We start from the raw sequence: 230,686 nt of genomic DNA, 5'->3' as shown, positions 1-230,686 counted from the left end.
GGCTCGTGGCCTCACCCCGAGCCTGTTGGAGCTTCTCGACCAGACCCATTTGCGGGCGATCGAGGCGTACCAGCCGATGGGGTTGCGCACCGACGCGCAGGCGCTGCTGCTGGCCGCGGCGGACACCGGCCCCCGGGCCGCCGACGACCTGGCCGGCCTGGCCGCTGTCTGTGAGGCGGCCGGCGCCGACGAGGTCTACGCGGCGACCGACGCGGTGGAGGCGGCGGCGCTCCTACAGGCTCGCCGGCTGGCGCACCCGGCGATGGAGAAGTTCGCCGCCGACGCGTACCCGGGCGGTAACGGCGGTCTGGTGATCGACGACGTGGCGGTGCCGCGTGGCTCGCTCGCGGCGCTGCTGGACGGGGTGGCCCGGATCGCGGCGGAGTGCGAGGTGCCGATCGGCGTGGTGGGGCATGCCGGGGACGGCAACATGCACCCGAACATCGTGGTCGACCGGGCCGACCCGGCGAGCGTGGAGCGGGGCCGGCGGGCGTTCGACGAGATCATGCGGCTCGGCCTCGACCTGGGCGGCACGTGCACCGGCGAGCACGGGGTGGGGCTGCTCAAGCGGGACTGGCTGGCCCGGGAGATCGGGCCGGTCGGCGTCCGGGTGCACCAGGCGATCAAGTCGGCGCTGGACCCGGCCGGGCTGCTCAACCCGGGCAAGGTGCTCTGACCGGCCGGGGTCAGCCCCTGAAAGCGGCTGGGGTCAGCCCTTGACCTCGGCCGGCTGGGGTCAGCCCTTGACCTCGGCCGGGGTCGCCTGGGTGAGCAGCAGCAGGATCTCGCCGGCGACAGGAGTGCGCTCCTCCCCCGGGCAGTCCTGCGAGGTGATCAGCCCGGACGAGGTGATGAGGCTGGACGTCAACGCGTCGATGCAGGTGGTCCGGTAGCGCCGGGCCTGGTCGGTCTCGTCGGCGAGTGCCGGGTTGGCGAGCAGCACCTGGAGCCGTTCGGTCAGCTCCGGGGCGAGGGTGCCCCGGGAGGTCACCCCGTCGCCGGCGCAGTCGAGGCACTGCCACGCGCCGTTGCGCTCGACGCTCAGGGTGCGCAGTGGGCCGTCCTCGCCGAGCCGTTGGATCAGGCTGACCTGACCTGCGGCGACGGTGGTGGGTATCTCCAGTTGCGACCCACCTCCCGCCACGGCTGCGCTCGGTTGCGCGACGTTTTTACCCGGCTCGTCGCCGTCGAACAGCGAGCACCCGGTCAGGGCACCGGCGAGCGCGACGGCGAGGAGGGGTGAGAGCAGACGGGGGTGCGCGCGGGGTAGCACGCGCGGAAACCTACCCCACCGTAGGTAGCGTTCGAAACCACCATCCGGGTCGGTATCGATGGTTACCCATTGGTAACGTCGCAATTCGTCATCGAGCGGACGATCGCAGCTCCGCCTGGTCGTCGCCACCCCGGTCTGCCGCGTAACCCCGAACGTCCGGAGCACCGAGCCGGGCCGCGTCCGCCGCCGCGTCGTCCGGCATCAACTGGGACTGCCGCTCCGCCTCCACCCGGGCGCGGTAGTGCTCCACCTCGCGGGCCCGGGTCGCCGCGTCCCACCCGAGCACCGCGCCCATCAACTCGGCGGCGTGCTCCGCCGACTCCAACCCCCGATGACTGGTCTCGAACGAGATCCGCGTCCGTCGGGTCAGCACGTCCTCCAGGTGCAGCGCGCCCTCGGCCCGCGCCGCGTACGCGACCTCCGCCGCCAGGTACTCCGGAGCACCCGCCAGCGGAGACGCGAGCAGCGGATCGGCGTCGACAAGCGCCAGCAGATCCAGGGTGAGGCTGCCGTACCGCTCCAGCAGGTGCTCCACCACACCCACCGGCACGCCGTGCCGGCGAGCCAGGTCGGCCCGGTCCCGCCACATCGCCGGGTACCCGTCGGCGCCCAGCAGCGGCAGATCGGCGGTACGCGACGGGCGGGTCCCACCGAGCCTGCGGGCCGCACGGTCGACCACGTCGGAGGCCATCACCCGGTACGTCGTGTACTTGCCACCGGCGACCAGCAGCAATCCGAGCATCGGCTCGAAGACCGCGTGTTCGCGGGAGAGCTTCGAGGTCGAGTCGGCCTCCCCGGCCAGCAGCGGTCGCAGCCCCGCGTAGACGCCCTCGATGTCGGCGGTGGTCAACGGACGGTCCAACACCGTGTTGACCTGGTCGAGGAGGTAGTCGATGTCGCTCGCGGAGGCCGCCGGGTGGGACCGGTCCAGCCGCCAGTCGGTATCCGTGGTGCCGATGATCCAGTGCCCGCCCCACGGGATGACGAAGAGCACCGACTTCGCCGTACGCAGGATGAGCCCCGTCTCGCCGGTGATCGCCGACCGGGGCACCACCAGGTGCACCCCCTTGGACGCGCGCACCCGGATGCCGGGCCGCAGGCCCACGTCGTTGAGCATCCGGGACATGTCGTCGCTCCACACGCCGGTGGCGGCGATGACCGTGCGGGCGTGCACCTCGAACTCCGCGTCCGGTGAGCCGGCCGGCGCCTCCAGGTCGCGTACGCGCACACCTGTCACCTCACGCGCCTGCCGGATCAGCCCGACGGCACGGGCGCTGCTCACCACTGTCGCGCCGAGACTGGCCGCGGTGCGGGCCAGGGTGACCACCAGGCGGGCGTCGTCGACCTGCCCGTCGTAGTAGCGGATCGCCCCGGCCAGCGCGTCGGCCCGCAGACTCGGGAAGATCCGGCGGGCGCCCTCCCGGGTCAGGTGCCGGTGCAGCGGCATCCCCCGGCCACCGCCGAAGAGCCCGGCGAAGGCGTCGTAGGTGGCCACGCCCGCGCCGTAGTACGAGCGGCGGAAGATCCGGGCCGGCAGGTCGCGCAGGCCCCGCCCGGCCGGCAGCGGCACCAGGAACGGCACCGGACGCACCAGGTGCGGCGCGAGCCGGGTGGCGAGCAGGCCGCGCTCGGTGAGCGCCTCGTGCACCAGGTGGAACTCCAACTGCTCCAGGTAGCGCAGGCCGCCGTGGATGAGTTTGCTGGACCGGCTGGAGGTGCCGGCGGCGAGGTCGCGGGCCTCGACGAGGGCCACCTTGAGGCCCCGGGACGCCGCGTCCAGGGCCGCGCCGGCACCTGTCACCCCGCCCCCGATGACCAGCACGTCGAAGCGCTCGGCGCGCAGTCGACGCAGGTCGGACGCACGGCGGACCGGCGACAACTGGCCGGCGACGGATCGGGAGACATTCGGATCACGCACCCGTCCACGGTAACCCCGTGCCAGCCTGTCGACATTCGTCGCCCGACCCGCCGCGCGCACCAGCCGCCACGACACGTCCGGCCGCCCCGCCCCGCCCCGCCCCGAGCCCGCCCGGCTGCCGGAAACTGTCCAAGATCTGCACGGCTCTGATACCCCGCGACCCGACGGTCGGGTCGAAACCCTTCGTCGTGGTCGTAAGGTTCTCGGATGCACGGTCAGCCTTCGTACCCCGGACTCAACCACCGCAGCTCCCCCTGGCCCGCGGTGGCGGCCGTGTTCGTCGGCTGTTGGACCGTCGCCGTCACAGTGGCCGTCCAGTCCGGCGGCTGGGTCACCGACCAGGTGATGCTCGGCTTCGGACGGGATCGGGTCGGCTGGCTCTGGCCGGTGCTCGGCCTGGCCGCTGTCGTGCTGGTGGGCACGCCCGCCCTGCTGCTGGCCGTCGTGCCCCGGTCGACAACGGTCCGGGCCATCGGACGGGTCTGGTTCGTCGGGGCCGTCGCACTGGGGGTGCTCACCGCGCTGCGGGTCGTGCCGCCGGTGCACCACGAGGCGTACCTCGCCGCGCTGGCCGCCATCGCCACGCTCACCGCGCTCGTCGTCCGCCGGTCGACCCGCCGGCAGGCGTACCCCGGAGCAGCCGCAGCGGTCAGCGGCACGGCACCCACCGACAACAGCGAGGCCGCACGGACCGGGGCCGACGACACCGCGCGGAACGAAGCCCACGACACCGCGCGGACCGAGCCCGACGACACCGCGCGGACCCAAGCCCACGACACCGCGCGGACCGAGGCCGAGGTCGGGGCAGAGCGGGCCGGGCGTGCCCGCCGACCCGGGTCGGTGCCGCTGCTCGCGGTCGCGGCCGGGTTGGCGACGCTGCTGCCGTGGGCCTGGCTGGGTGCGCTCGGCGGGCTCCTGGAGACGTTGCTCGCGCTGCTGGCGTCCGCCGCGCTCGGAGTGTTGGCCGCGACCCTGCTGGACGCCACGTTCTGGTCCCGGTTCGCGGTCGGCCGGCCACCCCGGCCGGGCCGGTTGGTGCTGGTCGGAGGCCTGGTTGCCGGGGTGACGCTGCTTCTGCTCGCGGCCGGCACCGGTCAGGCCGGCGCGCAGTTGCCCGCGCTGTGGACCCTGCCACCGGTGGCCTTCGCACTGGCCGCTCTGTGGGCTGCGGCCTGGCGGCCCACCGTCGACCCGGCCGACGCCGCACGCGCCGGTCGGACGGCGACCGGTTGGCTCGTGGGCCTGACCGCGCTCGGCCCGCTCGCCTTCACCGACCCGGAAGAGATCAGCCTGCTGCTGGTCGGCACCCGGGACGTTCCGTTCTGGGTGGCGGCCGCCGTCGGCGCCGGGCTCGCCGTCGCCGTCCTGGTCGCCATCGGGTACGCGGTGCTGCTCGCCCGGCCGTCGGCGCGTACCCCGAACCGTCGGGTCGCCGCGGTGGCCGCCGTTGTCATGGTGGTGGCGTTCGGCGTGGTCGACCTCGGCCCCGGCCAGCCCGGCCTCTACGGCGAGCGGCTGCTGGTGGTGCTGCGCGCGCAGGCGGACCTGACCGGTCTGCCGACCGGCGCGGCGGGTCGGGCCGGGCGGGACGCCCGCGCGACGGAGGTCTACCGGCGGCTGGTGGCGACCGCCGAGCAGAGCCAGGCCGACCTGGTCCGGGAGCTGAACCGACTCCGACTCGACCCGGTGTCGTACTACCTCGTGAACGCCGTCGAGGTGGACGGCGGCCCGGCGGTGCGCGCGTGGCTCGCCCGCCGGCCGGAGGTGGCCCGGGTGCTGATCAGCCAACGCCTCCGCCCACTACCGGCCCCGGCCGGGCAGAGCCGGGGCACGGCACCCAAGCCCACCGGTCCGGAATGGAACATCAGCCAGATCGGTGCCGACAAGGTCTGGTCCCAGCTCGGGATAACCGGATCGGGCATCGTTGTCGGCAGCTCGGACTCGGGGGTGGACGGCAGCCATCCGGCGCTGCGAGAGCAGTTCCGCGGTGGCGACGACTCCTGGTACGACCCGTGGGACGGCACCCGCAGCCCCATCGACCAGGGCGGGCACGGCACCCACACGGTCGGCAGCGCGGTCGGGCGGGACGGCATCGGGGTGGCCCCGGACGCGCAGTGGGTGGGCTGCGTCAACCTGGACCGCAACCTCGGCAGCCCCGGGCACTACCTGGACTGCCTCCAGTTCATGCTGGCGCCCTTCCCGACCGGTGGTGACCCGTTCACTGACGGCCGCCCGGAGCGCGCGCCGCAGGTCCTGACCAACTCGTGGGGCTGCCCACCCATCGAGGGGTGTGACCGGCGTGTGCTGCGGCCGGCCACCGCTGCACTGGACGCCGCCGGGATCTTCGTGGTGGCCGCGGCCGGCAACACCGGCCCGTGGTGCGCGTCGATCGACGACCCGCCGGCCCCGTTCCCCGACGTGCTGACCGTGGGCGCTGTGGACTCGCAGGGACGGGTCGCCGAGTTCTCCTCGCGGGGGCCGGTTCCGGGCGTGGGTAAGCCGGATGTGCTGGCGCCGGGTGTGGGTGTGTTGTCGGCCATGCCGGGTGGCACGTACGCGGCGCTGGACGGCACCTCGATGGCGACCCCGCAGGTGGCAGGGGTCGTCGCGCTGATGTGGTCGGCGAACCCGGCGCTGGTCGGCGACCTGACCCGGACCCGACAGATCCTGCGGGACACCGCCACGGCGGCCACCCCGACATACCGCTCCCGCAACCCGTCCGACGACTGCGGCACTCCGTCGAACGTCACCGGTGCCGGCCAGGTCGACGCGTTCGCCGCGGTCAGCACCGCCGCGGGGGTGCGACCCGCTAACCGGTGATCTAGGGTCGGCGACCATGGACGCCGAGATCACCGTCACCGAGCTGAGCGCCGACCTGATCCCCGCCGTGGTGCGGCTCTGCGAGCAGGCCCTTGACCTGCCCGAGGACGCCGCCGAGGCGGCACCCGTCGTGGACGTGCTCTGGCCTCGGGCCGCCCGCGACCGGTGGGTGGTGGGGCTGGGCGCGTACCGGGGTGCGGACCTGGTCGGTGCGTTGATCTGCTCGGAGTCGTCGACCGAGCCGGGCATCGGGCACATCGACCTGGTCGCGGTCCTTCCGCAGCAGCGCCGCCGGGGCGTCGGCCGTTCGCTGCTGCGCCGGGCCGAGCAGGTGCTCGCCGAGCGCGGTGTGACCGAGGTGTTGCTGGCCGGGAACCCGCCGTACTACGCGTGGCCGGGCATCGACGTCCGCTACACGCCGGCGGTGTGCGCCACCCTCGCGCTGGGCTACCAGCAGGACCGGACCGCCTGGAACATGACCGCCGACCTGTCGTACGACGGGTCGCCGGCACTGCGGTCCACGGAGGCGGCGGAGCGTCGGCTGGCCGACCAGGGCGTGACGGTACGCCGGGCGGAGCCGAGGGATCTGGCGGCGCTCACCGCGTTCGCCCGGTCCACCTTCGGCGGCACGTGGGACGGTGAGTTGAGCGGTTCGGTGGGTCGTGACGGTGCCGGCTGCCACCTGGCGGAGCGGGATGGCGAGGTGCTCGGCTTCGCCGCGTACGGGTCGTCGCGGCCGAGCTGGTTCGGGCCGATGGGCACCGCACCGGCGGCCGAGGGCTCGGGCATCGGTGGGGTGCTGCTGCGGCGCTGCCTCCGGGATCAGCAGGCGGCCGGGCTGGATCGGGCGCAGATCGGCTGGGTGGGCCCGGTGCCGTTCTACTCGGGCAGCGCGGGCGCCTGGATCGAGCGGGTCTTCTTCCTGTACCGACGGACGTTGACGGAATAAAAACGTCAAACGGGACATGGATCCATTCGCCCGCATCGGGCCATCGACGCCCCCTACCGTTTCGGTAGAGGAGGCAGCCATGACCACGGATGACGACCAGACCGAGGACGGCCCGCCGATCACCTGGAAACCGGTCGGCGAGCTCCCCGGCCAACTGCCGTTCGACCGGCTCGACTACGGCGATGCCGAGCAACTTGCCGAGATGACCACCGACGGGGAGCCGCCGGTGGTCGAGGAGCCGCGCGAGATGGTGGACGCCCCGATCCAGCTGCTTCCGCCGTACGACCGGACGCGGAAACGGCGCAACCAGCGCCCCCTACCGACCTGACGACGAACGGGGCGGACCGCGTCAGCGGCCCGCCCCGTTCGGTGTGTCGGAACTGGACTCAGAAGTCCATGTCCCCGCCACCCGGGCCAGCCGGGGCAGCCGGGGTCTTCTCCGGCTTGTCCGCGACAACGGCCTCGGTGGTGAGGAACAGCGCCGCGATGGAAGCGGCGTTCTGCAGCGCGGAGCGCGTCACCTTGGCCGGGTCGATGATGCCCGCGGCCAGCAGGTCGACGTACTCGCCGTTGGCGGCGTTGAGGCCGTGACCCGACTCGAGGTTACGGACCTTCTCCACCACGACGCCGCCCTCGAGGCCGGCGTTGACGGCGATCTGCCGCAGCGGGGCGTCCAGCGCGACCTTGACGATGTTCGCACCGGTCGCCTCGTCGCCGACCAGGTCGAGCTTGTCGAAGGCAGTCTTGCCGGCCTGGACCAGCGCGACGCCACCACCCGGGACGATGCCCTCCTCGACGGCGGCCTTCGCGTTGCGAACGGCGTCCTCGATGCGGTGCTTGCGCTCCTTGAGCTCGACCTCGGTGGCCGCGCCGACCTTGATGACCGCAACGCCGCCGGCCAGCTTGGCCAGCCGCTCCTGCAGCTTCTCCCGGTCGTAGTCGGAGTCGCTCTTGTCGATCTCGGCCCGGATCTGGTTGACCCGGCCCTGGATCTGCTCGGCGTCACCGGCACCGTCGACGATGGTGGTCTCGTCCTTGGTCACCACGACCTTGCGGGCGCGGCCCAGCATGTCGAGGCTGGCGGCGTCGAGCTTGAGGCCGACCTCCTCGCTGATGACCTGGCCACCGGCGAGGATGGCGATGTCGGTCAGCATGGCCTTGCGGCGGTCACCGAAGCCCGGCGCCTTGACGGCGACCGACTTGAAGGTGCCACGGACCTTGTTGACCACCAGGGTGGCGAGAGCCTCGCCCTCCAGGTCCTCGGCGATGATCAGCAGCGGCTTGCCCGACTGCATGACCTTCTCCAGGATCGGGAGCAGGTCCTTCACCGACGAGATCTTGCTGTTGGCGATCAGGATGTACGGGTCGTCGAAGACGGCCTCCATACGCTCCGGGTCGGTCATGAAGTAGGCCGAGATGTAGCCCTTGTCGAAGCGCATACCCTCGGTGAGCTCCAGCTCCAGCCCGAAGGTGTTGCTCTCCTCGACGGTGATGACGCCTTCCTTGCCGACCTTGTCCATCGCCTCGGCGATGATCTCGCCGACGGTGCTGTCACCAGCGGAGATGGAGGCGGTGGAGGCGATCTGCTCCTTGGTCTCGACGTCCTTGGCGAGCTTGGACAGCTCCTCCGAGACGCTCGCGACCGCGGCCTCGATGCCCCGCTTCAGGGCCATCGGGTTGGCGCCGGCGGCCACGTTGCGCAGGCCCTCGCGAACCAGGGCCTGGGCCAGGACGGTCGCCGTCGTCGTGCCGTCACCGGCAACGTCGTCGGTCTTCTTGGCGACCTCCTTGACCAGCTCAGCGCCGATCTTCTCGTACGGGTCCTCGAGCTCGATCTCCTTGGCGATGCTCACACCATCGTTGGTGATGGTGGGGGCACCCCACTTCTTCTCGAGCACGACGTTGCGGCCCTTGGGGCCGAGGGTCACCTTTACGGCGTCGGCGAGCTGGTTCATGCCCCGCTCGAGGCCGCGGCGCGCCTCTTCGTCGAACGCGATCATCTTGGCCATACGGCGTTGTCCTCCTGGACACTCACGGGCCACCCGAGATGTGTGCCTCGGATGGGCCGCCTGGTGTACGCACCTTGGGACGTCGCCACCTGGCGACGACGACGTCCTTCGGCCGGGCCGGATAGCCCGCGACGACCGGCCATGTGCCGCCCCGGCGTCTCCACGCCGGTGCAACCTGGCCCCACCGTCCCGACCATTGGCACTCACGGTATGCGAGTGCCAATGACTTGTTTAGCACTCTCCCCTGCCGAGTGCAAGCACGATGAGGCCGCTCAGCCGAGTTCCGCGGCCAGTCCGGCAGCGTTCACCGGCGCCTCATGGGCGCGCTGCTCGGTGTACGTGAGCAGCAGACCGATCAACTGGGCGAGGTGGGCCGGCAGGGCCAGCACGGCGGTGACTCCGATCACCACCACCGCGCCGACCGCGGTGCCCGCCGAGGCGAAGGGGTCCGTACCGAACGCGGCGGTGCCGAACCCTTCGATGGTGCTGGCGACGAAACTGACGACGATCACCGCGAGGGCCACCAGCGCCACCCGACCGAGCAGCAGGCCGAGCCGGTCGTGGAACATCCGGAAGGATCGGCCGATCGGGTTGTGGCGCTCGAAGAGGTAGACCGGGCCGGCCATGCTCAGCGCGAACGCCAGGTAGATGCCCGGTAGGACGCAGAAGCAGACTCCGATGCCGATGAGCAGACTGACCAGCAGGGTCCAGCCCCACAGCCCGAGCGCCCGACGAAGGCCGTACCGCAGCGCGGAGTCGAGGCCGGCCGGCTGACCGACGGCCTGCCGGGTGATCACCCAGCTGCCGGCGGCCCACCCGACGGCCTGCACCAGGCCGATCACCAAACTTCCGCCGACCAGCACGGCCAGGAGACCCGCCAGCTCCGCGACGAAGTTGTCCGGCAGCGCCGCTGTCGAACTCGTCTCGACCTCGGCCGCCCAGGTGGCCGACGGGTCCAACCCGAGAGAGATCACCGACAGCACCGCCGCCGGCAACACCTGGGTGAGCAGCATGATGGGCACCAACTGCCGCCAGCCCCGGCGCAGCACCTCTCCGCACCTGCTGAACCAGCCGCCGATGCCGGCACCGGGCGGCGTGACCAGGGGATCGTTCGGGTCGAAGCCGTAACCGGGCGGGTACCACCCGACCGGCGGCCCAGGCTGCCACTGCTGCCCGCCGTAGGGACCGGCACCGGGCGGGTAGCCCCCGGTGGGCGGAAACACCCAACCCTGCGGCGGCGGACCCCAGGTGCCCTGCGCCGGATCCGCACCCGGCAGCGGACCGCCCGCACCCCAGGTGCCCTGCGCGTGGTCCCACCCCGGCGGAGGGCCGGCCGGCGGCACGCCTGGCTCCCCACCCGGCGGCGGACCGGCAGGGCCGGGTTGGCTCTGGGTCGGGTCGGACGGGCCCGGCTCACCCGACCCGGAGGGTGGGGTGGACGAGGGTGGCTGGTCGGTCATGAACGCTCCTCAGCATCGGCTGGAACGGTTCACGATCTTCCCGGTTGCGCGCCCGTGCCGCTGCCCCGACGCGCGGGGCTGCGGGTGCGCGACATTCAGCCGATGACGCGTACGTGTTCCGCCTGCGGACCCTTCTGGCCCTGCGCGATCTCGAACTCCACCCGCTGGCCGTCCTCCAACGCCTTGTAGCCGTCCATCTCGATAGCGGAGAAGTGGACGAACACGTCCTGACCGCCGTCGACGGCGATGAAGCCGTAACCCTTTTCGGCGTTGAACCACTTCACGGAACCCTGTGCCACGGTGCCACTTCCCTCACTCTGTGCGGCGTTGCCTGCCCGGCGCACCGGCACAGCCGGACGCCATCGGACCACCGCCTCAGCAATCGATGACGGCCATTGAAAGCGGTGACCGAAATCGCACGCTACACGAGGAGTGACAGCCGTGCACGACCGCAAATCGGGCATATTTCAGGGCGGCTGGATCATGTCGGCGGACCCGTTTTCCGATCCACGGCATCCAGGGTGGTGGATGGCAGTGACGGCCTATGGGCTACCGGCGGCTGAGAGGCGCGGCCGGACACCGGATCCGCCTGTGGTAGGCATGCGGACATGACCATCGACACCGGTTCGCCCGGCCTGCGGCAGGCGGAGATCCGCCGGGTTCGGCCGATGGATGCCGCCCGGATGCGGGCGCTACGCCTGGAGATGCTCGCCGACGCGCCGCTGGCCTTCCTGGAGACGATCGCGGACGCGGCGGCCCGGTCCCACGCCGAGTACGCCGCGCGGGTCGCGTACACCTCCGCCGGCCCGAACAACGCGCAGTTCGTCGCGGACCCGGGCCGTGGACGGCTGGTCGGGCACGCCGGCGGCACCATCGCCCCGGCCGAGGCGGGGCTGACCGTGATCTACGCCGTGTACGTCACGCCGACCTGGCGGGGCAGTGGCCTGCTCGGCGAGCTGATCGACGGTGTGGCCGCCTGGTCGCGGTCCTGCGGCCGACCGGAGTTGCTGCTGGAGGTCGTGGTGGGCAACGACCGCGCCTACCGCGCCTACCAACGGCTCGGTTTCGAGGACACCGGCGTACGAGTCCCCCACCCCAACATCCCCGCGATGACAGAGCTCCAAATGCGCCGCCCAGCCTGACCCCCACCCTCCCCCGGCCCCCCACCAGCGACCGGCGATCAAGAGGTTTGCGTCAGGAATCGCCCTCGCGCTGACGCAAACCTCTTGATCACTTCGGCCGTTGAGCGTCAGGCCGGGCGTCGGGACTGGACGATCCGGAAACGGTTCGCCACGTACGCGCCATCGGTCAGGGCCGCGTTGGCCGCCGCGTTGGCACCACTGCCGTGGAAGTCGGAGAACGCCGCCGACTGGTTCACGAAGACACCGCCGGTGAGGTTGCAGGACAGGTGCACCCCCACCTCGACCGCGACCGCCTCGGTGGCGTCCAGCACCGACTCGTCGGTGGAGTAGACCCCGGCGGTGAGCGCGCCCTTCTCGCCGACCGTGCGACGCAGCAGCTCCAGGCTGTGCGCCGTCGAGTCGGTCGCGATGGTGAACGAGATGGGCCCGAACCACTCCCGGCCGTACGTCTCCGTGTCGTCCGCGGCCAGCTTCACGATCGTCGGGGTACGCACCACCGCGTCGGCGTACGCCGGGTGGTCCACGGCCCGCGACTCCAACACCGGCTCGCCGACCTTGGTGACCTCGGCCAGCCGCTCCAACACCCCGTCGTTGACGATGGCGCCGGTCAGCTCCACACCCCGGGCCGGGTCGGCGGTGAGCTTGCCGACCGCGGCGGCGATACCGCCGGCCACCTCGTCGAAGCTCTTGTGCCCCTGGTCGGTCTCGATGCCGCCGGCCGGGATGAGGATGTTCTGCGAGGTGGTGCACATCTGACCGCTGTAGAGGGTCAGCGTGAAACCGAGGTTGCGGCACATGCCGGCGAAGTCGTCGGTGGAGTCGATGACGACGGTGTTCAGACCGGCCTTCTCGGTGTAGACCGACGCCTGCCGGGCGTGCGTCTCCAGCCAGTCGCCGTACTCGGTGGAACCGGTGAAGTCGACGATCTTGACGGCCTGGTGCAGGGCCAGGTCACTGGCGAGCTTCTCACCGGGGGCCTCGGCCGCCAGCATGACCAGGTTCGGGTCGAAGCCGGCCTCGGCGAGCACCTCCCGGGCGTACTTCACAGTGATGGCCAGGGGCAGCACCGCGCGCGGGTGCGGCTTGACGATCACCGGGTTGCCGGTGACCAGCGAGGCGAACAGCCCGGGGTACGAGTTCCAGGTCGGGAAGGTGTTGCAGCCGATCACCAGCGCCACCCCACGCGGCACCACGTGGAACGTCTTGGTCATCCGCAGCGGGTCGCCCTTGCCTGCGGACTTCTCCCAACCGGCGGTGCCCGGGTGCCGGGTCATCTCGGCGTACGCGTACGCCAGCGCCTCCAGGGCACGATCCAGCGCGTGCGCGCCGCCGGCCTGGAAGGCCATCACGAACGCCTGCCCGCTGGTGAACTGCACCGCGTTGGCCAGCTCGAAGATGTGCTTGTGCAGCCGGTCGAGGATCTCCAGGCAGACACCCACCCGGGCCTGCGGGCCGGCGTCGCGCCACGCGGGCAGCGCGGCGGAGGCGGCGCTCACCAGCTCGCCGGGACCGGCATGCGGGTACCGCACCGCCAACTCCACCCCGAACGGGCTCGTCTCGGTGGCGACCCGCCCGCCGGCGCCCGGCTGGTCGAGCGGAAAATCACCACCGAGGTACGCCTCGAAGGCGGCCTTGCCGTCGGCGGCGGCGGTCTCGCCGTACACCCGGGGGCTGGGAGATTCGGGATAGGCGGACCAGTAGCCCCGCTCCGTGATCGCGGTCAGCGCACGGTTGAGGGTGTCGGCGTGCCTCTCGTACAGGGGATGCGGGGTCTCCGTCATGTCCGCCATCATGCATGACACAGGTCCGCGAGCAGTAGCGCCGATACCCGTCAGAGGGTGAGCTGCCAGTCGGTCCAGGCGTCCACCGGGCGGAAGCCGAGCTGCTCGTTGATCGCCACCATGTAGCTGTTGCTCGCCGCGTTCCAGGTGTCGATCACGCGGACCGCCGGTTCGTGGGTGAGCAGGTGGTGCAGGTTCTCGGCCTTGGCGATCAGGCCGAGCCGGTGCCCACGGTGGGCCGGGTCGACGATGGTGATCTGCTGGAACGCGTGCCAGTCGGCGGACGCGCCCATGTCCAGCAGGGTCCAGGCGACCAGCCGGCCGGACGCCTCGTGTCGCATCCCGAGGTGGTAGCGCCGCCGCCCCCTGGCGTCCAGGGCTCGCTCGTTGCCACGGATGCGGTCGGCGTCGACCTGCTCCGGCTCCCACTGCACGTCGCCCATGGGAGCGTCCATGAGCAGCCGGCCGTCCAGATAGGCGACGTCCGCTACGTACTCCTCCGGGGTGGCTCCCTGCCAGCAGACCGAGTGGTAGCCCTCGGCTCGGGGTCGGGCCTCGGCCAGCGCCGCACGCAACGCGACCCGGTCGATCCCGCCGACGTCGAGCCGGCGACGCACCTCCGCCAACGCGGACTTCGCGCCGGTGGCGGCGGCGAAGGCGTCACCAGCCGCCGACCGCGCCGGCCCGCCGGGAAGCGCGGAGACGGCCATCGCGACGACCCTCTTGCGCCCGTGCTCGCGGAGCAGACGCACCGCGTACTCGTGCAGCGCCCGGCCGACGCCCCGCCGCCGCAGGTCGGGGCGCACCACCAGCTCGACGGTGGCGTTGTCGGTGTTGTCCAACTGGGGCAGGTCGAGCTGGAGATATCCGGCTGACACACCATCGAGTCGGGCCAGCGCCCAGAGCGACCGGGTGCCGGGCATCGGCGTGTGGACCAGCGCGTCGAAGCGCCGCCGGCAGAAGGGCGGGAAGTCCGGCAGGTCGACGTCGTTGGCCGCCGCCCCGATCCGGTACGCCTCGTCGACCGCACCCGGGTCGGCACCGTCGAACGACGTGATGGTGATGCTCATGCCGCTGAGCGTGCACCCGGGAAAAGCGATCGGGCCAGCAAATTACTCGCTGGCCCGATCGAACGTGGTCGGGAGGGACACTCGCACAACGCCTCCGGCGTTGGGTCGTAAGAACTTCAAAAGTCTTCGGCGAAATGCCCTCCCGCACGGAGCATCTTGCGCCGTCCGGTTCCTGCCGTCAAGTCCGTAGCGGCGGGTTTTCCACACTCACAGCGAAAACCCAGTTACCCGGCGGATCGCCCTGCCTCCGTCTGGACGATGCGGGATCAGCCGAGGAGACCGGCGTCGCGGGCCGCCCGCAGCGAGGGCTTGATGTGGTGGGTCGGCCCGACCTGACCGGCCACCGCGTCGATGGTCTTCAGGCCCTCGCCGGTGTTGAACACCACGGTCTCCGCGGTCGGGTCGAGCCGACCGGACTCGACCAGCTTCCGCAGCACCGCCACCGTCACACCGCCGGCGGTCTCCGCGAAGACACCCGTCGTGCGGGCCAGATCACGGATGCCCGCGCGGATCTCGTCGTCGTCGGCGTACTCCATCCAACCGCCGGTGCGGCGGACCGCCTCCAGGGCGTAGACGCCGGCGGCCGGGTCGCCGATGTTGAGCGACTTGGCGATGCCGGTGGGCTTGACCGGGGTGATCGAGTCGGCGTCGTCGTGCAGGGCGACGGCGATCGGGTTGCAACCGGCCGACTGGGCGCCGAAGACCTTCCACCCGCCGGCCGGCGCCTCGACCAGGCCGATCTCCACCAGCTCGGTGAACGCCTTGTCAATCTTGGTGAGCAGTTCGCCGCTGGCCATCGGGATGACCACCTGCGCGGGGATCCTCCAGCCGAGCTGCTCGGCAACCTCGTAGCCGAGAGTCTTGGAGCCCTCCGCGTAGTACGGCCGGACGTTGACGTTGACGAACGCGGTGTCCTCGAACTCGTCGGTCTCCACTAGTTCGCCGCAGAGCCGGTTGACGTCGTCGTACGAGCCGTCGATCGCGACCAGCCCGCCGCCGTAGACGGCGGTGGTGATGACCTTGCCCTGTTCCAGGTCGCTGGGGACGAAGACGACGGAGGGCACTCCGGCGCGGGCGCCGTGCGCGGCCACCGAGTTGGCCAGGTTGCCGGTCGACGCGCAGGCGAACCGGGTGAAGCCGAGCGCCCTCGCTGCGGTGAGAGCCACCGAGACGACCCGGTCCTTGAAGGAGTGGGTGGGGTTGGCGCTGTCGTCCTTGACCCAGAGTGGCGCGGTGATGCCCAGCTCGGCGGCGAGGTGCGGGGCCGCCACCAACGGGGTCAGCCCCGGGTCGAGGGTGACCCGGGTGCTCGGGTCCTGACCGGCGGGGAGCAGTGCGGCGTACCGCCAGATGTTCTTCGGCCCGGCCTCGATCTGCTCCCGGGTGACCGTCGCCAGGGCGGCGGTGTCGTAGTCGACCTCCAGCGGGCCGAAACACTCGTAACAGGCGTGCTGGGCCACGAGCGGGTAGCGCGCCGAACAGGCACGGCAGACCAGGGCTCGGGCCGGGCTGGCGGAGGTGTCGATGCCGGAGGCGACGAGCGTCGACGTCATGTCGAGAGTCCTCTCATCTTTCCCCGCATCGCACGGTGCGGCGGGGACGGAATTGGCACCTGCCCCGCCTGTCGCTCAGCGGTGAGCGCGCGGGGTGGTTGCCGGGGCGTCGTCGGGCCGTATCCCTCAGCCCCTCTGGATGAGGTGTGCAGTTGTGCCGTCGAGTCTAGGACAACGCTGTCGGCAGTAGCTACCGCTGATCCCAGGTAGTGGGTCAGCGGGCGCTCACCGCCTCGCGGTCGGTCACCGCGATCGGGTCCGTGACCGCGCTCGCGGCGGGCAGCGACGAGGCCCGGGTCCGGGGGCGGTTGGCCAGGTTCGCGGCGACCAGCGCGGCGATGGTGACGGCGGCACCGACCAGTTCGACCGGCTCCGGACGGTAGCCACGGGCGATCTGCACCGCGAACGTGGTCACCGGGACCAGGTTCATGAACAGCGCGGCGTTGGCGGCGCCGAGCCGCTGCACTCCGGTGTTCCAGGCCAGCACCGCGATGACAGCTCCCACGATCACGGCGTACGCCAACTGTGGGGTGACCGCCACGAGGTCGGCGGCGGCCGGCGCGTGCTGCCAGCCGACGGCGTCCGCGGCGATGCTCGCGGCCAGCATGGCGGCGGTGCCGGCGAGCGCGGTCAGCGTGGTGAAGCGCAGTGGCGACCACCCGCCGAAGCGGCTGGCGCCGTGCGTGTAGATGCCCCAGCCGAGCACCGCGCCGATCATCATCAGACCGCCGACACCGAACTGACCGAGCCCGGCCAGGCTGCCGCGGGTGATCACCAGGCCGACGCCGAGGAGCGCCACCAGGGAGAGGCCCAGCAGGAGCGGCTTCGGGCGTACGCCGTCCCGGGCCCACCGGACCAGTTGGGTGATCACCGGGGTGGTGGCCACGAAGAGCGACACCTGCTGCGGGGCGGCGTGTTCGAGCGCCAGGTTGGTGAGCACGTTGAAGCCGGCGAAGCCGACCACTCCGAGCACCACCACCTCGGCCGTCCGGGCACCCGGCCGCAGCGCGTCGGCACCCTCGCGGAGCAGCAGGATGGCGACCAGGACGAGGGCGGCGAGGAGGTAACGGGCGGTGGTCAGGTTGAGCGGGTCGACCCGGTGCAACGCGCTGGCCAGGACCGGGAACATCACCCCCCAGCCGAGTACGGCGATCAGCGGGTAAGCGGCGGCGCGGGATCGCATCGGCAGCTCCAATGTTCGAGTGTCGTCGAACTAACGACACCGACAGTAGGAGCTTGTTCGAGAATTGTCGAACAACGGTTACACTGGTCACATGGAGCCGCACGAACCCGAACTGTCCGCCGTACCGGTCACCGCCGTGCTGGCCGCACTCGCCGACGACGTGCGGCTACAGATCGTCCGGGCGCTCGCCGAGGGCGGCGAAGCCGCCTGCGGAAGCTTCGACTTCGGCATCTCCAAGGCGACCCGCAGCCACCACCTCAAGGTGCTGCGCGAGGCGGGCCTGACCCGCACCCGCGCCGCCGGCACCAGCCGCCTGGTGCGGCTCCGGCGCGACGAGGTGGACAAGCTCTACCCCGGCCTCCTGGACGCGGTCCTCACCTCCCGCCCGTCGGCCTGACCGCCCTCCCGCTCACCGGCCTCCCGCTCACCGGCCTCTCGCTCACCGGCCTCTCGCTCACCGGCCTGGCCGATTGCGCCGGCCGACCGATCTGCCGACCACCGGCCCGGCCGCGCGTTCGGCCGCGGGTCCGACCTCTCCCGCGCATCCTTTGGAGCTGAATCGTTCACGGCATCACCGGACGGCTCACTCCCCAAGACCACTCCCCCGGGGGGCGTCGCCTCCCCCGGGGCGCGTCGCCGGAACCACCTCGTCGGGGCTCCGGCGACGCGCGGAACGGGTGCGGTCAGACGGATACCGGGCTGGGTTCGGCCACCGAGGACGGCGGAGCGTCGGCGCGGCGTCGGAAGAGCAGTGAGTCGAGCGCCCACGGGCCGGCGCCGAGCGCGGCGACCAGCAGGAACGACCAGCAGAAGAGGGCCGACAGCTCGCCACCGTTGTGCAGGGGCAGCAGGTGGTCCGGCTGGTGCACGACGAAGTAGGCGTACGCCATCGAGCCGGACGCGAGGAGTGCGGCGGGTCGGGTGAACAGCCCGACCAGCACCAGGATGCCGCAGACCAGTTGGATCAGCGCGGCCCACCAGCCGGGCCAGGTGCCGACCGGTACCGCCTGGCCGGTCATGGGGTTGCCGCCGAACAACCCGAAGACCGAACTCAGACCATGCAGCGCGAACAGCAGACCGATCACGATGCGGAACAGGGACAGGGTCGGCCCGCCGAGCCGAGTGACGTTCATGGGTACCTCCATCGAAGGAAACAGATCTCTTCAATGTGAGGCATGAACGTATCGAAGCTTATAAATTCCTTGCTAGTGGGAAAGTCCCCGGTCGGAATGTACCGCCGTCGAGCGCTCCGCGTCGAGCGCTCCGTGCGGCGCGAGGAGGCTGCCAAGCCACCGACCTGCACCAATGCGCGAAACAACACCGGCGAGCACTTCGTGGGCACGCTCCCATAGTGTGGATGGCACCTGTCCAGCTGCCCCGCACCCGAGGCAGGAGGGCCGCTAGTCAAAGGTCACGCTCGATCCTGGAGGTAGTGGCTTCAAACGGACTGAACGCCACTACCTCCAGGATCCAGCACGATCTTGCTGCGGCGCGACCGAGCCGCGACGCGATGGCGCAAGCGCCGGACTGGAACGCCCGCCCGGCGCTGCGAGGGCCGGGCAGCGGTGGGACACCTCGATGGGTGAGGATCGACAGATGATCTCCAGCCATACGGCAGCACGGCGACGGGCCGGCGCAGCGGTCGCGGCGGCACTTCTGCTCACCGCCTGCACCCCCGGCTACCATCGCGGCCAGGGCGGAGACCCGACGGGTCCGCCGCCGACCGTATCGAGCCCCACCCCATCGGCCAGCATCGAGCCGCTGGCGGCGTGCCCGGCCTCCGGCGTGCGGATCCGGTCCACCGGGTCGGACGCCGCGATGGGCCTGCGCGCCCTCGGCCTTGAGCTGGTCAACTGCGGCGACCGCCCTTACCAGCTCGACGGGTACCCGATCCTGCACCTGTTCGACGAACAGCGCGAGCCGGTCATGCTGCGCGTGGTCAACGGTGCCAAGGAGATCACCTCGGGCTTCGACCAGCCGCCCCGGCCGGTCACCCTCGCCCCCGCCGAGCGGGCCACCGCCGTGGTGCTCTGGCGCAACCTCGTCACCGATTCGACAGTGGTCGCCACGAACGGGAAGTACCTGACTGTCGCACCCGCTGCCGGGCAACCGGCCGCCGACGTCGACCCGGACGGGCCGGTCGACCTCGGCAACACCGGCCGGATCGGCGTCAGCGCCTGGAAGAAGGCCGACCCGGCCACTCCGGTGCCGACGCGTCCGGCCCCGCCGCCGGCACCGAGCGCGGTGCCGTCGTCGGTGAGCCCGCCGGACGGTCGGCTGTGAGCGCAGCGGCTACGACGTGATGTCCTTGCGGGTGAAGCGCCAGAACGCCAACCCCCAGAACAGCGTCGCGTAGCTGATCGCCGAGACGCAGCCTCGTACCACGTCGTCGGTCTGCACCGGGGTCGACAGCAATCCCAGCCAGGCGGTGCTGAAGTGGGTGGGCAGGAAGTCGCGTACCGCGCCCAGTGCGGTGATCTGGTCCAGGATGCTGGACAGGATCCACAGCAACACCGCCCCACCGACCGCGCCCAACGCGGCGTCGGTGGTCACCGACAGCAGGAACGCCAGCCCGGCCACCACCAGGAGTACGACCGCCAGGTAGCCGAGCACCGCCAGCAACCGGAGCAGCCCCTCGGTGGGTTCCAGTTCGGCGGCGACGGTGCTGCGCAGCGGCGACCAGCCGTACCGCAGGGTCCCGACCAGCAGCGCGGTGCCGGCCAACAACAGCAGGGCCAGTCCCGAGTACGCGAGCGCGACCACCAGCTTCACCGTCAGCAACCGGGCCCGGGGCACCGGGACCGCCAGCAGGTAACGCAGACTCCCCCAGCTCGCCTCGCTGGCCACCGTGTCACCGCAGAACAGCGCGACGACGACCACCAGCAGGAACGACGCCGACACGAAGATCGAGAACAGGGTGAAGTTGAGGCCGCCCGAGGTGGCCAACTCGACCAGGCTGGAGAACTCGTTGCGGCCGTTGTCGTCGTCGCCCGAGTCGAACTGGAAGGCGATCAGGATGATCAGCGGCAGCAGCACCATGAAGCCGAGCGCCAACTGGGTACGCCGCCGGGACGCCTGCCGGCGGAACTCCGCCGCGAAGGGCATGGTGGCCGACGCCCGGTAACCGCGGGCCGCGCCGGCCGGGTCGGTGACGCCCAGCGGCGTCTCGACGGAAGAGCCTGCCATCACCGGTCACCGCTTCCCCGAGAGTTCTCGCCCACCAGGGCGAGGAACGCGTCCTCCAGGCGGCGCCGGGGCACCACCCGGTCCACCCCGATGCCGGCGCGTACCAGCTCGGCCACCACCTCGCTGCGGGCCGTGCCGTTGGTGTCGACCACCAACTGGCCGTCGCTCTCCGGCAGCACCCGGACGCCGTGCAGCCGGTCCAGCACCGCCCGCGCCGCCACCTGGTCGCTGACGTCGAACAACACGCTCGGTGACTCGCCCACGATCTCCTCCACCGGCCCGGACGCCACGATCCGGCCCTTGTTCACCACCACCGCGTGGGTGCAGGTCTGCTCGACCTCGGCCAACAGGTGGCTGGAGACCAGCACCGCCCGCCCGTCTGTGGCGTAGCGCTGGAGCACCCGACGCATCTCGGCGATCTGCGGCGGGTCGAGCCCGTCGGTGGGCTCGTCCAGCACCAGCAACTCGGGGAGGCCGAGCATGGCCTGGGCGATGGCCAGGCGCTGACGCATGCCGTGGCTGTAGTTCTTGATCTTCCGGTGCACCGAGTCGCCCAGGCCGGCGATCTCCAACGCCGCGTCGAACTGCGCGTCCTCCCACGGCCGCCCGGTGGCTCGCCAGTACGCCTTCAGGTTCTCCAGACCCGACAGGTGCGGCAGGAAACCGGGCCCCTCGACCAGCGCGCCGATCCTCGACAGCACCGGCGAGCCGGGCACCAGCCGGCGACCGAAGACGTAGATCTCCCCGGCGGTCGGCTGGGTCAGCCCCATCAACACCCGCAGGGTGGTCGTCTTGCCGGCACCGTTCGGCCCGAGCAGACCCACCACCTGACCCGGGTGCACCTCGAAGTCCACGTTCGACACGGCGACGAAGCCGTCCGCGTACTCCTTGCGCAGTGCGCGCACGGCCAACGGGGTGTCCGCGTACTCCGGATGCACCGAGCGGTCCTGGCGACGGTGTCGGCGGCGGACCACTGCGACGACCACGACGAGCCCGACCGCGATGGCGGCGAGCAGGCCGGCGAGCACCCAGCGCCAGAGCGTCGCGGCGGTGGGGATCGGCTCCCCGCTGACAGTGGGCACGGTGACCGCGCCGTCCGCCGCCACCGTGTAGACGGTCGGTTGCGCGGGCGTGGTGTACGCCTGATCGGAGGTGGCCACCACGAGGCGCAGCCGGTGGCCGGCCTCCACCCGCCGGACGATGGCGGGCAGCGTCACGGTGACCGGGCGGGCGTCCTGCACCTGCTGCGGCAGGCCGGTGAGCCGGATCGGAGCGACCAGCCCGTTCGGCAGGGTGGCAGCGCCGTCCGGGTCGACGTCGTAGAGCTTGACGAAGAGCACCGCCTCGCCGGTCGGCGACGCGGCTCGCACGGTGACGGTGGGCGCGCCGGCGACGTCCACCGCCTCGGTCAGCGGTGCCGACTCGAAGCGGGCGTGCTGACCGGGCACGTCGCCGGCGACGCCGTCCAGCAGTGAGGCGAGACCGCCGGCGAACGGGATCGAGGAGATGGCGGCCGGGTTGCCGTCGGGCGGGTTCGCGACCGGCTGGGCCGGACCGGCGACCGGGATCTCCCGCCGCGCGTTGCCGGTCAGGCCCGGGTAGTCGGCGCGGCGGAAGGCGGTGGCGACGAGCCCCCTGTCGAGCGCGTCGAACCCGGCGATCCGGGACCAGGTGAAGTCGTCACCGGGTGCGTCGCCCTCGCCCTTGACGTAGTGGTCGAGCCACTGGACGGTCAGGAACTTCACCCGGTCGGAGTCCGAGCGGGGTCCACTGCCACCGTCGTGCCCGCCGGTGAACCACGCGACGCGGACCGGGGTGCCGGCGGCGGCGATACCGCGCGCGTTCGCGTCGGCCTCGCCGAGGGGGAAGAGCGTGTCCGCCTCGCCCTGCACCAGCAGGGTGGGCGCCTTGATCCGGTCCAGTACGCCCGCCGGGCTGGACCGACGCAGCAGGTCCACGGCGGCCTGGTCGGCGCGACCGGTGGTGGCGATCCGCAGGTACGCGGCGCACACGTCGGCGGCGAAGCGACCACAGGACGGGTCGGCGGCACCGGTCGGGACCCCACCGGGACCGTTACCCGGGCCCGCGCCCGGCCCGGGGCTGGGCGGACCGGCCGACGCCGGTGCGCCCTGCGGCGCGGCGGCGGTCGCGCCGGAGAGCCCGGCCGGGCCGGAGCCCACGTTGCCCCCACCACCGAAGAAGAGACCGGCCCAGCCCTTCTTGAACACGCCCTCGGTCGGTGCCCCGCCGGTGCTCTCCGGTAGGAACGCCCGGGACAGGTCGTTCCACGTGATCATCGGGACGATCGCGTCGACCCGAGTGTCCTGGGCGGCCAGCAGCAGCGCCAACCCGCCGCCGTACGAGCCGCCGACCACACCCACCTGCGGGTCACCGGCGGCGTTGGTACGCACCTCCGGCCGAGCTGCCAACCAGTCCAGCAGCCGCTGGGCGTCCCGCACCTCGTAGTCGGGGTTGTCCAGGTGGATCTCGCCGCCGCTGCGGCCGAAGCCCCGCGCGGTCCAGGTCAGCACCGCGTAGCCGCGTCCGGCGAACTCCTCCGCGTCGGAGCGCACCGACTCCTTCGTGCCGCCGAACCCGTGCGCCAACAGCACCGCCGGCACCTTCCGACCCGACGACGCGTCGTCCGGCAGGTAGAAGGTCGTGTCCAGGTCCACCGGTTGGTCGCCGGCAGGTCCGGAGCGGACGGTGAGCGTCGCGCTCTCGGTGCGTACGCCCGGCCCCTGCGGCCACACGGCCCAGGTCACGGCGGCGGCCAGGAGCACGACGACCGCCGCTGCGGCGATCGCGCGACGGCGGGTGGGCAGGGCACGCCGGAACCACGCGGCCGGCGACGGCGGTGTCATGCGGCACACGGTACGGCCCACAGCCTGAGCGTTGGCTGAGATCCGCCGTACGTCCGTCCGGTTGCCCCGATCGGTGGCGGACGGGGGTGCGAGCGCGCAACGTGCGACGCGGCCCAGTGAGTTGACTTCGGATTCCGTGAATTCCGATCTTTTCCCGGATATCCATACCGATCCCTCCATGTCACACCCATCGACGCGACAGAGCGTGCCCAAGGCGCGGACAAATGGTGACATCGCTAGAAGTGACGCGAACCTGACTCGGCGACCGAGGCCTGACGAGTGGGGGGTTCGATTAGTTTTCCGGTCCGGTGCACGGGACTGTTCGGCTACCCGGGACCGCACCGATCCGCGCCCACGCCGGAGGAGACAACACATGACAGTCCCCGCGCCGCGGGCCCGCCGACGGCCGTCCACCATGGGCCGTCTGCTGCCCCTGCTGCTCATCGGGGCACTACTCGCGCCGGTGGGGTTGCTCGTCACGTTCGCCTGGCAACAGACCAGTGACGACCGGACCCTGGCCGCCCGCGAACGGCTCGGCGTGCAGTACCTCACCGCTCTGGCCGGAGTCACCGACGCCCTGGTGGAGGCCCAGTCCGCCACCGTCAGCGGCCGCCCGGTCGCCCAGGAGGCGTTGGACCGGGCGGTCGAGGAGGCCGCCGCTGTGGACGCCCGCATCGGCGTCGAACTGCTCAGCCAGGAACGCTGGGCCGGCGTACGGGCCAAGCTGGAGGCACTGCGCGGACGCAGCGCCGCCGACCCGGAGTCCGCGTACACGGCGTACGGGGAGGTCTCCGATCTCCTGCTGGCCCTGCACCGCAAGGTCCGGGAAAGCTCCGGACTGGTCCGGGACCCCGTGGCCGACTCCTTCTTCCTTCAGGACAGCGCCGGTCAGGAACTGCCCGAGGCGGTGGTCGCCGCCGGTCGGCTCGCCGATCTGAGTGTGCTGATCTCCCGTCGGCCCGCCGCCGAGCAGGCCCGGGGCCTGATGGAGCTGAGCGGCCTGCGGGTGGCCGCACTGGCACCCGCCGGCGACCTCGTCGACAACCTGCGCTCCGCCGTGGACGGCTCGGAGAGCACCGATCTCGGCGCCAACGTGCTGACCCCGCTCGACACCTACCAGCGCTCGGTGGAGGCGCTGGCCGCCTACTCGACCCCGGCGAAGGGCACGGGTCTCGTGGACCAGGCCCAGTTGGCAGCTGCCGCGCTCAACACCCACCGCTCGGCGCGTCAGCTTCAGCCGGTCATCCTCGCCGAACTCGACGCCCAGCTTGTCGAGCGCATCGACGAGCTGGACCGGGACCGCTGGTCGACCGTCGCAGCGGGGGTGGTGGCAGTGCTGTTGCTGGGCTGGCTCGCCGCGCTGCTGGTCAACGCCGCTGCCCGGGCCCGACGCCGGGCCGCCCTCGCCGCCGGCCACACCGACAGCCCGGACACTCCGGTGCGCAACGACCCGTGGCAACCGACGGTCGGCGAGCCCCGCGGGCTGCAACCCGCCGGCGTCGTCCGGGAACCGGAGACCGCACAGTGGGGGGCGTTCGATGCTGCTCGGTAGGCTCCGCATCCGCGGCAAGCTCGCCCTGCTCGTGGTGATCCCGTTGCTCAGCATGGTCGGACTCGCCGTGCCGGTCATGCTCGACCGGGTGGCCGCGGCGCAGCGGGCCGGTGACACCGCCGAGCGGGTACGACTCGCCAGCCGGGTCGGAAGCCTGGTCCAGGAGTTGCAGCAGGAACGCATCCTCTCCATCGGTTACCTGCTCGGCCGGGTGGAACGGAGCGAACTGGTCCGCAAGTCCGCCGACGTGGACGACCGGGTGGCCGACCTGAGAGCCGGTCGCAACGAAGCGTTGACCGACCGGGTGGACAGCGCCCTGGACCGGGTTTCCAGCCTCGTCGACCTGCGGGCCGCCGTGCTGGCCCGGGCCGCGAACCCCGGTCAGGTGATGGAGACGTTCCGCCCGATCAACACGGGGATCATCGAGTCCCTGCGGCTGGTGTTCGGTGTGGACACCGACACGTTGCCGGGTCGTCAGGTGCTCGCTCTCGACGGGCTGCTCCGGTCCGACGAGGGCCTGGCCTCCTGCGCCACGTTGAGTCTGCTCGTCAAGGCGGCCGGCACCCCGGACACCGTCGCCGGTTACGTGGCGTGCATCGCCGCGCTCCAGGTCGACAACGCACGCTTCCGCAGCCTGATCACGCCCGAACAACTCGCTGTGGCCCAGCTCAACGACGCGGCTGTGGCCGCTCGTACCAGCCCGGACTTCCTGGTCACCAGCGCCCGGGACCCGGCCGCCGCGGTCCGCCCCGTGCCGATGGAGGCGCTCTTCCCGGCCGTCCGCACGATGATCCGGCTCGGCCAGTTCGTCGAGAAGAAGCTGGTCGCCGACGTCCTCGCCGAGGCGACCGCCGAGCAGCGGCGGGCGCTCACCGCCGCGTACCTGGTCGGTGCCGCGGCGGCGTTGATCCTGACGCTGGTGGTGCTGCTCAGTGTGGCGGTCGCGCGGACGGTGGCGCGACCGTTGACCCGCCTCACCAGCTCGGCCGACCGGGTCGCCCGGGTCGCCGAGGCCGAGCTGGTCCGAGTCACCGACGACGAGGCGGAGAGCCCACAACCGGTCCGGTTGGAACCGGTGGACATCCGGGCCAACGACGAGATCGGCGACCTGGCGCGCGCCTTCGACCGGGTGCAGAACACCGCGGCGCGGCTGGTCGAGCGGCAGGTCGCCGGCCGGCGCAACGTGGCGCAGATGTTCGGTCACGTCGGGCGGCGCACCCAGAACCTGGTGGGCCGGCAGATCGCGCTGATTGACAGGCTGGAGCAGCAGGAGGCCGACCCGGGTCGGCTGGAGCACCTGTACCGCCTCGACCACATCTCCAGCCGGCTGCGCCGCAACGCCGGCAGCCTGGTGGTGCTCTCCGGCGCGGCCGGGGCCGACGGCCACACCGCGCCGGTGCCACTGGCCGACCTGGTCCGGTTGGCGCTGGGTGAGATCGAGGACTACACCCGGGTCGAGGTGCGGGTGCCGGCGGGCATCTCGGCCGCGCCGGCGGTGGTCGGCGACCTCATCCTCGCGTTGGCCGAGCTGATGGAGAACGCCACAGTCTTCTCGCCGCCGCACACCCGGGTGCTGGTGGCCGCCGAGGCGGCCGGCCTCGGCGCGCGGATCACAGTGGTCGACCACGGCATCGGCATGAGCGAACAACGGCTGGCCGAGGAGAACGCCCGGTTCACCCGCCGGGAACGGCTCGACCTGGCCCCCACCGAGGTGCTCGGTCTCTTCGTGGTCGGTCGGCTGGCCCGTCGGCACGGCTGGGAGGTGGGTCTGGCCGCCACCGGAGGCGGTGGGGTGACCGCACACCTGGAGATCCCGTCGACGTCACTGGTGCTGCGCCGCGCCGACCGGGCCGGAGCTGCCGTGGCCCGGGCCACAGTGCCGGAACGAGACCGGCGTACGGCGGTGCCGGAGACCGAGCAGGACGCCCACTCTCTCGCGGCGGCCGTCGCCGCGCCGGCCCGATTCGACTCGGACCTCCTCAGCCGGGCCACCCGCAGCCTGGAGGCCGGCCCGTCCTGGAACGCGTTCGGCCACAGCCAGCCCGAGCAGGCCGCGCCCCCCACGCCCTCGGCGCCGGAACCGTCGGACGCGCCGACCGGGCCGCGGATCCGGCAGCGGGTGCCCGGGGCCAGCCTGGGCGCCTCCACCGCGCCGACCCAGCCGGTGGACGCCACCGGGGCGGACCCCGCCGCGGCCCGCGCGTTGGTCGAGGCGTTCCAAGCCGGTGTACGCCGAGCCGAGGCGACCGGTGTCAGGTCGGGCGTGGCCGACCTGGGCGCGACGGTCGACCTGCCGAGCACACCGGGCGGCGCCGGCCCGGCGGTGGCCGGCAACGGTGGCCCGTCGGACGGCGCCCCGGATCGGCCCCGGCTGAGCCGACGGGTGCCGGGGGCGAACCTCACTGTCGTTCCGGCGTGCCAGCCGCCCAGCACACACCTCGGTGACCCGGCCGAGGTCCGGAACCTCATCAGCGAGTTCGAGGCGGGCGTTGCCCGCGCTCTGCGCGAAGTCAGCCCAGACCACCGGAACGAAGAAGGATCATCACGGTGACCAGCCCCTTCCTGCACGACAACGTCGAGCACCAGAGCCAGCCCGCCGCCAGTGGGGACCTCAGCCCGGAGGCCCGTACGTTCAACTGGCTGCTTGATTCCTTCACTTCCAGCACAGCCGGGGTCCTGGAGGCGATCGCGGTCTCCTCGGACGGCCTGCTGATGGCCATGTCGGCGATCAAGGACCGGTCCAACGCGGAACGGTTGGCGGCTGTCGTGTCCGGGATGACCAGCCTGGCCGGTGGGGCAGCCAGCTGGTACGCGCTCGGCGGCCTGAACCGGGTGATCGTCGACATGGCCGACGGCTACCTGTTGATCAGCGCGATCAGCAGCGGTTCCGTGCTCGGGGTGGTCGCCGACCGGTCGGCGAACCTGGGCACCGTCGCGTACGAGATGACGCTCTTCGCCGGGCGGGCCGGCGGTGCCCTGACCCCGCGTCTGATCGTCGAGTTGAAGAACGCCGTCCAGCAGTGACCCCGGAGGTCGCCGGCGAGGACGCGGACCCGGACCCGAGGGTCCGGATCCGCCCGTACCTGCGCACGCCGTCTCCTGCGGGGGAGGGCGCGGCGGCACCTGCGCTGCCCGAGCCGGAGGTGGGCGGTGGCGGGCCGGCAGGTCCGCGTCCGTTCGTGCTCACCTCCGGGCGGGTGACGGGCGCGGACCCGGCGATCGGGCTGGAGACCCAGGTGACCGTCCGGATGGACAGCGGCTGGTGGTCCGGCCCACCGGACGCGGTGATGGCACCGGAGATCCAGGCGATCATCGCGCTCTGCGCCGAGCCGATCTCGGTGGCCGAGATCTCGGCCCGGACCCGGTTGCACTTCGGTGTGACGCGGGTCCTGGTCGGTGACCTACGGGCGTCCGGGCACCTGGACGTGCACGTCTCCGACACCGACGACGCCCTCGATCCCAATCTCATCCTGCGAGTGATTGATGGACTCCGTGCGATCTCCTGAATGGCCGGTCGCCCCGCTGGGCGGGGCCTCCGCGAACAGCGCCGCCGCCCGGTACGGCATGTCACCGGGCACCGGGCCGATAGTCGGGCGTGCGGGCCCGCCTCCGACCGCGCCACCGCCGCCGTACCAGCCCACGTCGGGTGCGCTGCCGACGCCGCCGGTCGGTAAGCCGGCCGCGCCGCCGATCCCGGTCAAGATCCTGGTCGCCGGGGGCTTCGGGGTGGGCAAGACCACCACGGTCGGCGCGATCTCCGAGATCGCACCCCTCACCACCGAGGCCGAGATGACCACCGCCGGGATCGGCGTGGACGACCCGGGTGCCCGGTCGACCAAGACGACCACCACGGTGGCGATGGATTTCGGTTGTGTGACCATCGACCGCAGTCTCAAGCTCTACCTGTTCGGCACGCCGGGGCAGTCCCGGTTCGGCTTCATGTGGGACGACCTGGCGCGGGGGGCGCTGGGCGCGCTGGTGGTGGTGGACAGCTCCCGGCTGGACGACTGCTTCCCGGCGATCGACTTCTTCGAGCGGGCCGGGCTGCCGTTCGTGGTCGGGGTCAACGCCTTCGACGGGCGACTGGCCCTGGAGCTCGGCGAGATCCGTTGGGCGCTGGCCATCGGCGACCACGTGCCCCTGGTGCAGTTCGACGCCCGGGACCGGCTCTCGGTGCGGGACGCCCTGCTGGTCGTCCTGGACCGTGCGCTGGACCGGGCCACGCGGGACCGGAGGGCCTGAGCCGACCGGCTCCGGCCGTGGCGGGAAGGAGTGATGCGGTGAGGGGTGACCTCGACGAGACGCTGGCCCGACTGGCCCGGCGCGAGGAGGCGCAGCGCCGACGGGTCAACGACCAGGACGACACCACACCGCCGTCGGGTCAGCCGGTTCTCGGGCGCGGCAACGCCCGGCCGGGCCGGCACGACCCCCGCCACGCGGGAGCCGACCCCTCGGGCGACACGACCGGGTGGGGTCCGGTCGAAGAGGTGGCCGAGGCGGTACGCCAGGTCGTCGGCGCCCACCCGGGGCTGGTGGTGACAGTGCACGTGGAACACGACGGGCGGACGTACCCGTTGCGGGTGTCCTGGGACGGGTCGGACGTCACCGTCGGGCCGGTGCCCCCGGCGGCCCCGGTGGAACCTCCACCGACGTGGCCGCTGTCCGGCCGGACGGTGCCCGCCTGGGCTCCCGGACCGGTCGGCTTGACGCCGGACCCGGCGGCCCGGTTGGCCGAGCTGATCCGGCGCGACCCGTCGTTGTTGGACGAGTTGGATCCGCGGCGCTGACCGGCGGAGGTGGCTGACGACCGCTACGGTCGGGCGGTGGCGCAACCCGACCTGACCTTGACGGCGAGCCTACGGCCGGCCGCGCTGGACGCCCGACGGGGCATCGTGCGGCTGCACCCGGAGGCGATGACCGCGCTGGGCCTGCGTCCCGGTGACCCGGTCCGTCTCGCCGGCCGCCGGGAGACGGCCGGGATCGTGGCGGCGGCTGCTCCGGGTGCGAGCAGCGCCCTGCTGTACGCGGACGACCTGGTCCTGGGCAACCTGGGCCTGCGCGACGGCGGTCAGGTGCGGGTCAGCCCGGTGCCGCTGACCCCGGCGGGTCGGGTCGTCCTGTCCGGTCCGGCGGGGGTGGTGGCGGCGGTGAGCCCGGAGATGCTCCGGCTCGCCCTGCTGGGCAAGGTGCTCACCGCCGGTGACGACGTGTCGCTGTTGCCGCAGGACGTGCTGCCGGACGCGTCGGTGCGCGGCCTGGTCGAGGCGGCTCGTCGCAGCCTCGCCAACACCGTCGGTTTCGCCTGGACCAGCACCCTGCTGACAGTGGTCGCGGTCGAGCCGGCCGCCGGCGCTCTGGTCACCATGAACACGGCGGTCACCTGGGAGCACGGCGCGACCACGCACGGGCCCGGATCGGTCGAGACAGCACCGCCCGAGCCGCGCGGAACGGCCGACACGGCCCCGGCCGACGACGACGCCCCGGACGTGGACGAGCTACCCGGGCTGCGAGCCCAGGCCGAGGAGCTGACCGAACTGCTCGACCTCGGTTTCCACCACCGGGAGGTACTGGGCCGGCTGGGCACCACCATCTCCCTGGGGGTGCTGCTCGTCGGCCCGGCGGGCTCCGGGAAGTCGGCGCTGGTCCGGGCTGTCGCCGCCCGGGTCGGTGCCCGTGTCCACCCGATCTGGGCACCGGAGGTGGCCGCGCTGGCCAACCAGGCCGCCGCCGACCGACTGCGCGCCGTGGCGACAGCTGCCCGCGCCGGCGGCCCCGCGGTGCTGCTGGTCAGCGACGTCGAGGCGCTCGCACCGGCGGACGAGCCCGGCCCGGTGGCGACGGTGTTCCGGCAGGTGCTCGTGGAGAGCGTCCGGGCCGGCGTCGCGGTGGTCTGCGCCACCAGCCGACCGGAGACGGTCGACAGCGCGCTGCGCGCGCCGGACCTGCTGTCGCTGCGGATCAGCGTCCCGCTCCCCGACCAGGCGCTACGCCGGGAACAGCTCACCGTGCTGACCCGGCAGGTGCCACTGGCCGACGACGTCCGGCTGGACGAGGTGGCCGGGCGTACCCCCGGGTTCGTCGCGGCGGACCTGGCCGCGCTGGTCCGGGAGGCCGGGGTACGCGCGGCGCTGCGACAGAAGTCCGCCGAGACACCGACGGTGTCGATGGCCGACTTCGCTGCCGCCCTGGAGGTGGTCCGGCCGACCACGATGGCCGCGTCCACCCTGGACCTCGCGTCGGTGACCCTCGACGACGTGGGTGGCCTGGACGAGGTCAAGCAGACACTCACCGAGTCGGTGTTGTGGCCGTTGACCTACCCGGACACCTTCGCCCGACTCGGGGTCCAACCGCCGCGTGGCGTGCTGCTCTACGGGCCACCCGGCTGCGGCAAGACGTACCTGGTCACGGCCCTGGCCGGGTCGGGGCGGGCCAACGTGTTGTCGGTGAAGGGCGCCGAACTGCTCTCCAAGTGGGTCGGCGAGAGCGAACGCGCGGTCCGGGAGTTGTTCCGCCGGGCCCGGGAGGCGGCCCCCACCCTGATCTTCCTGGACGAGGTGGACGCGCTGGCCCCGGTACGCGGTCAGGCCACCGACGGGGGCACCACGGACCGGGTCGTCGCCGCGCTGCTCACCGAACTCGACGGGGTGGAGACGTTGCGCAACGTGGTGGTGGTCGGCGCGACGAACCGGCCGGACCTGGTCGACCCGGCGCTGCTGCGGCCGGGCCGGTTGGAGCGGCTGGTCTACGTGCCGCCGCCGGACGGGACGGCCCGCGCGGAGATCCTGCGGGCCGCGTCCCGCCAGGTGCCGCTGGCCCCGGACGTGGACCTGTCGACCCTCGGCGACGAGTTGACCGGCTTCTCCGCCGCCGACTGCGCCGCGCTGGTGCGGGAGGCGGCGCTGGCCGCCATGCGTGAGTCGCTCGCCGCCGCAACTGTCACCGCCGCGCACGTGGCGACCGCGCGGGCACGGGTACGCCCGTCGCTGGACCCGGCCCAGGTGGCCTGGCTGGCCGCGTACGCCGCTGACCGGGAGTGAGCAGACCAGCACAACCTTTCGTCGCGCCCCAGACGTCCGTAGAACGTCATGCTCCTGAGTGGAGTCGTCCACTCCGACGTCAGGCGGTGCTCCTTGCACAGACTCATCTCCTTCCTCGTCGTCCCGCTGCTGGCGGCGGCGACAGTGTCCACTGTCGGCGCTTCGGCGGCCGCCCACCCGTCGAAGCCGTTCCCGGCCCGGATCGCCCTGCCCGACGGCTTCACGCCCGAGGGGTTGACCATCGGCCACGGCACGACCGTCTACGTGGGATCCGTTCTCGACGGCGCGGTGTGGCGGGGTGACCTCCGCACCGGACGCGGCTCGGTGCTGATCCCCGGCACACCGGGCAAGCCCAAGGCGGGCCTCGAACTCGACCGGCGGGGCCGGCTCTGGACCGCAGACTTCTACACCGGCGGGGCCAGCGTGTACGACCCGCGCACCGGTGCCCGCCTGGCCCACTACCAGTTCAACGACGGGTCGAACACCCTGGTCAACGACATGGTGATCACCGAACGGGCGGTCTACATGACCGACTCCGTACGCCCGGTGCTGTACGTGGTGCCGCTGGGCCCGGGCGGTCGCCTGCCGGCTCCCACCGCGTTCCGGGTGCTGCCGCTCACCGGCCCGGGGGCGACGCCGGACGCGTTCAACAACGGGATCGTGGCGCTGCCGAACGGAGACCTGCTGGTCGCGCAGATGCTGACCGGGCAACTGGTCCGCGTCGACCCGCGTACCGGCGGCAGCGCGCTCTTCGACCTCGGCGGCTACTCGGTGGACCGGGCCGACGGGCTGGTGCTGCGGGGGCGCACCCTGCACGTGATCCGCAACCTGTCCAACGTCATCGCCGTGGTGCGGCTGAACGGCGCGTACACCTCCGGGGTGGTGCAGCGGGAGATCACCGGGCCGCAGCTGCGGTCACCGGCCACCGGCGACCTGCTCGGCTCCGCGTTGTACGTGGTGAACGGCCGCTTCGACGTGGAGTCCACGCCGAGCACCGACTACGACATCGTCCGCGTACCGGCCTGACCCCTGACGGTCGGCGGCGGCCAGCCCGGTCGCCGCCGACCGGTCGGCGTCACAGCGCGGGGGGCGTCGCGTCCAGGCAGATCTCGGCGCGCACGGTCCCGCCGTCCTCGTACAGTTTGGCCCCGCAGTTGCGCAGCACGGCCACCGCGCCAATGTTGTCCGCGGTCGTCTCCGCCACCACGATCCGCATGCCCGCTCGCGCGGCGGCGTTCAACAACTCCCGTAGGGCCGCCGCGCCGATCCCCTGTCCACGCGCCGAGCGACCAAGCCACATCCCGGTCTCGACCGTGTCGGGCTCGTCACAGCGCGTCATCCGCACCATGCCCACCACCTCGCCGCCGGCGAGGATCGCGTACATCTGCGATCCGGTCGGGCCGTCCAGCCCACCGAAGCTCGCCCGGTGGAACTCACGAAACGCCTCGCGGCGGGCGAGCGACCAACCGGCGGGGGCTTCGACCGGCGGCATGACGTCACCGGGCTCCGCCTCGGCAGCCGCTACGGAGAGCAACGGCTCCAGGTTGCCCTCGTCCACCGGCTCCAGCCGGACCGCACCCGCCACGTGCCGCAGTCTGCCGCCCCCATCGGCCGAAGTCCACCCCATTGGCGATGCACTGGCGGTCCGGCTACCGGTCCCGGCCGGTCGGGCGGCCCGGGTGTTTCTCATCACGCTCTGTCGTCACCCGTTGGTGGTCACGCGGTCGGCTCGAACTCGCAGAACACCACCGAGGCGTCGTCGGTCGCCTTGTGCCGGCGCAACCGATCACCGTGGTCGCGCTCGGCGGCCCGGACCCGGTCGATCAACCGGGCCGGCCCGTCCGCGCTCAGCAGATCCAGCAGACCAGGCCAGTCGGTCAACCCGAACTGCTCCACGGCACTGGACGCGCCGTCGCTGAGCAGAGCCGCCCGGCGCAGCGCCGTCGGACCGTGCCGGGGCAGCGTCCCGGTCACGGCGTGGAAGGCCGCGTCGGGGTCGGCCGCCGCGACCCAGTAGCCGTGGGTGCGGTTCATCCGCTCCCGCTGGACGCTCACCGCGTGCCGGAACCGGGCGACCGGGTCCGTCGCCCCTCCCGGCAGCACGGCGACCGTCTCCCGCAACTCCGCCATCGCCGCGTCCAGCCGGTCGTCGGTCACCACGCTCACCTGACCGCCGCAGTCCAGGACCAGCGGGCTGTCGCAGAGCACCAGGTAGTCGACCTGGTCACCGCAGTCACGCAGGAGACAGACCGTGCTGGACGGGGTGCCGGGATGGTCGAGGTCGCACTGCTCGCCGTGGTCGGCGCGTACCGCGAGGATGGCGGCGGCCAGGTTGCTGGTCAGACGGGCCGCCGGGCGGACCGCCTCCGCCACGGCGATCCGGGCGGCCAGGTGCCGCACGTACCACTCCGGCCCGTGTACGCAGCCGGTGTCGAAGCCCTCCGGCACTGTCGCGCCGTCGAGGACGCCGACCAGCGGGCCGGTCTGGAAGACCAGATCCTCGTTGACCGGTCGGCCCGGGGCCGGCGCGGACGCGGATCGTACCCGCATCATCGGCACACCTGCCGAGGGTTGGCACCAGCCACCGCCCGCTCCCTCCGTCGCCTCCGGTCCAGCTACCAGCGATGCCGCAGCGCTGCCCGCGTACCCAGCGGGTCGGGTGACATTCCTGGCCGGCCGACGCCGGTCAGCGGCGGCGGTTGCGGGCTCGGGACGAACGCAGCCGACGGAGTCGACCGACCAGCACCGGGTCGGCCGCGAGTGCGGCCGGATTGTCCAGCAGCCCGTTGAGCAGTTGGTAGTAGCGGGTCGAGGAAACCCCGAAGGTGTCCCGGACGGCCTGTTCCTTGGCCCCGGCGTGCCGCCACCACTGCTGCTCGAAGGCGAGGATGGCCCGCTCCCGCTCGGTCAACAGGGCCGCCGGGTCGGCAGTCTGGACGTGCGCGGGCTCGAGCGGCGACGCCGACTCGTCGGCGATCTCGGCCGGCTCGGCCGGCTGCGCCGGCTCGTCGGCGATCTCGATGGGAGGCGCCGGCCGGGGAGTCGGAACAGTCGGCCCGACGCCACCCGGACGAGCGTCGGCGGACGACTCTGGGGTGGTGGCGTCGGCGGACATTCGCTCAGCCTAGCCAGCGAGGACCCCTGTCGCAGCAGCCGGCGCGGCGGTACCCGAACGCACTGAGGCCCCCGGCGTGTGCCGGGGGCCTCAGTAGCCGATATCTCAGGAAATGTCGCGGCGACGCATCGCCCAGAGCGCAGCCCCGAGGATCACCACCAAGCCGACCGAGAACAGGACTGACGACTGCTGCCACGTGATATCCATCGTGGCGGGTTTGCACTCCCCGAAGAAGGTCGCGTTGCAGGAGTTCCAGTCCTGCAACGTCACCGTCTTCGTCATCCAGGCCAGCGCGTACGTGGGCAGCAGCCAGGCCTCGGCGAACTTCACGTTCGCCATCGACAGCAGGATGCCCAGGCCGAACTGGCCGACCACCATCACCGCCACCACGCCGCCGAGGGCCATCGCGGTGTGCCGACCCAGCGAGGCGAGGGCGAAGCCGATGGTGGTCAGCACCAGCACCAGCACCACACCGCGTACCCCGGTCAGGATGGCCGACTGCATGACGCCGGAGGTCACCTTCTCGGTGGTGCCCCGGAAGGTGGCCACGCCCCAGAAACCGGCGAACCACAGCACCGCGGCGGGCAGCGTCACCGCCAGGATGCCGGTGAGCAGCGCGGCCAGCTTGGTGAGAAGTACGGTGAGCCGCTTCGGGCGCCAGAGCAGCAGGTTCATCATGCCGCCGGTGCTCCACTCGGCGCCGACGAAGGACGCGCCGATCACGAATCCGACGAGCGCGAGGATCGCCGCGAACGGGATCAGTGTCTCGTCGAACGTCTCCCGGAAGTTGAACGTCGACGGCAGGAACCACTCCGCCCGGATCTCCTCCCGGGGCGGGGCCGTGATCACCGAACAGTCGTCCGGGTATCGGCCGTCGGTCGGCGTGCCAGCGGTCTTGGCCTGCTCGCACTCGCCGCGTGCCCGCTCGCTGTCGCGCACCTGGAACTCGTACTGCTGTTGGGCCTCGCGCTCCGCCTTGGCACGCTGACCCGCGTCGATCTTCTGGTTGGTGAAGAACACACCCACCACCACCGCGGCCAGCACCACCAGGCCGAGCAGCGTCATGTAGCGGGTGAAACGCCGCTTGGTGAGCCGGCGCAGCTCCGTACGATAGAGGCTCACGCGCCCCACCCTCCTCCTGCGGTGCCGGGCTGACCCGTCCCGCCGACCTTCATGGACTCGTCGACCTGCCGGTGCTGACCGGGCACCGGCGCGGTGGCCGTCAGTTCGAGGAAGACGCTCTCCAGGTCGACGGCGATTGGTGCCAACTCGCTGACGTAGAGGTCCTGCTCGGCGAGCAACCGCGTCACCGAGGCCGGCTTGTCGACGCCGGCCAGCATCAGGTGGTCGGGGTGCCCGGTGACCCGGATCCCGGCCTTGGTGAGCGCCTCGGTGGCCACCGGCAGGTCGCTGACCGCCTCCAACCGGATCCGGACCGCGCCTGACGAGTGCTGGGCGAGCACCTCGTCGACCGGGCCGAACGCGACCCGCCGACCCAGCGAGATGATGGTGACCGAGTCACAGATCAGCTGGATCTCGCCGAGGATGTGGCTGGACAGCAGCACCGTCATTCCCGATTCGGCGAGGTTGCGCATCAGCGTGCGCATCTCCCGGATGCCGCCCGGGTCGAGGCCGTTGGCGGGCTCGTCGAGGATGAGCAGCTTCGGGTTCTTCAGGAGGGCCGAGGCGACGGCGAGCCGCTGCTTCATGCCCAGCGAGTACGTCTTGACCCGCTCCCCCGCCCGGTCGCGCAGCCCGACGAGCTCCAACACCTCGTCGACCCGGGTGGCCGGCACCTCGCCCGCCCCGGCCAGCAGGGACAGCGTGTCCCGTGCCGTGAAGTGCGGGAAGAACTGCGGGCTCTCCACGATCGCGCCGACCTGGCCGGCGACAGTGGGCAGCGCGTCGGGGACCTCGTGACCGAGCAGCGCCATCCGGCCGCCGTCGGGTCGGATCAGGCCGAGCAGGGTACGCAGCGTGGTGGTCTTGCCGGACCCGTTAGGACCCAGGAAGCCGTGCACCTGCCCCGCGTCGACCCGCATGTCGAAGCCGTCGAGCGCGTTGCGGGTGCCGCGTCGACGACTCTTGTACGTCTTACGTAGACCTTCGATCTCCAGGACAGCTGGCAAGCTGCACCTCCCCCGATGGGTGGGCGTGACAGCCGACACCATACGCGGTATGCAGGCGCACGCAATACGCGGTATGCATCGACGCGCCGAACTGACTACTTCATCGACGGAACGTGACGACTCAGGCGCAGACGACCTGGACGCCGGCGGCGCGGAACGCCTCCACCACCTCCGGTGCGGCACCGGAGTCGGTCACCAACGTCTCCACCCGCTCGACGGGGCAGATCCGGGCGAAGGCGTGGCCCCCCAGTTTGGACGAGTCGGCGATGATCACCACTCGCTTGGCCCGGGCCACCATCAGGTTGTTCATCGCCGCCTCACCCTCGTGGTGGGCGGCGGCGCCGAGCTGTGGGTCGATCGCGTCCACACCCAGCAACGCGACGTCCAGGGTGACCTCACGCAGCAGCGCCCCGCCCAGCGGGCCGACGAGTTCGAACGACTTCGGGCGCACCACCCCACCGGCCACCACGACCTTCATCCGGGACCGCACCAGCAGCTCGTTGGCGATGTTCAGCGCGTTCGTGACCACGGTGAGCTGGGCGCCCTCGGCGCTGGTGTTCAGGTCCGGCCGGACGGCGAGGGCCCTCGCCACCTCGGTGCTGGTGGTGCCGCCGTTCAGGCCGACCACAGTGCCCGGCGTGACCAGCGCGGCGGCGGCAGCGCCGATCCGCTGCTTCTCCGCCGAGTGCTTCGCCGTCTTGTAGCGCAGCGGCAGGTCGTACGAGACGCCGTTGGCGACCGCGCCACCCCGCGTCCTCGTGATCATTTGCTGCTGGGCGAGCTGGTCGAAGTCACGCCGGATGGTGGCCTGGGAGACGTCCAGCCGCTCGGCTGCCGCCTCGACACTGACCCGGCCGTTGTCGGTCAGCATCTCGAGAAGGGCGTTCCATCTGGCGTACCGGTCCACCGCGGAGGCCCTCCCAGCAACTGCACGGACGGTGATTGATTGCGTGCACACTAGTGCGCGAAACTAGGTGGGCGCAAAAGACTGACCTGCGCGATCGGCTGGCCGGTTGCCACGACCACCCGCATTCGCGCAGAATAACGCGCGAAATGCGGGTCTAACGAGCCGTATTGCGCACCGGTCGCCCCTGCGAGGAGTTTGCCATGGCGTACGTGGACGCGGAGATCGCGAGCCAACCCGACTGTTGGCGGGAGGCGGCCGAACTGGCCGGCGTCGTCCACGGCGACCTGCCGCGCCCCGGTGAACGAGTCGCGGTGGTCGGTTGCGGCACGTCGTGGTTCATGGCGATGGCGTACGCGGCCCGCCGCGAGCAGGCCGGCCAGGGTGAGACCGACGCGTTCCAGGCGTCCGAGTTCCCCACCGGCCGTCACTACGACCGGCTGATCGCCATCAGCCGCTCCGGCTGCACCACCGAGGTGCTCGAACTGCTCGCCGCACTGCGTGGGCGGACACCCACCACTGTCATCGTCGGCGACCCGGCGTCCCCGGCGGTCGACCTCGCCACCGCCGCGGTGACCATGCCCTTCGCCGACGAGCGGGCTGTGGTGCAGACCCGCTTCGCGACCACCGCGCTGGCCCTGCTCCGCGCCCACCTCGGCGACCCGGTCACCGCGCTCGCCGCCGACGCCGAGGTGGCGGTGCGCTCCCCGCTGCCGATCGACCCGGCCACCATCGGGCAGGTCACCTTCCTCGGTCGGGGGTGGACGATCGGGTTGGCCCAGGAGGCCGCCCTGAAGTGCCGCGAAACGGCGATCTTCTGGGCCGAGGCGTACCCGGCGATGGACTACCGACACGGGCCCATCTCGGTCGCCGCACCCGGGCGCCTGGTCTGGGCGTTCGGCGACCTGCCCGACGGGCTACCCGAGGACGTGGCCGCCACCGGAGCGGCTTTCGTACACAGCCGCACCCACGGTTGGCGCACGGTGCTCGGCAGCTGGTCCGCCGGTCGCACCCCGGTCGACCCGATGGCCGACCTGATCCTGGCGCAACGCTTCGCGGTCGCGTTGGCCACCAGCCGGGGCCTCGACCCGGACGCGCCCCGGCACCTGTCCCGGGCCGTGGTGCTGGCATGAACAGCGGCGACGCCGCGCCAACCGACCCGGTGGTCGTCGCGCTGGACGTCGGTGGCACCGGCATGAAGTGCGCACTGGTCCGGCCGGACGGCGTCGCGGTACGCACCGAGCGGCACCCCACCGACGCCGCGCGCGGTCCGGCGGCAGTGGTCGCCACCATCCTGGACGTCGCCGAAGGGCTCGCCGACAAGGCCCGCGCCGACGGCCTCACACCGATCGCTGTCGGCATCGCCGTCCCCGGTGTGGTGGACGAGGCGCGCGGGGTCGCGGTCTGGTCGGCGAACGTGGGCTTCCGGGACGTACCCCTGCGGGACCTGGCGGTGCGGCGGCTCGGCCTGCCGACGGCTCTCGGCCACGACGTGCGTGTCGGTGGTCTCGCCGAGGCCCGGCTCGGAGCCGGTCGCGGCACCGGGCACGTGCTGTTCGTGGCGATCGGCACCGGCATCGCCGCGGCGCACGTCGTCGACGGCCACGCAGCAGTGGGCGCGCACGGCGCCGCCGGGGAGATCGGCCACATCCTGGTCCGGCCGGACGGCCCACGCTGCGGCTGCGGCCGCCCCGGCTGTCTGGAGGCGGTCGCCTCGGCAGCGGCGGTCGGACGCCGGTACGCCGACCTGGCCGGCGAGGCTGCCGACGCTCCGGTGTCAGCCGCCGAGGTGGCCGAACGGGCCGCGACCGGCGAACCACTCGCCAGCCAGGTCTGGCAGGAGACGGTCGAGGCGCTCGCCGACGGCCTGGCCAGCGGGCAGGCGCTGTTCGACGTGGCGACGATCGTGCTCGGCGGCGGCCTCGCCCAGGCCGGGGATCTGCTGCTGACCCCGCTGCGGGCGGCGCTGCACGAGCGGATGACCTTCCACCGGGAGCCGCAACTGGTCGCGGCAGCCCTCGGCGACGAGGCTGGTTGCCTCGGTGCCGCCCTGCTCGCATTGGACGCCGTGCGCGGCCACGACCACCAGGAGAAACGATGACGGTACGGGTGAACGGCCGCGTGGTGACCCCGACCGGTGTCATCCGACAGGGCTGCGTCGAGTGGGACGGGGATCGGATCACCGCCGTCGCCGAGTACCCGACGGTCCGTGACGGGCACTGGATCCTGCCGGGCTTCGTCGACATGCACACGCACGGCGGTGGCGGGCACACCTTCACGACCGGGGACGCCGACGAGGCCCGGGCGGCTGCCGACTTCCACCTCGCGCACGGCACGACCACTCTGCTGGCGAGCCTGGTCAGCGCGCCCTTCGAGTTGATGCGCTCGGCCACCGAGGCGTTCAGCCCGCTGGTGGAGGAGGGCGTGCTGGCGGGTGTCCACTTCGAGGGGCCCTACCTCTCCGCGACGCGTTGCGGCGCGCAGAACCCGGAGTACCTCCGCGACCCGTCGACCGACGAGCTGACCGAACTGATCAAGCTGGGCCGGGGCGCGGTCCGGATGGTCACCCTCGCCCCGGAGCGCGACGGCGCGTTGGAGGCGATCAGGCTGCTCGCCTCGCAGCGGGTGGTGGCGGCGGTCGGCCACACCGACGCCACGTACGAGCAGACCCGGGCCGCCGTCGCCGCCGGCGCCAGTGTCGGCACCCACCTGTTCAACGGCATGCGACCGGTGCACCACCGCGAGCCGGGCCCGGTGGTGGCCCTGCTCGACGCGCCCACGGTGATCTGTGAGCTGGTCGCCGACGGGGTACACCTGCACGACGGCATGCTGACCTACGTCGCCGCGACCGCCGGCCCGGAGCGGGCCGCGCTGATCACCGACGCGATGGCCGCCGCCGGGATGGCCGACGGGGAGTACGAGCTGGGCGGTCAGGCCGTCACAGTGACCGAAGGGGTGGCCCGGCTCGCCCGCGACGGCGCGATCGCCGGAAGCACCCTGACCATGGACGCCGCGCTGCGGCACGCCGTGGATGCCGGAATCCCGATCGCCGACGCGGCTCGCATGGTGGCCACCACCCCGGCCCGGGCCATCGGCCTGGGCGACCGGGTCGGTGCCCTCCAGGTCGGACTCCGCGCCGACCTGGTGGTGCTGGACGACGACCTGAACGTGGTGCGGGTGCTGCGCGGAGGCTCCTGGGTGGACTAACCGGCAGCGGCCCCCTTGAGCTGACCGTTACTGCCCCGGCTGAGAGCCAGGCCGCTACCGACCGCGCCTGGTGCGCCGCCTGTCGAGCTGCCCCAGATTCGGGGCAGACCAGGCGCGCGAGCAGCCTGACACGGGATCACCTCCACAGTGCCGGTCACGCCGCGCTGCCCCACATCCGGGGCAGCGCGACAGGGCACTCAGAGAGCCTTTGAAGCTGAATCGTCTACGACATCAGCTTCAAAGGCAGCCGCCAGATAGTCCGGTCGCCGACCAGGCTGCGTCTCAGCTGAGGCTGGGAACTTCCACGCCGAGGATGGCCTGCTCGTCGGGGCGGTGCACCAGCACGTCGGTCAGGTACGACTGGACCGCGTGGCGCATTCCGACGTCCCGGCCGGCCTGCTCGGAGAGCAGCCACTTGTGCTCGATGATCTGCGCGAACAGCTCCTGCGGCTCCAACTTGCGACGCAGGTGCGCGGGAACCGCCCGGACGACCGGCTCGAAGACCTCGGTCAGCCAACGGTGCGCGGCCTGCTGCTCGTCGATCAGGTCGCTCTCCGCCCGGTAGGCGTCCAGGTCGTTGAGCAGCTTGCGCGCCTGGTTCTCCTCGGCGTCCAGACCGGTCAGCCGCAGCAGCCGCCGGGTGTGGTAGCCGGCGTCCACCACCTTCGGCCGGACCAGGAAACGTCCGTCCTCGCCACCCGACATGGCCACCTCGGCCACGTCGAAGCCCAGTTCGTTGAGGCGGCGGATCCGGCCCTCGATGTCGCGCCGTGCCTCCCGCTCGATCGCCTGCTCGTAGGTAATCTCGTGCCACAGCCGCTCGTAGCGCTGCACGACCTCCTCGCAGACCACCTCCGGGTCGATGGACTCGTGCAGCAGGCCGGCGGCCTGCAGGTCCAACGCCTCGCCGAAGATGTTCACCCGGGCGATCTCCAGGTCCTCACCGCGCTGCCCGTTGGAGAGCGAGTTGTGCAACGCGCCGGTCTCCGCGTCCACCAGGTAGGCGGCGAACGCGCCAGCGTCCCGGCGGAACAGCGTGTTCGACAGCGAGCAGTCGCCCCAGAAGAAGCCGGTCAGGTGCATGCGCACGATCAGGGCGGCGAGCGCGTCGAGCAGCCGGCTCATCGTCTCCGGTCGCAGCGTGTGCGAGAAGAGCGCACGGTACGGCAGCGAGAACTGGAGGTGCCGGGTGATCAGCACCGATTCGAGGGGTTCGCCGTCCTCGGTCTGCCGGTCGGCCACCACCGCCACCGCCTCGACCGACGGAAAGTCGATCCGTTCCAGGGCCCGGAGCAGGTCGTACTCCCGCTCGGCGATCCTCTCGCGGGTCTCCTTGAACGCGTAGACGTAGTCACCGAGCCGGACGAACCGGACGATGTGTCGGGAGATGCCCTGCGGCAGGGCCACCAGGTGTTGGGCAGGCCACTCCTCCAGCGGAGTCGACCAGGGCAGGTCGAGCAGCGCCGGGTCCACGAGGGCAGACGTGATCCGCACGGGCACAAGCATGACTGGTCGCCCCCCGCATCCGCCTCACTTCGTGGTTGGGCCCACAGCGCCGAACACCCCGGCCTCGCACCGGGCCGGTAGCGTGGTCGCGTGCTCAAACCCACGGCGGTACGACGTGACCTGCGGCTACGGCCCGTCCGCCCGGCCGGCTGGTGGTTCGACGCGCTGCTGCTGGTCGGATTGGTCGGGTTGACGGTGGCGCTCGCCGCCAATCAACTCTTCGGGTTGGACCGGGCTGTCGCCGACTGGGCCGACGGGCATCGGCCGGCCGCCGCGTACTGGGTCGCCCGGGTGTTGAACTTCCTCGGCCAGGGCACCCCGCTGACCCTGATCGGCGTCGGGTTGGGCGTGCTGCTGGCCGTCCGGCTGCGGTCGGTGCGGCCGATCCTGCTGCCGGTGGTCGGGTTCGTGATCACCACTTTCACGATCGGCCCGCTGAAGGTCTGGACCGCGCGGGCGGCACCGAGCGCCAGCGTCAAGGAACCGTTCCTGTCGCCCGAGCAGACCCTGCCGCTGTTCCACGACGACCTGCCGGTGCGATTCGCCCAGTCCTACCCCTCGGGGCACGTCGCCAACGCCATCGTCTGGTACGGCGTCATCGCGCTGCTGCTCGCCCCGCTGGCCCGCAGCTTCGGTCGACAACTCCCGAGCCGGCTGGTCACCGTGATCCGCATCGTCCCGCCGCTGGTGGTCCTCACCACCACCACCTACCTGGGTTGGCACTGGCTGACCGACTCGGTGGCCGGGCTGCTGCTGGGCCTGCTCCTGGACCGGCTGCTGCACCGGGTGCCCTGGGACGCCCTGCCCCTTCCCGGCCGGTTACGGGAATGGGACCGGCCGTTCACGTCGTACCCCTAGGGTTTCGGTCCGTGGATCAACTGGCGCGGCGGCTCGGCGTACCCGATGCGGTTGTCATCGGGTTGGGCTCGATGCTCGGTGCGGGCGTCTTCGTAGTCTTCGGTCCGGCTGCGGCGGCGGCCGGCGGCGCCGGTCTGCTGCCCGCGCTGGTGCTCGCCGGTTTCATCGCCTTCTGCAACGCGACCAGTTCGGCGCGGCTGGCGGCCCGTTACCCGGAGTCCGGCGGCACCTACGTCTACGGGCGCGAACGTCTCGGGCCGTTCGCCGGGTTCGTGGCCGGTTGGGGGTTCGTGGTCGGCAAGACGGCGAGCTGCGCGGCGATGGCGTTGACCATTGGGGCGTACCTGTGGCCGGGGCAGGCCCGGCTGGTCGCGGTCGGCGCGGTGCTCGCGGTGACCGCCGTGAACCTGCGCGGCATCGGCAAGACGGCCACCGCCACGAAGCTGCTGGTGGCGCTCGTGCTCGCGGTGCTGACGGTGGTCGTTGTGGTCGGGGTGGTGGGCGGTCCGGTGCGCCTGGACCGGTTGGGCGAGCCGGGCGGTTCCGCCCGAGGCGTGCTCACCGCGGCAGGGCTGCTGTTCTTCGCCTTCGCCGGGTACGCCCGGATCGCCACCCTCGGCGAGGAGGTCCGCGACCCGCGCCGGACCATCCCCAGCGCGGTGCCGCTGGCCCTCGGGCTGGTGTTCGCGATCTACCTGGTGCTGGCCGTTGTCACGCTCGGCGTGCTCGGCGCCGACCGGCTGGCCGGGTCCGCCGCGCCCCTGGTCGACGTGGTGACCGCCGCCGGGCTGCCCGGCCTGGCCTGGGTGGTCCGGGCCGGGGCCACGATCGCTGTGGTCGGGGTGCTGTTGTCCCTGGTCGCCGGGGTGGGCCGGACCACCCTCGCCATGGCCCGCCGCCACGACCTGCCCGGCGCGTTGGCCGCCGTGCACCGGGTACGCCAGGTGCCCCACCGGGCCGAGGTGGCGGTGGCCGCCGTGGTGATCGTTGTGGTGCTGCTCGGCGACGTACGGCAGGCGATCGGCTTCTCCAGCTGCACGGTGCTGGTCTACTACGCGATCACCAACGCGGCGGCGCTCACGTTGGGCCGGGACCCGGACCGGCGGTTGCCGGTCCGGGTCGTCGCCGCTCTGGGGCTGGTCGGCTGTCTGCTGCTCGCGGTCAACCTGCCGCTCGGCAGCGTCCTCGCCGGGTTCGGCGTGCTCGCCGTCGGAGCCGCCTGGTACGCGCTACGCGCGGGCCACCGGCGGCCTGGTCAGCGGCTCAACAGCCGGTAGCGGCGCACCGCCAACGGGGCGAAGATCGCGATCAGGAGCACCGGCCACAGCACCGCCAACAGCATGGCGTGCTCCGCCGGCCAGGAGTCGCCACCCAGCCCCGGGTTGCCGAACAACTCACGCATCGCCGCGACGGTGGCCGACAACGGGTTCCACTCCGAGATCGTTCCGATGACCGGCGGCATCAGCTCGGGCGACACGAACACGTTGGAGATCGCGGTGAGCGGAAACGCGGCCGGGAAGACGATCACGCCGACGGTGTCCGGGTTACGGACCAGCAGCGCCAGGTAGATCCCGATCCAGGTGATCGCGACGCGGAGCAGCAGGAGCAGCCCGACGGCGAGCAGCGCCCTGCCCACACCCTGCCGCCACTGCCACCCGACGAGCAGACCACAAATCAGCAGGGTGGACATCTCCAGCAGTGCGCGGAGCAGGTCGGCCGCGCTGCGACCGGTCATCAGGGCGGACCGGGCCATCGGCATCGACCGGAACCGGTCCACCACACCTCGGCTGAGGTCCAGCGCCACGCCGGTCGCGGTGGCGCCCAGGCCGTACAGCATCGTCATCACGAAGACACCGGGCAGCAGGAACTCGCGATAGTTGCCACCGCCGGCCACCTGCATCCCGCTGCCGAACACGTACCCGAAGACGAGCACGAACATGATCGGCAGCGAGAAGTAGAGGATCAGTTCCTCCGGCGAGCGGATCACGTGGATCATGTTCCGCCTGGTCATCGTCCAACCGTCGGCCACCGCTGCCGTCATGCCAGGTCCGCCTTTCGTCCCACCCCGACGGGCTCGCGAGCCTCGTCGGGCCGGTGCCCGGTCAGGTACAGGAACGCCTCGTCCAGCGTCGCGCGCCGCAGGCCGATGTCCTCGACCGCGATTCCGGCGTCGTCCAACGCCCGCACCACGTCGACCAGCCCGGCGACCCGGTCGGCCACCGGGACGCTGAGTCGCCGGACGTCCGGGTCGACCTCTGGTTCAGCGCCGCAGGTCGACGCGACGACGCGGGAGGCCCGGGTCAGGGCGGCGGCGTCGCGTACCACCACCTCGACCCGGTCACCGCCGGTCATCGCCTTCAGCTCGTCCGGTGAGCCCTCGGCCACCACCCGCCCGGCGTCGATCACCGAGATGCGGTGGGCGAGCTGGTCGGCCTCCTCCAGGTACTGCGTGGTGAGCAGCACGGTGGTCCCGTCCGCGACAAGGTCGCGAACCAGGTTCCACACCTGGTTGCGGCTGCGCGGGTCCAGGCCGGTAGTGGGTTCGTCGAGGAAGAGCACCCGCGGGGTACGGATCAGACTGGCGGCGAGGTCCAGCCGTCGGCGCATCCCGCCCGAGTACTCCACTGCCGAGCGACTGGCCGCGTCCTCCAGTCCAAACCGTTCCAGCAGCTCGTCGGCGCGTTGGCGGGCCGCCCGGCGGCCGAGCCGGAACAGCCGGCCGAACAGCTCCAGGTTCTGCCGGCCGCTGAGGGTCTCGTCGACCGCCGCGTACTGCCCGGTCAGCCCGATCCGGGCGCGCACCTCGTCCGGCTGGCGCAGCACGTCGTACCCGGCCACGCTGGCCCGGCCCGCGTCGAACCGCAGCAGCGTGGCAAGGATCCGTACCGCCGTCGTCTTGCCCGCGCCGTTGGGGCCGAGCAGCCCGTACACCGTGCCGGTCGGGACGGCCAGGTCGAAGGTGTCCAGCGCGCGAGTCGGGCCGTACCGCTTGCCCAGGCCCTCGGCGACCACGTCGAATGTCGTCATGCCCCCACGGTGCGGTGGTCCGCTGACGGGTCACGCACCGTCCGCTGACGGCGGCGCACCGGGCCCGGCCTTCTCCGCCTCGGCGATCTGTTCGAGAACGAACATGACCTCCGTCCTCGTGGCCTCGCCGACGTACCAGCCGGTGAGGCCGCCGGTCAACGCCGCTTCGCAGAACCGCCTCGCCTCGACCAGGTCGCCGCTCAGTCGTGCCACCTGGGCGAGGCCGAGCCGGGCGGCGGAGACGAACTCCGGTGCGCCGCTGCGTTGCGCGAGGAGCAGGGCGGCGGCGAAGTCGTCGCGCGCCGCGGGGAGGTCACCGGCGCGCAGCCTGATCTCGCCCCGGGTACGCAGCATGTCGGCCTGGTCGACCACCGATTCGAGTTCTTCGGCCAGCCGCATGGCCTGGTCCATGTAGACGCCCGCCGCTTCCGGATCGTCGCGCCAGGCCGCGAGTTCGCCGAGCACACCCAGAGTGATCATGGATCCCCAGCGGTCCCCGGCCTGCCGGAAACCGTCGAGTGCCGTCTCCAGTTCCGTCCCGGCCTGGTCCCACCGACCACTCCACATCTGCGCCGAGCCGCTGCCCATCGCGCCCAACGCGTTGATCCACGTGTCCGAGCCGACCAGCCGCCGCAGCTCCCGCATCAGCTCGTTGACGTGCTCGGATCCGCCCGACGGCGGGCCGGCCGAGATTCCCGACAGATACAGCAGGAAGGGTTGCCGGGGCGGTCGGTCGAGACTGCTGATGACCGAACGCTGCGTACCCAGTGAGTCCAGCGGCCCGGACCCCCCGAGCGAGGCGTTGTAGACGCAGAGCGCGTACTCCTCGCGCAGCCCCGGAGGCGCTTCGGCGCCGAGCAGACCGAGGACGTCGGCGGCCAGCCGGGCACCCTCGCCGCGCATGCCGCGCAGCCACCAGTAGAACGACAGCGCCGCGACCATCCCGGCCGCGTCGGCCGCGTCGCCGGCTGCGGTGGCGCGGCGCAGCGCGGCGTGGAGGTTGTCCCGTTCGGCGTCGAGCCGTCGCAACCAGTGCACCTGCTCCCTTCGCCGTAGGTGGTCGCTGGCGGTCCAGGCGAACTCCAGGAAGTACGCGACGTGCGCACGACGCTGGTCGTCGGCCTCACCCGCGTCGGCGAGACGCTCGGCACAGAACGCACGGACCGTCTCCAACATCCGGTAGCGACCACCTGCCATCTCCACGAAGGACTTGTCGACCAGGCCGGTCAGTGCCTCCACGAAGTCCTCGCCGGACAGGCCGCAGACCTGCCCGGCCGCTTCCAACGTCGCGCCGCCGGCGAAGACGGTGAGGCGGCGGGCCAGTCTGCGTTCGGCCTCGTCGAGCAGGTCCCAGCTCCACTCGACCACCGCCCGGAGAGTGCGGTGTCGTGGCGACGCGGCCCGGCTGCCCATCGACAGCAGCCGCACCCGGTCGTCGAGGCGGGCGGCCACCTCGGCGACAGGCAGCGCACGCAGCCGCGCGGCGGCCAACTCGATCGCCAACGGCAGGCCGTCGAGGGTGCGGCAGATCCGCAGCACCGTGTCGACGTTGGCCGGCGTGATGGTGAAGTCGGGCGCGACGTCGGTGGCCCGCTCGGCGAAGAGTCGGACGGCCGCGAAGTCGTCGGCGTGCCGCACGGACGCGCCCGGTGGTGGCACGGTGAGCCCGGACAGCGGGCACAACGCCTCGCCGGCCAACCCGAGCGGCTCGCGGCTCGTGGCCAGGACACGCATCGCCGGGCACGCGCCCAACAGCCGGGCGGCCAGCCGGGCAGCGTCGGCGATGACGTGCTCGCAGTTGTCGAGCACCAACAGCAGCCGGCGCTCGGCGAGCGCCTCGACCAGACGGTCGGTGGGTTGCCGACCCGGCTCGGCCGGGGCGCGTAGGCCCGCGTCGCGCAGGCCGAGCGCGGTCAACACCGCCTGCGGTACGTCCGAACCGTCGGCCAACCCGGCCAACTCGACGAAGCGCACCTCCCCGTCCTGACGGCCGGCTGCCTCGATCGCCAACCGGGTCTTGCCCGCTCCCCCGGGACCGATGAGGGTGACCAGCCGCCGCTCGCCGAGCAGATCGCCGACGCGCTTGAGCTCCTCGTCCCTCCCGACGAACGTGGTGAGCTGGCTCGGCAACGCCCGTCGGGTCGACCCGCCCGCCTCACCCCGCAGCACCGCGAGGTGAATCGTGGCCAGCTCCGCCGACGGGTCGGTGCCGAGTTGCTCGGCCAACGTGCTCCGGGCGTCCTCGAACTCGGCCAGCGCCTCCGCCGGCCGACCCAGCGCGGACAGCGCACGCATGAGTTGGCCTCGTGACCGCTCCCGCAGCGGATGCGCGACGACGAACTCCCGCAGCTCCGCGACCAGTGCGGCCGACGCTCCCATCGCCAGGTCCGCCTCGACCCGGTCTTCGATCGCGGCCAGCCGTAGCTCGTCCAGCCGGGCCGCCTGCGCGGGTGCGCCCGGCACATCGGCCAGGGCGGGGCCACGCCACAGCTCCAGCGCCTCGCGCAACACGGTCGCCGCTCGGGGCCAGTCACCACCGGCGAGCGCGCGCCGCCCGGCCTCGGCACGTCGCTCGAACCGGTACGCGTCGACGTCCTCGGGATCCACGGCGAGGCGGTAGCCGGCCGGGTGGAACTCGACCGGGTTCTCCTCCGCGGGCAGCGCCTGACGCAGGCGCGACACCTGGGACTGGAGCGCGTTGGCCGCACCTCGGGGCGGGTGTTCGCCGTACAGGCCGTCGATCAGTCGGTCGGCGGAGACGACGCGTCCCGCGTCAAGCAGAAGGAGCGCCAGCAACGCGCGCAGCCGCGGGCCGCCCACGGGAATCTCGCGCCCGTCGGCAAGCAGCACCTGGGTCGGCCCCAGGATGCGGAAACGCATGCATGGATTGTCGCTCAGAGGCAGGACGATCAGCCCGACCGTGTCGCGCGGGGATCAGGTTCGTCCCGCGGACGGGCGTCGTCCGCGGACGCGCTGGTCCACAGGTCAGCGCCCGCGCCCTGGGCCGGCGGCACCACCCCGACGGTCGGCGAGCGCGACGGTGACACCGGGTGGGCCGCGCCGGGGGCGGAGGCTGCTACCTCCTGATCGCTCGGCCCGGCCGCCGAGGCGTGCTCGGCGGGGACGGGCAGCGAGCCCGCGGATCGGGCGGCACCGGGTGACGCCGGCACGGGCCGGGGCACCGATCCGACGTGGTCGGGTGGCGTCAGCGTCCTGCCCGGCACGGGTGGCGCGCACTGCCGGGTCAGCCAGTCCAACCCCCGCCGGCGGGCGACAACTGTCAACCGGTCGCCCGCGAAGATCACCTGTCGGGGGTCGAGGTCCTTCCACCAGATCGTCCTGCCCCCGCCAGCCGGAGTCCGGGCGATCAGTCGGACCTGCCCGTCCCGGTTGACCACGTCCAGCGGTCGTCCGTCCAGCTCGGATCCGGCGGCGACCGGCACCTCCGCAACCGGCAGCGCGTGCCGGTCGACCGGAATCGTGGTGATCACGGCGCGTTCGGTGAGTGCACCGATGAAGGCCGGGGCGGCCAGGTAGGAGACCGACCGGGACACCCCGAGGGCAAAGGTCTCCTCCACCCGCTCGGCGAAGTCACCGTCGAAGAACCGCAGCACCACCCGCAGGTCGTTACGCAGATCGCGGGCGGTGAGCGCCGCCTCCAGGTTGGCGACGTCGTCGGTGGACGCCACCACCAGCGCCTGGCATTCCGCCACCGACGCGGCGACGAGCGTCTCCGGTAGTGCGGCGTCGCCGACGATCAGCGGCACCTCCAGTTGACGGGCCAGGGCGGCGCCGCGCGGTTCCGGGTCCTTGTCGATCGCCACCACCTCAACGTCGTACTCGCGCAGTTGCGCCATCACCCGGGTGCCGACGTTGCCCAGGCCGATCACCACGACGTGCCCGGCCCGCGCCGGCTGCAACCGGCCGGTGTGCAGAGCCAGCCGGGCGTTGACGATGCCGTCCACCACCACCGCGGTGATCAGCGGGATGAGCGCCAGGCCGGCCAGGTTGAGCACCACCTGCATGACCTGCGCGTCCGCCGGCTTGCCAGTGTCCGGGTCGGCGCCGCTGAGGGTGGTGACGAGCGTCAGATACAACGCCTCCAACGGAGACACGTTCTCGGCGCGGGAGATCAGCGCCCCCAGCACCGCGATCAGCGCGAGCACCAGCATCACCGCGATGCCGATCTTGCGGGTGGCGAAACCACGTACGGCCCGCACCAGGACCGCGATCGGACGACGCCGTCGACGGGCCCGGACCAACCGACGGGCGGCGACCTCGGTGCCCGGAGGCTGCCCGGTCGCCTCGGCGAGCACCAGGTCGGCACCGGCCTGCTCGGCCGGCAGCAACTCCACACCCTGCGCCTCGGTGAGGTGCGCCAACGCGCAGACCACGTCCTGCGGTCGCACGTCGGCTCGCCGCGCCACCCGCAGCGTCTTGTCCCGATGTTGAAAGGAGCTGGGGTCGACCTCGTTGAGCGCGGCGGCCACGAAGGCCGGCGCGGCCATCTCGGCGTCGGAGAGCACCTCGACGGGCGCCTTCAGCAGTTTGCGCACGCCGTCGGCGAGGGTGCCGTTGAACATCCGCAGCACCTGGCGGACCCGCTGGTCGACGGCCTGCGCGCAGAGCGCGGCATGCAGGTTGCCGACGTCGTCCTGGTTGAGCAGGGCCAATCCGGCCGCCCCGGCCAGGCCGGCGGTCTCGAACGTGTCCACGTCCAGCCGATCCGAGCGGACCACCCGGACTCCTCGTAGTGCCGCCACGTCCGGACCGTTGCTGCGGTAGCGCTCCGGCACCACCACTGTCACCCGGGCCCCACCTACCGGCAGCTCGGATTCGAGCATCGCCCGGGCCACGTAGTAGGCGAGCGCGTCCTTCCCGCAGATCACGTAGTGCGGTCTCGGATCGCCGGCGGAACGCAGTCGCCAGTTCCACTCGACCGCCCGTCGCGCCCGGTCCCGCCACGGCTCTGCCATGCCCGGATCGTAATCAGCGCTGCCCTGCTGGGCGACCCTGTCCGGATCATCCCCGGTCAGGCATGCCCGGCCCGGCGACGGGTAGAGCAGCGGCATGCAGACGTTCCTCCCGTACCCGGACTTCCTGGCCAGCGCCCGCACGCTGGACCAGAAGCGGCTGGGCAAGCAGCGGGTGGAGGCCATCCAGGTGCTGCGCGGGCTGACCCGACCCGACTACGGCTGGCGCAACCACCCGGCCGTGAAGATGTGGGCCGGGTACGAGGAGGCGCTCACCCGCTACGGGCTGGACATGTGCGCGGTGTGGACCGAACCGGGGCGGGCGGACACCTGCGCCACCACGATGACCGTCGACCTCGCCGCCGCCTGCGGGGCCGCCGTCGTACGCACCCAGGCGGAGCTGGAGCAGGCCGGCGAGCTGCCCCCGTGGTTGGGCCGAGACGACCTGCACCTGAGCCACCGCTCGTCGTTGCTGCGCAAGGACCCGACGCACTACCGCCCCCTGTTCGGCGACGACGTCCCGGAGGATCTGGAGTACGTCTGGCCCGCCTCCGACCGTGAGCGCCGCTGCCTTCCGTAGGGGAGACTGGCCGACGGAGGTGTGCCATGGCGTTGTCGCAAGTGGTGGGTCGGCTCATCGGCGTACGGCAGCATGTGGTGGACCCGGGCGGCGGTGGCGCGGACCGCGTGCCGCGACCCACCACGGCGGTGGTGGTCGGTGGCGGCATCGCCGGCATGTCGGCGGCGGTGGTGCTGGCCGAGCGCGGTGTTGCGGTGACCGTGCTGGAGGCCGCGGCGACGCTCGGTGGTCGACTGGGCGCTTGGCCGGAGGCGCTCCCGGCCGGCAGCCAGCAGAACGAGCACGGTTTCCACGCGTTCTTCCGGCAGTACTACAACTGGCGCTCGGTCCTCCGCCGGGTCGACGCTGATCTGGGCTTCCTCAAGCCCATTCCGGGCTACCCGATCCTCAGTGAACAGTGGCCGACCGAGGAGTTCGGCAGGCTGCCACCGGCTCCACCGGCGAACCTGCTCGCGCTGCTGCTGCGCAGCCCCAGCCTACGCCTGGCCGACCTGCGTCTGATGGATCGGGACGCCGCGTTGCCGCTGCTCACCTACGATCCGGTACGCACCTACGCCGAGTTGGACGACGCCACCGCCGACGAATTGCTGGCCTCGCTGCGGCTGCCGGACCGGGCCCGGGCGATGCTGTTCGAGGTCTTCTCGCACTCGTTCTTCAATCACGAGGCCGAGATGTCGGCCGCGGAGATGGTCGCCCAGTTCCACTTCTACCTGCTCGGCAACCCGGAGGGGCTGGCGTTCGACTGCCCTGACGAGGACTACGCCACGGCGATCTGGGAGCCGCTGACCCGGCACGTCGAGAAGCACGGCGGGCGGGTGCTCACCAACTCCGCCGTGACCGGCGTGCACCGTGACGCTGGCGGCTGGCGGGTGACGACCACCGACGGCGGCAGCCACCCGGCCGGGCACGTGGTGCTGGCCGTCGACCCGCCGGCGCTCGCCGCGCTGGTCGCGGCGTCTCCCGATCTGGTCGAGCAGGCACCGGAGCTGGCGGCACGGATGCCCGCGTTCGGCCGGCCCGGTCCGCCGTACGCGGTGGCGCGCTACTGGTGCGACGGGGACGTGGCCGCCGAGCGGGCGGTGTTCAGCGGGGTGTCCCGGCAGCCCACTCTGGATTCGGTGACCCTCTACCACCGGTTGGAGAACGAGCCGAGGCGCTGGGCGCGACAGACCGGCGGGTCGGTCATCGAGCTACACGCGTACGCCTGCGAGCCCGGCGTTCCGGCCGACGAACTGGCCGAGCGGATGCGCCGCGAGCTGGTCGCGCTCTGGCCGGAGGCCGGCGACCTGCGGGTCCGCGAGTTGCGAGCGCGGGTCGAGGCGCAGGCGCCGGCGTTCACGCCGGGCAGCCACGCCTGGCGTCCGGGGGTACGCACCGACGCGCCCGGCGTCTACCTGGCCGGCGACGGTATCGCCACGGACTTCCCGAGCGCGTTGATGGAACGCTCCGCGGCGACCGGGATCATCGCCGCGAACCACATCCTGCGGGCAGAGGGCGCGTCGGCCGAGCCGGTGCGTTCGATCCGACCGCGAGGGCTGCTGGCCGGACGAGGCAAGCCGAATCGACAAAACCCGACATAAGCCACATAAGCTGCCGTACGCTCGAATGATCAACCGTCGATCGGCCGGGCGGGAGGGCAGCGGACGATGTCACCACTGCACCGCGCCGGCGGCGACAATCGCGACGACGAGGTCGGCCGCGACGACGCGTACCCACTGATCCGCGACGAACGCTCCTGCATCGTCACCGCGTTACGGCTGGGCTGGTGGATGGCCGACGCCTACCACCACGGTCAGCACGCGGACCTGGGAGCAGCGTCCGCCGAGGCGCGTCCGGCCGTACCGCCGGCCAAACTCTCCAACCTCACCGAGATGTCCCCGCACCGACGGATGCGGATGTACCTCGACGGAGTGGACGTCGCCCTGGCCCAGATCGCCGAACTCACCCGACACAACGGGCCGGTGCCCGACACCGCCACCGCCCGGACCCTCCTGCCCGACCTGGACCGGCCCGACACCGCCGACCCGGTGCCCCTGCTGCTCGCGCTCGACGACCTCAACGTGGACGTGCTCCGCTGGGCGATGGCCACCAACCACCGGGTCGGCCTGGCCTACCGGCTGGGCCGGTCGGTGGCCGACACCGTCCGGGCCGGCGACGCCACCCAGTTGCTGCGGCAGTTCGGCGGTCGACAGATCCAGATCAGCAGGTGGTTGGACGAGTTGGCCACAGTCCTGCCGCCGTACTCGGCAGCCGTGGTGCGTCGGTCACTGGCCGCCTGGTCGGACGCCGTCGACCGGGCGGGCCACGGCGATCCGGCCGTGCCGACGCCCGTCGAGCTGAGCCGGGCGCTACGCGGCCAGGGTGACCTCTGGCGCGACGTGCTCACCGGCGGCCTGCACCCGCGCGACCTGCTGGACGAGGAGGACTACGCGGTGATCGCCAGGAACCTGATGATCCGGGACCGGCGACTGGTGGCGCAGGCGGCACGGGGCATCTTCTGGCCGGTGCTCGTACCCGTGTTGGTGGTGCTCTTCGCGGTGGTGGGCGTGAGTGCCGCCGCGGCGGCCGGCTCACCGGCCACCCGGGCCACCGTCGCCCTGGTGGGCCTCGGTGCCGGACTGGCCGCGATCTGGCGGTCGGTGTCCGGCCCGGCGCTGGCGGTCGCGGGCGAGGTCAACCGCCCGCTGCTGGACAGCGAACTCACCGCGCGGATGGCCGTGCGGTTGAACCGACCACTGACCACCGCGCAGGCGCCGCCACGAGCGACGTCCCGCCGCCAGCGGCGTCCCGAGAACGCGGGCCGATCGAAATACGTTGCCGGTGTCTCCCCCGCCGACCTACCGTGATCGCGCAAGGTCAACCACCACCGCAGGAGCAGCTATGACGATGTCGCACGTCACCACCGTGCCGTCGTTGCTGCCCGGTGACGGTTGGCGCGCGGAACGTCCCCGGGCGGGCCGGCCCGACTGACGCGTACCCGTACGCGTCGAGCCGCCCGTCCGACAGCCGGACCGGGCGGCTCTTCGCTGTCCGGTCACCGTTGGGAAAGGAGTCCCGGTGGACGCCGTCCTCGTCGTCAACGCCGACCTCGGCCCGCTGCACCGGGTCACCGTCCAACACGCCGTCCGGATGCTCTGCCGTCGGGTGGCCGAGATCCACGAGGCCGAGCCGGACCAGGTCATCGGGGTCTTCCCGATGCCCCGGGTGGTACGGCTCGTCCGCTACGTGGTCACCAGGTGGCGCTTCAGCTCCGGACCGACCTGGTCCCGCTCCGGTGTGCTGCGCCGCGACGACAGGTGCTGCGCTTACTGCGGCGGAGCAGCCTCCACCATCGACCACATCCTGCCCCGCTCGCGCGGCGGCCGGAACACCTGGCGGAACACCACCGCCGCCTGCTACGCCTGCAACCAGCGCAAGGGCGACCGGACGCCGGCGGAGGCAGGCATGCCACTGCGCCGGGAACCGGTGAACCCGGGCTGGGGGGCGCTGGCCGGGCGGTGACGGACCGGCCGGCGGGAACGGGGGGCCGTGTCCGGGCACATCCCGGCCACGGCACCCGCCGGCCCCCGATCAGCCGGTGCGCTCCTTGACCTTCGAGTTCGGGCGACCGTTGGGGCAGTTCACCCGGATCTCACTGGTGTGCTCGGAGGAGGTCAGCTCGACCTGGATCTGCTTCGCCGGGCCCGGGTCGTACGCCTCGGCCCGGAAGCCGGGGGCGGGCGTCACCGCGAGCACCTCGACCGACTTCCCGACGCACCGGAAGGTGACAGTTCCGCCGCGCGCGTCCGCCGACGTGCCCTCACCGGGGGTGGGCGTCGGCGCGGCCGCGGTCGGGCTCACGGTCGGGCTCGGCGCTGGACTGCTGGCGGACGGGCTCGGACCGGACGGAGGGCCCGACCGGGTAGCAGGCGCGCCGCTCTGGGGCGGCGGGACGACCACCGGTCCCGTGTCGTCCACGACGAGCGGCTCCTCGCTGCTCGGCATCCCCACGGTGGTGGTGCCCGGGCCGCTACCCGTCGAGGGCCCCGTCGGCCCGTGCCGGCGGTTGTTCGAGTCGCCGAGCGACCCGGCCATCGCCACCGCGACCAGCACCGCGCCGCTGACCGCCACCATTGCCCGTCGCCGACGCCACGTGTCCCGCCGGGAAACCGGCTCGACGCTCCCCGTCGCGGTCGGATCGGCGCGCGGCGCGCGGTCCTCTCCGGTGCCGCCAGCCCTCGGCGCGGTGGCCGCCCCTGCCGCGTCAACGCCCTGCGCGGTGGCCGTGCCTTCCGTGCCAGCAGCCGACTTGGTGGCCGCCCCTTCTGTGCCAGCAGCCGGATCGACGTCCTCGGAGGCAGGGCTGGCGGGCGTCCCGCTCACCTCGGTAGCCGGGCTGGCGGCCGTCCCGCCGACCCCACCGGCCGGGCTGGCAGAGGCGGTGGCGTCGAGCAGGATGCGGGCCGCCTCGACGGCCGGCGGCCGGTCGGCGGGATCGCGGGCCAGGCACCAGCGGTAGAGACGGTGGACCTCGGACGGCACACCGTCGATCGGGGGCAGCGGGGCCGGCTCGACGTGCGTGTGGGCGCGGAGCATCCCGCTCTGCGCCTCGGCAGGCCGCGGCAGCCGACCGGTGAGCACCCGGTGCAGCAGCAGGCCCAGGGCGTACACGTCGCAGGCGGGCAGGACCTCGCCGGCCTCCAGTCGCTCGGGGGCCAGGTAGGCGGGCGTACCCAGCAACCGCCCCTCAAAGTCGATCTCCGAGTCTCCGGCCGCCGCGGCGATGCCGAAGTCGAGCACCTTCGCGCCCTTGGGCGTGAGCATCACGTTGGTGGGCTTGATGTCACGGTGCACCAACCCCCGCGCGTGCGCGTCGGCGAGCGCGGAGGCCACCTCGGCGCACACCCGCAGACCGGCGCGGGGCGGCAACGGCCCGGCCGCCAAGCGCTGTTCGAGGGTGTGACCGCCGAGCAACTCCATCACCACGAACGGGACCTGGACGCCGTCGACCGACGATTCGCCGTAGTCGTAGACGCTTGTGACGTGCGGGTGCGACAGTCGGGCCGCAGCCCTGGCCTCGCCCTGGATCCGCTGCCGCGCGCCTGCGTCCGACGCGACCAGCACCTTCACCGCGACATCCCGTTCGAGCACTTCGTCGTACGCCCGGTGCACCTCCGACATGCCACCACTGCCGAGGCGCTCCAGGAGCCGGTAGCGGCCCGCGAGCAACTGATCACGCTGCACGACCGACAGCCTGCCGTACCGACCCGACGTCGGGCCACCCGGGATCGAGGTCTCGCAATGGGTGCAGGTCAGCCCGATCGCGCACAGACCCCTGTGGTCAGTCGCCCGTCGGTGGTTGCCAGGCGAAGCGGGGCGTACGGCGCTCGGCGATCGCCGCGACACCCTCCCTGGCCTCGCCGGTGGTCACCACCTTCCGGTGCCACCAGGCCACCCGCGCCGGCCCGGCCCGATCGTCGATGATCTCCTTCGCGGCGGCGACGCTCACCGGCGACCGTTGGGCGATCGTCGCCGTCAACTCCTCCACCCTTGCGGCGAGCCGGTCAGCCGGCACCACCTCGTCGACCAGGCCGACCCGCAGGGCACGTTCGGCGTCGATCAGCTCGGCGGTGAACAGCAGGTGCTTGGCGGCGGACGGGCCGACCAGCCGAGCAAGCCGGCGCGTGGTCGGTGCCGGATAGACCAGACCGAGCCGGGCCGGCGGTACGCCGAAACGAGCGTCTTCGGCGGCGATCCGCAGGTCACAGGCGACCGCGAGCTGCGCGCCACCACCGACGCAGGCACCCCGGACGGCCGCCACTGTCGGCTTGGCGAAACGGGCCAGCCGTTCCTCGGCGTCCACGGCGATGCTGGCGTCACCGGCGTCGAGCAGCTCGGCCAGATCACCGAGGTCGGCGCCCGCGCAGAAGGCGTCGCCGGAGCCGGTGAGCACCAATGCCCGTACGTGGGGGTCGGGCTCCAGCCGGTCGAGCAGTTCGGGGAGCTGACGCCACATGGCGGCCGTCATCGCGTTACGCCGAGCCGGATTGTGGATCACCACCGTCGCGACCGGTCCGGTCACCTCGACTGTCAACTCCGCGTCCGACACGCCCACCTCCCCATTCGCGCCACAGTGCGCAACGACGCCGACCGACCCGCGACGCACCCGACCCGCGAAGCGAAGCCGACCTACCTGCGACGCACCCGACCCGCCAAGCGACGCCGACCGACCCGCGACGCCGCGCGCCGGGCCCGGCGACCATAACCGCGCCGGCTCGTGACCGATCGACCAGGCCCGCCGCAGGCGTTGTGCTCGGCAATCTTGGACAGTTTCCGTTACGCGCTAACGGAAACTGTCCAAGATTGCCACAACCGAGCTAGGCATGAGATCGACGACGCTGTCCGGGGGATGCAGTCGACCGGGGAACCGACACCGCGGGCCGCGCGTCCGACGAGGATGAGAGTCACGTCGACAACCGGCGTCACCGTTGCGCTACTGGTCGCCCTGCTGGCCGGGTGCACCAGCACCGACCGGGCCGGCACCGCCGGAAATCCTCCTCCGGAGACCCCCGCACCGACGGCCACCCTCCCGGCAACCGGCATCCCGACGCCCGGCGTCACCCCGACGGTCGCCCCGACTGTCGACGCCACCGCCGCCCAGGTGACGCTGCGGATGTCTGGCGGCTTCGCCGGGCGTGGTGACTCCATAACGGTCGAGCCGGACGGCCGGTGGACCATGGTGGACCGGGCCGGCAGTCGACGCAGCGGCACACTCACTCCTGCTGACCTGGGCAGCCTGACCAGCCTGGCCACCGACCCCCGGCTGGCTGCCGAAGCGGGGCCGCCACCCACCTCGACCAGCTGCTCGGACGTGTTCCACTACCGGCTGACCGTCGGCGGCAACGAGAGCGGGTACGCCGACTGCCCGGCCGACGCGAGCCCGCCGACGGTCACCCAGGCGGTGGTCAAGCTGCTGCTGCGGGCCACCGGCACCTACACCAGGTAGTCCGGGGGCAGCCCGGTGGCCCGCAACTCCGGCGGAAGATGGGCCACGTCGTTGACGGCGAGCAGGTTCGGCGGGCCGGAGGGGCTGTACCGGATCACTGTCAACCCCGCGTTGTGCGAGTTCAAGCCCAGCCAGCGCCGCTCCGGGGCGTCGAGGGCGTGCCGCACCAGCCAGCCGATCAGGAAGGTATGCGTCACGACCAGCTCCCGGACCGGCTCGTCACCGGCTGTCGCCTCGACGTCCGGCCCGGCGAACCGCCGCACGGCCGCCGCCGTCACCCGCGGCCCGTCGACCCGCTGGGCCGCCGTGAACTGGGCCAGAAACGTCGCGTACGCGGGCGGCAGGCCGGTCGGGTCCGTGTCGTGTGGAAGGTGGTCACCGGCGAGCTCCGTCTCGTACACCGGAACCTCGGGCAGCGACGCGGCGACCAGCCTGGCGGTCTGCGCGGCCCGGCGCAGCGGCCCGTGGTGGACGGCGGCGAAGCGTCGGCCCCGCAACCGTTCGCCGAGCAGGGTGGCCTGCTGCCGGCCCCGCTCCGACAGGCCGGAGTCGGGTTCCTCGGTCGCGGCACTGCTCAGACCGGTCAGGTCCTGTTCGGCGTGCCGGGCGAGGTACAGCAGTCGGGTGATCATGTCGAACACCCCAACACACCGGGAGGCGCGGTTGCGACCCCGCGCCCCCCGGTCCCGGGAACCCTCAGGCGCGCGGGAACATCTGGCCAATGCGGATCTTGTTACCGAACGGGTCCCGGATGCCGAAGTCGATCCCGTACGGGCGCTCGGTCGGCTCGTCGGTGATCTCGACGCCCTTCGCCACGAGATCCTCGTGCGTCTTGTGGGCGTCGTCGGTGGTCATGAAGAGGTACCCGCCCAGGGCGCCCTTCGTGAGCAACTCGCGGACCTGCTCGGCGGTGGCCGGGTCCATCGCCGGTGGGCCCGGCTTCTCCAGCAGGATCTCCCGCTCCGGGTCGCCGGGCAGGTTGACAGTCAGCCACCGCATGAAGCCGAGATCCTGATCGGTGTTGACCTCCATGCCGAGCTTGTTCACGTAGAAATCGAGCGCCTCGTCCTGGTCGAGGACGTAGATCTGGGAGCGGCTGATCGCGTTCATCGTCATGCCCATGACGCTAGAGGTCGACCGTGACCTGCTGCTTATCCAAAACTGCTGGGTCGCGTCCAGGCTTTGGTGAAGCACGACGGGACGTTGGCCGAAGCGACGCGATGACGCCGGAAGTCCGAGGGCGACTCGCCGACGATCTGCCGGAACGTGCGGCTGAACGTGCCCAGGCTGCCGAAGCCCACGGCGTAGCAGATGTCCGTGACATCCCGGTTGGACTCCACCAGCAACGTCATGGCCCGCTCCACCCTGCGACGTTGCAGGTAGCGGTGCGGGGTCTCGCCGAACGTCGCCCGGAAGGTACGGATGAAGTGCGCCTCGGAGACGTGCGCGATCCGGGCCAGGGCGGGGATGTCCAGAGGCTCGGCGTACGCCCGGTCCATCGCGTCCCGGGCGCGCAGCATCGCCCGGTTCGACTCCTCCACCGCCCGACTCATCGGCCTCCGTATCGCCCGGTCGACCGTTGCGCCCCCCGATGCGGGATCGGAGGGTATAGATGGAGCCCCCGGCCGGGATCGAACCGGCGACATCTCGCTTACAAGGCGAGTGCTCTGGCCAGCTGAGCTACAGGGGCGCGTGTGTCGAGGTCAGCATAGCGAGTGACTTCCGGATATCCCGCTCGCGAGGCCTCCCGAGCACGGGAAACGTCAACAACCCGACGCCAATACGCCTTCGCAGCGCTCGCCGGTGTGTCGATTGATGTCCGACCGTGCCGGAGTGACCGGAATGCGTACCCGGGCCACCGTCGTTCGATGCTCCCTCACCTTGGCAGCACGGTGAAACACGTTTACGGTTCATGACACGGACGACGACCCGGCGCCCTCGCGACCGAGCCGCCGTCCGTTGGCCGGCGCGGACACGCGCCGGTCGCTCCTTCACTCGGATCGTCCGGCACGTTCCTGCCGGTGAAAGGAAGCGCTTCACCATGGCTACGGTCACCTATTCCAAGGCTTCCCGGGTCTACCCGGGCCAAGAGCGTCCCGCCGTCAACGAGCTGGACCTCGAAATCGGCGACGGTGAGTTCCTCGTCCTGGTCGGCCCCTCCGGTTGCGGTAAGTCCACCAGCCTGCGGATGCTCGCCGGCCTGGAGGACGTGGACGCCGGCTCGATCTACATCGACCAGCGTGACGTCACCCACCTCCCCCCGAAGGCCCGCGACATCGCGATGGTCTTCCAGAACTACGCGCTCTACCCGCACATGACGGTGTACGAGAACATGGCGTTCGCCCTCAAGCTGCGCAAGACCTCCAAGTCGGAGATCGACCGGCGGGTCAAGGAGGCGGCCGGGCTGCTCCAGCTGGAGGAGTACCTCAGCCGTAAGCCGAAGGCGCTCTCCGGTGGTCAGCGTCAGCGTGTCGCGATGGGCCGGGCGATCGTCCGCGAGCCGCAGGTCTTCCTCATGGACGAGCCGCTGTCGAACCTCGACGCCAAGCTGCGTGTGCAGACCCGTACCCAGATCGCGTCCCTGCAGGCCAAGCTGGGCGTCACCACCGTCTACGTCACGCACGACCAGGTCGAGGCCATGACCATGGGTCACCGGGTCGCGGTGCTGCTCGACGGTGTCCTCCAGCAGGTGGACACCCCGCGGGCGCTCTACGACACCCCGGCCAACGTGTTCGTCGCCGGCTTCATGGGCTCGCCCGCCATGAACATCAAGACCGTTCCGCTGAACGAGAAGGGCGCCGAGTTCGCCGAGATGTACATCCCGCTGACCCGGGAGCAGGTCGAGGCGGCCCGCGCCGAGGGTGGCGACGGCAAGGTCACCGTGGGCTTCCGCCCGGAGGACTGCGAACTGGTCAGCCCGACCGAGGGCGGCATGCCGGTCGTGGTCGAGCTGGTCGAGGACCTCGGCTCGGACGCCAACGTCTACGGTCACGCCGCGCTCGGTGGCAACTCGGAGCGCTTCGTCGTCCGCACCGACCGGCGCAACATGCCGAACATGGGTGACACCGTGTTCGTCAAGCCGACCGCCGGCCGTAGCCACGTCTTCCACGCCTCCACCGGCAGCCGGATCTGACGTAACGCCGCACCGACAGGGGGCGGTCCGCTTCGGCGGGCCGCCCCTGTCGTCGTACCGGTGGGAGGTCGTCACCCGGTGGAGCCAGCGCGGATCTGGCTCTCCAGGGTGATCCGGCGCGGTCGGTCGCGGTCGTACCGTCACGGCAGTCCGATCCGAGGAGACGCCGTGCCCACCATCGCCACCGCTCACCCGACCACTCGTGGCCGGTCGTACCAGCTCGCCCGCCGCTCCGGTCGCAGCCTCGCCTACTGCGCCACGCTGCTCCCGGTCGCCGTGTTCACTCTGGTGACCGTCCCACTGGGCGGTGCCGGCCCCGCCGTCGCACGGTGGCGCGGCCTGCGTACCGGACTGCTCGACATGCCACCCACGGCCGTGCCCGGCCGGCGGCCCGGCCGGATCGCGGTGCTCGGCCACGCGCTGCTCAGCCTGCTCGTCGGCGCGGTGGCGGTGCTGCCGCTCGGCGTTGAGGTGTTGATGGTGCTGCGCGGCATGCTGTACGGCCTGGTGGACCCCGGCCCGTACGACAATTCCTGGGGTGGGCCGACCCGGGCCGGCGCGTGGGTGGCGCACTTCCTCGTCGGCCTGCCGCTGGCCGCCGCCGGGCTGGCCGCGCTGGTCGGCATCGCCCTCGTGCACCAGCGGCTGACCCGGAGCCTGGACGGGGAACGGAGCCCACGCTGGTTGCTACCGACCCTGCTGCTGATGGCGGCGGCCGGGACGGCGCTCTTCGTCGCCTGGACCCACCAGATCTAGACGCGCGGCCGGTTCGGCCTGCCGGTCCTACGAGCGACGAGGCCCCCTCCACGTGGGAGGGGGCCTCGTCGACGTGTGTCTACAGCTCGACGGAGCGCCGCCGGGCGACCTCGGCCAGGGCGACCGCCGCCGCCACGCTGGCGTTGAGCGACTCGACCTCGGAGATCATCGGGATGCTGACGGTCAGGTCGCAGGTCTCCCCGACCAGGCGGGACAGACCTCGGCCCTCGGACCCGACCACCACCACCAGCGGGCCGACAGCGGCCTCCAGGTCGTACAGGTCGGTGTCGCCGTCGGCGTCCAGGCCGACGACCATGAAGCCGGCGTCCCGGCACGCCTTCAACGACCGGGTCAGGTTGGTCACCTGCGCCACGGGCACCCGCGCGGCCGCGCCGGCACTGGTCCGCCAGGCGGTCGCGGTGATTCCGGCAGCACGACGCTCGGGTACGAAGACACCCTGCGCGCCGAACGCCGCAGCCGATCGGATCACCGCACCCAGGTTACGGGGATCGGTGACGCCGTCCAGCGCGACCAGCAGCGGGGCCTGCTGCTCCAGGGAAGCGGCGACCATGTCCTCGAAGGGCTGGTACGCGAACGGCGGCACCTGCAACCCGACGCCCTGATGCAGCACCCCACCGGTCATCCGGTCCAACTCGGCCCGGCTGATCTCCAGGTTGGCGATGCCCCGGTCGGCGGCGGTCCGGATGATCTCCTTGGTCCGCTCGTCCACGTCGATGCCCTGGGCCGTGTAGAGCGCCGTCGCCGGCACCTGGGCGCGCAACGCCTCCAGCACCGGGTTACGCCCGACCAACAGCTCCGGGGAGTCCTTGGAGGGGTTGGACTTGCGCCCCGGGGAGACCCGGGGACCGGACCGCGCGGTGGGCTTGCCACCCCGACCACCGGTCGCGCCCCGACCGACCGGTACGCCCCGACCGCCACCCTTGCCCCAGGTGGTGTCCTTGGTGCCCGGCTGACCGATCTTCGGGGCGCGCCCCTCCTCGGCCGCCACCCGGCGCTCCTTGTCCTGCTTCCAGGCGGTGCGCTGCGGCAGCTTCTCGGTGCCCGAGTAGCCCTTGTGCCACGGCCGCTCGTCAGCGGGCAGGGTGCGACCCCGCCCGGCCAGTGAGTCCTTGTTCTTGCCGCCGGAGCCCTTGGGGGCGCTTGCCTTCGACGTCAGTCGCCGGCCACGGCGCTGCGAGTTGCCGGCCATCAGTCCTGCTCTCCAATAGTCCAACGGGGGCCCTGGGGGGTGTCCTCGACCACCACGCCGGCCAGCTTGAGCTGGTCACGTACCGCGTCGGCGGCGGTCCAGTCCTTGCGGCCCCGGGCCTGCGCGCGCTGCTCCAGGGCCAGCGCGATCAGGGAGTCCACCACGGCACGGAGATCATCGGGTCGGCCGCCACCGGTCCAGGCCGGGTCGAGGGGGTCGATCCCGAGGATATCCAGCATTGCCCGTACCACGGCCAGGGTGGTGCGGACAGTCACATCGTCGCCGGCGCTCAGCGCGGTGTTGCCGTCCCGCAGGTGCTGTTGCAGCACGGCCAGCGCGGCGGACGTGTTGAGGTCGTCGTCCATCGCCGCCACGAACCCGGCCGGCAGGTCGCCCAACTGCCCGGCACCGACCCGCTCGGCCGCCCGCTGCACGAAACCCTCGATCCGGCGGTACGCGGTGGCCGCGTCGCGCAGCGAATCCTCCGAGTAGTCGATCACGGAGCGGTAGTGCGCGGCGGCGTAGTAGTAGCGCAGCTCCACCGGCCGGACACCGAGCGAGTCCACGTACGCCAGGCCCAACGCGTTGCCAGCGGACTTGCCCATCTTGGCCCCACCGATGCTGAGCAGCCCGTGGTGCACCCAGTAGCGGGCGAACGGCAGCCCGGCGGCCTGGGACTGGGCGATCTCGTTCTCGTGGTGCGGGAACGTCAGGTCCAGCCCACCGCCATGGATGTCGAACTCCGGGCCGAGATACCGCCAGCACATCGCCGAGCACTCGATGTGCCAGCCCGGACGGCCCAACCCCCACGGCGACGGCCAGTACGCGTCGGCCGGCTCGTCCGGTTTGGCACCCTTCCAGAGCGCGAAGTCACGTGGGTCCCGCTTGCCCCGGTCGGGCGCGTCCCCGGCCGACTGCATCGCGTCCGGCGACTGACCCGACAGCGACCCGTACGCCGGCCAGGACGCCACGTCGAAGTAGACGTCTCCGGAACCGTCGGTGGCCGGGTACGCGTGCCCGTCCGCGATCAACTTCGTGATCAGCTCGTGCATCTCCGGGATGTGCCCGGTGGCGCGCGGCTCGTAGGTGGGCGGCAACACGTTCAACGACCGGTACGACTCGGCGAGGAGCAGCTCGTTCGCGTACGCGATCGACCAGAACGGTCGCCCCTGGTCACCCGCCTTGACGAGGATCTTGTCGTCGATGTCGGTCAGGTTGCGGATGAAGGTGACCTCGTAGCCGGCGGCCAGCAGCCAGCGACGCAGCACGTCGTAGTTGACGCCGGAGCGAAGGTGACCGATGTGCGGCGGAGCCTGAAGAGTGAGACCACACAGGTAGACCCCCACCTTGCCGGCTTCCCGCGGGACGAAGTCCCGCACCGATCGGGTGGCGGTGTCATACAGGCGTAGCGTCACCGTACAAGGGTAGCTGTCCGTGCCTGTCCGGGTCCGCCGGTGCCGGGTCGTACGCTGCCAGGCGTGGATGCGACAGGACGCTCCGGTGAGACTCCGGCCGACCCCAGCGCCCCCGCCGCCGGGCTCCCGAGCCAGGCCGGCGGCGTCGCTGGGCGGGCCGACACCAGCGCGGGGCAGGCCGGCGGCGTCGCTGGGCGGGCCGGGGAGGCGTCGCAGACCCTCGACCGGGGGTTGCGGTTGCTGCACCTCGTCGCGGACGCCCCGGGCGGTCTGACCGTCACCGAGGCCGCGCACCAACTCAGCATCGGTCGCGCGGCCGTCTACCGACTGGTCAGTCCGCTGATCGGGCACGGCATGCTGCGGCGGGACAGCGACGGCCGACTGCGCCTCGGCGCCGGCCTGCTGCACCTGGCCCGACGCGCTCAGCCGCTGCTCGCCGAGGGCGCGCTGCCCGCGCTACGACGTCTCGCCGAGCTGGCCGGCGCGACCGCGCACCTGACAGTGGTCGAGGCCGGCGAGGGCGTCGCGCTGGCCGTGGTCGAGCCGAGCTGGACGTCGTTCCACGTCGCGTACCGGGCCGGGGCACGGCATCCGCTGGACCGGGGGGCGGCGGGCCGGGCCATCCTGGCCGGTCGCACCGGGCTGGCGGAGCCGGTGAGCAGCAGCGGGGAGTTGCAGGCCGGCGCGTACGGGGTAGCCGCACCGGTGCTGGGCGTGCCTGGCCTGGAGGCCAGCGTCGGGGTGGTCGCGCTCGCCCCGCTGGACGTCGACACGATCGGCCCCCAGGTGCTGGCCGCCGCGAAAGCCATCGCCAGCGCCTTGAGCTGACCCCGCTCGCCGCCCGCTCGCCTCCCGCTTGACCGCACGCCGCCCCACAAGCGCTTGATCACCTCGTGTTCACGGATGTCGGGGTATCGCACTGCTAGTGATGGCCCGACTTTCAGGAACGCGAGTGGATCACCCTCCGCGCGAATGATGACTGGCCCCTACCGGCCGCGTCATACCACGATCAGTGCGCGAAGTGCCGGTCGTCCACAGGCGCAGGCGGCCGTCCCGGGTCGGGTTGTCCACAGGGGTTTCGGCGGTCGGCCGGCGGCCGGCAGGCTGCTCCGCATGCCACCTCGTCCGCACCGCCCCGATGCTCTGACCTGGCAGGTCTTCCGTGGCTCCGACGCTGTTCGCGAGGGCCTGCTCACCGAGCACCAGCTACGCAGCGCCGCCTGGGTGCGGCTACGCCACGACATCTACGCCGACGCACGGCTCGACCGGGACCACGCCCTGTCGTGTCGCGCCGCACTCCTCCGACTTCCGCCCGGGGTGACCGTCGGAGGCCCATCGGCCGCGTACCTGCTCGGTGTCGAACACGCTGCGGCCTTCACCGACGACGTACACGTCCTCGTGCCGCAATCGCCTCGAATCGGCCCACAGCGCGGCCTCCGCGTGCACGTCAACGCCATCACCTCACTGTCCGACGGCGAGACACCAGAGCGAGTCGGGCAATCACCGGCCTCCCGCCGTCCACCCGGCCCAAGGCATTCGACGGGCCCGGGGCGTCCACCGGCCGCAGGCCGACCACCGGGCGGCATGGCGACCAGACCAGGAGACATGGCAACCTCCAGACCGGGCGCCATGACCACCAGACCAGGAGACACAACGACCAGGACCAATGCCTTGACGGTCGGACCAGAGGCCAGGACACCCGGACTGGGCGACAGTCGAGCGGCGGCCCTCATGAGCGGTCTGAGCAGTCACCCGGGTGGCCTGATCCCCCGTTCCGACCCCGAGCGGGCAGCCTGGGAGACGGCCGTCTGGCTTGACCCGCTCCGCGCTATCGCCATCATCGACTCGCTGCTCGGTCAGGGTTTGACCGATCGTGACGCGCTGGCCGGCATGGCCGACCGCAACGCCGACCGGCCGGGTGGGCGGCGGGCGCGGTGGCTCTTCGACCTGGCCGACGGCGGAGCCCAGTCTCCGCCGGAGTCGCACCTGCGCGTGCGTCTCATTCTCGGAGGGCTGCCGCGCCCGGTCGTCCAGCACCCGATACGCCTGCCCAGCGGGGTGGTCCTGCACCCCGACCTGGCGTGGCCGGAATATCGGGTGGCGGTCGAGTACGACGGGCAGTGGCACTCCGACGCGGACCAGCTGCACCGCGATCGCCGCAGACTGAACCTGCTGGTCAGTGCGGGTTGGTTGGTGTTGCACGTGACGAGTCGACGGCTGCACGGCGAGTTTCCAGCTGTGCTCCGTGAGGTACGTGCCGCGCTGACCAGCCGAGGTTGGCGACGGTGACCGCCCCACCAGCCTTGATCGACTCGCGTTCCTTGCAAGCGCGGTGTCAATCGGCCTTCGACAGCGCGGTTTCCAGGAACACGAGTGGATCAAAGCCAGGTAGGGCAGAGCGAGCCCGCAGGTCGGGCGGCGGAGGCCCGGAATGCCAGCGGGCCCGGTCGACAGTGGTCGACCGGGCCCGCTGGGGGTGCCTTACGGGCGGGCGTTCGGCTTGAGCGGGGTCTTCACCGCCGCGTAGGCGTCGACGATCCCGTAGCCGTAGAAGCCGTTGAAGTTGACCCCACCGGCGCAGTACGCGTCGTAGGTCTCGTCCCGGCCCTCGTTGCGGTACTGCTGCAACCGCGGCTCCGGGCAGGCGTGCTCGGCGGCCGTGCGGTAAAGGTGCTGCTCGACCAGGTCCGGCGACATGCCGAAGCCGGTCCGGCCCTGCGCCTTGCCGTACCGGCTGACGATCAGCGCGGCGACACCGGCGGCGTGCGGGGACGCCATCGAGGTGCCCTGGAGGTAGGTGTAGTAGCCGCACTCACCGTTGGCCTTGCACTGCTTGAAGACCGACTCCTCGAAGCCGGCGACGATGTTGCCGTCGGCGTCGACCGAGCCCTCCTCCTGAAGCACGTGCTTCGGGTACGTGGACAGGATCATGTTGGCGTCGGTACGGAACGTGTCGGTGCCGAAGCCGTCCCGGAACCAACCACCGGGGGCTGCCACCGAGATCTGCTCGGTGCCGTAGTTGGAGAAGTCCGACTTCTTGCCGGACGGGCCGACCGACGACACACCGATCACGTGCGGGCCTTCGGTGGGCAGGTCCCAGCAGCTCTCGTTGTCGATCGGCCGCGGGTACGGGTCGGCGCCGTAGTCCGGGCTGGTGGTGTCGGTGCGCGGCGCGCCCAGGTCTTCGTTGTTGTTGCCGAGCGCACCGACCAGGGTGACGCCCTTGTTGTGGGCGAAGACCAACGCCCGCTTCATCGCCTTGATGATGGCGCGCTGTTCGGCCTGGTCCTCGGGCGAGTCGGCCGGGTTGGCGGTGCAGTTGTAGAGCCACGGGTCGACGTAGAACGACATGTTGACCACGTCGATGCCGGACCGGCCGGCGTGCAGGAGGGCGTTGACCACCGGCTCGAGGAAGAAGTAGCCGGAGTCCTGGCCACCCTTGAGTTCGACGAGCGAGACGTTCGGGGCGACACCGGAGAGGCCGAAGCCGTTGGCGGCGGCACCGATGGTGCCGGCCACGTGGGTGCCGTGCCCACCGTCGTCGGTGCCCACCGGGTCGAGGCAGCTCGGCACCTCGCAGGGGCCGTCCACATCGATCAGGTCGGGTGCGAAGTTGCGCGACAGCGCCCAGTTGAAGTTGGGCGCGATGTCCGGGTTGCTGGCGTCGACGCCGGTGTCGAGCACGCCGACGGTCACCCGACGGTCACCGGGCTCGATCTTGCGGGCCTTGTCGGCCCGGAGCATCGCCAGGCCCCAGAGCTTGTCGTCGAGCGGGTCGAGCTTGGCGCCCTTCCGGGCGGCACCAGCGGCAGCAGCACGGGTGGCTGCGGTCAGGTGCTCCTGCTCGACCCGGTCCAGCTTGGGCTTGCGGCCGATGGCCTTCTGCTCGGCGGCGCCGATCAGTGTCGGAGCGGCGGTCGCCTTGGCCGCGAAGTCGGCCCGGTCGCTGGTGACCTGGTACATGCCGACCTCGTCGGACCGGGACACCACAGTGCCACCGGCGGCCCGGATCGCGGCTACCGCCGTCTCGACGGCGACGCCGTCCTCGGCGACGACGGTGAAGGTGCGGGAGGTGCTCGGCGCGGCGCTGGCCGGCACACCCAGCCCCGCAGCCGTCAGTGCCAGCACTGCCGCTGTCGCGACAGCACCGGCGGTGAAGCGCTTGCTCACCACATCGGATCCTCTCGTTGAGGGACGTGGCAGCCATCACACAACACCCGGCAGGTTTACGCCAGCTGAACGTCCGTTATGGCGGCGAATCTCTGCTTCATCTGACCGGCTCGGCTCCGGGCGCGAGCAACGCCAGCGCCGCCGACAGGTCCGCCACGGTGGACACCTCGGCATCGGGCGTGTGCCCGAGTGGGCGGGGCAGGCCAGTACGGTTCAACCACACCGAGCGGAGGCCGGCGCGCTGGGGCGCCACCACGTCGTGCTCCCACGAGTCACCGACGTACACGATCTGTTCGGCCGGCACCCCCGCCGCGCTGACGACCGCGGCGTAGAACTCCGGGGCGGGCTTCTTGGGCAGGCCGTTCTCGTGCGCGTACACCTCGAAGGCGAACTCCCCGGCGAGCCCGCACCGTTCGGCGCGGCTGTTGCCGTTGGTGGCGAAACCGAGCGTGTAGCTCCGGCGGAGCGTGGCCAGCGCCGCCGGCACGTCTGGGAACGGTCGGGTGAGGGCGAACCGGCGGGCGAAGAAGAGCGCGGTGAACTCGTCCAGGTGGTCGCCCAGCTCGGCGCGGGCCAGCGACCGGGCCAGCGCGGCGCGGCGGATCTCCATCACCGGGGCAGCCGCGAGGTCGCCGAAGACCGCACCCCAGTCCGACTCCAGCTCGTCGAGCGTCACCTCGGCCGCCGCCGGGGTGCGCCGTCGCATCTCGTCGAGAACGGCGACCAGCCCGCCGGTCACCGCCGGCCGCAGGTCGAGCAGGGTTTCGTCGGCGTCGAACACCACGGCGGTCAGCACGACGCCCACTGTTCCACCGGCAACCTGGCACCGACACCCCCGAACCGGGCGCGAGCATTCCGCACGGCTAGCGACCGTCGAGAGCGAGCGCCGGCTCGGGCGAGACCGGCGTGGGCTCCGTCGGCGACCCGCGCAGCTCGTCGAGGCGTACCAACGCGACGCCGGCGACGATCAACGCTCCGCCGAAGAGCTGCCAGCCGGTGGGCAGCTCGTTCAGGAAGAGCCAGGCGATCAGCACCGCGAACAGCACCTCGGTCAGCCCGACGAACGACGACAGCCGGGGGCCGAGGATGCGGGTGCCGGCGATCCCGGCCAGGTACGCGATGACGGCGGCCACCAGCGACAGCCCGGCGATGGGCAGCAACCAACTGGTGGTCCGTCCGGCGAAGGTGACGTCGCCGAAGGTGGCGTGCAGGGGCAGCAGACCGGTCAGCCCGACGAGGAGCAGCACGCCGGCGCCGACTGCCATCCCGCCGCTGGCCATGGCGACCGAGGGCAGCCGGGGGTCGACCCGACCGGCGAGCACGAAGTAGCCGGCCAGGCCGAATGCCGCGCCCAGCCCCCAGAGCACGCCCACCGGGTGGAAGTCGGCGGTGCCGGCGAGGTCGAGGACGAACGCCAGCCCGACCAGGGCGGCCACCGATCCGGCTACGGTGAGCCGGCGGGGTCGCTGCCCGTGTCGCAGCCACATCCAGCCCACGACGAGGATGATGCCCAGGTATTCGAGCAGCAGCGCGACACCGACGGGCAGGTAGCGCACGGCGTTGAAGAAGCAGACCTGGGCCAGGGCCACCCCGAGGAGCCCGAACATCCCGATCGACGTGGCGTTGCCGCGCAGCACCGACCACCTGCCCCGCAATGACAACAGGGCGGGGATCGCCAGCACGAGGGCGGCCACGCCGACCCGGGCGATCACCGCCGACTCGGCCGACCAGCCGGCCTCGATGAGGGATCGCGCGAAGGTGCCGGAGGTGGCGAAGGTGACTGCGGAGAGCAGCGCCAACGCGGCGCCGGCAGCAGGTCGTGAGTGCATGTCGCGCTCCTCGGAGACGGCACCGTGTCATGAGCAAACTATCCTTGTACTGATGACGCTAAGCGTCCGCCCTGACAGGAGTCAAGATGCTATTCGCTCATGACACCGAATGTTCGCTGATCGCCACCGCCGCACTGGTCAACACCGCGGGCCGCGACGGTGAGCTGTTGCCCGACGTCGCCGCGCTCGACGCGTTCTTCGTCCGCCACTCCTACAGCGGCCGGCACGAGCACACCGACGCCGAGTTGCGCGCCGTGAAGGAACTGCGACCCCAGCTCCGTCGCATCTGGCACGCCGAGCCGCCCGAGATCGTCGCGCTGGTCAACGGTCTGCTGCTGGAACACAAGGCGTTGCCCCAGCTCATCGAGCACGACGACGAGCCGTACCACCTGCACGCCGTTCCCCGCGACGCGCCGCTGGCCACCCGGATCGCGGTGGAGGCGGCGATGGCCATGGCGGATCTGGTCCGTTCCCGCGAGCTGAGCCGGCTGCGCATCTGCGAGTACCCGGACTGCGACAACGTCGTCGTCGACCTGTCCCGCAACCGGTCGCGGCGGTTCTGCGAGGCCGGCTGCGGCAACCGCGCCGCCGTTACCGCCTACCGTGCCCGCCGAGCCGCCGGCCGCTCCTGAAGCACCTCGTACTCCACCTCGCCGTGCTCCGTGCCCGGAATCGGGTCGTCCCACTGCAGGTGGAAGGTGCGCACGTGGCGCAGCCCCGCCTTCGCCATCACCCGCCGGGAGCGTTCGTTGACCGCCATCGTCTCGGCCCAGACCCGACGCACCCCGACGGTGTCGAAGGCGTACCGGACCAGCGCCCGCGACCCCTCGGTGGCCAGCCCTCGCCCCCACGCCGAGCGGCGCAGCCGGTAACCCAACTCGGCCTCGCTGCCGTCCGCCGACGGGTCGAGCGCGAACCAACCCAGGAATTCGCCCGACTCCCGATCGAGCGCCGCCCAGCGGCCCAACCCGGGATGCCGCAGGTACTGGGCCAGCAACCTCGGCAACTGCTCGTCCCGGACCGTCGCCGGTGACGTTGGCACCCCACCGCTGAGGAACCGCATCACCTCGGGGTCGCTGTCCAACTCGACCAACGCGTCCACGTCGCCCATGGTCAGCCGTCGAAACCGCAGCCGCTCGGTCTCCGCTGGGACCACCAGGTCACCGTCATCCACGACCGGATCATCCCGTCGCGCCACCCCACCGTCGAGCCGTTTATCCGCCGCGCGCCAGGCAGTCGCGTCAGCGCGGGGGCGCGACCACGAAGAGCCGCCAGGAGTACGCGTCGACTACGAGCACGGGCCCGTCCGGGTCCTTGCTGTCTCGCACCCCGACTACGCCCCCAAGGTCCGTAGCCACCTCGACGCAGTTGCCGTCCTGGTTGCTACGGCTGCTCTTGCGCCACTCAGCGTCGATCAGCTCCACGACTCGGCCACCTCGTTCAGCAACTCGATGGACGCCTGCGGGGGCAGGGCTTCGCCCAAGGTAGCCTCCCAGACCCGTTGCAACCGCAGCAGATCCCGTGGCTGGTCCAACTCCTGGCCACGAACCTGACAGTCCAGGTAGGCCAGCTCCGTGCCGTCGGGCAGGGTGGCCAGCGAGAACTGCCCACCGAGCCCCGGATACTCCTCGGCGGACCGCGGCACCACGTGCAGCCGAACCCGAGGATGCTCGGTGGCGATACCCGCCAGGTGTAGCGCCTGATCGCGCATCACCTTCCGCCCGCCCACCCGTCGGCGCAGCACCGCCTCGTCCAGCACCGCAACGATGTGCGGCGACCGTTCGCTGTAGAGCACCTGCTGGCGGCCCATCCGGTCGGTCAGTCGCCGGTCGACCTCCTCGGAGTCCAGCAGGCCACCAGCCTCGAAGACCGCCCGCGCGTAGGCCTCGGTCTGGAAGAGCCCGGGCACGTAGCGGTGCTCGTACCACCGGATTGTGCGCGACTGCTCAAGGATCGCCTGCCAGCCCCGCAGCCAGGGCTGCGCCCGATCGAGGCTGACCAACTCGGTCGACATGCGGCCGAACAAGCCGCCGGTGTCCAGAGCGCGGTCGACGAGTTCCAGGTACTTCGCGGTGGGCGGTTGTTGACCCAACTCGACGGCGCTGACCATCGACGCCGAGTAGTTGACCGCCTTCGCCAACTCGTCCTGACTCCAGCCCTGCCGGACCCGCGCCCGGCGCAGCTCAGCGATCAGGAACGCCGCCGCCGTCATCTGCCCATCGGCCATGCCAGCCGCCCTCCACCCCGCCGACGATCGATTCCAGCCGGTCGCCAACGGTGTCACCACCGAACACAAGGCAGCTGTGACGACGCGACCAAACCCTTCCGACCGTAGTCGTCCGATCACCACACTGTGAAGCGCGGCACCGCTCCCCGTCCCCCGGGTCCAGCGGCATCGCACGGGACCGCCCGCTCCCCCGTGCCGGGCGGTCCCACCCCACCAACCACGTTGCGTTCTTCGAGATCTTGGACAGTTTCCGTCAACTGCTGACGGAAACTGTCCAAGATCTCGGCAGTGTGGGCGATGGGGCGGACGGCGGGGGTGATGCCACAAACGAGTCAGCTCGAAAGGACGGCAACACCATGTCCCGGACCTCCCCGGACGATCGCCCGGGCGCGCAACGTCGACCGCACCTGCCACTGCGCCCGCTCTGGCTCTGCCGGGTCTGCGCCGCGCCGTGGCCGTGCCCGGTGGCCCGGCTCACCCTCTGCCAGGAGTACGCCCACGATCGGATCGCGTTGAGCGTCTACCTGTGCACTGTCCTCCACGACGCGGCGGCCGACCTGTACCGCCTCAACCCGCACGACGGCCCGGACCCGGCAGCGCTCTTCACCCGTTTCCTCGGTTGGGCGGCACCACGCGGTGACCGCGCCGAGCAGGTCAGGGGTGGGTCATCCGGAGCAGGTCCAGCGTCTCGTCCAACTGGGTCTCGGTGAGCTTGCCCGAGTCGACGTGCCCCCGGGAGATGACCACCTCACGGATCGAGGTCTGCTTGGCGAGCGCCTCCTTGGCGATCGACGCCGCCTCGTCGTACCCCAGGTAGCGGTTGAGCGGGGTGACGATCGACGGCGAACCCTCGGCGTACGCCAGGCAGACCTCGGCGTCCGCGACCAGGCCGACCACCAGCCGGTCGGCGAAGAGCCGGCTCACCGCGGACAGCAACCGGATCGACTCCAGCAGGTTGCGGCCCATCACGGGGAGCATCACGTTCAGCTCGAAGTCGCCCTGCGAACCGGCGAAGCTCACCGTCGCGTCGTTGCCGATCACCTGGGCGCAGACCTGCCGCATCGCCTCCGCGACGACCGGGTTGACCTTGCCGGGCATGATCGACGAACCCGGCTGGAGGTCGGGGATGCGCAGCTCACGGAGGCCGGCGCGAGGACCGGAACCCATCCACCGGATGTCGTTGGCGATCTTGTAGAGGCCGACGGCCAGGGTCCGCAGCTGCCCCGAGGTCTCCACCAGGGCGTCGCGGGCGCCCTGCGCCTCGAAGTGGTTACGCGCCTCCGACAACGGCAACCCGGTCGACTCACGCAGTTTGCCGATCACCGCGGCGGCGAAGCCCAGCGGGGTGTTGATCCCGGTGCCCACGGCGGTGCCACCCAGGGGCAGCTCGGCCAGTCGGGGAAGCGAGCCCTCCAGCCGTTCGACGCCGTAGCGGACCTGGGCGGCGTACCCCCCGAACTCCTGGCCCAGCGTGACCGGTGTGGCGTCCATCAGGTGCGTGCGACCGGCCTTGACCACCGTCTCGAACTCCGCAGCCTTGGCCTCCAGGGCGGCGGCGAGGTGGTTCAGCGACGGCAGCAGGTCCTCCACGATGAACTGCGTGGCGGCCAGGTGGATCGAGGACGGGAAGACGTCGTTGCTGGACTGGGAGGCGTTGACGTGGTCGTTCGGGTGCACCGGCGAGCCCAGTTCACGGCTGGCCAGGGTGGCGATCACCTCGTTGGTGTTCATGTTCGACGACGTCCCCGAGCCGGTCTGGAACACGTCGACCGGGAACTGGTCGTCGTAGCCACCGTCCGCGACGTGCGCGGCGGCGGCGGTGATCGCGGCGGCCACATTCGCGTCGATCACGCCGAGCTCACCGTTGACCTCGGCCGCCGCGCCCTTGATCTGCGCGAGGGCCTTGATCTGGGCCGGCTCGATGCCCCGGCCGGAGATCGGGAAGTTCTGCACCGCGCGCTGGGTCTGCGCCCGCCACAGCGCCTCGGCCGGCACCTCCACCTCGCCCATGGAGTCACGTTCGATGCGGTAACCGGTCGCCTCTGGAGTCGTCACGCGTACCATCCTGCCGCGCCCGTCGCCGAACCGCAGATGATCCGTCAGCCCAACTCGGCCAGCAGCCGTTCGGCCTCGTGCTGGTCCGGCGACTCGATCTGCCGGAACAGGGCCAGGGCCCGGACCAGGTGGTCACGCGCGCCGGCCGGATCGGTCGACGCCAGGCAGCGGGCGATGCCCTCCAACGCCCGGGCCCTCTCGTAACGCGTACTCAGCCTGGTGGTGTCGGCCAGGACGCGGCGGTAGAGGTCCAGCGCGCTGGTTGTGTCCCCCTGGTCCAGGATCGCTCGGGCCAGCAGATTGCGCGAGCCGCATTGGGCAGCGCGGTCCCCCACCTCGGTCATCGCCACGAGCGCCGCCCGGTGCAGATCGGCAGCGCGTTCCGGGCGGCCAGCCTCCCGTTCCATCATCCCGATCTCGTTTAACACCTCGCCCTCACCGAACCGGGCGCCCACCTGTCGCTTGACGCGTAGCGCCACCGTCAGCAGCCGGCTGGCCGGTTCCACGTCGCCCATCCGGTGCCGGATCATCCCGAGGTGCCCGAGCGCGTTGCCGATCCGGCGCAGGTCGCCTACCTCGCGGGCGATCCCCAGGTGTCGCCGGGCGGTGCGCAGCGCCTCGTCGGGTCGGCCCCACAGCAGCAGGGTCATCGTCAGGTTGTTGAGTTCGTTCGCCAGCGCGGACTTGTCGCGCATCCGCGTCGCCAGCGCCCGGGCGGCGTCGTAACACTCCCGGGCCTGGCGGAACTGGAAGTTGACGGCGTACGAGGTGCCCAGGTTGCCCAAGGTGTTGCGGAACTCGCGGCGCAGACCGAGCCTGCGGAAGATTTCGAGCGCCCTCTCCATCAACCCGATCGACTCCGAAAAATCCCCCAGACGGTAGTAGGCCGAGGCGAGATAGTTGAGCATCGTCGCCACGGCGCTGTCGTCACCCAGCTTCTCGGCGGCGCGCAGACCAGCGGAGTGCGTCTCGATCAACTCGTCCAGGCGACCGCCCTCGAACTGGGCGTGCCAGCACGCCCTCGCCAACTGCCAGCAGTAGCGGAGAAACCCCTCGGTCTCCGCCAGCCGGACCAGGGCGGTCCACAGGGCAAGGTTCTCCTCAAGCCAGGCGTGCCCCTGCTCGGCAACGATCGTGACCAGGTCGGGGCGGATCGGCGCCGCCGCCACGATCAGCGAATGGGCCGAGGAGGGCTCCCTCGTGCGCGCGATCGTCGCGGCCACGTGCAGGTGGTGGTTGAGCAGACGTTCGATGCCGTCCCGCCGCTCGACCGCTCGCTCCGGCTCGGCCACCAGGGTCCGCGCGTACTCCCGGACCAGGTCGTGCAGCCGGTACCGGCCCAGCTCCGCCTCCTCGACCAGGTGCGCGTCGACCAACTCGTCCAGCAGGTCCTGCGCATCGGTCAGAGGCAGCTCGGCGAGGACGGCGGCGACCGAGTTGTCGAACCGTACCCCCGGATGCAGACCCAGCAGTCGGAACGCACGCTGCGCCGCCGGCGACACCTGGGCGTACGACAGGGCGAACGCGTGCCCGACGGACCGTTCGCCCGCTTCGAACTCGGCCAACGGATCAGGTCGGGTGCTCAGCCGCTCGGCCAGGTCGGCGATGCGCCAGCGGGGTCGGTGCGCCAGCCGGGCACCCGCCAGTCGAATGGCGAGTGGTAGGTGCCCGCAGCGGCGGACGACCTCGGCGGCCGCATCCGGCTCGGCGGCCACCCGGTCCACACCGACCACGTGCCCCAGCAGCTCGACGGCCTCGTCGGTGTCGAGCACGGGCAGCGACGACGGCCGTCCCTCGTCCACACCGACCAGTCGGCGACGGCTGGTGATCAGGATCAGACACTGCGAGCCGTTGGGTAGCAGCGGGATCACCTGGTCGGCGGTCGCCGCGTTGTCCAACAACAGCAACGCACGGCGGCCCGCCAGCTCGCTGCGCCAGAGCGCCAGCCTGTCGTCCTGGGTTGTCGGCACCCTCTCGGCGGGCACACCGATCTGCCGCAACAGCGTTGCCACCGCGGCGCTCGGTGTCAATGGGGTGCGCTCGCTGTGCCCGTGCAGGTCGATGTAGAGCTGGGCGTCCGGGTAGTCGGCGGCGAGGGCCGTGGCGACGTGTACCGCGAGGGTCGTCTTGCCACTGCCGGCCATTCCGTCGATCAGCTGGATCCGCGCTCCGGCCTCCACGTCCTTGATCAGGCGAGCCAGGGTTTGTTGCCGGCCGGTGAAGTCGCCGATCGCCCTGGGCAGTGAGCGGACCGACGGGACCGACCGAGTCTCTCGACCGGTCAGTGCCAGGTCACCGGCGAGCACCCGCTGGTGCAGCTCCTGCAACTCGGCGCCCGGTTCGATGCCCAGCTCGTCGGCGTAGAACCGCCGGCCCTCCCGGTAGACGGCGAGCGCGTCGGCCTGCCGCCCGACCGACGACAGTGCCAGCATGAGCTGGCCTCGCAGGCGCTCCCGCAACGGATGCCTGTCGACGCTCTCGGTCAGCTCCTCGATCAGCTCTGCGGCCTGACCGAGGCGCAGCTCGACGTCGACGCACTCCTCCAGTGCGGTGAGGCGCTGCTCGTCCAACGCCTGTGCGCGACGGCGGACGCTGCTGCTCGGAATGCCGCCGAGAGCCGGCCCTCGCCACAGCGACAAGGCGGCGCGGAACTCCGTACGCGCCTCGACCAGGCGACCGGCCGCGACGGAGGTGCGGGCCGCCTCCACGCCCCGGGCGAAGACCTCGACGTCCAGGTCGTCCGGCGCGGTACGCACGCCGTACCCCGCCGGGTCGGTGATGATGAGGTCCGATGCCAGCCCCAGCTCGACGAACCGGCGGCGCAACCGTGAGACGCAGGTCTGCAACTGGGCCCGGGCGGTGGCCGGGGGTTTGTCCTCCCAGACCGCGTCCACCAGATCCTCGACGGGCACCAGCCGACCGGAGCGCAGCAGCAGCATGGCGAGCACGATCCGGTCGCGACCCGCGGTGACGGTGGACTCGCCACCGCCGACCCGCAGGGGCCCCAGGATCCCGAACCGCATCTGCTCCCCCGCATCACCGCCGCAACTTCCAGCAGAGTAGTCCGGCGGTCACAGATCGCCGCAGCCAGGCGATAGTGATCTGAGAGCGGATCGACAGCGGTGCCCAGAAGACTCACTCCGGGTTGTCGGTGACGACATCCGACGGGGGCGGTGCGCCCGTCCCACCCCAGCGGGGCGGGCGTACCGATGTCGGTAGTGCACGGACGACAGAGGGGCGCCGGGCGAGTTCGCCCGGCGCCCCTTCGCGTACGTGTCGGTCAGTGGCGGCCGATGGTGAGCACCGGCTTGGTGACCTCGGCGAAGAAGTCGTTGCCCTTGTCGTCGACCACGATGAAGGCCGGGAAGTCCTCCACCTCGATCTTCCAGACCGCCTCCATGCCCAGCTCCGCGTATTCGAGGACCTCGACGTGCTTGATGCAGTCCTGGGCGAGGCGGGCGGCGGGGCCACCGATCGAGCCGAGGTAGAAACCGCCGTGCTGCTGGCAGGAGCGGGTCACCTGACCGGAGCGGTTGCCCTTGGCCAGCATCACCTGGGAGCCACCGGCGGCCTGGAACTTCTCCACGTAGGCGTCCATGCGGCCGGCGGTGGTGGGGCCGAAGGAGCCGGAAGCGTACCCCTCGGGGGTCTTCGCCGGGCCGGCGTAGTAGACCGCGTGGTCGCGCAGGTACTGCGGCATCGGCTCGCCGGCGTCCAACCGCTCTGCGATCTTGGCGTGGGCGATGTCCCGGGCCACCACGAGCGGGCCGGACAGGGACAGCCGGGTCTTCACCGGGTACTTGGACAGCTCGGCGCGGATCTCGTCCATCGGCCGGTTGAGGTCGACCCGGACGACCATCTCGGCGTCCAGCGAGTCGTCGGTGACGTCCGGCAGGAAACGCGCCGGGTCGGTTTCGAGGCGCTCCAGCCACACGCCCGACGGGGTGATCTTGGCGACCGCCTGCCGGTCCGCCGAACAGGAGACGGCGATCGCCACCGGGCAGGACGCGCCGTGCCGGGGCAACCGGACCACCCGCACGTCGTGGCAGAAGTACCGGCCGCCGAACTGCGCGCCGATGCCGAAGTTGCGGGTCAGCTCCAGCACCTCCGCCTCCAACTCCAGGTCCCGGAAGCCGTGGGCGCTCATCGAGCCCTGCGTGGGCAGCGCGTCGAGGTACTTGGCGCTGGCGTACTTCGCGGTCTTCAGGGCGTACTCGGCGGAGGTGCCGCCGATGACGATGGCCAGGTGGTACGGCGGGCAGGCGGCAGTGCCGATCAGCCGCAGCTTCTCCTCCAGGAACTGCATCATCCGCGTCGGGTTGAGCAGCGCCTTGGTCTCCTGGTAGAGGTACGACTTGTTGGCCGAGCCGCCGCCCTTGGCCATGAACAGGAACTTGTACGCGTCCGGGTGCCCGTCCGGGTCCTCCGCGTACAGCTCCACCTGGGCCGGCAGGTTGCTGCCGGTGTTCCGCTCTTCCCACATGGTGAGCGGGGCGAGCTGGGAGTAGCGCAGGTTGAGCTTGGTGTACGCCTGGTAGACGCCCCGGGAGATGGCTTCGGCGTCGGCCCCGTCGGTCAGCACGTGCCGGCCACGCTTGCCCATCACGATCGCGGTGCCGGTGTCCTGGCACATCGGCAACACCCCACCGGCGGCGATGTTGGCGTTGCGGAGCAGGTCCAACGCGACGAACCGATCGTTCGGCGAGGCCGCCGGGTCGTCGATGATCGCCCGGAGCTGGGCCAGGTGCGCAGGACGCAGGAAGTGCGCGATGTCGTGCATCGCCTCGGCGGTCAGCGCGGTGAGCGCGGCCGGCTCCACGGTCAGGAACCGGCGGCCTCCCGGGCCGTGTACGACGTCCACACCCTCGTCGGTGACCAGGCGATAGTCCGTCTGGTCCGGGCCGGTCGGCAGCAGAGGGGCGTACGAGAATGCGGCGGCACTGCTCATGAGCGGCAAGCCTAGGGCAGACCGGTCGATCACTCCCACCCGCCGGGCGCGTCCTGGGACGCCGCTCTCATCCGCCGCGTGTCGGGCGCCCAGCCGTCGCGCCGAGGAGCAGGTGAATCCCCGCTCAGCCGTCCTTGCCGCCCTCCGGCTCCGGGCACAGTTCACCCTTCGGCCCACAGTCGCCGTTGTTCGACCCGCCGGGCCCGGAGCCGGGTCCGGGACCACCCGGGCGGGGATTCCCACCGTCGCCGGGCGGTCGGGCGGGCGAGCCCCCGGTCGCACCGAACCGGACGTACCCGATCTCCCGGCCCTCCCCGACGATCATGCCCTGCGAGCCGACCGCGAGGGCGTTCGCCGAGGTGCGCAGGGCCGCCAACTCCCGGCCGCTGCGCGGGTCAACGGCGACCAGCCGGGACGGCTTCTCGTCGGCGACCACCGCCGCATACGGGGTGAGCGCGGCAGCGGCCTTGCCACTGGCGGGGCGCGTCCAGAGCACCTTGTCGGTGCCCAGCTCACTGGCGATCACCGAGCGCTTGTCGGCAGCCCGGAACACCGCCACACGGTCGTCCACGGCGATCAACTTGGTGCCCGACTCACCGACCCAGAGCAGCCGTCCGTCGTACCCGTCGATGACCGCTTCGCGGCCGTCCGGGCCCACACCGATCAGCACGTTCCGCGCGCCCTGCGGGTCCTCCCGCTGGACGCAGCCGGCGGAGTCGGCGGTACGCAGGTTGACCCCGGCCCGCTGCCAGGCCTCCTGGCCGGTCGCCGGGTCCCGGGCGGAGATGGCGAAGTAGCAGGCGCCGTCCTGCGAGCGGGCCGCGATCCGCAGCATCCGGCCGCCGACCACCGACAGCCGCTCGTCGCGGGCGGGCTCGACGTTCTGCAACACCCGACCGGTGGCGGTGTCGACCACGTGCACCCGTCCGTCCACCGGGAAGCCGAGCAGCGGCGGCGCGGCCTCCGCACCGGCCACCCCGTCGTCGATCCGGGTGGAGGTGAGCCGGCGGGTGCCGCGCAGACCGGGGTTGTCGGCGAGTAGGCCGCTGTGCACCCCGGGCAGGAAGGCCGTCCAGAGTGGCGCGGTGCCGCGCGGGTCCCAGGCGCTCAGGGTGCAGTCGGTCGCGTCGGTGCAGCGGGCGTCGAGAAGCAGGTTGCGGTACGTCCACACGGCCACCGCGTCGTCGTCGCGTCGCCGGGTCGCGCCGGTGGCCGGGTCGAGCAGCTCGTACCCCTTGACCAGCAGTTTGCCCACGGCGACGACCGCGTCCCGGTCACCGCCGGCCACCGCCGACCAGTCCGCCTTACGTTCCCAGAGCTGCGTGCCGGTGGCCAGGCTGCGCGCCTCGACCCGGGTGCGCTGCTCGACCACGACGGCGTCGCCAGCGATCGTCACGCTGCGCGGAGTGCCGCCGACCCGTTGCTGCCACACCACGTCGGGCTCGGAGATGGGTTCGCTGCGGTCCACCCACTCCCACAGGCCGGGGAAGGGGTTCCACACGCCGGTCGCGGCGAGGGCGACGACCACGGCGAGGCCGAGCAGCAGCCCACCGCGCACGCTCCCCTTCGCCACCCGCACACCGTAGCCACGATCGCGGATCTTCCGTACGCCCGCGCCGCCGTGTCGCCACGCTTTCTGGGCCCGCAGGTGTTAGAGCGCCCTTCCCTCGGCCCGAACGGCGCTGCGCACCAACGGCAGCGTGCGATAGGGGATCTGCTCGGCCAGCGCGATGATCGTCGACGCGCGGGTGATGCCGGCGGACGAGACGATCTGGTCGATGACCCGTTGCAGGTCGGTGTTGGAGCGGGCCACGATCCGGCAGAGCAGGTCACTGGAGCCGGTGATGGTGTGCGCCTCCAGCACCTCGGGGATCGCGGCGAGGTGGGCGGTGACGGGGTCGTGGCCGTGCCGCTGGCTGATTTCGAGGGTGACGAAGCTGGTCACGCCGAACCCGATCGCGGCCGGTGCGATCTCGGGGCCGAACCCCTCGATGACCCGTCGCTCCACCAGTTTGTCCAGCCGGGCCTGCACGGTGCCGCGGGCCACCCCGAGCCGCCGGGAACACTCCAACACCCCGATCCGCGGCTCCTCGGCGAGCAGTTCGATCAAGCGCACGTCGAGCGCGTCTAGCTGTACATTCTGCTCACCATTCATGGGTCGAGACCATACCGAATGCACAACCTGACCAGCGCTTCCGCCGACAGTTGCCCAGCCGGTGCCGGGCCAGCGATCCTCGCCACAAGAACCGACAACGGCGGCCCACGAGGCCGGCCGGTACGCGAGGGAGCCCACCATGACCCAGGCGATCGACCGACCCCAGTCGACCGAGGACGTCGACGTCGACCGGCTCGTCGGCGCTGTCGACCACGACATCAGCCACGACCCGTTCCCGGTCCGGGGCCTCGACCACGTGCACTTCCTGGTCGGCAACGCCAAGCAGGCCGCCCACTACTACTCCACCGCGTTCGGCATGACCTGCGTGGCGTACCGCGGCCCCGAGCAGGGCTACCGCGACCACGCCCAGTACGTGCTGACCAGCGGCTCGGCCCGCTTCGTGCTGACCGGCGCGGTGCGCCCGGACGCCGACGGCACCGAGCACGTGGCGAAGCACAGCGACGGGGTCAGCGACATCGCGCTGGAGGTCCCGGACGTGGACGCCGCGTACGCGCACGCCATCGCGCAGGGCGCCGCCAGCGTCGTCGAGCCGCACGAGGTGACCGACGAGCACGGCACGGTCCGGATGGCCGCCATCGCCGCGTACGGCGACACCCGGCACACCCTGGTCGACCGGTCCCGCTACACCGGCCCGTTCCTGCCCGGCTTCGTGGCCCGTGGCCCGATCGTGGACCGGCAGCCGATGATCGACGCCGGCATCCAGCCGAAGCGCTTCTTCCAGGCCGTCGACCACGTGGTCGGCAACGTGGAGCTGGGCCGGATGGACGAGTGGGTCGAGTTCTACAAGCGGGTGATGGGCTTCTCCAACATGGCGGAGTTCGTCGGCGACGACATCGCCACCGACTACTCGGCGCTGATGAGCAAGGTCGTGGCGAACGGCACCCGCAAGGTGAAGTTCCCGCTCAACGAGCCGGCGATCGCCCGCAAGAAGTCGCAGATCGACGAGTACCTGGAGTTCTACCAGGGCCCGGGTGCGCAGCACATCGCCGTCGCCACCAACGACATCCTGGCCAGCGTCGACGCGATGCGCGCCGCCGGTGTGGAGTTCCTGGACACCCCGGACTCGTACTACGACGACCCGGAGCTGCGCGAGCGCATCGGCAAGGTCCGTGTGCCGATCGAGGAGCTGAAGGCCCGCAAGATCCTGGTCGACCGGGACGAGGACGGCTACCTGCTCCAGATCTTCACCAAGCCGGTGCAGGACCGCCCCACCGTCTTCTTCGAGCTGATCGAGCGGCACGGCTCGCTGGGCTTCGGCAAGGGCAACTTCAAGGCGCTGTTCCAGGCGATCGAGCGTGAGCAGGAAGCCCGCGGCAACCTGTAACACTTGCGAGCGTGACGCAGCCTCCGTCGTACCCGACGCCGCCGGCCGGTGGGCCTCAGCCCGCCGCCGGCGGCTTCGTGCCGCCGCCCGGTCCACACCCCCAGGGGTACGCCGCGCCGCCGCAGTACGCCCCACCCGGGTACGCCCCGCCGCAGTGGTACGCCGGGCCGACCGGCCCGCCACCGCCTGCGCTGAGCCCGAGCGGTCAGCCGCTGGCCAGCTTCGGCGACCGGTTCCTGGCCTGGCTGATCGACACGGCGTTGGCGACTGCCGTCCTGTTGGTGCTGTTCATGCCGGTCTTCATCGTCCTCTGGTGGCGGATGTTCACCGAGCTGAACCAGACCAACCCGGACGGCACCCTCAGGGAGCCCGACCCGGGCACCTTCTTCGTCGAGTTCTTCCTGCCGCTCCTGCTGCTCCAGCTCGCGCTCTTCGTGCTGATGCTCGGGCTCTACTGGCTCTACCACGTGGAGTACCTCAAGCGCGGCGGTCAGACGCTCGGCAAGAAGACCATGAAGCTGCGTGTGGTGCCGCTCGACCCGTCCCGGACGCTGGACCGGGGGATGGCCGGCCGGCGGTGGCTGGTGCAGCACCTGGGCGCTTCACTGGTCCCGGGGTTGAGCTACGCGGACGGTTTGTGGCAGCTCTGGGACAAGCCGTGGCAGCAGTGCCTCCACGACAAGTTCGCCGGAACCGTCGTCGTTAAGGTGTCCACGTGAGCGAGCGCAGCGAGCGAACCAGCAGGCTCAGTAGCGTGGCGCCTCGCGCCGTCGCGCAGCGAAGCGGAGCGACGGCGTGAGCGAGCGCAGCGAGCGAACCAGCAGGCAGCGAAGCGGAGCTACGGCGTGAGCGTGCAACCCGGCTGGTACGTCGACCCCGCCGACACCGAGACCCGACGCTACTGGGACGGCGAGGGTTGGCTCGGCGCGCCCATTCCCGTCGACGCCACCCCGCCGGACGGTCCTCCGCCGGTCGAGCCGGTGGAGCCGGTCACCCCGGCCGCCGCCCCGACCTCTGGCCCGGCCGACCCCGGCTCCGAAGCCGTCGCGCCGGGCGGACCGCACCAGGGCCCACCCTCCGGGTACGGCCCACCCCCCGGATACGGCCCACAGCCGGGGCAGGGCCCCGGATACGGTCCACCACCGGGGCAGGGCCCGGGCTGGGGACCACAGCCCGGTCCGCCTGGATGGGGTCCGCAGGGCGGCCCGGCTGGTTGGGCACCTCCGGGCGGCCAACCCGGCTGGGTGCCGCCGCCTGGTCACCCCGGCTGGCCCGGACGACCGCCCGAGCCGAGGCCGCACGGCCACCGGCTGGCCGGCTACGGTCGCCGATTCACCGCCCGGCTGATCGACTTCGGTCTCATTCTCGCACTGAACGTGCTGGTCAACGGCTGGTTCGTCTGGCGCTGGGCGCAGGAGTGGGCACCGTACTGGCAGGAGCTCTTCCGGCGCGCCGCACGCGGCGACACGTCCGCCGAGGGCCTGCCGGTGCCCGGCGAGCAGGCCGGTTCGCTTCTCGTGGTGATCCTGCTGATCGCCACCGCGCTGTGGCTGGCGTACGAGGTGCCCTCCATGGCCTCCGGTGGACAGACCTTCGGCAAGCGGGTGATGCGGATCCGGGCGGTGCCGATGGCCGCCGACCAGCCGCTGGGCTTCGGCCGGGCACTGAGCCGGTGGAGCACGCTGGGCCTGCCGACGCTGCTCTGGTACTGCGCCGGCATCGGCCTGGTGCTGCAACTGGTCGATTCCCTCTCTCCGCTCTTCGACCACCCCCTGCGTCAGGCATTGCACGACAAGCGCGCGCAGACGGTGGTCGTCGAGGTTCCTTACCGCCCCGGTCCCGCCCCCTCGGACGACCGCAACCAGCCCTCGGGAGACACCCCATGACCGACTCCGGACGTCACCAGCCGGCCCTGCGGCTGACCCGCGCCGACCTGGAAGCGTTGCCCAACTACGTGCCTGGGCGCAGCCCCGCCGACCTGGCTCGCGAGCTGGGCCTTCCGGAGGCCGTCAAGCTGGCCAGCAACGAGGTCCCGTACGGGCCGCTGCCGGGTGTGGTGGAGGCGGTCACCGAGGCGATCACGACCTCGCACCGCTACCCGGACATGGGCGTGGTCGCGCTGCGGGAGGCGCTGGCCGAGCGGTACGGCGTGGACGCCGACCGCATCGCCACCGGTTGCGGCTCGGTGGCGCTCGCCGAGCACCTGGTCCGGGCGACCTGCCTGCCCGGGGACGAGGTGCTCTACTCGTGGCGGTCCTTCGAGGCGTACCCGATCATCGCGGCGACCAGCGGCGCGACAAGCGTGCGGGTGCCCAACGACGCCGGGCACGGGCACGACCTGGCGGCGATGGCCGCGGCCGTGACCGACCGCACCCGCATGATCCTGGTCTGCAACCCGAACAACCCCACGGGCACCGCGGTACGCCGGGCGGAGCTGGACGCGTTCCTCGACGCGGTGCCGGACGACGTGCTGGTGGTGATCGACGAGGCGTACCGGGAGTTCGTCACCGACGCGGAGGTGCCGGACGGCCTCGACTACGTGGACCGGCCGAACGTGGCGGTGCTGCGCACCCTGTCGAAGGCGTGGGGGCTGGCGGGGCTGCGGATCGGCTGGCTGGTTGCCCAGCCGGTGGTGGCCGCCGCGATCCGCAAGGTGACCACCCCGTTCTCCACCAGCACGGCCGCCCAGGCCGGGGCTCTCGCCGCGTTGGCCCAGGCTGCCGAGATGGAGCGCCGGTGCGCCCTGGTCATCGCCGAGCGGGACCGGGTCACCGAGGCGCTGCGCAAGTTCCTGCCCGACGTGCCGACCAGCCAGGCCAACTTCGTGTGGCTGCCGCTGACCGATCGTTCGGTGGCGTTCGGTAAGGCGTGCGAGGCGCGCGGCGTGATCGTGCGGCCCTTCGTCGGCGACGGCGTCCGGGTCACCATCGGCACCCCGGCGGAGAACGACGCTTTCCTGGCGGCTGCGGAGGCGGCACTCGGCTGAGCGGTCGGCCCGGCCCGCCACACTGGGCGGGCCGGGCGACCTGACACGTGGACCGTCGTGCTCGCGGCGGCTCAGCTAAGCCGCGCGGCCCGCAGTGGCGTCTGCCGGCGGCGGCGCACTACGAGCAGCAGACCGGCCAGGAGCAGCAGGCCGACGGCGAGCGAACCACCGACGATCATCGACAGGTCGTCGAGTCCGAAGGTGCTGGCCGGCTCACCCGGCTCCGGGAAGGTGATCGTGGCGCTCGCGGTCTCCTTGACCAATCCACTGGTCAGGGTGAGGTCCGCACGCCACGGCCCGTTGGGCAGTTTCGGGGGTAGGGCAACGGTGACCGACCCGGACTGCGCCGGTCCCAGGGTGGTCCCGTCGACCACCTCGAACGGGCCCGCCCGAACTCCCGCCGGCCCCTCGGCCAACGAGAGCGCGCCGGTCAGGTCCAACGCCCGGCCGCCGGTGTTGCGCACGGCGACGGCCAGGGTGGCCTGCCCCTCGACGGTCCGCCCGGCGGTGAAGTCGCCGATGGCGAAGCTGGACGGTGGTTCACCGCCGGCGCCGACGTCGAGGTAGACACGGATGCCCACCCGGTGCACCTGGGTGACGTTGCCGCCGTCCTTCGGGCCGGACGTGACCGCGGCCCAGATCACCGCGTACCGTTCGCCGGCCGACGCCTTCTTCGGGACCCGGATCGTCGCCGTCAGCTCGGACTCCTCGCCGGGCCCGAGGGCGACGGTGGAGCGGTCCAGCGACGTCCAGGAGACCAGCTCGTTGGCGTTGCGGCCCTCACCGAACCGGAACTGCCCGCCGTCGACGGTCGCGGAGGCCGGGTACAGCTCCAGGCGGTACCGACTGTCGGAGCGGTTGATCACCTTGAGCTGGCGGCTGATCGTGCTGCCGGGGGCGAGGTGGTCGATGATGTAGGTGTGGGCGCGCGGGTCAGCCTGCCGGTCGATCGGCGCTTCGAGCAGCTGGATGCCGAGCCTGTCCCGCTCCGGACCGGGCGCGGCTGCCCCGGCGGGTGCCGGGGCAGCCGGGGTGGCGGCGAGCAGCGCGGCCAGCGCCGTCACCGCCAGACGAAGCCCGAACCGGTCAGGCCACCGAATGTGTCACCGTCCCGGTGTAGAGGCCGACGACGGCCGACGCGGGGATGTTGACGTTCAGCGTGGGCGACCAGGCGACGCTGTTGATGCCGGTGCCGCCGGTGTGGGTGAACGCGACGATCGGGTTGACGGTGTCCAACGGCTGGGCGTTGGCCGAGGTCAGCTGGCCGGGCGTGAAGGTGCCGTTGCCCTCCTGCTCCGCGCCCGGGCCGGACCAGTAGTCGATCTGGTTGGCCAGGATCCGCTCGCTGGGGCTGCCGCCGCCGGTCTCGAAGTGGGTCGAGGTGACAGTGGCTGTCCACGACGCGTCCGGGGCGCCGCGCTGGTCGGTCACCCGCACGGTGCCGATCGAGCCGCTGAGCACCGTGCCGGGCAGTCCACTGCCGAGGCTCGCCGTCTCGGGGGCGGTGATGTCGAGGCCGGCACCGACCACGTTGAACGTGACGACGGTGCTGTCGGTGGGCGCGGCGACCGCGGGGGTGGTCAGCGCGAGGCCCGCCCCGACGGCTACGGCGGCGCAGGCCACCACACGAAGAGAGCGCATAGACTTCCTCACTTCCAGTTGGGTAACGCCGGGTGTTGGCGGCGGCACGTCAGCCACACGCCCATTTTTATGGGCTTTTGTCCGCATTGTGCGCTTTTGCTCCTTGTGTACCTCTTACGCGACCGAGTGCACGATCGTCGCCTGGTACTCGCCGCTGACCAGGGACGGATCGAGCGTCACAGTGAGGCTCGGACTCCACATCACCTCGTTCGGGCCGGTGCCCCCGGTCCAGCGTGCGGCGACCTGCGAGGTGCCCAGAGCCGCGCCGGGCTGCGGCAGGAACGTCCCGGTGCCGATGGTCTGCATGGCCGGGCCCGAGGAGTACGTCACCGAGGCGCCTGGCACCACACCGCCGCCGCCCGTAAAACTGGTGATCGAGACCGTCGCCGTCCAACTACCGGACTGCGCGCCACGGTCGTCGGTGACCACCACCGGGCCGAGCACCCCGTTGGCGGTCGGGGCACCCACCCGTACCGTGGGCAGAACCGCGGCCTCCGGCGCGCTGATCGAGAGGCCGGAACCCGCCGCCGGACTCACCGCCACCGTGACCCGGCCCGTCGCCCGGCCGTCGCCCGGATCCCGGACCGTGTACTCGAAGCTGTCCTCACCGGCGAAGCCCGCCCCTGCGGTGTACGTGCACCTCACGGTGTCGCACACGAAGCTGCCATTGCCGGTGCCGCCGGTCGCCGGCACGACGGAGAGCGGGTCGCCGTCCACATCGGTGTCGTTGGCCAGCACCGCCACGGCCACCGGTGTCGCGCCCGCCGTGGTCGCGCGATCGGCCACCGCCACGGGCGGGTCGTTGACGGCGGCGACGGTGATGGTGCCGGCCGCCGAGGCGGACCGTCCGGACGGGTCGGAGACGGTGTAGCTGAAGCCCACCGATCCGTTGACGTTCGGTGCCGGGACATAGGTGCAGGCACCGGAGGGTGCGCAGGTCAGTGTCCCCTGCGCCGACGGCGTCGACGTGACGGTGAAGGTGACCTCGTCCCCGTCCGGCTCCACCACATAGTCGCGCAGGGTGAAGGTGAGTGCGGTGTCCTCGGCCGTGCCGAGGAGGACCGCCTGCGCCTGCGGGCTGTCGTTGATGTCGGTCCGGGTGGAATCCCCCACCCCGGCCGCCGACGGGTCGTCGGTGAGATCCGTGTAGACGGTGCTCGACGTCGGCGACCCGTAGCTGATGCTCGCCTGATTGGCCACCGTCACACCGGGTGCCGGCGAGTCCACGACCCGCGCGCGGAAGCGCACCGTGCTCACCGCCCCCGTGACCAGCGTGCCGCCGCCCACCGCCGTCGCGCCGGTGCCCAGGTTGGCCACCACCCGGTTGCTGGCCGCGACGTAGCCGGCCTGGTCGTCACCGGCGGCGTCGGTACGCGCGACACCGTTGACGCTCAACGAGCCGGGCACGTACGTGGTGGCCGCCGGGATGGCGTCGGTGAGTTGCACGGTGGTGGCGTTCTCGTTGCCGCTGGAGGTGACCGACACCGTGTACTCGAGCTGGTCGCCGGGCTCGACGCGGCTCCCGCCACCCACCCGGCCGACCGTCTTCGTGGCGATGACGTCCGGTTCCAGGATGTCGATGGCGGTGAAGAGCGCCATCGGCTCGTACGACTCGCCACCGGTGCTGAACGCCACCGTCGCGGAGGTCTGTGCGTTGCCGATCGAGCCGGCCGGCGCGGCCAGGTAGTCGATGTCGAAGCCGAGTTGGTTGACGTAGTTCGGGTTCTTCGCTGTCACCCGGGAGCCGAGCCGGGTTATCGAACTGTTGAAGAAGTTCGTCGCCGGGTTCAGCGCGTCGTTCAACGCGACCCCGTTGAACGAGATGCCGTCGCCGGTCAGCCCGGCGTCCCCCTCCGAGGCGATCGCCCCGATGCGCGCCGTCACAGCGCCCGCACTGGGGGTGCGGAAACCGGAGATGGTGGTGGTCACCCGGGAGTCGGCCGCGGCGGAGCTGATCTCGGCGTACCCGTCGAAGACCGCCAGGTTACGAAGCGGCTGGGCGGGGTCGCGGATCGCCGCGACCAGGGCCCACCCACCGCGCGCGTTCGCGCCCAACGTGGTGGTCAGGCCGCCCACCGTGTAGCTCCCGCTGCCGGTGACGAGCGCTGTCACCTCAGCGAACGCGGAGTACGCAACGCCTCCGTTGGTGGCCACCCTGCCCGTGCTGACCTGACCCTGGACGGTGGTATAGAGCTGGCCGGGAGGGGCGAGTCGGATGCTGGCGCGTCCGGCGTCACCGCTCGCGGCGCTGCCCATCCACCAGAGACCTGCCCAGAGCACGCTGGCTCCGGGCGGCACGGTCAGCGTTGCGCTGCTGGAGTTGGTCGTCGCGGCGACGCTGTCCACGTCGACGTAGCGGGCGGTGAAGTCGTTGTTGTTGGCGGTGGTGCCGGTCTGCGCTGTCGCACACGGGCCGCTCGGCGTCGAGCAGGTCACCAGGGTGTTGCCGGCGAAGATGACATCCCCGCGTTCGCTCTCCTGGAAGCGCGGGGTGAACGTGCGGACCAGCGCCGCCGAGGCCGGCTGCGCGGGCAGGACCACCAGACCAGCGAGCAGCACGAGCAGGGAGGCGACCGTGGCCACCGTTCGTCGTAGAAACCGCATTGAGGCCGAGCCCTTCAGTCTGCTGTCCGCCGCCTAGCAGTCTGAAGGAAGTAAGGTGCTTTTTGTCCGTTTTCAGTTAACCGGCCGACCGCCGCCGGCGCAGCAGGACCCCGCCGACCACGAGCGCCGCACCCACCAGGACCAGCGCGAGGAACGATGGCCCCACACCGGTGACCGGCAGTTCGCCACCGTGCTGCGGCGAGCGGGTCGGCGGCTGCGGACGAGCGGTCTCCGTCGGCTGCGCCGTCGGAGTGGGCGGCTGCGTGGGAGGGGCCGTGGTCGGCACTGGACGCACCTCGAAGGTGACTCCGGTGCCGGCGCTCGGCGCCGCCACCACCGCCCTGCTCGACGCCTGGCCGACGGCGTTCGGGGCGACCGGAGCGAGGAGCACAGCCACGAGGACGACGAACACGACCAGAGCCAGCCGGCCGGCGAACGGGATCGCGGAGAGTCGTCGGTGCAGCATTCCAGTTACCCCCGGATCACGCAGAGTGATGTTGAGGGGACCATACCGCCGAACATGAACCGGAACCGTGATTGCCGGCTCCCCGCCTCAGCTCGCCGCCAGGATCACCGGTTCGGACGACAGGAAGTACCGCTGGTCATCCGCGTCCGGGTCGACCGGCCGCCGGAGTCGCTCCATCGCCACGTACCCGGCTGTGGCCGTCACCGCCCCGGGCACCCAGCCGGTGCCGTCCGAACCCACGTTGAGGCGGAAGCGGGACAGCTGGGCACCCGTCACCGGGTCCAGCGTCACCAGGTCGTTCATCTCCGTCAGCAGGTGCACCCGGCCGGGCTGTGCGGCCAGCACCCGGGCCGCGCCCAGGTCCGCGGACCGCCACAGTTCGGCGCCCGTCCGCGCGGAGCGGCCCACCGCGACCCCGTCGAGGACGACGACGGCCTGCTCCCCCACCAGCACGGCACCGGCCGGATCCAGCGCGGGGGCGGCGACCGGCGCGCCGGCACCCAGCAGCCAACCCCGGCCGCCCGCGTCGCCCGGACCGGCGGTCCGCAGGGCCAGGCAGTCCGACTGTCCGGTACGGCAGCCGAGCGGCGTCACCACCAACTCGTCGGAGGAACCACCCGGCGGTCGCCAACGCTCGCGCACCACGCCGGTCAGCGCGTCCCGGAACTCGATCGTGGCCGGCCCGGCACACGTGTCCAGACCGATCAGCTCACCGGCGGCGGTGGTCCCGACATCGCTGCGACAGCTGCCGGGCAGGTCCACCCGCCACAGCTCCCGACCGTCGCCCAGCTCCACCCCGCGCGCCTGGGCGTCCCCGCTGACCACCACCACCGTCCGGCCGCCCGGAAGGTCGGCGAGTCGGAGCCCGCGCGGCTCCCAGACCGTGGCCGCACCGGTACGGCGTACCACAGCGGTAGTCGGGGTGGGCTTCGGACCGTCGGCTCTCCAGAGCACCCCGCCGGTCCGGGCGTCGAGCGCGACCAGTTGGCCGTCGGACCAGCGGCTGACCACAGTGCTGCCGCTGGCCACGATCCCGGTCAGTTCCGCCGGCCAGCGCCGGTACGACCAGTACGGGCTGGTCCGGTACCGCCCGTCGACCGGCCGGTCGGCATAGACCTGACGGTGCGCGGCGTACACCCGCAGCCTCTCGTCCACGATCAACGGGGCGACCGGAAGCCGGCCGATCACTCCGGCGGGCGGCCGGGCCGGGGCCGGGTAGTCACCCCTCGCCACCGTGCTCACCTCTGCCGGTGCGAGCACCCGGTGGACGACGACCGCGACGGCAGCGGTCGCGAGCAGCGCCACGACCACCATCACGAGCCGTCGCCGGCCCCTCGGGAACCCCATGCCGCACCTCCGCCCGGCACCCTACCCAGCGGAACCGGCCGCACCCCGCTCAGGTCGCGGCGACGGTGGTCACGCCCGGTGCGGCCCGAACGGCGTCAGCGGTCGGAACAGGCCTGGGTCGAGCGCCGTGCCGCGACGGCCCGGTCGGCTCTCAGGCGGCTTCGAGCGAGCCGATGACGCCGACCGCTGCCGCCAGGTCGGCGAGATCACGCCGGAGCGCCACCTCGACCGCACGCGCGGCGAGGCCACCGAGCAACAGCGCCACCACCCGGCCGTACGGGTCGATCGGCACCGCTTCCTGGGTGACGGTGATCGCCGTGCAACCCCGGCGGCGACGCCGGACCGGGCGCAGGCTCCAGGTGATCCGGTAGTCGACGCCGGCACCGGAGGAACACAGCATCAGCCGCTGCGGAGCCAGTGCCTCCACCACCAGGAATTCCTCGCTCGACGTGCCGCCGCCCGGCTGGGCGCGCTCCTCACGCCAGGCCGTGCCGGGGCCGAACGGCCCCGGGGTGAGCACCTCGATCGGGCCCGCCGCGGTCAGCCGGGCGGTACGGCCGGGCAGGTCGGTCAGCAGACGCCAGACATCGACAGCGTGTGCCTCGATGATTCTGGTAACCGCCACCGTCGACATGCCGCCCTCCCGTGTCTCCGACGGTACGCGGAGTGAGGGCCGGACGGGGCCCCCGGACGGAATTTCCACCACCCGGAGGCCACTCTGTCCGATTGGACCGTTGCTCGGCACCGGGCGTCGTCGACCGGTGCCGAGGCTTTCGGTCAGCGTTCGAAGCGACCGGCTCGAATCGCGCCGATGAAGGCTGTCCACCCCGGCGGGCTGACCGCGAGTGTGGGGCCGGCCTGGTCCTTGGAGTCACGTACCGCGACCAGACCGTGGACATCGACCAGGTTGTCCGCCACTTCCACGCAGAGCCCCTGGTCGTTGGAACGGCTACTGGTACGCCAGATCGCGCCCGCAAGATCGTGCATCGTCGTTACCTCCGTGTGCGATGGACGCCCCACCGCTGACCGCCGGGCAGCGCCCGGCCCGGATTGCGCGGCGAGGCAACGGGATCCGGACGATCAACGGATCAACCAGTGCCGGTTATCGCACGGGCTGTGCGATAACCGGTCCCGTGCACGAGACGGATGGACGGCGGCCGCTCAGACGGCCGGACGAACAGTGCCGGCGACCTCGCCGAGAGCAATGGTGGTGCCGTCCGGACCGGGCGCGGTGGCGGTGATGGTCACCGTGTCGCCGTCGGCCAGGAACGTGCGGGTCTCGTCGCCCACCTTGACCGGCTCCGCCCCGCCCCACGTCAGCTCCAGGAACGATCCGACCTGCGACCGGTCCGGGCCGGAGACGGTGCCGGAGGCGTACAGGTCGCCGGTGCGCAGTGACGCGCCGTTGACGGTGAGGTGCGCCAACTGCTGCGCCGGGGTCCAGTACATGGTGGCGAACGGCGGCTCGCTCACCTGTTCACCGTTCCACTCGACCACCAGTCGGAGGTCCAGGCCGAGGTGCGGCACGTCCCGCAGGTAGTCGACCACCGGCGGGTCCTGGTCGGGGGCGGGAACGAAGGCGTCGCCGAGCGCGTCCAGCGGCGTCACCCAGGCCGACACCGAGGTGGCGAACGACTTGCCGAGGAACGGCCCGAGCGGCTGGTACTCCCAGGCCTGGATGTCCCGGGCCGACCAGTCGTTGACCAGCACCACGCCGAACACGTGGTCGGCGAAGTCGTCGACGGCGACCCGCTGACCCATCGGGCTGGGTACGCCCACCACGAAGCCCACCTCGGCCTCGATGTCGAGGCGTACCGAGGGGCCCGTGACCGGGCCGTCGGCGGAGGGGCGCTGCCCGGTCGGTCGGACCACCGGTGTGCCGGACACCACCACAGTGCCGGCCCGCCCGTGGTAGCCGATCGGCAGGTGCTTCCAGTTCGGCAGCAGCGGCGGTTGACCGGGGCGGAAGATCTGGCCGACGTTCGAGGCGTGGTGCTCGGACGAGTAAAAGTCGACGTAGTCCGCCACCTCGATCGGGAGCAGCAGCTCCACGTCCGCCAGGGGCACCAGCAGCGGCTCCACCGCGGCCCGGTGCGCCGGGTCGGTCAGCAGCTCGGTGATCCGCTGCCGGACCGCCGTCCACTGCGGACGACCCAGCGCCATGAAGTCGTTGAGGGTGGGCCGGCACAGCGTACCGGCGGCCAGCACCAGGTCGGCGGCCTCCGCTGCGGCCAGGTCGAGCACCCACGACCCGATCCGTACGCCGATGCGTGGCTGCCCCCCGTCGGCCCGGAACACCCCGTACGGCAGGTTCGTCACCCCGTACGGCGAACCGTCGGCACCGGTCACCCACGTCATGCGTCGTAGCCCCCGTTCACCAGCCCAAGCCGGATCAGATCGGTAAGTGGTTCCAGGATGCTGCACGAGCCGAAGCCGACCCACATCGGGCGCGGCGCGTCCAGCCAGGCGCTCGCGCGCTCCAGCAGGGGCCGCGGATCGAGGACCGTCAGCAGCTCGGCGACCGTCTCCATGCGCTCGTCGTCGGCGGCGGCCAGGGCGGCGGCCAGCACGTTGGCGTAGCCGTGGTGGGTGAAGCCGGTCTCCGGGTCCAGGTGCCGGATCGCCTGGTGCAGACCGGCGGTGAGCTTGAACGGCAGGCCCCGGTCGCGGCAGGCGCAGATCACGGCGGCCAGCTCGGCCGGTGTGGGGAAGAGTTCGGCGGCCAGGCCGCCGGTGCGGAACTTGGCGGCGATCGACACCCCGTCGGCGCGGGCGGCGGCGAGCGCGTCCAGCGCGCCCATCAGCCCGAAGGTCAGCGGCAGCTCGGCGTAGACGGCCTCGACACCCGGCATCGCATCGGTGAGCCGCAGCAGTTCGGCGATGCCGGGCAGCGGGTCCTCGCCGCGCTTGGCGACCGCCACCTCGACCTGTCGGGCCGTGACGCCGTCGGGCGCCAGGAACGACAGCGCGAACGGCAGGCGGGCGATACCCGTATCACCGATCAACCCGATCACCAGACCCTCGCCCGGGTCGACGAGGCCCGTCAACTCGCCCGCGGCGACGGTCGAGGCGGGAAGGAGCAGCGGGCCGACCAGGTCCGCGTACCAGGCCGCGCGGTGTCGACGGTGAGCGGCGAGCGCGTCGGGGAGCGTGGCGCTGCCCGGCGGGAAGACGGCGGCGTCGTCCACCAGGCCGTCGAGGAGTGCGGGCACCTGCGTTGACACGGAACAAGAATGTACGGGACGCTACGAGGAACGGACAACAGTGTCCGATTATCGGACGCTGTTGATCGGTGAACGGAACAAATCGGGAGGCGAGATGCCGTACTACCGCAGCATCGGCGACGTGCCGCGCAAGCGCCACACCCAGTTCCGTCAGCCCGACGGGACGCTCTACGCCGAGGAGCTGATGGGCCAGGAGGGGTTCTCCTCCGACTCGTCGCTGCTCTACCACCGGCACGCGCCCACCGCGATCCTGGCCGCCGACGAGTTCACCCCGCCCACGTTCACCCGAGCGCCGAACCTGCCACTCAAACCCCGCCACCTGCGCACCCACAAGCTGGACACCGGCGGCTCCGACCCCGTCCTCGGCCGGCAGTACCTGCTCGCCAACGACGACGTCCGCATCGGGTACGTGCTCGCCGACCGGCCCTCACCGCTGTTCCGCGACGCCACCGGCGACCACTGCCTGTACGTCGAGTCGGGCACCCTGCGGGTCGAGTCCCCCTTCGGGGTGCTGGACGCGGTCGCCGGCGACTACGTCATCATCCCCACCTCGACCATCCACCGGCTGGTGCCCACCGGCGACCAGCCCGTGCGCCTGCTCACCGTCGAGGCGTCCGGGCACATCGGCCCGCCCAAGCGCTACCTCTCCGTACGCGGCCAGTTCCTGGAGCACTCGCCCTACTGCGAGCGCGACGTCCGCGGCCCGGACACACCTCTGCTCGTCGACGGCGAGGAGGTGGAGGTGCTGGTCCGCCACCGACGAGGTTGGACCCGCTACGTCTACGCCCAGCACCCGTTCGACGTCGTGGGCTGGGACGGCCACCTCTACCCGTGGGCGTTCTCCATCCACGACTTCGAACCGATCACCGGCCGCATCCACCAGCCCCCGCCGGTGCACCAGACCTTCCAGGGCCCCAACTTCGTCATCTGCTCGTTCGTGCCCCGCAAGGTCGACTACCACCCGGACGCGATCCCGGTTCCGTACAACCACCACAACGTCGACTCCGACGAGATGCTCTTCTACACCGGCGGCAACTACGAGGCCCGGCGCGGCTCCGGCATCGAACAGGGCTCGATCTCCCTGCACCCGTCCGGTTTCACCCACGGCCCCCAGCCGGGCGCGGCGGAGCGCTCCATCGGTGCTGACTACTTCGACGAGTTGGCCGTCATGGTCGACACGTTCCGCCCCCTGGACCTCTGCGACGCCGCCGGCGCCTGCGAGGACGAGGGGTACGCCTGGACGTGGGCGCGTTCGGTCTAGTCGCCCTGGGGGTTTCGCCGGAGCCCGCCCCGCTCTGGGCGGTCAGGCTTGATCCCGACGCGGGTCGGGCTCCGGCGAAACCCTGACCTGGTCGAGCTGGGCGACGCTTGTTGATCTTCTCGGGTTACGCCGAGCGTCGAGTTGGCGGGGCTAGCGGATTGCGGTTCTGGTGAAGACGGCGAACTCGGCCACCGCCGTGGTCGCGATGGCGAGCACCAGCGGCCATGGGGAGCCGACCACCGCGTACACCAGCAGCAGCAGCGGCGCGACGGCCACTGCGTAGACCGCCAGGGCCATCGCCCGGTCCGAGTGCAGCATGGCGGGCAGGACGGTCCGGGTCAGCCCCGGGAGCCGGGCCGCGAGCTGCCAGACGACGACCCCGCCGGCGAGCGCGGCGAGCACCGCCAGGACGCGGGAGAACCCGTCGTTCGCCGCAGCCGCGACCGCGACCACCACCGCTGCCGCCAGCGACCAACCCGCGCCGTAGAGCACCAGGCGGTGCAGGCCGTACGCGAGCGTCCGAGGCGAGTCGATCCGGCTCGGGCTGATCGTGACCGCCTCGGCCACATGTTCCAGTGCCTCCGACCAGCGACGCTGCTCCAGTCGCATGACACCGACGTCGTGCCCGGCCTCGGCGATGCGCGGATCGAGCCGCAGCGCCTCCCGGTAGGCCCGCTCGGCCAGGTCGAACAAGTCCAGCCGGGCGGCGACCAGGCTGAGCACCAGATGCGCCTGCGGCTCCTCGGGGGCCAGCTCGACCCCGCGCCAGGCCGCGTTGAGCGCCGGCTGTCCGTTGCGGGAGTCGGCCAGGATCGCTGCGGCGCTGCGCTGGGCGTACGCGTCGGCGGGGCCGAGGGCGAGAATCCGGTCGGCGGTGGCAGCAGACTCTGAGTAGCGCTCCAGGTCGGCCAACGCCATGGCCCGCACGACGAGTGGCGGCAGGGCCTCCGGTGCGGCCGCCACGGCCGTATCGGCAACGGTGAGCGCCTCGGCCGGACGGCGGGCGGCCAGGTGCACCCGGGCCAGCATGGTGAGGGCTTCCATGTCGTCCGGCTGGAGCGCCAGCCCGTAGGTCAACTCGCCGGCCGCCTCGTCGTGGCGGCCGAGTTCGGCGAGGAGCTGGGCGCGCTGGACGTAGCCGTCAGCGGCGGACCGGTCGGGGGCGGGGTCGGTGGACATCGCGGCGAGCTTAGGCGGCCGGCGCGTCGTACACCAGGGCCACCGCGATGCCGGCCAGCCCTTCCTCGCGCCCGGGGAAGCCGAGCCCGTCGGTGGTCGCGCCGGACAGCGTGACCGGGGCGCCGACAGCGGAGGAGAGCACTTGCTGCGCCTCCGCACGACGTCGGCCGATCTTGGGGCGGTTGCCGACTACCTGCACGGACACGTTGCCGATCTCCAAGCCGGCGGCCCGCACCCGGCGGGCCGTCTCGGTCAGCAGCGCCACGCCGGACGCGCCCGCCCACTCCGGCTCACCCACGCCGAAGACGGCACCGAGATCACCGAGGCCGGCGGCGGACAGCAGCGCGTTGCAGGCCGCGTGGGCGACGACGTCGGCGTCCGAGTGCCCGGCGAGGCCGTCCTGATCGGGCCAGAACAGCCCGGCCACCCAGCAAGGTCGACCGGGCTCGAACGCGTGCACGTCGGTGCCGATGGCCACCCTGGGGACGATCATGATCAGAGCGTACGCGTCAGCCGCCGGTGGCGAGCAGATGCTCCGCCAGAGCCAGGTCGAACGGTCGGGTGATTTTCAGTGCGTACTCCGAGCCCGGTACGCAGCTCACCGCGACGCCCTGCTTCTCGACCAGCCCGGCATCGTCGGTGAGGGAATCACCGGCTGCGGCGTGCGCGGCGCTGAGCACGGCACGGCGGAAGCCCTGCGGTGTCTGCACCGCGCGCAGGGCGGAACGGTCGACGGTGCCGAGCACGACCTCGCCGGCACCGACCTCCTTGATCGTGTCCACGACCGGTAGGACCGGGATCACCGCGTCCCGCCCGTCACGGACCGCCGCCGCGACCGACTCGACCAGCTCGGACGGGGTCAGCGCCCGGGCGGCGTCGTGCACCAGGATGATCGACGGGCCGGCGGGCACCGCGGCCAGCGCGGCGGCGACCGACGCCTGCCGTTCCGCTCCGCCCGGAACGACGATCACCGGCGCGACCGGGGTCAGCAGTTCACGTACGGCCGTCACCTCGGCGACCGGCGCGGCCACCACGATCGTGTGCACCGACGGTGCGGCGGCCAGCCGACGCACGGCGTGCACCAGGAGCGGCTCGCCGGCGAGCAGTCGCAGCGCCTTGGGTCGACCCGGACCCAGACGTACGCCGGCACCCGCCGCAGGCACGAGGACCGCGACGTCACCGCGCGGATTGAGCTGCGCGGTCACGTCGCGGTCCTCGGTGGTTTCTTCACTACGAAGTGGGACGACGATGCTGTGCGGACTAGGCCTCGGTGAGGACCTTGTCGAGCAGCGTCTCCGCCTCGTCCTTGGTGCTCTTCTCGGCCAGCGCGACCTCGCCGACGAGAATGTCGCGGGCCTTGGCGAGCATCCGCTTCTCGCCCGCGGACAGGCCCCGCTCCCGCTCCCGGCGCCACAGGTCACGCACGACCTCGGCGACCTTCAGCGGGTTGCCGGAGGCCAGCTTTTCCAGGTTTGCCTTGTAACGCCGCGACCAGTTGGTCGGCTCCTCGGTGTGCGGAGCTCGCAGAACGTCGAAGACCTTACCGAGGCCTTCTTCGCCGACCACCTCTCGAACGCCCACGATCTCGGCGTTCTCGGCCGGCACCCGGACCGTCAGGTCACCCTGCGCGACCCTCAGGACGAGGTATTGCTTAGGCTCGCCCTTGATGACCCGAGTCTCGATTGCCTCGATGAGTGCGGCCCCGTGGTGGGGGTAGACAACGGTCTCGCCGACACTGAAAACCATAGGTTCGAAACCCCTTTCGCTGTGTCTAGGGTAACACGGTCAGGCACCGATGTCTCACCGATGTCCTGACCGTTGGCGCAGCTCAGGGGCCCTGTGAGAGGTCTTGCTTCAGCTTGACAGGCGGTCAAACCAATGGTTCGAACACGCTCCGTAACGTGCGGATGACTGCCCGGCACGGGTGAACAGAACGTCGAGATCAAGGGCTATGCGCTCCTCCCATGGTAGCCCGGCCGGCAGGACCGCGCCCAGGTGTAGCGGGAGGAGCCCCTGGTGCGCGACCCTGGAGACCGAGCCGTACTCCGCTCTCGAGACCCTTCCAGGAGGTCCGATGGGCAAGCCGGATGCCGAGGGCCACGGGCCGGCCGACGGCCTGCCCGGCCTGCCACCCGAGTGGGGCCGGGTCGTGGTCCCCGACGACGCCTCCGCGCTCGCCGCCGAGGCCGCCCAGATCCGTCGCGAACTGCACAGGGCCACCGGCCTACCCGGCGGCCACCGGGCTCTGGGACTGCCGCTGCTGGTCCTGCTGGTCGCGGTGCTCACCACGCTCGCCGGCCTACTCGTGGTCACCTGGCCGCGAGCGGGCCGCACCGACCGTCCGACCCCGGCGCCCTACTCACCACCCGCGACCCTCGCCGGACGGGCACTGCCCGCACTCGACCTGGTCGACCCGGGCCAGGCACCCGTACCGCTGCGCGGCCTGCTGCCCGCCATGATCATCCTGCTGGACGGCTGCCCCTGCCCCGACCGCGTCAGCGACGCCCTGGCCGCCGCGCCCGCCGGAGTCTCCGTGGTGACCGTCACCGGCGGCCGGACGGTCCCCAGCCCACCGCCCGACCAGCGGCAGGTACGAGCCCTGGCCGACCCCGCCGGAGGGCTGCGCTCGTTTCTCGGTCAGCCGGCCCGCCCCGGTGTCGCGACAGCTCTGCTGGTCGACCGCACCGGCAGGGTGACCCTGGTGCTGCCCGACCTCGGTCCGGTCCACGCCTACCAGGACGACCTGAACGCCCTCGCCGCCTGAGCCGCCGACGGCCGATCAGCGGGGTAGCTCGACGAGCTGGGCCTCGACGTCGACCTCCCGGTCTCCCGTCGCCGACAGCGCCACCCGGAACGGCCGGCCGTGCGACAGCACCCGGGCGCTGGCGACGGTGCCGTCGCAGTCGATCTCCGACGGCCCGGCCAGACCGGCCCCGACGACCGTCACCGTCAGGCTGCCCGGCCTGGTGCACCGGTATTGCAACAGGAGACGGGCGCCGCCCTCAGCCGACTGCCGGACGATGCGCTCACCCGGGGCGAGCGCCGCCCGCTCCCGCCAGACCGTCTCCCGGAACGCGGGCAGGCCGTCCCGGAAGAAGATCCGGCCGGGATCTCCCTCCACGCCCGTGACCACCCCCGTCGCCGCATCGATCTCCGCCCAGAAACCACGCGGCACGCTGACGATGTCACCCGGGTCGTCCAGCCGCACCGTCAACCGCTCACCGGGCTCGATCGGGGTGAGCAGGGCGCGCTCCAACGGTGTGGGCTCACGCGGGCCGACCGTCGGCACGGCCGCCGGAGCGCCGTCCGGCTTGGCCGTCGGGGCGGGCGCGGCGGCATGCCACCAGCCGCCACCGGCTGCCAGCACGGCCACCGCCGCGCCCCCCAGCACCGCCGAGCGCAGCCGATCGTCCGTCGTCGCCCGCATTCACCGAGCCTACCGGCCATCGACGGAACGACGAGATGATCCACTCCGGTTCGGCGATATTGCGGTATCCGAGTGCCGGGGTTACCGCAATATCGGCGAAACCGAGCGGATCAACGTGGTGCGCTGCGACGAGCGGCCCGCGCGCACCGGAGACGGTCAGTCCTGTCGGTCGAGCAGGGCGGCGTACAGGGTGAGGCCGGGGCCGAACGCCAGCATGACGACACGTCGAGCGGCGGGCGTCGTACGGCTCAGTCGGTCCAGGATCAGCAGCACCGTCGGCGACGAGCAGTTGCCGTGTTCGTCCAGCGTCGCCCGGGACGCCGCCAGCCCTTCCGGAGGCAACGCCAACTCCCGCTCGACCACGTTGAGGATCCGCGGCCCTCCCGGGTGCACCGCCCAACCGTCCACCTCGGAACTGGTGACGCCGTGCCGCGCCAGCAGGTCGTCGACCAGCTTGCGGACGTGCCTCGACAACACCTGCGGCACCTTCGGCGACAAGCCCATCCGGAAACCCGCGTCGGTGACATCCCAGGTCATATGGTCGGCCGTCGAGGTGTCGGTGACGGACGTGACCTCGCGCAGCGCGTACCCCGGGCCGCCCGGCACGACCACGGCGGCGACCGCGGCGTCCGAGAAGAGCGCGTGCGAGACGATCTGCTGGGTGTCCACCCTGGCGCTGGACGGTTGGATGTGCAGGCTGGTCAACTCCGCGCAGAGCAGCAGCGCCGGCCGCCCCCGGGCGGTGACGAAGTCACTCGCCGCGCCGAGCCCCGGCAGCGCCGCGTAACAGCCCATGTGGCCCACGAACATCCGCTGGGTGTCGGCTGCCATGCCGAGGTCCCGGGCGAGCAGGATGTCCAGCCCGGGGGTGGCGTACCCCGTGCAGGAACACACGATGAACAGGCCGATGTCACCGGCGCCCAGCCCCGCCGCGGTCAACGCGCGGCCCACCGCCTCCTTGCCGAGCGGAAGGGCCTCGACCTGGTAGCGACGCATCCGGCGTTCGGTCGGCCAGTCCGAAACGTCCTCCAACAGCGGGTTGACCGCGGCCTGTCGCCGGGTCACCCCGGAGTTCGCGAAGATGCGCTGGGCCAACGACCGGGTGGTGCCGGAGAAGTGCCGGGAGAAGAAGCCCTCCCACAACTCGTCTTGGAGAGCGGACGGCGGCTGTGCAGTCCCGAGCCCCGCGATCACTGGTACGGACACGATCCCCACCTCTCGTCAGATGCTGTCCTCCCCCTGGTCGTCCCACCAGCCACCTCGACTGGCCTTTCCTCCTCCGCGCGGGTCGCACCCGGCCGGCTCACCAACGTGGTGCCGATCCGTCGCGATCCGGGTCGCCGCCCAACGCGGCGATGCCCAACCAGTCGGCGCAGACGTCCGACGTGGCCGGGTGCAGTGAGCCGCAACGTGCGTCTCGATAGAGCCGCTCCAACGGATGGCCACGGCGGGTCGCCGAGGTGCCCGCCGCCTCCAACACCGACGCCGCCACCTCGGCGGCGGTGGTGCCGGCGAGCAGCTTCGCGCGCCACACCCAGCGGTTGGTCTCCTCGTCGCCCGGCGCCTCGTCCACCCGGCGGGCCGCCTCGGCGACCACCAGCTGAGCGGCTGCCGTCGCCGCGTCCGCCCGACCCAGTCGCGCCCGCACCGCCGGCAGGCCGCCCAGGTTGCGGGCGTTGAGGTGCTCGGCCGCCGCGTCGATGGCCGCCCGGGCCACCCCCACGTAGACGGCCGCGTAACTGGCCACCAACCAGTGCGGCATCAACTGGGCGACCACCAGCGCCAGCCCCTCGACACCGCCGAGCAGCCGGTCGGTCGGCACCGTGACGTCCAGGTGCAGGTCGTGCGACGAGGTCGCGCGCATACCCAGCGAGTCCCAGGTCGGCTCCACGGTCAGCCCGTCGCCGGCCGGCACCAGGAACTGCGACACCACCGACTGGTCTGCCGCGCTGCGCGCCGCCACCAGGTAGCCGTCGGCGTGCCCGGCCCCGGAACAGAAGGTCTTGCTGCCCTTGAGGTGCCAACCGCCGTCGGTCGCCTCGTAGGCGGTGGTGAGCTGGGACAACCGGGCACCCGCGCCACGCTCGCTCATGGCCACCGCATACCAGGAACCCTCCGCCGCTGCGGTCAGCAGGCGGTCCCGGGCGGCCAACGCCTCGTCCGGCACACCGAGCGCCTCGGCCAACTCCTCGGTCACCGCGCCCAGGGCACCGGTCACCGAGGCGTGCATGTTGAACACCAACGCGGTCGCGCCGTTGCCCCGGGCAAGCTCGGTGGCCACCGACGCGTACTCGGCGAAGCTCGCCCCCAGACCGCCCAACGCCCGGGGCACCATCAACCCGAACAGCCCGGCCTCCCGCAGATCGCGGAAGTCCTCGGCGGGGAAGGAGCCGTCGCGGTCGTGCTCCGCCGCCCGCGCGGCGAACCGCGGCGCCAACCGGCGGGCTGCCTCAAGCGCCTGAACCGTCATGTCGTCTCCTCCTCGGCGTCCCATACCCCGCCACGGCCCGACTATCCTTTGCGGACCCCCCGGCCCTGGTAGAGAACGGCGGTGGACCGGGTCGGCACGATTCGCGGCGGCCGGCCGGCAGCGGCCCCACCGGTCGCGCGGGCGCGGCGCAGCAACCAGGCGAGCAGGCCCCCGACCTGCGGACGGATGCCCCGCAGCCGCAGGTCGACACCGTGCCGGGCACACTCGGCCACCAGCGCCTCAGCGTCCACGAACAACCGAGGATCGTGGATGCCGCGCGGTACCGTCGGCAGTCGCTCGGCGATCCGTACCGCGACGAGCCGGGCCAACACCGTGTCGTTCAGGGTGTCCAGCACCAGCAGACCGCCCGGACGCAGCAACCGGCACGCCTCGGCCACCGCGCGCGGCCACTCCGGCACATGCTCCAGCAACTCACCCGCGGAGACCACGTCGGCGCAACCGCTGGGCAGCGGGACAGCCGTGGCGTCGCCCTGCACCACGCGCACCCCGTGCTCGGCTGCCTGGACCAGCGCCGAACGGGTCAGGTCGACTCCGATGTGGTGGTAGCCCTTGCCGGTCAGGTGCGGCGCGAGCAGACCCGCGCCGCAGCCAAGATCCACCAGCACAGCGCCCGGACGGGTGGCCGGCGGCACCAGCGCCGCGCGGGCCTCGGCCAGCCAGTGCAGCATCGCGAACGCGCCGTCGGGCCGCCACCACTCGCCGGCCAGGTCGTCGTACTGGCGCGGATCGTTGCGCGGCAGCACCCTGGGATCGGTGGACGCCGCAGCCGCAGCCACGTCTCGCATGGAACCGAGCGTGGCACGACTGCTCGGTAACGACCAGACTTCCCTTATGTCGTCGAGGGTGTTAGGGCTGGTCAGAGCGAGCCATCCGGAACCGGCCGCAGCCGTGACCGCGGTCTCCGGTCTGCTGGCGTGGGGGGTGGGTCACCGGCCGGCCGGAATCGTCTCCGTCGTGCTCGCCGTGCTGGCCAGCCAGCTCGCTGTCGGCTGGACCAACGACGCGTTGGACGCCGAGCGGGACGCCACTGTGGGGCGTACCGACAAACCGGTCGCCGCCGGCGCGGTCGGCCGCCGCACCACGGCCTGGGCCGCCGCGGTGGCCGCGGTGGCCTGCCCGTTGCTCGCGCTGACCACGAACCCGACGGCGGCGTTCTGGCTCACCGTCGCCCTGGTCTCCGCGCTGCTCTACGACTGGCCGCTGAAGGGGACGGTGTTCTCGGTGCTGCCCTACGCCGTCTCCTTCGGCGCGCTGCCCGCCTTCGTGGTGCTGGCGCTGCCCGGTCAGCCGACCCCGCCCGCCTGGCTGGTGGTCGCGGCGGCGTGCCTGGGTGCCGGCGCGCACTTCGCCAACGTGCTCCCCGACCTGGCCGACGACGCGCGGACCGGGGTGCGCGGCCTGCCGCACCGGCTGGGCGCCGCCGGCAGCCGGGCTGCGGCGGCGGTGCTGCTCCTCGCGGCGACCGCCGCGCTGGTTTCCGGACCACCCGGGCCGCCGTCGGCGATCGGCCTGGCGGCGGTGGGCACGGCCGCGGTGGTGCCACCACTGAGCTGGTACGCCGGCCGCTCGGCGGTCCGGGCCGGCCGGCGGCCGGTGTCGGCCTTCCGAGCGATGCTGTTGGTGGCCCTGATCGACGTGGTGCTGCTGGTGGCGAGCGGTCGGGTGGTGTGAACGGCACCCGAGCAGGTGGCAATGCCGGGTCCGCGTGCGGGCCTCGATCAGCCCCAACTACCCTGGAGCGCGGTCTGCGCGGGTATGGCCACCGTGCCCGGCGTGCGGCCGGGTGGGGATTGTGACGAGGAGGACCGACGTGACGCGCTCGATCAGGGGATCCCGGCGGGCGGCCCTGTTGCTGTCCGGGATTGCGGCAGCCAGCCTGCTGGCGTCCGGATGCGGCACCGGTCAGATCGCCGAGACCGCGTTGAAGGAGCCGTCGGTCCAGGGCGTCAACCTCACCACCGCCAACGGTTCCTTCTCGGTACGCGGGCTGCTGGTGGACTACCCGGGTGCCGAGGGTTACCGGGCCGGCCAGGACGCCACGCTCGGTGCCGTGATCTACAACGACTCGAAGGAGACGGTGACTGTCACCGTCACCACCGAGAGCGCACGCGAGGTGGTGATCAGCGGCGGCTCGGCGAGCCCGTCGCCGTCGACCTCGGAATCCGCCTCGATGAGCCCCTCCCCGTCCGGTTCGGCCAGCCCGTCGACCCCGACGTCCCGCTCGGCCAGCCCGTCGGCGACGCCCTCCGAGACCGGGTCGTCCTCGGCCACCCCGTCCGCCCCGGAGTCCGCGCGGGCATCGGGTTCGGCCAGCCCGTCCGCGCCCGGTCAGCCGGCTCGGATCGAGCTGGCGCCGCTGAGCTACGTCCAGTTCAACTCGGAAGCGACCACGCAGCTCCGGCTGATCGGCCTGACCGAGGCGCTGCGCTCCGGCCAGAACGTCGTCGTGACCTTCGACTTCGGTAACGGCAACACGGTCACCGGGCAGGCACCGATCGCGGTGCCGCTCACCCCGGCCGCACCCCCCTCGCCGATCATCGAGCGCGAGGGCGGCTACGAGGGCAACGAGGGCGGCACGACCCACGAGTGACCCGACCGTCAGATCGACGAACGCCCCGGCGTGGTGACCACCACGCCGGGGTGTTTTCGTCGTACGCGAGGGCTAGCGTCCTGATGTGACCACCTCCCGATCAACCCCTCCGCGTGGCGGCGCGGCCGGTGCCGCCCGTGGCCGGTCCAGCGCCCGCGAGCCGCGCCCGGCCTACGAGTGCGACGCCTGCGGGCACCAGCCGCCCAAGTGGGTGGGGCGTTGTCCGGAGTGCGGCGAGTGGGGTTCGGTGGTCGAGAGCACGATCACCGGCCCGACCGTCTCCGGCCGGGTGGTCAGTTCGCGGATGCCGTCCGAGCCGGCCCGACCGATCGCGACCATCAGCGCCGCTCCGGCCCGCGCCCGCCCGACCGGCGTGAGCGAGCTGGACCGGGTGCTCGGCGGCGGCCTGGTTCCCGGCGCCGTGGTGCTGCTCGCCGGCGAGCCCGGCGTGGGCAAGTCGACCCTGCTGCTGGACGTGGCCCAGCAGTGGGCGGTCGGCTCGGGCAGCCCATCGCTGGTGGTCAGCGGAGAAGAGTCGGTCAGCCAGGTGCGCCTGCGCGCCGAGCGGATGGGCACGCTGCACGACCAGCTCTACCTCGCCGCCGAGAGCGACCTGGCCTCGGTGCTCGGTCACCTCGACGCGGTCAAGCCGGGCCTGCTGGTGCTCGACTCGGTGCAGACCATCTCGACCACCGGCACCGAGGGGGTGCCCGGCGGGGTGACCCAGGTCCGCGCGGTCACCGCCGCGCTGGTCTCGGTCGCCAAGGAACGGGGCATCGCGACGGTGCTGGTCGGGCACGTCACCAAGGACGGCCAGGTGGCCGGGCCCCGGGTGCTGGAGCACCTGGTCGACGTGGTGCTGCACTTCGAGGGCGACAAGCACTCCTCGCTGCGACTGGTGCGCGGCGTGAAGAACCGGTTCGGCGCGGCCGACGAGGTCGGCTGCTTCGAGATGCACGAGGGCGGCATCAGCAGCCTGGCCGACCCGTCCGGGTTGTTCCTGACCCGCTACGCGGAGCCGGTCCCGGGCACCTGCGTGACAGTGGCCATGGAGGGGCGACGAGCGCTGGTCACCGAGGTGCAGGCCCTGATCGGCGCAACGGTGGCCGGGTCACCCCGACGCACCGTCTCCGGCCTCGACTCGGCACGACTGGCGATGGTGCTCGCGGTGCTGCAACGGCGCACGGAGCGGCTGACGCTGCACGACCGGGAGGTCTTCGCCGCCACGGTGGGCGGCATCCGGGTGGTGGAGCCGGCCGCCGACCTGGCGGTCGCGTTGGCGGTCGCCTCCGGTGGCCTCAACCTGGCGATCGCTCCACACCTGGTGGCGATCGGTGAGGTGGGGTTGACCGGTGAGGTGCGCCGGGTCGGGGCGGTGCCGCGCCGGCTGGCCGAGGCAGCCCGGCTGGGGTTCAAGGTGGCCCTCGTTCCGCCCGGTTGCGGCCCAGCCAGCACCGGCGCCGGCCCCGAGCAGATGCGGGTGACCGAGGTCACGGATGTCCGTTCGGCGCTGCAACATGCGGCCCGCGCGTCCGCCGAGTGACCCACCGTGCCGACGCCGGTGGCCATACCGGACAGCACGTCGCAAGAGGGAAACCGGTTGGAAGGGCCGCATCGTGACACATCACAGTAACCACGACAGCACCCACCGCACGGCAGTCCGTAGACTGTGCCCGTGCCGATCGACCGCGATACCACCAAGCCAGCCGGTGCGCCGCCCCAGGCCCGCACCGGCGCCGTGGGCTCGCCTGCCCGCCCGATCAGCGTGAGCGTGACCGCAGGCGCCGCCGGGAGTGCTGGAGACCCGTTGCGGGCCAACCTCGCCCTGATGGCCCCGGGCACGGCGTTGCGCGACGGTTTGGAGCGCATCCTGCGGGGTCGCACCGGTGCGCTGATCGTGCTCGGCTACGACAAGGTCGTCGAGGGTCTGTGCACCGGCGGCTTCCCGCTGGACGTGGAGTTCTCCGCGACCCGGGTCCGTGAGCTGTGCAAGATGGACGGCGCCGTGGTGCTCTCCAGCGACGGCACCCGGATCGTCCGGGCAGCTGTCCACCTGATGCCCGACCCGTCCATCCCGACGGAAGAGTCCGGCACCCGGCACCGCACCGCTGAGCGAGTGGCCCGGCAGACCGGTTACCCGGTCATCTCGGTCAGCCAGTCCATGCGGATCATCAGCCTCTACGTCAGTGGCCAGCGGCACGTGCTGGACGACTCGGCGGCCATCCTCTCCCGCGCCAACCAGGCGCTCGCCACCCTGGAGCGTTACAAGCTCCGCCTGGACGAGGTCTCCGGCACGCTCTCCGCACTGGAGATCGAGGATCTGGTCACCGTCCGGGACGCGGTGGCCGTGGTGCAGCGCCTGGAGATGGTTCGCCGCATCGCCGACGAGATCGCCGGTTACGTGGTGGAGCTGGGCACCGACGGCCGTCTCCTCGCCCTTCAACTCGACGAGCTGATGGCCGGCGTGGACGCCGACCGGACGCTCGTCATCCGGGACTACCTCCCGGTCGGCCGCAAGTCGCGCACGCTGGACGAGGCACTGGTCGAGCTGGACCTGCTCGGCGCCACCGAGTTGATCGACCTGGTGTCGGTGGCGAAGGCGATCGGCTACCCGGCCGCGTCCGACGCGCTGGACGCGGCGGTCAGCCCGCGCGGCTTCCGACTGCTGGCTAAGGTGCCCCGGCTGCCGGTGGCGGTGGTCGACCGTCTGGTGGTGCACTTCGGCAGCCTCCAGCGGCTGCTGGGCGCGACGGTGGAGGACCTGCAGGCCGTCGAGGGGGTCGGCGACGCCCGGGCCCGAGGCGTGCGTGAGGGGCTGTCCCGGCTCGCCGAGGCATCCATCCTGGAACGTTACGTCTGACCCGGTAACGCCGCGTGCGGCCCGGCGACGCTACGTCTGACCCGGGCTCAGCCGGTGACGGTGAGCTTCGCGGGTGAGCTGAGCTTCGTGCCCACCCGGGCGAACACCTGGTACGACCCGGCGGGCGGGAACGGCCCGGCTGCCAACCCACTGCCGTCGCACCGGCTGGTGTCCCGGCCGTTCCAGGCCACCTGGTAGGAGCGTTCGAAGTTCGGCGTGAAGGACTGCACGTCCGCACCCTGCGCCTTGCCGCAGGTGTCTGACGACCAGATCTTCTCGGCACCGGACTTGACGAAGATCTCCTGCGCCTCGGCACCGACGTTCCGGCTGCACGTCCGGTCCGACGTGTTCTTGATCTTGAGTTGCAGGTCGACCAACGCCCCCCGCTGGACGGTGGTCGGGCTCACCACCGAGACGACGCTGATCTCGTCGTTGGTGCAGGTGCCGTCGTCCGCCGAGCCGGCTGCCGCGCCCAGCGCAGGGTCGTTGCTGGTGATCGCCGGGCTCGGGCTCGTCGGATGAGAATCGGCGGACGTGGACGGCGACGGCGCCCCGGTCTGCGGTGTCAACACCGGCCCGTTGGGATCAGACGTCGCGGACGACGACGTCGTCGACGGCGATCCTCCCGCCTTCGGATCCTGACCGCCGGAACGACCCGACTGGCTGCAGGAATAAAGCAGGACAATCAGGAAGAGAAGCCCCGCTCCGAGTACGACGACGCGACGCCGCCAGTACACGGCGGGTGGCAGGGGGCCGACCGTCAGACGCATGATGCCCCCCACCGTAGTCGCGCTCCGCCCGCCAGCACTGTACGACGCGCCGGAGCCGCCCCCGGACGCACGTACGAACCTCCACTGAGGACGGAGGGGCGGACCGTCCGACAGCCGGTCAGAGGTAGACCTTCCGCTGGTAGACGGCGTGCGCGCCCGCCACCCGATCAAGGAAGAGTAGGCCCGCACAGTGGTCGATCTCGTGCTGCAACGCCCGGGCCTCGAACCCGTCGGTCACCAACCGGACCTGCTCACCCGTGCCCGGCAGATCGCCCTCCACCACCAGCCGGCTGGCCCGCTTCACGTCCCCGGTCAGGTCCGGCACCGACATGCATCCCTCCCGGCCCGGCTTCCAACGAGTCGCCTCGACCACGCGGGCATTGCAGAGCACGAACGTGCCGTGCACCGTGACCGCCTTGGGGTGCCCCGTCACGTCGACAGCGAACACGCGAGCACCCACACCGACCTGCGGAGCGGCCAGCCCGACGCAGCCCGGCGACACCCGCATCGTCGCCACCAGGTCGGCCGCGAGCTGGACTGTCTCCTTCGCTGTCGGATCGACCTCCTCGGCGGCCCGGCTCAACACCGGGTGCGGGGCCGACACCACCGGCCGCACCTCACCCGGCACGACCAACGACTCAGGCGTCCACCCGCCCAGACCGACATCCGGCACGCCCAACGCCCCGTCCAGGTCCACCACCCGATCGGCCGGCGGCGCGTCACCGTCGGTCCCCAACGTCTCCCCGCCGGTCACAACAGATCCGGGTCCGCCGGCCGGAGCGTGACCTCCACGCCCAACTCACCAGCCGTCCGATGCAGCCGGTCCACGAGCGTGTCGGCCACCCCGGCCGGCAACTCCACCTCGGCCAACACCACGTAGAGCGAACCAGCCAACCGCGTACTCAGGTCCGTCACGTTCCCACCGGCGTCGACGAGCACCCGCGTCATCGCCGCGACGATGCCCATCCGGTCCGAACCGTGCACCGCCATCACGTACGGCTCACCCACCGGAGGCACGTCGCCGTCCGGCGTGACAGCGCGTACCGTCGCCAACAGCTGACCCTCGGCGGCCAGCGGCGCCAACGCGGCCTCGACCTCCTCCGCGCCCGGTCCGGTGCAGATGAGGGTCATCGCGAAATGCCCCCGCAGCCGCGTCATCGTGCTGTCGGTGAGGTTGGCGCCCAGTCCGGCCAGCACCTCGGCGACGTCGGCCACGATGCCCGGCCGGTCCCGACCGATGACGGTGATCGCGAGCTCGTTCATCCGCGCATTCTCTCCGATCCGACGAGCGCCGTCGTGGCACCCCGCCCGAGCCGCCCAACCACCGGGATCGCGGAGCGTGACATCATCGACGACGCCATGACTCAACCCGATTTCGCCACACTGGTCAGCCGGTGGTTTCAGCAGCACGCCCGCAAGCTGCCGTGGCGTGAACCCGACGTCACCCCGTGGGCCATCCTGGTCAGCGAGGTCATGCTCCAGCAGACGCCCGTCGTCCGAGTCGTACCGGCCTGGCAGGCGTGGCTGGCCCGCTGGCCGGACCCGGCGGCGCTGGCCGCCGACACCCAGGCCGAGGCGATCCGGATGTGGGGACGCCTCGGCTACCCCCGCCGGGCGGTTCGGCTGCGCGACTGCGCCGTCGCCATCGTGGACCGGCACGGCGGCCAGGTGCCGGACCGGTTGGAGCAACTGCTGGCACTGCCCGGCGTCGGCACCTACACGGCGCGGGCGGTGGCCGCTTTCGCGTACGGGCAGCGGCACCCGGTGGTCGACACCAACGTACGCCGTGTGGTCAGCCGAGCGGTGGCCGGCGAGCCGGACGCCGGGCCCGTCACCCGACCCGCCGACCTGGTCGCCACCGAAGAACTCCTACCGGCGGAACCGGCCGCGGCGGCACTCGCCAGCGCCGCGTTCATGGAGTTGGGCGCCGTGATCTGCACGGCCCGGTCACCGCGCTGCACAGCCTGCCCGGTCGAATCGATCTGCGCGTGGCGAGCCTCCGGTCAGGAGGCACCCGCCGGGCCGACCCGCCGACCCCAGCGGTACGCGGGCACCGACCGACAGGTCCGCGGCCTGCTGCTGGGGGTGCTGCGGGAGTCCACCGCGCCAGTCCCGCACCAACGGTTGGACCAGGTCTGGACCGACGATGTCCAGCGCGCCCGCGCCCTCGCCGGCCTGGTTCAGGACGGTCTCGTCGAAGCAGCCGGCAGCGACAGCTTCCGCCTCGTCGGCGATGGTCCGTCCCATCCCACCGCCGACCTCACCACCTGACCGACGCACCCCGACCACTGCGCCCGGCGCATGCCCTCTGCCCTGCCGCGCCCTGGGCGCGCCGACCTCGGGGTGTGCCCGGCCCGGACCGGTCAGGCCGCCCAAGATCGTGCTCGATCCAGGATGTGGTGGTCTCGCTCGCGCTGGAGGCCACTACATCCTGGATGTTGCGTGATCTCGCGACCGCGAGGGCTCCGCAAGACCCCGGAGCCCTCCACACCACACGCCACACGCGTCATTCCGGCCCGCAACATCAGCGAGGTTGCTCCCTCCGGACGCCGTGAGCCAGCACCATCCCCGACGTTGCGTAGATCTTGAGGGTGCGGCGAGGCGGCGCGGCGCTCGGGTGTGACCCGTGCGAACGGCGAAAAGGGCGGAGCCCCGGTGGCTCATGCCACCGGGGCCCCGCCCCTTGCTGCTGGTCGTGCTACTCGTCGGCGCCCGCTGCCGCGGTGCCGGCGGCGGTGCCACCGAGGTCGGCCGGAACAGCGTCCGGAACCTCGACCGGCTTCTCCGCACCCCGGAAGACGAGCTTGGACTTGTCGATGTCGTTCGGGTCGCCCTCGCAGTCCACCACGACGATCTGACCCGGGGTCAGCTCGTTGAACAGGATCCGCTCGGAGAGGTTGTCCTCGATGTCGCGCTGGATCGTGCGACGAAGCGGACGGGCACCGAGCACCGGGTCGAAGCCCTTCGCCGCCAGGTACTTCTTGGCGTTGTCGGTCAGCTCCAGACCCATGTCCTTGTTGCGCAGCTGGCCCTCGATCCGCTGGATCATGATGTCCACGATCGAGAGGATCTCCGTCTGGCGCAGCTGGTGGAAGACGATGGTGTCGTCGATCCGGTTGAGGAACTCAGGCCGGAAGTGCTGCTTGAGCTCGTCGTTGACCTTCTGCTTCATCCGGTCGTAGTTCGACTCGGAGTCCTCCGAGGCCTGGAAGCCCAGCGACACCGCCTTGGCGACGTCACGGGTGCCCAGGTTGGTGGTCAGGATGATGACCGTGTTCTTGAAGTCCACGATCCGACCCTGACCGTCGGTGAGCCGACCGTCTTCGAGGATCTGCAGGAGCGTGTTGAACACGTCCGGGTGGGCCTTCTCGATCTCGTCGAAGAGGACCACCGAGAACGGCCGACGCCGCACCTTCTCGGTCAGCTGCCCGCCCTCGTCGTAACCGACGTAGCCGGGAGGGGCACCCACGAGCCGGGAGACCGTGTAGCGGTCGTGGAACTCGGACATGTCCAGCTGGATGAGGGCATCCTCGCTGCCGAAGAGGAACTCGGCGAGCGCCTTGGACAGCTCGGTCTTACCGACACCGGACGGGCCGGCGAAGATGAACGAGCCCGACGGGCGCTTCGGGTCCTTCAGGCCGGCCCGGGTACGCCGGATCGCCTTCGAGACCGCCTTGACCGCATCCTCCTGGCCGATGACGCGCTTGTGCAGCTCGTCCTCCATGCGCAGCAGGCGCGAGGTCTCCTCCTCGGTCAGCTTGTAGACCGGGATGCCGGTCCAGTTGCCGAGCACCTCGGCGATCTGCTCGTCGTCGACCTCGCTGACGACGTCCAGGTCACCGGCCTTCCACTCCTTCTCCCGCTGAGCCTTCTGACCGAGGAGCTGCTTCTCCTTGTCACGCAGCTGGGCGGCGCGCTCGAAGTCCTGAGCGTCGATCGCGGACTCCTTGTCGCGACGCACCTGGGCGATGCGCTCGTCGAAGTCACGCAGGTCTGGCGGCGCGGTCATCCGACGGATCCGCATCCGGGCGCCGGCCTCGTCGATCAGGTCGATCGCCTTGTCCGGCAGGAAGCGGTCGGAGATGTATCGATCGGCCAGAGTCGCGGCCGCGACGAGAGCGGCGTCGGTGATGCTCACGCGGTGGTGCGCCTCGTAGCGGTCGCGCAGGCCCTTGAGGATCTCGATGGTGTGCGCCAGCGAGGGCTCACCCACCTGGATCGGCTGGAAGCGGCGCTCGAGAGCGGCGTCCTTCTCCAGGTGCTTGCGGTATTCGTCGAGGGTGGTGGCACCGATGGTCTGCAGCTCACCACGGGCCAGCATCGGCTTGAGGATGCTGGCGGCGTCGATCGCGCCCTCGGCGGCACCCGCACCCACCAGGGTGTGGATCTCGTCGATGAACAGGATGATGTCGCCGCGGGTGCGGATCTCCTTGAGCACCTTCTTGAGGCGCTCCTCGAAGTCACCGCGGTAGCGGGAGCCGGCGACCAGCGCACCCAGGTCGAGCGTGTAGAGCTGCTTGTCCTTCAGAGTCTCGGGCACCTCGCCCTTGATGATCTTCTGGGACAGCCCCTCCACCACGGCGGTCTTACCGACGCCGGGCTCACCGATCAGGACCGGGTTGTTCTTGGTACGGCGGGAGAGCACCTGCATGACCCGCTCGATTTCCTTCTCGCGCCCGATGACCGGGTCGAGCTTGCCCTCGCGGGCGGCCTGGGTCAGGTTGCGGCCGAACTGGTCCAGCACCAGGCTGGTCGACGGCGCGGCCTCACCCGGCGCGGCGCCCGCAGCGGCGGGCTCCTTGCCCTGGTAGCCGGAGAGCAGCTGGATCACCTGCTGGCGGACCCGGTTGAGGTCGGCGCCGAGCTTGACCAGCACCTGGGCGGCGACGCCCTCGCCCTCACGGATCAGCCCGAGCAGGATGTGCTCGGTGCCGATGTAGTTGTGGCCGAGCTGCAGCGCCTCGCGCAGCGACAGCTCCAGCACCTTCTTGGCCCGCGGGGTGAACGGGATGTGCCCGCTCGGCGCCTGCTGGCCCTGGCCGATGATCTCCTCGACCTGCTGGCGGACGCCCTCAAGGGAGATGCCGAGGCTCTCCAGGGCCTTTGCCGCGACGCCTTCACCTTCGTGGATCAGGCCCAGCAGGATGTGTTCCGTACCGATGTAGTTGTGGTTGAGCATCCGGGCCTCTTCTTGGGCCAGGACGACAACCCGTCGCGCTCGGTCGGTGAACCGCTCGAACATGCCCTCGTGCTCCTCACGTGCCGTGCGCCTTGATGGTCAAGATCTTGGCGGGGCCGGTGCACGAACGTCCGGGACGGGCGTCCGTGCCTCCTTACTCTATCGTCGCCGACCGACTCAGCTGAGGTCGTGTGTCTCTGCTCTGGGTCGGTTCCACGTCGTTTTGGACAACCGTCCGCGCTCAGGAGGTGTTCCGGTAGTCCTGTCGCTACGCGCAGAGCGAAATCCGACGGGCGCCACAGGTGCCCGATCCGGGCCCCGAAGGCGCTTCCGGGGGCTCGGAGAGGGCGGCCCGGGACCGCGACGAACGCCGCGTCCGGCCTCTTGGACGTTGTCCACAGGTTGTGGATAGCTTCTCCACTGGTTGTGGACAACGCCGCCGGGTGACGAAAGCTTCCCGCCCGCCCACTACCGTCCGGCGTCACTGGCCGGTGCCGGGAAGGAACGATCGGTCGTCCGTCGGATACGGCGACGCCGGCCCGGAGAGGTGCTCCGGCCCGGCGTCGGTGTCGCCTGCGGTGGCTGCTCGCCACCTGGTGCTGACTGGTCAGCGCTTGGCGTGGTACTCGTCGACGATCTCCTGCGGGATACGACCCCGGTCCGAGATGTCCTTGCCGGACTTCTTGGCCCACTCCCGGATCGCCTTGTTCTGCTCCCGGTCGGCGGTCGCGCCACCCCGACCGCGGGCGGCACGCCCACCGATCACGACGCCACCACGGCCGACCTTGGTGCCGGCACCCACGTACGAGGCAAAAGCGTCGCGCAATTTAGCGGCGTTGGCCTTCGACAGGTCGATCTCGTACTGAACGCCGTCGAGGGCGAACTTGACGGTCTCGTCAGCGTCCCCGCCGTCCAGGTCATCGACCAGCTTGTGAATGATCTGCTTGGCCACGTCCCACATTCCTTTCGAGCAGGGTGCTCCTGCTTAACGAGAGCACAATAACCCGTAAGCCGCTTCCGGCGTCAATAGGATGCCGTTACGGCTCGGCGCGAGCCAGGCGCGACTACTCGGGGCGGACCAACGGGAAGAGGATCGTTTCCCGAATTCCCAGCCCGGTCAGGGCCATCAACAGGCGGTCGATTCCCATTCCCATACCGCCGGCCGGGGGCATTCCATACTCCATCGCCCGAAGAAAGTCCTCGTCGAGACGCATCGCCTCGTCGTCGCCGCGGGCCGCCAGCTGCGCCTGGGCCACCAGCCGCTCGCGCTGCACGATCGGGTCGACCAGCTCGGAGTACCCGGTGCCCAGCTCGAAACCGAGCACGTAGAGGTCCCACTTCTCGGCCAGACCCGGCTCGCTGCGGTGGGCCCGGGTGAGCGGGCTGGTCTCCTCCGGGTAGTCCCGCACGAAGGTGGGCGCCTGGAGGCTGGGCACGACCAGTTCCTCGAACAGTTCCTCGGCCAGCTTGCCGGGCCCCCACTTCGGGTCGACGGCCAATCCCACCTTGTCCGCGTACTCCACCAGGCGGGTCCGGTCGGTGCGGACCGTGACCTCCTCGCCGAGCGCTTCGGAAAGCACACCGAACAGCGTCACGGATCGCCACTCGCCGCCCAGGTCGAACTCCCGCCCGTCGGCGTGGGTCACCACCGTCGAACCGCTCACCGCGATCGCCGCCTGTTGCACGAGATTACGGGTCAGCGCGCCGATCGTGTCGTAGTCCCCGTACGCCTGGTACGTCTCCAGCATCGCGAACTCCGGCGAGTGCGAAGAGTCGACACCCTCATTACGGAAGTTGCGGTTGATCTCGAAGACGCGGTCGACGCCACCAACGACGGCGCGCTTGAGAAACAGTTCCGGCGCGATTCGCAGATACAGATCGGTGTTCAACGCATTGCTGTGGGTCACGAACGGTCGGGCCGTCGCACCACCATGAAGCAGTTGCAACATCGGCGTTTCCACCTCGATGAAGCCCTGCCCGTGCAGTGAATCGCGCAGACTGCGTACGGTGGCCGCGCGGGTGCGCACCATCTCCCGTGCCTGCGGCCGGACGATCAGGTCGACGTAACGCTGCCGGACGCGCGCCTCCTCGGAGAGCGGCTTGTGGGCCACCGGCAGCGGGCGCAGCGCCTTGGCGGTCATCTCCCACTGCTCGGCCAGCACCGACAGCTCACCGCGGCGGCTGGTGATCACCTCACCGGTGACGCCGACGTGGTCACCGAGGTCGACCAGGCGCTTCCACGCCTCCAGCCGCTCCGGCCCCACCCGGTCCAGGGAGAGCATCGCCTGCAACTCGGTGCCGTCGCCGTCCCGGAGGGTCGCGAAGCAGAGCTTGCCGGTGTTGCGCACGAAGATCACCCGACCGGTGACGGCGACCTGGTCACCGGTCGCGGTGTCGGTCGGCAGGTCGGCGTAGCGCGCCCGGACCTGCGCCAGGGTGGTCGTACGGGAGAAACCGACCGGGTAGGGCTCGATGCCGTCGGCGAGCATCCGGTCCCGCTTCTCCCGGCGGACCTTCATCTGCTCGGGAAGGTCGTCGGCGGGGTCCACTGGCACGGCGTTCTGCTCGCTCACGGCACGCTTCCTCAACGAAGGATTGTCGGCGGGGTCAGGCCCGAGCGTACTCAAGCCCTCATCGGGTCGTTAACGGATAACCTGCGCGGCATGGCGGATCACACTCAGGCCCTCTCGTTCGGTGCGGCCGCAGCCGAGTACGACCGGTTCCGACCCCGTTACCCGGATCGGGCCGTGCGGTGGGCGTTGGACGGTTTGGGGAGTGCCGCGCGGGTCGTCGACCTGGGCGCGGGCACCGGCATCCTCACCCGCGGGGTGCTCGCCCTGGGCCACGAGGTGACCCCCGTGGAACCGGACCCCGACATGCGCGCCCAGCTGGCGACCGCGACCCCGGGGCTGACGGCGCTGGCCGGCGGCGCGGAGTCTCTGCCACTGCCCGACGCAGTCGCGGACGCCCTGGTGGTGGGTCAGGCGTACCACTGGTTCGACCGGGAGTTGGCGCACGCCGAGATAGCCCGGGTGCTGCGGCCCGGTGGGACGTTCGCCCCGATCTGGAACATCCGGGACGAACGGGTCAGCTGGGCCGCGGAGCTGGGCCGGATCGCGCACCTGGGGGACAACGCCGGCAACGTGATCGAGAAGTACCCCGACTTCGGCCCGGCGTTCGAGCCGATCGAGCTGGGCGAGTTCCCCCACCACACCACGCTCTCGCCGGACGACATCGTCGCGATGCTGCACACCCGCTCGTACTGGCTCACCGCCCCGACGGAACGGCGGGCGAGGATCGACCGGGAGCTGCGGGAGCTCCTGGCCAGCCACCCCGACCTGAGCGGCCGGGAGACCGTCGACCTGCCGTACCGCACGATCGTCCTGCGGGCCCGGCGACGCTGACCGGGCCGGGCGACCGCTGACCGGCCGAGCGACCGCTGACCGGGCCCGGCGTCGTCGACAGCCCGCGCGGCCACCGACGCCGGCCACGGCCGGGTCACCTGTTGCGCTCGTAGACCATCCGCAGGCCGATCAAGGTGATCATCGGTTCGTGGTGGGTGATGCTGCGACACTCGTTGATCACCAGGGAGGCGAGGCCGCCGGTGGCGATCACCGCCCGCACCTCGCCCAACTCCTCGGTCATCCGCTCGACGATCCGGTCCACCTGGCCGGCGAAGCCGAAGTACAGGCCGGCCTGGAGGCATTCCACGGTGTTCTTGCCGATCACCGACCGGGGCTTGGTGGCCTCGACCTTGCGCAGCTGCGCGGCCCGGGCGGCCAACGCGTCGAACGAGATCTCGATGCCCGGGGCGAACGCGCCACCGAGAAACTCGCCGCGCTCGCTGATCACGTCGAAGTTGGTGGTGGTGCCGAAGTCCACCACGATCGACGGCCCGCCGTAGAGGGTGTACGCGGCCAGGGTGTTCACCACCCGGTCGGAACCCACCTCCTTCGGGTTGTCGATCGCCAACTGCACGCCGGTGCGCACCCCGGGCTCGACGACGACGCTCGGCACCTCCGCGTAGTAGCGGCTCAGCATGGTCCGCAGCGACCGCAGCGCCGCCGGCACCGTGGAGCAGGCGGCCACCCCGGTGATCTCGACGTTGTCCCCGGCGAGCAGGCCCCGGAACATCAGGCCCAGCTCGTCCGCCGTCGAGCGGGCATCGGTCTTGATCCGCCAGGAGTGCACCAGCTTGTCGCCGTCGAAGGTCGCCAGCACGGTGTTGGTGTTTCCGATGTCGATGCAGAGCAGCACCCACGCAGCCTAGACAACTACTCGATACGCAGGTCCAGCGCGATGTCCAGGATCGGCGACGAGTGGGTCAGCGCGCCCACCGAGAGGAAGTCGACGCCGGTGGCCGCGTACCGACCCGCCACCTCCAGGGTCAGCCCGCCGGTCGCCTCCAACTCGGCCCGGTCACCCACCGCCGTGACCGTCTCGGCCAACACCTCGGGCGTCATGTTGTCGCAGAGCAAAAAGTCCGCCCCCGCCTCCACGGCCTCCACCGCCTCGTCGACAGTGGTCACCTCGACCTGCACCGGCACCTCCGGGAACGCCTCCCGGACGCGCCGGAAGGCAGCCGTGATACTCCCGGCCGCCAGCTTGTGGTTGTCCTTGATCATGGCGACGTCGTAGAGACCCATCCGCTTGTTGGTGCCCCCACCGGCCCGTACCGCGTACTTCTCCAACGCCCGCAACCCTGGCGTCGTCTTACGGGTGTCCAGCACCATCGCCTTCGTGCCGGCCAGGGCGTCCGCCCAGGCGCGGGTGTGCGTCGCCACCCCGGACATCCGGCAGAGCAGGTTGAGCGCCGTCCGCTCGGCGGTCAGCAGCAACCGGGTCGGGCCGGTCACCGTCGCCAGCACCGTGCCGCGGGCCACCCGCTCCCCGTCCCGGGCCAGCACCGACACCTCGACGGTACGACCGAAGCCCGTCACCTCGCCCACCAGCTCGAACACGGCTGCGGCCACGGCCATCCCGGCCAGCACCCCGTCCGCGCGGGCCACCAGATCGGCGGTGTCGGTCTGCTCCGCCCCGATGGTGGCCACGCTGGTGACGTCGAGGAAGTCCGGACCCAGATCCTCGACCAACGCGGTCTCGATCACCTGCCGCACCTGGGCCGGGTCCAAACCAGCCGCACGCAACGCCGCCTCCGTCGACTGCGTCAGTGCCGTCTCCGCTCGCGACTGCGGGGCTCGCAACACCGGCTCACTCCTCGCGCTCACTGTGACTTCCCCTCCCATTGCTGCGTGACCCGGCCCTGCGCCCCGACCGACCCGACCAGGTGGCCCAGCCACCGCTCGTCGGCCGTCGGGAAGTCCTCCCGCCAGTGGCAACCCCGCGTCTCACCGCGTGCGTACGCGGCAGCCACCAGCGTCGACGCCACGGTGAGCAGGTTCGTCGCCTCCCAGTCGGCGGTCCGCGGCCGGCCCCGGGCAACGCCCAGCTCGGTGAGCGTTCCCGCCGTGTCGGCCAGCGTCGTCGCGGACCGGAGCACCCCGGCACCCCGGGTCATCGACCGTTGCAGGGTCGGCGTCACCTCGGCGGGCAGCACCCAACCCGCGCCGCCGCGCCAGGCACCGGTGTCGGCCGGCTGCACCTGCTCGGGCAGGCCGGCCGCGATGTCCTCGGCGATCCGCCGGGAGAAGACCAGGCCCTCCAGCAGCGAGTTGCTGGCCAGTCGGTTAGCGCCGTGCACGCCCGTGCAGGCCACCTCGCCGCACGCGTACAGGCCGGGGATGGAGGTGCGACCCCGCAGGTCGGTGCGGACACCGCCGGAGGCGTAGTGGGCGGCGGGCGCCACCGGGATCAGGTCGGTCGCCGGGTCCACGCCGATCGCCAGGCACGACGCCACGATCGTGGGGAACCGTCCGGCCAGGAAGTCCCCGCCCAGGTGCCGTGCGTCGAGGAAGACGTGGTCCGCGCCGGACGCCAGCAGCACCCGGTGGATGCCCTTGGCCACCACGTCCCTGGGTGCCAGTTCGGCCAACTCGTGCTGGCCGACCATGAACCGCTTGCCGTCGGAGTCCACCAGGTAGGCGCCCTCGCCCCGCAGCGCCTCCGAGACCAACGGCTGCTGCGCGTGCCCGGCACCGGGGACTCCCTCGCCGGACGGGGTGATCAGGGCCGTCGGGTGGAACTGGACGAACTCCACGTCGGTCACCGCCGCGCCGGCCCGCAGCGCCAGTGCCACCCCGTCTCCGGTGGAGACCGCCGGGTTGGTGGTGGCCGAGAAGATCTGCCCCATCCCCCCGGTGGCGAGCACCACCGCCCGGGCCAGCAACGCCCCGACGCCGTCCTCGCTGCCCTCGCCGAGCACGTGCACTGTGATGCCGCAGGCCGGGCCGAGCCCGTCCGGGCCTTCCCCGGGCGCGCGCAGCAGGTCCAGCACCAGGGCGTGCTCGAACAACCGGATCCACGGGTCGCGCTGCACGGCGGCGTGCAGAGCCCGCTGCACCTCCGCGCCGGTCGCGTCCCCGCCCGCGTGCACGATCCGGTCGGCCCGGTGTCCGCCCTCACGGGTCAGCATCAGGGAGCCGTCCGGATGACGATCGAACTCGGCACCGATGCGGATCAACTCGCGCAGCCGGGTGGGGCCCTCCTCGACCAGCACCCGGACCGCCGCCGGGTCGCAGAGCCCCACCCCGGCGATCTCGGTGTCCCGGGCATGCGCCGCCGGAGTGTCCGTCGGGTCCAGCACGGCGGCGATGCCGCCCTGCGCCCACCTGGTCGAACCGTCGTCGATGTTGACCTTGGTGACCACCGTGACGTGCAGGCCCGCCTCGCGCAGGTGCAGTGCCGCTGTCAGCCCGGCGACCCCGGAACCCACCACGATCACGTCGGTGGTCTCCACCCAGCCGGGGGCGGGCGCGGCCAGCAACGTGGGCAGGGCCGGCAGGTCGACGGTCGGAACGTCCATCCTCCCAGTCAACCCGAACGATCCTCGCCCGGGGCGGCGGGGGCGGGACGAGTGTTTTCGGCTACCCCGTCCGCCGCCGTCCGCGTCGCGCCGGTCAAGCGCCCACTGTCACTTCGTCCGGACCGGAAGGCCGGCCGGGCCCGCGCCCTTCAGCGAGGCGGTCACCGTACGGTTGCTGAGCCACAGGTAGCAGCGCACGCCCCGATCACCGACCTTCCACCGCCCCGCCCCCGGTGGACGGACCACCACACCACTGCGGAAGCGCAGGTCGGCGTCGTCCGGCACGCCCGCGTACCGACTGAGGGCGCTGCGGCACCCGGTGTAGAGGGGCGCCCAGTCGGCGTCCCGGGCCGGGTACGGCATGTCCGGCGCACGCCACACCCCGACGAACTCGGCGTCGTGCTGCCGGCCGCACTCCACCGGCACCAGCGTCTGCACACCCCGGCCGGCCGCCACGCGGGTCTGCTGGCAACCGAGCCGCAGCCCGGACTGCCCCTTCAACGCGTCGCGCAGGCTGCCGGACCGGACCACCACAGTGGCCCCCGCCTCGGTGGTCGTCAACTCGGTCAGGTCGCACCGGAACCAGCGGGAACCCGCACCCCAGCCCGGGCCGGACGGCAGAGCCACGGAAAGACGCAGCCGACCCGCCCGCCAGTCGTCGCCCACGTAGCCGTTCGCCCGGGTGTCGCACTCGGCGAACGCGCCCCGCAACTCGGCCGACCCGCTTGCCGGGGCGCTCGCCCGCTCGACGGGAAACGCCCCCACGTGCACGGTCTCCAGTCGGTGCGGGCCGGCGCAGTCCACCGGCTCGTAACTGGCGAGGGTGACCACCTCGGTGAAGTCGGCGGTCTGGCACACGCCGGCGGACGGGGTGAACGCCGACGGCGGCGGCAACGCCGCCCAGTCGTCGGTCAGGTCACCGTCCAGGCCACCGGAGCCGGCGCAGCCAACCAGCAACAACGCTGCCCCGGCAGCGACGATCACTGTCGTCATGGCACGGCGCATCGCGGCCTCCCCCAGCCACCGACCGGCTTACGCCAGTACCCCAGGGTAACCGCTAATGACCTTCCGGTAACAGACCGGAATCGCCTCGCAGGGGATCAGACAGCGGACACCGCCAGTGGGCTCGGCACCGGGTCACCGACCATGCCGGGTGCCACCGCAGCCGCGTCCGCGCCCAACTCGATCACCCGGTTGGCGGCGTCCACGTGCACCACCCGCGGACGGTACGACCGGGCCTCGGCATCGTCCATCTGCCCGTACGAGATGAGGATGACCAGGTCACCGGGGTGCACGAGGTGCGCGGCGGCGCCGTTGATGCCGATCACGCCGCTGCCCCGCTCGCCCGGGATCACGTACGTCTCCAGCCGGGCGCCGTTGGTGATGTCCACGATCGCCACCTGCTCACCGGGGAGCAGGTCGGCGGCGTCGAGCAGATCCTCGTCCACCGTCACGGAACCGACGTAGTGCAGGTCCGCCTGGGTCACCGTGGCGCGGTGGATCTTCGACTTGAGCATGGTCCGCAACATCGGGGTGGCCTTTCACAAGGTTGGTGGAGGTCGGTGCGGCCGCGTCAGGGGCGCGGGGCGAGGTGGACGGCCGCGTTGTCGATCAACCGGGTGGCGCCCACCCAGGCGGCGATCACCAGCCGGGCCGGCCCGGACACCGGCCCCGGCTCCAACTCGGGGTCGGTGAGCACCAGGTAGTCGAGGCGGGCGCCGGGCGTACCGGCACCGAACGCGGCGTGCGCGGCGGTCAGCACCGCGCCCGCGTCACGGCCGTCGTCGGCGGCCCGCGCACCGGCCCGCAACGCGGCGGACAGGCTCAGCGCGGCGGCCCGCTCCGGCCCGCTCAGGTAGCGGTTACGGCTCGACAACGCCAGCCCGTCCGGCTCCCGGACGGTCGGCACGCCGACCACCTCCACCGGCACGTCCAGGTCCCGGGTCATCCGCCGGACCAGGGTCAGCTGCTGGTAGTCCTTCTCGCCGAAGAACGCCAGGTCCGGCCGGGTGAGCTGGAGCAACTTCAACACCACTGTGAGTACGCCGTGGAAGAAGCCGGGTCGGCTCGCGCCCTCCAGTTCCGCGCCGAGCGGACCCGGATCGAGGCGTACGCGGGGTTGGCCGTCCGGATACATGTCGGTCACCGACGGGGCGAAGACCAGGTCGGCCCCCGCCCGACGGCACACCCCCAGATCAGCGTCGAGGGTGCGCGGGTACCTGTCGAAGTCCTCGTTCGGCCCGAACTGCAACGGGTTCACGAAGATCGTCACCAGCACGTGGTCGGCCTGTTCCCGGGCCGCGCGCAGCAACGTCTCGTGCCCGGAGTGCAGCGCGCCCATGGTCATCACCACCCCGACCGTGCCCTTCAGGGCGGCCCGGGCCTCGGCGAGTTCGGCGCGCGTGTGCACGACCTGCGTCATAGCGACACCTCGGTTCGCCACTGCGGGGCTCGCAACACCGGCTCACTCCTCGCGCTCACAGCGACACCTCGGTTCGCGACTGCGGGGCTCGCAACACCGGCTCACTCCTCGCGCTCACAGCGACACCTCCCGGCTCCGGTCGGCCAGGACGCCGAGCAGCGACTGCGCGTCCACCGGCCGCAGCCGTCCGGCAGCGATCGCCCGGTCGGCGGTACGCCGGGCCAACGCAAGGTACGCGGGAACGGACTCCGGGGCGGTGGCGGCCAGCCGGGCCAGATGCCGCTCGACGGTGCCCGCGTCGCCCCGGGACACCGGACCGGTCAGCGCGTCGTCGCCCAGTCGCAGGGCGTTCTCCAGGGCGGCCCGCAGCAGCGGAGCGAGCACCTTCTCCGGCCGGTCCACGCCGGCGTCGCGCAGCCGGTCGGTCGCCTCGTTCACCAGGGTCACCAGGTGGTTCGCGCCGTGGGCCAGCGCGGCGTGGTACAGCGGGCGGTCCGACTCGGCCACCCACTCGGGCACGCCACCCAGGTCGGTCACCAGTCGGGCGGCCAGCGGGCGCAGCTGGGCAGGGGCGGTCACCCCGTACGAGATGCCGGCCAGCCGGGCCAGGTCGTCGGGCGTACCGGTGAAGGTCATCGCGGGGTGCAGGGCAAGCGGTTGGGCGCCCACCTCGGTGGCCGGCGCCAGCACGGCGAGGCCGTGCGCGCCGGAGGTGTGCGCGACCACCTGACCGGGACGCAACGCACCCCGATCGGCGAGGTCGGCCACCACGGCGGCCAACGCGTCGTCCGGCACCGCGATCAGCAGCAGGTCGACGGCGGCGTGCGCAACGGCGGCGACCGGACGGCGGGGCACCTCGGGCAGCAGCAGTGCCAGCCGGGCACGGCTCGCTCCGGAGCCGCCGGCGACGGCGACCACCCGGTGCCCGGCGGCGGCGAGTGCGGCACCCAGGACGGCTCCGACCCGGCCGGCTCCGATGACACCGACGGTCAGTAGGCGGGGGGCGCCGAGAACGGCGCGATCCCGCGAGACGGCAGGCCCGTGCGGGGCGGCCGGACGCGGGCGCAACGGTGCGCTCATGACAACGATCCAGTCCTCGAGAAGGGGTACCGGTCGATCGCAAGTATGCGCCCGGCCCGCCGAACCAGGACAAGCATGTGTGAAAACCTTCACCATCGAAATAAGGGTCCCCTGCACCATCGTGATCAGGTGATGAAAAATAGGGGCCGGGATCGGTCTCGACCTACTTCTCATCACCTGATCACCGCGCACCCCTTTGCCCCCCGGACTCGGAGCTGACAGATGCCGATCGCCTGGCGGGACGCGATGAGCCAGGCCCTCTACGGGCCGGACGGCTTCTTCGTCACCGGCAGCGGGCCGGCCGATCACTTCCGAACCAGCGTGCACGCCTCCCCAGCCTTCGCCAGCGCGCTGCTACGCCTGATTGTCGAGGTGGACACCGCCCTCGGACACCCCTACCGACTCGACGTGGTCGACGTGGGCGCTGGGCGTGGAGAGCTGCTGCGTGCGCTCGTCGGGCTGGCGGTGGGGGTTTCCGGGGAGCCCGCCCACTCCGGGCGGTCAGGCTTGATCCCTCCGCGGTCGGGCTCCCCGGAAACCCTGACTCCCCCGGCCGCCGCACGTCCGTCACTGGCGGAGCGGGTGAGCTTCACGGCCGTCGAGTACGCGCCCCGCCCCGACAACCTGCCGGTAGAGATCAACTGGACCGATGAGATCCCCGAGGGCATCACCGGAATGTTGATCGCCACCGAGTGGCTGGACAACGTCCCTCTCGACGTGGCCGTCCACACCGAGGACGGCTGGCGATACGTGCTGGTCGACCCGACCAGTGGCACCGAGACGACCGGTGGACTGGTCAGCCCCGCCGACAATGACTGGCTGAGCACCTGGTGGCCCCACCCCACAAGCCCACCCCGAGCGGCCCAAAGTCTGACCTCATCAGACGCGACAGGCGAGAGCGAGTCGGGTTTCGGGGCAGCCCGGCCGGCGCAGGGATCAAGCCTGACCGCCCGGAGCCGGCCGGGCTGCCCCGAAACCCCCCACCGCAACCACCGAGCAGAGATCGGCAGGCCGAGGGACGACGCCTGGGCGGATGCGATACGCAGGATCGACCGAGGGCTCGCGGTAGCTGTGGACTACGGACACCTGCGCGACGACAGGCCGGCCGACGGGACGTTGACCGGTTACCGGGGTGGGCGGCAGGTGCCTCCGGTTCCGGACGGGTCGGCCGACGTGACAGCGCACGTGGCCATGGACTCGGTCGCCTCCGCCGGTGCGGCGGTCGCCCGGTGTGCGTACTCCCTGGTCTCGCAGAGGGAGGCGCTGCGGGCGCTCGGGGCCGACGGCGGCCGACCGCCGCTCAGCCTGGCCGGTAGTGACCCGGCGGGATACGTGCGGGCGCTGGCCGCAGCGTCGGCGGTGGCCGAGCTGACCGATCCGGTCGGGCTCGGCGGGCACTGGTGGCTGCGCCAACCGGTCGGCATCCCGCTCGACCCGGCCGTGGCACGATGACGGGCATGACCACCGACGCCGGGGCCCTCCGCGAACTGACCGTCGGCACCGGGGCCGGCCTGGTCGCCGGCACCGGCGACCAGCAGCTCGGCACCGACATGGTGCTGAACATCGGCCCGCAGCACCCCTCGACGCACGGCGTGCTGCGGCTGAAGCTGGTGCTCGACGGCGAGCGGGTCGTCGCCTGCGAACCGATCGTCGGTTACATGCACCGGGGCGCGGAGAAGCTGTTCGAGGTACGCGACTACCGGCAGATCATCGTCCTGGCCAACCGGCACGACTGGCTCTCGGCGTTCTCCAACGAGCTGGGTGTGGTGCTCGCCGTGGAACGCGTGATGGGCATGGAGGTGCCGGAGCGGGCCACCTGGCTGCGGATGGCCCTCGCGGAGCTGAACCGGGTGCTCAACCACCTGATGTTCCTCGGTTCGTACCCGTTGGAGATCGGGGCGATCACGCCGATCTTCTACGCCTTCCGGGAGCGGGAGACCATCCAGGCGGTGATGGAGGAGGTCTCCGGAGGCCGGATCCACTACATGTTCAACCGGGTGGGCGGCCTCAAGGAGGAGGTGCCCTACGGCTGGACCGGTCGGGCCCGCGCGGCGATCGGTGAGGTACGACGGCGGCTGCCCGACCTGGACCACCTGATCCGCCGCAACGAGATCTTCCTGGCCCGGACCGTGGGTGTGGGCGTGCTGTCCGCCGCGGACGCCGCCGCGTTCGGGGCGTCCGGGCCGGTGGCCCGCGCCTCCGGGCTCGACCTGGACCTGCGCCGCGACGACCCCTACCTGGCGTACGACGAGCTGGACGTGCCGGTGGTCACCCGCACCGCCGGGGACTGCCACGCCCGCTTCGAGGTGCTGCTCGACCAGGTGTACGCGTCGCTTGACCTCGCCGAGCAGTGCCTCGACCGGGTGGACCAGTTGACCGGGCCGATCAACACCCGGCTGCCGAAGGTGCTCAAGGCGCCGGAGGGGCACACGTACGCCTGGACGGAGAACCCGCTCGGCATCAACGGCTACTACCTGGTGTCCCGGGGTGAGAAGACACCGTGGCGGTTGAAGCTGCGCACCGCCTCGTACGCGAACGTGCAGGCGTTGGCCACTCTGCTCCCCGGCTGCCTGGTCCCGGATCTGATCGCGATTCTCGGCTCGATGTTCTTCGTCGTCGGGGACATCGACAAGTGACAGGGACCGCCTGACGGTCAGCGCCAGCGGGCGGGCGGGGCACCGCCGGCACGCGGTGCGTCGTCCTGCGGCGGGTAGCCGTAGCGCTCGTCGACCCGGCGGCGACCGGGCCGCTCCGGGACGGGTTCCGCCTGGTGGCCGCGCTGGCGCGGTGGGCGCCACTCGTCCGGTACCGGGACGCCGCCCTCCGGCAGGGCCGGCCGGCCCGCCGGCTCACCCCGCCAGCCGCCGTCGCGATCGTGCCGGGGCGCCGGCTCGTCCCGGTGGTACGTCTCGGGCTCCCCACGACGGCGCGGTTCGTCGTAACCGCGCGGCTCGTCGTAACCACGCGGGTCCTCGTGCCGGCGCGGCTCGTCGTGCCGGCGCGGCTCGTCGTAACCACGCGGGTCCTCGTGCCGGACGGCCGCCCAGCGGTCGGCCATCCGGTATTCGGTACCGCTGGCCTCGGCGTGCACCTCGGCCCTGCGCTCGCCGACCCGCAGCTCACGGCCGTTCTCGTCGTCGCGGACGGCGGCCCACCGGTCACCGGCCCGCAACTGCGACCAGTACTCGCCGGTGTCGTCCGCCCGCAGCGGCGGCCCGGACTGCGGCGCGGCACCGCTCGCCCGGTCACGCTGCTCCGACCAACCGCGATCGTCGGGACTGTCCCAGGAGCGCGAGGCCGGCCCCTCCGGCGTGCGATGCGACCGGGCCGCAGCAGGCTCGTCGGCTTGGGCGTACGCGTCGCGCGGATCGGTCCACTCCGACTCGTCAGGACGGCCCGTCCAGCCCGACCCGTCCTCCTCGAAGTCCGGCGTGCGCCGCTCGGCGCCCCGGCTCCACTCCTGCGCCGGCGGAGTCCACTGCCCGGCGTACGCGCCGCCGCCGTAGCGCCCCGCGCGCTCCGGGTGCCCGCCGTCCACCACGGTGTGCCGGGTGGTGACGTGCACGGTCTCGGTGTGCCGGACGACACCCGCCGACCGGTGTCCGGGGTCGGGGCGGTCGTGCTCCCGGGGGCGGGCTGAACCGTACGCGGTGCCGGTCGACCGGTCCGCGCCGTACATCCCGGCGGCAGCCGGCGGTTCGGCGGCCTCCCTCGGGTACGCCGATTCGTCGGGGGCCGCCCGCTCGGGGCGAGCCCGTCGGGACGCGTCGTCCGGGGCGGAGACCCGTACGCGGCCCGCCGGCGCGTCACCCGGCGCCTGGACCCGGCTGCGGGCCACCGGCACCTCGTCCACGGGCGGCTCACCGGCCGGCACCCGCGCCCGCCCGGCACCCGCCGGATCGGCGGCGGGAACGGCACCGGCGAGGGCGGCACCGCTGGCGTCGAGCCGTCGGCGGATCGCGCCGATCCCCTCCTGAGCGCGTTGCGCCTGGTCAAGTGCCTGGTTACCGCGCTGGGCGGCGGCCACGATCTCGGCGCGCAACTCCCGGCGGAGTTCCTCGATCTCTTCCAGCAACTCGTCGGCCCGCGCCGAGGCGCCCTCCGCGTCGGGGCGCAGCGCGATGGAGAGACCGATCAGCACCACAGCGACGATGGCGAGCACCGCGGCGAAGCGCAGCGGACCGTTGCCGTCGGCGACCAGCAGGATCAGGGCCGCCACCGGCGCCAGGGCGACGCCCGCCCAGAAGAGCATGGTCAGCAGCGGTGGTTGACGCCGGGTGTCAGAGGTGGCCGGGGCTGGCATGGATGTGCAGCCTACCGAGGAGATCCGGCGGAGGGAACGGGGTCCCGGACGCGCGGATGCCCCCGCCCGGTCGGGGCGGGGGCGTCCTCAGCACCACGGAACAAGGCTCAACTGGTCGCGAACGCGCCGTCCGACGAGAAGATGAGACCCACGCTGATCGAGCCGTCGCGCAGACCGCTCTTGGTCAGCGGCCCGCCCTGGTCCAGGGAGGAGAACTTGCCCACCGACAGCCCGTACGTCTTCTCCAGGCCCGGCTTGCAGAACGGGCGCTGCTCGCACTCCGGCGGGCCACCGAGCACCGTCGCGCTGCCGGAGCACTTCGCGGCCAGTTCGGACAGGGTCCGCACGCCGTACTTGTCGGCGAAGGCCTGGGTCACCGCGAAGGCGTTCTGGTCCTGCGCGGCGGCCGGTGCACCGAAGGTGATGCCCACCTTGTCGCCCTCGGCCTTGAGCGCGGTCACCGTCGTGTTGATGTCCGGCGAGGAGACCGGCGGAGGGGTGCCGCCCTTGGCCTTCGTGTTGAGGAACTCGGCCATCGTCGCCGCGTACTCCGGGACAACCTGGATCTCGCCCTTCTCCAGCGCCGGCTCGTACAGCTCCCGGTTGCCGATCTGCTGCACCTTGACCTGGTAGCCGGCGGCGGTGAGCGCGATCCGGTACAGCTCGCCCAGGATCTGGCTCTCGGCGAAGTTGCCGGCGCCCACTGTGATGTCGCCGCCCGGGCCCTTGGCGATGCCCGCGGTGAGGTTGTTGGCCGTCGCGAACTCCTCGGCCGCCACCTTCGGGGTCTTGCGCTCGTCGTTCACGGCCTTGTTGAGCTGGATCAGCTTCGGAGTGTCCAGCGCCGCGGAGACCTTGTCCAGTGCGGCGATCAGCTGCGGGTTGGCGGCCTTGCTGTTGACCGCCGGGATGACGTTGTCGGAGTTCTGGAGCTTCTTGTCGTCCTGCAGGGCGATGAGCTGCTGGCCGGCGACCGGGGCGCAGCCGGCGCCGGAGGCGCCGGTTGCGGGTGCGTCGGTGCCGGACGAGCCGGCGTCACCGCAGCCGGTGAGGAGTGCCGCCCCGGCGACGGCGCTGACCGCGCCGATGGCCAGACGTGTGCGTGCGCGCATGTGCCCGCCTTCCGTGTCCCGGCGCGACCCGTTCCGGGCCGGCCGCGTGTCCGACGGGCGATCCTGACTGTCGGCCGCCCGCGAATATCCACCCAACATGGTCCGGAAGCGACCGACAACCTGAGGTGGACTTCGTCACCGCATCGTCACCGATCGGCCCACCACTGGCCGCCGGCTCGACGCGGGCTCACCCGGACGGGTCAGCGGGTCAGGCGCTTCCGGTGGCGTCGGCCGGGCGGGGTCGCGCCGCGCCCTGCCGCCCGCGCCGCAGTGGACGTGGGGTGACCAGCCGTTCGACGCCACCCAGGACGACCTCGGCCAGCAGCGCCAGGCCGGCCACCAGCACACCGCCGGCGACGATCTGCCCGCCGCCAGCCGCGATACCGATGCCGAAGCCGGTCCGGATGATCTGACCGAGACCACCACCGTTGACGAAGGACGCCAACGCGGCCGTCGCGATCACCTGCACCGCGGCTGTCCGGAAGCCGGCCGCCAGGTAGGGCACCGCGAGCGGCAGCTCGACGCGACGCAGCAGCTGCCCGCCGGACAGGCCCATGCCCCGGGCCGCGTCGCGGGTCTCCGGGTCGACCTGCCGCACCCCGGTGTACGCGTTGGCGAGCAGCGGCGGTACGGCGAAGACGGCCAGCGCCACCACTACCGGCGTACGCCCGAAGCCGCTGGCGAAGACCACCGGCAGGATGGTCAGCAGCGCCAGGGTGGGGATCGCCAGTGTGGCGTTCGACACCAGCACCACCAGACCGCCGCCCCGACCGACGTGCCCGAGCCAGAGGCCGAGCGGCCAGGCCACCAGGCAGCCGAGCGCCACCGCGAGGGCGGAGATGGTCAGGTGCTCGCCGAGGCGGTCCAGCATGCCCCCGGGGTTGGTCCAGTTCAGCGGGTCGTTGATCCAGACGATGGCCTGGCTGATCGGGTTCTCCGCGACGGTCACCGTGCCCTCCGGGTGGACCAGGGGGTCACCAGTCGGGCGACCAGGACGAGCAGCAGGTCGAGCACGACCGCGAGCCCCACACAGAGCAGCGCGGCGGTCATGATCTCGGCCTTGTAGAGGTTGTTCTGGAAGCCCGCGAAGATCAACTGCCCGAGACCGCCGTGCCCGACCAGCACCCCGACCGTGACCAACGCCACCGTCGAGACGGTAGCCAGCCGGACGCCGGTCACGATGCCCGGCAGGGCCAGTGGCAGGTCGATCCGGAACAGCCGGCCCCACCGGCCGTAGCCCATGCCCTCGGCGGCCTCGCCGACCTCCGGAGGCACCTGGTTGAGCCCGGCCACCATGTTGCGCACGATCAGCAGCAGCGCGTAGAGGACGAGCCCGACCAGCACCGTCGTCGTACCGGTGCCCAGGTAGGGGGCGATGAACGCGAAGAGCGCCAACGACGGGATGGTGTAGACGACCCCGCTGACCGCGAGGATCGGCCCGGCGAGCGGACGGAACCAGTACGCGAGAACGGACAGCGGCAGGGCGATCAGCACCGCGATCAACACCGCGCGCCCGGTGAGGGAGGCGTGTTCGCGCACGGCGGCGAGGATCGTGTCAGAGTTGTCCCGCACGTACTGCCAGGAGAACCAGGGGTTACCCGGGTCGGCCCGGTAGCTCAGGCGGAAGGACATACGTGGACGTTACCCCGGAGGCTGCCGACGTGGCCGAATCCCCTCGTGCGGCGTCGATCTCCCTGCAGGGCATCCAGAAGCGCTATCCGAACGGCACCGAGGCCGTCCGGGATCTCAGCCTGGACGTCCGGGCCGGTGAACTTGTGGTGCTGATCGGCCCGTCCGGCTGCGGCAAGTCGACGGTGCTGCGCATGATCAATCGCCTGATCGAACCGACCGCCGGCCGGATCATGCTCGGCGACGAGGACGTCACCGACGTCGACCCGGTGCGGCTCCGCCGCCGAATCGGGTACGTGATCCAGAACGTCGGCCTCTTTCCACACCAGACGGTCCGGGCCAACGTGGCCACCGTGCCGGGGCTGCTGCGATGGCCCAAGAGCCGGACGAAGGCGCGGGTCGACGAACTGCTCGACCTGGTCGGGCTGGACCCGACCCAGTTCGGCGGTCGCTACCCGAACGAGCTGTCCGGCGGCCAGCGGCAGCGGGTAGGGGTGGCCCGTGCGCTCGCCGCCGACCCGGTGGTGCTGCTGATGGACGAGCCGTTCTCAGCCGTCGACCCGATCGTGCGGGCCCGCCTCCAGGAGGAGTTCCTCCGCCTCCAGGCCGAGGTCCGCAAGACGATCGTGCTGGTCACCCACGACCTCGACGAGGCCGTCCGGCTCGGCGACCGGATCGCTGTGCTCTCCGGGGGCGGGCACCTGGAGCAGTACGACACGCCGGCCGCGTTGCTCGGTGCGCCCGCCACCCCGTTCGTACGCGAGTTCGTCGGCGCCGACCGGGGCATCCGCCGGCTGGCGGTCACCCCACTCGACCGGGAGTCACTGGAGCCGGTGTCCGGCGACGCCGCTGCCGACCTGCCCACCGTCGCACTGGACGGCTCCGCGTACGACGCGTTGGCGGTGCTGCTCACCTCGGGGCGGGACCAGCTCGTGGTGACCGACGCCGGGCGACCGGTGGGCACGCTCACCCGACAGCGCCTGCTCGACCTCGGCCGCACGACGAACTGACCCGACGCCGACCGGGCCTGTCCCGGGTTGCTCGGCTCGTGGGCGGCCGACGTCGGGTCCGGGCCGCGCCGGTCCGGGCCGGCTAACCCGGCCCTGGCTGGCCGGCTTCGGGTCAGGCGCGACCGCCGAGGCTGGCGGTGCCGATGATCCAGCCGGTGAGGAAGCCGTACCCGGCGCCCGTGCTGGCGTCCTGCATGGCGCCCAGCAGGGACGGGGTGGGGCCGAGCAGCGCCGCGAGCACGGCCGCGAGCCCGGCGGCCAGCACGTACGCGGCCCAGCCGGAGAAGAACTGGCTGACCGAGCCGGGCACCCGGGCCACCTGGGCGGCGGGCAGCAGGTAGAGCAGACCCACCGCGAGGACCACCACCAGCACGGCTCGCAGGTCGGCGGCGAACAACCCGCCGGCCTGCCCGTCCGCGTCGAGCCGCCACGCCGGCCACGCGAGCAGGCGTACGTAGAACGCGGCGGCGGACTGCGGGTCGGTCTGCATGGCGGCCCAGCCGGTGAAAGCCGGGCTGCCAGCGATGCCGACCAGCAGCAACACGGCGAGCGCGCCGGTGCCGGCCGCCGTGCCGTAACGACCGACCGGGCCGGAGCGGTGCAGGAGCGACGCGATACGCCCAGACCCCGAACCGGTAGCTCGGGTGGACCTGGGCTGCCCCGAGCGGCTCAGTGCTTCATCAGGTAGTCGATGAAGGCGGCCCGCAGCAGCGGCGCCGACTCCTCGTACCCGTGACCGGTCAGCTCACGCCACAGCGCGTTGGCCTCGTCGATCGTCGGGCCGATCGAGTTCGGTGCGCCGTCCAGGACCGTGGCCTCGTCCGCATTCGGCAGGTGTCGTATCACCGACCAGTAGAACCCGACGTCGCGACGCTCCCGGGCCAGGGCGAACGCCCGCTCCCGCAGCTCCTCGGTGGGCAACGCGTCAAGCTCCTCGAAGGAGGTTCCGCCGGGGGTGGCGGCAGGTGTGTCGGTCATGCCGCCGAGCCTAACTGTCGAGATCAGCCCCGGCTCGGCGGACGCGACGCGACGCCTGTCACCGCTCGTCGGTGTCCCAGCGGCGCGGGCCGTCCTCCCACCGCGGATCCCGCCACGGGTCGACCGGTTGGGGCGCGGCGGGAGTCGGCAGCGTCGGGGGCCAGTTGTCGACCGGATGGGACTGCGGCATGCTCCAACCGGCGCTGATCGTGCCGTCGTTGACCGGCTCGGGCTTGTCGACGCTGCCCGGTCGGGGTCGCCCGAACGTCTCGACCAGCCGGGTCACCAGCAGTCCGACGCCGAGCACCACCCCACCGACCGCCCAGTTGCTCAGCGTCCAACCGCGCTCCGGCGCGTACGTCTGGAAGAGGGTGACCACACCGACCGCCAGCAGCGTGCCGAACACGCCGCCCCGCCGGCCGTAGGCGCTGGTGCCCGCGAGCAGGGTCACCCCCACCGCCAGCACCGTCCAGTCGAGGCCCGAGGTGGGCGCGACGAGTTCCGGGCCGTTCGCGGCGAGCAGCACACCGGCGAGGGCCGCGAGCACACTGGACCCGACCAACGCGACAGCCGTGACCACGGCCGCCAGCGTGCCCCGCCGTCGGGCCGGGTCGGATATCGGTCGGTACCTGCCGGCCAGCCGCCGGACGGCCCGGATGGCACCGAACAAACCACCGAGGACGGCCACCGCGGCGAATCCGGCGAAGAGGTATCCGGCGCTGCGCCCCGGGTCGTAGTCGCCCTGCACCAGCACGGGCGCCGAACGCCGTTCGATGTATACCACCACGCCGGCCGCGCCGGCCAGGCTGGCAGCCCAGCCGGGCACGTGCAGCACCACCACGACCAGCGCCAGCGCGAGCCCGCCCAGCGCGGCGACCGCCACGGCCGGGCCGACCGACGCCAGCAGACCACGATCGCCCTGCTCGGCGTAGTGCAGGGCGGCGGCGACAGCGATCGGCCCCACGGCCAGGTTCGGCGCCGCCGTCCGCAGGCTCAGCCCGGCGGCCAGCGCGAGCAGCCCCAACCCGACAGCGGCCACCAGCAGCGTCCGCAGGTTGCCGCCGCGCAGAGCGGCCGGATCGTCCTGCCAGAGCAGCCAGCCCAGGGCAGCCAGCCCGGCCAACAGCAGGAGCTCCCACCCCAGATGTACGCCGATCCGGTCCCGGCCGGGTTCACCATGGGTGGGGTCGTCGAAGACGTTCTCCAGAACGGCGGCGGGCACCCCGGACGAGGGTTCCGTCGACCGTTCCCGGCCCACTTCGTCGTACCCCATGACGCCGCCCCTCCCCAGTGGCCGGCCCTCCCCGGTCCGGCGCGCGGACGAACCGTGGGTGGCCCTTGCTCCCCGATCGCAGGCACCGTACCCGCGCCCGCAGCCGGGCGTAACCCCCTGCTCAGCGCTGGCCGGGGCGGCTGTCCCGTGGGTCCTGCTCGCGGTCGTCGTCCGGACGCTCCGGCACCCGGCAGGAGCGCTCCAGCCACAACGCGGCACCGACCAGAGCCAGCGAGGCGAGCAGGCCCCCGCCCGCCGCCGGACGATCGTCCATGGCGGCGCGGGTGGTCTCCACGAAGAGCCACCCGGTGAGCCCCGCGTAGAAGCCGGCGAAGATGGCCGCGGCCAGTGCCGACGCCTTGGCCAACACCACGAAACGGGCGACCAGCAGCGGGTTGACCGGATCCCGGCCGGGCTTGCGCTCGATCCGGCCCCGGGTGTTGATCGCGGCGTACGCCTCGAGCACCGCCAGCCCGGCCAACGTCACCACCGGCAGCCAGGGCAGCCGCGGGATGCCGCTGTAGTAGAGGCTGCTGATCAGCAGCCAGGCAACCGCCGCCGAGGCCAGGGCGGCTACGACGAGAGTCGAGATTCGGGTGGGGCCCATCCGGGACCGATCCGGGCCCGACCCGCCCGGTGGTGGGGACTTCGCCTGCGTCATGCCGGCCGGCTCCGCTCGGTCATGCCGTCGACTCTAACGCCAACTCCGGTCGCGGACGCAGTTCCAGCGCCTCGTCCGCCGCTGCACCCGTGGTCAGCAGATCCGTCAGCCAGCCGTGACCGGGCAGCCGACCGTACGGCTGGATGTCGATCCACGGTCGCAGCACGAACGCGCGCAGGTGCGCTCGCGGATGCGGCAGGGTCAACTCCGGGTCGTCGCTGAGCACCGGCTCGTCGTCGTCACCCCACACGGCGATCACGTCCACGTCGAGGGTGCGCGGGCCGAACCGCCGCTGCGGGTCACGCACGCGCCCGGCCGCGCGCTCCGCGTCCCGGGCCCGCTCCAGCCAGTCGCGCGGGGTCGCGTTCCCGTCCTGCACCAGCACCACCGCGTTGAGGTACGCGGGCTGGTCGGCGTCGCCCCACGGTGGAGTCTCGTACACCCCGGAGAGCACGAGTACGGCGTCGCCGAGCGTGGCGACGGCGGTGCGCAGGTGCTCCAGACGGTCGCCCAGGTTGCTGCCCAGCGACAAGACGGCCCTGGTCATCGGGTCCGCGTCCGGGTCATGGTGACGGCCACGTCGGTGAACGTGTGCGGCACCGGCGCCTCCGGTTTGTGCACGGTGATCGTGGCGGTGCCGACCCGCTCGTCGGCGAGGCAGACGGCGAGGAGCCGGTCCGCGAGAGTCTCGATCAGGTTGACCGGCTCACCGGTCACCACGGCGACCAGGCGTTCGGCCAACTCCCCGTAGTGGACGGTGTCGATGACGTCATCGCTGGTGGCGGCCGGTGCGAGGTCCATCTCCAGGACGGCGTCGACGACGAAGTCCTGCCCCTGTGCCCGCTCGAAGTCGTACACCCCGTGCCGGCCGCGGGCCCGCAGGCCGGTCAGCTGAATCCGATCCGTGCTCATCGCCGTGCCTCCTGCTGGGTCTCCCGGGCCTGGACGACGTGTTCCCGGCCGGGCCCGGCGGTCAGCCGCGGGCTGCCGGTCGCGGCCCAGACGGCGAGCGCGTCGGTGGTGGCCCGCACGTCGTGCACACGTACGCCCCAGGCGCCGGCGGCGACCGCCAGAACGCTGGTCGCCACCGTCGCCGCCTCCCGCTGGGCGGTCGGCCGCGGCGTGCCGTCCGGGGCGGCGAGCAGTCCGCCGAGGTACGACTTGCGGCTGGCGCCGAAGAGCAGCGGGTAGCCGAGGTCCAGCAGCTCCGGCAGTCGGGCGCTGAGTTCCCAGTTGTGCGCGGCCGTCTTGGCGAAGCCGAGGCCGGGGTCGACGACGAGGCGTTCGGCGGCCACCCCGGCGGCCAGCGCCGCGTCGACGCGTTGGGTCAGCTCGGCCCGCACATCGGCCACCACGTCGGTGTAGGTGGCCAGCTCACGCATCTCACGGGAGTGGCCCCGCCAGTGCATCAGCACCCAGGGACAGTCCGCGTCGCGGACCACGCGGGCCATGTCCGGGTCGGCGAGCCCGCCGGAGACGTCGTTGACCACCACCGCGCCGGCGGCCAGGGCGGCCTCCGCCACCCGCGCCCGGCTGGTGTCGATGCTGACCACGACACCGGCGGCGGTCAGCTCGCGGATGACCGGCAACACCCGCTCGACCTCGGTGGCGGCGTCGATCCGCTCGGCACCCGGACGGGTCGACTCGCCGCCGATGTCCACCAGGTGCGCGCCGGCGTCGCGCAGACGGACGCCGTGTCCGACGGCGGCGTCGAGGTCGGCGTACCGTCTGCCGTCGGAGAAGGAGTCCGGCGTGACGTTGAGGACGCCCATCACCACCGGGCCCGGAGCCCGCACCAGATCGGTCACGACTAGACGGTACCGGTCGTGGCAGCGGTGCCCGCCGACCCGGGTCGGCCTCGCACCACCACCCCTGACGTGCCCGTTAGAACAGGTGTACGATCAGTCATTCGGGCAGCATCGGGCAGGCCCTTCGCGGCTTGTCGCAATCCGGGGCGGCCCGTACGCTTTGGAATTGGCCAGCATCGAGATGGCGAAGCTTGGAGGGAGGGCCGAAGCGGGGGAAAACCGCCCAAACCTCGCCACGCTCTGTGGTGAGTAACGAACACAGGGTCAAGAACGCTGCGCCCTGTGGAGCACTTTTCCCGCCAGGTTCGCCTATTGCACCGCAGCGGCACCGCCGGCCGCGCTATGGGGAGGTTCCAGTGATCGCCTTCGAGCTCATGGAGACGGCGTCGTCCGGCGTCGCCCACGCGCTCTCCACCCTGGCGTCGGCTCCGCTCGCCGAGCCGGCACCGAAGGGGATCGACACCAACAGTGTCGTCACCTTCTTCGCCAGCAAGATCGCGCCGATCCTGCTCGCCGTCCTCGGCGTCATCTTCATCGGCCGTGCCAGCCGGGGAGAGATCTCCAAGGTGCTGACCAGCTCCGCGATCGCCATCGTCGGCCTCGCCTTCATCGCCGGCGCGGCAACGCTCTTCTTCGTCGGCGATTACCTGATCGACCTGATCTTCGAATAGGCGCGTTCACCAGATGCGGCTGCGCACCGACGACGACATCTACCGGGCCCGCCTGGTCTACCTCGGGCCGCCCGGCTACACCCTTCCGGTCCACCTGCCCTACGCCCAGTACGGGCTCTTCATGCTGCTCGTCCCCCTCTACATGTTCATCCACTGGCTGTTCACGTTGACGGTCGAGCTCTTCCCAGCCTGGGAGATCGCGCTCGCCATCGTGACCACGTCGTTCATCTTCCGGCACGTCGACCCCGATCGGCCGGCGCGGGTGGTCATCCGCACCGCGCTGACCGACTGGCGACGCACCCGGGAGCCGGCGGTCGAGCAGCGCGATCCGCGCCTGGTCGGCAGCCGGATCAGGATCCGGGAGGAGCTGGCATGACCGGGCGCACGCCGATTGGTCCGCCGCAGCACGCGGGCAGCAGGGTGTCGACAGTCGGTAGGGCGGTCGCATGAGTCGCTCGTCCACGCCGGGTCCCCCGGCCGGCCGCCCGGCCGTGCCGGCAGGTCACCGTGCGCAGTCATTCGACTACACCAACGACGAGGACGAGGTCGCGCTCGATCCCGCGCTCGTGACGTCGCCCGGCCACGGCGCGGTCGGTGTGTTCCAGGCGCCCCGTCCGGTCCCTCGTCGGACGCCGCCGGCCGAGCCGAGTGCGGTCTCCGCCGGCGAGAACGCCGACATCGACTCGCCCTTCCTGGACCTGTTCGGTGGCTCCCGGCCCGGCCCACGAGCCGTCTCGGCCGACCCGAGCACGCGGGAGCAGGTGGCGATCCCGCAGCAGCAACCGCCTGCGGCCGGTCCGGCACCAGCTCGATCGGCCCTCGACCTGGAACCACCGTGGACCCCCGGCGACCAGCCCGGCAACGGCGGCCGGCGCGTCGAGCCTCGGCACGGCGGTTACCCGGGCAACGAGTCGCGGGTGCCGCACCAGGCCGGCGATCGACTGCCGATGCTCCGGCCGGCCGACGAACCCGACCCGTCCGCCGAGGGAGCCCCGGCGCCGAGGGCCCTCGGTCCGGCGACCCGCCCACCCGACAGCACGCCATCCTCCCGGCCGACGGCCACGTCGGGTCGACCGGCGGCACCTGTGGAGCGACCTCCGGCTCCCACCCCTCCGGCAGATCGGCCGACAGCTCCCGTCGAGCATCCGGCCAGCGCCGCCCCGAGGGACCGGCCAGCCCTGGAGCGACCCCAACGCCGCGCCAGTGGCGCGGACCGGCCCAATGGAGTGGGCAAAGAGGTCGCCTCGCCCCGGGGACGCGCCGCCGGCCGCCAGGACCGCCCGACGAAGCCGACCAGGATCCGCGCGCCGAAAATCAAGTTCGGCGACCGGGACCCCTCGGTCGAACTGGCCATCACCGAGATCGCCGGTCACCTCACCTTCACCCCCAACACGGTCACCGCCTGGTATTGGCTGCCCGAGGTCCGCTGGGCATTCCGGCCGGACGCCGAACGCGAGGCGCTCCTGTCGGCGATCTCCGAGCAGTACGCCGGCCTGGCCGGCTTCCGGCTGCACCTGCGCCGCACCACCAGGCCGTTCCCCGCCGACGAGTGGGCACGCACCATCGACGCCCACACCGCCGCGCCGCTCGCCGACGTGCCCGGCACCACCGGCTGGGCCGACCACCTGGTCGCCGCCCAACGGCACCTGATGGCGGTCAACCACGCCGAGGGCCAGACCTACCTGGGCGTCACCTTCGCCCGCCGCTCCCTCGGCGACTCCCTCACCGAACGCATGCTGCGCACCTTCGGTCGGGGCACCGCCGAGGGCGAACGCCGCAAGCTGGGCCGCACCGTCGAACAGTTCGACGAGGTGCTCGGTGCCTTCGGCATGCGGGGCCGACGGGTCACCGCACAGGAGTTGGAATGGTTGCTCTACCGCTCGGTGGCGCTGTGCATGGCACCCCCCGGCACGCTCTCGCCGGTGACCGACGGACGCTGGGAACGCGGTGACCTGCTCGCCCTGACCGAGCAGGTGGAGCGCTACCGCACCCCGTACGGCTCGACGGTCAAGCTGGTCAACCGGATGACCGGCGAGGAGCGGCACGTGGCAGTGCTCGCGGTCGGCCGGATGGAGCCGCTGGAGATCCCGGAACGACACGAGCCCTGGCTGCATTTCCACGAGCGGCTGCCCTGGCCGATGGAGATCTCCACCCGCGTCGACATCCTCGGCTCCGGCGACTCCTTCCGTAACCTCGAGCACCGGCTGCGGATGATCCGCTCGCAACAGCTCGACTACGCCGAGCACGGCATCGACGCACCCCCGGAGCTGGAGCGGCTCGCCAAGCGCGCGCTGGTGATCGGCGACGAGATGACCACCGGCCTGCCGGTCGACTCGGCCCGTGCACACGGCTGGCACCGGATCGCTGTCGGCGGCCGCACGAGGGAGGAATGCCTGGAGCGAGCCCGCCGGCTCATCCAGCTCTACTCCCGGGAACTGCGCATCTCGCTGCAACACCCGAAGAACCAGGACTGGCTGGCCCGCGAGTTCATCCCCGGCGAGCCGATCGCCAACACCGGGTACGTCCGGCGTATGCCGGTGCCGTTGCTCGCCGCCGCGCTCCCCCAGGCCGCATCGAACGTGGGCGACCGGCGCGGTGACCTGATCGGTCGGACCGCCGGCACCTGCCGCCGCCCGGTGTTCCTCGACCTGCACTTCCCCATGGAGGTCCGGGAGCGCTCCGGGCTCGCGGTCTTCGTCGCCGAACCGGGTGGTGGCAAGTCGACCCTGCTCGGCGCCCTGGGTTACCTGGCCGCCCGCAGGGGTGTCCAGGTGACCCTGCTCGACCCGTCCGGGCCGCTGGCCCGCCTCTGCTCGATGCCCGAGCTGCGGCCGTACTCCCGGGTGTTGAACCTGACCGGCTCGGAGCACGGCACCCTGGCGCCCTACTCGCTCATTCCGACGCCGCTGCGCACCGAGTTCGGCACCGGGGCCGCCGGCGACCGCGAGTTCGAGATCGCGGTCTCCAACGCGCGGGCCGAGCGGCGCATGCTGGTCCAGGACATCTGCATGATGCTCGTTCCGCCGCAGGTGGCCAGGGAGGCGTCCACCGCCACCCTGTTCCGGCACGCCGTCCGCCAGGTTCCCGCCGAGGAGACATCCACCCTCGACGACGTCGTGAGCTGCCTCGGGCGCCTCGACGACGACGCCGGCAAGGAGCTGGCCAACCTCCTGTTGGACACCGCCGAGATGCCCCTGGCCATGCTCTTCTTCGGCCGCCCCCCGGAAGGGCTGCTCGGCGCCGACGCCGCACTCACCGTGATCACCATGGCCGGGCTACGGTTGCCCGACCTCAAGATCGAACGCGAGTACTGGTCGGCCGAAGAGGCACTGGCCCTGCCGATGCTGCACACCGCGCACCGGCTCGCCGTTCGGCGTTGCTACGGCGGCTCGATGTCGTCGCGCAAGCTGGTCGGCCTGGACGAGGCGCACTTCATGGAGGGCTGGCGGTCCGGGCGTTCCTTCCTGGTCCGACTCGCCCGCGACTCCCGTAAGTGGAACCTCGCCGCGTTGGTCGCCTCGCAGAACCCCCGCGACATCCTCGGCCTCGACGTGCAGAACCTCGTCTCCACCGTCTTCGTCGGCCGCATCGCCGAGGACGCCGAGATCGCCTCCGAGGCGCTGCGGCTGCTGCGGGTGCCGGTCAACGACGGCTACGAGGCAACGCTCGCCTCGCTCTCCGCCGCCGACACCAACTCCGCCTCCCGCCTCGGCTTCCGCGAGTTCGTGATGCGCGACGTCGACGGCCGGGTGCAGAAGGTCCGCGTCGACGTCTCGTACGTCGAAGGGCTACTGGACCACCTCGACACGACGCCTGCGGCCATCGCCGCGGCGGCCGGAGTCCTGCCGAGCATCCCCCTGCCGGATCTGGAGGCGTGACATGGCTAGGGCCTGGGTCAAGGTCCTCGGTCGAGCCGAGGCGGGCCGGGCCACAGGCCCTGGGGCCCGGGCAAGGATCGCGTCGTTCCTGCTCGCCCTCGGCGTCCTGGCCGGGGCCACCCTCACCTGGCCGCTGATCGGTGCACAGGCCGCAGCCGCCGCACCACCCGTCGCCCAAGCCCGCGCCGACCTCTGCACGACCGCCGAATGGCAGGCCGACTTCCGAGCCTGCGTACAGAAGCTCCAGACAGTAAGCGAAGACGAGGTCAAGTGCCGTAACGCGCCGATCCCGGGCACGCCGGATTCCGGCCTCGCCGGCTGGTTCGCAGCAGCACCGCCGAAGGACGCAGCCAATGGAGTGGCAGGCCGTTACAGCCTTTACGGCTACGGTGGCTACAGCTACAACACCTATGACATCGAAGGTGGCTGCGCTTCCAGCGTGCTGCATCCGGACTACAAGTTCACCACCACGATCGCCAATGGTGAGTTCATGGCCGCCACGGCAATCATCGGTGCGTCCAACGCACTCCGAGAGCGCGCCTGGGACCCCGGTTCAATGTGGGGCTGGGCTGACCCCTTGGTCGAGCAGGCCACCAAGGCCGTGTACGAGAAGGTGTTCAGCGTCTTCGGCATCATCACCCTGTGCGTGGTAGGGCTCTATCTGCTCTGGCGGTCCCGTCAGTCGGACATGAGCAACGCGATGACCACCGCAGGCTGGGCGCTTCTGGTGATGGTCGCGGTCACGGCCCTCGCCGCCTGGCCGGTCAAGTCGGCCAATGTCGCCGACGGCGCACTTGTCACGAGTCTCGGAGTCGTTCACGACGCCGTCGGCCCCCAGGCGAAGGAGCCGGACCCGGGACGGTGCCTCGATCCAGACCCGAACCGCTGTAAGGACTCCCGCACCCCCGCCGTGCGAGCCAGTGACACCGCTACCGAGACCATGCTCTACCGCAACTGGTTGCGTGGAGTGCTCGGTTCCGCCGACAGCGAGACCGCTCGGAAGTATGGCCCGGCCCTGTACGACGCCAAGGCGCTCTCCTGGGAAGAGGCCGAGAAGCTGCGCGCCAACCCGGCTACCCGGGAGGCGACGATCAAGGCCAAGCAGCAGCAGTGGGCACGGGTCGCCCAGCAGATCCAGACCGAGGACCCGGAGGCGTACGAATACCTCCAGGGTGTGCGGGACATGGACCGGGTCGGCGCGGGGTTCATCGCGGTGCTGGCCGCGTTGCTCTTCGCGATGTTCGACCTGACGGCGTCGTTGCTGGTACTGCTGGGCTTCCTCATCTTCCGGTGGGCGGTGATCGCGGCACCGATCCTGGGTACGGTGGGTCTGCTCCGGCCCGCCAGCGCCGGGCTACGGCGGTTGGCGAACGCCGTGGTCGCCGCGGTGTTCAACATCGCCATCTTCGGCACCGGGGCCGCGATCTACCTGTTCGCCGTCGATCTGATCATGAGCACACCCACCCTGGCGGGTTGGCTTCAGGTGGTGCTCGTCTGGCTCTGCGGGGTGGTCGGCTGGCTGCTGCTGCGGCCGTACCGACGGATCACCCAACTCGGCGGCAAGGACAGCAGCGAGGCGGTGAGTTCGGCCGGCTCCTGGCACCGCCGGTTCTTCCGCGACATGCGGACGGCTGCACGACTGGATGTGGCAGAACCGGGCGGCACGGCCGAGCCGGTGGGCGGGCGTCGACGGTCACCCGACGCGGAGCAGACCCGACTGCGCCCGGAGGCCCGCCGGGAGGATCCGGTACCGACGCCGTCGGCTCCCAGCGAGGGCCAGCGTGACGGCGGACGTCCCGACGGCCGGGAACGTCCCGACGAGGCACCGGCGACCGAGACCGGACGCCGGGGCCGTCCCGTCGCCCCCCAGCCACGTCGCCGGCAGCCGGCCACGTGGACCGAGCCGGACGTGCCGGCCGAGAACCCGTCGTTCGTCGTCTACCGGCCGGGGTCGACGGAGCGCACGCCGGACCGTTCCGGACCTCGGGTGCGCTCAGAGGCGCGGTGACGGTGATGCGACGGGCGCTGGAGTTCCTCTTCACCCGGGCGTTGCGGTCCCGGCTGGGCGTGGCGCTGGTCATCGCGGTACTCGTCTTCGGCGTGCTCGGCGCAGCCCGGTTGATCTCCGGGCCCCTCGATCCGACCGACGGTTTGAGCAGCCGCCCGAACCAGCCGATCACCACAGTGGACCCGACAACCGGCGACGACGGGGTGCTCTCCAATGAGGCTCCGCCATCACCGGTGACGTCGCCCGGTGGGCGCACACCCGAACAGACCGCTGACCGGTTCACCAAGGCGTGGCTGGGCCGCCCCGGGATGACCACGGAGGAGTGGCAGGCCGGCCTCCGGCCGCTCTCCACGCCTGCCCTGACTGAGAAGATGGCCGGCGCCGAACCTGAGACTGTGCCCGCCGAGCAGGTCACCGGTCCGCCGACCATGCGGGAGCGCACCGAGACGTTCGTCGAGTTGCTGCTCCCGCTGGACAACGGCCGGCTGCGGCTGGAACTCGTCACGTCCGACAAGGGGTGGATCGTCGACGTGGTGGATTGGGAGCGGCCGTGAGCGCCGGCAGGGGTTCCGCCATCCGCCGGCCGGTCCGGGTCGGCGTGATCGCCACGATGCTCACCGGTGTGCTGCTTCTGCTCTGCTGCACCGGCGGGACCGCGGCGTTCTTCCTGAGTGGGCTCGGCGGCGACTCGGAAGACGGGGACAACCTGGCTGGCTGGGGTTGCGGACCGGTCCGTCCGGTGGACATCGTGGGCGAGTTGCCGCGGTTCGCCGAGTACGGCGACGCGCAGGTTCGCAATGCCGCGATCATCATCAAGGTCGGTCAGGACATGGGGGTGCCGTCGCGGGGTTGGGTGATCGCCCTGGCAACCGCGATGCAGGAGTCAGCCCTGCGCAACCTGGCGAACAGAGCCGAGCCCGAGTCCCTCAACTTGCCGAACGAGGGCGTCGGGGCCGACCACGACTCGCTGGGGCTGTTCCAGCAACGGCCCGGCTGGGGATCGGTCGCCGAGCGGTTGACTCCCTCGTACGCAGCTCGGAAGTTCTACGAGAAGCTCGTCAAGGTCCGCAGTTGGCAGCGCCGACCGCTGACTGTGGTGGCACAGCAGGTGCAGGTCAGCGCCTATCCGGACGCGTACGCCAAGCACGAGGAGTTGGCCAGCAAACTTGTGAACGCGCTGGCCGGAGGCGCGGCCCGCACCGTCGAGATCAACGGCAAGGCGGTGTGCGACGCGGCCGAGCGCGGCGAGATCGCTGCCTCCGGTTGGACCGCGCCGATCCCCGGCGACGTCGGCTCCGGCTTCCGCACCGCCAGCCGACCCAGCCACAACGGAGTGGACATCGGCGCGGGGAAGGGCACCGAGATCCGCGCTGCGGCATCCGGTCGGGTGCTGGTCGCTCAATGCGACCCAGACAACAGGAATCGGCGGGACTGTGACGTCGATGGGTACCCGGACAAGGGCGGCTGCGGTTGGTTCGTCGACCTGCTGCACGCTGGCGGTTACATCACCCGCTACTGCCACATGGTGGTCCAGCCACGCGTCAAGGTTCATCAGATAGTTTCGGCCGGCGACGTGATCGGGCAGGTCGGCAGCAGCGGCAACTCCTCCGGCCCGCACCTGCACTTCGAGGTGCACGAGCGCAACAACCGGAAGAGCTCCGGCGCCATCGATCCGGTTCCGTTCATGCGCGAGCGGGGCGCCCCGCTGCGTGCTGCCGAGTGAGGCCACCGCAAGCATGACCGGACCGTTGCCGGACCCGTTCGCCGACCAGCCAGACTGGGCGCCTCGGCCGCCCCGCCCGTTGGCTGTCGTCCCCGCCACCGACCGGGTGGAGCTACGTGGGAGACGGGTACTGGTAGGGCTGCCGGGGATGGGTTGGCGAGGAGACCTGCGCGCGGACGACCGCGTGGTGCAGAACGCCCGGACCTACGTGCCGGTCATCCCCGAGCACGAGTGGTACCGGGCCGAAGCCGACCAGGTGGAGGTGTTCGCTCCGCTGGTGCCGGTCGAACGGGTCTGGGTGGAGACGGTCGGCAGCCGCCCGGTGGCGGAGGATGAACGGGAGACCGGCATCCGGCTGGTCTCGCTGGACGGACCAGCACACCGGTCACCCACACCCGTCTTCGAGGCCGACGCGGTGACCGGTCGGCGGGTGGTGCATGTCGAGGGCGGCCTCGAACATCGGGACCTGCGGGCAGTCACCGAGACCTACTCGGGTGCCGAGGGAGACATCTGCGTCCGGATCACCCCGGAGGTGGAGTGGTACCGGTGGGCCTGGCGCGGCCAGTCACCCACCACTCTGGAGGTACCGGTCCACTTGTTGTGGATCGAGTGAGGTCATTCAACCTTGCTGCTGCTGCAGACCAGCCAGCCATCCTGCTTCTCGACGTCAAATCGCCACGTGTCGGTCAAGCTCTGCTGCACGCCATCCACCGTGGCGGTACGCCGAATAACCGTCTCGACCGAGCTGGTGCTGCCCTGTCCATTGACGTCCAGGCTGCCCCAACTGACACGGATAGTGACACCAAGCTGCTGCTCACGCTCAAGCAGGTCGCTCCGCAGGCTCCGGATAGCCTCCAACTGCGCCCCACCCTCACAGGTGTAGAGGTCCGCTCTCGCGTCGTTGCGGTCCACAAGGAATGCGCGTAGGTAGTTGTCAACAGCCACGTCGGGTGCGCTGCGGTCGGGGGCTGCCGCCCGGTTGTACAGCACGTAGCCCGTGACGGCTCCGGCCATGCAGAGCACAGCGAGGACCCCGGCGACGACGGTGAGCACGGTCCGCATTCGACGGCGCGGCGGCTGAGGCGCCGGTGGTGCCGCGGCCGGCGGTAGCTGCTCCGACGGTGCCCGTTGGGCCGGTACGCGGGAGACCTGGGAACCGGCGGGGGGCTGCACTGATTCCACCTCCTGAAGTTATCGGCTGGACGCCTCGGAGCCAATGCCTCAGATCCAGCGGATCGTGACGGACCCCTCCCCACCGGTGAGATCCACGACATCCCCGGCGCACCGCCGAGGCACCTCCCGGAGGAGCGGACCCGGCTGGGATACCGTCTCTGCTGGGGAGGGGTTGCCAACCTCGGGCAGAGGGGGTGGACGCGGTGGCCGGTCCGAAGGCTCGTACGAACCGCGCCGCAGCTCTGCATCGTCGGGCGGCGGCAGTCGCGACCGCCGCTGCCGGGATCCTGGACGAGACGCGACCGGCCCCGGCCGATCAGCGCCGCCAGTACGAGGTGGCCGACCGCCTGCGCGAGGTCGCGGCACGGCTGGCTCCGGGTTGGTCGGGTGCGGCACTGGACTCGCTGACCGCTGACACTCCGGCGGGTGATGGTCCGCCGCTGTTCGTGCGGGTCGGCACGGCGGCACCGTTGGATGACGCCCGTTTTCCCGCGCTGGTGCCGTTGGTGGGCACCGGTCATCTGAGCGTGGACGCGGACGCCCGGGAGCCGCGGGTGGCGGGGTTGCTCCGGGCCGTACTCCTGCGGTTGTTGGGTGCGACACCGGCGGGTGCGTTGTTGGTTCGTGCGGTGGATGCCACTGGTTCGGTGCTGGCGTCGTTCGGTCCGCTCGCCGATGCTGGCCTGTTGCCGCCGCCTGCGGTGGACGTGACGGGCCTGCGCGCGGTGTTGACCGAGGCGGAGCAGTGGGTCACGCCGAATGCGAGTGGGCGGCGTCGGCACGACCGGACGTTGCTGTTGGTGGTCGCGGCGTTGCCGGAGTCGACTGGCCCGAGCGACCTGGCACGGCTTGAGGCGCTGGCCGAGCAGGGCCCGGTGGCGGGGTTGCATCTGGTGGTGGCCGGTTGGCCTCCGGCCGGCCCGTACGCGGTCCGGGCGCCGCTGCCGCGTACCACTGCTGTGGCGTTGCGCAACGCGTACGCGTTGGTTGGTGATCCGCCGGGGGCGTCCTTCGCCGGGCCGGGCGCGGATCCCCCGGGTGGGTTGAACTCGCCGGTGTTCGTGGAGTCGGATCCGCCGGCCGAGTTGGTGGACGCGGTTTGTCGGCGGCTGGCCGAGCAGGTGGAGGCGGGTTCACGGTTGGCGTTGGCGGCTCTGCTGCCGCCGACGGGTGAGCGTCTGTGGGAGTCGGATTCCGTGGACGGGATGACGACCACGGTCGGCGATGCCGGGGGCCGGTCGGTGCCGCTGGGCTTCACCGAGTTGACGCCGCACTGGCTGGTGAGTGGCCGTTCCGCGGGTGGTCGTGCTGCGTTCCTGACCACGGCGTTGCTGGGCCTGGCCGCCCGGTACGGCCCGGACGAGCTGTCGCTATACCTGGCGGATCTCGGCGAGGGTGAGTCCTTCGTGGAGTTCCTGCAGACCGAGCGGGACCGGTCGTGGATTCCGCAGGTGCGGGCTGCCGCGATGGCCGCCGACCGGGAGTACGTGCGGGACCTGCTCGACGAGCTGACGGCCGAGGTGCGGAGGCGGGCGGAGGCGGCGGCGCGGGCCGGCGGGCAACGGTTCGCGGAGTTGCGTCAGCATCAGTCACTGCCTCGGATCGTGTGTGTGGTGGAGAACGTGCCGTTGCTCTTCGCCGAGCGGGACCGGCTCGCAGCCGAGGTGGCGGCCCAGTTGGACGGGTTGGCCCGGTCCGGTCGGGCGTTCGGCGTACACCTGGTGTTGGCCGGCGCGGGTGAGCTGGGGTTGAGTGCCCGCGCGGACGCCGGTCACCGGGATTCGGTGCTCGGGCAGTTTCCGGTGCGGGTGGCGTTGCCCGGCGGCAGCCCGGTGTTGGAGCCGACGAACGACTCGGCGGCCGGTCTGCCGGTGGGCAGCGCGGTGGTCAACACCGCCGGCGGGCTCGGCGGGCCCCGGGGTGCGATCCGCGGTCACGAACGCCTGATCCGCTATCCGGACCCGCAGGACCACCCGGAGGTGGTGGAGGAGCTTCGGCACGAGTTGTGGGCGGCCCGCCCGGCCGGGTCGGTGCCGCCGGTGGTCTTCGCCGGGTACGCCCGACCTCTGCTGAGCAACGATCCGCGGCATCGGGCGGCGTTGGCCGGGCAGGCGCACGGGCCGGCCGCGCTGCTGGGCCGTGCGGTGGACCTGGCCCGCTCGACGGTCGCCGTGCCGTTGGGGCCGGCGGCCGGGCGCAACCTCGCGGTGCTGGGTTCGGGTGCCGCAGCGGGCGGGCTGTTGTCGACGGCCGCCCGGAGCACCGCCGACCATCATCCGCCGGGCACCGCTCGTTTTCTGGTGGCGGCACCGGACCCGGGCTCGCGGGCGCTGGCGGAGGCGTTGACCGCCGAGCTTGCCACCCGGCATTCGGCCGAGGTGGTAGACCTGCCGACGCTGCTGGCGGATTCGGCCGACGAACTGCCGACGTACCTGGTGGTCTTCGGCCTGGACCGGCCCGGGCCCCGGGAGTTGCCGGTGGACCGGCTGCGGGCGTTGCTGCGGGACGGGCCCCCGACCGGGAGGCACCTGCTGGGCTGGTGGCGTGCGGTGCCGCCGTTCGCCGCGTTGTTCGAGCCGGCGGGCGAGGTCGACAAGCTGGCCGCCGTGGTCGTGCTGGACGTGCCGGTCCCGCAGCTCACCGCCGTCTTCGGGCGACCGGTGGAGTGGCAGGTTCGTCCCGACCGGGCGGTGCTGTGGGACGGCCCCGACGAGCGGGGCCGGGTCCTGGTGCCGTTCGCTGACGAGACCGGCTGATGCGGTGACGCGAGCGGGAGGTGTCGAGGTGGGTCCGAACGCGACGGTGACCGGGCCGGGGCGGCAGCGGGCCGCTCCGGCGGACGGGCCGGTGACGCCGACGGCGGTCGAGCCGAGCACGGTCTGGGCGGAGTACCTGGCCGCGGCGCGTCAGCTGGATGGGGTACGCCGCAGCGCGGCTGCCGCCGCCGGTGAGCAGGCCCTGTCGGCGGAGGCCGCCCGGGAGGAGCTGACGGCCGTCCGTACCGGGCTGGCGAGTCAGCAGGAGCGGCTGCGGGAGCTGGGCGTACCGGCGATCTCCCTGGTGCCGTCGCCGCCGGAGCTGACCGAGGCGGCCCGGTCGATGGCGGGCGGCCCAGCGGCGGTGCTGGCGGCGCTGCGGGCCGCGCGGGGTCGGGCCGAGGCGGCGGACGCGGCGCTGGGCACGCGCCGCCGGTTCCGGCCGGGGTCGTGGTCGGTCCGGGCGCGCAACCTCCTGGTGTACGGGCCGTTGGCGCTGCTGGTGCCGTTGATCCAGGTCGCGGTGTACGCGGCCACGGGCATCGGGCCGGCCACCGTGGCGGCGCTGATCTGTGGGCTGCCGATGCCGGCGGTCGCGTTCGTCGCCGGCTGGGTGGGCATCGGGCGGTTGTTCCGCGTCGGCCCGGCTGAGCGGCTGGACCGTACGGTGCGCTTCGGTGCGCTGGTGTGTCTGGTGCCGGCGGTGCTGGTAACGGCCGGTCTGCTGCTGGCCGTGCTCGCTGGCTGACCAGCGCGGGGCGCGGTTGGGCCAGGAACGGAATCGGCCGGCCGTCCTGGGAGAGGTCGGCCGGCCGTGGTGTGTCGGTGGGTCAGCGGGGGATGATCAGTGCCATCGCCTCGGCCCGCGACTTCGAGTCCGTCTGCAGGATGCCGCGCACCGCTGACGTGATGGTCTTGGCACCGGACTTCTGGATGCCGCGCATCGCCATGCACATGTGCTCGCATTCGAGCACGACGACGACGCCGCGTGGTTCGAGTTTGCTCATCAGCAGGTCGGCGACCTGCGAGGTGAGCCGCTCCTGCACCTGGGGTCGACGGGCGAAGACCTCGACCAGCCGGGCCAGCTTGGACAGGCCGGTGATCCGCCCGTCCGGGCCGGGGATGTAGCCGATGTGGGCACTGCCCCGGAACGGCAGCAGGTGATGTTCGCAGAGGCTCATGACGTCGATGTCCCGGACGATCACCAACTCTTCGTGGTTGGCCTCGAAGGTGGTGCTGAGGACCTGCGCCGGGTCGACCCGCAGCCCGGCGAAGAGTTCGGCGTACGCGCGGGCGACCCGGGCCGGGGTCTGTTGGAGCCCGTCGCGGTCCGGGTCCTCACCGACGGCGATCAGGATCTCGCGGACGGCCTTCTCGATCCGGCCCAGGTCGACGGCGTCCTCGACCGGGCGACCGGTCAGCTTGCCGCTGATCAGCCGCGCGGCCACGTAGTCCAGTTCGTCGTCGCCGTCGGGTTCGGTCGCGGAGACGGCCAGCTCCCGGTGGGGGGAGCTGGCCGTCGGGTCGTTGCTCAGTGCGTGCCGTCCGAGTTGTTGGACGGCGTCCCACCGCCGACCGACGCCTGCGCGCCGTCAGCCTGGGCCTGCGCCTTGAGCTTGTCCTTCTCCGCAGGGGTGAGCACGGGCGGCTCGGTGGAGGGCTGACGCTTGCCGAAGCCGTTGTACGGGGCCAGCGGCGGGCGCTTGACCACCCGGGAGCAGATCCGCGCCATGTCGGCGGTGGAGAGGGTCTCCTTCTCCATCAGCTCGAGCACGATGTTGTCCAGGACGTCCCGGTATTCCACCAGGATCTCCCAGGCCTCGTCGTGCGCCAGCTCGACCAGTGCCCGCATCTCGCCGTCGATCTCGGCGGCCACCGAGTCCGAGTAGTCCCGCTCGTGGCCCATGTTGCGGCCGAGGAACGGCTCGTCTCCGCTGGTGCCGTACTTGATCGCGCCGAGCTTGGAGCTCATGCCGTACTGGGTGATCATCGCGCGGGCCAGTTGGGTGGCCTTCTCGATGTCGTTGCCGGCGCCGGTGGTCGGCTCGTGGAAGACCAGCTCCTCGGCGGCCCGACCGCCCAGCGCGTACGCCAGGGTGTCGATCATTTCGGCGCGCGTCTGGGTGTACTTGTCCTCCGTGGGGAGCACCAGGGTGTGGCCCAGCGAGCGGCCACGCGACAGGATCGTCACCTTGTGCACCGGCGCGGCGTGCGGCAGCGCCCAGGCGACCAGCGCGTGCCCACCCTCGTGGTACGCGGTGATCTTCTTTTCCTGGTCGCTCATCACGCGGGTCCGTCGCTGCGGACCTGCGATCACCCGGTCGATCGACTCTTCCAGCGAGTCGTTGGTGATGGCGCGCTGGTCCTTGCGGGCGGTGAGCAGGGCCGACTCGTTGATCACGTTGGCCAGGTCGGCGCCGCTGAAGCCCGGGGTACGCCGTGCCACCGAGTCGAGGTCGACGTCGGGGGTGAACGGCTTGCCCTTGGCGTGCACCCGCAGGATGGCCTTGCGGCCCTCCATGTCGGGGGCGTCCACCGGGATCTGCCGGTCGAACCGGCCCGGGCGCAGCAGCGCCGGGTCGAGGATGTCCGGCCGGTTGGTGGCGGCGATCAGGATGACCCCGCCCTTGGTGTCGAAGCCGTCCATCTCGACGAGCAGCTGGTTGAGCGTCTGCTCGCGCTCGTCGTGACCGCCGCCCATGCCGGCGCCACGGTGCCGGCCGACGGCGTCGATCTCGTCGACGAAGACGATCGCCGGGGCGTTCGCCTTGGCCTGCTCGAAGAGGTCGCGGACCCGGCTTGCGCCGACACCGACGAACATCTCCACGAAATCGGAGCCGGAGATGGAGTAGAAGGGCACTCCGGCCTCGCCGGCGACCGCGCGGGCCAGCAGGGTCTTACCGGTGCCGGGGGGGCCGAACAGCAGCACGCCCTTCGGGATCTTGGCGCCCAGAGCCTGGTACTTCGCGGGGTTCTGCAGGAAGTCCTTGATCTCGTGCAGTTCCTCGACGGCCTCCTCGGCACCCGCGACGTCCGCGAAGGTCGTCTTCGGAGTGTCCTTGGTGATCATCTTCGCCTTGGACTTGCCGAAGTTGAGCACCCGGGAGCCGCCGCCCTGCATCTGCGACATGAAGAACAGCAGCAGAAGGACGAGCAGCGCGATCGGCAGCAGGTTGACCAGCAGGCTCACCCAGATGCTGTCCGAGGAGACCTTGACGTCGGCCGGGCCGGTGACCCGGTTGGCCGCCTTGGCGTCCAGCACCTCGTTCCAGATCTGGTCGCCAGCCTGGTACGGGAACTGTGCCTCGATCTTGTCGGTCTCGGTCTTGCCGAACTTCGTCTTCTGAGCGAGGTCCAGTTGGACCGTCTGCTCCTTGTCCTGGAAGACGACCTTATTGATCTTGGCGGTGTGCAGCTGGTCGAGCGCAACGGAAGTGTCCACGCGGTGGTAGCTGGGACCAGCGGTGAACAGTTGACTGAGCACAACGGCGCCGAGGATGACCAGGATGATCCAGACCACCGGTCGGCGGAAGAAACGCGTACGTTCCATACTGTTGTCGAGCGCCGAGGCGCCCGCATCCTCCTGATCGACGTCCTGACCGTCTGATGGTGTCGCCGCGTGAGCGGCGGCCGGAGCCGCCGTGCGGGCCGGCCTCGACCCCGAGGCGCGAAAACTGCCGCGCCGCGGTCATTCGACGGTACACCGTGTACGCGAGGTGTGAGCTTGCGAGCCCCGCAGTCGTGCACCACCGAACGCCCCGGGTCGGAACCGGCGTGGCGGGGAGTCCGGCCCGGCCACCCGAACGCCCGGTCACGCGGTCGAGGGGGTCGGGCGCGGAGTAACCTCCGGGCCACCGTGCTCCACGGTAACCGCAACACCTGAGAGCGCGCTGAACGTCGGCTTGATGGATGCCGATGCGAATGGGCCTCACGCCGCCGCCGAGCCGCCTCGACGGCTCACGGCCGAGCGTCAGGAGCGGGCGTAGACCTCGGGCTTGAGCACGCCGACATACGGCAGCTCCCGGTAGCGCTCACCGAAGTCAAGGCCGTACCCGACCACGAACTCGGTGGGGATGTCGAAGCCCACGTACTTCACCGGGACCGGCACCTTGACCGCGTCCGGCTTGCGGAACAGCGCGACCACCTCGACGCTCGCCGCCGAACGCGACTCCAGATAACGCAGCAGCCAGGAGAGGGTGAGCCCGGAGTCGACGATGTCCTCGACGACCACCACGTGCCGACCGGCGATGTCCCGGTCCAGGTCCTTGAGGATGCGGACCACACCGGACGAGGTGGTGCCCTGGCCGTAGGAGGAGATGGCCATGAAGTCCAGCTCGGCCGGCGGGCCGTTGCGGCCCAACGCCCGGGCGAAGTCCGCCATGAACATCACCGCACCCTTGAGTACGCACACCAGCAGCAGTCCGTCGCCCACGTGGGCGTAGTCGGCGGAGACCTGCTTGGCCAGCTCCGCAGTCTTCTCGCGGATCTGCGCCTCGGAAATGATCACGTGGTCGATGTCGGCGTCGTACCAGGAGCCGTCAGCCATGCTCCTAGCCTGCCGTACGTCGGATGGCCTCCGTCGGCGGGGCCGCACCTTTTGGCGCGGTCCCGCCAAGGATTTTCTACGCAAATTGCGCCATTCACATCAGTTGGTACGGGAACGCCATCGGCGACCGTCATCGCTGGGCTTCCAGTCGGCCGAATCGTGGCTGTCCGCGGTGAGCCCGGCCGCCGAGGCGGCGGCGAGCAGGACGAGGAACAGGAGAAGGAACAGGAACTCCATGGCGGCGCTCGCTTTCGCATGGTTGCTGTCGGTTTCGCCGCCGGTGCGCACCGGACTGAGACCAGTCTGCGCCCACCCGAACCGCCCGGACAGTGGCAGGAATGCCAGTGACCATCGATTTACTGCCACCTGTCGGGTTACCCTCGTCACATGCTCCGATCCGTTGCCGTCCTCGCCCTCGACCAGGTCGCCCCATTCGAGCTCGGCGTGCTCGCCGAGGTGTTCGGCACCGACCGCACCGCCGACGGATTCCCCGGCTACCGCTTCCAGGTGTGCAGCCCCGACGGCGCTCCGGTGCGTACGTCGTCCGGCTTCCACCTCACGCCCCACGCCGACCTCGGCCCGGTCGACGAGGCCGACCTGGTCGCCGTCCCCGCGCATGGCCAGGGCACCACCGTCCCCGGCCCGGTGCTCGACGCGCTCCGCCGCGCCGACGCGCGTGGGGCGTACCTGTTCAGCGTCTGCTCCGGAGCCTTCCTGCTGGGCGAGGCCGGGCTGCTCGACGACCGGGAGTGCACGACCCACTGGCGGCACGTCGATGAGCTGCAACACCGGCACCCCCGCGCTCGCGTGCGGTGCAACTCGCTCTACGTCCAGGACGGTCGGCTGCTCACCAGCGCCGGCACGGCGGCCGGCATCGACGCCTGCCTGCACCTGATCCGCCAGGAGCACGGCTCGGCCACCGCGACCCGGCTGGCCCGGCGGATGGTGGTCCCGCCGCACCGCGACGGCGGCCAGTCCCAGTACGTCGAGGCGCCCATCCCGAAGGCACCCGAGGCACCCACGCTGGAACCGGTGTTGGAGTGGCTGATGGGCCACCTGGACCGGACGATCACCGTCGAGGAGTTGGCCGCGCGCGCCGGCATGGCACCCCGCACGTTCGCCCGCCGCTTCCGCGCCGAAACCGGCACCACCCCGCACGACTGGCTCACCAACCAACGGGTGCTTCTGGCCCGACGGCTGCTTGAGGAGACCCCGTTGAGCGTGGAGGCAGTCGCCGACCAGGCCGGTTTCGGCGACGCGGCGGCGCTGCGCCACCACTTCAGCCGCCGGGTCGGCGCCACCCCCCACAGCTACCGGACCACATTCCGGGACCGGGCACACAGCGGCTGACAACCGCCCCGCCGACCGCGGCCCGGCCAGGCGGGCGGGCGGCGGGTACCGCCGGCCGGCGTTTCAGCCGGGTGCCAGCCGGTCGACGCGGCGGAGGACCCGGACCCCGCCGGGCAGGTCCGCCGGGCCCTGACCGTGCCAGGCGGTGACCAGAGCGTCCAGCGCGCCGACGTGCCGGTGCGACAACGCACCCGGCTGGGCGCCCAACTCCCGCGCCCAGGCGTGCAGCACCCGGCCGCGTACCGCAGGGGTCAGAGCGAGCAACGCCGGCGCGGAGAGTCCTCCGTCGGGGTGCCGAGCCGCCGCCAGCGCCGTCCCCGCCAACTCGTCGAGCGCGGCGTTGTCGGCCGCCACCAACCGGGCGGTACGCGCGAGGTTGTCCACCACCCCCGGCCCGAGCGCCCGCACCAAGGCCGGGAGCAGGTCGGCCCGGACGCGGGACCGGGCGTACGACGGGTCGGTGTTGTGCGGGTCCTGCCACGGGCTCAACCCGAGCACGGCGCACGCCGCGCGCGTCTCGTCCCGGCCGATCTCCAACAGCGGACGCAGCAGCGGCACACCGTCCAGCTCACGCCGGGCCGGCATCCCCGCGAGGCCGCGCGGTCCGGCACCCCTGGCGAGCGCGAGCAGCACGGTCTCCGCCTGGTCGTCACGTGTGTGCCCGGTGAGCACAGCAACCGCGCCGTGCTGCCGGGCGGCCTCGACCAGCGCCTCGTACCGCGCCTCCCGGGCAGCCGCCTCCGGCCCACCCGTACGCCCCGCCACCTCCACCCGGGCCACCGACGCGGCCGTGAAACCGGCTTCACGGGCCCACGCGGCCACCGCCTCGGCACGCTCCGCGGAGCCGCTCTGCAGGCCGTGGTCGACGCTGACGAGCACCGTGCCGCGGCCCAGCCGGGGTGCCACGAACACGATGGCCGCCGCGAGGGCGAGCGAGTCGGCGCCACCCGAGCAGGCGACCAGCACCGGCCCGTCCGAGGGCAGACCGGTCAGAGCACGGCGGACCGCCACTCGGATCGCGGCCACCGGTGGGGCGAGCGCGGCCACCGTCGGGTGGTCAGCCAGCGGCCGGGATGGTGCCGGCCGGGCCGTGCACCCGGGCGACCCAGGCGTCCGGGTCGCCGAGCTCCGACAGCCGGGGAAGCGTGAGCGGCGAGTTGAAGATGGAGTTGAACCCCTCCATGCCGACCCGCTCCACCACACCGTGCACGAACTTGCGCCCCTCGGCGTACTGGCGCATCTTGACGTCCACCCCGAGCAGCCGACGGATCGCCTTCTCCAGCGGGTTGCCGGCCTCACGGCGGCGGTTGAACGATGCCCGGATCCGCTCCACGCTCGGAATCACCTGGGGCCCGACGCCGTCCATGACGAACTCGGCGTGCCCCTCCAGCAGGGTCATCAACGCGGTGAGCCGGTCCAGCACGGCGCGCTGCGCCGGGGTCTGCACGATGTCCAGCACGCTGGTGCGGCTGTCCTGGTCGCGGACCGCCTCGGACAGGGTGGCCACCCCGCGCCGCAAGCGCTCGACCAGGTGCTCGCTCCCGCTGGACGAGGCGTCGACGAACGCCTGCACCTCGCTCAGGAAGTAGGCCCGCATCCACGGGACGGCCGTGAACTGGGTCCGGTGGGTCACCTCGTGCAGACAGACCCAGAGGCGGAAGTCCCGTGGGTCGGCGCCGAGCTTGCGCTCGACCTCGACGATGTTCGGCGCGACGAGCAGCAGTTGACCCGGGTCGGCCGAGAAGACCTCGTACTGGCCGAGCACCCGGCCGGAGAGGTAGGCCAGCACCGTACCGGCCTGCACCCCGGTCAACCTGGACCCGATCGCCTCGGTCAGCGCGCCGGGCTGTTTGTCACCGGAGAGCCGGCTCACCAACGGGGTGATCACCTCGCGGAGGCCGGCGATGTTGGTCGCCGCCCAGTCGCGGCGGTCGACCACCCGCACCGGCGGGTGCGACACCTGCGCCGTCAACCCCGTGTAGTCGGCCACGTGCCCGGCCGCCTCGTCGGTCAGCCGCCGCAGGTCGCCGACCACGTCGGTGGCCTCGGCGTACGACACCCGGGGGCCCGACTTGCTCAACGCCCCCGCGGTGGCGGCGGCCAGATCCCAGTCCACGAACTGCGCCATGAACCCACCGTACCCGCGCCGCGACACCCCGGCCCGGCCTCGCGTCCTCGATCGACGCCGATGGTCGGTCCGGCAGGGGCCGGACGACCCCAGCTCGGCGACGGTCAGCCGCAGCCGCAGCCGGCCAACGCGGCGGTGATCCGGTCCAGCGCCGGTTGGGCGGTCTCCTTACCGCCCGGCACCTGGTCGGTGAGCACGGCGAAGGTGAGCAGCCGACCGTCGGCGGTGGTGACCAGGCCCGCGATGGAGTGCACGGCGGTCAGCGTGCCGGTCTTGGCACGGACGCTGCCCGCGCCGGCGGCGGTGCCGGGGGTGTTGCGGTAGCGCTCGTCCAGGGTCCCGGACCAGCCGCCCACCGGCAGACCGCCGAACACGCCGGCCAACTCCGGATGGTCCGGGCTGGCCGCCAGCCGGATCAGGTCGGTCAGCAGCGACGGGCTGATCCGGTTGCGGCGGGACAACCCACTGCCGTCGGAGAGCGTGATCTCGTCGGCCGGCAGGCCCAGCTCGGCCACCTGGGCGTCCATCGCGGCGGCGCCACCGTCGAAGGAGGCCGGCTGGTTACGGGCCAACGCGACCTGGCGGGCCAACGCCTCGGCCACCAGGTTGTCGCTCTCGCTGATCATGATGTCGACCAGCCGGATCATCGGCGGCGACTGCACCACGCCCAGCTCGGCACCGGGTGCCGGGGTGCCACCGGCTGCGGCCTGGGCCGGAGCCGGCGCCGTGCCGCGCTTCACGGTGTCCGTCGGCACGCCGAGCAGCCGGGCGAACGCCTTGCCGGCGGCCAGGTCCGGTTCGGCGAACCGCGCGGCCGCCCCGTGGTCGACGCTCGGGTCTCGGCGCGCGCCGTCGGTCATCAACGCGGTCACCGCGCCGCCAGACCCTCCGGTGGGGATGTCGTCGTCCCAGCCCGGGCCGTAGACCGGGCCGGAGTAGACCGAGCCGTCGACGGTCACGCTGGTCGGGGTGGCCCCGCCGAGCGCGGTGCGCACCTGGGCGGCCAGGTCGTCCAGGCGTGCCGCCCCCGGGTAGTAGCCCTTCTTGTCGATCGCCAGGGTGGGATCGCCGCCCCCGATGATCACCACTTCGCCGGCCTTCGCACCGGCCACCGCGCGCGTGGGTATCCGGTAACCGGGTCCACGGGCGGCCAGCGCGGTCACCCCGGTCGCGAGCTTGGTCACCGAGGCGGGGACCGTGCCGTCGTCCGCGCCCTTGGCGAACAGTGTCTGGCCGGAGATCACGTCGGCCACCGAGACGTTCACCCGGCTGCCGAGTGCGGCGACGCCGACCAGCGGGTCGAGCACGGCACGAACTCCGTCGGCGGTGGGCAGCGGCGCGTTCGGGTCCGGGCCGGCCAGCACGTCGGACGGATCGGGATCCGGGGTCGCAGCGGCAGCCTTCGGGCCGGACCCGACGTCGTCGCCCAGCCAGCCGGCGACCGGGCCGGGTCGGGTGACGACGACTCCGACGCCGGCGAGCACCAGCAACAGCACGACGGCCAGGACCACCGGCAGCCGCCGACGGCGGCCCGGCGGGACGGGTGCAGGGGCCGACGCGGCATCGGCGGACGCGGGCAACGCGGAGATCGGCGGACCCAGCGGCGGGCCGCCGGGAGCGTTCGGGGCGCGGCCGGACACCGGGCTGACCGGCGCGGGGCTGACCGGCGCGGGGCTGACCGGGACCGAGGCACTGCCGCGTGGCGACCCGCCCGAAACGGGACCGGCCGGCACCGACGCGCTGGCCCTCGACGAACCGCCGGAAACGGGACCGGCCGGGACCGAGGCACTGCCCCTCGACGAACCGCCCGACGCCGGGCTGACCGGCACCGAGGCGTTTCCCTGCGGCCTACCGCTCGCCGGTCGGTCACCGCCGAGCGTCGGAAAGCGACCGTTGTTCGAGCCGGGAGGGGGCGACCCGCCCGGCGGGCGCCAGGGCAGCGGCGGAGGCCTCTCGGGCGACGCCTCCGGCGCCTGGTTCGCCGGCTCCGGAGTCCGTGGAAGGTGAGCCTCAGGCACCGGGACGCGACCCGTCGCACCGCCCGAACCGGATCGTCCGGTACCGTGCCCGGAGCCCCCGTCCGGGCGGTAGTGTGAATCTTCCCTCCCCACGACCCCCTCCTCCCCCAGCGAAAATCGGCTTGGGTGACACTACTTCGGTCCGAAGACTATGCGGCGGCCGGAGTCGGCGGGTGGGCATTCACCTGTCCGGAGGGCGCCAGTGGTTCCGTTAGCCAGCGTGGGCAGACGAGGGAGCGTGCAGATGGATTTCGACGTTACGGTTGAGATCCCCAAGGGTCACCGGAACAAGTACGAGGTGGACCACAAGACCGGCCGGATCCGGCTGGACCGCACCCTCTTCACCTCGACTCAGTACCCGGCTGACTACGGGTTCATCGAGGGCACGCTGGGCGAGGACGGCGATCCGCTGGACGCCCTGGTGCTGGTCCCCGAGCCGACCTTCCCGGGCTGCCTGATCCGCTGCCGCACCATCGGCATGTTCCGGATGACCGACGAGAAGGGCGGGGACGACAAGGTCCTCTGCGTGCCCTACGAGGACCCCCGCCAGGAGCACCTGCGCGACATCCACCACCTCGGCGAGTTCGACCGGCTGGAGATCCAGCACTTCTTCGAGGTCTACAAGGACCTGGAGCCCGGCAAGTCGGTGGAGGGCGCGACCTGGGTCGGCCGCACCGAGGCCGAGGCCGAGATCCACGCCTCCTACCAGCGGGCCAGGGACGCCGAGGCACGTGGCGAGACCCTCCACTGACACACAGTGACGCACCGGGCCCGGTGGCCGCTCATCCGAGCAGCCCCCGGGCCCTGTCGTACAGGTCGAGCACCGCGCAGGCGATCGGCACCACGGCGACCACCAGCGCCGTGTCGGTGAGGTCGGCAGCCCGTCCGACGTACGGGGAGACCGGCCGGCGGGCGTACCCGGTGCCGGCGGCGATGGTCACCAGGGCCAGCACCGCGGCACCCAGGACCAGCGCGAGCCGCGCCGGCTCGTCGACCCGGCCGACCAGTACGGTGCCGAGCGCCGCGTAGCCGGCCAGCCCGGCGAGCACCGTCGGAACCCGGTGTCGCAGCGCCACGAACAGTCGCGAGCGCAGCAGCAGCACGGCCGAGGTGACCGCCACGAGAATCCGGCCGGCCGTTCCACCGACGACCCCGAGTACGACCGCTGCGGCCACCGCCAGCACGGCGTGCCCGATCAACATGCCGGTGAGCATCTCCTCGGTACGGATCACCGCGGCGTGGACCCGGCTGCGGTCCGGGAGATCGCGGGCCCGCTGGGGCTCGTCCACGGGGGCCGAGGTCGGCAGGGTGATGGGCGGCAGGGGCAGCTTGCCCAGCCGGATGGCCAGCAGCGGGATCACCCCGACGGCGAAGACCAGCGCGCTGAGCAGCACCGCCGCCGTGCCGGCCGGGGTCAGCAGCAGCCCACCGAGCGCGGCACCGGCACCGGTCAGGCCGACCGTGACACCGGCGACGAAGACCCGTAGCCGACTGGCCACCCCCAGCAGGCCGATCAGCGCCACCAGCAGCAGTGCCACCGAGCCGGCCAGCAGTTCGGGGGCGCCCACCCAGCGGGCCGGGCCGAACGGCGCGACCGGGTCGCCGGACCCGACCGCGAGGGCGCCGGACGTGAACGCGTACGGCAAGGCGTAGCCGCCCAACGTCGCCCCGGTCGTTCCGTCGCCGTTGGCGCGGGAGGCCACCGCGCCGGCCACGGTGAGCACCAGCGCCACCGCGGCGGCCGCCAACCAGCCGGCCCGGTGCGTCGGGCCGCTGACGAACAGGGCCAGCAGTCCGACGGTGAGCGGGACGGCGGCACCGGCCAGGCTGGCGACGCGGGTGGCGGTGGGCGACCAGGCACCACCTCGGCGGCGGGCGCCGTCGGCGATCGCCTCGACCACGTCGTCGTACTCCAGCTCGGGCCAGTGCGCGCGGGCCGGCACCAGGTGCAGCACCTCGCCGTCGCGGACCCCCTGCGGCAACAGCGCCTGGGCGGTCGCGAGCACCCCGCCGTCGGTGCGCCGCAGGACCCAACCGCCGTGCTGCTCGCCGTCGTCGGCCAGCCCGACACCGGCGTGTCGGAGCACGTCGGGCAGCAGCTCGGCCAGGGGCACCTGCTCCGGCAGGGCGACGTCCAGCCGTCGTTGCGGCGCGCTGATGGTGACGCGGGCCAGCCCGGTAGTCATCGACTGGTCTCCATATCGACGGGGATCGGAGGCTGCGCGGACGACAGGACTTTACCTACCATGAGTCCGGCTCGGGTTACCCAGCGCTGTCAGGAGGCCGAGTGTCCACCGTCGTCATCAAGCGTCCTCCGCGCCGACCAGCGCCGGAAATCCCCGCCGGCGAACTGCCGGTGGAGGCGCCGCCGGAGATTCCGGTGGTGACCGGCGGGCGATGGCAGCAGATGCTCATGCTGCTGCCGATGCTCGGCGGCACTGTCGCGATGGCGATGATGTTCGGCCGGGGCGGCGGCGCCTACTCGTACGTGGTGGGCGGGATGTTCGGGCTCTCCTCGCTGGCGATGTTGGTGACCTCCTGGGGCAGCGCCTCCGGCACCCCGAAGAAGTCCGAGATGATGGCCGCCCGGCGGGAGTACCTGAGACACCTGGCCACGTTGCGGCGGCGGGTTCGCCGGACCGCCGGCCAGCAGCGGGCGGGGCTCTTCTACCGGCACCCCGACCCGGGTCGGCTCTGGTCGACTGTCGACAGCCACCGGGTCTGGGAGCGGCGACCGGGCGACCCGGATTTCGCCGTGGTCCGCGTCGCGGTCGGGCCGCAGACCCTGGCCACCCCGCTCGTCGCACCGGTGACCCGGCCGCTGGAGGAGCTGGAACCGATGACGGCCGGCGCGCTGCGGCGCTTCCTGGACGCGTACTCGGTGGTGCCGGACCTGCCGGTGGCCCTGTCGCTGCGCAGCTTCGCCCGGGTGCATGTCCGATCCGCCGGCCGCGCCGCGGGTGTCGCCTCCGCGACCGGCGGCCCACCCACCGGTGACCCGGTGGCGCAGGCGTTGGTCCGGGCCGTGCTGACCCAACTGGCGGTCTTCCACGCTCCCGACGAGCTGCTCGTCGCGGTCTGCGCCGGACCGGAACGCCGCGCCTGTTGGGAGTGGGTGAAGTGGCTTCCACACGCACACCACCCCAGCCGCACCGACGCGCTCGGCCCGCTGCGACTGGTGACCAGCTCCGCCGCCGAGCTCGAAGGGCTGCTGGCGGACGTGCTGGCCAGCCGCTCCCGGTTCAGCCCGGCCGGCCCGGCCACCGACGGCCCGCACGTGGTGGTCGTCCTCGACGGTGGCGAGTTGACCGGCGCCAGTGATCTGACCGGTGACGGCGGCATCGACGCGGTCACCGTGCTGGACCTGGACACTCCCCCGCCTCGGCTGCTCGACCGGTACGCGCTGCTGCTGGAGTTGCACGGCCGACGACTGCACTCGCGGTCGACCGACGGGCATGCCGACGTCGGCACCGCCGACCAGCTCGACCTCGCCGACGCCGAGGCGGTGGCCCGACGGTTGGCCCCACTCCGGCTCGCGGGCGCGGCCCGAGGGCCCGACTCCCCACTCCAGGCCGACCTGGGCCTTCCCGAGCTGCTCGGCCTCGGCGACCCGGAAAGCTTCACGGCCGAGCAGGGCTGGCTGCCGCGCTCGGCACGCGAGCGGCTGCGGGTGCCGATCGGGGTGGGCACCGACGGCGGCGCCATCGAACTGGACCTCAAGGAGTCCGCCCAGGACGGCATGGGGCCGCACGGCCTTCTCATCGGGGCGACCGGCTCCGGCAAGTCGGAGCTGCTCCGCACGCTGGTGCTGGGGCTGGCCGCCACGCACAGCTCCGAGCAGCTCAACTTCGTGCTGGTCGACTTCAAGGGCGGCGCCACCTTCGCGTCGTTCGACAGGTTGCCGCACACGGCGGCCGTGATCACCAACCTGGCCGACGCGCTGCCCCTGGTCGACCGGATGGTCGACGCGATCAACGGTGAGCTGGTCCGCCGGCAGGAGCTGCTCCGCCGCGCCGGCAACTTCGCCAGCGTGCGCGACTACGAGCGGGCCCGGGCAGCCGGCAGCCCGCTGGCCCCGCTGCCGTCGCTGCTGCTGATCTGCGACGAGTTCTCCGAACTGCTCTCCGCCAAGCCCGACTTCATCGACCTGTTCGTGCAGATCGGCCGGCTGGGCCGCTCACTCGGTGTGCACCTGCTGCTCGCCAGTCAGCGCCTCGAGGAGGGACGGCTTCGCGGGCTGGACACCCATCTCTCGTACCGGATCGGTCTGCGGACCTTCTCCGCGCTGGAGTCCCGCACCGTGCTCGGGGTGCCGGACGCCCACGAGTTGCCCCGCTCGCCGGGTCACGGTTATCTGCGCGCCGGCACCGACCCGTTGGCCCGGTTCAAGGCCGCGTACGTCTCCGGCGCCGTCCGTCGGCGGACGGCGCCGGCCGGCGCCACCGCCGAGGGTGGCGCCCGGCTGCTCACCTTCACCACGCACGCCGTACCCGTGCCCGAGCCGGCGACCCCGGTCGCGCCCGTCGCAGCGGAGGAGGAGGACCGGGAGACCCTCCTCGACCTCCTGGTGGACCGGCTCGTCGGGCAGGGCCCGCCGGCGCACCAGGTGTGGCTCCCCCCGCTCGGTCAACCGCCGACACTGGACGAGCTGCTCGGCCCGGTGGAGGTGGACCCGGTACGCGGCCTGACCGTGGGCAACCCGGAGCTGCACGGAGCGCTCGGCGTGCCCCTGGCAGTGGTGGACAAGCCGTTGGAGCAGCGTCGGGACCTGCTGTGGCTGGCGCTGGAGGGCGCGGCCGGGCACGTGGCGGTGGTCGGCGCGCCGCAGAGCGGCAAGTCGACGGCCCTGCGCACGCTGATCTGCGCGTTGGCGCTCACCCACACGCCGGCCGAGGTGCAGGTCTACTGCCTGGACTTCGGCGGCGGCGGGTTGGCCGCGCTGCGCGACCTACCGCACGTGGGCGGGGTCGCCGGTCGGGCCGACCCGACCGCCGTACGGCGCACCGTCGGCGAGATGACCACAGTGCTGGCGGATCGGGAGCGCCGATTCGCGGAGTTGGGTGTGGAGTCGATGGCCGTGTACCGGCAGCGCCGAGCCGCTGCGGGAATCACCGACCAACCCGGCATCGATCCGTTCGGTGACGTGTTCCTGCTGGTGGACGGTTGGAGCACCGTCCGAGGCGAGTACGACGACCTGGAGCCGCTGGTCACCGACCTGGCCACCCGGGGCCTGTCGTACGGGGTGCACGTGGTCGCCACCGCGCTGCGCTGGCTGGACTTCCGCCCGGCGATCCGGGACCTGTTCGGCTCACGGCTGGAGTTGCGCCTCGGCGACCCGTCCGACTCGCTGGTGGCGAGGCGTGCGGCCGCGAACGTGCCGGAGCGTGCCGGCCGGGGGGTGACGGCGGAGGGCCTGCACTTCCTCACTGCGGTACCGCAGCTCGGTGCCTCCGACGGGGACACCGCGGATCTGGTGAAGCGGGCCGCCGACGGATGGGCGGGTCCTCCGGCGCCCCGCGTACGGCTGCTTCCGCCCGTGCTGCCGTACGCCGATCTGGACCTCGCCGCGACGACCGGCCTGCGGTTGCCGATCGGGATCGCGGAGGCGGACCTGCGCCCGGTGCTGCTCGACTTCGCCACCGAGCCGCATTTTGTGGTCTTCGGGGACTCGGAGTGCGGCAAGTCGTCGTTCCTGCGGGCGCTGGCCACGTCGATCATCACGCGGTTCACGCCCGAGCAGGCCCGGGTGATCCTTGTCGACTACCGGCGCAGCCTGCTCGGCGCGATCGAGACGCCGCACCTGATCGGGTACGGCACCGCCGCGGCACACACCGCCGACCTGATCGAGTCGGCTGCCGGCTACCTGGAGCGGCGGGCCCCCGGGCCGGAGGTCACCCCGCAGCAACTGCGGGACCGCTCCTGGTGGTCCGGCCCGGAGCTGTTCGTGCTGGTGGACGACTACGACCTGGTGGCAGCCGGGCCCGCGAACCCTCTGCGGGCGTTGGAGGAGCACCTCCCGCACGCCCGCGACGTCGGGCTGCACCTGGTGCTGGCCCGCCGGTCGGGTGGCGCCGGCCGCGCCCAGTACGAGCCGATCGTGCAGCGGCTGCGGGAGTTGTCCACCGCCGGTCTGGTGATGGCGGGCAGCCCGGACGAGGGCGCGCTCGTCGGGCCGGTACGCCCCGGCCCGCTGCCGCCGGGGCGTGGTCGACTGGTCACCCGGCGGGAGGGCGTACGCCTCGTCCAGCTGGCACAACTTCCGCCATCGTGACCCGACTCGCCGGTTCTTCCCGTGACAGGTGAGGAAACCGGTAATCTCCGATCGTCATGGTTCCGTCGGGATGAATGGCTGGGGATGTGACTGGGGTTCGGCACAGCGGTCCGTCAGCGGCCCGCCGAGCGGCCAGCCGGGCGCTGCTCGGTGTCGCCGCGGCGCTCGCTGTCGTGGGCCCGACCGCGGCGGCCGTGCCCGTCGCCACGCCCACCAACGGCGGACAGCTCGCCGGCGCGTCGATGGCCCTCGCCCCTGGCGACGCGGTCGCCCGCACCGACCAGGTTCGCGACGAACAGTGGCAGCTCGACGAGTTGCGCGCCGAGACGGCCTGGCGCAGCTCGACCGGTCGAGGTGTGACCGTCGCGGTGGTGGACTCCGGAGTGGACGGCAACCATCCCGACCTGGTCGGCCAGGTGCTGCCGGGCAAGGATCTGGTCGGCCCCGGGGGCGGGGCGGGCCCGGATCCGGTGGGGCACGGCACCACGGTCGCCGGCCTGATCGCCGGGCGCAAGGACGACAAACGGGGCGTCGTCGGCCTGGCACCGGACGCCCGGATCCTGCCGGTCCGGGTCCTGGACGAGCAGAACCGCTACGACGACGCGCTGATCGTCGCCCAGGGGGTTCGCTGGGCCGTCGACAACGGCGCCCGCGTGATCAACCTGTCCCTGGGTGGCAGCGGTGACAGCCCGGCCCTGGCCGCGGCTCTGGACTACGCGTTCGTCCGGGACGTGGTCGTGATCGCCTGCACTGGCAACCTGGCGACCTCCACCAGCACCAAGGTCTGGTACCCGGCCCGTGAGCCGGGTGTGGTCGCGGTCGCCGGCCTCGAACGCGGCAGCGACAATCTGTGGTCCGGGTCGATCACCGGGCGGGCGACGGTGCTCACCGCCCCCGCCAGCGGGTTGGTCGGCGCGAAGTCCCCCGACGGGTACTGGCGGGTGCAGGGCACGAGCTTCGCCGCGCCACTGGTGACGGCCACCGCCGCGCTGGTCCGGTCCCGCTTTCCGCAGATGCCCGCCGGTGAGGTGGTCAACCGGTTGCTGGCCACCGCCCGGGACATCGGCCCGACCGGGCGGGACGACCGCTTCGGGTACGGGGTGGTGGATCCGGTGGCCGCGCTGACCGCCGACGTGCCGCCGGTGACCGTCAACCCGCTCGACGACCAGACGTCGCCGGGTGTTACTGGGTTCGGTCCGGCGCCCGGCTCTGCCGACGACGAACCGGTGGCCGGCGCCGGCAGCGACCCGCTCGGGCTCACCGCACCCCACCAGCAGACCCGGTGGACGGCCCGGGCTGCCGGAGGCCAGGACCCGTCCGCTCCGGAGCAGCTGTGGATCGGTCTCGTGCTCGTCGTCGCCCTGGTCGGCAGCGCCGCGCTGATGATCCGCCGGTTCCGGCACCGAGCCCGCTGACCGCGTAGGACCGGGAGGTCTGACCGGCCGCCCGGTCGGGTAGAACCGACGAATGAGTACGCAGCAGCCGCCCACAATCGCCTCCGCCGGGCAGTCGTCCTGGCGGCACCGCCGACTCGACCCGGACCATTCACTGGGGCTGCGGCTGACCCTCGCCTCGGCGGCGGCGTTCCTGGTGCTGGTGCCCTTCGCCCTGCTCACGCTGCTGGTGCTCGGCGCGTGGGCGCCGCTGCACCGGCTGGACACGGCGGTCACCGACGCCCTGCACGGCTACGCCCAGGACCACGGGGGGTGGGTGGTGCTGATGCGGATCTGGACCGAGGTGTTCGCGCCGATGCCGCTGCGTGCCGTAGCCCTGCTCCTGGTGGTCTGGTTGCTGCGCCGGGGGGCCCGCCGGCTGGCTCTCTGGGCGGCCACCACCATGGTCGTCGGTGGCCTGGTCGGTCCGCTGCTCAAACTGCTCGTCGGCCGCGACCGGCCGGAGTTGCTGGACCCGGTGGCACGGGCCGCCGGCTACTCCTTCCCCTCGGGGCACGCGCTGAACGCGACACTGGCCGCCGGGGTGCTGCTGCTGGTCCTCCTGCCGTACGCCGGGCGCGGGGCGGCGCGGCTCGCGCTGTGGGTCGCGGCGGTGTTGCTCACCGTGGTCACCGGGCTGAGCAGGGTGGCGCTCGGTGTGCACTTCACCAGCGACGTGCTGGGCGGCTGGCTGCTCGGCGTGGCGGTGGTCGCGGCGACCACCGCCGCGTTCACCAGTTGGCGGGCGCACAACGGTCTCCGGCCGGTCCGGCCCACCCGCGACGGCGTCGCCCCCGAGGTCGAGCGGCAGCCCGGAGCGGCCTGAGGCGTGCCGACGACCTCGGACGGGTACTGGCCGACCCATGTCCGACACCGTGGTCCTGATCGTCCGGCGGGTGCTGCTGCCGGTGTCCCTCCTGTTCGGTCTGATGGTGCTGCTCGGGGTGCTGGTCACCCGGGTGTTCGCCCGGACCTGGCCGTTCACCGTCGAGGACGCGGTGAACCGGGAGTTGGCCGCCGACCGTACCGGGGGCTGGAACGACGTCTCACTGGTGTTCAGCACGCTGGCCAGCACCCAGATGATCGTCGTGGTCAGCGTGCTGGTGGCGTTGGCGCTGCGGCTCTGGCTGAAGCGCTGGCGGGAGCCGCTGTTCCTGTGTGCGGCGGTGACGGCCCAGGCCCTCGTGTTCCTGCTGACCACGCTGGCGATCGACCGACAGCGGCCGGCGGTGGAGCACATGGACGTCTCACCGCCCACGTCGAGCTTTCCTTCCGGGCACACCTCGGCGGCGGTGGCGCTCTACGTCGGCATCGCCGTGTTGATGGCCCTGCGGGCGCGTAGCACCGGGGCGAAGGTCGCCTGGTGGACGCTGCTGCTGATGGTGCCGTTGGGGGTTGCGCTGACCCGGATGTACCGGGGGATGCACCATCCCAGCGACGTGGTGGCGTCCTTCCTCAACGGCGGCACCTGCGTGGCGATCATGGCTCGTGCGGTGCTGGACCGGGGGCTGCGGTGGGGCCGGGCGACGCTGCCGACGGGGCGTCGACAGGCGGTTTCGGCCGGGAGTTGATCGGCGCGGCGCTCAGGTGCACTCGCCGGTGGCCACTTGCCGGTTACGTTCGGCGCCGGCCAACGCCACCGGGCGAGCCTCGGCAGCGGTTACCGCGAATCCGGTGTTCGGGTCGTCGGCCGCAGCCGCGAAGATCACGCCGAGTACGAGGCCGTTGGCGGACAGCAGCGGACCGCCGGAGTTGCCACTACGGACCAGCGCCCGGATGGTGTAGATCTCCCGCGTGACGTCACCGGAGGAGTAGATGTCCGGCCCCTTGATCTTGTCGACGTCGCGGATCCGTGCCGACTGCGCGTTGTAGGGGCCGTCCAGCGGGAAGCCCAACACGATCGCGTCCGAGCCACTGCCGGCGTTGCCGGCGGCGAACCGCATGGACGGGCCGGGCAGACCGGGCACCAGCAGCACCGCCAGGTCCCGGTCCGGGTCGTAGACCACCACCTTGCCGTCGTACCGCTCACCGCCCAACTCCACGGCGACCGAGCGGGTTCCGGCCACCACGTGCGCGTTGGTCATCACCCGGTCGTCGGCGTACACGAAGCCGGAGCCCTCGATACGACGCGAGCAGCCGGGCGCGGAACCGAGCACCTTCACGACCGACCGCTGACCATTGACCACCACCTGCGAGCCGGCCAGCGCCGGGTCGGGCGGGTCGACCTGCCGGGCCCGGGTGGGCGCGAGATCACCGAAGACGTCCGGGAATCCGTCGGTGTCGACGGTGTCCTCCAGCGCTGTGGACAACCGGTGGGCCTGTTCCGGCACGACCTGGTTGACCACCGAAATCAACGCGCTGTTCCGCACCGACGCGGCTAGCCAGGGCACCGAGGACGAGCCGAGCGGCACCGCCACCAGCCAGGCGAGCAGCAGCACCGCGAGCAGCGACACCAACGCGCCACCCACGTCGTCGACCCGTTTGCCCACGTCACTGGTGATCGTCTTACGCAGGTGCGAGCCGAGCCAGCCGGCGAGCGCCTGCCCGACCACGGCCAGCCCGAAGATCGCCACGAGCGAGATCAGCACACGGGTGCCGGCGTCCACGAACTGTCGGGCGAACAGCGGCCCGAGTTGGAGACCCAGCAGCAGACCGAGGAAGAAGCCGGACAGCGAGGTGATGCCGATGACGAAACCCTGGCGGTATCCGCTGATCGCGAACACGAGCATGAGCAGCAGCAGGACGAGATCCACGACGGACACGGGTCAAGCGTACGGGCAGTGCGCCCGCCAGATGACCATCGCTTGCCGAAGGTGACCGTGCGGTCAGCGTACGGCTGTCTCGTCGGCCTCGTCGGTGCCCGCCGACGGCGCCGGGGTCGCCCCGCTGGGCGGTAGGTCGACCACCCGGTCCCGCGGCCACGGACGCGCCCAGCCGCCCATCTCCAACAGGGTCGCCAGCACCCCGGCGGTGAAGCCCCAGACGAGCATCCCGCGCGCCGAGAACGCCGGCCCGATCCAGCCGCTAGGGTGGCGAACCCGCATCCGGTTGGCCGGGTCGACCAGCTCGCTGACCGGCAGGCGGGCGACATGGGCCACCTCGGCCGGCTCGCACGGGTACACCGGGTGCGGGTCGTGCCACCAGGCCAGCACCGGCGTGACCACGAAGTCGCTGACCGGGATCCACAGTTTCGGCAGCTCGGCGAGCACCGTCACGCTGGCCGGGTCGAGGCCGACCTCCTCGTTCGCCTCGCGCAGCGCGGTGGCGCGTACGTCGGCGTCCTCGGGGTCGGCCGCGCCTCCCGGGAAGGCCGGCTGACCGGCGTGGGTACGCAGGGTGGCAGCCCGTTGCAGGACCAGCACGTCGGGCCCGGTGTCGGCCTGCTCACCGAGCAGCACCAGCACAGCGCTCTCCCGGCCACCTTCGGCCGGGGTGGTCAACCGGGTGAAGTCCTCGGCGCGGGCGGTGCCCAGCCGGGTCAGCAGCGGGTCGATCCATTCCGGTGGCCGACGGGTCACGCGGGCACCGTCAGGCCGAGGTGCTGGCGTACCAGCTTGGCGAGTTGGGCGTCGTCGAGCGCGCCAGTGGCGTCGATGTGCCGGACCCGGCCGTCGGCGTCGACGAAGAGGGTCAGGGGGATGGCGTTGCGCTTCAGTTCGCGTTGCAGCGCCTCGCCCTGGTCGACCAGGATCGGGAACCGGACGCCGAAGTCCTCACCGATGGACTGGGCGCCACTGCGGCTGTCCCGGCTGTTGACCCCAACCACCTGGAGCTGACCGTCGGCCCGCTCGCTGAGCCGCTGGAAGGCGGGCAACTCCTTGCGGCACGGCGGGCACCAGGACGCCCAGACATTGATCACCGCCGGCCCGGCGACGGACCGGAGCGCGACCGGCGCCCCGCCGGTGAAGCAGGACAGCGTCAGCTCCGGCAGCGCCTGCGCCCCGGCGGCGGGTGCCGCCGTGCCGGAGCCGGACGTGCCGGAGCCAGGGGTCGATGTGCCGGAGCCGGATGCCGCGGCCGAGGGGATCGTGCCCAGCGTGGCGCAGTCCCGGAACGGCGACGGTCGCTCGGTGGCGGCCGGTCGGGGAGCCGGCTCGTCGCCGGCCTTGTCCGCGGTGCAGCCGGCGACGGCCAGGAGCACCGGCAGGACGAGCAGGGCGAGGCGGCGGTTCACGGCACCTCCGCGGCGACCGCCTGGGCGGGCACCAGATCCGGGTCGACTCCGGCGGCCACCGCGAGGTCACGTGCACGGGGGCCCTTGAGCAGCTTCGCGGCGGCTGCCGGCTCGGTCGGCCCCGTGCCGTACGAGGGGCAGAGCTTCGCGAGGGTGCACGCCCCGCAGGCCGGCTTGCGGGCGTGGCAGACCCGGCGCCCGTGGAAGATGATCCGGTGCGACAGCATGGTCCAGTCGCGCTTGGGGTAGAGCGCGCCGACCGCGTGTTCGATCTTCACCGGGTCGGTCTCGGTGGTCAGCCGCCACCTGTGGACCAGCCGTTGGAAGTGCGTGTCGACGGTGATGCCCGGGACGTCGAAGGCGTTGCCGAGGATCACGTTGGCGGTCTTACGGCCGATGCCGGGCAGTGTCACCAGGTCGACGAGACGGCCGGGGACCTGCCCGTCGTACCGCTCGACGAGGGCCTGCCCGAGCTTGAGCAGCGAGTCGGTCTTGTTGCGGTAGAAGCCGGTCGGCCGGATCAGCTCCTCCATCTCGCCCCGGTCGGCCCCGGCGTACGCGGCGGCGCTCGGGTAGCGGGCGAAGAGCTTGGGGGTGACCTCGTTGACCTTCTTGTCCGTGCACTGCGCGGAGAGGATGGTGGCGACAGCCAACTCCAGGGCGTTGGAGTGGTCCAGCTCACAATGGGCGTCGGGGTGCGTCTCGGTCAGCACCCGGCCGATCTTGCGAGCACGGCGGGTGCGCCCGAGATCGGTCTCGCTGGCGGCGGGAGGACTACTGGTCACGACGGTCAGCCTACGTCGCACCCCGGACGTACCCGACCTGTCAACCAGCGGTCGGCGGCGAGATCTTGCCCTGCCCGTCGAGCCGGGCACCGGCCTTCGGGAAGTCGGTCCTGCTCAACTCGGTGACCAGACCGAGGCCCCGCTTGTTCGGGTCCATCGTCGGCTTGCCGGCGTCGTTCATGTACGTCGAGGTGAACGAGCCGCCGGCCCAACTGCCGTCCGGCTTCAGCGACACCTTCAGCACGCCGCCCCAGCCGAGGCGCCCGTCGTTGTTCAGGGAGTTGCCACCGCCGGCGAAGTTGCCCAGGCTGTACGCGATCAGGCGCCCCTGGTAGAACTCCATCCCGCGCAGCACGTGCGGCCCGTGTCCGACGATCAGGTCGGCACCGGCGTCGATCATGGCGTGGGAGAACTTGACCGGGTCGCCCCGGTTCTCGCCCAGGAACATCTCGGTGCCCGGCTTCACCCGGGTCTTCTCCGCTCCCTCACCGCCCATGTGCACCTGCACCACGACCAGGTCGGCCATGGTGGCGGCCTTGGCGACCACCGTCTTCGCCTTGGCGACGTCGACGAGGCTGTTCGACCAGACGTACGACGAGAAGCCGGCGACGGCGACCTTCACCCCCTTGACGTCGACCACTGTGATCTGGTCCGGCGCACCGGTGTGCTTCAGGTCGTACTTCTCCAACGCCTTCTGGGTGTTCTCGTAGCCCTTCGGCCCGTAGTCGTACCCGTGGTTGTTGGCCTGGTTGAGCACGTCGAATCCGGCGTCGCGCAGGTGTGCCGCGTACTCCGGCGGAGCGCGGAACTGGAAGCAGCGGGTGGAGTTGGCCCCGCACTTGCCGGTGCCGGTGTCCACCGTCAACGGCTCTTCCAGGTTGCCCATCACCAGGTCGGCCTTCAGCGCCTCGGTGACCGAGGTGAAGAAGCCCTTCCCGCCGCCGGCGGGCAGCCGGCTCGGCGCGTTGCCCATGATGATGTCGCCGGTGGCGGAGAGCGAGATCGCGCCGCCGGCACCGGAGGCTGCGGGCCCGGTGGCGTCCGGGTCGGCAGTGGTCACCGGCGCGCCGGTGCCACCGCCGCCGGCACCGGGCTGCCAGAGGGGAGCCTCGCCACCCGCATCGGAGCAGCCGGCGACGAGCAGGGCGGCCAGCATCGCGGCGACGCCCAGGGCGACATGGCGACGCGGGCGGGACGCGAGGGGGGCGGGAGCATACATCGCCCGCGACCCTACCGGGCCGTAAACGCGCCGACGACAGCCGATCGGTCGAACCTTCAGTCGTTGAGCTGCTCTGACCAGGGCACGACCGGCTGGGAGCCCCCGGCGAGCACCGCCGCGTGCACCGCACGGGCCAGCGGGGCGCCCCAACTGGAGCGCGGTCCCCCGTACGCGGCCTCCGGCCCGTCCACCGGGCACAGCACGGTCACCGCGTCGGTCGGGGTGCCGGTCCCGGGCAGCCCCAGCTCGCTGATCGCCTGGGTCTTCGCCTCGGTCGCCGTGGCCACCGCGTTGACGAGGGCCGAGTCGGCGAGCCGGGCCGGCACGTACACCACGATGTTGACAGTGCCGACCCGCTGGACGAGCCCGGCCGGCGTCGGCGCGGCCGCGAGCACCGGCGTGCCGAGCCCGACCGTCGCCCAGACCCGCACCCCGGTGTCGGTCCGGGCCACCACCTCGCCGACGTGCACCCCGGTCAGCAGGCCGACCCCGGGCCCGTCGAGGGCCAGGTCGGCGGCGAGCGCCGCCAGGTGCGCGGCGGGGTCACCACTGTCGTACGACATGGGTACGGTCGCGTTCAGCACCCACCGCCGGACCCCGATGCCACCGCCCAGCGGGCCGCTGCTGACGGCCCGCAGGGGCGCGTTCGCGCGCCAGAAGAGCAGTGGGATGTCCCGCCCGTCCTCGGCACGGCTGGTCAGAGTCGGCTCGCTCAGCACGTCGGGCAGGTTACGCCCACCGATCAAGATTCCAGGGGCGACCTCTGATTCATGCTCATGTGCGCCTAGACTTGGCGGCGCGCGAGGGGATCAGCGGACGGCGACCCCGGCCGACGGACGGCCCGCGTAACCGGAGGTGCGCGATGGACGAGGTACTGGCCCGCAGCGGGATCTTCCAGGGTGTCGACCCGGAAGCTGCCGAGGCGCTTGCCAAGGAGATGGAGACGATCGAGGTCCGCAAGGGCGAGATCGTCTTCAATGAGGGCGAGCCCGGCGACAGCCTCTATATCCTGCTGTCCGGGAAGATCAAGGTTGGTCGCCGCGCAGCGGACGGCCGGCAGAACCTGATCGCGGTGATGGGGCCGTCGGACATGGTGGGTGAGCTGTCGCTCTTCGACCCAGGTCCGCGTACGGCGACCGCCACCGCGGTGACCGACACCCGGTTGGTGCGACTGCGCAAGCAGGCGCTGCGACCGTGGTTGAACAACCGCCCGGAGATCGCCGAGCAGTTGCTGCGGGTGCTCGCCCGCAGGCTGCGTCGGACGAACGACTCGCTCGCCGACCTGATCTTCACGGACGTGCCGGGCCGGGTCGCCAAGAACCTGCTCCAGATGGCTGGGCGGTTCGGCACCCGCGACGGCGGCGTCCTGCGGGTGACCCACGACCTCACCCAGGAGGAGATCGCCCAGCTCGTCGGCGCCTCTCGGGAGACGGTCAACAAGGCGCTGGCCGACTTCGCCTCGCGCGGATGGCTTCGGCTGGACGGCAAGAGCATCATCATCCTGGACCCGGAGCGCCTGGCCCGCCGCGCCCGCGTCTGAGCCGTACGTCAGGTCCCCGCCTCCCGTCGTCGACGGTGGGCGGGGACCTTTCGTCTGCCGGGCGCAGAAAGACTGGTTCCGTGCGGCCGGAGCGGTGAGGGTGGGGCCATGGTGAACAGAGTTGCCGTGCTCTCCGACATCCATGGCGTCCTTCCCGCGTTGGAGGCGGTGCTGGCCGAACCGGACGTCGCCGCCGCCGACCTGATCGTGCTGACCGGCGACATCGCGGCCGGCCCGCAGCCGGTCGAGGTGCTGGACGTGCTCGCCGGCCTGGGTGACCGCGTCTGCTGGGTGGGCGGCAACTGCGAACGTGAGCTGGTCGAGGCACGAGCCGGGAAGGCCGCGTCGATCGAGGTGTCGAACTGGGCCGCCGGGCAGCTCCGCGACGACCAGGTGGCCCGTCTCGCGGCCCTGCCGGCCACCGCGACGTACGAGATCGACGGCCTCGGGCCGACGCTGTTCTGTCACGCCACCCCTCGGAACGACGAGGAGGTGGTGCTCGTCGACTCGCGGATGCCCCGCTGGGCTGAGGTGTTCGCCGACCTCCCGGCCGAGGTCACGACTGTGGTCTGCGGCCACACGCACATGCCCTTCACCCGACTGGTGGACCGACGCCTGGTGGTCAACCCCGGCAGCATCGGCATGCCGTACGGGGGCGCGGGCGCGTGGTGGGCACTGCTCGGGCCGGGCGTCCAGCTGCGCCGCACCGCCTTCGACGTGGATGCGGCGTGCGCCCGGGTGGCCGCCGAGTCGACCTTCCCCGACGCTGCGGCCTGGGCCGACGAGTACCTGCGCTCGCAGCACAGTGACGCCGACGCGCTGGCCGTCTTCGGCCCCCGCGACGGCCGCTGACAGGGGCCCGTCAGGTCGGCAAACGTGGCCAGGGTTCGGGAGCGGCTTCCATGTTCACGTCCCTGTAGAGCTGCCCCATAACTGGGGCGGTCCGTCCCGAGGGCAGCGCACCGGACCCCCACACCACACATCAGGAACGGCCCGTACTAGTGACCGCCGCTGGGCTGCCCGATGTCGGGGTCGGCCATCCGAGAGACGTCGGTTCTCAAGAAAAAGTCAGTCTTGACTGTTTGTTTCGTTGGCACCAGGCTGTTCGCGTGCCTTCCACACCGACGCGAGTCCCCCAGCAGGAACGCAGCCGCGCCACCCAGGCCCGGCTGCTGGAGGCGACCGTCGACTGCCTGATCGAGCACGGCTGGTCCGGCACCACGACCACTGTCGTCGCCGCCCGGGCCGGTGTCTCGCGGGGGGCCCAGCTGCACCACTACCCGACAAAGGCAGCGCTGGTGACGGCCGCCGTGGCCCACCTCGCCGAGCGGCGGGCCGCCGAGTTGCGCACCGAGGCCGAGGCGTTGCCGGCCGGGCCGCAGCGCCTCGACCGCGTGATCGACCTGCTCGGCGTGGCGTTCACCGGGCCGCTGTTCGTGGCAGCTCTCGAACTCTGGGTCGCCGCCCGCACCGACCGGGAACTCCGGGACGCCCTGGTGCCGCTGGAGGCGACGGTCGGCCGGGAGATGCACCGACTCACGGTTGCCCTGCTCGGCGTCGACGAGCGTCGACCCGGCGTCCGCGAAGCGGTTCAGGCCACGCTCGACCTGCTCCGCGGGCTCGGGGTGGCCAACCTGCTCAACGACGACTCCGCCCGTCGTACCGCCCTGTTGGCCACCTGGAAGCGCCAGCTCGCCACCCTGCTCACGCCCTGACCGCCGGCCGCACCGGCCACCACCGACCGGAGGCACCATGGTCGACCTCACCGACCTGCTCGCGGATCTGGCCGCCGAGTCCGCCCAGCTGGACGCCCTGGTGGCCCCGCTGCCGGCAGCCGACTGGGCCCGGCCCACCCCGGCGCCCGGCTGGAGCATCGGGCACCAGATCGCGCACCTCGCCTGGACCGACCACGTGGCGTGGCTGGCCGCCACCGATCCCGACGCGTTCTACGCGACGGTGATCAGCGCACCGGATCCGACCCGGATGGTCGACGCGGGTGCCGAGGAGTTCCTCGCCCCGCCGCAGGAACTGCTCCACCGTTGGCGGACCGGCCGGTCCGCGCTGGCCGACGCACTCGGTGCCGTCCCGGCTGGCGAGAAGCTGCCCTGGTACGGCACCCGGATGTCGGCCACCTCGATGGCCACCGCCCGGATCATGGAGACCTGGGCACACGGAGAGGACGTGGCGGAGACCCTCGGCGTCGTCCGCCCCGACAGCGAGCGGCTGCGGCACGTCGCGCACCTCGGTGTGCGTACCCTCGGGCACGGTTTCGCCGCCCACGGCCGGGCGGCACCGACGACGCCGGTCCGGGTCGAGCTGGTCGGGCCCGGCGACGACATGTGGAGTTGGGGGCCGGCGGACGCCGCCGACCGGGTGAGCGGCCCGGCTCGGGACTTCTGCCTGCTGGTCACCCAGCGCCGGCACCGCGCCGACCTCGCCCTGGTCGCCACCGGCCCGGTCGCCGACGAATGGCTCGACGTGGCGCAGGCGTTCGCCGGGCCGCCCGGCGTCGGCCGTGAGCCGGCCGGCGGAGAGGGGGTACGAGCGTGATCCGCATCGGCAACGCCTCCGGCTTCTACGGGGACCGGTTCACCGCCTGGCGGGAGATGCTCGACGGCGGCGAGCTGGACGTGCTGACCGGTGACTACCTGGCCGAGTTGACCATGCTGATCCTCGCCCGGGACCGGCTGCGCGACCCCGACCTGGGCTACGCGAAGACGTTCCTGCGTCAACTGGAGACCTGCCTCGGCACCGCCCTGGACCGTGGGGTGCGGATCGTCACCAACGCCGGCGGATTGAACCCATCCGGCCTGGCCGCCGCCATCGACGCCCTCGCGACCCGGCTGGGCCTGGCCGCGAAGGTGGGCTACGTCGAGGGCGACACGATCCAACGACCGGACGCGTTGAGCGCCAACGCCTATCTGGGCGCGTTCGGGATCGCGGCGTGCCTCGACGGCGGCGCGGACGTGGTGGTCACCGGGCGCGTCACCGACGCGTCGCTGGTGGTCGGCCCGGCCATCGCCCGGTACGGGTGGAGTCGCGACGACCTCGACCAGCTGGCCGGGGCGACGGTCGCGGGCCACCTCGTCGAATGCGGCGCGCAGGTCACCGGCGGGAACTTCAGCTTCTTCACCGAACTGCCCGACGGGGGGCACCGGCCCGGTTTCCCGATCGCCGAGGTGTACGCCGACGGCTCGACGGTGCTCACCAAGCATCCCGGCACCGGTGGCGCGGTCACCGTGGAGACCGTCACCGCACAACTGCTCTACGAGATCGGGGGGCCGGCGTACCTGGGACCGGACGTCGTCACCCGACTGGACACGGTGGCGCTGAGCCCGGACGGACCTGACCGGGTCCGGGTCTCCGGCGTCCGGGGCACCCCGCCGCCGGCCACGCTGAAGGTGGGCGTCAACAACCTCGGCGGCTTCCGCAACTCGATGACGTTCGTCCTCTGCGGACTTGACGTCGAGGCGAAGGCGGCGCTGGTGCGCGGGCAGGTTGAGGAGGCGGTCGGCACGGACGGGTTGGAGTTCACGCTGGCCCGGACGGACCACCCGGACGCCGCCGACACCGAGGCGGCCAGCGCGCTGCTGCACGTACACCTGCGCCACGGTGACAAGGCACGGGCCGGACGGGCGTTCTCGGCCGCCGCGGTGGAGCTGGCGCTGGCCTCGTACCCGGGCTGCACGCTGACCACGCTGCCCGGCGACGCGACGCCGTACGGTGTCTTCACCGCCGACGAGGTGCCGCAGGACGCGGTGGCTCACGTCGCGGTGCTGCCCGGCGGTGAGCGGGTGTCGATCGCCCCGCCGATCAGTACCGCACCCACGACGGAGGACGAGACGACAGCGGGCGGGGACGTGACGGCCGACGGCCCGACCCGCCGTGGTGCGCTCGGCGAGCTGGTCGGCGCGCGCTCCGGGGACAAGGGTGGGGATGCCAACCTGGGCGTCTGGGCGCGCAACGACGGCGCGTACGGGTGGCTGCGCGGATGGTTGACAGTGGCGCGTCTGGCGGAGCTGCTGCCGGAGACCGCGCCACTGTCGGTGAAGCGTTACGAGCTGCCGAACCTGCGTGCTGTCAACTTCGTCGTCGAGGGTCTGCTCGGAGAGGGGGTGGCCGCGTCCACCCGGTTCGACCCACAGGCCAAGGCGCTCGGAGAGCTGCTGCGGGCCCGGATCGTCGACCTACCGACCGCCGTGCCGACCGGGCCGACCGACGCAACCGGGCCCGTAGCGACCGGGGTGACCCGATGAGCATCGTGGACACGCCGGAGCGGCGACAACTGCGGGAGCTGACCCGGGCCTTCGTCACCCGCGAGGTGGTGCCGCACCTGGACGACTGGGAGCGGGCCGGTGAGGTGCCCCGGGCGCTGCACGCCACCGCCGCGAAGATCGGTCTGCTCGGCATCGGCTTCCCCGAGTCGGTCGGCGGCAGCGGCGGTGACCTCCTCGACTCGATCATCGTGACCGAGGAGCTGATCCGCTCGGGTGGCTCGTCCGGGCTGGTGGCGGCCCTGTTCACGCACGGCATCGCGTTGCCGCACATGGTCGCGGCGGCCGGTGCCCACACCGGGGGTTCGCTGGGCGGCCGGCTCGGCGGCACCGTGTCGCCGGGCGAGGACGGCCTGATCGAGCGGTACGTCCGCCCCACCCTGGCCGGCACGATGATCGGCGCGTTGGCGATCACCGAACCGGACGGCGGTTCCGACGTGGCCGGCATCCGCACCACGGCCCGCCGGGACGGCGACCACTACGTGGTGAACGGGTCGAAGACGTACATCACCAGCGGGCACCGGGCCGACTTCGTGACCACCGCCGTCTGCACCGACTTCCCGGGTAGCGGCGAGCTGACGCTGTTGGTCATCGACAAGGGGCTGCCCGGGTTCACAGTGGGGCGCCGGTTGGAGAAGTTGGGCTGGCACTGCTCGGACACCGCCGAACTGTCCTTCGTCGACGTGCGGGTACCGGCGACCAACCGGATCGGCGCGGAGGACACCGGCTTCCTGGCGATCATGCAGAACTTCGCCGCGGAGCGGTTGTCGCTGGCCACCCAGGCGTACGCGACAGCGCAGCGCTGCGTGGAGCTGGCCGTGCGCTGGTGCCGGGACCGGGAGACCTTCGGGCGTCCGCTGGCCAGCCGGCAGTTGATCCGGCACCGCCTGGCGGAGATGCACACGCGGGCCGAGGCGGCTCGGTCGTACGTGCACGAGGTGGCCAGTCGGGTCGCGGCCGGCGAGCCGGTGGTGACCGAGGTGGCGATGGCGAAGAACGTGGCGGTGGCCGCCTGCGACCACGTCGTCGACCAGGCGCTGCAACTGCACGGCGGCTTCGGCTACCTGCGCGACGCGGAGGTGGAGCGCCACTACCGCGACGCGCGGATCCTCGGCATCGGCGGCGGCACCACCGAGATCATGAACGAGATCATCGCGAAGGGCATGGGTCTATGAGCACTCTGGACAGCGCGATCGACCCGACGGCGCCCGGGTACGCGGCGAACCGGGCGGCCCTGCTGGAGCGGCTGGCCGAGCTCGATGCCGCTCTGGACCAGGCCCGGGCGGGCGGCGGCGAGAAGTACGTGTCCCGGCACCACGCGCGCGGCAAGTTGCTGCCTCGGGAACGCATCGAGTTGCTGGTGGACGCGGACAGCCCGTTCCTGGAGTTGTCGCCGGTCGCCGCGTTCGGTACGGACTTCCCGGTCGGGGCGAGCGTGGTGACCGGGATCGGGGTGGTCGAGGGCGTGGAGTGCCTGATCGTCGCGAACGACCCGACGGTACGCGGTGGCGCGGTCAACCCGTGGTCGCTCGCCAAGACCCGGCGGGCGGGTGAGATCGCGCTGGCCAACCGGCTGCCGATGGTCAACCTGGTCGAGTCGGCCGGGGCGGACCTGCCCACCCAGGCGGAGATCTTCATCCCGGGTGGCCGGGTGTTCCGCGACCTGACCCGGCTCTCGGCGGCGGGTATCCCCACGGTCAGCGTGGTCTTCGGCAACGCGACGGCCGGTGGCGCGTACGTGCCGGGGATGTCCGACCACGTGATCATGATTCGGGACCGGTCGCAGGTCTACCTGGCCGGGCCACCGCTGGTGAAGATGGCTACCGGCGAGGTCACCGACGACGAGTCGTTGGGTGGTGCCGAGATGCACGCCGGCACGTCCGGGCTGGCCGACTATCTCGCCGAGGACGAGCGGGACGGGATCCGGCTGGCCCGCCAGTGCGTACGCCGGCTGAACTGGCGCAAGCAGGGCCCGCCGCCGCGTTCGGCGGTGCCGCAGCCACCGAAGTACGACCCGGAGGAGTTGCTCGGCATCACCAGCGCCGATCTCAAGGTGCCGTTCGACCCGCGTGAGGTGCTGGCCCGGATCCTCGACGGGAGTGAGTTCGACGAGTTCAAGCCTGCGTACGGGGGTGCCCTGGTCACCGGCTGGGGCGAGCTGCACGGTTACCCCGTGGGCGTACTGGCGAACGCCCGTGGGGTGCTGTTCAGCGAGGAGGCGCAGAAGGCGGCCCAGTTCATCCAGCTCGCGAACGCCGCCGACACTCCGCTGATCTTCCTGCAGAACACCACCGGCTACATGGTCGGCACCGAGTACGAGCAGCGCGGCATCATCAAGCATGGCGCGCTGATGATCAATGCGGTGTCCAACTCGACGGTGCCGCACCTGACGGTGAACCTGGGGGCCTCGTACGGGGCTGGCAACTACGGCATGTGTGGCCGCGCGTACGAGCCGAGGTTCCTGTTCACCTGGCCGAACGCGAAGTCGGCGGTGATGGGCCCGGCCCAGCTCGCCGGTGTGCTCTCCATCGTGGCCCGGCAGGCGGCGGCCGCGCGGGGGCGCGACTTCGACGAGGAGTCCGACGCGGCGATGCGGATGATGGTCGAGCAGCAGATCGAGTCGCAGTCCGGCGCGCTGTTCCTGTCCGGCCGGCTCTACGACGACGGGGTGATCGACCCACGGGACACCCGGACCGTCCTCGGGCTGTGTCTCTCGGCGATCCACAGCGGACCCGTCAAGGGTGCCGACGGCTACGGCATCTTCCGGATGTGAGGGGTCATTCGATGATCGAACGTTTGCTCGTTGCCAACCGGGGTGAGATCGCGCGTCGGGTCTTCGCGACCTGCCGGGCGCTGGGCGTGGAGACGGTGGCCGTGCACTCGGACGCTGACGCGTCGGCGCCGTTCGTGCGGGAGGCCGACCAGTCCGTCCGGCTGCCCGGGAACACTCCGTCCGAGACGTACCTGCGGATCGACCTGATCCTGGACGCGGCCCGGCGCACCGGCGCGGACGCGGTCCACCCCGGTTACGGGTTCCTCGCCGAGAACGCCGACTTCGCGGCTGCGGTGACCGACGCCGGGCTGACCTGGGTCGGCCCACCCGCCAAGGTGATCGCCGCGATGGGCGACAAGCTGGCGGCGAAGGCGATGCTCGCCGACGCGGGCGTGCCGATGCTGCCGAGCTGGACCGACCCCGACGAGGTCACCGACTTCCCGGTGCTGGTGAAGGCGTCCGCCGGTGGCGGCGGGCGGGGCATGCGGATCGTCCGGAGCGCCGAGGAGCTGCCCGAGGCCGTGGCGTCCGCGCGCCGCGAGGCGGCTGCGGCGTTCGGTGACGGCACCGTCTTCATCGAGCGGTACGTCGAACGTGGCCGGCACGTCGAGGTGCAGATCTTCGGCGACACCCACGGTACGGTCGCCGCGCTCGGTGTCCGGGAGTGCTCGATCCAGCGCCGGCACCAGAAGATCATCGAGGAGGCGCCCGGGGTCGTCGGGGCGGAGTTGCGGGAGCGCCTGCACGAGGCGGCGGTGGCGGCCGGGCGCGCGGTGGACTACGTGAGCGCCGGGACTGTGGAGTTCCTGCTGGCACCGACCGGGGAGTTCTTCTTCCTGGAGATGAACACCCGCCTCCAGGTGGAGCACCCGGTCACCGAGCTGACCACGCCGGTCGGGCTGGACCTCGTCCGGCTGCAACTGCTGGTGGCCGAGGGCGATCCGCTGCCTGAGCACGGCCAGCACCCCACCACGCGGGGTTACGCGGTCGAGGTGCGGCTGTGCGCCGAGGATCCGGCGCAGGGCTGGCGGCCCGCCACCGGCACGCTGCACCGCTTCGACGTGCCGCAGGTGGACCGCGAGTTCGGCTGGCTCCAGCGGGCCGGCCTACGGCTGGACTCCGGTGTGGCGGCGGGCTCCGAGGTCGGTGTGCACTACGACTCGCTGCTCGCCAAGGTGATCGCCGTGGCGCCGACCCGGTCCGAGGCGGTCCGCGCGCTGGCGGGCGCGCTGGCGCGGGCCGAGTTGCACGGGGTGGCAACCAACCGCGACCTGCTGGTCCGGGTGCTCCGCAGCCCGGAGTTCGCGGCGGGCGAGATCGACACCGGTTTCCTGGACCGGCACCCCGAGGTCTTCGCCCCGCTGCTCCCCGCCGAACAGGTCCCGGTCACCGCCCTCGCCGCCGCGCTGGCGGCTGCCGCGCACCGGCGAGCGACCGCATCTGTGCTCGGCGGGCTGCCGTCAGGCTGGCGCAACGTGCCGGCGGTCCCGCAGGTCACCCGGTTCGCCGGCCCGGACGGCGAGATCGAGGTCCGCTACCGACTGGACCGCACGGGCGGACTCGCCGAATGGTGCACCGACCCGTCGGCCGCCGACGCCACAGTGGCGCTGGTCGAGGCGACCCCGGACCGGGTGGTGCTCGACGTCGACGGGGTCCGGCGCGCGTTCCGCGTACACCGGGTGCTGTCGACGGTGTTCGTGGACGGCCCGGACGGGGCGGCGAGCCTGACCGAGCTGCCGCGCCTCCCGTTGCCGACCGCGGAGGTGGCCGCCGGGTCGCTGCTCGCGCCGCTGCCCGGCGCGGTGAGCCGGGTGCACGTCCAGGTCGGCCAGCGGGTCGCGGCCGGCGAACCACTGCTCACGCTGGAAGCGATGAAGCTGGAACATCCCGTGCTCGCCCCGACCGACGGTGTGGTCGCCGAGCTGCCGGTGCCGGCCGGCGGGCAGGTCCGGACGGGCGACGTGCTGGCTGTGGTCACTACCGAGGAGGACCCCCGATGACCTTCGACCTCACCCCCGAGCAGGACCAGCTACGCGACGCCGTGCGGGCGCTCGGCCGTCGCTACGGCCACGGCTACTTCGTCGAGAAGGCGAAGGCCGGCGAACACACCACCGAACTCTGGGCGGAGGCCGGCCGGCTCGGCTACCTGGGGGTCAACATCCCCACCGAGTACGGCGGCGGGGGCGGCGGCATCACCGAGCTGGCGATCGTCTGCGAGGAGTTGGCGGCGGCCGGCTGCCCGTTGCTGCTGCTGGTGGTCTCGCCCGCTATCGCGGCGACGGTGCTGACCCGGCACGGCACCGAGGAGCAGCGCAAACGGCACCTGCCCGGTCTCGCGGACGGCTCCCAGAAGATCGTGTTCGCGATCACCGAGCCGGAGGCCGGTTCCAACTTCCACCGGCTCGGCACCGTGGCCCGCCGCGACGGTGACGGTTGGCTGCTCAACGGTCGTAAGTGCTACATCTCCGGTGTCGACGAGGCCGGTCACGTCCTGGTGGTGGCCCGGGTCGCCGTCGATGACGGCCCAGCCGGCTCAGCGGATTCGTCTCCGCAGCGGCTCAAGCCCGCGTTGTTCCTGGTGCCGACCGACGCGGCCGGGTTGACCAGGTCCAAGTTGGACATGGAGATCGTCTCCCCGGAGAACCAGTTCCTGCTCTACCTGGACGACGTGCGGGTGCCCGCCGACGCGCTGCTCGGTGAGTCGCTGGACGCCGGGCTGCCGGCGCTGTTCGCCGGGCTCAACCCGGAGCGGATCACGGTGGCGGCGATGGGTGCTGGCACCGGCCGGTACGCCATCGAACGGGCCAGCGAGTACACCGCCACCCGCAAGGTCTGGGGTGGCCGGAGCATCGGTTCCCACCAGGGCGTCTCGCATCCGCTGGCCCACGCGGCCGTGCAGGTGGAGCTGGCCCGCCTCATGATCCAGAAGGCGGCCACCCTCTACGACGCGGGCCGCGACCTGGAGGCCGGGGTGTCCGGCAACATGGCCAAGTACGCGGCCGGGGAGGCCGCCGCGCTCGCCGTGGACACGGCCGTCCAGGTGCTCGGCGGGGCCGGCATGACCACCGAGTACGGGGTGGCCACGTTGCTCGGCGCGGTGCGGGCCGGCCGGATCGCCCCGGTCAGCCGGGAGATGATCCTCAACTTCGTCGCCCAGCACGTCCTGGGTCAGGAGAAGTCCTACTGACCGGGCCTGTCGAGCGGGTGATCGACTCGGTTTCCTTGATTCCGGGGTGTTCCGAGGGGCAGCGATACCCCGACTTCCGGAAAACCGAGTCGATCCTCTGCCGGGGCTACGCGGTGCCGCGCGGCCTCCTCACGCTCCTCGACTGCCCGACCGCTCCCGGTGGTGGAGGATCGCCACGGCTACCGCGAAGAGCAGCGCGGGCGTCAGCACCAACGCCAGCCACTGCGCCGGGGTGAGCGCAGCGAGGACACCGTCGTGGGTGGAACGCTCCAGGAACGGCCCCGTGGCGCCGAGCCCCACTCGGGTGAGCAGCAGCGTGACGCCCACCGGAACCACCAGCGCGAGCAGGCGTCGCCGCAACACCGCCGGCGTCGACAGGATGACAAGGGCGAAGAGCAGGTATCCCGCAGTCAGCAGGATCGCCTCGATCCGGCCGACGCCGACGGTGAAGATCCACGTGCCGTGAACGGGAGTCGTCGAGTCATCAGCACCAGTCACCTGGGCGATGCTCGGAGCACCGACGCTGACCAGCGTCGCCGCCGCCAGCGTGCCGAGCCGCCAGCGCGTGAGGGAAGCCGTGGCGGAACGGGGAGCACGGACGGCGAGCATCAGCGGAACCATCGCGGCGAGCACGGCGGGCCAGAGATTGCGCACCGTGGAATATTGCCCGTAAGCCTCGGCGACCCGCACCACCTCGAACGCCGCGCAACAGACGGCGATCGCGGCTGCTGCCCGGCCCCACCCGAACACGGCCGACACCGCCACGGTGAGCCACAGCAGCGCCACGAGACCGACCGGCCAGAGGACGAACTTCTCGCCCAACCCCTCGGGATAGCTGTCCGCGAACATGGCGAGGTGCAGCACCGGAACGCGCGCATCCCGCACGAACAACATCAACGCGGCGATCAGCCCGATTGCCTGCGCCGCCTCCCGCCACGCATCGCCCGAGAATCGAGCACCAGCCTGGCGGACATGCGCCCGGAGCGCCCCGCCGAGCAGGGCGAGCACGTCTCGCGCGGCAGGGCTGCGCTGGCCCGGCGACGCGTCGTCCAGCAACACCCCGATCATCTCGTCCTCGTACTGCTGACGGTAGGCGCGGGGATAACAGGCGATCAGCCGCCGGTAGGTGTGGTCCAAACTCACGCCGCACCGCCGTCGACAATGAGACCGGCCCGGCGCAGCCGCAGGCTCGCCGCGTCGGCGTTGCTGCGCAGACGCGCCGCCTCTTCGGCCAGGCGTTGCGCCCCCGACGCGGTGAGTCGGTAGTACCGCCGCAACCTGGACTGCACCTGCTCCTCCCTCTCGATGTCGACGAGACCCTCGGTCCGCAGCCGGTCAAGGGCTGCGTAGAGGGTGCCGGCGCGCAGGTCGACGCGCCCGTCGGAGATTCGGCGGACCTCTTCGAGGACGGCGTACCCGTGCCGTGGGGCCTCGACGAGCGCGGTGAGGATCAGGTAGGTCGCTTCTTGCAGGGGAGCCTTCGCCATCGCCACAGTATATACCGTACGACTGTATATACAGGTCCCCTAACCGTGTGGTCAGAGTGGAGTACGGCAGGCGGCGTCGATGCGGTGGACCGGCCGGACCCGTCGGCCCATCCCCTCCAACAGGGAGTCCTCGACGTGGAAGTCGTGGATGCGCAACTGGTGCCGGGGCAACTCCTCCTCGCTCGGGCAGAGCACCTGCGCGCGAACCAGGTCGACCGGGACGTACCGGACCCCGCCCTGCTCCTGGAGGATCACCATGTTGACGTCGTCCGTGGTGACCACGTGCCCGCGTACGTCCTCGGTGGGTCCGCTCTCCGGGCCCACTGTGGTGACGGTCAACGGCAACACCGGGGTGCTGATCACCGGCACCGCGGCCCAGACCAGGGTGACCAGCACCGCCACCTCGGTCACCGACGCCAGCGGCCGGATCACCAGGCCCGGTAGCGGCCCGGCGATGAACAGGGCGAGCAGCGGAGGCACCACGAGGAGCGCCAGCACCAGACCTTCACCGCCCTGCTTCACCACCTCACGCAGCGTGGGCAGCATCAGCCAGCCATACCCGGCGAGCAGCACGATGATGATCAGCAGCCGTGGCAGCAGCCGCTCATGCAGGCGGGCGGGGCGGAGTTGGAACGCGGCCACGAAGGCCGGCAACAGCAACGGAAGGTAGAGCAGCGGCCAGGTGATCAGGGCGAGCAGGAAGCTGGCCAGGACCACCCAGGCCGGGGTGATGTCGGCCCACCGGGCGAAGAGGGGACGGCGACGGGTGCCCGGCGGCAGCTGGTCGGCGCTGACGGCCAACACCGCGCCGAGCGCGAAGACGGCGACCATCCCGGTCGAGAGCAGCCGGGCAGCCGTGGTCAGGAAGCCGGCGAGCAGGTTGACCGGCCCGACGTTCGCGACCAGCAAGAGCGTGGTCTGGAGCTCCCCGCCGGCTTCCACGCCGAGGCGGAGCACCGAGAAGATCGCCGGTACGCCCACCACAGCGGTCCAGAACGACTGGCTGGCTCGGGCGCGCCGCTCGGCCGGGTCCCATCGGATCCGCCCGGGCTCGACCTCGACGACGACCGGCTGGGCGGGCTCGGCGACCGGAACTCCGGCCGGCCAGTCGACGGTGTCCACCCCACCGGCCACGGGCACCGTACCGTCGGTGGTCCGGGCTGTGGCGTCGTCAGCCGGCACGGATCGGCGGGGCGGCGGGACCGCACCGTCGCCGTCGGCGGCGGTGGTCGGCGCGCTCACTTCGCCGGCGCCTTGTCGTCGAAGTCGACGAGCTTCGGCACCTCCAACGGCTGCGGCTGGCGTTTCTCGGCCGTCAGCCACGGACCGAGGGTCTGGTTGTACGCGGTCTGCCACGGGCTCGCCTGCTCGTCGCGGCCCTGCTGGTAGCTCTTCTGCAGGAAGAACGCGACCAGATCGCGGAGTGCCGGGTCGCCGATCGGCACGCCGATGCCCAGCAACTCGCTGGTGCCGAAGGGCAGGTCGACGATCTCGAACTCCTTCGGGTGCCGGGCCAGGAAGCCGGCGAGGATCGTCTCGTCGGAGCTGACCGCGTCGTAGCGACCGGCACGGATGCCGTTGACGCAGTCACCGACGGTCTTCACGACCAACGCCTTGACCTGGTGACTGCCCAGCTCGGCCTCGGTGGTGGAGCCGCCGCTGGTGCAGATCTTGTAGTCCGGGTTGCGGAGGTCCTCGATGGTGCTGATCTTGCCCTTCAACCGGGTCGGCACCATCACCTCCTGGGTGGTGACGAAGTACGGCCCGGCGAAGCTCACCACCTTCTTGCGCTCCTCGGTGATCGAGAAGCTGGAGACCACGAGGTCCACAGTGCCGCCCTGGAGCGCGGGGATCCGCTCCTCGGTGGCCACCGGCACGAACTCCAGCCGCTGGTCCCCCTCGTAGCCCAGGGAGGCGGCGATGTACTTGGCGATCTCGACGTCGAAACCGGCGTGCTTGCCGTTCCGCAACTCGCCCATCAACGGCTCGTTCGTGGCGACACCGATCCGCAACTTCGACTGGCCGTAGATGTGCGTCTCGCGCATCTTCTCCTGCACCGAGAGCAGCTCGGGTTCCTGCCGACTGTCGCAGCCCGCGGCGGCGGCCAGGGCGAGGGTGAGGGCGACGGCCAACGTCGACGCGACCGAGCGGAGCCGGGACTGCGACCTGCCTGGGTTCATGGGCGACCTCGCTGCCGGAAGAGCCTGCGGGACACCGAGAGTAGCGGCTCTCGTCCACTGAGTGTGGACGCCGAGCGGCCATGTCGGACCGCCCGGCCGATCGATGTCGATCGGCGCGCCGGTCGGCTCTGCGGTTGACAGCCGGGCTCGTCACGACATGCTGGACGGGTGAGCCGATTGCCCAGACCCCAGGCACGGACGGTGGCGGTGCTCGCGGCGTTGGGAGCACTCGCGCCGCTGGTCATGCTGGTCGTCTGGCGTCGACAGGATCTTGTCGGCGTGGCGCTGGCACTTCTCTGTGTCCTGCTGACCATGGTCGCCGGAGTCGCCGTCTCCGCCGCCCGGCAGGGCGACGCACCGGAGCCGGTGGACCGCTCGGCAGCCGTCGGGCCGCCCGAGTTGATGCCGTACGGGATCGACGCCGACACCCTCGACGCCCTCGACAGTCGGGACGCGTTGCGTGCGGTGCGTGACCGGCGACGCGGAACGAACGGGCTCAGCGGCGGCCGGTGAGGGTGGGCGCGGCGAGCGCGTCCACGCCCCGCCCGGCCAGACAGCGGTACGCCCGGTCGATGCTGCCGTCGACCGGCGGTAGCACCTCCAGGTGCCAGCCGGTCGGCTCGGCGATGCCGGTCGTCAACCGGAACGTCGTGGCGCTGCACACCTCTCGCACCGGGGCGGCGGCGATCACCTCGTCGTAGGTGGCACCGACCAGCGACACCGGCAGGATGCCCTCGGCGTACGTCTCCCAGGTGTGCCGGCCGGCGCAGGGCAGCCGGGCTGCCTCCGCGCGGTCGCCCCGGATCCGCACCGGGCCGAAGCACTCCAGCTCAGGCAGGCAGCGGGCGCCCTCGGGCAGGGCGGTCGGCGCACCGGAGCCGGTGGCGCATCCGGGCAGCGGGCCGGTCGCCGGTGCGGCGACCTGGGTGACCGACGGGTTCGGGGTGGGCACCGCCGCCCGGTCGGCGACCCAGGCACCGGCGGTGGCGGAGGCGGCGAGAGCGAGCACACCCGCGCCGCCGAGGAACCAGCGCCGCCAGCGCCGACCGCTGGGCACCGCCTGCTGGGTGTCCTCGATGGCCGGGCGGGGAACGGGCCGGCTGACCGGGTATGCGCCGGAGATGGTGGCGCCACCGCTGACCGGGGCACCGCTGACGGGTGCCGACGGCGGCCCGAGGGGCAGGTTGGCGAGGAGGTCGTGCAACTCCAGGGCGGAGGGACGCTCGGCGGGGTCGTTGGCCATGCCGAGGCGCAGGACATCGATCAACTCGTCCGGCACCCCGGGCAACGGGGGCAGCGGCTGGTTGAACATCTCCAGCACGGTGACCAGGCTGGGATTGCGCTCGGACTGCCAGCGGGGCGGTCGGCCGTGCATCACCGCGTAGAGGGTGGCGCAGAGCGCGTACACGTCGACGGCCGGTGACGGCGGGCTGTGGCTGAACATCTCCGGTGGCGCGTACGCCGGGGTGAGCACCTCCAGCGTGACCGAGGCGTCGCGGTGCTCGGCGAGCACGGCCAGCCCGAAGTCCGCGAGCACTGCCGAGTTGAAGTGTGAGTGGAGGATGTTGGCCGGCTTGACGTCGCGGTGCAGCACCCCGGCCGCGTGGGAGTGGGCCAGCGCGTCGGCGATCTTCATGCCGAGGTCACGGGCCTCCACCGGGCCCAGCGGGGAGGTGCGCATCCGTTCGGCGTACGAGCCGTCGCAGAGTTCCATGATCAGGTAGGGGTGCTGGTCGACGGTGACCCCGACGTCGAAGAGGTCGACCACGTGCGGGTGTGACGACATCCGGCCGGCAGCCCGCGCCTCGCGCAGGAAGCGGGCCTGATCCCGCTCGCTGTCCAGCGTCCGGTTCTCCACCTTGACGGCGACCTCGCGACCCACCGAGATCTGGGTGGCCTGGTAGACGGTCGCGTATCCACCCCGGGCAAAAACCCGCAAATCGGTCAGACCGGGCACGATCGGAACCGGCAAGCCGCCGCTCGGGGTGTCCGTCACCGCTCGAAAATACCCAACCCGACCGATGGCTCAGCGCACCGCGTCCGCCGAAGCGGCCCCGGCGGGACCGGCACCCTCCTCGGCGGCCGCGGTCGCCGTGGCACCATCGGCCACGATGAGGTCGCCCCGGCGAGCGTCCAGGCGCAGGCCGACGGCGGTGGCCACGGCCCCCAGCCCCTCCCAGGCCGCCACCCCGAAGAACCGGTCGGGGGCGATGTCGGCCAGCACGGCGATGGTGAAGACGGTGAACGTGACCAACCGGAAAACCACAGTGAACCGGTAGAACGCCCGCCACTCGGTGACGGTGGCCAGCAGGTAGTAGACCCCCATGTTGAACGCCGCCATCGACGACGCCAACAGGAACGTGCCGGTGTGGTCACCGACGGCCCGCGTCTCCGGCACCTCGAACCCGAGCATGCGCAACTGCGCCTCCGGCCAGAGCAGCCCGACCGTGCCCATCACCAGCGCCAACACGCCGAAGACCGCGATGGTCCAGCCCGCGATGGAACGCGGCAGCTTCATGAAGGGCCTCCCCAGGCACGGCGATGGTCACCACTGTGGACCAGCACACGGTGGTGACACGCTAGCCGCTACCCCCGACCACCACATCCCCAAAACCGGTAGAAACCCAACCCCGACCTTTCATGTTGATCAAGAGGTTTCGGTCACCGCACGACCGCTTCCTGACGCAAACCTCTTGATCACCCGACGGACGGGGTGGGGGTGGGGTTCTTGAGTCGGGCGTGCAGGGCGTCGGCGGCGGCGCGTTCGCTGCGCTGCTCGGTCGCGTACGCCAGGCGGACCGCCTCGGCCGCGCAGGACAGCGCCTCCGCCGGCTGGCCGCAGGCAGCCAGCGCCTCGGCCAGCACACTGGCCGCGATCACCTGACTGCGCACGTCCTCGGCCGGCGCGGTGACCGCCCGCCGAGCCCAGTCCAACGCCTGCTCCCGCTGACCGTGGGCGAGCAGCGCCGACGCGTACTGAGCCATCGTCTGACGGCGGGAGAACAGCAGCGAGGGCGCGTTCGCGGCGGCCGTCGCAACCGGGGCGAGCAGCCCGACCGCTGTCGCCGAGTCGCCGGCGGCCAGACGCGCCGTCGCCAGCAGCACCCGAGGTGCCACCTGCGCCGGCGCCTGCGGGTTGTGCGGTTCCACGGTGGTCAGCACCGAACGGGCCATCTGCTCGGCGGTCTCGCAGTCGCCCAGGTCCAACGCCACGAACCCGCGCAGCGTGCCGGCCATCCCGGTCAGCAGCGGGTGCGAGGTGCGCTCGGCGTACGCCAGGGCGTCGCCGAGCAGGTCAGCCGCGTGCTCCGACTCGCCCAGCCCTCGTGCCACCACAGCGCGGACCACCAAGGCGAACCCGCGCCCCCAGTCGTCGGAGGCGGCGGCGAACTCCCGGTACGCCCGCCGGGCCTCCCGGTCCGCCTCGGCCAGGTCACCCAGCTCGGCGGTGGCGAACGCGGCCACCGCGCGCAACGTGCCCACCGCCCACGCCTCGCCGACCCGCTCCCCGAAGGGCAGGAACACCTGCGCCATCCGACACGCCTCGCGCAGCCGCCCGGCGAGCAGTCGGGCGAACGCCGTGGTGCCGCGCAGCCAGGCCTGCCCGTACGGATCCTTCAGCTCGGCGAAGAGCCGGGCGGCCCGGCCGAGCACCGCGTCGGTGCCGGCGAAGTCACCCCGGGTGGTGGTGACCCAGGCCAGGTTCTGTAGCGACCACGCCTGCCCGCGCCGGTCCTGTGCGCCGAGGCTGACCTGGTACGCGGCAGCCAACCGGCTGCTCGCCTGGCTCAGCCGGCCGGCCACGAAGTCGGCCATCCCGATCCGGCGCATCGCGGTGGCACGTTGCACGGGCAGGCCGCCCGCCGTGGCCACCTGCAACGCCTCCTGCCAGGCGGTCATCGCCCGGCCCTGATCGCCGAGGGTCTCCTGCGCCTGCCCCGCGAGCAGGAGGGCACCGACCCGGGTGGCCTCGTCGCCCGCGTTCGCGGCGATCTTCTCGGCGTACGCCAACGCGTCGACGACCCGGCCGACCTGGAGCAGGGCCCGGGCGTGCACCACCCGGTCGGCCGCCGGCACCCCGTCACGGGCGAGTTCGGTGGCACGTTCGGCGTAGTCGACGGCCAGCACCGGCTCACCGGCGGACAGCGACCGGCGGGCGGCCCGGCCGAGCGCGGCGACGCCCAGCGGCACCACCGCGCGGGCCGGCGCGTCCGGGCGCAGCTTCACCGCGTCGGCGAGCGTCGCGGCCCGTTCGACGTGCGTCGCCACGAAGTCGTCCCGGGCCTCGTCGGTGAACCCGCCCGGCGCGGCGGGGGCGGACTCCTCCGCCGGCGCCGCCCAGCGGGCCAGTGCGGCGTGCCGCTCGGCCAACTCGGCCTTGCTCACCCCGGCGTACGCGGCCTCCCGCATCAGCGGGGTCGCGAACGAGTATCCGGTCCGGGACCGGTGCAGCATCCGCCGTTGCAGCAGCTCCTCGACGGCCCGGTCGAGTTCCACGGCGACCACGGCGGACGGCCGGCCGTCGCGACCGGCGCGCTGCTCGCGCATCGCCTCCAACGCCCCGTTCGGCACCGTGTCACCGATCACCGCGGCGTCCCGCAGCACCGAACGGGCGTCCGGCGGCAGGGCGTCGATCCGGGCGGCGAGGACGGCGGCGAGATCCCGGGAGAGTAACCGGCTGCCCAGTGAGCCGGGCACCAACCGCCACCCGGCCGCCGGGCTCTGGTCGCGGTCGCCGGGCCGCTCACCCGGTGCGCGGACACCCCGCGCGGACTCCGTGGTGAGCGCTCCCCGCTCGATCAGCAGGGTGACCAGCTCGGCCAGGTAGAACGGGTTGCCCTGCGCGGTGGCGAGCAGCCGGTCCGTGTCGGCCTGCGGCAACCTGCCGCCCCCGAGATAGCTCGTGAGCAGCCGCGCCGCGTCGGCGCCGCGCAGCGGTGGCAGGGAGTGCACCTCGGCGTCCGCGACCCGGGTCAACGCCCCGGCGGTACGCACCAGCTCCGGCCGGCCGAGCAGCAGCACCAGCACCGGGCCGGTGAGCCTGGACAGGGTCATCCCGAGCGCGCTGATCGTCTCGGCGGTGGCGTCGTGCAGGTCGTCCACCACGACCACCAGCGGCGCTTCCGAGGCAAGGCCGCTGAGCAGGTCGGCGACCGCGTTCGGCACCACCTCCGAGTCCGCCGCCGGGACGCCCGACCCACCCCACTCACCGGTGTCGGTGCCGCCGTGCGTGGGGAGTTCGCCGTAGCCGAGCAGGGCGAGCAGTTGGTCGGTGGCGATCGGCGCGGTCTCATTACCGGAGCGGGCGAGCCGCTGCCCGAGCCGCCGCAGCCTCTCCTCGACCGCCGGTCGGGTCAGGGCGGTGGCCGCGTCGCTGGGCAGGCCGACGGCGGCACGCACCAGGTCGGCCAGGGGCGCGAGCCGGCGTCGCTCACCGAACGCGGCACACCGCACCGAGAGCACCCGGGCTCCCGTGTGCGCCGCGTAGCGGCCGGCGCCCACGTCGTACCCGGCGGCGAGGCGCTCGACCTCGGCGGCGAACCGGGACTTGCCGATACCCGCCTCGGCGGTCATCAGCAGCACCCGCGGGTCCCCCTGGTCGATCACCTCGGCGAGTCGGCCGGCGACCCGGCCGATCTCCGTCTCCCGTCCGACGTACGGCGCCTCGTCGCCGAGCCCCGACCGGGTGCCCGGCGCGTCCAGGAGGCCCAGCAGCTCGTACGCCTCGACCGGCTCCCGCTTGCCCTTGAGCCGCAGCGGGCGCAGTGCCCGCCAGGACGACACGTGCCGGGTCGCGGCGGCGGTACGCCCTCCGGCGTACACCGCGCCGACGGCGGCAGCGTCGGCCAGCCGGGCGGCGGTGTTCACAGTGTCGCCGATGACCGTGTATTCGATGGCTGCCTGGATGCCCGCGATGACGTCGCCGGTGTTCAGGCCGACGCGCAGCCCGAGTGGCGCGCCGCCGCCTCGCTCGTCGTCGAGCACCCGGCGGACGGCCCGCTGCATGGACAGGGCGGCTCGAACGGCGCGTTCGGCGTCGTCCTCGTGCGCCACGGGGGCGCCGAAGACCGCCATGATCCCGTCACCGGTCAGCTTGTCGACGTGCCCGCCGAACGTCTTCACCGCACCGGCGAGCGCGGCGAGCACCCGGTCGGTGACCGCGCCGACGCGTTCCGGGTCGAGGTCCTCCGACCAGGAGGTGAACTCGGAGAGGTCACCGAAGAGCACGGTGACCACCCGGCGCTCGGCCGCCGGCAACGTGGCGGCGGCCGGCAACGCGGCACCGCAGTTGTGGCAGAACCGGGCACCGGGAACGGCGACGGTTCCACACACGGGGCAGGTCACATGTGCTCCAACCCACTGACCCCGGGTGCGGATTCCCCAGGGTCGACACCCAGATATTCGAGTTGCGCGCGGACCGACCACTCGGCCGCCCACCAGAGCGAGCGGTCCACGTCCGCGTAGACCGCGGCCACCACGTCGGCGGGCGTGCGAGCGCCTGCGGCGACCGCGGCCCGGACCTGGTCGAGCCGGGCTCTGCGGTGCGCGAGGTAGAAGTCGGCGGCGGCGGCGCAGTCGGCCAGCGCCGGGCCGTGCCCGGGCAGGGCCGGGATTCCCCGGTACGCGGACAGCAGCTCCAGGCTGGCCAGGTAGTCGCCCAGGTGCCCGTCGGGGTGGGCGACAACAGTGGTGCCCCGGCCGAGGATGGTGTCGCCGGTGAGCACCGCCTGCTCGTCGCCGTGCTCGACCAGGAAGCACACCGAGTCGGCGGTGTGCCCCGGCGTGCTCAGCAGACGGATCTCCAGGCCGAAGCCGCCGAGGTGTTCACCCGCCTCGGTGAGCGGCTCGCCGCCGATGGTGTGCGCCGGGTCGACGGCGAGGACGCGCACGCCGCCGAGCAGTTCGCTCAGTCGCGCGGCGCCCTCCGTGTGGTCGGGGTGGCCGTGGGTGATCAGGATCAGCCCGATGGGCCCGTGCGCGGCGATGCGGTTCAGGTGCCCCTCGTCCGCCGGCCCCGGATCGACCACGACGGCCCGGTCGGCCGACGGGGCGCGCAGCACCCAGGTGTTGGTGCCGTCGAGAGTCATCGGCCCGGGGTTCGGTGCGCGCAGCAGTGTCACCCAGGTCGGCAGCTCGTCGGCGAGCGCCGCCGCCGGCGCCGTCACGTGCCCGCTCATGGCTGCGATCGTACGACCCCGCCCGCCACACCCCACGATCTTGTTCGGCGAACCGGAAGGAAGGGCCGCAAAAGGGGCCCTTCCTTCCGACTGATCGCTGGTGACGCCGACGCGTCAGGCGACCTCGACGATCAATTCGATCTCCACCGGGGCGTCAAGGGGTAGTTCGGCGACACCGACGGCGCTACGGGCGTGACGACCGGCCTCGCCGAAGACGGTGCCGAAGAGGTCGGAGGCACCGTTGATCACCGCGGGCTGACCGGTGAACCCGGGCGCGGAGGCCACGAAACCGGTCACCTTGACCACCTTGACCACGTTCTCCAGGCCGACCAGCGAGTCGACAGCGGCCAGCGCGTTGAGCGCGCAGCGCTGGGCCAGATCCTTGGCCTGCTCGGCGGAGATGCCGGCGCCTACCTTGCCGGTCGCGAGCAGTTTGCCCTCGGCGATCGGCAACTGGCCGGAGACGTACACGTGCTGGCCGGACTGCACGGCCGGCACGTAGCTGGCCACCGGCGGCACGACCTCGGGCAGTTCGAACCCCAGTTCGGCGAGCTTCGCGTGCGGACCGTTGCTCACGCCTTGGGCCGCTTCAGGTAGGCGACCAGCTGGTCCGGGTTGGGCCCGGGGACCACGGCGACGAGCTCCCACCCGTCCTCGCCCCAGTTGTCGAGGATCTGCTTGGTCGCGTGGACCAGCAGCGGGACCGTGGAGTATTCCCACTTCTGCATCGCTGAAGGGCTCCCTCTCGGTGCGGAATTGTTCGAGGGACAGCCTACGGTCCGCCGGCCGGGCGGGACGCGGGACGCTGCTCCGGCGTGGCCGGCAACTCCCCACAGAGCCCTTCGTGCTCGTACCCCTGGGGGCAGCGGGACCGGTCGGGCAGCAGCAGGTCGCAGAAGACACGGTGCCGGTTGTTCTGGTCGTCGGCGTTGGACACTGTGGTCTCGCCGGCGTCCAGCTCGGGCAGGAAGCCCAGGGACACCGCGACCCGACCGGCGAGCACCGTCGCCGCCGCCAGGCTCGGCACCCGGATCGGCAGGTGGATGACGTAGCCCGCCTCGTCGTCGTCGCGGGCCCGCTCGGTGGGGCGGCTCGGCGTCCTGGCCGCCTCCGCCTGCTCCGGCATCCGACGGTACGACCGTTCGTTGACCGGCTGGCCGCTGACGGGCCCCCCGCCGGCCTCGACCACGGACCCGGGCCGTCGGGGCCGGTCGTTGGTCGGAAACTGGGTGCGAGGGATGTTGTCCGCGTCGCGCATGCACTGCCTCCGGTCGTACCTCTCGGACCATGCTTCCGGCCCGGACGTATTCATCCGTTCCGGCCCCCGCACCGGGACGAAGGTAGGTCGGTGGCCCCAGTCCCGCCAATAGGACGCGCACAACCAGTCACCAACAGTCACATATGCGACAGATCGCCAGCGCGAGGGCGTTGACGTCGTCCTGGCCCCGGATGCCCGCCCGTCCGACCGACGCCCGCGCGGCACGGCAGGGCGACGCCGATCCGCTCATCGACCGCTACCCTTCCGGTCGGACGGTCGCGCAGCGCCCGGCCGCCCGCTCGATCACGCTCGGCGCCCTGGGTGGCGGCGGGCGTCGCACCCCCGAGGGAACGACGATGACCCAACCGCCCAGCGGCGACCAGGCCGGCCCATCCGCCCACCCTTCGGCCCACCCGGAACCCGCCGGTCAGTCGGGCCCTCCGGCCATCCCCGGCCAGCCCGCCCCCGCCGCACCGTCCGGGCGACTCGCCCTCCCCGCGTCCCCCGCCCAGCCCGCGCTCCCCGGGCCACCGGTCCAGGCCCCCGGTGCCGGCCAACCGGAAGGGCCGGGCGGTCCCACGTCGGCTGCCACCCCGACACCGCCGGGCGCCGCGGAGATCCCCCCACCCCCGCCGGTCTACGCGCCCTACCAGGGCACGGCCGAGCCGAAGAAGAAGCGCGGACTGCTGATCGCGGTGATCGCACTGGCCGTGATCATGGTGCTCTGCGTGGGCGGCGGCGCGGTGGCGTTCCTGACCCTGCGCAACGCCGAGACCGGTGAGGGCGCCAAGGAGCCGGCGGTCGCCGTCGACGAGTTCCTCACAGCGGTCTACAAGGACCGCGACGTTGCCAAGGCGGCCAGCCGGGTCTGCGCCGCCTCCCGCGACGACGAGAAGATCGCCGCGAAGATCGCCGAGGTGGAGAAGTACGCCTCCGCACACCAGAACCCCCGCTTCCGGTGGACCACCCCGAAGGTGGACAACCAGACCGGTGACCGCGCCACAGTCTCCACCCGGGTCACCATGACCACCTCCGACGAGAAGGTGGCTGACCAGGACCTGCGCTTCACTGTGGTGCAGAAGACGGGTTGGTGGGTCTGCGAGGTCGCGTGACCGCCGAGCCTGGATAGGCTCGACTGGTGTCTGCAGCTGAGTGGCCGACCGACCCGGCCGGTACGGGATGGTCCGCCCGCCTCCACGTGGTGACCGGCAAGGGCGGCACCGGCAAGACCAGCATCGCGGCGGCCCTCGCTCTCGCGCTCGCCGCCGGCGGTCGACGCACCCTGCTGGTCGAGGTCGAGGGACGGCAGGGCATCGCCCAGCTGTTCGGTATCGATCCGCTGCCGTACGAGGAGCGGCACCTCGCCGACGCGCCGGACGGCGGTGAGGTACGCGCTCTGGCGGTGGACGCCGAGGAGGCGCTGCTCGAGTACCTCGACATGTTCTACAAGCTGGGCGCGGCCGGCCGGGCCCTCCGCAAGCTCGGTGCCATCGACTTCGCCACCACCATCGCGCCGGGCCTGCGGGACGTGCTGCTCACCGGCAAGGTCAAGGAGGCGACCACCCGCACCTCCGGCCAGCGCCGCGCGTACGACGCGGTGGTGCTCGACGCTCCGCCGACCGGGCGGATCGGCCGGTTCCTCAACGTGACCGCGGAGACCGCCCGGCTGGCGAAGGTGGGCCCGATCAAGACCCAGAGCGAGGGGGTCTCGGCGCTGCTGCGCTCCCCGATGACAGCGGTGCACGTGGTCACGTTGCTGGAGGAGATGCCGGTCCAGGAGACGGTGGACGCGATCGCGGACCTGACCTCGCTCGGTTTCGGCATCGGGCAGGTGATCGTCAACGGCGCTCGGCCCCGACTGCCGGCCGGCCCGGCGGTCACCGCCGCGGAGCTGCGGCGCGGCCTGGTCGCCGCCGGGCTGCCGGCCGATCGGGACACGGTGGCCGGTTTGCACGGCGAGGCCCGGGACCAGCTCATCCGGCGTGAACTGGAGGATTCGCTCCGCGCCGACCTGGTGGAGCTGGGGCTGCCGATGCGGGAGCTGCCGTTGCTGCCCGACGGGGTTGACCGAGCGGGTCTGACGGCCCTGGCCCGGGCCCTCGTCAGCGCCGATTGACTCACACCTGAGCTCAGCACGGGCGCGTCGACCCACGCGGCCCGATACGCTCGATTGGTGCCTTCCGAAGACGCGGCGCCGCAGCTGGACGTCGACCAGATCCTCGCCGACCCAGGCGTGCGGATCGTCGTGTGCTGCGGTGCCGGCGGGGTGGGAAAGACGACAACCGCCGCGGCGCTGGCCCTGCGAGCGGCCGAGCAGCACGGCCGACGCACGGTGGTGCTCACCATCGACCCGGCGCGCCGGCTGGCCCAGTCGCTGGGGCTGACCGAGCTGGACAACACCCCTCGCCAGGTCAAGGGCATCGACGTCGAGAGCAGCGGCGGCGAGTTGCACGCCATGATGCTGGACATGAAGCGCACCTTCGACGACGTGGTGTTCCAGCACACCGATCCGACGAAGGCCGCGGAGATCTTCGCGAATCCGTTCTACCAGGCAATGAGCTCGACCTTCGCCGGCACGCAGGAGTACATGGCGATGGAGAAGCTGGGCCAGCTGCACGCCCGCGGCGAATGGGACCTCATCGTGGTGGACACGCCACCGTCGCGCTCGGCACTGGACTTCCTGGACGCGCCGGCCCGGCTCTCCCGTTTCCTCGACGGCCGGATGCTGCGACTGCTGCTGGCCCCGGCGCGAAGTGGCGGACGGAGCATGTTCAGCCTGGTCACGGCCTCGTTCGGGATGTTCTCGAAGGTGGTGCAGAAGGTTCTCGGCGCACAACTGCTCACCGACCTGTCCGGCTTCGTGGCCGCCCTGGACTCGATGTTCGGCGGTTTCCGGCAGCGCGCGGAGCAGACGTACCGCATCCTTCAGGCACGGGAGACGGCCTTCCTGCTGGTCGCGGCGCCGGAGCCGGACGCGGTCCGGGAGGCCGCCTACTTCGCGGGCCGTCTGCGCGACGAGCGGATGCCGCTCGCCGGGCTGGTCCTCAACCGGGTGCACCGACCGGCGGTGCCGGAGCTGGACGCCGAGCAGAGCCGGGTCGCCGCCGAGCGGCTGACCGAGCTGGGTGGGCACGAGGCCACCGTCGACGTGTTGCGGGCCCACGCGGCTCTGGCCCGTCAGGCGGTACGCGAGCAGCAGGTCGCGGCGCGCTTCACCGAGGCGTTCCCGGAGGTGCCGGCGGTGTCGGTGACGGCTCAGCCCGCCGACGTACACGACGTCGACGGGCTGCGGACGATCGGCGCGGCGATCAGCCGGCCGTGACCGGCGTCAGGTGGTAGCGCTGACCAGGATCTTGTCCTTGCCGGTCTTGTCCTTGCTGTTCTTCTTCATCGCGGCCTCGAACATCTTGCGCCAGCTCGTCACCTGCGGGTGACGACGCAGCAGCGCCCGCCGTTCGCGTTCGGTCATGCCACCCCACACACCGAACTCGATCCGGTTGTCCAGCGCGTCGGCCAGGCACTCGTACCGAACTGGGCAGCTCCGGCAGATCCGCTTCGCCACGTTCTGTTCGGCGCCCTGTACGAACAACGCGTCCGGGTCCCCGTTCTGACATGCCGCCAGTGACGGCCAGTCAGTGATCATGCCCATGTGTACACGTCCCCCCTTGCAGTACCTACCGACCTCGTCGATGCACGTCAGCCGGCAATTCCCCCCGATCGCCCGGCCTGCCTTCCCCAAGGCGGCGCGGACGACATGTGGCCTTGTCGCCGCCCCCATCATGCTCTGTAGTCGACCGATTACGCAACGTTGTCGGCGAAATCCATCATTCCGGACACTCCCGGCTTCCCGGGCCTTCGACCGCCGGTTACCCCGCCGAGGTCGGCGATAACGCTGCGCCGCCTCCCTGAATCGGAGGAGACTCACGCCAGGTCACACGCAACCAAGCACCGGGGGTCGTGCGTTTAGCACAACGAGGGCAGCGCGCGCAGGAAATGGGGAAAGAACGCCCCAGCGCCCCTCGTTCCCTACTCGCGTACCCTGTCGAGGTGACCTGGATGCGGAAACGTGACCACAATGTGCTGACCAACGCCGCATCGCTACTCGTGTGTGGCCTGTTGGCCGGCGTGGTGGTCGCTGCGGCGGCCTTCCCCGCAGTGGCGATGTCCGGCTTGGCCGCAAAGGCCGGCGCCGAGACATTCGGCGCCCTGCCCACGGAGCTGACGGTGGCCCGCGCGCCACAGATCAGCTACCTGTTGGCCTCGGACGGCAAGACACCGCTCGCGACCATGTACGACGAGAACCGTCGCGACGTGAAGTTCGACGACATCTCGCCGTTCATGCGGAAGGCGATCATCGCGGCCGAGGACCACGACTTCTACAAGCACAACGGCGTCGACATCAACGGTGTCGCCCGCGCGTTCGTCAACAACCAGAGCGAAGGCTCCGGCCGGCAAGGCGCTTCGACGCTGACCATGCAGTACGTCCGGCTGGCCATCGCCTACTCGGCCACCCACCCGGCCGACGTGGTCGCGGCGACCGAGGACACCAGCGCCCGCAAGCTCCGTGAGATGCGGCTGGCCCTCCAGGTCGACAAGGAATTCTCCAAGGACGAGATCCTCACCCGCTACCTCAACCTCGCCTCGTTCGGTAACGGCGCGTACGGCATCTTCGCCGCCAGCCAGGTCTACTTCGGCAAGCCGCCGAGCAAGCTGAAGATCGAGGAAGCGGCGCTGCTGGCCGGCATGGTCAAGGCACCGACGACGAACGACCCGACCACCAAGGCCGGCTACCCGCTCGCTCTGGACCGCCGCGACTACGTCATCCAGAACATGGTCGAGATCAATGCCATCACCCAGCAGGAGGCCGACGCGGCCAAGGCCGTCAAGCTCGAGGTGAAGGACAAGCGCACCCCCAACGGGTGCGTCTCCGCCAACGTCAACAGCTGGGGCTTCTTCTGCGACTTCTTCTACCGCTGGTGGATGCAGCAGGAGACGTTCGGCTCGACCACGTACGACCGCGAGCGGCGCCTGAAGAGCGGCGGCTACACCGTCGTCACCTCGATCGACGTCCAGGCGCAGAGGGCCGCGGACAAGGCGGTCCGCAAGGCCAAGAGCGAGAACAGCAAGGAAGCCGCCATGGTGGCGGTGGTCGAGCCGGGCACCGGGCGGGTACGGGCGCTCGCGGTGAACCGGCAGTTCAAGCTGGACGACCCGAAGAACCCGAAGAACAAGATCTCCAGCGATCCGGCGAAGAGCAAGAAGAAGATCCGGGGCAACTACCCGGCCACGGTGAACCCGCTGCTCACCGGTGGCGACGGCATCACCGGCTACCAGGCCGGGTCGACGTTCAAGATGTTCACCATCGTCGCGGCGTTGGAGAAGGGCATCCCGCTCAGCTACAACATCAACGCGCCGAAGCAGTTCAAGTCGGAATACATCATCCGGCCTGGCCCGGCCGCCTGCCCGGGCACTAGCTTCTACTGCCCCACCAACTCCACCGAGAGCATGGCCGGCCCGCACAACATGTGGAGCGCGTTCGGCCGCTCGGTCAACACCTACTTCGTGCCGCTGCAGCAGCAGGTCGGTGCGGAGAACGTGGTCAAGGCCGCGAAGCGGCTGGGCATCAACTTCCGGTCCCAGGAAGACCTGGACCTGGAGAAGGGTGCGCACCAGTGGGGCGCGTTCACCCTCGGCGTCTCGCAGACCACCCCGCTCGACCTGGCCAACGCGTACGCCACTCTGGCCGCCGACGGCAAGTACTGCGAACCGATCCCGGTGCAGGAGATCCGCGACCCGGAGGGCAACAAGCTGGACATCGCCAACCCGCGATGCGAGAAGCGGTTCAGCACCGACGTGGCCCGCGCCGCGGTGGACGCCGCCCGGTGCCCGGTCGGTGACAAGTCGTCGTCCTCGAAGTGCGCGGGTGCCACCGCTGGCAACGTGCGCAGCGACGTCGGTTACCCGGTGGCCGGCAAGTCCGGCACCACGGACTCGGAGAAGACCGCCGCCCTGGTCGCGATGACCAAGCAGTACTCGGTGGCGGGCATCATGGCCGACCCGGACTGGCCGCAGACGAACGTCAAGATGAAGCACGCGGAGAAGGACGGCATCAACCCGCCGGTGTGGGAGACGCTGCGGGACGCCATGAAGGGCAAGCCGAAGATCAACTTCGAGCCGCCCGGCCAGAAGATCTCCGAGGGCGACCAGCGCAGCATCCCCGACGTGAAGTGCATCTCGGTGGACCAGGCGAAGTCGCGACTCAAGGGCGCCGGCTTCGAACCGGTCGTCTCCAGCACGAAGGTCCCCTCCTCGTGCAAGGCCGGCGACGCCGCCGGCACCAGCCCGGACGGTCGCACGATCAAGGGTGGCCTGGTCACCATCCAGGTCAGCAGCGGCGGCGGCGCGCCGGGCAACACCGACGGCACGCCGGGCAACCCGCCCGGCAACCAGCCCGGTGGTCGACCCGGCGGTCGTCCCGGCGGCTGACGCGACGAGTAGACACGAACGGGCGGGCACCCACTTCGGGTGCCCGCCCGTTCCGTCTGCCAGCCCAGCGGCGCGCCGGCGATGGATTCGCTGGGTCAGAGACCGAGCTGTCGGCGTACCTCAGCGGCCACCCGGCCACCCTCGGCCCGGCCCGCCACCGCGGCCTGGGCCGCCTTCATCGCCGGGCCCATCTGGTTCTTACCGGTGAAGCCGCCCGCGGCGAGCGCCCCCGACACCAGCTCGGCCAGCTCGGCGTCCGGGAGCTGCTTGGGCAGGTAGCGGTCCAACACCTCCCCCTCGGCGGTCTCCTTCGCGGCCTGCTCGGCCCGGCCGGCGTCGGCGAACGCGGTGGCGGCCTCCCGACGCTTCTTGGCCTCCTTGGTCAGCACCGCGAGCACCTCGTCGTCGGTGAGGTCGCGCTTGGCCTTGCCGGCGACCTCGGCGTTGCCGACGGCGGCCAGGGCCATCCGCAGCGTGGAGGTGGTCAGCTCGTCGCGCGCCTTGAGCGCGGAACGCATGTCGGCGGTGAGGCGGTCCTTCAGCGTGCTCATGGACGGTCAAACTACCCTGAACGCCATGCGAAAGCGCACACTATTCCGGCTTGCCGCCGGAACCGCCACGGTCGGCGCGGCCACCCTCGCGTACGCGTCGCTCATCGAGCGCAACATGTTCACACTGCGGCGGTACGACGTGCCGGTGCTCCCGGCCGACGCCGAACCGCTGCGTGTGCTGCACCTGTCCGACCTGCACATGATGCCCGACCAGGCGCGCAAGCAGCGCTGGGTGGCGTCGCTGGCCGCCCTCGACCCCGACCTGGTAGTGGTGACCGGCGACAACATGGCCCACCCGGGGGCGGTCCCCGGGGTGCTGCGGGCCCTCCAGCCACTGCTGGACTTCCCCGGCGCGTTCGTCTTCGGCTCCAACGACTACACCGGCCCGGTGTTGAAGAACCCGTTCACCTACTTCCTGCCCGACCGGGAGTACACCGAGGGCGTCGAGCTGCCCTACGAGGAGCTTCGCCAGGTCTTCACCGGCGCCGGTTGGGTCGACCTCAACAACGCCCGGACCATGCTGAAGGCCGGCGGTCGGCAACTCGACCTGGTCGGCGTGGACGACCCCCACATCGACCGGGACGACTACCCGGCCGTGGCCGGCGCGGTCTCGTCCTCGGCCGACCTGTCCATTGCTGTCACGCACTCCCCCGAACCACGGGTGCTGGACCAGATGGCCGCCGACGACTTCGGGCTGCTGCTGGCCGGGCACACCCACGGCGGCCAGGTCTGCCTACCGGGCTACGGGGCGCTGGTGACCAACTGCGGCCTACCCCGCTCGATGGCGCGCGGTCTGCACCGGTGGCCGGGCTCGGACTCCTGGCTGCACGTCTCCGCCGGCCTGGGCACCCACCCCACCGCCCCGGTCCGCTTCGCCTGCCCCCCGGAGGCAAGCATCCTGACCCTCATCCCCCGCTGACCCACGCCGCCCCACGCCGCGCTCGCGGGGCCCGGCTCAAGATCCGCGCAACATCGGGGATGTTGCTGCCTCGGCGCGTTCTGAGGCAGCAACATCGGCGACAGTGTGCGGATCTTGGGCATTGCGGCGGGGCGCGCGGGGCGGCGGGGGTACCGAGTTTGACCATCGGACCGGGTGGGCTACTATTTGTCGGCACGCCTCGGGGTGTGGCGCAGCTTGGTAGCGCGCTTCGTTCGGGACGAAGAGGTCGTCGGTTCGAATCCGGCCACCCCGACCAGAGGTAAGTACAGGTCAAGGCCCCTCCACCGAGGGGCCTTGATTCGTTTCCAGGGCTCATCCCTCATCCCGAGGCAGCTAACGGTCGCACCCCGACCGGCAGGCCTCCAGGTCGGGAGACGGACACCCCGTCGGCGAGCCGCGGCGCCTGACGCGTCAGGAAGCCGCGTCAGGCGTCGTTTCCGCTGGTCCCGGTCGCGCCTTGTGCCGCCAATATAGGTGTTTCTACCGATCCCTGGAGGTGCTGCCACACCTAGCGTCGGTGGCACGAAGAGCCGTCCAAGGGAGACCACCGATGACCACCGCACTCGACCTCACCGCCGTGAAGGCACGCCAGCAGGTGACCTGGGCCAGCGGCGACTACGGCGCTGTCGCCGCCCTCATCCACCCGATCGCCGAGTTGCTGGTGACCGCGGCCGACCTGTCGGCGGGCGCTCGGGTGCTGGACGTGGCGACCGGCACCGGCAACGCGGCCATCGCCGCCGCCCGTTGCGGCTGCGTGGTGACCGGCGTCGACTACGTACCCGAACTGTTGGCCAGGGGTCAGGTGCGGGCCGAGGCGGAGCGCCTCCCGGTCACGTTCGTGACCGGGGACGCCGAACGTCTGGCGTACGTCGACGGTGCCTTCGACGCGGTGCTCTCCGTCGTCGGCGTGATGTTCGCTCCGAACCAGGAGCGGGCGGCGGCCGAGTTGGTCCGGGTCTGCCGGCCGGGCGGCACGGTGGCATTGGCGTCGTGGACGCCTCAGGGTTTCATCGGCGAGTTGTTCCGCACTGTGGGGCGGCACGTGCCGCCACCGGCGGGTCTGCGCCCGCCGGTGCAGTGGGGCGACGAGGGCCGGGTCCGCGAGTTGCTCGGCGGGTCCGTGGGCGACCTGCGGGCGGTACGCCGGGAGTTCGTCTTCCGCTTCGGCACTCCGGAGGAGTTCGCTCTCTTCTTCCGGGGCAACTACGGCCCGACGTTGAAGGCGTTCGAGGCGCTGCCCGAGGAGCGACGCGCCGAACTGCACGCCGACCTGGTGCAGCTGGCCCGTACGCAGAACCGGGCCACCGACGGGACGGTGCGGATCCCGGCCGAGTACCTGGAGGTAGTGGCCGAGCGGACGGCGTGAGGGCGACCGCCCCTCGCCCGTCGCGGGCGAGGGGCGGCACGGGCTCAGGCGGCGGGGATGAAGTAGCCCGCCTGGTCGACGACCACGTGGCTACTGCCGGAACTGTTGTTGTACAGGGAGATCCTCGCCTCGCGGGTCTTGATCACCGCGAGGTTCGAGGCCGTCTCGCCGGCGACGAAGTTGACGTTCGAGGCGGTGGGTCGTGCCGTCCGCGAGGGGAAAGCCGTGAGAACGCCGGCGGTGGTCGGGGCGGTGACGGTCAGGTTGGCTACGACCGCGGCGGGGGCGGGGCAGTCCGACCCGCATCCGCCGCCGTCGAACGCCGCGTAGTACCAGGCTTCGACGCTCGCCACCGCCTGCTTCTCCAGTGGGCCGGCGGCGCGATCGATCAGGCCGTCGCCGGTGCGGCTGTCGGCGATCCGGGATGGCCCGTACGGCACGTAGGTCTGCGTCGCCCCGGAGGCTGCGGAGCCGAAGTAGCCGGCCAGGTCGGCGACGACGTGGGTGGTGCCGGAGCTGACGTTGCGGATCGCGACCCTGCCGCCCACGACCCGCACGGTGACCAGGTTGGGGATCGTCTGTCCCGCCACGAAGTTCAGGTTGGACGCCACCGGCACCGGCGTACCGTCCGGGTAGACGGTGAGCACCCCGGCGGTCGTCGGCTGGGTGACAGTGACGTTGAGGATCGCGGCGGTCGCGTCGGCGGGGAGGACGCCGGAGAGGTCGACGTGCAGGTCGGCGTTCGGGGCGACCGGACCTGCCGAGCGGGTGTCCAGCACCCGCGTCGGTACGAGTGGCGCGAAGCCCGAGCCGTGGGCGCTGTAGTAGCCCTGGAGATCGGCGACCAGGTGGATCGTGCCCCCGCTGGCGTTCTCCAGGTAGATCCGGCCGTCGCGCACCGGCACGGTGACCAGATTCGGCACGGTCTCGTTGGCCACGAAGTTGACGCTCGACGTGGTGGTGGGCGTGCCGGCGTCGGGGTAGACCTTCACGAACCCGGCGGTGGTGGGGGCGGTGACGGTGACGTTCAGGACGATCGAGCTGATGTCGGCGGCCGGAACGCCACCCACCTGGGGCAGGTCGAGGGTCACCCGGCCGCCGGCGGCGACCGGCACCGTGGTCGGAATGCCGAGGGCGGCGCGGGTGTCCAGCAGCCGCGTCGGCGCGACCGCCGTGTAGTGCGAGCCGGTCACCGTGCAGGCCTGATCAGTGCGTCCGACGCCGCCGTTCACACGACGGAATCCGTTCGGGCTGACGTAGTAGTCGACGCAGGCCACTCCCGCCCGGCGGTACGTGTGGCTGGCTCGCGGCGCGTCGGTGATGCGCGGGGCGGTCTGGTCGCCGAACCGGAACGCGTACCGGCCCTCTTCACGCTCGACCGGCCAACTGTGGCTCGGGGTGATGGTCGCCACCGTGTCCAGTGGGCCGCCGCCAGCCGCCCGCCGGATATCGATCGCACCGGGGTCCAACGTCCCCTGGCGCTCCCAGGCGCCTCGGTCCCGATAACCACTGCCCGTGCCGGTGTTGGCGACCGCCGGGTCGTCGCTGTAGGGGTTGCCCAGGATGTCACTCGGCAGGGCACCCGGGGCGGAGCCGTCCGCCGAGTCGATGGCGGGAGATCCCGGCCGGAGCGTGATCCAGCTCCGCCAGTAGTTGATGTCGACGATGTCGATCCCCGGGTTTGTCGTCAGGTCGTCGACACCCTGGCCGGTGGCCGCGACGAAGCTGTCCCGGATGGTGTGGGCGGTGCCGCCCCAGACGTAGAACGGGCCGCCACTGACCGGATCGATCAGGTTGTGGTCGACGACGCTGCGGGCGGTCGACCCGGCGGCCACGGTGATCGCGGCGGCGGCGGCCGGCTCGGCGCAGGCCTGCCTGACGCTGCCGGCCGTCGCGATGATGTTGTTGCGGATGCTCGCGCCCGGCGAGTCGCCGGCCACGTCGATCCCTTTTCCACAGGTGGTGATGATGGTGTTGCCGGTGACCACGGTGTCCGGGGCGTCGGTGACGACCATCCCGGCACGGCTGTAGCCCTGGTTGCCGACGACGACCGCGTTGACGGTGTCGGCCCCGACGGCCACCACGGGCCCGCCGCCGATCAGGAACCATTGGCGGCTGACCGTCACGTCGCGGGATCCCCCGGTGATCCGCACGCCCTCGGACACTGTCGCACCCCGTATGCCGTTGCCGTCGATGGTGACCCGGGTCGAGCCGTCCACCGTCACCGCGGGCGCTCCGCTCACGCCCTCCACCACGAAGTCCCGCAGGGCCACATCGTGCACGCCGGCGACGATGACGACGCTGCCGGTGGTCGGCCCCGCCATGGATCGGACCTTGCCGATGCGTACGTCTCCCCGGACCGCCGAGGCGCGGAACGTGATCGGTGCCTCGGGCGTACCGGAACGCGTCATCGTCAGCACCTCCTCGTAGTGCCCCGGCTCGACGAGGACGGTCTGTCCCGGTTGGACCACGGCCGCCGCCGCGGAGATCGTGCAGAACGGGTCGCTGCTGCTGCCGGTGCCGCCGCTGGCGGAGCAGCGGTTCTGGTCCACGGACAGCTCGGTCGGCAGGACGGCTTGGGCGGCCGGCTGGACGGTCACGGGCACCGCGGCACGAGCGGGCACGGCGGCACGCGCCGCCGGCCCGGCCAGGCCTCCGGCACCCAGGACAAGGGGTACGACGAGCAACCCGGCGAACCAGCGACCATTCATGGACCATCCCCGTCGTCTGTCGATCATGATCAGGCCGGAGACTACCGGCATTGCCCGGCCGGTCACGTCAGTCGATCGGTCACCGTCGCCGGAACGGCCGGAGCCGGCACCATCACGTGGTGCCGGCTCCGGATCGGTTCGGTCAGGGGGTGGTGGCGATGAAGTGGCCCGCCTGGTCGACGACCACATCCGTGCTGCCACCGCTGTTGTTGGTCACCGTCACGGAACCGTCGGCGCCCACTCGCACCACCGCGGCGTTCGACGCCGTCTCCCCGGCCACGAAGTTGACGTTCGAGGCGGCGGGCGGCGCCTCACCCTTGGGCTGTGCGATGAGGACACCCGCTGCGGTCGGCCCGGTGACCGTCAGGTTGGCGACCAGCGCGGTCGGCTTCGGCGTCGTGTCGTTGCCGTTCGGGTCGAGGTAGGGCACCGGAAGGTTGAGCGACGAGAACGGCGCCAGCCTGCTTCCGCCGTTCCCGGACCGGGTGTCGAGGATCCGCCGGGGGCCGTACGGAACGAAGCCGTCGGTGGCGCCGCTGCCGTACCAACCGGCCAGGTCCGCGAGCACGTGGGTGGTGCCGGAGCTGACGTTCTGGATGACGAGCCGGCCGTTCACCACCGGCACCGTCACCAGGTTGGGGATGGTCTGGCCGGTGACGAAGTTCAGGTTGGACGCCGTCGGCACTGACGAACCGGCCGGGTACACGGTGAGAACCCCGTTCGCCGTCGGCTGGGTGGCCGTCACGTTCAGCACGACGGCCTTGGCACCCGACGGCACCCTCCCGGAGAGATCCAGCACCCGGTAGCTGTTGGCGGGGACCGGCGCGCCTCCGTTGGCCCGAGTGTCCAGCACGCGGGTCGGCGCCAGCGGCTTGAAGCCGTCACCGAGACCGGAGTAGAAGCCCTGCAGGTCGACGACGACGTGCACCGTCCCGCCGGCGTTGTTACGGATGCGCAGGTTGCCGTTGGACATGGGCACCGTGACCTGGTTCGGCACGGTCTCGCCGGGAACGAAGTTGACGCTCGACCCCTGGGGCGTCGTCGTGCCGTCGGGGTAGACGCTGAGGTATCCGGCGGTCGCTGGCTGGGTGGCCGTCACATTGAGGACCACCGCCGTGATGTTCGAGGCCGAGACGCCATTGATCGACATGACCGGCAGGACGATCTCCGAGTTGGCCGCGATGGGAACGGTGGTGCTGATCCCGACGGCGGAGCGGGTGTCCAGCAGACGGGTCGGCGCCACCGGGGTGAACATCGCGCCGAGGACCGCGCAGTCTCCACCCAACGGCTCGAGCACGCTCGGCGGGAGCACCCGGAAGTTGTCGAACCGGACGTCGTTGTTCACACATGCGGAACCGGCGCGCTGGAGTTGGCGATCAGCGGGCTCGATCGGGCCCACCCGGTAGAACCGATCGTTGGTGAAGATGCGGGCCACCTTGCCCACCGGACCATCGGTGGGCCACGCGTGATTGACCGTCAGGGGTGAGGTGTAGTCCAGCGAAGAACCGCCGGGCTTGCTCTGGACCCCGTACCCGCTCACTGTCCGGCCACCCTGGAGTTCAACAGCTCCCCGGTCGTGATACCCGTTGCCAGTGCCGGTGTTGGCCACGGTCGGTGCGTCGGCGTGTGCGTTGTCCAGCAGGTCGGTGCGGGCGACCCCGGGTGCCGTCGCGTCGGCGGAGTCGACCGCCGGCGACGCGGCGGTCAACGGGAACCAGCCACGCTCGGTGCCCAACTGCTCGCCCAGCAGGACCGGGGCCAGGATGTCGTGACCGCCCTGACCGGTCGCCGCCTGAAACGACGCCAGGTCGGCGTGATCGGTGTCGCCCCACCGGTAGACAGCCCCGCCACTGGCCGGGTCGACCAGGTTGTAGTCGGCCGCCGTGCCTGCGGTGGCGGCGGTGGAGACCGAGATCGCGGGTGCGGTCGTCGGGTCGGCGCAGGTTCCCGGCGATGGGACGGGCCCGGAACCGGTACGCAGGATGTTGTTCCGGATGCTCGCGCCGGTCGAGGCACCGGCCAGCACGATCCCGGTCGCGCAGTCGGTCACCACGGTGTTGCCGGTGATCCGGGCTCCCGGGGCGTCGGTCACGGCGACCCGGGTCTTGAAGAAGGTGCTGGCGGTGACCACCGCGCCGGTGACACCCGCCTCGACGGCCACGCCGGTGCCGGAGCCGGAGAACCAGCCCCGACTGACCGTGACAGCGCTGGACGAGCTTGTCACCCGGACGGCGGGCAGGGAGCCCACGCCAGCGGCGATACCGTCCACGGTGACCCGCTGGGCCCCGCTGATCAGAACCGGCACCGCATCGCTCCGGCCGATGAGCGTGAAGCCCTCGACCACGACGTCATGCACGCCGGAGATCGTCAGCGGCGTACCGCTGAGCGTGTAGTGACCGAGACGGACGATGCCCCGCGAGGTGTTGACCGCACGCACGATGATCGGCGCGGACTCGGTGCCGGACCGCGTGACAGTCACATTCTCCGCGTAGTCCCCCGGCTGCACGAGCACCGTCTGACCCGGCTGGGCGACCGCCAGAGCGGCGCCGATCGTGCAGTAGGGCGCGGCCTCGCTGCCGTCGCCGGCCGGCTTGCAGTTGGACCGGCTGACGTACACCTCGGTGCCGGCGCTCGCGGCCCTGGCCGCGGCTGGCGCGGGCGCCGCCACCGCCGGCCCGGCGGGCCCGACCAGGCCCACACCCGCCAGCAGCGGTACGACCGCAAGCCGCATTGAACTGTGTCTTCTCATCAACTGTCCCCCGTGGAAGTCGAGCGAATCTCGACGCAGCCTATATTCACCTCTGTCGTGCCGGCTGTCCCGTTACCCGCGGAGATGGTGCAGAACGGGGCTGTCAGGCTGCCGTCACCGCCCGTCACGCATCTCGTGTTGCTGACGTGCAACTCGGCTCCGACGGCAGCCGGCACCTGCGCGGCAAGGGCACCAGGTGCCGCCCGCGCGGGCACCCCCGGGACCGCGCCGACGGTCAGGGGCACGAGTGCGAACCGCGCCAGCACAGCGGTCCTCATCAACCATGCCCTACCATCTGGATCTTTCGGATCATGAGCTTGAGGCGGCGTACATCAATGGGTGTGACGCCGACCGAACGGCACGGCCGTCCATCGCCGAGACGATGGACGGCCGTGAAACCGGTGCGTTGCAGTCAGGACGCGGCGGCGATGAAGTAGCCCGCCTGGTCGACGATGACGTGCGACGTACCCCCGCTGTTGTGGAAGAGGTCGACGCCCGAGCCCACCGCGACCACCGCAGCGTTCGACGCTGTCTCGCCGGCGACGAAGTTGACGTTCGAGGCGGTGGGGCGCGGCCCGCCGCCCGGGTGCACGGTGAGCACGCCCGGCGTGGTCGGCGCGGTGACTGTCACGTTCCCCAGCAGGGCGGTCGGGGCGGGGCAGGCCGGGTTGCAGGTCGCCTCGCTGCGGAACGGTGCGAACCGGATGGTCTCGCGGGCAGCGAGCGGAGCCGGGGTACGGCCGGGAAGCCCGACGCTGTACCGGGAGTCAACGATCCGCTTCGGTGTCATCGGTACGAACGTCTGGGTGGCCTCCGGACTGAACCAGCCGGCCAGGTCCGCGACCACGTGGGTGGTGCCGGAGCTGTTGTTGAAGATGTTGATCTCACCGTTCGACAGCTGAACGGTGACCAGGTTGGGGATGGTCTGCCCGGCGACGAAGTTGAGGCTGGACGCGGCCGGCGCCACCGAGCCGTACGGGTAGACCGTGAGCACACCGCTGGTGGTCGGCGCGGTGACCGTCACGGAGAGGACGACCGCGGTCGCGGTGGCGGGCACCCGGCCGGAGAAGTCGAGGGTTCGGGTGCCCTTGGCCGGGATCGGGGCTCCCCCGCTGTCCCGCGTGTCCAGAACCCGCGTCGGTGGCACCGACGCGAAGCCGGAACCGGTCGCGGCGTAGAAGCCCTGGAGGTCGGCGATCAGGTGGACGGTTCCCGAGCCGGCGTTGCGCAACATCACCGACCCGTTGCGGACCGGCACGGTGACCTGGTTCGGCACCGTCTCCCCGGCGACGAAGTTGACGCTTGACGCACCACTCGATTCGCCGCCCGGAGAGACACTGATGTAGCCGGCGGAGGTCGGCTGGGTCACCGTCACGTTGAGCACGACAGCGCTGATGTCCGTGTCCGGGACACCGCCGATGATGCCGATCGGCAGTTCGATCGTTCCGAAGCCCGCCACCGGCCCGGCGGTGGACACACCGATCGGTGCCCGGGTGTCCAGCACCCGGGTCGGGGGGATCGGTACGTAACGCGCGCCGACCTGGGTGCAGACAGGCGCTTCGTACTCCTTGGGCAGTCGGAAATCGGTCTGGGACACCTGCACCTGCACGCAGGCGTCACCGGCTCGCCGCAGCGTGTACTCGGCGGTCGCGGAGTCGGTGACCCGCCAGAACCGCTGACCGGTCAGGTAGTAGGCGTACTGGGACCGCTCCCGCTCGACGGGCCAGGCGGAGTGCGCGCCCGACCGGGCGACCACGTCGAACGGGCCTGCGCCGACCTTGCGCTCGACGCGTAGCGGGTCCTGGGTGACCGGTCCCCGAGCCTCTACCGCGCCCCGGTCGCGGTATCCGCTGCCGGTGCCGGTGTTCACGACGGCTGGATCGTCGGCGAACGACCCGTCGAGCATGTCGGTGTCCAGGCCACCGGGGGCGTTCGCGTCAGCCGAGTCCCGCGCGGGCGAGCCGTCCCTGGTCTCGAGGTAACCCCGGTCCATTCCGCTCACCCAGGCGATCTTCGGATCGGCCGAGAGGTCGTGGGTGCCCTGCCCGGTCGCGGCGACGAACGAGGCGAGGGTCGGGTGATCGGTGCCCGCCCAGCTGTAGGGAACCCCACCGCTGGTCGGGTCGAACAGGTTGTAGTCGGTGCTGCTGCCCACCGCCGACTCGGCGGACACCCGGATGCCGACGGCGTCCGCCGGAGTTGTGCAGACATGGCGCCGGCGGGTCGTGACGACGATGTTGTTGCGGATCGAGGCACCCGGTGAACGCCCGGCCAGTTGAATGCCCTGCCGGCACTCGACATGGAAGGTGTTGCCGGTGATCGTGATCCGTGGAGCGTCCGCTGCCGCCAGTCCGGAGTAGTCGAGCTGGTTCCCGGTGACCGTCGTGTCGGTGACGCCCGGCTCGATGGTCACGGACGAGCCGTGCGTGTTGTAGACGAAGTTACGGCTCAGCGTCACCCGGTTCGACGCACCGCTGATCCGTACCCCGTTGGGGCCGTAGGCACCGGTCTCGACGGTCAGCTTGTCGAGGCGGACCCGCTGGGAATCCCGCACCGTGACGACGTCGGCGTAGGGGGCCCCGAACACGACCAAGCCCTCCACCGTCACGTCGTGTACGCCAGTGAGGTCGAGGATGGTCCCGCTGACCGCTGCGGTGTTGTACCTGCCCACCCGGGCCATCTGCCAGTTAACGTTGACCGCGCGGAAGATGATCGGCGCCGACTCGGTGCCGGAACGGGTGAACCGGACGTTCTCCTGGTACTCCCCCGGGTGCACCAGAACCGTCTGGCCCGGGCCGGCCACCGCGGCCGCCTCGGAGATCGTGCAGAACGGCCGCTCCTCACTGCCGTCGCCGCCGCTGCTCTGACACCATTGCTCGCTGACGTGCAACTCATCGCCGGTCGCGACCGCCGTGAGCGGTGCGGCCGCAGGCGCTGCCGCCGTGAGCGGTGCGGCCGCAGGCGCTGCCGCCGTGAGCGGTGCGGCCGCAGGCGCTGCCGCGGCGGGCGTCGCGGGGCCCACCAGGGCCGCGCTGCCAATCAGTGGTACGAGCGCAAGTCGCGCCCAACGTCGGATGTCCATCGTGGCCCCCGTGCCGAAGTCGATCAGTCAAGCTCGCGGAGAATACCGTGATCAATACAAACGTGGATGTCCCCAGCTGGGTCGCTGGGCTGGCCGATCGGCTGGACTTCCGGGTCGATCGACGCGGCGGCCGGGCATCGGATCGATCCGATGCCCGGCCGCCGCTGAACGCCGCGCCTCAGTAGGCCGAGGCGATGAAGTATCCGGACTGGTCAGCGATGAGGTGAGCCGTACCGGAGCTGTTGTTGAAGACATCCACGTACCCGTCGGACTTCGACACGACCAGGTTGGAGGCGGTCTCCCCGGCCACGAAGTTCACGTTCGACGCGGTCGGCCTCGCCGCCCCGCGGGGGTACGCGGTCAACACGCCCGCCGCCACCGGCGCGGTGACGGTCAGGTTCAACACCCCGGCGGTCACCGGTGGACATTCCAGTCCGCACCAGTCGGCGGAGACCGGGGCACCACCGACGGCGAATGCGGGGAACGGGCCGGGGTGCAGCGTCCTGAGCCACCCGGAGTCGTCACGGGAGTCCGCAACCCGGCCCTCCGACGGCACGTAGGTCTGGTCCGCTCCCGACGCGGCCGAGCCGAAGTAGCCAGCCAGGTCGGCAACCACGTGGGTGGTCCCCGAACTGACGTTGCGGAACATCACCTTGCCCGCCGCCACCGGCACCACGACCAGGTTGGGGATGGTCTGTCGGGCCACGAAGTTCAGGTTCGACGCCAGCGGCGCCGGGGAACCATCCGGGTAGACGCTGAGGACACCAGCCGTCGTCGGTGCGGTGACGGTGACGTTGAGAATCGCGGCGGTGGCGTCCGCCGGCAGCTTCCCGGAGAGGTCCAGACGTCGCTCACCGTTCGCAGCCAGTGGGCCGCCGGTGCCGGTACGGGTGTCCAGCACCCGCGTCGGGTCGAGCGTCTTGAACCCGGAGCCCTGCCTGCTGTAGACGCCCTGCAGGTCGGCGAGCAGGTGGACGGTGCCGCCGCTGCGGTTGACCAGCCGGACCACTCCACCGTTCACCCTCGTCATCACCAGGTTCGGAACCGTCTCGTTGGCGACGAAGTTGACGCTCGACGAGCCGAGCTCGCCGGACGAACCACGAACGCTGATGAAGCCGGGCATGGTGGGCGCGGTGACGGTGAGGTTCAGCACCACGGCGGTGATGTCGGCCGCCGACACACCACTGACGGCCGGAATCGGCACTGTGACCTCGCCGTTGGCCGGCACCGGGGTGGTGGTGGCGGTGCCGATCCGCGACCGGGTGTCCAACAGCCGCGTCGGGGCGGATGGCGTGTACCGCGTGCCGACCCTGGTGCAAACGGTTTCATTCGTCGTCTCGGCCCACCGGAACCCGGTGTAGCTGATCGAGACATAGGCGCAGCCGATGCCAGCCTCCCGGAAGGATGAGTCCACCGAGCGGGCCGACGTGACAATCGGGTAGCGCTTCCCGTCAAACCGGTAGGAGATCGTGCCACCTTCTCCGTCCACCGGCCAGGCGAACTGCGGTGCCACAGTTGCCGTCACGGCGAACGAGTCGTCACCGGGCCTCTGCCGGAGGTCGTACTGCCCGTTCCCCGGGGAGCCCTGAGCCTCGACCGCGCCCCGGTCGTGGAATCCGTTGCCGGTGCCGGTGTTCGCGACGGCGGGGTTGTCGCTGTGCGGGTTGCCGAGCGTGTCGGTGCGCGTGACACCCGGCGCCAGGGCGTTCGCCGAGTCCACGGCCGGCGAGGTCGGATCGGCAGGGAAGAAGGTCCTCGGCCCTCCGCTCTTGTTCCCGCCGATCAGCGGGTCGGCGGTGATGTCGTGGCCGCCCTGCCCGGTCGCGGCCCGGAACGACGCCAGGTCGGAGTAGACCGTGCCCGCCCACTGATAGACGGGGCCGCCGCTGATCGGGTCGACCAGGTTGTAGTCGCTGACGGTTCCCGTGGCCGGCGCGGCGACCGCGATGGCGATGGCGTCCTGCGGCGTCTTGCAGGCGACGTGAAACAGGCTCGTGCGCACGATGTTGTTCTGAACCGAGAGCCCGGTCGAGTTGCCGACCACGTCGATGCCCCGCACACAGTTGGTGAGCACCGTGTTGTTGGTGACGACCGTGCCCGGAGCATCGGTGGCCAGCAGACCACCGAAGTGCAGCTGGTTGTTGACGACCACCGTCCCGCGGACACCCGGATCGATCCGGATGGCGGGAGCCGTCGAATGAGTCAGAAACGCCCGGCTGATGGTGACGTCGGCGGAGTTGCCGGTGACGTGCACGGCTGCCGGAGCACGATAGGCGCGCGCCGCGATGTCGTTGATGGTGACTCTCGTCGAGGCGTCGACCACGACGGGCACCACCGTGTCGGTCTCGTCCACGACGAAGCCCTCGACCACGACGTCGTGCACAGCGGTGAACCTGAATACCGTACCCACGACAGTCTCACCGAGGTTGCCGACGTTGACACGGCCACGATCGCTGTTGACGGCGCGGAAGGTGATCGGAGCGCCCTCGGTGCCCGACCGGGTCAGGGTCACCGATTCCGGGTAGTCGCCGGGCTGCACCAGCACCGTCTGACCGGGCTGCGCCACCGCTGCCGCCGCCGAAATCGTGCAGTACGGCGCCGCTTCGGTGCCGTCGGCGCCCGGCGTGCAGTCCTTGCCGCTCACGTAGAGCTCGTTCGCCGAACTGGCCGCGGCTCGGGCGACCGACTCGGGGGCCGCCGCCATCGCCGGCGCCGCCGGGCCCATCAGGCCCACACCAGCGAGCAGCGGTACGACCGCGAGCCCTGTCACTACTCGTCTGTCCATCACGCACCCCCGTGCAGAGTCGATCATGCGGGAGCGAGCGTAGCGCGACACCGACCGATGTGATCAGCTCCTATCGGTTGACCCCGTCGGCCGTTCGGTCGGAGCGGGTCAATCGTGCCGCTCGGTGCGCTCGATCTCGGTGAACGCCGCGCTCAGGTAGCCGTCGAGCGGCCGGCCCGTCACCGCCAGCAGGTCGGCCACGAGCAGTGGGGCGTGCCGGGCGAGCGCCGCCGGGCCGGGTGGCGAGTCGTCCTCGCCGGGGTCGTACACGCCGAGCGCCCCGGCCAGCAGGACCAGCACGACGTGCGGGTCGACGTCCGGTCGCCAGGGGGCCGCCGCCCGAACGCACCGCTCCAGCACCTGCCGCACGTCATCACCGTCCAGCCCGTCCGGATGGGTCGCCTCCAGCAGCAGCCGCACCACAGCGCCGAGCACCAGCCCCGAGCGTTCGGCCACGGCGAGCCGACCGGAAGCCACCTCGTACGCCTCGGTGTCCTGGTCCCTGGCGGCCTCGACCGCGTCGGTGGCGGCGCCGGCGATCTCGCGGGCGGATGCGGGCAGGTGTCGCCAGGTCACGCTCACCGGGCCAGCATGGCAGAGCGCCCCGACAGCCGCCGCCTGGGTAAACGGTTCGCACGATGTCGCACCCGGCGAACAGAATGTCGGTCATGTTGCGTCGCGCCCTCCCCCGCCGCCCAGAAGCTCGCCGGCTCCTCGTCGGCACTCTGTTGTCGGCGATCGGGCGCGGCCTCACCCTGCCGTTCCTCTTCATCTACCTCACCGACGTACGCGGCCTCACCGACACCCGGGCCGGGCTGGTGATCGGCTGGTACGGCGCGGTCACCCTGGCCCTGTCGCCACTGGGCGGGACTCTGATCGACCGGTTCGGGGCCCGCCGGGTGGTGCTGCCGTGCCTGGTGATCGAGGCGGTGGGCACCGGCTCGCTGGCCCTGGTTGATTCGAGCGCCTCCGCGTTCGCGGTGATGACGGTGATCGCGGTCGGCAGCTCGGCGATCTGGTCCGGGCAGAACACCATCCTCGCGTCGCTGACCGACGACGGCGAGCGGCAACGCGTCTTCGGGCTGAACTTCGCCCTGCTCAACCTGGGCATCGGCATCGGTGGCATGACCTCCGGCGCGATCGTCGACACCGGCAGACTCGGCACCTTCCAGGTGATCTACCTGCTGGACGCGGTGACCTACCTGCTGCCGGCACTGATCCTGCTCACCCTGCCCGGCGTGGGCCACCGACTCGGCAACCCTCGGGGCGTCGACGAGCCGTCGGCCGGCGGCTACCTGACCGTGCTCCGGGACCGCCCGTTCCGGCGGCTGGTGATCTTCGGGTTGATCCTCACCACCTGCGGCTACGCACAGGTCGAGGTGGGCTTCGCCGCGTACGCGGTGCGGGTCGTCGAGGTGAACCCCCGGGTGGTGGCGTGGGCGCTCGCGGCGAACACCGTGATGATCGTGCTCGCGCAACTGCTGGTGATCCGCCGGATCGAGGGGCGCAGCCGCACCCGGGCACTGGCCGTGGTGGGTGCGGTGTTCGCCACCGCCTGGCTGGTCCTCGGCGCGGGCGGCCTGGTCAGCGGTGAGAGTGCCCTGTTCGCCGCCCTGTGCGTGGTGGCCTGCTCGGCGATCTTCGGCTTCGGCGAGACGATGCTCTCGCCGGTGATGCCCGCGCTGACCAACGCACTGGCCACCGACGAGCTACGCGGCCGATACAACGCCATGAGTTCGATGATCTTCGGGATCAGCGGTGTCATCGGCCCGGTTACCGCCGGCCCGCTCATTGGCGCCGCCAACGGCATGGTCTGGGTGGCGACGGTGGTCGGCGGCTGCCTGGTCGCCTCGCTGGTCGCGCTGTCCCTGCGCCGCCTGCTCAGCACCGAGCAGGATGGCCTCGCAACCACCGCCTCGGCATCCCCCACGCCCGTCCCCGCCTGACAACCCCTCTCCCGCGCCCAGGGCGCTGCGCCCGCTGCACGCCCAGCAATATCGGGGATGTTGCTGTCCCCGACGTGCAGGAAGCAGCAACATCCCCGATATTGCGCGGATCTTCCTCGTTGATCCCGCCGCGCACCAAGATCGCGCTCGATCCGGGATGTAGTGGCATCCCCGCGCGCTGATGCCATTACATCCATGTTCGAGCGGATCTCTGCCCGGCTCAGGGGAAGAGTGCGGGCGGGTTCGGCAGACAGACGGGGGATGGGACGGGTCGGGCCCCGGAGCATCCGCTCCGGGGCCCGACGTGGCACGGGGTCGACCGTCAGGCGGCGGGGACCTCGGCGGTGGTGCGGATCCGGTCCAGCGTCGGCGCGGATACCGGCGACTGGGCGGTCAGGTAGTCCACGAAGGCGTCCAGGTCGATCTGGCCGGTGACCTGGTTCGTGCCGCCGGTGAGGGCGCTGAACCCGTCGCCGCCGCCAGCCAGGAAGTTGTTCACGGTGACCCGATAGGTGGCGGCGGTGTCGACGGCGGTGCCGCCGATGGTGAGGCTGCCCCGGACCACCCGGGTGCCGGCGCACGGGTCGGCCGTGGTGCCGGTGGTGCCGTTCGGGTCGACCACGTAACCGACGGTGGCTGACGGGTACAGCGTCCGGGCGGTGACGAACTGCTGCTCCAGTACGCAGTAGAGCTGCGCGCCGGTCAGGTCCAGTGTCACCAGGTTGTTGGCGAACGGCTGCACGGTGAACGCCTCCTCGTAGGTGACCGGGCCGGCGTCGAGGTCGGCCCGGACCCCACCCGGGTTCATGAACGCGGCGACCGCGCCCTCTTCGTCGTCGGTGGCGGCGAGTTGCGCGTCGGCGATCAGGTTGCCCAGCGGCGATTCGCCCAGGCTCGTACCGAAGAGGGTTTCCTGGCTCCGGGTGATCGCGGTGTTGGTCACGCCGACCTGGCGGCCGGCGACGGGGCCGAGAACGGTCTTGTACCGGTTGATCAGCGCGGTCTGCTTCGGGTCCTTGGCGACGTCCCGGCTGACCACGACGTTGTTGGCGGAGGCGGTCAGGATGTCACCACTCCGACGGTCGATCTTGAGGTCGATGTCGGTGACGAGGCGCCCGAACGAGCTGGCGCTGGTGACCAGCTTGTCGTTGATGTTGCAGTTGTACGCCTGGTGGGTGTGGCCGCTGACCACCACGTCGATCGACGGGTCCATGCGGTTGGCGATGTCCACGATGGGCCCGGTCATGCCGACGCAGTCGTTGATGCCGCCGGTCGCCGCCTGGGTGCCACCCTCGTGCAGCAACACGACGATCGCCTCGACGCCCTTGCGGCGCAGCTCACGGGCGTACCGGTTGGCGGTGTCGGCCTCGTCGGCGAAGGTGAGGCCGGCGACGCCCTGCTGGCTGACGATCTGCGGGGTGCCCTCCAGGGTCATCCCGATGAAGCCGACCTTGACGCCCTGCACCTTGTGGATCGCGTAGGGAGCCATCAGCGGCTTGCCGGTCGCGGTCTTGAAGGCGTTCGCGGACAGGTATTTGAAGCCGGCACCCCGGTACGGGGTGCCGTCGGCGCATCCGTCGACCGGGTGGCAGCCGCCGTTCTGGATGCGCAGCAACTCGGCCGCGCCCTCGTCGAACTCGTGGTTGCCGACGCTCGCGTAGTCCAGACCGGCCATGCTCAGCGCTTCGATGGTCGGCTCGTCGTGGAACGCGGCGGAGAGCAGCGGGGACGCGCCGATCAGGTCGCCGGCGGCGACAGTGATGGTGTTCTTCTTCTTGGCGGCGGCGCGCAGCTCGGCCAGGTGGGTGGCCAGGTACTCGACGCCGCCCGCGGTCTGCCCGGCGATGGTGCCGCTGGACCCGCTCGGCGGTTCGAGGTTGCCGTGGAAGTCGTTGAGGGCCAGCAGGGTGACGTCGACCGGCTTCGGCCGCGCGTCGGCTTCCTCAGGGCTGGTGGCGACCGCGCCGAACGCGGCCACCGCGAGCACGGTCAGACCGACAGCGGCCCGACGCGTCCTGGTTATGGACATGGATCTCCTCGTGAGAATCGGCCTGTGCGGTGCCCGGCCCCTGGGTCGACCGGGCCGCCGACCCGACGCCGTCGGAAGGGTCGTGGTCGGCGGCGGTTGGGGTTGGCCGCCCGCTCCGACAGCCTCTCATCCGGACGGCGACCGGGCGACCCAGGCAGCATGTCGGAGCTGCGGGTCGGCCCGCACCAGGCTCGAACCCAGGCGCCGTCGTTTGCTGCTGTCTGCCGGACAACGTCGGACCTGAGGTCTAGAAAGGACGAGAGGATCGACACGGACGGAGACGGCATCGTGAGCGGAACGACACCGACGGTGGAGCAGGTGCGGTCGGCGGACGGCACGCCCATCGCGTTCGAACGGTCCGGGGGCGGGCCGGCGCTCGTCCTGGTCGGCGGCGCGTTCAACGACCGCAACACGACCCGCGCGCTCGGCGAGGCGCTGGCACCCGACTTCACCGTGTTCGGGTACGACCGTCGGGGCCGTGGGCACAGCGGCGACACCGCTCCGTACGAGATCGGCCGGGAGATCGACGATCTGGCCGCGGTGATCGCGGCGGCCGGTGGTTCCGCGGCGCTCTACGGCATTTCCTCCGGCGCGGTCCTGGCCGCCCTCGCCACCGCACAGGGTCTGCCGGTGACCGGCTTGGTCCTGTTCGAGCCACCGTTCCAGGTCGGCTCGCACGTGGGCGTCCGGAAGGACATCACCCCGCGGCTCATCGAGCTGATCGCCGTCGACGACCGGGACGGCGCGGTGGAGGCCTTCCTCACCGCGTCGGTGGGGTTACCGGCCGAGGCGGTCGCCGGGATGCGGGCGCAACCGGTGTGGGGCGCGCTGACCGCGATCGCGCACACCCTGCCGTATGACGCGGCGATCACCGCGGGCGGACGACTGCCCGCCGACCGGCTGGCGGCGATCACGGTGCCGACCCTCGCGGTGGACAGCACCGGAAGTCCACAGTGGTTGCGGGACGGCAGCCGGGCCGCGGCGGAGGCGGTTCCCGGCGGGCGGTCCGTCAGCCTCGACGGTGGCAACCACGAGGTGCCGCCGACGACGCTCGCCCCCGCGCTACGCGAGTTCCTGCTCGGCTGACGGCCGCCCGACCGACGTCACGATGCCTCCCCGCCAGGGTGACGTGACGAAGCGACCCCGCCAGGCCGAGGTGACAAAACGACCCCACCAGGCCGCCGTGCAGAAACAGCCACCGCCGGGCGGAATGGCAGCACTCAAGGCTCGGCCAGCGCCTCGCTGACCAGGGCGGCGACGGCGTCCGGCGGCCAGGCGTCCGCCACGCCGGGCCGGACTTCCAGATAGCCGGCGATGCGTTCGGCCGACCAGCCGTGCGACTCACGCAGACCACGGGCGATCATGCGGAGGTACGTCGGCGCGGGTGGCCGGCACCGCACGGCGGACGCACCCTCCGGTGCGGTGAAGGTGAGCATCGGTACGCCGCTGCGGCTGCCCGGGCAGACGAGTGTCTCGTACCGTCCGGGGCCGAGCGTGGCCCGCCCGCCCGCGATGGCGGCCTCGACGGCCGCAGCTGTCGTGTCGGTGAGGTGGGCGGTGTCGCCCGTTGGGCGGTACATCTCCTGGGCGGCGATGTCGGTGAACTGGTCCATTGTCACCAGGTAGGCGCGGGCGGCGGCCTCGCCCGGCAGGTGCGGGTCGTAGAACGCCATCCCTCCGGTCCAGGCGCGGGACTCGCCGGCGAAGTAGATGCCTCCGGGCAGCGACACCGGCACCGACCGGCTCGGTGGGCGTCGGTCCCGACACCCCGGGTACGTCCGCATGCCGCCGGGCGGACAGCCGCCGCCGATGTACCAGGCCAGCCGGGCCGCGTGCATGTTCGAGCCGTACGCGACATACCAGACCCGCACCGACGACGCCTTCAGAAGCCGCAGGTCTGGCCGGCGGAGTGGCTCACCTGCACGGTGTGCGTCACGCAGCCGCCCGCCTCGACGACGTGCAGCAGGAAGGCGGTCGGCTCGTCGACCCAGCCGATCTGCTCGTCGGCGCTCATCGTGAGGGTGCTCTGCTTCCAGGTGCTGGGGGCCACGGTGAGCACGGTGCCCGCGTACGCCGTGGTGACCGGGCGGTGCAGGTGGCCGGCCGCGACCCGGACGACGTGCCGGTGCCGGCCGATCACCTCGGCGAGCGCGTCGCCGTCGGCGAGCTTGATGGTGTCGGCCGCGGGGATGCCGACCGCCACCGGCGGATGGTGCAGGCAGATCACTGCGGGCACCTCGGGCCGCCCGGCCAACACCCCGTCGAGCCAGCCGAGCTGCTCCTCGCCGAGGCGACCACCGTCACTGCCGGCGACGAGCGAGTCGAGGACCACGATCGACGCCGCCTCGTGGTCGACGTGGTAGTAGGCGGAGAAGCCGCCACCGAGCCACTGGGTGCCTCCGAACGCGTCGAGCAGCGACTCCCGGTCGTCGTGGTTGCCGGGGACCAGGTGCACCGGCAGCGGGAACCGGCCGATCAGCTCGCGCAGCGCCGCGTACTCGTCCGGTCGCCCGTTGTCGACCAGGTCGCCGGTGATCACCACGCAGTCCGGGCGGGGGCGCAACGCGAGCACCCGGCCCAGCGCGCGGTGCAGCCCCGCGGCCGGCGCGGGGGCGAGCAGGCCGGTGGTCAGGTGCGGGTCACTGAGCTGAGCGATGATCATGGATCGTCTCCTCGGCGCCGGGGTTCTCACGCTATCGCCGGCCGCTCGTTTGCGGTGCCCGCTGCCCACAGGCTGCGTCCACAGCCTGTGGATAGCACATGTGTACGAATACAGTCGGTTTCGCACAGTCGTGAGTACGCTTGATCGCGCGGCTCGGCGCCGGCCGGGCTCCTCCCCTACCTGGAACGACGTGCGAGTGGATCATCAGCGAGTCATCCGTGACGTCACCGTCCGCCTGCCGATGGCGTCGAGCACGCCGGAGGCCTGTCGGTGGACGGTCACCGCGCTGTCCCGCCACACCCCGGCGACCATCTCCGTGCTGCTCGCGGCCCACGACCGTCTGCGCTGCGTCGCGGCGACCGGTGCCTGGCAGGTCTTCGCCACGGTGCCGGCACGCACCGGCATCGTCGGCCGGGTGTACGACACCGGATCCCCCGCCGCCGTCCCGGACGTGAGCGTCGACCCGGACTACCTTCCGGTACGGCCGGACGTGACAGCCGAGCTGTGCGTACCGGTGCTGGACCCGACGGGCCGGGCGATCGGCGTCCTCGACCTGCAGTGGAGTGATCCGGTCGACCTGGAGCCGTGGCGGGAGACCGCGCAGCGGGTGGCCGACCGACTGGGTGCGCGGATCGGCGCGCTCGGGGGTCCACCGGAGGAGAGCCGCAGCGAGAAACTGCTCCGGCACGCGGCCGCGCTGTCCGCCGCGCCCACCGAGGCGGATGTGTTGAGCGTGGCGGCGTGCGCGGCACGCGAGGTCTCCGGCCTCTCCGTAGCGGTGCTTCTGATGGCGGGTCAGCTCGGCCCGTCGCCCGAGTCGCCGAGCGACCTGGAGATCCGGATTCGGGCCGAGCTGACCGAGTCGGGCCCGGCCGCGCTGGACCGGATGGTCGACCGGGCACACCGGTACGGAGCTGGCTACACGCTGGGCGAGGCGGGGCATCTCCCGACCGAGGACTACCGGCCACTGACCCGGGCCGGGGTGCGCACACTGGTCGCCGTGCCGGTGGGGCCGCCCGAGGTCGGCGGGGTGCTACTGGTCGCGGACGACCGCGCGCTGCGCCCGGACCCGACCACCGTCAGCCTGATGGAACTGCTCGCCGGGCAGGCCTGGACGAGCGTGGACCGGCTGCGCACGCTGGCCCGACTGCGGGAACAGGCCAGCTCCGACCCGCTGACCGGGTTGCGGCACACCGGTCCGTTCGGGCAGCGGATCGCGACAGCCACCCCGGGGCGTACGGCCCTGCTGGCGATCGACGTGGACGGCTTCAAGACCGTCAACGACACGTACGGCCACCAGGCCGGCGACCGGGTGCTGGTCGGGTTGGCCCGGGCGTTGGAGGGGGCGCTGCGCCACGGCGACGAGTTGTACCGGATCGGCGGCGACGAGTTCGTCGCGGTGATCGAGGTGAGCCGCGCGGAGGAGGCCGTCCGGATCGCCGAACGGTTGACCGAGGCGGCCCGACGCGTAGGCCGCACGATCAGTGTGGGCGTGGCACTGCCCCGCCCCGGCGAAACCCCGGACCGCACCCTGCGAAGGGCCGACCAGGCTCTGTACGCGGTCAAGCGCCAGGGCCGCGACGGCGTCCACCTGTCCGCCGCCTAGCCCGCCCGCCCGCAACCACCGTCGATCACGGAGTTGTGGCGGGACGTTCACCCCTTCCGGGGCTCCGCGACCACGCCGGCCCGGCGGTCAGGACGCGCGGAGCTCCTTGGCGAGGAGTTCCGCGATCTGGGCCGTGTTGAGGGCCGCCCCCTTGCGGAGGTTGTCGCCGGTGACGAAGAAGTCGAGGGCGCGCGGGTCGTCCAGGGCACGGCGGATCCGGCCGACCCAGGACGGGTCGGTGCCGACCGCGTCGATCGGCATGGGGAACTCTCCGGCGGCGGGGTCGTCGACCAGGATCACGCCGGGCGCGTTGCGCAGCGCCTCGCGGGCGCCCTCGGCGTCCACCTCGGTGGCGAAGACCGCGTGCACGGCCACCGAGTGCGCGGTGACCACCGGCACCCGGACGCAGGTGGCGGACACCTTGAGGTCGGGCAGGCCGAGGATCTTCCGCGACTCGTTGCGGATCTTCATCTCCTCCGACGACCAGCCGGCGTCGGCCAGGGAGCCGGCCCAGGGCACCACGTTGAGCGCGAGGGGCGCCGGGAACGGGCCGAGGTCGTCGCCGACCGCCTGCCGGACGTCACCGGTGCGTGAGCCGAGCGCCCGATCACCGGCGACCTTGGTGAGCTGGTCGTGCAGGATGTCGACGCCGGACTTCCCCGCCCCGGAGACCGCCTGGTAGGAGGCGAGCACCAACTCCCGCAGGCCGTACTCACGGTGCAGCGGCGCGACCGCGACGATCATCGCGAGGGTGGTGCAGTTGGCGTTGGCGATGATGCCCCGGGGCCGGTTGCGGACCTGCTCGGGGTTGATCTCCGGGACGACCAGCGGGACGTCCCGGTCCATCCGGAACGCGCCGGAGTTGTCGACAGCTATCGCGCCCCGGGAGACGGCGATCGGCGCCCACTCGGCGGAGACCTCGTCGGGGACGTCGAACATCGCCACGTCGACCCCGTCGAACGCCTCGGGGGTCAACGCCTGGACGATCATCTCCTCGCCTCGGCAGCGCACCCGACGGCCGACCGAGCGCTCGGAGGCGAGCAACCGGATCTCGCCCCAGACGTTGCGTCGTCCGGTGAGCAGTTCACACATCACGGTGCCGACGGCACCTGTCGCTCCGACCACGGCGAGGGTGGGCAGCGCCGTCATCGGGCGCTACCTACCCGTCCCCGCGTAGACCACGGCTTCGGTGTCGCCGCCCAACTCGAACGCGTCGTGGATGGCGCGGACGGCAGCGTCGAGGTCGGTGTCCCGGCAGACCACGGAGACCCGGATCTCGGAAGTGGAGATCATCTCGATGTTGACGCCGGCTGCGCCGAGAGCGGCGAAGAAGCCGGCGGCCACACCGGGGTGCGAGCGCATGCCGGCACCGATCAGCGAGACCTTGCCGACATGGTCGTCGTAGAGCAGGCCCTTGAACTTGACCGGCTCCTGGATCTTGCTCAGCGCTGCCATCGCGGTCGGGCCGTCGGCCTTGGGCAGGGTGAACGAGATGTCCGTCCGACCGGTGCCCTCGGTGGAGACGTTCTGCACGATCATGTCGATGTTGATCTCGGCGCCGGCGACGGTGTCGAAGATCCGCGCGGCGGCACCCGGCTCGTCGGGCACCCCGACGATCGTGATCTTGGCTTCGCTGCGGTCGTGCGCGACCCCGGTGATCAGTGCCTGCTCCACGGAAAGGTCCTCCATCGATCCGGTGACCATCGTGCCGGTGTTGGTCGAGTATGACGAACGGACGTGGATCGGCAACCCCGCCCGGCGGGCGTATTCCACGCTACGTAGGTGCAGAACCTTCGCCCCGCAGGCGGCCAACTCCAGCGTCTCCTCGTAGGTGATGTGCTGGATGTGCCGGGCGTTGGGCACGATCCGAGGGTCGGCGGTGAAGATGCCGTCCACGTCGGTGTAGATCTCGCAGACGTCGGCGTGCAGCGCGGCGGCGAGCGCCACGGCGGTGGTGTCCGACCCGCCCCGGCCCAGGGTGGTGACGTCCTTGGTGTCCTGCGAGACGCCCTGGAAGCCGGCCACGATGACCACCGACCCCTCGTCGAGCGCGCCCTTGAGCCGCCCGGGGGTGACGTCGATGATCCGCGCGCGACCGTGCACCGAGGTGGTGATCACGCCAGCCTGCGAGCCGGTGAACGAGCGAGCTTCGTACCCCAGGTTGTGGATCGCCATGGCGAGCAGCGCCATCGAGATCCGCTCGCCTGCGGTGAGCA

General features: G+C 71.8%; 201 protein-coding genes, 2 tRNA genes and 1 riboswitch (2 of these 204 running past the window's edge). Of the genes, 82 read left to right on the top strand and 121 right to left on the bottom strand.

The features are described from left to right. Nucleotides 1-676, top strand: the 3' portion of a protein-coding gene (locus O3438_RS24785; protein ID WP_269682140.1) for an FAD-binding oxidoreductase. It extends 725 nt beyond the left edge of the window; 676 of the gene's 1,401 nt are visible here — the last part of the coding sequence; its start codon lies beyond the left edge, outside the window; the stop codon is at nt 674-676. A 60-nt stretch (nt 677-736) separates the two neighbouring features. Here the strand turns inward: O3438_RS24785 and O3438_RS24780 are convergent, their stop codons facing one another. Then, nucleotides 737-1,273, bottom strand: coding sequence for a hypothetical protein (locus tag O3438_RS24780; protein ID WP_269682139.1), 537 nt, complete (start codon nt 1,271-1,273; stop codon nt 737-739). An 88-nt stretch (nt 1,274-1,361) separates the two neighbouring features. After that, the gene (locus tag O3438_RS24775) at nt 1,362-3,191 is read right to left on the bottom strand and encodes a glycerol-3-phosphate dehydrogenase/oxidase (RefSeq protein WP_269682138.1); all 1,830 of its coding nucleotides are present in this window, start codon (nt 3,189-3,191) and stop codon (nt 1,362-1,364) included. Between the two features lie 345 nt (nt 3,192-3,536). Here O3438_RS24775 and O3438_RS24770 point away from each other — a divergent pair, with 345 nt between their 5' ends. From O3438_RS24770 to O3438_RS24760, 3 genes are all read left to right on the top strand, one after another. After that, nucleotides 3,537-6,011, top strand: coding sequence for a S8 family serine peptidase (locus O3438_RS24770; RefSeq protein ID WP_442929739.1), 2,475 nt, complete (start codon nt 3,537-3,539; stop codon nt 6,009-6,011). A 16-nt stretch (nt 6,012-6,027) separates the two neighbouring features. Then, on the top strand, nt 6,028-6,960 hold the full coding sequence (locus O3438_RS24765) for a GNAT family N-acetyltransferase (RefSeq protein ID WP_269682136.1): 933 nt from the start codon (nt 6,028-6,030) through the stop codon (nt 6,958-6,960). 79 nt (nt 6,961-7,039) lie between these two features. Beyond that, on the top strand, nt 7,040-7,288 hold the full coding sequence (locus O3438_RS24760) for a hypothetical protein (protein WP_269682135.1): 249 nt from the start codon (nt 7,040-7,042) through the stop codon (nt 7,286-7,288). Nucleotides 7,289-7,346: 58 nt separating this feature from the next. Here O3438_RS24760 and groL read toward each other — a convergent pair whose 3' ends face one another. The 3 genes from groL to O3438_RS24745 all read right to left on the bottom strand — a co-directional run bounded on the left by groL (nt 7,347) and on the right by O3438_RS24745 (nt 10,728). After that, nucleotides 7,347-8,969 (bottom strand): chaperonin GroEL, encoded by a 1,623-nt coding sequence (gene groL / locus O3438_RS24755; protein WP_145778699.1) that lies wholly within the window; start codon nt 8,967-8,969, stop codon nt 7,347-7,349. Between the two features lie 272 nt (nt 8,970-9,241). Beyond that, entirely contained in the window at nt 9,242-10,429 is a 1,188-nt protein-coding gene (locus O3438_RS24750; protein WP_269682134.1) for a hypothetical protein, read from the bottom strand. Between the two features lie 95 nt (nt 10,430-10,524). Further along, on the bottom strand, nt 10,525-10,728 hold the full coding sequence (locus O3438_RS24745; RefSeq protein ID WP_088991357.1) for a cold-shock protein: 204 nt from the start codon (nt 10,726-10,728) through the stop codon (nt 10,525-10,527). Between the two features lie 309 nt (nt 10,729-11,037). Between O3438_RS24745 and O3438_RS24740 the strand changes: the two genes are divergently transcribed. Then, entirely contained in the window at nt 11,038-11,571 is a 534-nt protein-coding gene (locus O3438_RS24740) for a GNAT family N-acetyltransferase (RefSeq protein ID WP_269682133.1), read from the top strand. 107 nt (nt 11,572-11,678) lie between these two features. Here O3438_RS24740 and paaN read toward each other — a convergent pair whose 3' ends face one another. From paaN to O3438_RS24720, 4 genes are all read right to left on the bottom strand, one after another. Then, nucleotides 11,679-13,352, bottom strand: a complete 1,674-nt coding sequence (gene paaN, locus O3438_RS24735; protein WP_269682132.1) for a phenylacetic acid degradation protein PaaN — start codon at nt 13,350-13,352, stop codon at nt 11,679-11,681. Nucleotides 13,353-13,402: 50 nt separating this feature from the next. Next, on the bottom strand, nt 13,403-14,422 hold the full coding sequence (locus O3438_RS24730; protein ID WP_269682131.1) for a GNAT family N-acetyltransferase: 1,020 nt from the start codon (nt 14,420-14,422) through the stop codon (nt 13,403-13,405). A gap of 266 nt (nt 14,423-14,688) precedes the next feature. Further along, entirely contained in the window at nt 14,689-15,975 is a 1,287-nt protein-coding gene (gene thrC / locus O3438_RS24725; RefSeq protein ID WP_269682130.1) for a threonine synthase, read from the bottom strand. 10 nt (nt 15,976-15,985) lie between these two features. After that, nucleotides 15,986-16,121, bottom strand: a riboswitch (SAM riboswitch). Nucleotides 16,122-16,189: 68 nt separating this feature from the next. Then, complete coding sequence (locus O3438_RS24720; protein WP_269682129.1) at nt 16,190-17,158, bottom strand: DMT family transporter; 969 nt, start codon at nt 17,156-17,158, stop codon at nt 16,190-16,192. 91 nt (nt 17,159-17,249) lie between these two features. Between O3438_RS24720 and O3438_RS24715 the strand changes: the two genes are divergently transcribed. After that, on the top strand, nt 17,250-17,555 hold the full coding sequence (locus O3438_RS24715) for an ArsR/SmtB family transcription factor (RefSeq protein ID WP_269682128.1): 306 nt from the start codon (nt 17,250-17,252) through the stop codon (nt 17,553-17,555). Between the two features lie 286 nt (nt 17,556-17,841). Here O3438_RS24715 and O3438_RS24710 read toward each other — a convergent pair whose 3' ends face one another. Next, nucleotides 17,842-18,291, bottom strand: coding sequence for a DoxX family protein (locus O3438_RS24710; protein ID WP_269682127.1), 450 nt, complete (start codon nt 18,289-18,291; stop codon nt 17,842-17,844). Nucleotides 18,292-18,754: 463 nt separating this feature from the next. Between O3438_RS24710 and O3438_RS24705 the strand changes: the two genes are divergently transcribed. After that, nucleotides 18,755-19,441 (top strand): DUF4232 domain-containing protein, encoded by a 687-nt coding sequence (locus tag O3438_RS24705; RefSeq protein WP_269682126.1) that lies wholly within the window; start codon nt 18,755-18,757, stop codon nt 19,439-19,441. A gap of 9 nt (nt 19,442-19,450) precedes the next feature. Here O3438_RS24705 and O3438_RS24700 read toward each other — a convergent pair whose 3' ends face one another. Both O3438_RS24700 and O3438_RS24695 read right to left on the bottom strand, forming a co-directional pair. Next, on the bottom strand, nt 19,451-20,344 hold the full coding sequence (locus O3438_RS24700) for an ABC transporter permease (protein ID WP_269682125.1): 894 nt from the start codon (nt 20,342-20,344) through the stop codon (nt 19,451-19,453). After that, nucleotides 20,344-23,208, bottom strand: coding sequence for an alpha/beta fold hydrolase (locus O3438_RS24695; protein WP_269682124.1), 2,865 nt, complete (start codon nt 23,206-23,208; stop codon nt 20,344-20,346). Before O3438_RS24695 ends, O3438_RS24700 begins: the two co-directional genes overlap by 1 nt. A gap of 373 nt (nt 23,209-23,581) precedes the next feature. On the opposite strand from O3438_RS24695, the gene O3438_RS24690 reads away from it, so the two are divergent. The 8 genes from O3438_RS24690 to O3438_RS24655 all read left to right on the top strand — a co-directional run bounded on the left by O3438_RS24690 (nt 23,582) and on the right by O3438_RS24655 (nt 32,823). Beyond that, nucleotides 23,582-24,760, top strand: coding sequence for a hypothetical protein (locus tag O3438_RS24690; protein ID WP_269682123.1), 1,179 nt, complete (start codon nt 23,582-23,584; stop codon nt 24,758-24,760). Continuing rightward, on the top strand, nt 24,747-27,311 hold the full coding sequence (locus O3438_RS24685; RefSeq protein WP_269682122.1) for a nitrate- and nitrite sensing domain-containing protein: 2,565 nt from the start codon (nt 24,747-24,749) through the stop codon (nt 27,309-27,311). The genes O3438_RS24690 and O3438_RS24685 overlap by 14 nt, the downstream gene beginning before the upstream one ends. Beyond that, the gene (locus O3438_RS24680; protein ID WP_197699335.1) at nt 27,308-27,784 is read left to right on the top strand and encodes a roadblock/LC7 domain-containing protein; all 477 of its coding nucleotides are present in this window, start codon (nt 27,308-27,310) and stop codon (nt 27,782-27,784) included. The genes O3438_RS24685 and O3438_RS24680 overlap by 4 nt, the downstream gene beginning before the upstream one ends. After that, nucleotides 27,781-28,266 (top strand): DUF742 domain-containing protein, encoded by a 486-nt coding sequence (locus tag O3438_RS24675; protein ID WP_269682121.1) that lies wholly within the window; start codon nt 27,781-27,783, stop codon nt 28,264-28,266. Before O3438_RS24680 ends, O3438_RS24675 begins: the two co-directional genes overlap by 4 nt. Continuing rightward, nucleotides 28,244-29,002, top strand: a complete 759-nt coding sequence (locus tag O3438_RS24670; RefSeq protein WP_269682120.1) for a GTP-binding protein — start codon at nt 28,244-28,246, stop codon at nt 29,000-29,002. The genes O3438_RS24675 and O3438_RS24670 overlap by 23 nt, the downstream gene beginning before the upstream one ends. A gap of 38 nt (nt 29,003-29,040) precedes the next feature. Next, a complete protein-coding gene (locus tag O3438_RS24665; RefSeq protein ID WP_269682119.1) occupies nt 29,041-29,547 on the top strand; it encodes a hypothetical protein in 507 nt (168 codons plus the stop codon). A 36-nt stretch (nt 29,548-29,583) separates the two neighbouring features. Continuing rightward, nucleotides 29,584-31,797 carry an AAA family ATPase gene (locus O3438_RS24660; RefSeq protein WP_269682118.1) on the top strand — a complete coding sequence of 738 codons (2,214 nt, stop codon included), beginning with the start codon at nt 29,584-29,586 and terminating at the stop codon, nt 31,795-31,797. Nucleotides 31,798-31,890: 93 nt separating this feature from the next. Next, on the top strand, nt 31,891-32,823 hold the full coding sequence (locus tag O3438_RS24655) for a superoxide dismutase (protein WP_269682117.1): 933 nt from the start codon (nt 31,891-31,893) through the stop codon (nt 32,821-32,823). Nucleotides 32,824-32,872: 49 nt separating this feature from the next. Here O3438_RS24655 and O3438_RS24650 read toward each other — a convergent pair whose 3' ends face one another. From O3438_RS24650 to O3438_RS24625, 6 genes are all read right to left on the bottom strand, one after another. Further along, the gene (locus O3438_RS24650) at nt 32,873-33,382 is read right to left on the bottom strand and encodes a GNAT family N-acetyltransferase (RefSeq protein ID WP_269682116.1); all 510 of its coding nucleotides are present in this window, start codon (nt 33,380-33,382) and stop codon (nt 32,873-32,875) included. A gap of 131 nt (nt 33,383-33,513) precedes the next feature. Continuing rightward, complete coding sequence (locus O3438_RS24645) at nt 33,514-34,350, bottom strand: hypothetical protein (RefSeq protein ID WP_269682115.1); 837 nt, start codon at nt 34,348-34,350, stop codon at nt 33,514-33,516. 133 nt (nt 34,351-34,483) lie between these two features. Beyond that, nucleotides 34,484-34,912, bottom strand: a complete 429-nt coding sequence (locus tag O3438_RS24640) for a DUF3263 domain-containing protein (RefSeq protein ID WP_269682114.1) — start codon at nt 34,910-34,912, stop codon at nt 34,484-34,486. A gap of 105 nt (nt 34,913-35,017) precedes the next feature. Further along, nucleotides 35,018-36,034 carry an ABC transporter permease subunit gene (locus tag O3438_RS24635; RefSeq protein ID WP_269682113.1) on the bottom strand — a complete coding sequence of 339 codons (1,017 nt, stop codon included), beginning with the start codon at nt 36,032-36,034 and terminating at the stop codon, nt 35,018-35,020. Then, nucleotides 36,031-37,041 carry an ATP-binding cassette domain-containing protein gene (locus O3438_RS24630; RefSeq protein ID WP_269682112.1) on the bottom strand — a complete coding sequence of 337 codons (1,011 nt, stop codon included), beginning with the start codon at nt 37,039-37,041 and terminating at the stop codon, nt 36,031-36,033. Before O3438_RS24630 ends, O3438_RS24635 begins: the two co-directional genes overlap by 4 nt. Before the next feature lie 121 nt (nt 37,042-37,162). Continuing rightward, nucleotides 37,163-37,948, bottom strand: a complete 786-nt coding sequence (locus O3438_RS24625; RefSeq protein WP_088987368.1) for a DeoR/GlpR family DNA-binding transcription regulator — start codon at nt 37,946-37,948, stop codon at nt 37,163-37,165. A gap of 200 nt (nt 37,949-38,148) precedes the next feature. Here O3438_RS24625 and O3438_RS24620 point away from each other — a divergent pair, with 200 nt between their 5' ends. Genes O3438_RS24620 through nagA form a run of 3 tightly spaced genes read left to right on the top strand, consistent with a single transcriptional unit; the run spans nt 38,149 to nt 41,152 of the window. Then, a complete protein-coding gene (locus tag O3438_RS24620) occupies nt 38,149-39,078 on the top strand; it encodes an SIS domain-containing protein (protein WP_269682111.1) in 930 nt (309 codons plus the stop codon). After that, nucleotides 39,075-40,046 carry an ROK family protein gene (locus O3438_RS24615; RefSeq protein ID WP_269682110.1) on the top strand — a complete coding sequence of 324 codons (972 nt, stop codon included), beginning with the start codon at nt 39,075-39,077 and terminating at the stop codon, nt 40,044-40,046. The genes O3438_RS24620 and O3438_RS24615 overlap by 4 nt, the downstream gene beginning before the upstream one ends. After that, nucleotides 40,043-41,152, top strand: a complete 1,110-nt coding sequence (gene nagA, locus O3438_RS24610) for an N-acetylglucosamine-6-phosphate deacetylase (RefSeq protein WP_269682109.1) — start codon at nt 40,043-40,045, stop codon at nt 41,150-41,152. Before O3438_RS24615 ends, nagA begins: the two co-directional genes overlap by 4 nt. Before the next feature lie 282 nt (nt 41,153-41,434). Here nagA and O3438_RS24605 read toward each other — a convergent pair whose 3' ends face one another. After that, on the bottom strand, nt 41,435-42,646 hold the full coding sequence (locus O3438_RS24605; RefSeq protein ID WP_244311539.1) for a DUF4032 domain-containing protein: 1,212 nt from the start codon (nt 42,644-42,646) through the stop codon (nt 41,435-41,437). Nucleotides 42,647-42,778: 132 nt separating this feature from the next. Between O3438_RS24605 and O3438_RS24600 the strand changes: the two genes are divergently transcribed. Further along, entirely contained in the window at nt 42,779-43,516 is a 738-nt protein-coding gene (locus O3438_RS24600; protein WP_269683745.1) for a phosphatase PAP2 family protein, read from the top strand. Nucleotides 43,517-43,527: 11 nt separating this feature from the next. Further along, complete coding sequence (locus O3438_RS24595; RefSeq protein WP_269682108.1) at nt 43,528-44,793, top strand: APC family permease; 1,266 nt, start codon at nt 43,528-43,530, stop codon at nt 44,791-44,793. Here the strand turns inward: O3438_RS24595 and O3438_RS24590 are convergent. Genes O3438_RS24590 through O3438_RS24575 form a run of 4 tightly spaced genes read right to left on the bottom strand, consistent with a single transcriptional unit; the run spans nt 44,772 to nt 51,519 of the window. After that, nucleotides 44,772-45,557, bottom strand: a complete 786-nt coding sequence (locus O3438_RS24590) for an ABC transporter permease (protein WP_269682107.1) — start codon at nt 45,555-45,557, stop codon at nt 44,772-44,774. The two genes, O3438_RS24595 and O3438_RS24590, sit on opposite strands and share 22 nt — an antisense overlap. Beyond that, complete coding sequence (locus O3438_RS24585) at nt 45,554-46,543, bottom strand: ATP-binding cassette domain-containing protein (protein WP_269682106.1); 990 nt, start codon at nt 46,541-46,543, stop codon at nt 45,554-45,556. The genes O3438_RS24590 and O3438_RS24585 overlap by 4 nt, the downstream gene beginning before the upstream one ends. Nucleotides 46,544-46,573: 30 nt before the next feature. Beyond that, nucleotides 46,574-49,423, bottom strand: coding sequence for a BTAD domain-containing putative transcriptional regulator (locus O3438_RS24580; RefSeq protein WP_269682105.1), 2,850 nt, complete (start codon nt 49,421-49,423; stop codon nt 46,574-46,576). Nucleotides 49,424-49,452: 29 nt separating this feature from the next. Then, nucleotides 49,453-51,519, bottom strand: coding sequence for a potassium channel family protein (locus O3438_RS24575; RefSeq protein WP_269682104.1), 2,067 nt, complete (start codon nt 51,517-51,519; stop codon nt 49,453-49,455). Between the two features lie 94 nt (nt 51,520-51,613). Here O3438_RS24575 and O3438_RS24570 point away from each other — a divergent pair, with 94 nt between their 5' ends. The 4 genes from O3438_RS24570 (at nt 51,614) to O3438_RS24555 (ending at nt 55,597) form a co-directional block, all read left to right on the top strand. Further along, a complete protein-coding gene (locus O3438_RS24570; protein WP_269682103.1) occupies nt 51,614-52,096 on the top strand; it encodes an MSMEG_6728 family protein in 483 nt (160 codons plus the stop codon). 26 nt (nt 52,097-52,122) lie between these two features. After that, a complete protein-coding gene (locus O3438_RS24565) occupies nt 52,123-53,676 on the top strand; it encodes a hydroxysqualene dehydroxylase (protein ID WP_269682102.1) in 1,554 nt (517 codons plus the stop codon). Nucleotides 53,677-53,742: 66 nt separating this feature from the next. Then, on the top strand, nt 53,743-54,942 hold the full coding sequence (locus O3438_RS24560; RefSeq protein ID WP_269682101.1) for a hypothetical protein: 1,200 nt from the start codon (nt 53,743-53,745) through the stop codon (nt 54,940-54,942). A 211-nt stretch (nt 54,943-55,153) separates the two neighbouring features. Then, the gene (locus O3438_RS24555; RefSeq protein WP_269682100.1) at nt 55,154-55,597 is read left to right on the top strand and encodes an HNH endonuclease; all 444 of its coding nucleotides are present in this window, start codon (nt 55,154-55,156) and stop codon (nt 55,595-55,597) included. Between the two features lie 69 nt (nt 55,598-55,666). Here O3438_RS24555 and O3438_RS24550 read toward each other — a convergent pair whose 3' ends face one another. Together O3438_RS24550 and O3438_RS24545 are read right to left on the bottom strand one after the other, a co-directional pair. Beyond that, nucleotides 55,667-57,319, bottom strand: a complete 1,653-nt coding sequence (locus O3438_RS24550) for a serine/threonine-protein kinase (protein ID WP_269682099.1) — start codon at nt 57,317-57,319, stop codon at nt 55,667-55,669. A 97-nt stretch (nt 57,320-57,416) separates the two neighbouring features. Continuing rightward, nucleotides 57,417-58,190, bottom strand: a complete 774-nt coding sequence (locus tag O3438_RS24545) for an enoyl-CoA hydratase/isomerase family protein (RefSeq protein ID WP_269682098.1) — start codon at nt 58,188-58,190, stop codon at nt 57,417-57,419. A 342-nt stretch (nt 58,191-58,532) separates the two neighbouring features. Between O3438_RS24545 and O3438_RS24540 the strand changes: the two genes are divergently transcribed. Next, on the top strand, nt 58,533-59,081 hold the full coding sequence (locus O3438_RS24540) for a hypothetical protein (RefSeq protein WP_269682097.1): 549 nt from the start codon (nt 58,533-58,535) through the stop codon (nt 59,079-59,081). Here the strand turns inward: O3438_RS24540 and O3438_RS24535 are convergent. From O3438_RS24535 to O3438_RS24520, 4 genes are all read right to left on the bottom strand, one after another. After that, nucleotides 59,069-59,713, bottom strand: a complete 645-nt coding sequence (locus O3438_RS24535; RefSeq protein WP_269682096.1) for a histidine phosphatase family protein — start codon at nt 59,711-59,713, stop codon at nt 59,069-59,071. The genes O3438_RS24540 and O3438_RS24535 overlap by 13 nt on opposite strands. A 64-nt stretch (nt 59,714-59,777) precedes the next feature. Next, nucleotides 59,778-60,197, bottom strand: coding sequence for a VOC family protein (locus O3438_RS24530; RefSeq protein ID WP_088991350.1), 420 nt, complete (start codon nt 60,195-60,197; stop codon nt 59,778-59,780). A 35-nt stretch (nt 60,198-60,232) separates the two neighbouring features. Continuing rightward, on the bottom strand, nt 60,233-60,634 hold the full coding sequence (locus tag O3438_RS24525; protein ID WP_269682095.1) for a helix-turn-helix domain-containing protein: 402 nt from the start codon (nt 60,632-60,634) through the stop codon (nt 60,233-60,235). Nucleotides 60,635-60,694: 60 nt separating this feature from the next. Next, nucleotides 60,695-60,771, bottom strand: a tRNA-Thr gene (locus O3438_RS24520). 351 nt (nt 60,772-61,122) lie between these two features. Here O3438_RS24520 and O3438_RS24515 point away from each other — a divergent pair. Together O3438_RS24515 and O3438_RS24510 are read left to right on the top strand one after the other, a co-directional pair. After that, nucleotides 61,123-62,214, top strand: coding sequence for an ABC transporter ATP-binding protein (locus O3438_RS24515; protein ID WP_088987349.1), 1,092 nt, complete (start codon nt 61,123-61,125; stop codon nt 62,212-62,214). Nucleotides 62,215-62,382: 168 nt separating this feature from the next. Then, on the top strand, nt 62,383-62,970 hold the full coding sequence (locus O3438_RS24510; RefSeq protein WP_269682094.1) for a hypothetical protein: 588 nt from the start codon (nt 62,383-62,385) through the stop codon (nt 62,968-62,970). Between the two features lie 79 nt (nt 62,971-63,049). Here O3438_RS24510 and rlmB read toward each other — a convergent pair whose 3' ends face one another. Both rlmB and cysS read right to left on the bottom strand, forming a co-directional pair. Beyond that, nucleotides 63,050-64,180 carry a 23S rRNA (guanosine(2251)-2'-O)-methyltransferase RlmB gene (gene rlmB / locus O3438_RS24505; RefSeq protein ID WP_269682093.1) on the bottom strand — a complete coding sequence of 377 codons (1,131 nt, stop codon included), beginning with the start codon at nt 64,178-64,180 and terminating at the stop codon, nt 63,050-63,052. Continuing rightward, nucleotides 64,180-65,595 (bottom strand): cysteine--tRNA ligase, encoded by a 1,416-nt coding sequence (gene cysS / locus O3438_RS24500; RefSeq protein WP_269682092.1) that lies wholly within the window; start codon nt 65,593-65,595, stop codon nt 64,180-64,182. Before cysS ends, rlmB begins: the two co-directional genes overlap by 1 nt. Nucleotides 65,596-65,826: 231 nt before the next feature. Here cysS and O3438_RS24495 point away from each other — a divergent pair, with 231 nt between their 5' ends. Together O3438_RS24495 and O3438_RS24490 are read left to right on the top strand one after the other, a co-directional pair. Beyond that, on the top strand, nt 65,827-66,423 hold the full coding sequence (locus O3438_RS24495; protein ID WP_442929738.1) for a helix-turn-helix domain-containing protein: 597 nt from the start codon (nt 65,827-65,829) through the stop codon (nt 66,421-66,423). A gap of 903 nt (nt 66,424-67,326) precedes the next feature. Next, entirely contained in the window at nt 67,327-67,884 is a 558-nt protein-coding gene (locus tag O3438_RS24490; protein WP_269682090.1) for an endonuclease domain-containing protein, read from the top strand. A gap of 192 nt (nt 67,885-68,076) precedes the next feature. Here O3438_RS24490 and O3438_RS24485 read toward each other — a convergent pair whose 3' ends face one another. The 3 genes from O3438_RS24485 to O3438_RS24475 all read right to left on the bottom strand — a co-directional run bounded on the left by O3438_RS24485 (nt 68,077) and on the right by O3438_RS24475 (nt 71,594). Further along, nucleotides 68,077-69,765 (bottom strand): S8 family serine peptidase, encoded by a 1,689-nt coding sequence (locus tag O3438_RS24485; RefSeq protein WP_269682089.1) that lies wholly within the window; start codon nt 69,763-69,765, stop codon nt 68,077-68,079. Nucleotides 69,766-69,862: 97 nt separating this feature from the next. Continuing rightward, the gene (locus tag O3438_RS24480) at nt 69,863-70,561 is read right to left on the bottom strand and encodes an HAD family hydrolase (protein WP_269683744.1); all 699 of its coding nucleotides are present in this window, start codon (nt 70,559-70,561) and stop codon (nt 69,863-69,865) included. A 67-nt stretch (nt 70,562-70,628) separates the two neighbouring features. Next, the gene (locus tag O3438_RS24475; RefSeq protein ID WP_269682088.1) at nt 70,629-71,594 is read right to left on the bottom strand and encodes an EamA family transporter; all 966 of its coding nucleotides are present in this window, start codon (nt 71,592-71,594) and stop codon (nt 70,629-70,631) included. A gap of 86 nt (nt 71,595-71,680) precedes the next feature. Between O3438_RS24475 and O3438_RS24470 the strand changes: the two genes are divergently transcribed. Next, nucleotides 71,681-72,226: a CGNR zinc finger domain-containing protein gene (locus O3438_RS24470; protein WP_269682087.1), complete on the top strand. Its 546-nt coding sequence runs from the start codon at nt 71,681-71,683 to the stop codon at nt 72,224-72,226. Here O3438_RS24470 and O3438_RS24465 read toward each other — a convergent pair. The 3 genes from O3438_RS24465 to O3438_RS24455 form a co-directional block, all read right to left on the bottom strand. Beyond that, nucleotides 72,193-72,768: a GNAT family N-acetyltransferase gene (locus O3438_RS24465; protein ID WP_269682086.1), complete on the bottom strand. Its 576-nt coding sequence runs from the start codon at nt 72,766-72,768 to the stop codon at nt 72,193-72,195. The genes O3438_RS24470 and O3438_RS24465 overlap by 34 nt on opposite strands. Nucleotides 72,769-72,835: 67 nt before the next feature. After that, the gene (locus O3438_RS24460) at nt 72,836-73,018 is read right to left on the bottom strand and encodes a DUF397 domain-containing protein (RefSeq protein ID WP_269682085.1); all 183 of its coding nucleotides are present in this window, start codon (nt 73,016-73,018) and stop codon (nt 72,836-72,838) included. Then, nucleotides 73,009-73,821 carry a helix-turn-helix domain-containing protein gene (locus tag O3438_RS24455; RefSeq protein WP_269682084.1) on the bottom strand — a complete coding sequence of 271 codons (813 nt, stop codon included), beginning with the start codon at nt 73,819-73,821 and terminating at the stop codon, nt 73,009-73,011. Before O3438_RS24455 ends, O3438_RS24460 begins: the two co-directional genes overlap by 10 nt. Nucleotides 73,822-74,177: 356 nt before the next feature. Between O3438_RS24455 and O3438_RS24450 the strand changes: the two genes are divergently transcribed. Continuing rightward, nucleotides 74,178-74,531 carry a hypothetical protein gene (locus tag O3438_RS24450; RefSeq protein ID WP_269682083.1) on the top strand — a complete coding sequence of 118 codons (354 nt, stop codon included), beginning with the start codon at nt 74,178-74,180 and terminating at the stop codon, nt 74,529-74,531. Here the strand turns inward: O3438_RS24450 and O3438_RS24445 are convergent. The 5 genes from O3438_RS24445 to O3438_RS24425 all read right to left on the bottom strand — a co-directional run bounded on the left by O3438_RS24445 (nt 74,476) and on the right by O3438_RS24425 (nt 82,979). Further along, entirely contained in the window at nt 74,476-75,885 is a 1,410-nt protein-coding gene (locus O3438_RS24445; protein ID WP_269682082.1) for a class II fumarate hydratase, read from the bottom strand. The genes O3438_RS24450 and O3438_RS24445 overlap by 56 nt on opposite strands. Before the next feature lie 35 nt (nt 75,886-75,920). Next, nucleotides 75,921-78,899 carry an AfsR/SARP family transcriptional regulator gene (locus O3438_RS24440; protein ID WP_269682081.1) on the bottom strand — a complete coding sequence of 993 codons (2,979 nt, stop codon included), beginning with the start codon at nt 78,897-78,899 and terminating at the stop codon, nt 75,921-75,923. A 257-nt stretch (nt 78,900-79,156) separates the two neighbouring features. Further along, nucleotides 79,157-80,824, bottom strand: a complete 1,668-nt coding sequence (locus O3438_RS24435) for a fumarate hydratase (RefSeq protein WP_269682080.1) — start codon at nt 80,822-80,824, stop codon at nt 79,157-79,159. A 124-nt stretch (nt 80,825-80,948) separates the two neighbouring features. Then, nucleotides 80,949-82,397 carry an outer membrane protein assembly factor BamB family protein gene (locus O3438_RS24430; protein ID WP_442929649.1) on the bottom strand — a complete coding sequence of 483 codons (1,449 nt, stop codon included), beginning with the start codon at nt 82,395-82,397 and terminating at the stop codon, nt 80,949-80,951. Between the two features lie 78 nt (nt 82,398-82,475). Then, a complete protein-coding gene (locus tag O3438_RS24425; RefSeq protein WP_210817712.1) occupies nt 82,476-82,979 on the bottom strand; it encodes an Lrp/AsnC family transcriptional regulator in 504 nt (167 codons plus the stop codon). A 139-nt stretch (nt 82,980-83,118) separates the two neighbouring features. Between O3438_RS24425 and hppD the strand changes: the two genes are divergently transcribed. The 4 genes from hppD to hisC all read left to right on the top strand — a co-directional run bounded on the left by hppD (nt 83,119) and on the right by hisC (nt 87,310). Continuing rightward, nucleotides 83,119-84,324, top strand: coding sequence for a 4-hydroxyphenylpyruvate dioxygenase (hppD, locus tag O3438_RS24420; protein ID WP_269682079.1), 1,206 nt, complete (start codon nt 83,119-83,121; stop codon nt 84,322-84,324). 11 nt (nt 84,325-84,335) lie between these two features. Next, nucleotides 84,336-85,043 carry an RDD family protein gene (locus O3438_RS24415; protein WP_269682078.1) on the top strand — a complete coding sequence of 236 codons (708 nt, stop codon included), beginning with the start codon at nt 84,336-84,338 and terminating at the stop codon, nt 85,041-85,043. Nucleotides 85,044-85,169: 126 nt separating this feature from the next. Next, nucleotides 85,170-86,210 (top strand): RDD family protein, encoded by a 1,041-nt coding sequence (locus O3438_RS24410; RefSeq protein WP_269682077.1) that lies wholly within the window; start codon nt 85,170-85,172, stop codon nt 86,208-86,210. Beyond that, nucleotides 86,207-87,310, top strand: a complete 1,104-nt coding sequence (gene hisC, locus O3438_RS24405; protein WP_269682076.1) for a histidinol-phosphate transaminase — start codon at nt 86,207-86,209, stop codon at nt 87,308-87,310. The genes O3438_RS24410 and hisC overlap by 4 nt, the downstream gene beginning before the upstream one ends. Before the next feature lie 71 nt (nt 87,311-87,381). Here the strand turns inward: hisC and O3438_RS24400 are convergent, their stop codons facing one another. The 9 genes from O3438_RS24400 to O3438_RS24360 form a co-directional block, all read right to left on the bottom strand. After that, entirely contained in the window at nt 87,382-88,374 is a 993-nt protein-coding gene (locus O3438_RS24400) for a hypothetical protein (protein ID WP_269682075.1), read from the bottom strand. A gap of 22 nt (nt 88,375-88,396) precedes the next feature. Beyond that, nucleotides 88,397-88,951: a hypothetical protein gene (locus tag O3438_RS24395; RefSeq protein WP_269682074.1), complete on the bottom strand. Its 555-nt coding sequence runs from the start codon at nt 88,949-88,951 to the stop codon at nt 88,397-88,399. Nucleotides 88,952-89,065: 114 nt separating this feature from the next. Then, nucleotides 89,066-91,534, bottom strand: a complete 2,469-nt coding sequence (locus tag O3438_RS24390; RefSeq protein WP_269682073.1) for an Ig-like domain-containing protein — start codon at nt 91,532-91,534, stop codon at nt 89,066-89,068. Between the two features lie 97 nt (nt 91,535-91,631). Then, nucleotides 91,632-92,021, bottom strand: a complete 390-nt coding sequence (locus O3438_RS24385) for an LPXTG cell wall anchor domain-containing protein (protein WP_269682072.1) — start codon at nt 92,019-92,021, stop codon at nt 91,632-91,634. A gap of 87 nt (nt 92,022-92,108) precedes the next feature. Next, entirely contained in the window at nt 92,109-93,368 is a 1,260-nt protein-coding gene (locus O3438_RS24380; protein ID WP_269682071.1) for an outer membrane protein assembly factor BamB family protein, read from the bottom strand. A 151-nt stretch (nt 93,369-93,519) separates the two neighbouring features. Beyond that, nucleotides 93,520-94,002 carry an SRPBCC family protein gene (locus O3438_RS24375; protein WP_269682070.1) on the bottom strand — a complete coding sequence of 161 codons (483 nt, stop codon included), beginning with the start codon at nt 94,000-94,002 and terminating at the stop codon, nt 93,520-93,522. A 143-nt stretch (nt 94,003-94,145) separates the two neighbouring features. Further along, a complete protein-coding gene (locus tag O3438_RS24370; RefSeq protein WP_088987326.1) occupies nt 94,146-94,355 on the bottom strand; it encodes a DUF397 domain-containing protein in 210 nt (69 codons plus the stop codon). Between the two features lie 174 nt (nt 94,356-94,529). Further along, on the bottom strand, nt 94,530-95,726 hold the full coding sequence (gene fahA, locus O3438_RS24365; protein ID WP_269682069.1) for a fumarylacetoacetase: 1,197 nt from the start codon (nt 95,724-95,726) through the stop codon (nt 94,530-94,532). After that, nucleotides 95,723-96,592, bottom strand: coding sequence for a hypothetical protein (locus O3438_RS24360; protein WP_269682068.1), 870 nt, complete (start codon nt 96,590-96,592; stop codon nt 95,723-95,725). The genes fahA and O3438_RS24360 overlap by 4 nt, the downstream gene beginning before the upstream one ends. Before the next feature lie 94 nt (nt 96,593-96,686). Between O3438_RS24360 and O3438_RS24355 the strand changes: the two genes are divergently transcribed. Continuing rightward, nucleotides 96,687-97,853, top strand: coding sequence for a homogentisate 1,2-dioxygenase (locus tag O3438_RS24355; protein WP_269682067.1), 1,167 nt, complete (start codon nt 96,687-96,689; stop codon nt 97,851-97,853). 150 nt (nt 97,854-98,003) lie between these two features. Here the strand turns inward: O3438_RS24355 and O3438_RS24350 are convergent, their stop codons facing one another. Genes O3438_RS24350 through O3438_RS24335 form a run of 4 tightly spaced genes read right to left on the bottom strand, consistent with a single transcriptional unit; the run spans nt 98,004 to nt 100,778 of the window. Next, complete coding sequence (locus O3438_RS24350) at nt 98,004-99,032, bottom strand: tetratricopeptide repeat protein (RefSeq protein ID WP_269682066.1); 1,029 nt, start codon at nt 99,030-99,032, stop codon at nt 98,004-98,006. 10 nt (nt 99,033-99,042) lie between these two features. Beyond that, on the bottom strand, nt 99,043-99,528 hold the full coding sequence (gene ispF, locus O3438_RS24345; protein ID WP_145785421.1) for a 2-C-methyl-D-erythritol 2,4-cyclodiphosphate synthase: 486 nt from the start codon (nt 99,526-99,528) through the stop codon (nt 99,043-99,045). Nucleotides 99,529-99,541: 13 nt separating this feature from the next. Further along, entirely contained in the window at nt 99,542-100,237 is a 696-nt protein-coding gene (gene ispD, locus O3438_RS24340) for a 2-C-methyl-D-erythritol 4-phosphate cytidylyltransferase (RefSeq protein WP_269682065.1), read from the bottom strand. 55 nt (nt 100,238-100,292) lie between these two features. Next, on the bottom strand, nt 100,293-100,778 hold the full coding sequence (locus O3438_RS24335; protein WP_007073334.1) for a CarD family transcriptional regulator: 486 nt from the start codon (nt 100,776-100,778) through the stop codon (nt 100,293-100,295). A gap of 328 nt (nt 100,779-101,106) precedes the next feature. Between O3438_RS24335 and O3438_RS24330 the strand changes: the two genes are divergently transcribed. Next, complete coding sequence (locus O3438_RS24330) at nt 101,107-101,796, top strand: hypothetical protein (RefSeq protein WP_269682064.1); 690 nt, start codon at nt 101,107-101,109, stop codon at nt 101,794-101,796. A 15-nt stretch (nt 101,797-101,811) separates the two neighbouring features. Here O3438_RS24330 and O3438_RS24325 read toward each other — a convergent pair whose 3' ends face one another. From O3438_RS24325 to O3438_RS24310, 4 genes are all read right to left on the bottom strand, one after another. Continuing rightward, the gene (locus O3438_RS24325; protein ID WP_269682063.1) at nt 101,812-102,459 is read right to left on the bottom strand and encodes a hypothetical protein; all 648 of its coding nucleotides are present in this window, start codon (nt 102,457-102,459) and stop codon (nt 101,812-101,814) included. 156 nt (nt 102,460-102,615) lie between these two features. Further along, the gene (locus O3438_RS24320) at nt 102,616-103,665 is read right to left on the bottom strand and encodes a type III polyketide synthase (protein ID WP_269682062.1); all 1,050 of its coding nucleotides are present in this window, start codon (nt 103,663-103,665) and stop codon (nt 102,616-102,618) included. A 97-nt stretch (nt 103,666-103,762) separates the two neighbouring features. Continuing rightward, a complete protein-coding gene (locus O3438_RS24315) occupies nt 103,763-104,929 on the bottom strand; it encodes an acyl-CoA dehydrogenase family protein (protein ID WP_269682061.1) in 1,167 nt (388 codons plus the stop codon). A gap of 41 nt (nt 104,930-104,970) precedes the next feature. Beyond that, nucleotides 104,971-105,735, bottom strand: coding sequence for a methyltransferase domain-containing protein (locus tag O3438_RS24310; RefSeq protein WP_269682060.1), 765 nt, complete (start codon nt 105,733-105,735; stop codon nt 104,971-104,973). A gap of 46 nt (nt 105,736-105,781) precedes the next feature. On the opposite strand from O3438_RS24310, the gene O3438_RS24305 reads away from it, so the two are divergent. The 4 genes from O3438_RS24305 (at nt 105,782) to disA (ending at nt 110,400) form a co-directional block, all read left to right on the top strand. Further along, a complete protein-coding gene (locus O3438_RS24305) occupies nt 105,782-106,621 on the top strand; it encodes a UbiA family prenyltransferase (protein ID WP_442929647.1) in 840 nt (279 codons plus the stop codon). A gap of 139 nt (nt 106,622-106,760) precedes the next feature. Continuing rightward, nucleotides 106,761-107,540, top strand: a complete 780-nt coding sequence (locus O3438_RS24300) for a hypothetical protein (RefSeq protein ID WP_269682058.1) — start codon at nt 106,761-106,763, stop codon at nt 107,538-107,540. Nucleotides 107,541-107,625: 85 nt separating this feature from the next. Next, on the top strand, nt 107,626-109,083 hold the full coding sequence (gene radA / locus O3438_RS24295; RefSeq protein ID WP_269682057.1) for a DNA repair protein RadA: 1,458 nt from the start codon (nt 107,626-107,628) through the stop codon (nt 109,081-109,083). Nucleotides 109,084-109,215: 132 nt separating this feature from the next. After that, nucleotides 109,216-110,400 carry a DNA integrity scanning diadenylate cyclase DisA gene (disA, locus tag O3438_RS24290; RefSeq protein WP_269682056.1) on the top strand — a complete coding sequence of 395 codons (1,185 nt, stop codon included), beginning with the start codon at nt 109,216-109,218 and terminating at the stop codon, nt 110,398-110,400. Between the two features lie 47 nt (nt 110,401-110,447). Here disA and O3438_RS24285 read toward each other — a convergent pair whose 3' ends face one another. The 3 genes from O3438_RS24285 to O3438_RS24275 form a co-directional block, all read right to left on the bottom strand. After that, nucleotides 110,448-111,170: a hypothetical protein gene (locus tag O3438_RS24285; protein WP_269682055.1), complete on the bottom strand. Its 723-nt coding sequence runs from the start codon at nt 111,168-111,170 to the stop codon at nt 110,448-110,450. A 118-nt stretch (nt 111,171-111,288) separates the two neighbouring features. Then, the gene (locus O3438_RS24280) at nt 111,289-111,849 is read right to left on the bottom strand and encodes a peptide deformylase (RefSeq protein ID WP_269683742.1); all 561 of its coding nucleotides are present in this window, start codon (nt 111,847-111,849) and stop codon (nt 111,289-111,291) included. Nucleotides 111,850-111,920: 71 nt separating this feature from the next. Further along, nucleotides 111,921-112,433 carry a glycine cleavage system protein R gene (locus tag O3438_RS24275; RefSeq protein ID WP_269682054.1) on the bottom strand — a complete coding sequence of 171 codons (513 nt, stop codon included), beginning with the start codon at nt 112,431-112,433 and terminating at the stop codon, nt 111,921-111,923. Between the two features lie 96 nt (nt 112,434-112,529). Here O3438_RS24275 and O3438_RS24270 point away from each other — a divergent pair, with 96 nt between their 5' ends. Beyond that, nucleotides 112,530-113,441 carry an A/G-specific adenine glycosylase gene (locus O3438_RS24270; protein WP_269682053.1) on the top strand — a complete coding sequence of 304 codons (912 nt, stop codon included), beginning with the start codon at nt 112,530-112,532 and terminating at the stop codon, nt 113,439-113,441. Between the two features lie 427 nt (nt 113,442-113,868). Here O3438_RS24270 and O3438_RS24265 read toward each other — a convergent pair whose 3' ends face one another. The 3 genes from O3438_RS24265 to lysS all read right to left on the bottom strand — a co-directional run bounded on the left by O3438_RS24265 (nt 113,869) and on the right by lysS (nt 118,922). Beyond that, entirely contained in the window at nt 113,869-116,412 is a 2,544-nt protein-coding gene (locus tag O3438_RS24265; protein WP_145778617.1) for an ATP-dependent Clp protease ATP-binding subunit, read from the bottom strand. A gap of 544 nt (nt 116,413-116,956) precedes the next feature. Beyond that, a complete protein-coding gene (locus O3438_RS24260; protein ID WP_145778616.1) occupies nt 116,957-117,301 on the bottom strand; it encodes a histone-like nucleoid-structuring protein Lsr2 in 345 nt (114 codons plus the stop codon). Nucleotides 117,302-117,413: 112 nt separating this feature from the next. Continuing rightward, nucleotides 117,414-118,922, bottom strand: a complete 1,509-nt coding sequence (lysS, locus tag O3438_RS24255) for a lysine--tRNA ligase (protein ID WP_269682051.1) — start codon at nt 118,920-118,922, stop codon at nt 117,414-117,416. Between the two features lie 90 nt (nt 118,923-119,012). Between lysS and O3438_RS24250 the strand changes: the two genes are divergently transcribed. Continuing rightward, nucleotides 119,013-119,753, top strand: coding sequence for a class I SAM-dependent methyltransferase (locus O3438_RS24250; RefSeq protein ID WP_269682050.1), 741 nt, complete (start codon nt 119,013-119,015; stop codon nt 119,751-119,753). Between the two features lie 94 nt (nt 119,754-119,847). Here O3438_RS24250 and O3438_RS24245 read toward each other — a convergent pair whose 3' ends face one another. From O3438_RS24245 to O3438_RS24215, 7 genes are all read right to left on the bottom strand, one after another. Further along, on the bottom strand, nt 119,848-120,606 hold the full coding sequence (locus tag O3438_RS24245; RefSeq protein ID WP_269682049.1) for a type III pantothenate kinase: 759 nt from the start codon (nt 120,604-120,606) through the stop codon (nt 119,848-119,850). 17 nt (nt 120,607-120,623) lie between these two features. Then, a complete protein-coding gene (nadC, locus tag O3438_RS24240) occupies nt 120,624-121,520 on the bottom strand; it encodes a carboxylating nicotinate-nucleotide diphosphorylase (RefSeq protein ID WP_269683741.1) in 897 nt (298 codons plus the stop codon). A 53-nt stretch (nt 121,521-121,573) separates the two neighbouring features. Beyond that, nucleotides 121,574-123,271: an L-aspartate oxidase gene (locus tag O3438_RS24235; RefSeq protein ID WP_269682048.1), complete on the bottom strand. Its 1,698-nt coding sequence runs from the start codon at nt 123,269-123,271 to the stop codon at nt 121,574-121,576. Nucleotides 123,272-123,379: 108 nt separating this feature from the next. Beyond that, nucleotides 123,380-124,276, bottom strand: a complete 897-nt coding sequence (locus O3438_RS24230; protein ID WP_269682047.1) for a septum formation family protein — start codon at nt 124,274-124,276, stop codon at nt 123,380-123,382. A 95-nt stretch (nt 124,277-124,371) separates the two neighbouring features. After that, nucleotides 124,372-124,800, bottom strand: coding sequence for an aspartate 1-decarboxylase (gene panD, locus O3438_RS24225; RefSeq protein ID WP_269682046.1), 429 nt, complete (start codon nt 124,798-124,800; stop codon nt 124,372-124,374). A 44-nt stretch (nt 124,801-124,844) separates the two neighbouring features. After that, entirely contained in the window at nt 124,845-125,693 is an 849-nt protein-coding gene (gene panC, locus O3438_RS24220; protein ID WP_269682045.1) for a pantoate--beta-alanine ligase, read from the bottom strand. A 114-nt stretch (nt 125,694-125,807) separates the two neighbouring features. Then, entirely contained in the window at nt 125,808-126,773 is a 966-nt protein-coding gene (locus O3438_RS24215; protein ID WP_269682044.1) for a Rossmann-like and DUF2520 domain-containing protein, read from the bottom strand. A gap of 222 nt (nt 126,774-126,995) precedes the next feature. Between O3438_RS24215 and O3438_RS24210 the strand changes: the two genes are divergently transcribed. Beyond that, nucleotides 126,996-128,225 carry an SAM-dependent methyltransferase gene (locus O3438_RS24210; RefSeq protein ID WP_269682043.1) on the top strand — a complete coding sequence of 410 codons (1,230 nt, stop codon included), beginning with the start codon at nt 126,996-126,998 and terminating at the stop codon, nt 128,223-128,225. After that, nucleotides 128,222-129,409, top strand: coding sequence for an NADH-quinone oxidoreductase subunit D (locus O3438_RS24205; protein ID WP_269682042.1), 1,188 nt, complete (start codon nt 128,222-128,224; stop codon nt 129,407-129,409). Before O3438_RS24210 ends, O3438_RS24205 begins: the two co-directional genes overlap by 4 nt. A 17-nt stretch (nt 129,410-129,426) precedes the next feature. Here the strand turns inward: O3438_RS24205 and O3438_RS24200 are convergent, their stop codons facing one another. The 4 genes from O3438_RS24200 to O3438_RS24185 all read right to left on the bottom strand — a co-directional run bounded on the left by O3438_RS24200 (nt 129,427) and on the right by O3438_RS24185 (nt 133,820). Continuing rightward, complete coding sequence (locus O3438_RS24200) at nt 129,427-131,076, bottom strand: hypothetical protein (RefSeq protein ID WP_269682041.1); 1,650 nt, start codon at nt 131,074-131,076, stop codon at nt 129,427-129,429. Nucleotides 131,077-131,183: 107 nt separating this feature from the next. Then, on the bottom strand, nt 131,184-132,188 hold the full coding sequence (locus O3438_RS24195) for a glycine betaine ABC transporter substrate-binding protein (protein ID WP_269682040.1): 1,005 nt from the start codon (nt 132,186-132,188) through the stop codon (nt 131,184-131,186). Nucleotides 132,189-132,396: 208 nt separating this feature from the next. Further along, nucleotides 132,397-133,137, bottom strand: a complete 741-nt coding sequence (locus O3438_RS24190; protein ID WP_269682039.1) for an ABC transporter permease — start codon at nt 133,135-133,137, stop codon at nt 132,397-132,399. Then, the gene (locus O3438_RS24185) at nt 133,134-133,820 is read right to left on the bottom strand and encodes an ABC transporter permease (RefSeq protein ID WP_269682038.1); all 687 of its coding nucleotides are present in this window, start codon (nt 133,818-133,820) and stop codon (nt 133,134-133,136) included. The genes O3438_RS24190 and O3438_RS24185 overlap by 4 nt, the downstream gene beginning before the upstream one ends. A 2-nt stretch (nt 133,821-133,822) precedes the next feature. Here O3438_RS24185 and O3438_RS24180 point away from each other — a divergent pair, with 2 nt between their 5' ends. After that, entirely contained in the window at nt 133,823-134,827 is a 1,005-nt protein-coding gene (locus tag O3438_RS24180) for an ABC transporter ATP-binding protein (RefSeq protein WP_269682037.1), read from the top strand. A 112-nt stretch (nt 134,828-134,939) separates the two neighbouring features. Here the strand turns inward: O3438_RS24180 and O3438_RS24175 are convergent, their stop codons facing one another. The 7 genes from O3438_RS24175 to folP form a co-directional block, all read right to left on the bottom strand. Then, on the bottom strand, nt 134,940-135,371 hold the full coding sequence (locus tag O3438_RS24175) for a hypothetical protein (RefSeq protein ID WP_269682036.1): 432 nt from the start codon (nt 135,369-135,371) through the stop codon (nt 134,940-134,942). 125 nt (nt 135,372-135,496) lie between these two features. Then, nucleotides 135,497-135,805, bottom strand: coding sequence for a hypothetical protein (locus tag O3438_RS24170; protein WP_088987292.1), 309 nt, complete (start codon nt 135,803-135,805; stop codon nt 135,497-135,499). A 58-nt stretch (nt 135,806-135,863) separates the two neighbouring features. Continuing rightward, a complete protein-coding gene (locus tag O3438_RS24165; RefSeq protein ID WP_269682035.1) occupies nt 135,864-137,078 on the bottom strand; it encodes an ABC transporter permease in 1,215 nt (404 codons plus the stop codon). A 121-nt stretch (nt 137,079-137,199) separates the two neighbouring features. Next, nucleotides 137,200-137,739, bottom strand: a complete 540-nt coding sequence (locus O3438_RS24160) for a DUF3180 domain-containing protein (RefSeq protein WP_269682034.1) — start codon at nt 137,737-137,739, stop codon at nt 137,200-137,202. 19 nt (nt 137,740-137,758) lie between these two features. After that, complete coding sequence (folK, locus tag O3438_RS24155) at nt 137,759-138,286, bottom strand: 2-amino-4-hydroxy-6-hydroxymethyldihydropteridine diphosphokinase (protein WP_269682033.1); 528 nt, start codon at nt 138,284-138,286, stop codon at nt 137,759-137,761. Beyond that, nucleotides 138,283-138,651 carry a dihydroneopterin aldolase gene (gene folB / locus O3438_RS24150; RefSeq protein ID WP_269682032.1) on the bottom strand — a complete coding sequence of 123 codons (369 nt, stop codon included), beginning with the start codon at nt 138,649-138,651 and terminating at the stop codon, nt 138,283-138,285. Before folB ends, folK begins: the two co-directional genes overlap by 4 nt. Beyond that, the gene (folP, locus tag O3438_RS24145) at nt 138,648-139,547 is read right to left on the bottom strand and encodes a dihydropteroate synthase (RefSeq protein WP_269682031.1); all 900 of its coding nucleotides are present in this window, start codon (nt 139,545-139,547) and stop codon (nt 138,648-138,650) included. Before folP ends, folB begins: the two co-directional genes overlap by 4 nt. Nucleotides 139,548-139,903: 356 nt before the next feature. On the opposite strand from folP, the gene O3438_RS24140 reads away from it, so the two are divergent. From O3438_RS24140 to O3438_RS24110, 7 genes are all read left to right on the top strand, one after another. Continuing rightward, nucleotides 139,904-140,218, top strand: a complete 315-nt coding sequence (locus tag O3438_RS24140) for a hypothetical protein (RefSeq protein ID WP_030327982.1) — start codon at nt 139,904-139,906, stop codon at nt 140,216-140,218. 13 nt (nt 140,219-140,231) lie between these two features. After that, complete coding sequence (locus O3438_RS24135) at nt 140,232-140,594, top strand: hypothetical protein (protein ID WP_053654782.1); 363 nt, start codon at nt 140,232-140,234, stop codon at nt 140,592-140,594. Between the two features lie 70 nt (nt 140,595-140,664). Then, entirely contained in the window at nt 140,665-144,096 is a 3,432-nt protein-coding gene (locus tag O3438_RS24130; RefSeq protein WP_269682030.1) for an ATP-binding protein, read from the top strand. A gap of 1 nt (nt 144,097) precedes the next feature. After that, a complete protein-coding gene (locus tag O3438_RS24125) occupies nt 144,098-146,104 on the top strand; it encodes an MFS transporter (RefSeq protein WP_269682029.1) in 2,007 nt (668 codons plus the stop codon). Nucleotides 146,105-146,109: 5 nt separating this feature from the next. After that, nucleotides 146,110-146,658 carry a hypothetical protein gene (locus O3438_RS24120; RefSeq protein WP_442929646.1) on the top strand — a complete coding sequence of 183 codons (549 nt, stop codon included), beginning with the start codon at nt 146,110-146,112 and terminating at the stop codon, nt 146,656-146,658. Nucleotides 146,659-146,714: 56 nt separating this feature from the next. After that, nucleotides 146,715-147,827: a M23 family metallopeptidase gene (locus O3438_RS24115; protein ID WP_269683740.1), complete on the top strand. Its 1,113-nt coding sequence runs from the start codon at nt 146,715-146,717 to the stop codon at nt 147,825-147,827. Between the two features lie 13 nt (nt 147,828-147,840). Continuing rightward, nucleotides 147,841-148,440 (top strand): hypothetical protein, encoded by a 600-nt coding sequence (locus O3438_RS24110; RefSeq protein ID WP_269682027.1) that lies wholly within the window; start codon nt 147,841-147,843, stop codon nt 148,438-148,440. Between the two features lie 2 nt (nt 148,441-148,442). Here the strand turns inward: O3438_RS24110 and O3438_RS24105 are convergent, their stop codons facing one another. After that, entirely contained in the window at nt 148,443-149,000 is a 558-nt protein-coding gene (locus O3438_RS24105) for a hypothetical protein (RefSeq protein WP_269683739.1), read from the bottom strand. 194 nt (nt 149,001-149,194) lie between these two features. Here O3438_RS24105 and O3438_RS24100 point away from each other — a divergent pair, with 194 nt between their 5' ends. Both O3438_RS24100 and O3438_RS24095 read left to right on the top strand, forming a co-directional pair. Then, nucleotides 149,195-151,756, top strand: a complete 2,562-nt coding sequence (locus tag O3438_RS24100) for an FtsK/SpoIIIE domain-containing protein (RefSeq protein WP_269682026.1) — start codon at nt 149,195-149,197, stop codon at nt 151,754-151,756. A 28-nt stretch (nt 151,757-151,784) separates the two neighbouring features. After that, on the top strand, nt 151,785-152,504 hold the full coding sequence (locus O3438_RS24095; RefSeq protein ID WP_442929645.1) for a hypothetical protein: 720 nt from the start codon (nt 151,785-151,787) through the stop codon (nt 152,502-152,504). An 82-nt stretch (nt 152,505-152,586) separates the two neighbouring features. Here the strand turns inward: O3438_RS24095 and folE are convergent, their stop codons facing one another. The 4 genes from folE to O3438_RS24075 form a co-directional block, all read right to left on the bottom strand. Continuing rightward, a complete protein-coding gene (folE, locus tag O3438_RS24090; RefSeq protein ID WP_145778588.1) occupies nt 152,587-153,252 on the bottom strand; it encodes a GTP cyclohydrolase I FolE in 666 nt (221 codons plus the stop codon). 35 nt (nt 153,253-153,287) lie between these two features. Further along, nucleotides 153,288-155,306 carry an ATP-dependent zinc metalloprotease FtsH gene (ftsH, locus tag O3438_RS24085; protein ID WP_269682025.1) on the bottom strand — a complete coding sequence of 673 codons (2,019 nt, stop codon included), beginning with the start codon at nt 155,304-155,306 and terminating at the stop codon, nt 153,288-153,290. 420 nt (nt 155,307-155,726) lie between these two features. Further along, nucleotides 155,727-156,302 (bottom strand): hypoxanthine phosphoribosyltransferase, encoded by a 576-nt coding sequence (hpt, locus tag O3438_RS24080; protein WP_030328005.1) that lies wholly within the window; start codon nt 156,300-156,302, stop codon nt 155,727-155,729. Nucleotides 156,303-156,401: 99 nt separating this feature from the next. Then, nucleotides 156,402-156,539: a hypothetical protein gene (locus O3438_RS24075; protein WP_167524754.1), complete on the bottom strand. Its 138-nt coding sequence runs from the start codon at nt 156,537-156,539 to the stop codon at nt 156,402-156,404. A gap of 150 nt (nt 156,540-156,689) precedes the next feature. On the opposite strand from O3438_RS24075, the gene O3438_RS24070 reads away from it, so the two are divergent. Beyond that, nucleotides 156,690-157,652 (top strand): GlxA family transcriptional regulator, encoded by a 963-nt coding sequence (locus O3438_RS24070; protein WP_269682024.1) that lies wholly within the window; start codon nt 156,690-156,692, stop codon nt 157,650-157,652. Nucleotides 157,653-157,715: 63 nt separating this feature from the next. Here O3438_RS24070 and tilS read toward each other — a convergent pair whose 3' ends face one another. The 3 genes from tilS to dacB form a co-directional block, all read right to left on the bottom strand. Further along, nucleotides 157,716-158,699, bottom strand: coding sequence for a tRNA lysidine(34) synthetase TilS (tilS, locus tag O3438_RS24065; protein WP_269682023.1), 984 nt, complete (start codon nt 158,697-158,699; stop codon nt 157,716-157,718). 10 nt (nt 158,700-158,709) lie between these two features. Next, nucleotides 158,710-159,780, bottom strand: a complete 1,071-nt coding sequence (locus O3438_RS24060) for a zinc-dependent metalloprotease (protein WP_088991339.1) — start codon at nt 159,778-159,780, stop codon at nt 158,710-158,712. Between the two features lie 104 nt (nt 159,781-159,884). Beyond that, nucleotides 159,885-161,291 (bottom strand): D-alanyl-D-alanine carboxypeptidase/D-alanyl-D-alanine endopeptidase, encoded by a 1,407-nt coding sequence (gene dacB / locus O3438_RS24055; protein WP_442929644.1) that lies wholly within the window; start codon nt 161,289-161,291, stop codon nt 159,885-159,887. Between dacB and O3438_RS24050 the strand changes: the two genes are divergently transcribed. Together O3438_RS24050 and O3438_RS24045 are read left to right on the top strand one after the other, a co-directional pair. After that, nucleotides 161,236-161,787, top strand: a complete 552-nt coding sequence (locus O3438_RS24050; RefSeq protein ID WP_269683857.1) for a hypothetical protein — start codon at nt 161,236-161,238, stop codon at nt 161,785-161,787. The genes dacB and O3438_RS24050 overlap by 56 nt on opposite strands. 255 nt (nt 161,788-162,042) lie before the next feature. Then, nucleotides 162,043-162,549, top strand: coding sequence for an inorganic diphosphatase (locus O3438_RS24045; RefSeq protein WP_269682022.1), 507 nt, complete (start codon nt 162,043-162,045; stop codon nt 162,547-162,549). A 31-nt stretch (nt 162,550-162,580) separates the two neighbouring features. Here O3438_RS24045 and eccD read toward each other — a convergent pair whose 3' ends face one another. Continuing rightward, nucleotides 162,581-163,984, bottom strand: coding sequence for a type VII secretion integral membrane protein EccD (gene eccD / locus O3438_RS24040; protein ID WP_269682021.1), 1,404 nt, complete (start codon nt 163,982-163,984; stop codon nt 162,581-162,583). A gap of 101 nt (nt 163,985-164,085) precedes the next feature. Here eccD and eccCa point away from each other — a divergent pair, with 101 nt between their 5' ends. The 4 genes from eccCa (at nt 164,086) to O3438_RS24020 (ending at nt 171,073) form a co-directional block, all read left to right on the top strand. Then, on the top strand, nt 164,086-168,069 hold the full coding sequence (gene eccCa / locus O3438_RS24035) for a type VII secretion protein EccCa (protein ID WP_269682020.1): 3,984 nt from the start codon (nt 164,086-164,088) through the stop codon (nt 168,067-168,069). Nucleotides 168,070-168,143: 74 nt separating this feature from the next. Further along, the gene (mycP, locus tag O3438_RS24030) at nt 168,144-169,484 is read left to right on the top strand and encodes a type VII secretion-associated serine protease mycosin (protein WP_269682019.1); all 1,341 of its coding nucleotides are present in this window, start codon (nt 168,144-168,146) and stop codon (nt 169,482-169,484) included. Nucleotides 169,485-169,536: 52 nt separating this feature from the next. Beyond that, nucleotides 169,537-170,328 carry a phosphatase PAP2 family protein gene (locus tag O3438_RS24025; RefSeq protein WP_269682018.1) on the top strand — a complete coding sequence of 264 codons (792 nt, stop codon included), beginning with the start codon at nt 169,537-169,539 and terminating at the stop codon, nt 170,326-170,328. A gap of 37 nt (nt 170,329-170,365) precedes the next feature. Next, nucleotides 170,366-171,073: a phosphatase PAP2 family protein gene (locus O3438_RS24020; RefSeq protein WP_269682017.1), complete on the top strand. Its 708-nt coding sequence runs from the start codon at nt 170,366-170,368 to the stop codon at nt 171,071-171,073. A 12-nt stretch (nt 171,074-171,085) separates the two neighbouring features. On the opposite strand, the gene O3438_RS24015 is transcribed toward O3438_RS24020, so the two are convergent. From O3438_RS24015 to O3438_RS23990, 6 genes are all read right to left on the bottom strand, one after another. Beyond that, nucleotides 171,086-172,264 carry a MarP family serine protease gene (locus tag O3438_RS24015; protein ID WP_269682016.1) on the bottom strand — a complete coding sequence of 393 codons (1,179 nt, stop codon included), beginning with the start codon at nt 172,262-172,264 and terminating at the stop codon, nt 171,086-171,088. Between the two features lie 63 nt (nt 172,265-172,327). After that, nucleotides 172,328-173,020: an NUDIX hydrolase gene (locus O3438_RS24010; RefSeq protein WP_269682015.1), complete on the bottom strand. Its 693-nt coding sequence runs from the start codon at nt 173,018-173,020 to the stop codon at nt 172,328-172,330. Then, nucleotides 173,017-173,676 (bottom strand): TlpA family protein disulfide reductase, encoded by a 660-nt coding sequence (locus tag O3438_RS24005; protein ID WP_269682014.1) that lies wholly within the window; start codon nt 173,674-173,676, stop codon nt 173,017-173,019. The genes O3438_RS24010 and O3438_RS24005 overlap by 4 nt, the downstream gene beginning before the upstream one ends. Then, complete coding sequence (nth, locus tag O3438_RS24000; protein WP_332367467.1) at nt 173,673-174,461, bottom strand: endonuclease III; 789 nt, start codon at nt 174,459-174,461, stop codon at nt 173,673-173,675. Before nth ends, O3438_RS24005 begins: the two co-directional genes overlap by 4 nt. 40 nt (nt 174,462-174,501) lie before the next feature. Further along, nucleotides 174,502-175,680 carry a CapA family protein gene (locus O3438_RS23995; protein WP_269682012.1) on the bottom strand — a complete coding sequence of 393 codons (1,179 nt, stop codon included), beginning with the start codon at nt 175,678-175,680 and terminating at the stop codon, nt 174,502-174,504. A 56-nt stretch (nt 175,681-175,736) separates the two neighbouring features. Continuing rightward, entirely contained in the window at nt 175,737-176,399 is a 663-nt protein-coding gene (locus tag O3438_RS23990) for an adenosylcobinamide amidohydrolase (protein WP_269682011.1), read from the bottom strand. A gap of 143 nt (nt 176,400-176,542) precedes the next feature. Between O3438_RS23990 and O3438_RS23985 the strand changes: the two genes are divergently transcribed. The 9 genes from O3438_RS23985 (at nt 176,543) to O3438_RS23945 (ending at nt 187,454) form a co-directional block, all read left to right on the top strand. After that, a complete protein-coding gene (locus tag O3438_RS23985) occupies nt 176,543-177,220 on the top strand; it encodes a Crp/Fnr family transcriptional regulator (RefSeq protein WP_007466162.1) in 678 nt (225 codons plus the stop codon). A gap of 108 nt (nt 177,221-177,328) precedes the next feature. Next, nucleotides 177,329-178,072 carry a metallophosphoesterase family protein gene (locus O3438_RS23980; protein ID WP_269682010.1) on the top strand — a complete coding sequence of 248 codons (744 nt, stop codon included), beginning with the start codon at nt 177,329-177,331 and terminating at the stop codon, nt 178,070-178,072. 257 nt (nt 178,073-178,329) lie between these two features. Continuing rightward, the gene (locus O3438_RS23975; protein WP_145778570.1) at nt 178,330-178,935 is read left to right on the top strand and encodes a TetR/AcrR family transcriptional regulator; all 606 of its coding nucleotides are present in this window, start codon (nt 178,330-178,332) and stop codon (nt 178,933-178,935) included. Nucleotides 178,936-178,972: 37 nt separating this feature from the next. Further along, nucleotides 178,973-179,770 carry a TIGR03084 family metal-binding protein gene (locus tag O3438_RS23970; protein WP_269682009.1) on the top strand — a complete coding sequence of 266 codons (798 nt, stop codon included), beginning with the start codon at nt 178,973-178,975 and terminating at the stop codon, nt 179,768-179,770. Beyond that, on the top strand, nt 179,767-181,476 hold the full coding sequence (locus tag O3438_RS23965) for an acyclic terpene utilization AtuA family protein (protein WP_269682008.1): 1,710 nt from the start codon (nt 179,767-179,769) through the stop codon (nt 181,474-181,476). The genes O3438_RS23970 and O3438_RS23965 overlap by 4 nt, the downstream gene beginning before the upstream one ends. Continuing rightward, nucleotides 181,473-182,669 (top strand): acyl-CoA dehydrogenase family protein, encoded by a 1,197-nt coding sequence (locus O3438_RS23960; protein ID WP_269682007.1) that lies wholly within the window; start codon nt 181,473-181,475, stop codon nt 182,667-182,669. The genes O3438_RS23965 and O3438_RS23960 overlap by 4 nt, the downstream gene beginning before the upstream one ends. Next, entirely contained in the window at nt 182,666-184,267 is a 1,602-nt protein-coding gene (locus O3438_RS23955) for an acyl-CoA carboxylase subunit beta (protein WP_269682006.1), read from the top strand. Before O3438_RS23960 ends, O3438_RS23955 begins: the two co-directional genes overlap by 4 nt. Nucleotides 184,268-184,278: 11 nt before the next feature. Next, the gene (locus O3438_RS23950) at nt 184,279-186,267 is read left to right on the top strand and encodes an ATP-binding protein (protein ID WP_269682005.1); all 1,989 of its coding nucleotides are present in this window, start codon (nt 184,279-184,281) and stop codon (nt 186,265-186,267) included. Beyond that, nucleotides 186,264-187,454 (top strand): acyl-CoA dehydrogenase family protein, encoded by a 1,191-nt coding sequence (locus O3438_RS23945; protein ID WP_269682004.1) that lies wholly within the window; start codon nt 186,264-186,266, stop codon nt 187,452-187,454. Before O3438_RS23950 ends, O3438_RS23945 begins: the two co-directional genes overlap by 4 nt. 129 nt (nt 187,455-187,583) lie before the next feature. Here O3438_RS23945 and O3438_RS23940 read toward each other — a convergent pair whose 3' ends face one another. Genes O3438_RS23940 through O3438_RS23925 form a run of 4 tightly spaced genes read right to left on the bottom strand, consistent with a single transcriptional unit; the run spans nt 187,584 to nt 191,121 of the window. Next, entirely contained in the window at nt 187,584-188,597 is a 1,014-nt protein-coding gene (locus O3438_RS23940) for a hypothetical protein (RefSeq protein ID WP_269682003.1), read from the bottom strand. Further along, entirely contained in the window at nt 188,594-188,941 is a 348-nt protein-coding gene (locus tag O3438_RS23935; protein ID WP_269682002.1) for a PadR family transcriptional regulator, read from the bottom strand. The genes O3438_RS23940 and O3438_RS23935 overlap by 4 nt, the downstream gene beginning before the upstream one ends. 51 nt (nt 188,942-188,992) lie before the next feature. Then, a complete protein-coding gene (locus O3438_RS23930) occupies nt 188,993-190,183 on the bottom strand; it encodes a hypothetical protein (protein WP_269682001.1) in 1,191 nt (396 codons plus the stop codon). Further along, nucleotides 190,180-191,121: a transporter substrate-binding domain-containing protein gene (locus O3438_RS23925; protein WP_269682000.1), complete on the bottom strand. Its 942-nt coding sequence runs from the start codon at nt 191,119-191,121 to the stop codon at nt 190,180-190,182. The genes O3438_RS23930 and O3438_RS23925 overlap by 4 nt, the downstream gene beginning before the upstream one ends. Before the next feature lie 168 nt (nt 191,122-191,289). Here O3438_RS23925 and O3438_RS23920 point away from each other — a divergent pair, with 168 nt between their 5' ends. Next, complete coding sequence (locus O3438_RS23920) at nt 191,290-191,634, top strand: hypothetical protein (RefSeq protein ID WP_269681999.1); 345 nt, start codon at nt 191,290-191,292, stop codon at nt 191,632-191,634. Here the strand turns inward: O3438_RS23920 and O3438_RS23915 are convergent. From O3438_RS23915 to O3438_RS23885, 7 genes are all read right to left on the bottom strand, one after another. Then, nucleotides 191,618-193,117: a serine/threonine-protein kinase gene (locus O3438_RS23915; RefSeq protein WP_269681998.1), complete on the bottom strand. Its 1,500-nt coding sequence runs from the start codon at nt 193,115-193,117 to the stop codon at nt 191,618-191,620. The two genes, O3438_RS23920 and O3438_RS23915, sit on opposite strands and share 17 nt — an antisense overlap. A gap of 30 nt (nt 193,118-193,147) precedes the next feature. Next, nucleotides 193,148-193,639, bottom strand: a complete 492-nt coding sequence (locus tag O3438_RS23910) for a hypothetical protein (RefSeq protein ID WP_269681997.1) — start codon at nt 193,637-193,639, stop codon at nt 193,148-193,150. A gap of 179 nt (nt 193,640-193,818) precedes the next feature. Continuing rightward, nucleotides 193,819-197,466, bottom strand: coding sequence for an adenylate/guanylate cyclase domain-containing protein (locus tag O3438_RS23905; protein ID WP_269681996.1), 3,648 nt, complete (start codon nt 197,464-197,466; stop codon nt 193,819-193,821). Continuing rightward, complete coding sequence (locus tag O3438_RS23900) at nt 197,463-198,299, bottom strand: MBL fold metallo-hydrolase (protein WP_269681995.1); 837 nt, start codon at nt 198,297-198,299, stop codon at nt 197,463-197,465. The genes O3438_RS23905 and O3438_RS23900 overlap by 4 nt, the downstream gene beginning before the upstream one ends. A 114-nt stretch (nt 198,300-198,413) precedes the next feature. After that, the gene (locus O3438_RS23895) at nt 198,414-198,875 is read right to left on the bottom strand and encodes a RidA family protein (RefSeq protein ID WP_088950573.1); all 462 of its coding nucleotides are present in this window, start codon (nt 198,873-198,875) and stop codon (nt 198,414-198,416) included. Continuing rightward, complete coding sequence (locus O3438_RS23890) at nt 198,872-199,027, bottom strand: DUF4177 domain-containing protein (RefSeq protein WP_007466198.1); 156 nt, start codon at nt 199,025-199,027, stop codon at nt 198,872-198,874. The genes O3438_RS23895 and O3438_RS23890 overlap by 4 nt, the downstream gene beginning before the upstream one ends. Nucleotides 199,028-199,071: 44 nt before the next feature. Beyond that, entirely contained in the window at nt 199,072-199,557 is a 486-nt protein-coding gene (locus O3438_RS23885; RefSeq protein ID WP_269681994.1) for a hypothetical protein, read from the bottom strand. 446 nt (nt 199,558-200,003) lie between these two features. Between O3438_RS23885 and O3438_RS23880 the strand changes: the two genes are divergently transcribed. The 3 genes from O3438_RS23880 to O3438_RS23870 are packed head-to-tail and all read left to right on the top strand — an operon-like array spanning nt 200,004 to nt 202,879. Continuing rightward, nucleotides 200,004-200,669, top strand: a complete 666-nt coding sequence (locus tag O3438_RS23880; RefSeq protein ID WP_442929737.1) for an Rv0361 family membrane protein — start codon at nt 200,004-200,006, stop codon at nt 200,667-200,669. A 26-nt stretch (nt 200,670-200,695) separates the two neighbouring features. Next, nucleotides 200,696-201,673, top strand: a complete 978-nt coding sequence (locus O3438_RS23875; RefSeq protein WP_269681993.1) for an ArsA-related P-loop ATPase — start codon at nt 200,696-200,698, stop codon at nt 201,671-201,673. Nucleotides 201,674-201,727: 54 nt separating this feature from the next. Beyond that, nucleotides 201,728-202,879 carry an ArsA family ATPase gene (locus O3438_RS23870; RefSeq protein ID WP_269681992.1) on the top strand — a complete coding sequence of 384 codons (1,152 nt, stop codon included), beginning with the start codon at nt 201,728-201,730 and terminating at the stop codon, nt 202,877-202,879. A gap of 6 nt (nt 202,880-202,885) precedes the next feature. Here O3438_RS23870 and O3438_RS23865 read toward each other — a convergent pair whose 3' ends face one another. Continuing rightward, on the bottom strand, nt 202,886-203,206 hold the full coding sequence (locus O3438_RS23865) for a WhiB family transcriptional regulator (protein ID WP_269681991.1): 321 nt from the start codon (nt 203,204-203,206) through the stop codon (nt 202,886-202,888). Nucleotides 203,207-203,613: 407 nt separating this feature from the next. Here O3438_RS23865 and O3438_RS23860 point away from each other — a divergent pair, with 407 nt between their 5' ends. Continuing rightward, nucleotides 203,614-206,043, top strand: a complete 2,430-nt coding sequence (locus tag O3438_RS23860; protein WP_269681990.1) for a penicillin-binding protein — start codon at nt 203,614-203,616, stop codon at nt 206,041-206,043. 95 nt (nt 206,044-206,138) lie between these two features. On the opposite strand, the gene O3438_RS23855 is transcribed toward O3438_RS23860, so the two are convergent. Next, nucleotides 206,139-206,594: a GatB/YqeY domain-containing protein gene (locus O3438_RS23855; protein WP_269681989.1), complete on the bottom strand. Its 456-nt coding sequence runs from the start codon at nt 206,592-206,594 to the stop codon at nt 206,139-206,141. 25 nt (nt 206,595-206,619) lie between these two features. On the opposite strand from O3438_RS23855, the gene O3438_RS23850 reads away from it, so the two are divergent. From O3438_RS23850 to O3438_RS23840, 3 genes are all read left to right on the top strand, one after another. Then, on the top strand, nt 206,620-207,513 hold the full coding sequence (locus tag O3438_RS23850; protein ID WP_269681988.1) for a metallophosphoesterase: 894 nt from the start codon (nt 206,620-206,622) through the stop codon (nt 207,511-207,513). A 200-nt stretch (nt 207,514-207,713) separates the two neighbouring features. Beyond that, nucleotides 207,714-207,790: transfer RNA gene (locus O3438_RS23845), tRNA-Pro, on the top strand. A gap of 294 nt (nt 207,791-208,084) precedes the next feature. Beyond that, nucleotides 208,085-208,900 carry a class I SAM-dependent methyltransferase gene (locus O3438_RS23840; RefSeq protein WP_269681987.1) on the top strand — a complete coding sequence of 272 codons (816 nt, stop codon included), beginning with the start codon at nt 208,085-208,087 and terminating at the stop codon, nt 208,898-208,900. A gap of 44 nt (nt 208,901-208,944) precedes the next feature. On the opposite strand, the gene O3438_RS23835 is transcribed toward O3438_RS23840, so the two are convergent. The 5 genes from O3438_RS23835 to O3438_RS23815 form a co-directional block, all read right to left on the bottom strand. Continuing rightward, nucleotides 208,945-211,611 (bottom strand): right-handed parallel beta-helix repeat-containing protein, encoded by a 2,667-nt coding sequence (locus tag O3438_RS23835; protein ID WP_269681986.1) that lies wholly within the window; start codon nt 211,609-211,611, stop codon nt 208,945-208,947. Between the two features lie 142 nt (nt 211,612-211,753). Beyond that, nucleotides 211,754-214,342, bottom strand: a complete 2,589-nt coding sequence (locus O3438_RS23830; protein WP_269681985.1) for a NosD domain-containing protein — start codon at nt 214,340-214,342, stop codon at nt 211,754-211,756. A 430-nt stretch (nt 214,343-214,772) separates the two neighbouring features. Beyond that, entirely contained in the window at nt 214,773-217,442 is a 2,670-nt protein-coding gene (locus O3438_RS23825) for a right-handed parallel beta-helix repeat-containing protein (RefSeq protein WP_269681984.1), read from the bottom strand. Nucleotides 217,443-217,620: 178 nt separating this feature from the next. Next, entirely contained in the window at nt 217,621-220,227 is a 2,607-nt protein-coding gene (locus O3438_RS23820; RefSeq protein ID WP_269681983.1) for a right-handed parallel beta-helix repeat-containing protein, read from the bottom strand. Nucleotides 220,228-220,335: 108 nt separating this feature from the next. Beyond that, a complete protein-coding gene (locus O3438_RS23815) occupies nt 220,336-220,809 on the bottom strand; it encodes a hypothetical protein (RefSeq protein WP_269681982.1) in 474 nt (157 codons plus the stop codon). An 86-nt stretch (nt 220,810-220,895) separates the two neighbouring features. On the opposite strand from O3438_RS23815, the gene O3438_RS23810 reads away from it, so the two are divergent. Then, entirely contained in the window at nt 220,896-222,173 is a 1,278-nt protein-coding gene (locus O3438_RS23810) for an MFS transporter (protein WP_269681981.1), read from the top strand. A gap of 322 nt (nt 222,174-222,495) precedes the next feature. Here the strand turns inward: O3438_RS23810 and O3438_RS23805 are convergent, their stop codons facing one another. Then, nucleotides 222,496-224,202 (bottom strand): bifunctional metallophosphatase/5'-nucleotidase, encoded by a 1,707-nt coding sequence (locus O3438_RS23805; protein ID WP_269681980.1) that lies wholly within the window; start codon nt 224,200-224,202, stop codon nt 222,496-222,498. A gap of 288 nt (nt 224,203-224,490) precedes the next feature. Between O3438_RS23805 and O3438_RS23800 the strand changes: the two genes are divergently transcribed. After that, nucleotides 224,491-225,288, top strand: a complete 798-nt coding sequence (locus O3438_RS23800; RefSeq protein ID WP_269681979.1) for an alpha/beta fold hydrolase — start codon at nt 224,491-224,493, stop codon at nt 225,286-225,288. A 134-nt stretch (nt 225,289-225,422) separates the two neighbouring features. On the opposite strand, the gene O3438_RS23795 is transcribed toward O3438_RS23800, so the two are convergent. Both O3438_RS23795 and O3438_RS23790 read right to left on the bottom strand, forming a co-directional pair. After that, on the bottom strand, nt 225,423-226,073 hold the full coding sequence (locus O3438_RS23795) for a histone deacetylase (protein WP_269681978.1): 651 nt from the start codon (nt 226,071-226,073) through the stop codon (nt 225,423-225,425). An 11-nt stretch (nt 226,074-226,084) separates the two neighbouring features. Then, on the bottom strand, nt 226,085-226,864 hold the full coding sequence (locus tag O3438_RS23790) for a phosphodiesterase (protein WP_269681977.1): 780 nt from the start codon (nt 226,862-226,864) through the stop codon (nt 226,085-226,087). A gap of 196 nt (nt 226,865-227,060) precedes the next feature. Between O3438_RS23790 and O3438_RS23785 the strand changes: the two genes are divergently transcribed. Continuing rightward, the gene (locus O3438_RS23785) at nt 227,061-228,470 is read left to right on the top strand and encodes a sensor domain-containing diguanylate cyclase (RefSeq protein ID WP_269681976.1); all 1,410 of its coding nucleotides are present in this window, start codon (nt 227,061-227,063) and stop codon (nt 228,468-228,470) included. An 87-nt stretch (nt 228,471-228,557) separates the two neighbouring features. On the opposite strand, the gene O3438_RS23780 is transcribed toward O3438_RS23785, so the two are convergent. Next, nucleotides 228,558-229,619 carry an aspartate-semialdehyde dehydrogenase gene (locus O3438_RS23780; protein ID WP_269681975.1) on the bottom strand — a complete coding sequence of 354 codons (1,062 nt, stop codon included), beginning with the start codon at nt 229,617-229,619 and terminating at the stop codon, nt 228,558-228,560. A 6-nt stretch (nt 229,620-229,625) separates the two neighbouring features. After that, nucleotides 229,626-230,686 carry the 3' portion of an aspartate kinase gene (locus O3438_RS23775; protein ID WP_088987236.1) on the bottom strand. 205 nt of this gene lie beyond the right edge of the window, so only the last 1,061 of its 1,266 coding nucleotides appear in the window; its start codon lies off the right edge, out of view; it ends in the stop codon at nt 229,626-229,628.

Source organism: Micromonospora sp. WMMC250 (assembly GCF_027460215.1).
GTDB lineage: Bacteria > Actinomycetota > Actinomycetes > Mycobacteriales > Micromonosporaceae > Micromonospora > Micromonospora taraxaci.
This window is presented reverse-complemented; position numbering and strand designations above follow the sequence as displayed.

Excerpts from the sequence above, each read along its gene's own strand:
- O3438_RS24470 (WP_269682087.1), top strand. The coding sequence starts at position 71,681 with ATGCTATTCGCTCATGACACCGAATGTTCGCTGATCGCCACCGCCGCA.
- O3438_RS24540 (WP_269682097.1), top strand. The coding sequence starts at position 58,533 with ATGAGAGTCACGTCGACAACCGGCGTCACCGTTGCGCTACTGGTCGCC.
- O3438_RS24210 (WP_269682043.1), top strand. The coding sequence starts at position 126,996 with ATGCCGATCGCCTGGCGGGACGCGATGAGCCAGGCCCTCTACGGGCCG.
- O3438_RS24640 (WP_269682114.1), bottom strand. The coding sequence starts at position 34,912 with ATGTCCGCCGACGCCACCACCCCAGAGTCGTCCGCCGACGCTCGTCCG.
- O3438_RS24135 (WP_053654782.1), top strand. The coding sequence starts at position 140,232 with ATGCGGCTGCGCACCGACGACGACATCTACCGGGCCCGCCTGGTCTAC.
- fahA (WP_269682069.1), bottom strand. The coding sequence starts at position 95,726 with ATGACGTGGGTGACCGGTGCCGACGGTTCGCCGTACGGGGTGACGAAC.
- O3438_RS24020 (WP_269682017.1), top strand. The coding sequence starts at position 170,366 with ATGTCCGACACCGTGGTCCTGATCGTCCGGCGGGTGCTGCTGCCGGTG.
- O3438_RS24765 (WP_269682136.1), top strand. The coding sequence starts at position 6,028 with ATGGACGCCGAGATCACCGTCACCGAGCTGAGCGCCGACCTGATCCCC.
- O3438_RS24200 (WP_269682041.1), bottom strand. The coding sequence starts at position 131,076 with ATGCCAGCCCCGGCCACCTCTGACACCCGGCGTCAACCACCGCTGCTG.
- O3438_RS24620 (WP_269682111.1), top strand. The coding sequence starts at position 38,149 with ATGGCGTACGTGGACGCGGAGATCGCGAGCCAACCCGACTGTTGGCGG.
- O3438_RS24355 (WP_269682067.1), top strand. The coding sequence starts at position 96,687 with ATGCCGTACTACCGCAGCATCGGCGACGTGCCGCGCAAGCGCCACACC.
- O3438_RS23995 (WP_269682012.1), bottom strand. The coding sequence starts at position 175,680 with ATGTATGCTCCCGCCCCCCTCGCGTCCCGCCCGCGTCGCCATGTCGCC.
- O3438_RS24455 (WP_269682084.1), bottom strand. The coding sequence starts at position 73,821 with ATGGCCGATGGGCAGATGACGGCGGCGGCGTTCCTGATCGCTGAGCTG.
- rlmB (WP_269682093.1), bottom strand. The coding sequence starts at position 64,180 with ATGGCCGGCAACTCGCAGCGCCGTGGCCGGCGACTGACGTCGAAGGCA.
- O3438_RS23935 (WP_269682002.1), bottom strand. The coding sequence starts at position 188,941 with ATGGCGAAGGCTCCCCTGCAAGAAGCGACCTACCTGATCCTCACCGCG.
- O3438_RS24215 (WP_269682044.1), bottom strand. The coding sequence starts at position 126,773 with ATGAGCGCACCGTTGCGCCCGCGTCCGGCCGCCCCGCACGGGCCTGCC.
- O3438_RS24060 (WP_088991339.1), bottom strand. The coding sequence starts at position 159,780 with ATGGCGCAGTTCGTGGACTGGGATCTGGCCGCCGCCACCGCGGGGGCG.
- O3438_RS24585 (WP_269682106.1), bottom strand. The coding sequence starts at position 46,543 with ATGACGACATTCGACGTGGTCGCCGAGGGCCTGGGCAAGCGGTACGGC.
- O3438_RS24570 (WP_269682103.1), top strand. The coding sequence starts at position 51,614 with ATGCAGACGTTCCTCCCGTACCCGGACTTCCTGGCCAGCGCCCGCACG.
- O3438_RS23825 (WP_269681984.1), bottom strand. The coding sequence starts at position 217,442 with ATGGACATCCGACGTTGGGCGCGACTTGCGCTCGTACCACTGATTGGC.
- O3438_RS24695 (WP_269682124.1), bottom strand. The coding sequence starts at position 23,208 with ATGACACCGCCGTCGCCGGCCGCGTGGTTCCGGCGTGCCCTGCCCACC.
- O3438_RS24165 (WP_269682035.1), bottom strand. The coding sequence starts at position 137,078 with ATGGGGTACGACGAAGTGGGCCGGGAACGGTCGACGGAACCCTCGTCC.
- O3438_RS24110 (WP_269682027.1), top strand. The coding sequence starts at position 147,841 with ATGACCGGACCGTTGCCGGACCCGTTCGCCGACCAGCCAGACTGGGCG.
- O3438_RS24450 (WP_269682083.1), top strand. The coding sequence starts at position 74,178 with ATGTCCCGGACCTCCCCGGACGATCGCCCGGGCGCGCAACGTCGACCG.
- O3438_RS23970 (WP_269682009.1), top strand. The coding sequence starts at position 178,973 with ATGGTCGACCTCACCGACCTGCTCGCGGATCTGGCCGCCGAGTCCGCC.
- O3438_RS23900 (WP_269681995.1), bottom strand. The coding sequence starts at position 198,299 with ATGAGCGGGCACGTGACGGCGCCGGCGGCGGCGCTCGCCGACGAGCTG.
- O3438_RS24445 (WP_269682082.1), bottom strand. The coding sequence starts at position 75,885 with ATGGTACGCGTGACGACTCCAGAGGCGACCGGTTACCGCATCGAACGT.
- O3438_RS24580 (WP_269682105.1), bottom strand. The coding sequence starts at position 49,423 with ATGCGTTTCCGCATCCTGGGGCCGACCCAGGTGCTGCTTGCCGACGGG.
- O3438_RS23910 (WP_269681997.1), bottom strand. The coding sequence starts at position 193,639 with ATGAAGCTGCCGCGTTCCATCGCGGGCTGGACCATCGCGGTCTTCGGC.
- O3438_RS23955 (WP_269682006.1), top strand. The coding sequence starts at position 182,666 with ATGAGCACTCTGGACAGCGCGATCGACCCGACGGCGCCCGGGTACGCG.
- O3438_RS24130 (WP_269682030.1), top strand. The coding sequence starts at position 140,665 with ATGAGTCGCTCGTCCACGCCGGGTCCCCCGGCCGGCCGCCCGGCCGTG.
- O3438_RS24435 (WP_269682080.1), bottom strand. The coding sequence starts at position 80,824 with ATGAGCAGTGCCGCCGCATTCTCGTACGCCCCTCTGCTGCCGACCGGC.
- O3438_RS24565 (WP_269682102.1), top strand. The coding sequence starts at position 52,123 with ATGGCGTTGTCGCAAGTGGTGGGTCGGCTCATCGGCGTACGGCAGCAT.
- O3438_RS23950 (WP_269682005.1), top strand. The coding sequence starts at position 184,279 with ATGATCGAACGTTTGCTCGTTGCCAACCGGGGTGAGATCGCGCGTCGG.
- O3438_RS24325 (WP_269682063.1), bottom strand. The coding sequence starts at position 102,459 with ATGCGGGCGACGACGGACGATCGGCTGCGCTCGGCGGTGCTGGGGGGC.
- O3438_RS24475 (WP_269682088.1), bottom strand. The coding sequence starts at position 71,594 with ATGCACTCACGACCTGCTGCCGGCGCCGCGTTGGCGCTGCTCTCCGCA.
- O3438_RS24350 (WP_269682066.1), bottom strand. The coding sequence starts at position 99,032 with ATGTCCACCGACCCCGCCCCCGACCGGTCCGCCGCTGACGGCTACGTC.
- O3438_RS24170 (WP_088987292.1), bottom strand. The coding sequence starts at position 135,805 with ATGACCGACACACCTGCCGCCACCCCCGGCGGAACCTCCTTCGAGGAG.
- O3438_RS23960 (WP_269682007.1), top strand. The coding sequence starts at position 181,473 with ATGAGCATCGTGGACACGCCGGAGCGGCGACAACTGCGGGAGCTGACC.
- O3438_RS24530 (WP_088991350.1), bottom strand. The coding sequence starts at position 60,197 with ATGACGATGAACGCGATCAGCCGCTCCCAGATCTACGTCCTCGACCAG.
- O3438_RS24335 (WP_007073334.1), bottom strand. The coding sequence starts at position 100,778 with ATGGTTTTCAGTGTCGGCGAGACCGTTGTCTACCCCCACCACGGGGCC.
- O3438_RS23830 (WP_269681985.1), bottom strand. The coding sequence starts at position 214,342 with ATGCGGCTTGCGGTCGTACCGCTGCTGGCGGGTGTGGGCCTGGTCGGG.
- hpt (WP_030328005.1), bottom strand. The coding sequence starts at position 156,302 with ATGGCTGACGGCTCCTGGTACGACGCCGACATCGACCACGTGATCATT.
- O3438_RS24370 (WP_088987326.1), bottom strand. The coding sequence starts at position 94,355 with ATGCACGATCTTGCGGGCGCGATCTGGCGTACCAGTAGCCGTTCCAAC.
- O3438_RS24075 (WP_167524754.1), bottom strand. The coding sequence starts at position 156,539 with ATGGAGTTCCTGTTCCTTCTCCTGTTCCTCGTCCTGCTCGCCGCCGCC.
- O3438_RS24125 (WP_269682029.1), top strand. The coding sequence starts at position 144,098 with ATGGCTAGGGCCTGGGTCAAGGTCCTCGGTCGAGCCGAGGCGGGCCGG.
- paaN (WP_269682132.1), bottom strand. The coding sequence starts at position 13,352 with ATGACGGAGACCCCGCATCCCCTGTACGAGAGGCACGCCGACACCCTC.
- O3438_RS23840 (WP_269681987.1), top strand. The coding sequence starts at position 208,085 with ATGACCACCGCACTCGACCTCACCGCCGTGAAGGCACGCCAGCAGGTG.
- O3438_RS23805 (WP_269681980.1), bottom strand. The coding sequence starts at position 224,202 with ATGTCCATAACCAGGACGCGTCGGGCCGCTGTCGGTCTGACCGTGCTC.
- hisC (WP_269682076.1), top strand. The coding sequence starts at position 86,207 with ATGACCGACTCCGGACGTCACCAGCCGGCCCTGCGGCTGACCCGCGCC.
- O3438_RS24205 (WP_269682042.1), top strand. The coding sequence starts at position 128,222 with ATGACGGGCATGACCACCGACGCCGGGGCCCTCCGCGAACTGACCGTC.
- O3438_RS23980 (WP_269682010.1), top strand. The coding sequence starts at position 177,329 with ATGGTGAACAGAGTTGCCGTGCTCTCCGACATCCATGGCGTCCTTCCC.
- O3438_RS24120 (WP_442929646.1), top strand. The coding sequence starts at position 146,110 with ATGCGACGGGCGCTGGAGTTCCTCTTCACCCGGGCGTTGCGGTCCCGG.
- O3438_RS24285 (WP_269682055.1), bottom strand. The coding sequence starts at position 111,170 with ATGCGTCTGACGGTCGGCCCCCTGCCACCCGCCGTGTACTGGCGGCGT.
- panC (WP_269682045.1), bottom strand. The coding sequence starts at position 125,693 with ATGACGCAGGTCGTGCACACGCGCGCCGAACTCGCCGAGGCCCGGGCC.
- eccD (WP_269682021.1), bottom strand. The coding sequence starts at position 163,984 with ATGACTACCGGGCTGGCCCGCGTCACCATCAGCGCGCCGCAACGACGG.
- O3438_RS24710 (WP_269682127.1), bottom strand. The coding sequence starts at position 18,291 with ATGAACGTCACTCGGCTCGGCGGGCCGACCCTGTCCCTGTTCCGCATC.
- O3438_RS24525 (WP_269682095.1), bottom strand. The coding sequence starts at position 60,634 with ATGAGTCGGGCGGTGGAGGAGTCGAACCGGGCGATGCTGCGCGCCCGG.
- O3438_RS23810 (WP_269681981.1), top strand. The coding sequence starts at position 220,896 with ATGTTGCGTCGCGCCCTCCCCCGCCGCCCAGAAGCTCGCCGGCTCCTC.
- O3438_RS24770 (WP_442929739.1), top strand. The coding sequence starts at position 3,537 with ATGCTCGGCTTCGGACGGGATCGGGTCGGCTGGCTCTGGCCGGTGCTC.
- O3438_RS24615 (WP_269682110.1), top strand. The coding sequence starts at position 39,075 with ATGAACAGCGGCGACGCCGCGCCAACCGACCCGGTGGTCGTCGCGCTG.
- O3438_RS24160 (WP_269682034.1), bottom strand. The coding sequence starts at position 137,739 with ATGACGCAGGCGAAGTCCCCACCACCGGGCGGGTCGGGCCCGGATCGG.
- O3438_RS23865 (WP_269681991.1), bottom strand. The coding sequence starts at position 203,206 with ATGGGCATGATCACTGACTGGCCGTCACTGGCGGCATGTCAGAACGGG.
- O3438_RS24740 (WP_269682133.1), top strand. The coding sequence starts at position 11,038 with ATGACCATCGACACCGGTTCGCCCGGCCTGCGGCAGGCGGAGATCCGC.
- O3438_RS24230 (WP_269682047.1), bottom strand. The coding sequence starts at position 124,276 with ATGCGCCGTGCCATGACGACAGTGATCGTCGCTGCCGGGGCAGCGTTG.
- O3438_RS24380 (WP_269682071.1), bottom strand. The coding sequence starts at position 93,368 with ATGGGGTTCCCGAGGGGCCGGCGACGGCTCGTGATGGTGGTCGTGGCG.
- O3438_RS24440 (WP_269682081.1), bottom strand. The coding sequence starts at position 78,899 with ATGCGGTTCGGGATCCTGGGGCCCCTGCGGGTCGGCGGTGGCGAGTCC.
- O3438_RS24250 (WP_269682050.1), top strand. The coding sequence starts at position 119,013 with ATGGCGGATCACACTCAGGCCCTCTCGTTCGGTGCGGCCGCAGCCGAG.
- O3438_RS24185 (WP_269682038.1), bottom strand. The coding sequence starts at position 133,820 with ATGTCCTTCCGCCTGAGCTACCGGGCCGACCCGGGTAACCCCTGGTTC.
- O3438_RS23820 (WP_269681983.1), bottom strand. The coding sequence starts at position 220,227 with ATGGACAGACGAGTAGTGACAGGGCTCGCGGTCGTACCGCTGCTCGCT.
- O3438_RS24275 (WP_269682054.1), bottom strand. The coding sequence starts at position 112,433 with ATGAACGAGCTCGCGATCACCGTCATCGGTCGGGACCGGCCGGGCATC.
- O3438_RS23855 (WP_269681989.1), bottom strand. The coding sequence starts at position 206,594 with ATGAGCACGCTGAAGGACCGCCTCACCGCCGACATGCGTTCCGCGCTC.
- O3438_RS24235 (WP_269682048.1), bottom strand. The coding sequence starts at position 123,271 with ATGGACGTTCCGACCGTCGACCTGCCGGCCCTGCCCACGTTGCTGGCC.
- O3438_RS23780 (WP_269681975.1), bottom strand. The coding sequence starts at position 229,619 with ATGACGGCGCTGCCCACCCTCGCCGTGGTCGGAGCGACAGGTGCCGTC.
- O3438_RS23985 (WP_007466162.1), top strand. The coding sequence starts at position 176,543 with ATGGACGAGGTACTGGCCCGCAGCGGGATCTTCCAGGGTGTCGACCCG.
- O3438_RS23835 (WP_269681986.1), bottom strand. The coding sequence starts at position 211,611 with ATGAATGGTCGCTGGTTCGCCGGGTTGCTCGTCGTACCCCTTGTCCTG.
- O3438_RS24265 (WP_145778617.1), bottom strand. The coding sequence starts at position 116,412 with ATGTTCGAGCGGTTCACCGACCGAGCGCGACGGGTTGTCGTCCTGGCC.
- O3438_RS24685 (WP_269682122.1), top strand. The coding sequence starts at position 24,747 with ATGCTGCTCGGTAGGCTCCGCATCCGCGGCAAGCTCGCCCTGCTCGTG.
- O3438_RS24195 (WP_269682040.1), bottom strand. The coding sequence starts at position 132,188 with ATGCGCGCACGCACACGTCTGGCCATCGGCGCGGTCAGCGCCGTCGCC.
- O3438_RS24590 (WP_269682107.1), bottom strand. The coding sequence starts at position 45,557 with ATGACGGCAGCGGTGGCCGACGGTTGGACGATGACCAGGCGGAACATG.
- O3438_RS24310 (WP_269682060.1), bottom strand. The coding sequence starts at position 105,735 with ATGCGAGACGTGGCTGCGGCTGCGGCGTCCACCGATCCCAGGGTGCTG.
- O3438_RS24575 (WP_269682104.1), bottom strand. The coding sequence starts at position 51,519 with ATGGCAGAGCCGTGGCGGGACCGGGCGCGACGGGCGGTCGAGTGGAAC.
- groL (WP_145778699.1), bottom strand. The coding sequence starts at position 8,969 with ATGGCCAAGATGATCGCGTTCGACGAAGAGGCGCGCCGCGGCCTCGAG.
- O3438_RS24425 (WP_210817712.1), bottom strand. The coding sequence starts at position 82,979 with ATGAATGGTGAGCAGAATGTACAGCTAGACGCGCTCGACGTGCGCTTG.
- O3438_RS24115 (WP_269683740.1), top strand. The coding sequence starts at position 146,715 with ATGCTCACCGGTGTGCTGCTTCTGCTCTGCTGCACCGGCGGGACCGCG.
- folK (WP_269682033.1), bottom strand. The coding sequence starts at position 138,286 with ATGACCAGGGCCGTCTTGTCGCTGGGCAGCAACCTGGGCGACCGTCTG.
- O3438_RS23890 (WP_007466198.1), bottom strand. The coding sequence starts at position 199,027 with ATGCAGAAGTGGGAATACTCCACGGTCCCGCTGCTGGTCCACGCGACC.
- O3438_RS23885 (WP_269681994.1), bottom strand. The coding sequence starts at position 199,557 with ATGCGCGACGCGGACAACATCCCTCGCACCCAGTTTCCGACCAACGAC.
- O3438_RS24750 (WP_269682134.1), bottom strand. The coding sequence starts at position 10,429 with ATGACCGACCAGCCACCCTCGTCCACCCCACCCTCCGGGTCGGGTGAG.
- O3438_RS24045 (WP_269682022.1), top strand. The coding sequence starts at position 162,043 with ATGGATTTCGACGTTACGGTTGAGATCCCCAAGGGTCACCGGAACAAG.
- O3438_RS24070 (WP_269682024.1), top strand. The coding sequence starts at position 156,690 with ATGCTCCGATCCGTTGCCGTCCTCGCCCTCGACCAGGTCGCCCCATTC.
- O3438_RS23925 (WP_269682000.1), bottom strand. The coding sequence starts at position 191,121 with ATGAACCCAGGCAGGTCGCAGTCCCGGCTCCGCTCGGTCGCGTCGACG.
- O3438_RS24720 (WP_269682129.1), bottom strand. The coding sequence starts at position 17,158 with ATGCGATCCCGCGCCGCCGCTTACCCGCTGATCGCCGTACTCGGCTGG.
- folB (WP_269682032.1), bottom strand. The coding sequence starts at position 138,651 with ATGAGCACGGATCGGATTCAGCTGACCGGCCTGCGGGCCCGCGGCCGG.
- O3438_RS24730 (WP_269682131.1), bottom strand. The coding sequence starts at position 14,422 with ATGAGCATCACCATCACGTCGTTCGACGGTGCCGACCCGGGTGCGGTC.
- O3438_RS24705 (WP_269682126.1), top strand. The coding sequence starts at position 18,755 with ATGATCTCCAGCCATACGGCAGCACGGCGACGGGCCGGCGCAGCGGTC.
- panD (WP_269682046.1), bottom strand. The coding sequence starts at position 124,800 with ATGTTGCGGACCATGCTCAAGTCGAAGATCCACCGCGCCACGGTGACC.
- O3438_RS24395 (WP_269682074.1), bottom strand. The coding sequence starts at position 88,951 with ATGCGCTCTCTTCGTGTGGTGGCCTGCGCCGCCGTAGCCGTCGGGGCG.
- O3438_RS24760 (WP_269682135.1), top strand. The coding sequence starts at position 7,040 with ATGACCACGGATGACGACCAGACCGAGGACGGCCCGCCGATCACCTGG.
- O3438_RS23790 (WP_269681977.1), bottom strand. The coding sequence starts at position 226,864 with ATGATCATCGCTCAGCTCAGTGACCCGCACCTGACCACCGGCCTGCTC.
- nagA (WP_269682109.1), top strand. The coding sequence starts at position 40,043 with ATGACGGTACGGGTGAACGGCCGCGTGGTGACCCCGACCGGTGTCATC.
- O3438_RS24700 (WP_269682125.1), bottom strand. The coding sequence starts at position 20,344 with ATGGCAGGCTCTTCCGTCGAGACGCCGCTGGGCGTCACCGACCCGGCC.
- O3438_RS24270 (WP_269682053.1), top strand. The coding sequence starts at position 112,530 with ATGACTCAACCCGATTTCGCCACACTGGTCAGCCGGTGGTTTCAGCAG.
- O3438_RS24375 (WP_269682070.1), bottom strand. The coding sequence starts at position 94,002 with ATGTCGACGGTGGCGGTTACCAGAATCATCGAGGCACACGCTGTCGAT.
- O3438_RS24330 (WP_269682064.1), top strand. The coding sequence starts at position 101,107 with ATGGGCAAGCCGGATGCCGAGGGCCACGGGCCGGCCGACGGCCTGCCC.
- O3438_RS23945 (WP_269682004.1), top strand. The coding sequence starts at position 186,264 with ATGACCTTCGACCTCACCCCCGAGCAGGACCAGCTACGCGACGCCGTG.
- O3438_RS24385 (WP_269682072.1), bottom strand. The coding sequence starts at position 92,021 with ATGCTGCACCGACGACTCTCCGCGATCCCGTTCGCCGGCCGGCTGGCT.
- O3438_RS24490 (WP_269682090.1), top strand. The coding sequence starts at position 67,327 with ATGAGCGGTCTGAGCAGTCACCCGGGTGGCCTGATCCCCCGTTCCGAC.
- ftsH (WP_269682025.1), bottom strand. The coding sequence starts at position 155,306 with ATGGAACGTACGCGTTTCTTCCGCCGACCGGTGGTCTGGATCATCCTG.
- O3438_RS24515 (WP_088987349.1), top strand. The coding sequence starts at position 61,123 with ATGGCTACGGTCACCTATTCCAAGGCTTCCCGGGTCTACCCGGGCCAA.
- O3438_RS24670 (WP_269682120.1), top strand. The coding sequence starts at position 28,244 with ATGGACTCCGTGCGATCTCCTGAATGGCCGGTCGCCCCGCTGGGCGGG.
- O3438_RS24560 (WP_269682101.1), top strand. The coding sequence starts at position 53,743 with ATGTCACCACTGCACCGCGCCGGCGGCGACAATCGCGACGACGAGGTC.
- O3438_RS24645 (WP_269682115.1), bottom strand. The coding sequence starts at position 34,350 with ATGATGCGGGTACGATCCGCGTCCGCGCCGGCCCCGGGCCGACCGGTC.
- O3438_RS24315 (WP_269682061.1), bottom strand. The coding sequence starts at position 104,929 with ATGACGGTTCAGGCGCTTGAGGCAGCCCGCCGGTTGGCGCCGCGGTTC.
- O3438_RS24535 (WP_269682096.1), bottom strand. The coding sequence starts at position 59,713 with ATGATCACCCGACTGCTGTACCTCGCCCGGCACGCCGAACAGGACCTG.
- thrC (WP_269682130.1), bottom strand. The coding sequence starts at position 15,975 with ATGACGTCGACGCTCGTCGCCTCCGGCATCGACACCTCCGCCAGCCCG.
- hppD (WP_269682079.1), top strand. The coding sequence starts at position 83,119 with ATGACCCAGGCGATCGACCGACCCCAGTCGACCGAGGACGTCGACGTC.
- O3438_RS24715 (WP_269682128.1), top strand. The coding sequence starts at position 17,250 with ATGGAGCCGCACGAACCCGAACTGTCCGCCGTACCGGTCACCGCCGTG.
- O3438_RS24690 (WP_269682123.1), top strand. The coding sequence starts at position 23,582 with ATGACAGTCCCCGCGCCGCGGGCCCGCCGACGGCCGTCCACCATGGGC.
- O3438_RS24025 (WP_269682018.1), top strand. The coding sequence starts at position 169,537 with ATGAGTACGCAGCAGCCGCCCACAATCGCCTCCGCCGGGCAGTCGTCC.
- O3438_RS24305 (WP_442929647.1), top strand. The coding sequence starts at position 105,782 with ATGTCGTCGAGGGTGTTAGGGCTGGTCAGAGCGAGCCATCCGGAACCG.
- O3438_RS23850 (WP_269681988.1), top strand. The coding sequence starts at position 206,620 with ATGCGAAAGCGCACACTATTCCGGCTTGCCGCCGGAACCGCCACGGTC.
- O3438_RS23860 (WP_269681990.1), top strand. The coding sequence starts at position 203,614 with ATGCGGAAACGTGACCACAATGTGCTGACCAACGCCGCATCGCTACTC.
- mycP (WP_269682019.1), top strand. The coding sequence starts at position 168,144 with ATGGCTGGGGATGTGACTGGGGTTCGGCACAGCGGTCCGTCAGCGGCC.